216 protein-coding genes, 6 tRNA genes, 3 rRNA genes and 2 pseudogenes (2 of these 227 only partly in view) are annotated in these 229,079 nt (G+C 60.0%); 83 read left to right on the forward strand and 144 right to left on the reverse strand.

The window, feature by feature from the left end; genetic code table 11:
- Positions 1-1,479: the 5' portion of a 3-dehydroshikimate dehydratase QuiC gene (quiC, locus tag AB4N41_RS05015; protein WP_252876940.1), read on the reverse strand. Its footprint begins 423 nt before the window's first position; 1,479 of the gene's 1,902 nt are visible here — the first part of the coding sequence; it begins with the start codon at positions 1,477-1,479; its stop codon lies beyond the left edge, outside the window.
- Between the two features lie 361 nt (positions 1,480-1,840).
- Here quiC and AB4N41_RS05020 point away from each other — a divergent pair, with 361 nt between their 5' ends.
- Positions 1,841-3,178, forward strand: a complete 1,338-nt coding sequence (locus tag AB4N41_RS05020) for an MFS transporter (protein WP_024014417.1) — start codon at positions 1,841-1,843, stop codon at positions 3,176-3,178.
- A 130-nt stretch (positions 3,179-3,308) separates the two neighbouring features.
- On the opposite strand, the gene AB4N41_RS05025 is transcribed toward AB4N41_RS05020, so the two are convergent.
- Entirely contained in the window at positions 3,309-4,187 is an 879-nt protein-coding gene (locus AB4N41_RS05025) for a DMT family transporter (RefSeq protein ID WP_016773077.1), read from the reverse strand.
- Between the two features lie 390 nt (positions 4,188-4,577).
- Between AB4N41_RS05025 and ypfJ the strand changes: the two genes are divergently transcribed.
- Positions 4,578-5,462, forward strand: coding sequence for a KPN_02809 family neutral zinc metallopeptidase (ypfJ, locus tag AB4N41_RS05030; protein ID WP_133339134.1), 885 nt, complete (start codon positions 4,578-4,580; stop codon positions 5,460-5,462).
- The gene (locus AB4N41_RS05035) at positions 5,463-6,416 is read left to right on the forward strand and encodes an alpha/beta hydrolase (protein ID WP_252876941.1); all 954 of its coding nucleotides are present in this window, start codon (positions 5,463-5,465) and stop codon (positions 6,414-6,416) included.
- A 133-nt stretch (positions 6,417-6,549) separates the two neighbouring features.
- Here the strand turns inward: AB4N41_RS05035 and AB4N41_RS05040 are convergent, their stop codons facing one another.
- The 3 genes from AB4N41_RS05040 to AB4N41_RS05050 all read right to left on the reverse strand — a co-directional run bounded on the left by AB4N41_RS05040 (position 6,550) and on the right by AB4N41_RS05050 (position 8,690).
- On the reverse strand, positions 6,550-7,143 hold the full coding sequence (locus AB4N41_RS05040; RefSeq protein WP_076564193.1) for an HAD family hydrolase: 594 nt from the start codon (positions 7,141-7,143) through the stop codon (positions 6,550-6,552).
- A complete protein-coding gene (gene tesB / locus AB4N41_RS05045; RefSeq protein ID WP_236168718.1) occupies positions 7,140-8,009 on the reverse strand; it encodes an acyl-CoA thioesterase II in 870 nt (289 codons plus the stop codon). Before tesB ends, AB4N41_RS05040 begins: the two co-directional genes overlap by 4 nt.
- A 111-nt stretch (positions 8,010-8,120) precedes the next feature.
- Positions 8,121-8,690, reverse strand: a complete 570-nt coding sequence (locus AB4N41_RS05050; protein WP_252876942.1) for a GNAT family N-acetyltransferase — start codon at positions 8,688-8,690, stop codon at positions 8,121-8,123.
- 82 nt (positions 8,691-8,772) lie between these two features.
- Between AB4N41_RS05050 and AB4N41_RS05055 the strand changes: the two genes are divergently transcribed.
- Together AB4N41_RS05055 and AB4N41_RS05060 are read left to right on the forward strand one after the other, a co-directional pair.
- Positions 8,773-9,693, forward strand: coding sequence for a histone deacetylase family protein (locus AB4N41_RS05055; protein WP_252876943.1), 921 nt, complete (start codon positions 8,773-8,775; stop codon positions 9,691-9,693).
- A 293-nt stretch (positions 9,694-9,986) separates the two neighbouring features.
- Complete coding sequence (locus tag AB4N41_RS05060; protein WP_252876944.1) at positions 9,987-11,228, forward strand: TIGR03862 family flavoprotein; 1,242 nt, start codon at positions 9,987-9,989, stop codon at positions 11,226-11,228.
- Positions 11,229-11,432: 204 nt separating this feature from the next.
- Here AB4N41_RS05060 and AB4N41_RS05065 read toward each other — a convergent pair whose 3' ends face one another.
- From AB4N41_RS05065 to AB4N41_RS05085, 5 genes are all read right to left on the reverse strand, one after another.
- Positions 11,433-12,773 carry a DEAD/DEAH box helicase gene (locus tag AB4N41_RS05065; RefSeq protein ID WP_041477749.1) on the reverse strand — a complete coding sequence of 447 codons (1,341 nt, stop codon included), beginning with the start codon at positions 12,771-12,773 and terminating at the stop codon, positions 11,433-11,435.
- Between the two features lie 52 nt (positions 12,774-12,825).
- Positions 12,826-13,761: a drug/metabolite exporter YedA gene (yedA, locus tag AB4N41_RS05070; RefSeq protein WP_252876945.1), complete on the reverse strand. Its 936-nt coding sequence runs from the start codon at positions 13,759-13,761 to the stop codon at positions 12,826-12,828.
- Between the two features lie 324 nt (positions 13,762-14,085).
- Entirely contained in the window at positions 14,086-14,691 is a 606-nt protein-coding gene (locus tag AB4N41_RS05075) for a 3'-5' exonuclease (protein ID WP_095181881.1), read from the reverse strand.
- Between the two features lie 35 nt (positions 14,692-14,726).
- Positions 14,727-15,206 carry a LabA-like NYN domain-containing protein gene (locus AB4N41_RS05080; RefSeq protein WP_056790604.1) on the reverse strand — a complete coding sequence of 160 codons (480 nt, stop codon included), beginning with the start codon at positions 15,204-15,206 and terminating at the stop codon, positions 14,727-14,729.
- A 287-nt stretch (positions 15,207-15,493) separates the two neighbouring features.
- A complete protein-coding gene (locus AB4N41_RS05085; RefSeq protein WP_252876946.1) occupies positions 15,494-16,255 on the reverse strand; it encodes a DUF2076 domain-containing protein in 762 nt (253 codons plus the stop codon).
- A 177-nt stretch (positions 16,256-16,432) separates the two neighbouring features.
- Here AB4N41_RS05085 and AB4N41_RS05090 point away from each other — a divergent pair, with 177 nt between their 5' ends.
- Complete coding sequence (locus AB4N41_RS05090; protein ID WP_016773061.1) at positions 16,433-17,107, forward strand: YciC family protein; 675 nt, start codon at positions 16,433-16,435, stop codon at positions 17,105-17,107.
- Between the two features lie 75 nt (positions 17,108-17,182).
- Positions 17,183-18,262 carry an endonuclease/exonuclease/phosphatase family protein gene (locus AB4N41_RS05095; RefSeq protein WP_252876947.1) on the forward strand — a complete coding sequence of 360 codons (1,080 nt, stop codon included), beginning with the start codon at positions 17,183-17,185 and terminating at the stop codon, positions 18,260-18,262.
- Between the two features lie 11 nt (positions 18,263-18,273).
- On the opposite strand, the gene AB4N41_RS05100 is transcribed toward AB4N41_RS05095, so the two are convergent.
- The 3 genes from AB4N41_RS05100 to hrpB all read right to left on the reverse strand — a co-directional run bounded on the left by AB4N41_RS05100 (position 18,274) and on the right by hrpB (position 21,934).
- Positions 18,274-18,699: a hypothetical protein gene (locus tag AB4N41_RS05100; RefSeq protein ID WP_252876948.1), complete on the reverse strand. Its 426-nt coding sequence runs from the start codon at positions 18,697-18,699 to the stop codon at positions 18,274-18,276.
- A gap of 13 nt (positions 18,700-18,712) precedes the next feature.
- Entirely contained in the window at positions 18,713-19,285 is a 573-nt protein-coding gene (locus tag AB4N41_RS05105; protein WP_252876949.1) for a hypothetical protein, read from the reverse strand.
- 129 nt (positions 19,286-19,414) lie between these two features.
- Positions 19,415-21,934: an ATP-dependent helicase HrpB gene (hrpB, locus tag AB4N41_RS05110; RefSeq protein ID WP_252876950.1), complete on the reverse strand. Its 2,520-nt coding sequence runs from the start codon at positions 21,932-21,934 to the stop codon at positions 19,415-19,417.
- Between the two features lie 110 nt (positions 21,935-22,044).
- Here hrpB and AB4N41_RS05115 point away from each other — a divergent pair, with 110 nt between their 5' ends.
- Together AB4N41_RS05115 and AB4N41_RS05120 are read left to right on the forward strand one after the other, a co-directional pair.
- Positions 22,045-22,464: a polyribonucleotide nucleotidyltransferase gene (locus tag AB4N41_RS05115; protein WP_252876951.1), complete on the forward strand. Its 420-nt coding sequence runs from the start codon at positions 22,045-22,047 to the stop codon at positions 22,462-22,464.
- 13 nt (positions 22,465-22,477) lie between these two features.
- Entirely contained in the window at positions 22,478-23,374 is an 897-nt protein-coding gene (locus AB4N41_RS05120) for a cation diffusion facilitator family transporter (protein ID WP_056790613.1), read from the forward strand.
- Here the strand turns inward: AB4N41_RS05120 and AB4N41_RS05125 are convergent.
- Positions 23,368-24,306 (reverse strand): DUF6515 family protein, encoded by a 939-nt coding sequence (locus AB4N41_RS05125; protein WP_252876952.1) that lies wholly within the window; start codon positions 24,304-24,306, stop codon positions 23,368-23,370. The genes AB4N41_RS05120 and AB4N41_RS05125 overlap by 7 nt on opposite strands.
- A gap of 450 nt (positions 24,307-24,756) precedes the next feature.
- Here AB4N41_RS05125 and AB4N41_RS05130 point away from each other — a divergent pair, with 450 nt between their 5' ends.
- Positions 24,757-25,236 carry an Lrp/AsnC family transcriptional regulator gene (locus AB4N41_RS05130; protein WP_007909658.1) on the forward strand — a complete coding sequence of 160 codons (480 nt, stop codon included), beginning with the start codon at positions 24,757-24,759 and terminating at the stop codon, positions 25,234-25,236.
- An 805-nt stretch (positions 25,237-26,041) separates the two neighbouring features.
- Positions 26,042-26,251, forward strand: a complete 210-nt coding sequence (locus AB4N41_RS05135) for a DUF2788 domain-containing protein (RefSeq protein WP_016773053.1) — start codon at positions 26,042-26,044, stop codon at positions 26,249-26,251.
- Here the strand turns inward: AB4N41_RS05135 and AB4N41_RS05140 are convergent.
- The 4 genes from AB4N41_RS05140 to AB4N41_RS05155 form a co-directional block, all read right to left on the reverse strand.
- Positions 26,246-26,881: a pseudouridine synthase gene (locus tag AB4N41_RS05140; RefSeq protein WP_095181889.1), complete on the reverse strand. Its 636-nt coding sequence runs from the start codon at positions 26,879-26,881 to the stop codon at positions 26,246-26,248. The genes AB4N41_RS05135 and AB4N41_RS05140 overlap by 6 nt on opposite strands.
- 72 nt (positions 26,882-26,953) lie before the next feature.
- Complete coding sequence (gene amn / locus AB4N41_RS05145; RefSeq protein ID WP_016773051.1) at positions 26,954-28,453, reverse strand: AMP nucleosidase; 1,500 nt, start codon at positions 28,451-28,453, stop codon at positions 26,954-26,956.
- Between the two features lie 182 nt (positions 28,454-28,635).
- On the reverse strand, positions 28,636-30,291 hold the full coding sequence (locus AB4N41_RS05150; RefSeq protein WP_252876953.1) for an acyl-CoA dehydrogenase family protein: 1,656 nt from the start codon (positions 30,289-30,291) through the stop codon (positions 28,636-28,638).
- Between the two features lie 95 nt (positions 30,292-30,386).
- Positions 30,387-32,738: a hybrid sensor histidine kinase/response regulator gene (locus tag AB4N41_RS05155; protein ID WP_252876954.1), complete on the reverse strand. Its 2,352-nt coding sequence runs from the start codon at positions 32,736-32,738 to the stop codon at positions 30,387-30,389.
- A 475-nt stretch (positions 32,739-33,213) separates the two neighbouring features.
- Between AB4N41_RS05155 and AB4N41_RS05160 the strand changes: the two genes are divergently transcribed.
- The 4 genes from AB4N41_RS05160 (at position 33,214) to AB4N41_RS05175 (ending at position 36,731) form a co-directional block, all read left to right on the forward strand.
- A complete protein-coding gene (locus AB4N41_RS05160; RefSeq protein WP_007909650.1) occupies positions 33,214-34,011 on the forward strand; it encodes a hydroxymethylpyrimidine/phosphomethylpyrimidine kinase in 798 nt (265 codons plus the stop codon).
- Between the two features lie 18 nt (positions 34,012-34,029).
- On the forward strand, positions 34,030-34,653 hold the full coding sequence (gene thiE / locus AB4N41_RS05165; protein ID WP_056790629.1) for a thiamine phosphate synthase: 624 nt from the start codon (positions 34,030-34,032) through the stop codon (positions 34,651-34,653).
- A 15-nt stretch (positions 34,654-34,668) separates the two neighbouring features.
- Complete coding sequence (gene hemL / locus AB4N41_RS05170) at positions 34,669-35,952, forward strand: glutamate-1-semialdehyde 2,1-aminomutase (protein WP_073475652.1); 1,284 nt, start codon at positions 34,669-34,671, stop codon at positions 35,950-35,952.
- Between the two features lie 224 nt (positions 35,953-36,176).
- Complete coding sequence (locus AB4N41_RS05175; protein ID WP_041477733.1) at positions 36,177-36,731, forward strand: tetratricopeptide repeat protein; 555 nt, start codon at positions 36,177-36,179, stop codon at positions 36,729-36,731.
- A gap of 191 nt (positions 36,732-36,922) precedes the next feature.
- Here AB4N41_RS05175 and AB4N41_RS05180 read toward each other — a convergent pair whose 3' ends face one another.
- A complete protein-coding gene (locus AB4N41_RS05180) occupies positions 36,923-37,252 on the reverse strand; it encodes a DUF1820 family protein (RefSeq protein WP_016773045.1) in 330 nt (109 codons plus the stop codon).
- A gap of 132 nt (positions 37,253-37,384) precedes the next feature.
- Between AB4N41_RS05180 and miaB the strand changes: the two genes are divergently transcribed.
- The 5 genes from miaB (at position 37,385) to lnt (ending at position 42,859) form a co-directional block, all read left to right on the forward strand.
- Positions 37,385-38,713 (forward strand): tRNA (N6-isopentenyl adenosine(37)-C2)-methylthiotransferase MiaB, encoded by a 1,329-nt coding sequence (gene miaB / locus AB4N41_RS05185; RefSeq protein ID WP_041477732.1) that lies wholly within the window; start codon positions 37,385-37,387, stop codon positions 38,711-38,713.
- Between the two features lie 283 nt (positions 38,714-38,996).
- Positions 38,997-39,989 (forward strand): PhoH family protein, encoded by a 993-nt coding sequence (locus tag AB4N41_RS05190; protein WP_016773043.1) that lies wholly within the window; start codon positions 38,997-38,999, stop codon positions 39,987-39,989.
- Positions 39,982-40,476, forward strand: coding sequence for an rRNA maturation RNase YbeY (ybeY, locus tag AB4N41_RS05195; protein ID WP_016773042.1), 495 nt, complete (start codon positions 39,982-39,984; stop codon positions 40,474-40,476). Before AB4N41_RS05190 ends, ybeY begins: the two co-directional genes overlap by 8 nt.
- Before the next feature lie 5 nt (positions 40,477-40,481).
- On the forward strand, positions 40,482-41,321 hold the full coding sequence (locus tag AB4N41_RS05200; RefSeq protein WP_024014438.1) for an HlyC/CorC family transporter: 840 nt from the start codon (positions 40,482-40,484) through the stop codon (positions 41,319-41,321).
- A 14-nt stretch (positions 41,322-41,335) separates the two neighbouring features.
- Positions 41,336-42,859 carry an apolipoprotein N-acyltransferase gene (gene lnt / locus AB4N41_RS05205; RefSeq protein ID WP_423665271.1) on the forward strand — a complete coding sequence of 508 codons (1,524 nt, stop codon included), beginning with the start codon at positions 41,336-41,338 and terminating at the stop codon, positions 42,857-42,859.
- Positions 42,860-42,977: 118 nt separating this feature from the next.
- Here the strand turns inward: lnt and AB4N41_RS05210 are convergent, their stop codons facing one another.
- Positions 42,978-43,739, reverse strand: coding sequence for a YdcF family protein (locus tag AB4N41_RS05210; RefSeq protein ID WP_150742306.1), 762 nt, complete (start codon positions 43,737-43,739; stop codon positions 42,978-42,980).
- A 104-nt stretch (positions 43,740-43,843) separates the two neighbouring features.
- Complete coding sequence (locus AB4N41_RS05215; RefSeq protein WP_024014441.1) at positions 43,844-44,167, reverse strand: hypothetical protein; 324 nt, start codon at positions 44,165-44,167, stop codon at positions 43,844-43,846.
- A gap of 255 nt (positions 44,168-44,422) precedes the next feature.
- On the opposite strand from AB4N41_RS05215, the gene leuS reads away from it, so the two are divergent.
- The 5 genes from leuS to AB4N41_RS05240 all read left to right on the forward strand — a co-directional run bounded on the left by leuS (position 44,423) and on the right by AB4N41_RS05240 (position 50,531).
- A complete protein-coding gene (gene leuS / locus AB4N41_RS05220) occupies positions 44,423-47,029 on the forward strand; it encodes a leucine--tRNA ligase (protein ID WP_460138356.1) in 2,607 nt (868 codons plus the stop codon).
- Between the two features lie 88 nt (positions 47,030-47,117).
- Positions 47,118-47,723, forward strand: a complete 606-nt coding sequence (locus AB4N41_RS05225; protein WP_122705975.1) for an LPS-assembly lipoprotein LptE — start codon at positions 47,118-47,120, stop codon at positions 47,721-47,723.
- A gap of 39 nt (positions 47,724-47,762) precedes the next feature.
- Positions 47,763-48,800 carry a DNA polymerase III subunit delta gene (gene holA, locus AB4N41_RS05230; protein WP_041477726.1) on the forward strand — a complete coding sequence of 346 codons (1,038 nt, stop codon included), beginning with the start codon at positions 47,763-47,765 and terminating at the stop codon, positions 48,798-48,800.
- A gap of 182 nt (positions 48,801-48,982) precedes the next feature.
- Positions 48,983-49,147: an alternative ribosome rescue factor ArfA gene (gene arfA / locus AB4N41_RS05235; RefSeq protein ID WP_095181898.1), complete on the forward strand. Its 165-nt coding sequence runs from the start codon at positions 48,983-48,985 to the stop codon at positions 49,145-49,147.
- Between the two features lie 61 nt (positions 49,148-49,208).
- Positions 49,209-50,531 (forward strand): lytic murein transglycosylase, encoded by a 1,323-nt coding sequence (locus AB4N41_RS05240; RefSeq protein ID WP_252876956.1) that lies wholly within the window; start codon positions 49,209-49,211, stop codon positions 50,529-50,531.
- Positions 50,532-50,627: 96 nt separating this feature from the next.
- Here AB4N41_RS05240 and AB4N41_RS05245 read toward each other — a convergent pair whose 3' ends face one another.
- From AB4N41_RS05245 to AB4N41_RS05305, 13 genes and pseudogenes are all read right to left on the reverse strand, one after another.
- Entirely contained in the window at positions 50,628-51,575 is a 948-nt protein-coding gene (locus AB4N41_RS05245) for a S66 peptidase family protein (protein WP_252878954.1), read from the reverse strand.
- Positions 51,576-51,707: 132 nt separating this feature from the next.
- Positions 51,708-52,706 carry a lipoyl synthase gene (lipA, locus tag AB4N41_RS05250; RefSeq protein ID WP_160768663.1) on the reverse strand — a complete coding sequence of 333 codons (999 nt, stop codon included), beginning with the start codon at positions 52,704-52,706 and terminating at the stop codon, positions 51,708-51,710.
- Between the two features lie 25 nt (positions 52,707-52,731).
- A complete protein-coding gene (gene lipB, locus AB4N41_RS05255) occupies positions 52,732-53,379 on the reverse strand; it encodes a lipoyl(octanoyl) transferase LipB (protein WP_076564273.1) in 648 nt (215 codons plus the stop codon).
- Positions 53,379-53,654, reverse strand: coding sequence for a DUF493 domain-containing protein (locus tag AB4N41_RS05260; protein ID WP_024014446.1), 276 nt, complete (start codon positions 53,652-53,654; stop codon positions 53,379-53,381). Before AB4N41_RS05260 ends, lipB begins: the two co-directional genes overlap by 1 nt.
- Before the next feature lie 86 nt (positions 53,655-53,740).
- Entirely contained in the window at positions 53,741-54,898 is a 1,158-nt protein-coding gene (locus AB4N41_RS05265) for a D-alanyl-D-alanine carboxypeptidase family protein (protein WP_016773028.1), read from the reverse strand.
- A 187-nt stretch (positions 54,899-55,085) separates the two neighbouring features.
- Positions 55,086-56,094 (reverse strand): annotated as a pseudogene (locus AB4N41_RS05270) (septal ring lytic transglycosylase RlpA family protein).
- The gene (mltB, locus tag AB4N41_RS05275; RefSeq protein ID WP_041477722.1) at positions 56,094-57,104 is read right to left on the reverse strand and encodes a lytic murein transglycosylase B; all 1,011 of its coding nucleotides are present in this window, start codon (positions 57,102-57,104) and stop codon (positions 56,094-56,096) included. The pseudogene AB4N41_RS05270 and the gene mltB overlap by 1 nt, the downstream one beginning before the upstream one ends.
- Positions 57,105-57,121: 17 nt before the next feature.
- Positions 57,122-58,225 carry a rod shape-determining protein RodA gene (rodA, locus tag AB4N41_RS05280; protein WP_050977864.1) on the reverse strand — a complete coding sequence of 368 codons (1,104 nt, stop codon included), beginning with the start codon at positions 58,223-58,225 and terminating at the stop codon, positions 57,122-57,124.
- A 31-nt stretch (positions 58,226-58,256) separates the two neighbouring features.
- Complete coding sequence (gene mrdA, locus AB4N41_RS05285; RefSeq protein WP_071173699.1) at positions 58,257-60,152, reverse strand: penicillin-binding protein 2; 1,896 nt, start codon at positions 60,150-60,152, stop codon at positions 58,257-58,259.
- Between the two features lie 10 nt (positions 60,153-60,162).
- On the reverse strand, positions 60,163-60,630 hold the full coding sequence (rlmH, locus tag AB4N41_RS05290; protein WP_095181903.1) for a 23S rRNA (pseudouridine(1915)-N(3))-methyltransferase RlmH: 468 nt from the start codon (positions 60,628-60,630) through the stop codon (positions 60,163-60,165).
- Between the two features lie 9 nt (positions 60,631-60,639).
- A complete protein-coding gene (rsfS, locus tag AB4N41_RS05295; protein WP_016773024.1) occupies positions 60,640-61,134 on the reverse strand; it encodes a ribosome silencing factor in 495 nt (164 codons plus the stop codon).
- A gap of 72 nt (positions 61,135-61,206) precedes the next feature.
- Positions 61,207-61,929 (reverse strand): nicotinate-nucleotide adenylyltransferase, encoded by a 723-nt coding sequence (nadD, locus tag AB4N41_RS05300; RefSeq protein ID WP_024014451.1) that lies wholly within the window; start codon positions 61,927-61,929, stop codon positions 61,207-61,209.
- Positions 61,898-63,169, reverse strand: coding sequence for a glutamate-5-semialdehyde dehydrogenase (locus tag AB4N41_RS05305; protein WP_252876958.1), 1,272 nt, complete (start codon positions 63,167-63,169; stop codon positions 61,898-61,900). Before AB4N41_RS05305 ends, nadD begins: the two co-directional genes overlap by 32 nt.
- A 177-nt stretch (positions 63,170-63,346) precedes the next feature.
- Between AB4N41_RS05305 and AB4N41_RS05310 the strand changes: the two genes are divergently transcribed.
- From AB4N41_RS05310 to AB4N41_RS05325, 4 genes are all read left to right on the forward strand, one after another.
- The gene (locus tag AB4N41_RS05310; RefSeq protein WP_095181905.1) at positions 63,347-64,072 is read left to right on the forward strand and encodes a DNA-3-methyladenine glycosylase; all 726 of its coding nucleotides are present in this window, start codon (positions 63,347-63,349) and stop codon (positions 64,070-64,072) included.
- A gap of 152 nt (positions 64,073-64,224) precedes the next feature.
- A complete protein-coding gene (locus AB4N41_RS05315) occupies positions 64,225-65,541 on the forward strand; it encodes a bifunctional DedA family/phosphatase PAP2 family protein (RefSeq protein ID WP_252876959.1) in 1,317 nt (438 codons plus the stop codon).
- A 403-nt stretch (positions 65,542-65,944) separates the two neighbouring features.
- The gene (locus tag AB4N41_RS05320) at positions 65,945-67,816 is read left to right on the forward strand and encodes a hypothetical protein (RefSeq protein ID WP_252876960.1); all 1,872 of its coding nucleotides are present in this window, start codon (positions 65,945-65,947) and stop codon (positions 67,814-67,816) included.
- Positions 67,817-67,885: 69 nt separating this feature from the next.
- Positions 67,886-71,356: a calcium-binding protein gene (locus AB4N41_RS05325; protein ID WP_460138357.1), complete on the forward strand. Its 3,471-nt coding sequence runs from the start codon at positions 67,886-67,888 to the stop codon at positions 71,354-71,356.
- 87 nt (positions 71,357-71,443) lie between these two features.
- Here AB4N41_RS05325 and AB4N41_RS05330 read toward each other — a convergent pair whose 3' ends face one another.
- From AB4N41_RS05330 to AB4N41_RS05340, 3 genes are read right to left on the reverse strand one after another with little or no spacing between them, the layout of a single operon-like run.
- Positions 71,444-72,034 carry an LON peptidase substrate-binding domain-containing protein gene (locus AB4N41_RS05330; RefSeq protein ID WP_041477716.1) on the reverse strand — a complete coding sequence of 197 codons (591 nt, stop codon included), beginning with the start codon at positions 72,032-72,034 and terminating at the stop codon, positions 71,444-71,446.
- 10 nt (positions 72,035-72,044) lie between these two features.
- Positions 72,045-72,761 carry an LrgB family protein gene (locus tag AB4N41_RS05335; RefSeq protein WP_236168742.1) on the reverse strand — a complete coding sequence of 239 codons (717 nt, stop codon included), beginning with the start codon at positions 72,759-72,761 and terminating at the stop codon, positions 72,045-72,047.
- A complete protein-coding gene (locus AB4N41_RS05340) occupies positions 72,761-73,123 on the reverse strand; it encodes a CidA/LrgA family protein (RefSeq protein WP_016773012.1) in 363 nt (120 codons plus the stop codon). Before AB4N41_RS05340 ends, AB4N41_RS05335 begins: the two co-directional genes overlap by 1 nt.
- A gap of 193 nt (positions 73,124-73,316) precedes the next feature.
- Here AB4N41_RS05340 and AB4N41_RS05345 point away from each other — a divergent pair, with 193 nt between their 5' ends.
- The 3 genes from AB4N41_RS05345 (at position 73,317) to AB4N41_RS05355 (ending at position 76,271) form a co-directional block, all read left to right on the forward strand.
- Positions 73,317-73,772 carry a MaoC family dehydratase gene (locus AB4N41_RS05345; RefSeq protein WP_016773011.1) on the forward strand — a complete coding sequence of 152 codons (456 nt, stop codon included), beginning with the start codon at positions 73,317-73,319 and terminating at the stop codon, positions 73,770-73,772.
- 102 nt (positions 73,773-73,874) lie between these two features.
- Positions 73,875-75,602 (forward strand): C13 family peptidase, encoded by a 1,728-nt coding sequence (locus tag AB4N41_RS05350; protein ID WP_056790669.1) that lies wholly within the window; start codon positions 73,875-73,877, stop codon positions 75,600-75,602.
- Between the two features lie 27 nt (positions 75,603-75,629).
- Positions 75,630-76,271, forward strand: coding sequence for an oxidoreductase (locus AB4N41_RS05355; protein WP_016773010.1), 642 nt, complete (start codon positions 75,630-75,632; stop codon positions 76,269-76,271).
- Between the two features lie 130 nt (positions 76,272-76,401).
- Here the strand turns inward: AB4N41_RS05355 and AB4N41_RS05360 are convergent, their stop codons facing one another.
- From AB4N41_RS05360 to AB4N41_RS05375, 4 genes are all read right to left on the reverse strand, one after another.
- Entirely contained in the window at positions 76,402-76,686 is a 285-nt protein-coding gene (locus AB4N41_RS05360) for a YceK/YidQ family lipoprotein (RefSeq protein WP_024014461.1), read from the reverse strand.
- Positions 76,679-77,326 carry a flavin prenyltransferase UbiX gene (gene ubiX / locus AB4N41_RS05365; RefSeq protein WP_041477713.1) on the reverse strand — a complete coding sequence of 216 codons (648 nt, stop codon included), beginning with the start codon at positions 77,324-77,326 and terminating at the stop codon, positions 76,679-76,681. The genes AB4N41_RS05360 and ubiX overlap by 8 nt, the downstream gene beginning before the upstream one ends.
- Complete coding sequence (mpl, locus tag AB4N41_RS05370) at positions 77,323-78,672, reverse strand: UDP-N-acetylmuramate:L-alanyl-gamma-D-glutamyl-meso-diaminopimelate ligase (RefSeq protein ID WP_095181910.1); 1,350 nt, start codon at positions 78,670-78,672, stop codon at positions 77,323-77,325. The genes ubiX and mpl overlap by 4 nt, the downstream gene beginning before the upstream one ends.
- Positions 78,673-78,938: 266 nt before the next feature.
- Entirely contained in the window at positions 78,939-80,840 is a 1,902-nt protein-coding gene (locus AB4N41_RS05375) for a sigma-54-dependent Fis family transcriptional regulator (RefSeq protein ID WP_252876962.1), read from the reverse strand.
- A 302-nt stretch (positions 80,841-81,142) separates the two neighbouring features.
- Here AB4N41_RS05375 and exaC point away from each other — a divergent pair, with 302 nt between their 5' ends.
- From exaC to AB4N41_RS05425, 10 genes are all read left to right on the forward strand, one after another.
- Positions 81,143-82,663, forward strand: coding sequence for an acetaldehyde dehydrogenase ExaC (exaC, locus tag AB4N41_RS05380; RefSeq protein WP_024014465.1), 1,521 nt, complete (start codon positions 81,143-81,145; stop codon positions 82,661-82,663).
- A 172-nt stretch (positions 82,664-82,835) separates the two neighbouring features.
- The gene (gene eat / locus AB4N41_RS05385) at positions 82,836-84,287 is read left to right on the forward strand and encodes an ethanolamine permease (RefSeq protein ID WP_024014466.1); all 1,452 of its coding nucleotides are present in this window, start codon (positions 82,836-82,838) and stop codon (positions 84,285-84,287) included.
- A 52-nt stretch (positions 84,288-84,339) separates the two neighbouring features.
- A complete protein-coding gene (locus AB4N41_RS05390) occupies positions 84,340-85,734 on the forward strand; it encodes an ethanolamine ammonia-lyase subunit EutB (protein ID WP_252876963.1) in 1,395 nt (464 codons plus the stop codon).
- Positions 85,735-85,739: 5 nt separating this feature from the next.
- A complete protein-coding gene (gene eutC / locus AB4N41_RS05395) occupies positions 85,740-86,564 on the forward strand; it encodes an ethanolamine ammonia-lyase subunit EutC (RefSeq protein ID WP_041477709.1) in 825 nt (274 codons plus the stop codon).
- Positions 86,565-86,679: 115 nt separating this feature from the next.
- A complete protein-coding gene (locus AB4N41_RS05400) occupies positions 86,680-87,141 on the forward strand; it encodes a GNAT family N-acetyltransferase (protein ID WP_007958617.1) in 462 nt (153 codons plus the stop codon).
- A 228-nt stretch (positions 87,142-87,369) separates the two neighbouring features.
- Positions 87,370-88,020, forward strand: a complete 651-nt coding sequence (locus AB4N41_RS05405) for a DedA family protein (RefSeq protein WP_016773001.1) — start codon at positions 87,370-87,372, stop codon at positions 88,018-88,020.
- A 4-nt stretch (positions 88,021-88,024) separates the two neighbouring features.
- Positions 88,025-88,837 (forward strand): M90 family metallopeptidase, encoded by an 813-nt coding sequence (locus tag AB4N41_RS05410; RefSeq protein ID WP_252876964.1) that lies wholly within the window; start codon positions 88,025-88,027, stop codon positions 88,835-88,837.
- Between the two features lie 112 nt (positions 88,838-88,949).
- Positions 88,950-89,477, forward strand: a complete 528-nt coding sequence (gene ppa / locus AB4N41_RS05415; RefSeq protein ID WP_003205933.1) for an inorganic diphosphatase — start codon at positions 88,950-88,952, stop codon at positions 89,475-89,477.
- 320 nt (positions 89,478-89,797) lie between these two features.
- Positions 89,798-90,544, forward strand: coding sequence for a S24 family peptidase (locus tag AB4N41_RS05420; RefSeq protein ID WP_041477707.1), 747 nt, complete (start codon positions 89,798-89,800; stop codon positions 90,542-90,544).
- Between the two features lie 407 nt (positions 90,545-90,951).
- Positions 90,952-91,386, forward strand: a complete 435-nt coding sequence (locus tag AB4N41_RS05425; protein ID WP_252876965.1) for a hypothetical protein — start codon at positions 90,952-90,954, stop codon at positions 91,384-91,386.
- A 6-nt stretch (positions 91,387-91,392) separates the two neighbouring features.
- On the opposite strand, the gene AB4N41_RS05430 is transcribed toward AB4N41_RS05425, so the two are convergent.
- Genes AB4N41_RS05430 through AB4N41_RS05455 form a run of 6 tightly spaced genes read right to left on the reverse strand, consistent with a single transcriptional unit; the run spans position 91,393 to position 101,575 of the window.
- Positions 91,393-92,205, reverse strand: coding sequence for a YfaP family protein (locus AB4N41_RS05430; protein WP_236168747.1), 813 nt, complete (start codon positions 92,203-92,205; stop codon positions 91,393-91,395).
- A gap of 3 nt (positions 92,206-92,208) precedes the next feature.
- On the reverse strand, positions 92,209-93,828 hold the full coding sequence (locus AB4N41_RS05435; protein WP_252876966.1) for a DUF2300 domain-containing protein: 1,620 nt from the start codon (positions 93,826-93,828) through the stop codon (positions 92,209-92,211).
- Position 93,829: 1 nt separating this feature from the next.
- Complete coding sequence (locus tag AB4N41_RS05440; RefSeq protein ID WP_252876967.1) at positions 93,830-98,404, reverse strand: alpha-2-macroglobulin family protein; 4,575 nt, start codon at positions 98,402-98,404, stop codon at positions 93,830-93,832.
- The gene (locus AB4N41_RS05445; protein WP_041477701.1) at positions 98,401-99,051 is read right to left on the reverse strand and encodes a DUF1175 domain-containing protein; all 651 of its coding nucleotides are present in this window, start codon (positions 99,049-99,051) and stop codon (positions 98,401-98,403) included. Before AB4N41_RS05445 ends, AB4N41_RS05440 begins: the two co-directional genes overlap by 4 nt.
- Positions 99,036-100,748 (reverse strand): DUF2138 domain-containing protein, encoded by a 1,713-nt coding sequence (locus AB4N41_RS05450; RefSeq protein ID WP_252876968.1) that lies wholly within the window; start codon positions 100,746-100,748, stop codon positions 99,036-99,038. The genes AB4N41_RS05445 and AB4N41_RS05450 overlap by 16 nt, the downstream gene beginning before the upstream one ends.
- 35 nt (positions 100,749-100,783) lie before the next feature.
- On the reverse strand, positions 100,784-101,575 hold the full coding sequence (locus tag AB4N41_RS05455; RefSeq protein ID WP_150742325.1) for a YfaP family protein: 792 nt from the start codon (positions 101,573-101,575) through the stop codon (positions 100,784-100,786).
- A gap of 278 nt (positions 101,576-101,853) precedes the next feature.
- Between AB4N41_RS05455 and AB4N41_RS05460 the strand changes: the two genes are divergently transcribed.
- The 5 genes from AB4N41_RS05460 to AB4N41_RS05480 all read left to right on the forward strand — a co-directional run bounded on the left by AB4N41_RS05460 (position 101,854) and on the right by AB4N41_RS05480 (position 108,233).
- Entirely contained in the window at positions 101,854-102,987 is a 1,134-nt protein-coding gene (locus AB4N41_RS05460) for a Fic family protein (protein ID WP_252876969.1), read from the forward strand.
- A 105-nt stretch (positions 102,988-103,092) separates the two neighbouring features.
- Positions 103,093-103,335, forward strand: a complete 243-nt coding sequence (locus tag AB4N41_RS05465) for an exodeoxyribonuclease VII small subunit (RefSeq protein WP_016772991.1) — start codon at positions 103,093-103,095, stop codon at positions 103,333-103,335.
- Positions 103,332-104,219 (forward strand): (2E,6E)-farnesyl diphosphate synthase, encoded by an 888-nt coding sequence (ispA, locus tag AB4N41_RS05470; RefSeq protein WP_150742327.1) that lies wholly within the window; start codon positions 103,332-103,334, stop codon positions 104,217-104,219. The genes AB4N41_RS05465 and ispA overlap by 4 nt, the downstream gene beginning before the upstream one ends.
- 91 nt (positions 104,220-104,310) lie before the next feature.
- On the forward strand, positions 104,311-106,209 hold the full coding sequence (gene dxs, locus AB4N41_RS05475) for a 1-deoxy-D-xylulose-5-phosphate synthase (RefSeq protein ID WP_150742328.1): 1,899 nt from the start codon (positions 104,311-104,313) through the stop codon (positions 106,207-106,209).
- Between the two features lie 140 nt (positions 106,210-106,349).
- On the forward strand, positions 106,350-108,233 hold the full coding sequence (locus AB4N41_RS05480; protein WP_252876970.1) for a TonB-dependent receptor domain-containing protein: 1,884 nt from the start codon (positions 106,350-106,352) through the stop codon (positions 108,231-108,233).
- Positions 108,234-108,370: 137 nt separating this feature from the next.
- On the opposite strand, the gene AB4N41_RS05485 is transcribed toward AB4N41_RS05480, so the two are convergent.
- The 12 genes from AB4N41_RS05485 to nrdR all read right to left on the reverse strand — a co-directional run bounded on the left by AB4N41_RS05485 (position 108,371) and on the right by nrdR (position 117,185).
- Entirely contained in the window at positions 108,371-109,171 is an 801-nt protein-coding gene (locus AB4N41_RS05485; RefSeq protein WP_252876971.1) for a cobalamin-binding protein, read from the reverse strand.
- A complete protein-coding gene (locus tag AB4N41_RS05490) occupies positions 109,171-109,590 on the reverse strand; it encodes a hypothetical protein (RefSeq protein ID WP_041477693.1) in 420 nt (139 codons plus the stop codon). The genes AB4N41_RS05485 and AB4N41_RS05490 overlap by 1 nt, the downstream gene beginning before the upstream one ends.
- Positions 109,587-110,204, reverse strand: a complete 618-nt coding sequence (ribA, locus tag AB4N41_RS05495; RefSeq protein WP_041477692.1) for a GTP cyclohydrolase II — start codon at positions 110,202-110,204, stop codon at positions 109,587-109,589. Before ribA ends, AB4N41_RS05490 begins: the two co-directional genes overlap by 4 nt.
- 245 nt (positions 110,205-110,449) lie before the next feature.
- Positions 110,450-111,187, reverse strand: a complete 738-nt coding sequence (locus AB4N41_RS05500) for a substrate-binding periplasmic protein (protein WP_256810209.1) — start codon at positions 111,185-111,187, stop codon at positions 110,450-110,452.
- A 25-nt stretch (positions 111,188-111,212) separates the two neighbouring features.
- The gene (locus AB4N41_RS05505) at positions 111,213-111,716 is read right to left on the reverse strand and encodes a phosphatidylglycerophosphatase A family protein (protein ID WP_039761886.1); all 504 of its coding nucleotides are present in this window, start codon (positions 111,714-111,716) and stop codon (positions 111,213-111,215) included.
- Positions 111,713-112,678: a thiamine-phosphate kinase gene (thiL, locus tag AB4N41_RS05510; protein WP_095181927.1), complete on the reverse strand. Its 966-nt coding sequence runs from the start codon at positions 112,676-112,678 to the stop codon at positions 111,713-111,715. Before thiL ends, AB4N41_RS05505 begins: the two co-directional genes overlap by 4 nt.
- 27 nt (positions 112,679-112,705) lie before the next feature.
- Complete coding sequence (nusB, locus tag AB4N41_RS05515) at positions 112,706-113,206, reverse strand: transcription antitermination factor NusB (protein WP_252876974.1); 501 nt, start codon at positions 113,204-113,206, stop codon at positions 112,706-112,708.
- On the reverse strand, positions 113,203-113,679 hold the full coding sequence (ribH, locus tag AB4N41_RS05520; protein WP_003228649.1) for a 6,7-dimethyl-8-ribityllumazine synthase: 477 nt from the start codon (positions 113,677-113,679) through the stop codon (positions 113,203-113,205). The genes nusB and ribH overlap by 4 nt, the downstream gene beginning before the upstream one ends.
- 90 nt (positions 113,680-113,769) lie before the next feature.
- The gene (ribBA, locus tag AB4N41_RS05525; RefSeq protein WP_039761895.1) at positions 113,770-114,861 is read right to left on the reverse strand and encodes a bifunctional 3,4-dihydroxy-2-butanone-4-phosphate synthase/GTP cyclohydrolase II; all 1,092 of its coding nucleotides are present in this window, start codon (positions 114,859-114,861) and stop codon (positions 113,770-113,772) included.
- A gap of 16 nt (positions 114,862-114,877) precedes the next feature.
- Positions 114,878-115,543 carry a riboflavin synthase gene (locus tag AB4N41_RS05530; protein ID WP_323621170.1) on the reverse strand — a complete coding sequence of 222 codons (666 nt, stop codon included), beginning with the start codon at positions 115,541-115,543 and terminating at the stop codon, positions 114,878-114,880.
- A gap of 47 nt (positions 115,544-115,590) precedes the next feature.
- Entirely contained in the window at positions 115,591-116,724 is a 1,134-nt protein-coding gene (gene ribD, locus AB4N41_RS05535) for a bifunctional diaminohydroxyphosphoribosylaminopyrimidine deaminase/5-amino-6-(5-phosphoribosylamino)uracil reductase RibD (protein WP_252878975.1), read from the reverse strand.
- Positions 116,721-117,185: a transcriptional regulator NrdR gene (gene nrdR / locus AB4N41_RS05540; RefSeq protein WP_007910946.1), complete on the reverse strand. Its 465-nt coding sequence runs from the start codon at positions 117,183-117,185 to the stop codon at positions 116,721-116,723. The genes ribD and nrdR overlap by 4 nt, the downstream gene beginning before the upstream one ends.
- Positions 117,186-117,313: 128 nt before the next feature.
- Between nrdR and AB4N41_RS05545 the strand changes: the two genes are divergently transcribed.
- From AB4N41_RS05545 to trxA, 3 genes are all read left to right on the forward strand, one after another.
- Positions 117,314-117,778 carry a YbaY family lipoprotein gene (locus AB4N41_RS05545; protein WP_024014493.1) on the forward strand — a complete coding sequence of 155 codons (465 nt, stop codon included), beginning with the start codon at positions 117,314-117,316 and terminating at the stop codon, positions 117,776-117,778.
- On the forward strand, positions 117,775-118,428 hold the full coding sequence (locus tag AB4N41_RS05550) for a class I SAM-dependent methyltransferase (RefSeq protein WP_460138358.1): 654 nt from the start codon (positions 117,775-117,777) through the stop codon (positions 118,426-118,428). The genes AB4N41_RS05545 and AB4N41_RS05550 overlap by 4 nt, the downstream gene beginning before the upstream one ends.
- Positions 118,429-118,610: 182 nt before the next feature.
- Complete coding sequence (trxA, locus tag AB4N41_RS05555; RefSeq protein WP_323621173.1) at positions 118,611-119,483, forward strand: thioredoxin; 873 nt, start codon at positions 118,611-118,613, stop codon at positions 119,481-119,483.
- A 4-nt stretch (positions 119,484-119,487) separates the two neighbouring features.
- Here the strand turns inward: trxA and AB4N41_RS05560 are convergent, their stop codons facing one another.
- Positions 119,488-119,847 carry a hypothetical protein gene (locus tag AB4N41_RS05560; RefSeq protein WP_150742336.1) on the reverse strand — a complete coding sequence of 120 codons (360 nt, stop codon included), beginning with the start codon at positions 119,845-119,847 and terminating at the stop codon, positions 119,488-119,490.
- Positions 119,848-120,036: 189 nt separating this feature from the next.
- On the opposite strand from AB4N41_RS05560, the pseudogene AB4N41_RS05565 reads away from it, so the two are divergent.
- The 9 genes and pseudogenes from AB4N41_RS05565 to AB4N41_RS05605 all read left to right on the forward strand — a co-directional run.
- A pseudogene (locus tag AB4N41_RS05565) lies at positions 120,037-120,162 on the forward strand (PAAR domain-containing protein); the annotation flags it as partial.
- Positions 120,163-120,225: 63 nt separating this feature from the next.
- Positions 120,226-120,564 (forward strand): hypothetical protein, encoded by a 339-nt coding sequence (locus AB4N41_RS05570; RefSeq protein WP_224787298.1) that lies wholly within the window; start codon positions 120,226-120,228, stop codon positions 120,562-120,564.
- Positions 120,561-121,508: a CHAP domain-containing protein gene (locus AB4N41_RS05575; RefSeq protein WP_460138359.1), complete on the forward strand. Its 948-nt coding sequence runs from the start codon at positions 120,561-120,563 to the stop codon at positions 121,506-121,508. Before AB4N41_RS05570 ends, AB4N41_RS05575 begins: the two co-directional genes overlap by 4 nt.
- Positions 121,505-122,071 (forward strand): hypothetical protein, encoded by a 567-nt coding sequence (locus AB4N41_RS05580; protein ID WP_024014498.1) that lies wholly within the window; start codon positions 121,505-121,507, stop codon positions 122,069-122,071. The genes AB4N41_RS05575 and AB4N41_RS05580 overlap by 4 nt, the downstream gene beginning before the upstream one ends.
- A 155-nt stretch (positions 122,072-122,226) precedes the next feature.
- The gene (locus tag AB4N41_RS05585) at positions 122,227-122,820 is read left to right on the forward strand and encodes a DUF2796 domain-containing protein (RefSeq protein ID WP_056790744.1); all 594 of its coding nucleotides are present in this window, start codon (positions 122,227-122,229) and stop codon (positions 122,818-122,820) included.
- A 137-nt stretch (positions 122,821-122,957) separates the two neighbouring features.
- Positions 122,958-123,668, forward strand: a complete 711-nt coding sequence (locus AB4N41_RS05590) for an ABC transporter ATP-binding protein (protein ID WP_056790807.1) — start codon at positions 122,958-122,960, stop codon at positions 123,666-123,668.
- Between the two features lies 1 nt (position 123,669).
- On the forward strand, positions 123,670-124,935 hold the full coding sequence (locus AB4N41_RS05595; protein WP_056790749.1) for an ABC transporter permease: 1,266 nt from the start codon (positions 123,670-123,672) through the stop codon (positions 124,933-124,935).
- 11 nt (positions 124,936-124,946) lie between these two features.
- Entirely contained in the window at positions 124,947-125,465 is a 519-nt protein-coding gene (locus AB4N41_RS05600) for a DUF3299 domain-containing protein (RefSeq protein ID WP_460138360.1), read from the forward strand.
- Between the two features lie 220 nt (positions 125,466-125,685).
- Positions 125,686-126,384, forward strand: coding sequence for an OmpW/AlkL family protein (locus tag AB4N41_RS05605; RefSeq protein ID WP_150638354.1), 699 nt, complete (start codon positions 125,686-125,688; stop codon positions 126,382-126,384).
- 358 nt (positions 126,385-126,742) lie between these two features.
- Here the strand turns inward: AB4N41_RS05605 and AB4N41_RS05610 are convergent, their stop codons facing one another.
- Together AB4N41_RS05610 and AB4N41_RS05615 are read right to left on the reverse strand one after the other, a co-directional pair.
- Positions 126,743-127,675 (reverse strand): NAD-dependent epimerase/dehydratase family protein, encoded by a 933-nt coding sequence (locus AB4N41_RS05610; RefSeq protein WP_095181937.1) that lies wholly within the window; start codon positions 127,673-127,675, stop codon positions 126,743-126,745.
- On the reverse strand, positions 127,668-128,552 hold the full coding sequence (locus AB4N41_RS05615; protein ID WP_041477681.1) for a sugar nucleotide-binding protein: 885 nt from the start codon (positions 128,550-128,552) through the stop codon (positions 127,668-127,670). The genes AB4N41_RS05610 and AB4N41_RS05615 overlap by 8 nt, the downstream gene beginning before the upstream one ends.
- Positions 128,553-128,828: 276 nt before the next feature.
- Between AB4N41_RS05615 and AB4N41_RS05620 the strand changes: the two genes are divergently transcribed.
- The gene (locus AB4N41_RS05620; RefSeq protein ID WP_252876980.1) at positions 128,829-133,115 is read left to right on the forward strand and encodes a DEAD/DEAH box helicase; all 4,287 of its coding nucleotides are present in this window, start codon (positions 128,829-128,831) and stop codon (positions 133,113-133,115) included.
- Positions 133,116-133,231: 116 nt separating this feature from the next.
- On the opposite strand, the gene AB4N41_RS05625 is transcribed toward AB4N41_RS05620, so the two are convergent.
- A complete protein-coding gene (locus AB4N41_RS05625) occupies positions 133,232-135,334 on the reverse strand; it encodes a mechanosensitive ion channel family protein (RefSeq protein ID WP_095181940.1) in 2,103 nt (700 codons plus the stop codon).
- A 387-nt stretch (positions 135,335-135,721) separates the two neighbouring features.
- On the opposite strand from AB4N41_RS05625, the gene AB4N41_RS05630 reads away from it, so the two are divergent.
- The 4 genes from AB4N41_RS05630 to AB4N41_RS05645 are packed head-to-tail and all read left to right on the forward strand — an operon-like array spanning position 135,722 to position 139,699.
- On the forward strand, positions 135,722-136,648 hold the full coding sequence (locus AB4N41_RS05630; RefSeq protein ID WP_252876981.1) for a DUF72 domain-containing protein: 927 nt from the start codon (positions 135,722-135,724) through the stop codon (positions 136,646-136,648).
- On the forward strand, positions 136,645-137,442 hold the full coding sequence (locus AB4N41_RS05635; RefSeq protein WP_056790768.1) for an endonuclease/exonuclease/phosphatase family protein: 798 nt from the start codon (positions 136,645-136,647) through the stop codon (positions 137,440-137,442). The genes AB4N41_RS05630 and AB4N41_RS05635 overlap by 4 nt, the downstream gene beginning before the upstream one ends.
- Positions 137,439-138,713: a cardiolipin synthase ClsB gene (clsB, locus tag AB4N41_RS05640; protein ID WP_252876982.1), complete on the forward strand. Its 1,275-nt coding sequence runs from the start codon at positions 137,439-137,441 to the stop codon at positions 138,711-138,713. Before AB4N41_RS05635 ends, clsB begins: the two co-directional genes overlap by 4 nt.
- Complete coding sequence (locus AB4N41_RS05645; RefSeq protein ID WP_041477676.1) at positions 138,710-139,699, forward strand: lysylphosphatidylglycerol synthase domain-containing protein; 990 nt, start codon at positions 138,710-138,712, stop codon at positions 139,697-139,699. Before clsB ends, AB4N41_RS05645 begins: the two co-directional genes overlap by 4 nt.
- Before the next feature lie 103 nt (positions 139,700-139,802).
- Here the strand turns inward: AB4N41_RS05645 and AB4N41_RS05650 are convergent, their stop codons facing one another.
- The 3 genes from AB4N41_RS05650 to AB4N41_RS05660 form a co-directional block, all read right to left on the reverse strand.
- The gene (locus tag AB4N41_RS05650; protein WP_041477675.1) at positions 139,803-140,561 is read right to left on the reverse strand and encodes an alpha/beta hydrolase family protein; all 759 of its coding nucleotides are present in this window, start codon (positions 140,559-140,561) and stop codon (positions 139,803-139,805) included.
- A complete protein-coding gene (locus AB4N41_RS05655; protein WP_252876983.1) occupies positions 140,551-141,660 on the reverse strand; it encodes a DUF3182 family protein in 1,110 nt (369 codons plus the stop codon). Before AB4N41_RS05655 ends, AB4N41_RS05650 begins: the two co-directional genes overlap by 11 nt.
- A 279-nt stretch (positions 141,661-141,939) precedes the next feature.
- Positions 141,940-142,941 (reverse strand): GlxA family transcriptional regulator, encoded by a 1,002-nt coding sequence (locus AB4N41_RS05660; protein ID WP_460138361.1) that lies wholly within the window; start codon positions 142,939-142,941, stop codon positions 141,940-141,942.
- Positions 142,942-143,042: 101 nt separating this feature from the next.
- Here AB4N41_RS05660 and AB4N41_RS05665 point away from each other — a divergent pair, with 101 nt between their 5' ends.
- From AB4N41_RS05665 to AB4N41_RS05695, 7 genes are all read left to right on the forward strand, one after another.
- Positions 143,043-143,597 carry a cysteine hydrolase family protein gene (locus AB4N41_RS05665; RefSeq protein ID WP_252868371.1) on the forward strand — a complete coding sequence of 185 codons (555 nt, stop codon included), beginning with the start codon at positions 143,043-143,045 and terminating at the stop codon, positions 143,595-143,597.
- A gap of 230 nt (positions 143,598-143,827) precedes the next feature.
- A complete protein-coding gene (locus AB4N41_RS05670; protein ID WP_225914461.1) occupies positions 143,828-144,409 on the forward strand; it encodes a YjfI family protein in 582 nt (193 codons plus the stop codon).
- Positions 144,410-144,426: 17 nt separating this feature from the next.
- Positions 144,427-145,125 (forward strand): PspA/IM30 family protein, encoded by a 699-nt coding sequence (locus tag AB4N41_RS05675; protein ID WP_041477670.1) that lies wholly within the window; start codon positions 144,427-144,429, stop codon positions 145,123-145,125.
- Positions 145,126-145,333: 208 nt separating this feature from the next.
- The gene (locus AB4N41_RS05680) at positions 145,334-145,984 is read left to right on the forward strand and encodes a DUF2491 family protein (RefSeq protein ID WP_252876985.1); all 651 of its coding nucleotides are present in this window, start codon (positions 145,334-145,336) and stop codon (positions 145,982-145,984) included.
- Between the two features lie 15 nt (positions 145,985-145,999).
- A complete protein-coding gene (locus AB4N41_RS05685; protein ID WP_016772952.1) occupies positions 146,000-146,425 on the forward strand; it encodes a DUF350 domain-containing protein in 426 nt (141 codons plus the stop codon).
- 18 nt (positions 146,426-146,443) lie between these two features.
- Positions 146,444-147,142 (forward strand): DUF1190 domain-containing protein, encoded by a 699-nt coding sequence (locus tag AB4N41_RS05690; protein ID WP_056790788.1) that lies wholly within the window; start codon positions 146,444-146,446, stop codon positions 147,140-147,142.
- Position 147,143: 1 nt separating this feature from the next.
- On the forward strand, positions 147,144-148,301 hold the full coding sequence (locus tag AB4N41_RS05695) for a glutathionylspermidine synthase family protein (RefSeq protein WP_252876986.1): 1,158 nt from the start codon (positions 147,144-147,146) through the stop codon (positions 148,299-148,301).
- A gap of 194 nt (positions 148,302-148,495) precedes the next feature.
- Here the strand turns inward: AB4N41_RS05695 and AB4N41_RS05700 are convergent, their stop codons facing one another.
- Together AB4N41_RS05700 and AB4N41_RS05705 are read right to left on the reverse strand one after the other, a co-directional pair.
- Positions 148,496-149,017, reverse strand: a complete 522-nt coding sequence (locus AB4N41_RS05700; RefSeq protein ID WP_041477666.1) for a single-stranded DNA-binding protein — start codon at positions 149,015-149,017, stop codon at positions 148,496-148,498.
- 9 nt (positions 149,018-149,026) lie between these two features.
- Entirely contained in the window at positions 149,027-150,424 is a 1,398-nt protein-coding gene (locus AB4N41_RS05705) for an MFS transporter (protein WP_252876987.1), read from the reverse strand.
- A 191-nt stretch (positions 150,425-150,615) separates the two neighbouring features.
- Between AB4N41_RS05705 and uvrA the strand changes: the two genes are divergently transcribed.
- Positions 150,616-153,450: an excinuclease ABC subunit UvrA gene (gene uvrA, locus AB4N41_RS05710; RefSeq protein WP_041477664.1), complete on the forward strand. Its 2,835-nt coding sequence runs from the start codon at positions 150,616-150,618 to the stop codon at positions 153,448-153,450.
- Positions 153,451-153,515: 65 nt separating this feature from the next.
- Here uvrA and bfr read toward each other — a convergent pair whose 3' ends face one another.
- The 56 genes from bfr to tyrS all read right to left on the reverse strand — a co-directional run bounded on the left by bfr (position 153,516) and on the right by tyrS (position 197,192).
- Positions 153,516-153,983 carry a bacterioferritin gene (gene bfr, locus AB4N41_RS05715; RefSeq protein ID WP_130912285.1) on the reverse strand — a complete coding sequence of 156 codons (468 nt, stop codon included), beginning with the start codon at positions 153,981-153,983 and terminating at the stop codon, positions 153,516-153,518.
- Positions 153,984-154,132: 149 nt separating this feature from the next.
- Positions 154,133-155,587, reverse strand: a complete 1,455-nt coding sequence (locus AB4N41_RS05720) for a catalase (protein WP_095181967.1) — start codon at positions 155,585-155,587, stop codon at positions 154,133-154,135.
- A gap of 239 nt (positions 155,588-155,826) precedes the next feature.
- Positions 155,827-156,213, reverse strand: a complete 387-nt coding sequence (rplQ, locus tag AB4N41_RS05725; protein WP_003176402.1) for a 50S ribosomal protein L17 — start codon at positions 156,211-156,213, stop codon at positions 155,827-155,829.
- A 42-nt stretch (positions 156,214-156,255) separates the two neighbouring features.
- Positions 156,256-157,257 (reverse strand): DNA-directed RNA polymerase subunit alpha, encoded by a 1,002-nt coding sequence (locus tag AB4N41_RS05730; RefSeq protein WP_016772946.1) that lies wholly within the window; start codon positions 157,255-157,257, stop codon positions 156,256-156,258.
- 22 nt (positions 157,258-157,279) lie between these two features.
- The gene (gene rpsD, locus AB4N41_RS05735) at positions 157,280-157,900 is read right to left on the reverse strand and encodes a 30S ribosomal protein S4 (RefSeq protein ID WP_003176404.1); all 621 of its coding nucleotides are present in this window, start codon (positions 157,898-157,900) and stop codon (positions 157,280-157,282) included.
- An 18-nt stretch (positions 157,901-157,918) separates the two neighbouring features.
- Positions 157,919-158,308, reverse strand: coding sequence for a 30S ribosomal protein S11 (gene rpsK, locus AB4N41_RS05740; RefSeq protein ID WP_002555466.1), 390 nt, complete (start codon positions 158,306-158,308; stop codon positions 157,919-157,921).
- A gap of 30 nt (positions 158,309-158,338) precedes the next feature.
- Entirely contained in the window at positions 158,339-158,695 is a 357-nt protein-coding gene (gene rpsM, locus AB4N41_RS05745; RefSeq protein WP_003186020.1) for a 30S ribosomal protein S13, read from the reverse strand.
- Between the two features lie 130 nt (positions 158,696-158,825).
- The gene (gene rpmJ / locus AB4N41_RS05750) at positions 158,826-158,942 is read right to left on the reverse strand and encodes a 50S ribosomal protein L36 (RefSeq protein ID WP_002555468.1); all 117 of its coding nucleotides are present in this window, start codon (positions 158,940-158,942) and stop codon (positions 158,826-158,828) included.
- 27 nt (positions 158,943-158,969) lie between these two features.
- Positions 158,970-160,298 (reverse strand): preprotein translocase subunit SecY, encoded by a 1,329-nt coding sequence (secY, locus tag AB4N41_RS05755; RefSeq protein WP_016772945.1) that lies wholly within the window; start codon positions 160,296-160,298, stop codon positions 158,970-158,972.
- Complete coding sequence (gene rplO / locus AB4N41_RS05760) at positions 160,299-160,736, reverse strand: 50S ribosomal protein L15 (protein WP_003228720.1); 438 nt, start codon at positions 160,734-160,736, stop codon at positions 160,299-160,301.
- Positions 160,737-160,739: 3 nt separating this feature from the next.
- Entirely contained in the window at positions 160,740-160,916 is a 177-nt protein-coding gene (gene rpmD / locus AB4N41_RS05765) for a 50S ribosomal protein L30 (protein ID WP_003176408.1), read from the reverse strand.
- A 2-nt stretch (positions 160,917-160,918) separates the two neighbouring features.
- A complete protein-coding gene (rpsE, locus tag AB4N41_RS05770) occupies positions 160,919-161,419 on the reverse strand; it encodes a 30S ribosomal protein S5 (RefSeq protein WP_007955637.1) in 501 nt (166 codons plus the stop codon).
- Positions 161,420-161,422: 3 nt separating this feature from the next.
- Positions 161,423-161,773 carry a 50S ribosomal protein L18 gene (rplR, locus tag AB4N41_RS05775; RefSeq protein ID WP_003186037.1) on the reverse strand — a complete coding sequence of 117 codons (351 nt, stop codon included), beginning with the start codon at positions 161,771-161,773 and terminating at the stop codon, positions 161,423-161,425.
- Positions 161,774-161,783: 10 nt separating this feature from the next.
- Positions 161,784-162,317: a 50S ribosomal protein L6 gene (gene rplF / locus AB4N41_RS05780; RefSeq protein ID WP_003228722.1), complete on the reverse strand. Its 534-nt coding sequence runs from the start codon at positions 162,315-162,317 to the stop codon at positions 161,784-161,786.
- Positions 162,318-162,329: 12 nt separating this feature from the next.
- The gene (gene rpsH / locus AB4N41_RS05785) at positions 162,330-162,722 is read right to left on the reverse strand and encodes a 30S ribosomal protein S8 (RefSeq protein ID WP_016772944.1); all 393 of its coding nucleotides are present in this window, start codon (positions 162,720-162,722) and stop codon (positions 162,330-162,332) included.
- Positions 162,723-162,930: 208 nt separating this feature from the next.
- Complete coding sequence (gene rpsN / locus AB4N41_RS05790) at positions 162,931-163,236, reverse strand: 30S ribosomal protein S14 (RefSeq protein WP_003186042.1); 306 nt, start codon at positions 163,234-163,236, stop codon at positions 162,931-162,933.
- A gap of 13 nt (positions 163,237-163,249) precedes the next feature.
- Positions 163,250-163,789, reverse strand: a complete 540-nt coding sequence (gene rplE, locus AB4N41_RS05795) for a 50S ribosomal protein L5 (RefSeq protein WP_003210069.1) — start codon at positions 163,787-163,789, stop codon at positions 163,250-163,252.
- Between the two features lie 20 nt (positions 163,790-163,809).
- Positions 163,810-164,124, reverse strand: a complete 315-nt coding sequence (gene rplX / locus AB4N41_RS05800) for a 50S ribosomal protein L24 (RefSeq protein WP_003186046.1) — start codon at positions 164,122-164,124, stop codon at positions 163,810-163,812.
- Positions 164,125-164,135: 11 nt separating this feature from the next.
- Positions 164,136-164,504, reverse strand: coding sequence for a 50S ribosomal protein L14 (rplN, locus tag AB4N41_RS05805; protein WP_002555479.1), 369 nt, complete (start codon positions 164,502-164,504; stop codon positions 164,136-164,138).
- Positions 164,505-164,527: 23 nt separating this feature from the next.
- Positions 164,528-164,794 (reverse strand): 30S ribosomal protein S17, encoded by a 267-nt coding sequence (gene rpsQ / locus AB4N41_RS05810; protein WP_003194644.1) that lies wholly within the window; start codon positions 164,792-164,794, stop codon positions 164,528-164,530.
- Positions 164,795-164,796: 2 nt separating this feature from the next.
- Positions 164,797-164,988, reverse strand: a complete 192-nt coding sequence (rpmC, locus tag AB4N41_RS05815; RefSeq protein WP_002555481.1) for a 50S ribosomal protein L29 — start codon at positions 164,986-164,988, stop codon at positions 164,797-164,799.
- A complete protein-coding gene (gene rplP / locus AB4N41_RS05820) occupies positions 164,988-165,401 on the reverse strand; it encodes a 50S ribosomal protein L16 (RefSeq protein ID WP_003228729.1) in 414 nt (137 codons plus the stop codon). Before rplP ends, rpmC begins: the two co-directional genes overlap by 1 nt.
- A gap of 12 nt (positions 165,402-165,413) precedes the next feature.
- Positions 165,414-166,100, reverse strand: coding sequence for a 30S ribosomal protein S3 (rpsC, locus tag AB4N41_RS05825; RefSeq protein ID WP_003176422.1), 687 nt, complete (start codon positions 166,098-166,100; stop codon positions 165,414-165,416).
- A gap of 13 nt (positions 166,101-166,113) precedes the next feature.
- Complete coding sequence (rplV, locus tag AB4N41_RS05830; RefSeq protein WP_003103908.1) at positions 166,114-166,446, reverse strand: 50S ribosomal protein L22; 333 nt, start codon at positions 166,444-166,446, stop codon at positions 166,114-166,116.
- An 11-nt stretch (positions 166,447-166,457) separates the two neighbouring features.
- Positions 166,458-166,733, reverse strand: coding sequence for a 30S ribosomal protein S19 (gene rpsS / locus AB4N41_RS05835; RefSeq protein ID WP_011336172.1), 276 nt, complete (start codon positions 166,731-166,733; stop codon positions 166,458-166,460).
- A gap of 16 nt (positions 166,734-166,749) precedes the next feature.
- A complete protein-coding gene (rplB, locus tag AB4N41_RS05840) occupies positions 166,750-167,574 on the reverse strand; it encodes a 50S ribosomal protein L2 (protein WP_016772943.1) in 825 nt (274 codons plus the stop codon).
- A 14-nt stretch (positions 167,575-167,588) separates the two neighbouring features.
- Entirely contained in the window at positions 167,589-167,888 is a 300-nt protein-coding gene (gene rplW / locus AB4N41_RS05845; protein ID WP_002555488.1) for a 50S ribosomal protein L23, read from the reverse strand.
- A complete protein-coding gene (rplD, locus tag AB4N41_RS05850; RefSeq protein WP_003228735.1) occupies positions 167,885-168,487 on the reverse strand; it encodes a 50S ribosomal protein L4 in 603 nt (200 codons plus the stop codon). Before rplD ends, rplW begins: the two co-directional genes overlap by 4 nt.
- 12 nt (positions 168,488-168,499) lie before the next feature.
- Positions 168,500-169,135: a 50S ribosomal protein L3 gene (rplC, locus tag AB4N41_RS05855; RefSeq protein ID WP_003228738.1), complete on the reverse strand. Its 636-nt coding sequence runs from the start codon at positions 169,133-169,135 to the stop codon at positions 168,500-168,502.
- An 80-nt stretch (positions 169,136-169,215) separates the two neighbouring features.
- The gene (rpsJ, locus tag AB4N41_RS05860) at positions 169,216-169,527 is read right to left on the reverse strand and encodes a 30S ribosomal protein S10 (RefSeq protein ID WP_003186070.1); all 312 of its coding nucleotides are present in this window, start codon (positions 169,525-169,527) and stop codon (positions 169,216-169,218) included.
- A 154-nt stretch (positions 169,528-169,681) separates the two neighbouring features.
- The gene (tuf, locus tag AB4N41_RS05865; RefSeq protein WP_064361246.1) at positions 169,682-170,875 is read right to left on the reverse strand and encodes an elongation factor Tu; all 1,194 of its coding nucleotides are present in this window, start codon (positions 170,873-170,875) and stop codon (positions 169,682-169,684) included.
- A 31-nt stretch (positions 170,876-170,906) separates the two neighbouring features.
- Positions 170,907-173,012 (reverse strand): elongation factor G, encoded by a 2,106-nt coding sequence (gene fusA, locus AB4N41_RS05870; protein WP_016772942.1) that lies wholly within the window; start codon positions 173,010-173,012, stop codon positions 170,907-170,909.
- A gap of 30 nt (positions 173,013-173,042) precedes the next feature.
- On the reverse strand, positions 173,043-173,516 hold the full coding sequence (gene rpsG / locus AB4N41_RS05875; protein WP_016772941.1) for a 30S ribosomal protein S7: 474 nt from the start codon (positions 173,514-173,516) through the stop codon (positions 173,043-173,045).
- Positions 173,517-173,623: 107 nt separating this feature from the next.
- A complete protein-coding gene (rpsL, locus tag AB4N41_RS05880) occupies positions 173,624-173,995 on the reverse strand; it encodes a 30S ribosomal protein S12 (protein ID WP_003186084.1) in 372 nt (123 codons plus the stop codon).
- Positions 173,996-174,211: 216 nt separating this feature from the next.
- Entirely contained in the window at positions 174,212-178,411 is a 4,200-nt protein-coding gene (rpoC, locus tag AB4N41_RS05885; RefSeq protein WP_016772940.1) for a DNA-directed RNA polymerase subunit beta', read from the reverse strand.
- Positions 178,412-178,475: 64 nt separating this feature from the next.
- Positions 178,476-182,549: a DNA-directed RNA polymerase subunit beta gene (gene rpoB, locus AB4N41_RS05890; protein ID WP_016772939.1), complete on the reverse strand. Its 4,074-nt coding sequence runs from the start codon at positions 182,547-182,549 to the stop codon at positions 178,476-178,478.
- A gap of 221 nt (positions 182,550-182,770) precedes the next feature.
- Positions 182,771-183,136: a 50S ribosomal protein L7/L12 gene (gene rplL / locus AB4N41_RS05895; RefSeq protein WP_007962228.1), complete on the reverse strand. Its 366-nt coding sequence runs from the start codon at positions 183,134-183,136 to the stop codon at positions 182,771-182,773.
- A gap of 73 nt (positions 183,137-183,209) precedes the next feature.
- Positions 183,210-183,710: a 50S ribosomal protein L10 gene (gene rplJ, locus AB4N41_RS05900; protein ID WP_008081912.1), complete on the reverse strand. Its 501-nt coding sequence runs from the start codon at positions 183,708-183,710 to the stop codon at positions 183,210-183,212.
- A gap of 198 nt (positions 183,711-183,908) precedes the next feature.
- Positions 183,909-184,604 (reverse strand): 50S ribosomal protein L1, encoded by a 696-nt coding sequence (rplA, locus tag AB4N41_RS05905; protein ID WP_024014523.1) that lies wholly within the window; start codon positions 184,602-184,604, stop codon positions 183,909-183,911.
- On the reverse strand, positions 184,604-185,035 hold the full coding sequence (rplK, locus tag AB4N41_RS05910; RefSeq protein WP_003176435.1) for a 50S ribosomal protein L11: 432 nt from the start codon (positions 185,033-185,035) through the stop codon (positions 184,604-184,606). Before rplK ends, rplA begins: the two co-directional genes overlap by 1 nt.
- A gap of 118 nt (positions 185,036-185,153) precedes the next feature.
- Positions 185,154-185,687, reverse strand: a complete 534-nt coding sequence (gene nusG / locus AB4N41_RS05915; protein WP_007957598.1) for a transcription termination/antitermination protein NusG — start codon at positions 185,685-185,687, stop codon at positions 185,154-185,156.
- A 9-nt stretch (positions 185,688-185,696) separates the two neighbouring features.
- A complete protein-coding gene (gene secE / locus AB4N41_RS05920; RefSeq protein WP_252876990.1) occupies positions 185,697-186,065 on the reverse strand; it encodes a preprotein translocase subunit SecE in 369 nt (122 codons plus the stop codon).
- A 45-nt stretch (positions 186,066-186,110) separates the two neighbouring features.
- Positions 186,111-186,186: transfer RNA gene (locus tag AB4N41_RS05925), tRNA-Trp, on the reverse strand.
- A gap of 53 nt (positions 186,187-186,239) precedes the next feature.
- Positions 186,240-187,433: an elongation factor Tu gene (gene tuf, locus AB4N41_RS05930; protein WP_064361246.1), complete on the reverse strand. Its 1,194-nt coding sequence runs from the start codon at positions 187,431-187,433 to the stop codon at positions 186,240-186,242.
- 85 nt (positions 187,434-187,518) lie between these two features.
- A tRNA-Thr gene (locus AB4N41_RS05935) sits at positions 187,519-187,594 on the reverse strand.
- Between the two features lie 27 nt (positions 187,595-187,621).
- Positions 187,622-187,695: transfer RNA gene (locus tag AB4N41_RS05940), tRNA-Gly, on the reverse strand.
- 25 nt (positions 187,696-187,720) lie between these two features.
- Positions 187,721-187,805 (reverse strand) — tRNA-Tyr (locus AB4N41_RS05945).
- Positions 187,806-187,947: 142 nt separating this feature from the next.
- Positions 187,948-188,379: a hypothetical protein gene (locus AB4N41_RS05950; protein WP_095181969.1), complete on the reverse strand. Its 432-nt coding sequence runs from the start codon at positions 188,377-188,379 to the stop codon at positions 187,948-187,950.
- A 7-nt stretch (positions 188,380-188,386) separates the two neighbouring features.
- Complete coding sequence (locus AB4N41_RS05955; protein WP_056786910.1) at positions 188,387-189,139, reverse strand: pantothenate kinase; 753 nt, start codon at positions 189,137-189,139, stop codon at positions 188,387-188,389.
- Positions 189,129-190,082, reverse strand: a complete 954-nt coding sequence (gene birA, locus AB4N41_RS05960) for a bifunctional biotin--[acetyl-CoA-carboxylase] ligase/biotin operon repressor BirA (protein WP_150638814.1) — start codon at positions 190,080-190,082, stop codon at positions 189,129-189,131. The genes AB4N41_RS05955 and birA overlap by 11 nt, the downstream gene beginning before the upstream one ends.
- Positions 190,083-190,214: 132 nt before the next feature.
- Positions 190,215-190,330, reverse strand: a 5S ribosomal RNA gene (gene rrf, locus AB4N41_RS05965).
- A 154-nt stretch (positions 190,331-190,484) separates the two neighbouring features.
- Positions 190,485-193,378: ribosomal RNA gene (locus tag AB4N41_RS05970) — 23S ribosomal RNA — on the reverse strand.
- 238 nt (positions 193,379-193,616) lie between these two features.
- Positions 193,617-193,692 (reverse strand) — tRNA-Ala (locus AB4N41_RS05975).
- Positions 193,693-193,702: 10 nt separating this feature from the next.
- Positions 193,703-193,779, reverse strand: a tRNA-Ile gene (locus tag AB4N41_RS05980).
- Between the two features lie 123 nt (positions 193,780-193,902).
- Positions 193,903-195,439, reverse strand: a 16S ribosomal RNA gene (locus AB4N41_RS05985).
- The 16S, 23S and 5S rRNA genes sit together here with 2 tRNA genes alongside, the layout of an rRNA operon.
- Before the next feature lie 553 nt (positions 195,440-195,992).
- On the reverse strand, positions 195,993-197,192 hold the full coding sequence (gene tyrS / locus AB4N41_RS05990) for a tyrosine--tRNA ligase (RefSeq protein WP_016772931.1): 1,200 nt from the start codon (positions 197,190-197,192) through the stop codon (positions 195,993-195,995).
- A 212-nt stretch (positions 197,193-197,404) separates the two neighbouring features.
- On the opposite strand from tyrS, the gene AB4N41_RS05995 reads away from it, so the two are divergent.
- Together AB4N41_RS05995 and AB4N41_RS06000 are read left to right on the forward strand one after the other, a co-directional pair.
- The gene (locus AB4N41_RS05995) at positions 197,405-198,829 is read left to right on the forward strand and encodes a peptidoglycan DD-metalloendopeptidase family protein (protein WP_252868375.1); all 1,425 of its coding nucleotides are present in this window, start codon (positions 197,405-197,407) and stop codon (positions 198,827-198,829) included.
- Positions 198,830-198,832: 3 nt separating this feature from the next.
- Positions 198,833-199,924, forward strand: a complete 1,092-nt coding sequence (locus AB4N41_RS06000) for an anhydro-N-acetylmuramic acid kinase (protein WP_252876991.1) — start codon at positions 198,833-198,835, stop codon at positions 199,922-199,924.
- A gap of 69 nt (positions 199,925-199,993) precedes the next feature.
- On the opposite strand, the gene erpA is transcribed toward AB4N41_RS06000, so the two are convergent.
- Both erpA and argC read right to left on the reverse strand, forming a co-directional pair.
- Positions 199,994-200,344: an iron-sulfur cluster insertion protein ErpA gene (gene erpA, locus AB4N41_RS06005; RefSeq protein ID WP_007918905.1), complete on the reverse strand. Its 351-nt coding sequence runs from the start codon at positions 200,342-200,344 to the stop codon at positions 199,994-199,996.
- A 147-nt stretch (positions 200,345-200,491) separates the two neighbouring features.
- Complete coding sequence (gene argC, locus AB4N41_RS06010) at positions 200,492-201,526, reverse strand: N-acetyl-gamma-glutamyl-phosphate reductase (protein WP_042610443.1); 1,035 nt, start codon at positions 201,524-201,526, stop codon at positions 200,492-200,494.
- A 134-nt stretch (positions 201,527-201,660) separates the two neighbouring features.
- Here argC and hemJ point away from each other — a divergent pair, with 134 nt between their 5' ends.
- The 6 genes from hemJ to coq7 all read left to right on the forward strand — a co-directional run bounded on the left by hemJ (position 201,661) and on the right by coq7 (position 206,208).
- Positions 201,661-202,089 (forward strand): protoporphyrinogen oxidase HemJ, encoded by a 429-nt coding sequence (gene hemJ / locus AB4N41_RS06015; RefSeq protein ID WP_039757756.1) that lies wholly within the window; start codon positions 201,661-201,663, stop codon positions 202,087-202,089.
- Positions 202,090-202,122: 33 nt separating this feature from the next.
- Positions 202,123-203,091, forward strand: coding sequence for an NAD(P)H-dependent flavin oxidoreductase (locus AB4N41_RS06020; RefSeq protein WP_252876992.1), 969 nt, complete (start codon positions 202,123-202,125; stop codon positions 203,089-203,091).
- Positions 203,092-203,171: 80 nt separating this feature from the next.
- Positions 203,172-204,119, forward strand: coding sequence for a DUF805 domain-containing protein (locus tag AB4N41_RS06025; RefSeq protein WP_252876993.1), 948 nt, complete (start codon positions 203,172-203,174; stop codon positions 204,117-204,119).
- A gap of 61 nt (positions 204,120-204,180) precedes the next feature.
- Positions 204,181-204,969 (forward strand): SDR family NAD(P)-dependent oxidoreductase, encoded by a 789-nt coding sequence (locus AB4N41_RS06030; RefSeq protein WP_041476677.1) that lies wholly within the window; start codon positions 204,181-204,183, stop codon positions 204,967-204,969.
- 56 nt (positions 204,970-205,025) lie between these two features.
- On the forward strand, positions 205,026-205,364 hold the full coding sequence (locus AB4N41_RS06035) for a histidine triad nucleotide-binding protein (protein ID WP_017128660.1): 339 nt from the start codon (positions 205,026-205,028) through the stop codon (positions 205,362-205,364).
- Between the two features lie 196 nt (positions 205,365-205,560).
- A complete protein-coding gene (gene coq7, locus AB4N41_RS06040) occupies positions 205,561-206,208 on the forward strand; it encodes a 2-polyprenyl-3-methyl-6-methoxy-1,4-benzoquinone monooxygenase (protein WP_041476678.1) in 648 nt (215 codons plus the stop codon).
- Between the two features lie 111 nt (positions 206,209-206,319).
- On the opposite strand, the gene speD is transcribed toward coq7, so the two are convergent.
- Both speD and AB4N41_RS06050 read right to left on the reverse strand, forming a co-directional pair.
- Positions 206,320-207,114 (reverse strand): adenosylmethionine decarboxylase, encoded by a 795-nt coding sequence (gene speD / locus AB4N41_RS06045; protein WP_024014530.1) that lies wholly within the window; start codon positions 207,112-207,114, stop codon positions 206,320-206,322.
- 237 nt (positions 207,115-207,351) lie between these two features.
- On the reverse strand, positions 207,352-207,774 hold the full coding sequence (locus AB4N41_RS06050; protein WP_016772921.1) for an OsmC family protein: 423 nt from the start codon (positions 207,772-207,774) through the stop codon (positions 207,352-207,354).
- 235 nt (positions 207,775-208,009) lie between these two features.
- On the opposite strand from AB4N41_RS06050, the gene crp reads away from it, so the two are divergent.
- Positions 208,010-208,654 carry a cAMP-activated global transcriptional regulator CRP gene (gene crp, locus AB4N41_RS06055; RefSeq protein ID WP_041476679.1) on the forward strand — a complete coding sequence of 215 codons (645 nt, stop codon included), beginning with the start codon at positions 208,010-208,012 and terminating at the stop codon, positions 208,652-208,654.
- Here the strand turns inward: crp and AB4N41_RS06060 are convergent.
- From AB4N41_RS06060 to AB4N41_RS06075, 4 genes are all read right to left on the reverse strand, one after another.
- Complete coding sequence (locus tag AB4N41_RS06060; protein WP_056786703.1) at positions 208,651-209,349, reverse strand: lipoate--protein ligase family protein; 699 nt, start codon at positions 209,347-209,349, stop codon at positions 208,651-208,653. The two genes, crp and AB4N41_RS06060, sit on opposite strands and share 4 nt — an antisense overlap.
- Positions 209,350-209,473: 124 nt before the next feature.
- The gene (gene trpC, locus AB4N41_RS06065) at positions 209,474-210,310 is read right to left on the reverse strand and encodes an indole-3-glycerol phosphate synthase TrpC (protein ID WP_041476681.1); all 837 of its coding nucleotides are present in this window, start codon (positions 210,308-210,310) and stop codon (positions 209,474-209,476) included.
- Positions 210,307-211,356: an anthranilate phosphoribosyltransferase gene (gene trpD, locus AB4N41_RS06070; protein WP_041476682.1), complete on the reverse strand. Its 1,050-nt coding sequence runs from the start codon at positions 211,354-211,356 to the stop codon at positions 210,307-210,309. The genes trpC and trpD overlap by 4 nt, the downstream gene beginning before the upstream one ends.
- A gap of 9 nt (positions 211,357-211,365) precedes the next feature.
- Positions 211,366-211,959, reverse strand: coding sequence for an aminodeoxychorismate/anthranilate synthase component II (locus AB4N41_RS06075; RefSeq protein ID WP_041476683.1), 594 nt, complete (start codon positions 211,957-211,959; stop codon positions 211,366-211,368).
- A 407-nt stretch (positions 211,960-212,366) separates the two neighbouring features.
- Here AB4N41_RS06075 and estP point away from each other — a divergent pair, with 407 nt between their 5' ends.
- Complete coding sequence (estP, locus tag AB4N41_RS06080) at positions 212,367-214,274, forward strand: esterase EstP (RefSeq protein WP_252876994.1); 1,908 nt, start codon at positions 212,367-212,369, stop codon at positions 214,272-214,274.
- Positions 214,275-214,447: 173 nt separating this feature from the next.
- Here estP and trpE read toward each other — a convergent pair whose 3' ends face one another.
- From trpE to AB4N41_RS06130, 10 genes are all read right to left on the reverse strand, one after another.
- Positions 214,448-215,929, reverse strand: coding sequence for an anthranilate synthase component I (gene trpE / locus AB4N41_RS06085; RefSeq protein ID WP_122699644.1), 1,482 nt, complete (start codon positions 215,927-215,929; stop codon positions 214,448-214,450).
- A 70-nt stretch (positions 215,930-215,999) separates the two neighbouring features.
- Positions 216,000-216,818: a phosphoglycolate phosphatase gene (locus AB4N41_RS06090; RefSeq protein ID WP_041476686.1), complete on the reverse strand. Its 819-nt coding sequence runs from the start codon at positions 216,816-216,818 to the stop codon at positions 216,000-216,002.
- Positions 216,815-217,489, reverse strand: a complete 675-nt coding sequence (gene rpe / locus AB4N41_RS06095; protein WP_007918813.1) for a ribulose-phosphate 3-epimerase — start codon at positions 217,487-217,489, stop codon at positions 216,815-216,817. The genes AB4N41_RS06090 and rpe overlap by 4 nt, the downstream gene beginning before the upstream one ends.
- A gap of 114 nt (positions 217,490-217,603) precedes the next feature.
- Positions 217,604-218,752 (reverse strand): iron-containing alcohol dehydrogenase, encoded by a 1,149-nt coding sequence (locus AB4N41_RS06100; RefSeq protein ID WP_071173763.1) that lies wholly within the window; start codon positions 218,750-218,752, stop codon positions 217,604-217,606.
- A gap of 285 nt (positions 218,753-219,037) precedes the next feature.
- Positions 219,038-219,862 carry an ABC transporter permease gene (locus AB4N41_RS06105; RefSeq protein ID WP_186532890.1) on the reverse strand — a complete coding sequence of 275 codons (825 nt, stop codon included), beginning with the start codon at positions 219,860-219,862 and terminating at the stop codon, positions 219,038-219,040.
- A gap of 12 nt (positions 219,863-219,874) precedes the next feature.
- Positions 219,875-221,122: an ABC transporter permease gene (locus AB4N41_RS06110; protein WP_073476581.1), complete on the reverse strand. Its 1,248-nt coding sequence runs from the start codon at positions 221,120-221,122 to the stop codon at positions 219,875-219,877.
- A gap of 258 nt (positions 221,123-221,380) precedes the next feature.
- Positions 221,381-222,424: an ABC transporter substrate-binding protein gene (locus tag AB4N41_RS06115; protein WP_016772907.1), complete on the reverse strand. Its 1,044-nt coding sequence runs from the start codon at positions 222,422-222,424 to the stop codon at positions 221,381-221,383.
- Between the two features lie 48 nt (positions 222,425-222,472).
- Complete coding sequence (locus tag AB4N41_RS06120; protein ID WP_041476689.1) at positions 222,473-223,597, reverse strand: ABC transporter ATP-binding protein; 1,125 nt, start codon at positions 223,595-223,597, stop codon at positions 222,473-222,475.
- 322 nt (positions 223,598-223,919) lie between these two features.
- Positions 223,920-224,549, reverse strand: a complete 630-nt coding sequence (locus AB4N41_RS06125) for a response regulator (protein WP_003228820.1) — start codon at positions 224,547-224,549, stop codon at positions 223,920-223,922.
- Between the two features lie 84 nt (positions 224,550-224,633).
- Positions 224,634-227,030 carry a PAS domain-containing sensor histidine kinase gene (locus AB4N41_RS06130; protein WP_252876995.1) on the reverse strand — a complete coding sequence of 799 codons (2,397 nt, stop codon included), beginning with the start codon at positions 227,028-227,030 and terminating at the stop codon, positions 224,634-224,636.
- Between the two features lie 73 nt (positions 227,031-227,103).
- On the opposite strand from AB4N41_RS06130, the gene AB4N41_RS06135 reads away from it, so the two are divergent.
- On the forward strand, positions 227,104-228,090 hold the full coding sequence (locus AB4N41_RS06135) for an alpha/beta hydrolase family protein (protein ID WP_252876996.1): 987 nt from the start codon (positions 227,104-227,106) through the stop codon (positions 228,088-228,090).
- 123 nt (positions 228,091-228,213) lie between these two features.
- Here AB4N41_RS06135 and AB4N41_RS06140 read toward each other — a convergent pair whose 3' ends face one another.
- Together AB4N41_RS06140 and murU are read right to left on the reverse strand one after the other, a co-directional pair.
- A complete protein-coding gene (locus AB4N41_RS06140) occupies positions 228,214-228,981 on the reverse strand; it encodes a TerB family tellurite resistance protein (protein ID WP_252876997.1) in 768 nt (255 codons plus the stop codon).
- A 1-nt stretch (position 228,982) separates the two neighbouring features.
- Positions 228,983-229,079, reverse strand: the 3' portion of a protein-coding gene (murU, locus tag AB4N41_RS06145) for an N-acetylmuramate alpha-1-phosphate uridylyltransferase MurU (protein ID WP_252876998.1). Its footprint extends 575 nt past the window's final position; only the last 97 of its 672 coding nucleotides appear in the window; its start codon lies off the right edge, out of view; it ends in the stop codon at positions 228,983-228,985.

Here is a 229,079-nt window from a genome sequence, read left to right on the forward strand (position 1 = left end):
CAGCCGGATCGAGCTGTCGCGGCTGCGTAGTGCGCGGCTCTTCACCAGACCGTACGGATCGGGCAGCACCACTTCATCGTCGGCTTCGAAATCCAGCAGGCTTTTGTAAAACAGCACCCAACTGTCGAGGCTGTCCGCCGGCAGTGCCATGGCCATGTGATCGATACGCTTGAGGCCGCCGCCGGTCTGCGCGTCCGGCAACAGATTGAAATCGGTGCCGTACACGTCGGCGTCCTCATCGACCAGATAAATCAGGCTGCCGTCCGGTGCGCGCACCGCCGCCAGCTCCAGTTCATTCGGCCCGACCAGGCCGCGATAGGGCTGCCCCTTGTAAGCGACGGCGCGGGCCAGCGCACTGGCGCTGTCCTTGACCCGCACGGCCGTGGCGCACAGCGACGGGCCGTGGGCTTCGAAAAAGCTGTGGGCGAAGGAATACGGCTCGGAGTTGAGGATCAGGTTGATATCGCCCTGACGCAGCAGGCTGACGCTCTTGGAGCGATGCTGCCCGGCCTTGGCGAAACCGAGGCGTTGCAGCCAGTGACTGAGCTTAGCGCCCAGCGCTTCATCGACGGCAAATTCGAGAAATTCCACGCCGTTGTATTCGCTGGCCGGCGGCGTTTCGAAAAGAATTTCACGGTTGGCCACCGGCGGCGCTTCCTGCTCGAGACGCTGACGGGTCTTCTCTTCCAGATACAGCAGCGAGCGCAATCCGTCGGCGGCGTTGGCTCGCGGGGGCGCGGCGCGGAAGCCGTCGTTGAAGATTTCCAGCGACAACGGCCCGGTATAGCCACTCTTGATGATCGGTGCGAGGAAACCCGGCAGATCGAATTCGCCCTGCCCCGGGAAACAGCGGAAATGCCGGCTCCACTCCAGCACATCCATGGCAAGGATCGGCGCGTCGGCCATTTGCACGAAGAAGATCTTCTCGCCGGGAATATCGGCGATCGCGCTGGGATCGCCCTTCAGCGACAGGGTGTGAAAGCTGTCGAGCAGCACGCCGAGGTTGGGGTGATCAGCCTGACGGACGATGTCCCAGACCTGTTGATAAGTATTGACGTGACGGCCCCACGCCAGCGCTTCGTAACCGATGCGCAAGCCACGGGCGCCGGCGCGTTCGGCCAGCAGACGCAAATCATCGACGAGGATTTGTTGATCGCCGACACTGTCCGGCGAGGCGTTGCTGCAGACCAGCACCAGGTCGGTGCCAAGTTCCTGCATCAGGTCGAACTTGCGCTCGGCACGCTCAAGGTTGCGCGCCAGGCGATCGCGGCGGCAGCCTTCGAAGTCACGGAACGGCTGAAACAGAGTGATGGCGATCCCCAGATCGGCGCACATCTGTTTAATTTCCCGGGGACTGCCGTCGTAGTACAGGAGGTCGTTTTCGAAAATCTCCACGCCGTCGAACCCGGCGGCGGCAATGGCTTCGAGTTTTTCCGGCAGGGTGCCGCTCAAGGAAACGGTGGCAATGGAACGCTGCATGTTTCAACTCCCGGACTGCGCCGCTTTATCTTTACTGTAGGAGCTGCCGAAGGCTGTGATCGTTTGATCTTGATTGCCAAAACAGCAAAATCAAAAGATCGCAGCCTTCGCCAGCTCCTACCGGGGAATGGGTTTTTATAGTGAGGGAAATTATTGGCTGCATCCCTGCGCGCAGCAATTTAAAGTGTACTACCCGGTTAGTTTTGCGTGCGATTATCGAACACTAAGGCGATTTGGCGAATTGACGATTTTTTGTTCACTGCCCAACATCGGTTGCACATCGAGTCCGGCCACTAACCACCGGGCAAGGTGTTCGACAGAAAAGAACACCAAATAACAAATCCAAAAACGGGTGGAACACATGATTCCTTCACAGACTTCCCGCATGGCTCCGGCCATGAGTACTGCCACGGGTGGCATTGGCGACAAGATCCGCGGCGCCATGGCCGTCGGCAAGACCCGCTGGGGCATGCTGGCGCTGGTGTTTTTTGCCACCACCCTCAACTACATCGACCGCGCCGCCCTCGGCGTCATGCAGCCGATCCTCGCCAAGGAAATGAGCTGGACGGCGATGGACTACGCCAACATCAACTTCTGGTTCCAGGTCGGCTACGCGATCGGGTTTGTCCTGCAGGGACGACTGATCGACCGGGTCGGCGTCAAGCGCGTGTTCTTCTGCGCCGTGCTGCTCTGGAGCCTGGCCACCGGCGCCCATGGCCTGGCGACCTCGGCGGTCGGCTTCATGGTCTGCCGCTTCATCCTCGGCCTGACGGAAGCGGCCAACTACCCTGCCTGCGTGAAGACCACGCGCCTGTGGTTCCCGGCCGGTGAACGTGCAGTCGCTACCGGCATTTTCAACGCCGGCACCAACGTCGGCGCGATGTTCACGCCGATGCTGCTGCCACTGGTCCTGCATGTGTGGGGCTGGCAAGCGGCGTTCCTGTGCATGGCGGCACTGGGCGGCATCTGGCTGCTGTTCTGGGGCTTGAAGTATTTCAATCCGGAAGATCACCCGACGGTGAAGCAGTCGGAACTCGATTACATCCAGCAGCAAGTCGAACCGGAACAGGCCCGCGTGCCGTTCAGCAAGATCCTGCGCATGCGCGGCACCTGGGCCTTCGCCCTCGCCTACTCGCTGACCGCGCCGGTGTTCTGGTTCTATCTGTACTGGCTGCCGCCGTTTCTCAATCAGCAATACAACCTCGGCATCAACGTGACGCAGATGGGTATTCCGCTGATCATCATCTACGTCACGGCTGACTTCGGCAGTGTCGGCGGCGGGATTCTGTCCTCGTTCCTGATCGGTCGCGGCATGAACTCGATCAAGGCGCGGCTGCTGTCGATGTTGCTGTTCGCCTGCTGCATCATCGGCGTGGTCATGGCCGCAGGATCAGCGAATCTGTGGGTGGCGGTGGCGGCGATCTCGCTGGCGATCGGCGCGCATCAGGCCTGGACTGCGAACATCTGGAGCCTGGTGATGGACTACACGCCCAAGCACATGATGAGCACGGTGTTCGGCTTCGGCGGCATGTGCGCAGCGATCGGCGGGATGTTCATGACCCAGATCGTCGGCCACATCCTCACCGTCACCAACAATAACTACACGGTGCTGTTCACGCTGATCCCGGCGATGTACTTCCTCGCACTGACGTGGATGTACTTCATGGCACCGCGCAAGATTCCGACTGTCACCGAATAACCTGCCTGCATACATCCCATTGTTGGAGCGAGCCTGCTCGCGAAGGCGTCACGTCAGCCACTGAATATGGCGACTGACACACCGCTTTCGCGAGCAGGCTCGCTCCCACAGGTGCACCGGGATCCGCTCTTCAGCGCCGGCTCTGCTGCCACGCTGCCGCCAATCCGCTGCAACAGATCACTGCGATACCGATCACCGTCAACCCGCTCGGGGTGTGATTGAACAGCAGCCAGCCCAACAACCCGGCAAAGACGATCTGGCAATAGCCGAACGGCGCCAGCAATGCCGGTGCGGCGTGACGGAAGGCCTGGGTCAGGAACAGATGCGCCGTCATCCCGCAACTGCCCAGCGCCAGCATCAGCGCGGCGTGAGTCCACGTCGGCACTTGCCAGAAGAACGGCACCAGCGCGCTCATCACCAGGGTATTGCACAGCCCGGCAAAGAAGTTGCTGGTGGTCGGGCTGTCCACTTCGGCGAGCTTGCGCGTCAGCAACTGGTAGAAGCAGAAGAACAGCGCCGAGCAGAACGGCAACAGGATCGCCGGGGTAAACAGCTCACCGCCCGGGTGGACGATGATCAGCACGCCGATGAAGCCGCAGATCACCGCGATCCACTGCCCGCGCGTCACCCGTTCCTTGAGCAGCGGCACCGACAACGCGGTGACCAATACCGGTGCGAGAAAGTTGACCGCCGTGGCTTCCGCCAGCGGGATGTACAGCAGCGCCGTGGTGAAAAACAGGCTGGTGCCGAGCAGGCACAGGGCACGGGCGAGCTGCCATAACGGTTTTTTCGTGCGTAGCACACGCAAGCCGGACTGCGGCAGGAAAATCCCCGCCATCAACAAGGTGTGCACCACATAGCGCGCCCACACCACCATCACGATCGGATAAAAACCGGAGAGGTATTTCGACAACGCGTCGTGGCTGGAAAACAGGAACGTCGCCACGACAATCAGCAGAATCCCCTTGAAGGGCTGGTTGACACCGGAGAGCGGGGTGCTGACGGTCATTGGCAATCTCTGAAAAAAATACCCGGGCGAGCGTTCGCGGGCGGCAATCGTTGTGGCAATCATAGTCGGCTGAGCTTTCAGCAACCGCACAGGTTGTACTCTTCTTCGCCGGAATACCGCCGCCAGGCAAAACCTTGAGGCAAGATTCCCGCCACTTCGGCGCCCGGCCAGTGTGCAACATCACAGACTGCCGTCGAAACAGCGGGTTCATGAATTCGACGGAAGAAATTCCACTCGGGATTGAATTCACGGCCCGCTCGACCGTCAATACCAGGCCCGCACCATGTGGGCGCGTGTGCATGGACGGACGACCGGACTGGCGCCACACTCACACAGCGGCAACACTCATCACCAGCAGATTCATCACCGGCAATAAAAGAGGATTCCCATATGCTATGGAAAAAAGGCCGACGCAGTGACAACGTCGTCGACGCCCGGGGTGATGATGCCGGCGGTGGCGGCGGCATGCGCTTCGGTGGCGGCAAGGGTCTGAGCCTGACCGCTATTGTGCTGATTGTCGGCATCGGCTGGCTCACCGGCCAGGACCCGCTGCAGATCCTCGGCCAGTTGACCGGGCAGATGGAGCAGCCGGCGGCCACCTCGCAAACCCGCCAGGCGCCACCGGCCAATGATGAACAGGCTGAATTCGTCCGCTCGATCCTCGGCGACACCGAAGACACCTGGGGCCCGATCTTCCAGCAGGCCGGGCGCCAATACAAAGATCCGACACTGGTGCTGTTCAGCAATCGGGTGAACTCCGCGTGCGGCATGGCCACCTCCGCCACCGGCCCGTTCTACTGCCCGGCCGACCAGAAGGTTTATCTGGACATGGCCTTCTTCCAGGAAATGTCGCAGCGCTTCAAAGCCGCCGGCGATTTCGCTCAGGCCTACGTGATTGCGCATGAAGTCGGCCACCATGTGCAGACGCTGCTGGGCGTCTCGGCGAAGATGCAGGCGGCGCGTCAGCAAGGCCGGCAGATGGAGGGCGACGGCGGCTTGCTGGTTCGCCAGGAATTGCAGGCCGACTGTCTCGCCGGCGTCTGGGCGTATAACGCGCAGAAACGCCTGAACTGGCTGGAACCGGGCGACATCGAGGAAGCCTTGAACGCCGCCAACGCCATCGGCGATGATCGCTTGCAGCAACAGGGTCAGGGCCGTGTGGTGCCGGACTCGTTTACCCACGGTACGTCAGCGCAAAGGGTGCGCTGGTTCAAAACCGGATTCGCGCAAGGCCAGGTAAGCCAGTGCGACACCTTCGCGGCGAAAACCCTGTAAATGCATAAATGGCTTGTGGCGTTACTGTTCATCGTCGGCACCGCGCAAGCGGCCGGCGTCGATGCGATCAGCCCCGGTCGCCTGCAACTCAAGGCCGGGGAAATGGCAGTGGGCATCGGCCCGGCACCGGAAAAGATCGAGCGGGTGCTGATCGTCCTTCACGGTCGCCTGCGCAACGCCGAGACCTACCGCAAAAGCGCGGAAAGCGCCGCCGAACTCGCCGGGCAGACCGCGCACACGCTGGTGATCGCTCCGCAGTTTCTCAATGAAAGCGACGTCACGCTGTATTCCTTGCCGCCGACGGTGCTGCGCTGGCAGGGCAACGAGTGGATGGGCGGCGGCTTGTCCACCGGGCCGAATCCGCTGAGTTCCTACGCGGCGCTGGATGAAATAGTCGCGCGGGTCAGCGATCGCAAACAGTTTCCGGACGTGAAGCAGATCGTGATTTTCGGCCACTCCGGCGGTGGTCAGGTGGTGCAGCGTTACGCCCTGCTGGCCAAGGATCAGCCGGCGCTCAAGGCCAACGGCATTCGCTTGCGCTATGTGGTGGCCAATCCCTCTTCTTATGCGTACTTCAACGAGCAGCGGCCGGTGGCGTTCGATCACGCGCAATGTCCTGGTTTCAATCGCTGGAAGTACGGCCTGGCGGACATGCCGGTGTATGCCGGCGGGCAAACGCCGTTGCAGGTCGAGAGCGCTTACGTCAAACGCGAGGTGATTTATCTGTTGGGGCAGCAGGATGTCGACCCGGAGCATCCGGCCTTGGACAAGAGCTGCGCGGCCGAGGCGCAAGGGGCTTACCGCTTGATGCGCGGGAAGCTGTATTTCGGTTATTTGCTGCGTCGCCATCCTGAGGGGGTCAATCAGCGGCTGGTGGAGGTGCCTGGGGTCGGGCATGACGGGGATGGCATGCTGACGTCGGCGGAGGGGCAGAAGGCGTTGTTTGATCAGTGAGTTTTTTGCTGAATCCACCGGCCCCTTCGCGAGCAGGCTCGCTCCCACATTTGGAATAAATGCCACATTTGGCATGCATTCCCCTGTGGGAGCGAGCCTGCTCGCGAAGGCGTCCTATCAGACAACAACCATCTCAGGCCTGCAGCATCCGCCGCAACTCAACACAATCCTTCGCATGCCAATCGGTCAACTCCGGCCACGGGTTATCCGGCAGATTCACCAACACCGTCCGCGCCCCCGCTGCCCGACCGCAATCCAGGTCAAAGCGGTAATCACCGACCATCACCATGTCACTGGCCGGCACCTGCCAGGCTTCGGCCAGTTTCAGCAAGCCGCCGGGATGCGGCTTCGGCGGTGCTTCATCCCGGCCCAGCACATCCTCGACCGCAAAGCAGTCGGCCAACCCGATCGCCTCCAGCGTCACGTGCGCCAGCTCCCGCGCATTGCGCGTGAGAATGCCGAGGCGATAACCCCGCGCATGCAGGTCACGCACCAGCTCAACCGCGCCGGTGGCCGGGGTCGAGCCCAGTGCCAGATCGCGTTCATGCTCGAGCAACCAGGCATGCTTGGCCGCCGCTTCATCCGCTGGCAATGCGGCGAGGTGGGTGAGGATGTCGTCCTCCGGCGGAATCGCCAGTGCCACCCGAATCGCCGCGAAATCATGCACGGCGACGGTCAGCGTGCCGTCCATGTCGAATACCCAATGGCGAACCGCGGTCAGGCTCATGCCCAGTCCTTGCGATGGCGGATCAAGCCTTCCTGAGTCACCGAAGCGACCAGTTGCCCGGCACGGTTGAACACGCTGCCACGGGAAAAACCACGGGAGTTGCCGGCCCACGGGCTGTCCATCGCGTAGAGCAACCAGTCATCGGCGCGCAGATCGTTGTGGAACCAGAGCGCGTGATCAAGGCTGGCGACCTGCATGTCCTTCTGCCAGACCGACTTGCCGTGGGGCAGCATCGACGTGGTCAGCAGGCCGAAGTCCGAGGCATACGCCAGCAGGTATTTGTGCAGCGCCGGGATGTCGGCCAAGGCGCCGTCGGCGCGAAACCACACGTACTTCAGCGGATCGGCCGGTTGCGGGTTGTACGGATCCTTTTCGGTGACCGGGCGTACTTCGATCGGTTTCGGGCACAGCAGTTTTTCACGCATGTGCTCGGGAATCAGGTGCGCACGCTGCTGAATCAGTTCCAGCTCCGAGGGCAGGTTTTCCGGGCCGACCACCACGGGCATCTGGCCCTGATGCTCGAAACCTTGTTCGTCGTACTGAAACGAAGCGCTGCACGTGAAGATCGGGTGGCCCTTCTGGATCGCCGTCACGCGGCGAGTGCTGAAGCTGCCGCCATCACGCACGCGATCAACCGAATAGACCACCGGCAACTTGGCATCGCCCGGGCGCAGGAAATAACCGTGCAGCGAGTGCACATGACGCGCCTCTTCCACCGTCTGACTGGCCGCCGACAGCGACTGGCCGAGCACCTGACCGCCGAACAACTGGCGGAACCCCAGATCCTGGCTGCGACCACGGAACAGGTTTTCTTCGATCGGTTCCAGGGTCAGCAGATCGACCAGATCTTCCAGCACTTGGCTCATTCAGACTCTCCTCACACAAAGCAATGGCCGCGCAGTCTTGGCTGCGGCGGACGATTCAGGTTCTGGCACGGGCCAAATACGATGGCGGCCATTGTAAACGTCCGTGTCGGCTTATTCATGCAAGGTTTGCAGCCATTGTTCGCGGCTGATGCGATACAGGATATGGCGGCGTAACGGGTGATCAAGCGCAAGCTTGGGGTGATCGAAATCATCCTGCGGGTCGTGATGCATGCCGATCGCCTGCATGACCTTTTCCGACGGCGCGTTCTGCTCGGCGGTAAACGAGACGATTTGCGCCAGCTTCAACTGGTCGAAGCCCGCGCGCAGTGCCCTCCACGCCGCTTCACTGGCGTAACCCAGGCCCCAGTGCTCCTTGGCCAGACGCCAGCCGATTTCCACCGCAGGGGTAAACGGCGCATCGAAGCCGACCACGCCGAGCCCGGTAAAACCGATGAATTCGCCCGTGTCCTTGCGCTCCAGCGCCCACAGGCCGAAGCCATGCTCGGCAAAATGCCCGCGCACGCGGCCGATCAACGCGGCGCTTTCGAGCCGGCTCAGCGGCGCCGGAAAGTAGCGCATCACCTGCGGATCGGCGCACATCGCGGCGAATGCCGGCAAATCCTCGTCCTGCCACTGACGCATCAACAACCGCGCGCTTTGCAGCTCCAGTATCGGCTCCATCGTCCCCTCCATTTCCATGCCGTTGAGTCTACATCGCTGGTAGGATCGTTCATTCTTTCCCTGGTTCTGCGCGAAACAAGCCATGCCCTTGCCGTTGATCTATCACGAAGACTACAGCCCCGAGTTTCCCGCGGATCACCGCTTTCCCATGGACAAGTTCCGGCTGCTGCGCGATCACCTGGTCGACAGCGGCCTGACCCGCGACGCCGACTTGCTGCGCCCGCAGATCTGCCCCAACGACATCCTCGCCCTCGCCCATGACCGCAGCTATATCGAACGCTACATGAGCGGCGAGTTGTCCCGCGAAGACCAACGGCGTCTCGGCCTGCCGTGGAATGAAGCGCTGGCGCGGCGCACCGTACGCGCGGTGGGCGGTTCGATCCTCGCCGCAGAGAAAGCCCTGGAACATGGCCTGGCCTGTCACTTGGCCGGCGGCACCCATCACGCTCACTACGATTACCCCGCCGGGTTCTGCATCTTCAATGACCTGGCGATCATCAGCCAGTACCTGTTGCAGAGCGGCCGGGTCAATCGCGTGCTGATCTTCGACTGCGACGTGCATCAGGGCGACGGCACTGCGCGGATTCTGCACGACACGCCAGAGGCGATTACTGTTTCCCTGCACTGCGAAAAGAATTTTCCCGCACGCAAAGCCGAAAGTGACTGGGACATTCCGCTGCCCAAAGGCATGGGCGATGCCGATTATCTGCAGGTGGTCGATGACACGCTCAATTACCTGTTGCCGCTGTATCAACCGGATCTGGTGCTCTACGACGCCGGCGTTGATGTGCACAAGGACGATGCCCTCGGTTACCTGCATCTGACCGACGAGGGCGTAGCCGCGCGCGATGAGCGGGTGATGCGCCATTGCCTGGGCCGCGATATTCCGGTGGTCGGGGTGATCGGCGGCGGCTACAGCAAGGACCGCCACGCCCTCGCCCGCCGCCACGGCATCCTCCATCACAGCGCGCAACGGGTCTGGGATTCACACGGCTGTCATTGAAACATGCTGCGTTACCCACAATCGCTGTGGAACTGCCTGTGGATAACCTGCGCGAAAGGGACTGCAGGCCATGCTGCCCAAGGCGCCCAGCGCACTGTTTATTTTTTAACCAGCCTCGAAATACACCGCAGCCCCGGTGGGAGCGAGCCTGCTCGCGAAAGCTTTAGCACCCACAACATCTAATTGACTGACAGACCGCGTTCGCGAGCAGGCTCGCTCCCACATGATGTCTCCCACAGGGTTCAGCGCTGTTAGAATGCGCGCCTTGTCCCGCCATACCGCAGTGCACAGCCATGACCCAGAATTCCGCCGCCGCCAACACCCACGTCGCCATCATCGGCGGTGGCCCCGCCGGCCTGATGGCCGCCGAAGTGCTGAGCCAGGCCGGAATCCGCGTCGACCTCTACGACGGCATGCCCTCGGTCGGGCGCAAATTCTTGCTGGCCGGGGTCGGCGGCATGAACATCACCCACTCCGAAGCCTATCCGGCGTTCCTCGCACGCTACGCCGAACGCGCACCGCAAATCTCCCCGCTGCTGCGCGCATTCGATGCCGATGCGCTGTGCCAGTGGATTCATGAACTCGGGATCGAAACCTTCATCGGCAGCTCCGGCCGCGTGTTCCCCACCGACATGAAAGCCGCGCCACTGTTGCGCGCCTGGCTCAAACGCCTGCGCGACAGTGGCGTGGTTATCCACACACGCCATCGCTGGCTCGGTTGGAACGCAAGCGGCACATTGCGCATCGCCAGTCCGCAAGGCGAAATCAGCGTAAACCCCGACGCCACCCTGCTCGCCCTCGGCGGCGGCAGTTGGTCGCGCCTGGGCTCGGATGGCGCGTGGATGTTGCCGCTGGAGCAGCGCGGCGTGGATCTGGCACCGTTGCAGCCAAGCAATTGCGGCTTCGAGGTGCAGGCCTGGAGCGAGCTGATGGTGAGCAAATTCGCCGGCGCGCCGCTGAAAAACATTGCCATCGGTTTGAACGACGACATCCCGCGCTTGGGCGAATGCGTGATCACCGCGACCGGCATTGAAGGCAGCCTGATCTATGCGCTGTCGGCGCCGATTCGTGAGGAAATCAATCGCTATGGCGCAGCGGTTATCCACATCGACCTACTGCCCGGCCGGCCTGTGGATAAATTGCAGGCGGCGCTGAGCAAACCACGTGGCTCGCGCTCAATGGCCAAGCATCTGCACAGTCAGGTGGGGATTGATGGGGTTAAAGCAGCGTTGTTGCGCGAGCTGACCGATGCCGAAACCTTCGCCGATCCGGCGCTCCTGGCGCGAGCGATCAAAGCGTTGCCGCTGACACTGGTGAAAACCCGTCCGCTGGATGAAGCGATCAGCAGTGCCGGTGGCGTAAGGTTCGAAGCGATGGATGAGCGCTTGATGCTCAAGGCGCTGCCGGGGGTGTTTTGTGCGGGCGAGATGCTCGACTGGGAAGCGCCGACCGGAGGCTATTTGCTGACCGGGTGTTTCGCCAGCGGGCGCGCGGCGGGGTTTGGGATGTTGGAATGGTTACGGCGCGGGAACTGAGTCGCCCCTGCCCCTCACCCCAGCCCTCTCCCCAAGGAGAGGGAGCCGACCGAGGTGTCTGGCGTCATGCATCGACCTGAGCGATCGTGTCGATTATGCATTCACATCTGATATATCAGGTCGGCGTAACTCACAAGCATCCCCCAATCAGTCCCCTCTCCCCTCCGGGAGAGGGTTAGGGTGAGGGGCTTTTGATCTTTGATCTCAAGGCTTGCGCTTGCGCGGTCCAGTATTGAACACCGGCACTTTGCGCACTGGCTTGATCGATGGCTCCGGTGCCGAGGTCTCGCCGCTGTCGACCCACTTGCCCAGATTGCGCTTACCACCGCCACCGCCCGACGCTTTCGGCTTCTTCGGTTTTTTCGGTTTCTTGATCACCTGACCGCTGGCATCGGTGTCCGGCACGCGGTGCTCGGGTTCGAAATCCGGCTCGTTCTGGCGCTTCAGGTTCTGCCGCGTCAGCATTTCGATGGCCGAGAGCATGTTCACTTCATCGGCACACACCAGCGAGATCGCCTCACCGGTGGCACCTGCGCGGCCAGTGCGGCCGATGCGGTGAATGTAATCCTCGGCGACGATCGGCAGATCGAAGTTGACCACCAGCGGCAGGTCTTCGATGTCCAGACCACGGGCGGCGACGTCGGTCGCGACCAGAATCTGCACTTCGCTGAGCTTGAAACGGTCCAGCGCGCGCTGGCGCGTGGCCTGCGGTTTGTCGCCATGGATGCCGTCAGCATTCACACCGAGGCCCTGAAGTTTTTCCACCAGCGCATCGACGCCATTGCGGGTTTTGGCGAACACCAGCACCTGCTTCCACTTGTTCTTGCGCATCAGGTGCACGAACAGTTCAGCCTTGCGCTTCTTGTCTACGGTGACGATCCACTGCTTGACCGTGTTGGCAGCGACGTTGCGCGGGCTGACTTCGACGCTCAAAGGATCATTGAGCATCTGCCCGGCAAGCAGGCGGATGTCATCGGAGAAGGTCGCGGAAAACAGCAGGGTCTGGCGTTTTTTCGGCAGCATGCGGTAAATGTTCGCCAGTTCTTCGGAGAAGCCCAGGTCGAGCATACGATCGGCTTCATCCAGCACCAGCGTTTGCAGTTGATCGAGTTTCAGCGCGTTCTGGCGGAACAGGTCGATCAAACGGCCGGGTGTGGCGACCAGCACATCGACGCCGCCGCGCAGCTTCATCATCTGCGGGTTGATGCTGACACCGCCGTACACCGCGTACGTGCGCAACGGCAGGTTTTCCGCGTACTGGCGCACGGCTTCGTGGACCTGCTCGGCCAGCTCGCGGGTCGGCACCAGAATCAGCGCACGCGCCGAATTGGCGGTGACTTTCGGCCCTTCCATGGTCAGCAACTGCAACAGCGGCAAAGCGAAACCGGCAGTTTTACCGGTGCCGGTCTGGGCGGCTGCCATCAGGTCACGACCGGCCAGCACCGCCGGAATGGCTTGCGCCTGCACCGGCGTCGGGGTCTGGTAGCCGAGCGTCTCGAGGGAGCGCAGCAAGGGTTCGATCAGGCCAAGGGAGGCGAAAGTCATGGGAGTACCGTAGGAAAAAATGACGCGGGGATGCAATGCCGCGCAGTTTACCCTAATTCGTACGCGCTTCCGTCGGAACGGCTTTCGCCTCTTCCACGGGTGGCTGCGCAGGTCGACGCCACTGCGGCAGGCTGATCAGCAGCACGGCGCTGATGATCACCAGCATCGCCAGCGCTTCTTCGATGCCGATGGTCTCGCCGACAAACACCACACCGAGCAACACCGCCACCGCCGGGTTGACGTAGGCATAACTGGTCGCCGCCGCCGGGCGCACGTGTTTGAGCAGATACATGTAGGAATTGAAGGCGATGATTGAGCCAAAGAAGATCAGATAGGCCAGCGCCAGCCAACCCTCGAGCGGCGGCATGGCTTGCAGGTGCTCACCACTGACGGCGCTGCCGATCAGCAGCACCACACCGCCAACCAGCATCTCCACCGCACTTGCCATGGCGCCCTGCGGCAACGGCAGATGTCTGCTCCACACCGAACCGAACGCCCAGGTCGCCGCCGCGAAAATCAGCAGCGCCGCGCCCAGCGGACTCGATTGCAGGTTGGAACCCATGTTGAGCATGGCGATGCCGATAATCCCCAACGCTACCCCGGCCCACTCAAGACGCGTATTACGCGCACCCCAGAAATATCCACAGAGCAAGGTGAACAATGGCACCGTCGCCACCGCCAACGCCGCCACACCCGAAGCCACGCCCGTGTGCTCGGCCACACTCACCGCGCCATTACCAAAACTGAGCAGCAAAATGCCGATGATCCCCGCCGCTTTCCACTGCGCCCAGGTCGGCGCCGGTGCCCCGCGCCAACGCAGAAAGGCGTACATCAACGTACCGGCGATCACGAAGCGCACACCGCCGAGCATCAGCGGCGGCCAGTACTCGACGCCGATGCGGATCACCAGATAGGTCGATCCCCAAATCACATACAGCGCAAAAAACGCAGCGATCAACGGCAGGGAAAAACGGCGCAATGCAGGCATGGGCAGCTCGACAGTCAGATTCGGTGAACGGTTTATTCTAGAAAGGCTGCCGCGCAAAAATAAGTTACAAAACCTGTTTATCGCGCCGGTACACTTTTGCATGAAAGCAACTGAGACCGACAAGGTCCTTGTGGGAGCGAGCCTGCTCGCGAAAGCGGTGTATCAGTCACAGTTGCGTTGAATGACACACCGCATGGATCGTTCCCACGCTCCGCGTGGGAATGCCTCAACGGACGCTCTGCGTTCGGCTTTGAAAGGGACGCGGAGCGTCCCGGGCTTCATTCCCACGCAGAGCGTGGGAACGATCAGTCGGAGTACCCGGGATCAGCGATAACGCTGCAGATGCTCGCCGACTTTTGCGGCAGGGACTTTCTGCAATTTGCACAGCAGGTCGTGATTCAACTCGCGCACTCCATGTTTGCCCCGCAGCTCTTCAGCCAGATGCGCCATCAGATTGGCGGCCATCTCGGCGTCGGCCATGGCCCGGTGAGCCTGGCCGGTGTGCGGCAACTGCGCGAACGTGGTGAGCGTACCGAGCTTGTGATTCGGCGCCGCCGGCATCAGGCGCCGCGCCAGCAGCAGTGAACAGGCGAAATTCTGCAGGCGTGTGCGTTTGATCCGCCCCAGTTCGAAATCCCAGAACTTCTGGTCGAACGAGGCGTTGTGCGCCAGCAACGGCGTGCAGCCGACGAATTCGTTGACCTCTTCCATCACCCGCTCGGCCGGCGGCGCGGTGCGCAGCATGGCGTTGCTGATGCCGGTCAGTTGCTCGATGAACGCGGGGACGCGCACGCCGGCGTTCATCAGGCTCTGGTAACGCTCGACGATGCGGCCGTTTTCCAGCATGACCACGGCGATTTCCGTGGCGCGGCAGCTGCTGTTCGGCGACAGGCCGGTGGTTTCAAAGTCGATGACTGCAATGCGTTCCAAACCGGGGTGTACTCCGTTCAAATCTATTGTTCAGCTCAGCTCTTGAGCAACAGTGCGCCTTCGATCGGCACGTAGCGGCTGGCGGCGCGGATCAGCGAGTTGGCGGTCAGGCCGGGGACGCCGTAGGCCACCGCTTGCACGCCGTGCTTGTTGATGATGCGCTCGAGCAGCATGTCGAAATCGCCGTCACCGGAAGCCAGCACCACTTCGTCGACGTGGTCGGCGGCGTCCATGATGTCCAGGGTAATGCCGACATCCCAGTCGCCCTTGGCCGAGCCGTCGCTGCGCTGGATGTAGGGCTTGAGCTTCACGGTGAAACCGAGGTTGCGCAGGATCTGCTGAAACTGTTGCTGCTTGCTGTCGCCACGGTCGATGGCGTAGGCGTAGGCCTCGACGATCTGCCCGTTCTTGCTGATGTCCGCCCACAATGCGGCGTAGTTGAAGTGGCAACCATAGGCCTGACGCACGGTGTAGTAGAGGTTCTGCACATCGGCGAACACTGCGATTTTTTTCACCGGAGTTCCTGTGGGCGCGCAAGCGCACGAAGCGGGGTCAGGCGATCAGGCCTGAAAAAGGCGCTCAGTATGCCAGCCAAGAGAAAGATTCAGCGAATAATCACCGGCTGGCGCCGAGATGTCCCTGACAAACGGTGTTGTGGTGAGGGGATTTAGCGAAACGTCGCACCGCCCCGCTGGGCTGCGCAGCAGTCCTCGCTTTAACCAGGAAAAGCGGGGGCTGCTGCGCAGCCCAGCGGGGATGAATCCCCTCGCCACAGGGTGCATGTCAGCCTTCAGAGGCTATGTCAGACAAAGGAGTCGTCGTCATCGAAGAACGACGAATTGTCGCTGCTGTAATCGGCGTCGCTGAAACCGCCCTGGTCATTGCCAGAGAAGCCGTTGTCCGCCACGCGCTGATCATCGCCCCAGCCGTTGTTGCTCTGGTCGGCGACTTGCGCCGGTTCTTCCTTGATGACCTCGACGATTTCTTCCGGTTGCTGATTGTGGTGGAACAGGCTGCTGATGCCCTGCGCCAGCATCACACCGCCGGCCACGCCAGCGGCGGTTTTCAGCGCGCCGCCGAGGAAGCTGTTGCCCGCCGCCGGGGCTGCCTGCTGCGCATAGTTGGGCGGCGCGGCGCCGAAGCTCTGTTGTGGCGCCGGTGCCTGGTAGCTCTGCTGCGGTGCCGGTTCACGCCAGCCGCCGGAGGACGACGGCGCTGCGCTCTGGCTCGGCGCCGGACGCGAACTGCCGCCGCCAAAAATGCTCGACAGGAAGCCACCGCCGCCGCTCGCCGATGGCGCGCCGCTCTGGGCCTTGGCCGATTGCAGCTCGGCCTGCAGGCGCTGGACTTGCTGGGTCAGCTGCTTGTTCTGCTCATCGAGGCTTTTCAGCGCGGCCTCTTGCACCAGAATCGCCTGGGTCATGAAATAACCTGCCGCCGGTTGGCGCGTCAGGTGTTCCTTGATCCGCGCCTCGGCCTGGGCGTCGCGCGGGGCTGCCTCCGTCTCGGCCTGTTGCAGCCGGGAAAACAGTCCATCGATCAGGGTTTGCTCTTCGCTGTTCATGGCGACCTCGTAGATTGCCGGTAATAACGTGCCCGCGCCCACTCTGGGCGTGGTGCTCTCCTGTAATGGAGACAGTGACAAAACGTTTCAATGACCTTTACCGAATGTTTACGTTTGTGTCGCCCCGCGTTGCATCGGTTAAAGTGAGCCACTGTTTTCGACCTGCGATACCGACTGATGAATGCCCTCGAAGTACTGCGCGACTCTTTGTATTTTTTCAAACGCCATCTGGGCAGCATCGTGCAGTTGTGCCTGCCGCTGGTGATCGTCGAAGCTTTCTTGCAGCAGGCGGTCGATCACGCCACCGGGCCGGACACCTTCGCCGGAGTCAGCATCATCGTCGGCCTGCTGGTGTATCCGCTGTACACCGCCGCGCTGATCCTGTTTCTCGATGCGCGCAGCCGTGGCGAGTCGCCGCGCAACCGCGACCTGCTGGCGATGGCCGCAACCCTGTGGCCACGCTTCGCCGTGCTGACCGCGCTCAATACCTTGCTGATTCTGCTGGGCCTGTCGCTGTACTTCCTCCCGGGCCTGATGCTGATGGTCATGCTCGCCTTCGCTGAATACCTGTTGGTGCTGCGCGGCCTCGGGCCGTTGCAGGCGATGAAGGAAAGCCTGCGCCTGACGCGCGGGCACTTCTGGCGCATCCTGCTGTGCATTCTCTGCGTAATGACTCCGTTGTGGTTGCTCAAGGGCGCGACGCTGGCGGTGTACCCCGAACCGCAGAATCCGCTGATTGCCGGGCTGATCGACAGCGCTCACAGCTTTCTGCAACTGTTCACCAGTGTGGTGCTGTTCCGCCTGTTCATGCTGATCAGCGAATTGCCTGACAAACGTAACGGAGCGGTCTGACCGCGCCGTGCTTGGGCTTCGCGGCTGCCGTCAGGTATGCTCGGGGCCACTTCCTGTAACGCTATAAGCCGAGCCATGACCCGTCTGCTGCGCTACACCCTGCTTCTCGTCATCCTTGCCGTCGTCCTGTTCGGCGTACTGCTGTTCAGCCTGACCTGGCGCCCCGATGCCCGCGAAACCCTGCCGGTCCGTTGCAGCACCACGGCGCCGACGCTGGTGCCGGGGCAAGCACTGAAAGTCATGACCTGGAACGTGCAGTTCCTCGCCGGCAAGCGCTACGTATTCTGGAATGACCTGGCTCAGGGCGACGACGAAGCGCCGACCGCCGAAGACATGGCCTTCAGCCTCGACGAAGTGGCGCGGGTGATCCGCGACGAACAACCCGATGTGGTGCTGTTGCAGGAGCTCGACGACGGCGCCAAGGCCAGCGATTACCAGAATCAGCTAAAGCTGTTGCAGGAACGTGTCGCCGATCTGTACCCGTGCAGCAGCAGCGCCTTCGACTGGAAAGCCGATTTTGTCCCCGAGCCACATATCTACGGCAGCGTCGGCCGCCAGTTGGCGACGTTGAGTCGCTATCGCATCGAACACGCCGAACGCCTGCAACTGCCCGTGGCCCCGAGCAACTTCATCAGCCGCCAGTTCCAGCCCAAAGACGCTTTGCTGGCAGTCAAACTGCCGCTCAGCGATGGCGGACAACTGACCGTGTTCAACACCCATCTGCAGCGCGCCAGCGAGCCGGACGGCCACTTGCAGGCGCAAGTCGCCGCCGTGGCCAAGGTGCTAGACAAATATGAAAGCCAAGGCCTGCCCTGGCTGATCGGTGGCGATTTCAATCTGCTGCCGCTGGGCCAGTACCGGCGCCTGCCCGTGGAGCGTCGCACGCCCTACTCTGCCGACAGCGAACTGCATCTGCTGTGGGACAAGTACCCGATGATCCCGACCAACAATGAAGCCGGCGGCATCGACCGGGCCAAATGGCTGACCCATTACCCCAACGACCCCGGGCTCAACGGCCCGGATCGCACGGTGGATTATCTGTTCTACAGCCCGAAGCTCAAACGCCTGCAAGCCCAGGTGCGACAGGACGATACCTTGCGCATCTCCGACCACTTGCCGGTGATTGCGCGCTTCTTGCTACCCGCTGCGCCATAAGCGCTCTGCCCTTAGAAGCCGGGCGGAATGTAACCGGGGACAAACCGGACGCCCAGGCACTTGCCATGCAGGATTCGCCCGTCCTCGATCAGGAACTGTGCAATCTTCTTCTGTTGATCGATCTTCGCCTGCAATTTGCAATCGGAACTGTGCCCAACTTGCTGATAATGCTCGGTGTACACCATGCCGTTGCCGGTATGGGTCATCGAAGTGCCAGCCGCTTCGGTGGTGGTCCAGCTCGCGGACTTGTACCAGGTCAGCACGGCCAAGGGTTCGCCATTTGGGCCAATTTCTTTTTTCATCGAATCAGGCGTGCCGAACAGGTCCAGTGCTTCCTGGAGATCGCGGCCTTCCCAGCGGCTCTGCGCGATAGTGCCACAACCGCTCAAGAGCAATCCTGCCACCAGGTTTGCCAGCCACAAACGTGTGTAAGTCATTGGATGCCCCGGCTTATTTCTTCAGTTCGAGCAGGCTGTCGATGTTGTCCATCATCTGGCTCTTTTGCTGAATCGGCGCGAGCTTGAAGAACATCTGCTGCAGCATCTCGATCATCTGCAGGTATTCCATCTTGCCCACGGCGGCCATGTCGTTTTTGGCGCGACTGCCAGAGGCGCAGGCAAACTTCAGCGCTTGCTGGACCCAGAACTCTTTGGGGGTCTGCCATTGATTGGCAACTTTCAGATGACGCATGGTGTAGGCAAGACGCTCGATGGACTGGCCATTGATAAAACGCACCTTGCCCGTAGAGCATTGGGCTTCGAGGTTGTAGACGTCGATCATCGGTTTGCCCGGCTCTTCATACACCAGGGTCACTGCGACCATGGTTGCGCCTTTGGTTTTCTGCGAAGGCACGACCGAGGTGGCATCGGCGACGTACATGATGTTTTTCTGGGGCACGCCGTTGCCGTAGATAATCCACCAGTCGCCAATCGGGTTGGACTCTTCGGCCATTGCCGGATCAGAGGCGGCCAGCAGCGCAGCCGACAAGAAGATCAACTTCTTGAACTTGAAGAAAGAGCTCATGGGCAGTTCCGTTCCTTGGGCGCAAGTTGTCAGGCAACAAGGCTTGATATTGTTCAGGCGGCGATTTTGCGAGCCTGAACAACCAAGGGCAATTAGCACGGATGGGCTAATGGCGCGCTGCCATTGTGTTCAGGTACCGCGTGGCTTTGCCCGCGCGGTGGCTTCGGCGACCAAGGGATCGTCCGGCCAATAATGCTTCGGATAACGCCCCTTCAGATCCTTCTTCACCTCGGCATAGGTACTGCGCCAGAAGTTGGCCAGATCCTGCGTGACCTGCACCGGCCGCCGCGCTGGCGAGAGCAGATGCAGCTTGACCACTTGCCTCCCGCCGGCAATCCGAGGCGTATCGGCCAGACCAAACAGCTCCTGCAAGCGCACCGCGAGAATCGGTGGATGGTCGCTGTAATCCAGGCGAATCGATGAACCCGACGGCACGCTCAAATGATGCGGCGCCAGCTCGTCGAGTTTCTGTGGCAGCGGCCACGGCAGCAGATTGCGCACGATGCTCGACAGGTCGAGGTTGGCGAAATGGCTCAGCCGCGAGACCTTGCCCAGATACGGCAGCAACCAGTCTTCCAGGGTATTGAGCAGCGCTGCATCGCTGACATCCGGCCATTGGCTGTCGTCCTGAGTGTTCAGATCGAGCTGACGCAGCAGCGCCACCCGCGCCTGCCACTGGCGCAGTTCTGGCGTCCATGGCAGCAGCTCCAGACCCTTGCGTCGCACCAGATTGACCAGGGCCTGACTGCGCGCGTTTTCATCCAGACCGGTCAACGGATCGCGGCTGAGAATCAGCTCGCCGACCTTGCGCTGGCGCTCGGCACGCAGCACGCCTTCGCGTTCATCCCAATCGAGTTGGTCGACGCTGCGCACTTGCTCGGCGAGCACCGAATCGAACAGCGCCGGATCGAAATCCGCCGCCAGATAGATGCGTTCTTCGCGCTGGCCCTGACGGCTGCCGAGGTCGGCGATGACGATCCACTCATGCTTCATCAAGCTGTCGGCCTCAGCGAACAGCGCGGCGCGACCGTTGGCCAACCGGTATTCGGCCCCCCCGGCACGCCGTTGCTGGGCGACGCGATCCGGGTAGGCCAGCGCCAATAGCGCGCCGAGCCAGCGCGGATGCTCGGGATCGTTTACCGGTTCGCTCGGCTTGCCGCGCAGATAGCCGCGATATTGCCGAGCCAATTGCCGGGCACGTTGCACCCCGCCCTGCGCCCCACGACCGGCACGTTCTTGGCCGGAAAGCAGGACCAACCGGCTGTGCAGATCCGCGCCAGCGCCGCGCAGGATATCGCGCTCGCCGAGCAGCGCCGCCACATCGCAGGCCATCGCCGCCAGCCCCAATGCCTGACCGCGCAACAGCAAATGCGCAATGCGCGGATGCGCCGGCAATTCAGCCATCGCCTGGCCGTGGGCCGTCAGCGTGTCGCCGTGCAAGGCGCCGAGGCGTTGCAGCAGATCCTGCGCTTGCGCATACGCGGCGGCCGGGGGCACATCCAGCCAGACCAGTTCGCCCGGGGTCACGCCCCAGCGCCCCAGCTGCAAAGCGAGGCTGGCCAGATCCGCCGAGAGAATTTCCGCGCTGCCATAGGCCGCCAGTTGTTCGTGCTGATCCTGTGACCACAGGCGATAACACACGCCCGGCTCCAATCGCCCGGCGCGGCCGGCACGCTGGGTGGCGCTGGCCTTGGAGATGCGTTGAGTGTCAAGGCGGGTCATGCCGCTGCCCGGGTCGAAACGCGGCACCCGCGCCAGCCCGGCATCGATGACCACGCGCACGCCGTTGATGGTCAGGCTGGTCTCGGCGATGTTGGTTGCCAGCACCACTTTGCGCTGACCGGGCGGCGCCGGATCGATTGCCGCGCGTTGCGCATTGAGGTCGAGTTCACCGTGCAACGGGCACAGCAAAACGTCTTTGCGCTCGCCGATTGCGTCGGCCAATTGCTGATGCACGCGACGGATCTCCGCCTGTCCCGGCAAGAACACCAACAGGCTGCCGGTCTCGTCGTGCAGCGCTTCGAGCACGGTTTGGGTAACGCGTTGATCGATGTATTCGCCTGGCTGAAACGGCCGGCCCCAGCGCATCGTCACCGCGTACATGCGGCCTTCGCTGCGCAGGATCGGCGCGTCATCGAGCAAGCCCGCCAGGCGCTCGCCTTCGAGGGTGGCCGACATCAGCAGAATCTTCAGCGGCTGTTCAGCGCGAAACAGCTCGCGACCGTTCAGACTGAGGGCCAGCGCCAGATCGGCGTCGAGACTGCGTTCATGAAATTCGTCGAAGATCAGCAGACCCACACCCTCCAGCGCCGGGTCGTCCTGCAAGCGCCGGGTGAGAATGCCTTCGGTGACCACTTCGATACGCGTCTTCGGGCCGACTTTGCTGTCGAGGCGGATGCGATAGCCGACGGTTTCACCGACCTGCTCGCCGAGCTCGCTGGCCAAACGTTCCGCCGCTGCGCGCGCGGCCAGACGCCGTGGTTCGAGCATGACGATGGTCTGCCCGGCCAGCCAGGCTTCGTTGAGCAAGGCCAAGGGCACGCGGGTGGTCTTACCGGCGCCGGGCGGTGCTTCGAGCACGGCTTCGTGGCGTGACGCAAGGGCTTCACGCAGGGCGGGTAAAACATCATCGATCGGCAAAGAAATCATGCTGGCTCCCAAACAGAGCGGCGAGTATAACGACGAACTGTCTGACGTTCGTCAGGGTCTTAACTTCACAAGACGAAGCTTCGTTATTTGATGACTCAGGAGACATTTCCATGCGCTTACCCTCTCGCCTGATCGGCGGTGTTCTGGTCACCACTCTGCTCACGCAACTCACGGCGTGCGGCTCGATTTTCTACCCGGACCGCCGTGGCCAGATCGACGGCAAGATCGACCCGGCGATTGCCGTGCTCGATGCCGTCGGCCTGCTGTTCTACATCATTCCCGGGCTGATCGCGTTTGCCGTCGACTTCGCCACCGGGGCGATCTATTTCGAACCGGGCCACACCGCGCAGATCGATCCGGCCAAGCTCAAGCAAGCCATCGGCCCGGATGGACAGGTCGACAATCACAAGTTGCAGGCGATTCTTGAGAGCGAACTGGGTAAAGACTTTCCTCTCGACGACCCGCGTCTGATCCAGCACAAGGGCAGCACTCAGCAACTGGCGATGTTCGGCCTGCAACCCGCCGCTTGAATAAGGACGTTCAATGACCTCCAGCCCCGAACACGCCCGCCTGCTGCGGCTGGCGACCCGCGCCTCGGTGGCGGTCGCGTGCACGCTGATCGTCGCCAAAGCGATTGCCTGGTGGCTCAGCGGATCGGTGAGCATGCTCGCCGGCCTCACCGACTCGGCGCTGGATGGCGTCACTTCAATGCTCAATCTGCTGGCGGTGCATTACGCCTTGCGTCCGGCGGATGACGATCACCGTTATGGCCACGGCAAAGCCGAATCGCTGGCGGGCATGGCGCAGGCGTTGTTCATTGGTGGCAGCGCGGTGTTGATCGCGTTTCAGGCCTACGAGCGCTTGCAGAAACCAGAGCCGCTTGGCGCGCCGTGGCTGAGCATCGGTGTGATCGTGTTTTCCCTGCTGCTGACGGCGGCGCTGCTGATGTTGCAGCACCGGGTGATCAAGCAGACCGGCTCCAACGCCGTGCGTGCCGACTCCCTGCATTACCGTTCGGACCTGCTGCTCAACGGCAGCATCCTGATCGCGCTGGTGTTGGCGGGAATGGGTTTTGCGCAACTGGACGCGTGGTTCGGGCTGGGGATCGCCGTGTACATTTTCTGGAGTGCGATCCAGATCGCCCGGGAAAGTTTTTCGGTGTTGATGGACGAGGAGTTGCCGACCGATGTCAGCCAGCACATGCTCGAACTGGCGTGCAGCGTGCCGGGGGTGCTCGGTGCGCATGACTTGCGCACGCGGATCTCGGGCAACCACTGGTTCGTGCAATTGCACCTGGAATTGCCGGGCGAACTGACCCTGTCAGTCGCCCATGGCATCAGCGATCAAGCGGCGGCGGCGATTCACAAGGAATATCCGAAGGCCGAGGTGCTGGTGCACGCCGACCCACAGGAAGTGGTGCTCGCCGCCCGCACTCAGTAATTGACTTGGTAACCGCGACTGCTCAGGCAGTTGCCCTGCGCCTGGCGATAGGCCTGAACCACTTCGGGTGCCGGTTGGTAGGTCGCGGTGCGCGGGTCGAAACCGCTTTGCTGCACCGCGTACTGCGAGCACTGGTAACCGTCCTGCTGCACCTGCTGCGGTGACTGGCCGTTGGCCGGGTAGGCTTCGACGTCATAGCCTTGAGATTGCGGTTGCGGCGGTTGCTGCAGCGGCGGCTCGACCACCACGTAATCCTGCGTCGCCTCCTGATAGGCGTAATACGAGCCGGCGGCGAGGAATAGCAGCGAGCCGCCGATCCACACTTCACGGGCGTAATCCGGCAAATACTGGATGCGGATCCCGCGCGGCGGCTGCACGACGATGTAGCGTGGGCCTTGCGGGCGATACCAATAGCCACCGGAATAGAAGTAATCCTGACCGCGATACGGCACGCGGTAATCACGATCCGGGAAACGATCGATCACATGGCCCGGACGATATTGCGGGCCAGGCCCCCAGCCATTGCCATGACCGTTCGGCCGTCCCGGCCAGCGGTTGTCATCGGGACGTGGCCGCGTCTGCCATTGCTGATTGTGGTAACCGTTCTGCGGGCGCTCGTCGCGGTAGTAACCCTGACGCGGCTCCTGAGTCTGGTGCACGGCGTCGGGTCGCGGCTGGATCGGCAGGTTGTTGCCCGGCTGGCGAGGCGGTTCTGGACGATCATCGACACGGTTGCGGTTCTGCCATTGACCGTCATTGTTATGCGGCTGGCCGTTGTGCTCGAACTGACGGCTGTTGTCGCCACGGATAATCCCGTCGTTCTGCGGCCCGTTGCCCGGCCCGCGATTCTGCGGCTCATCGGCCAGCGCTTGCGCACTGACCCCCACACACAGCAAACCAACACCGGCCAGACGCCAGATGCGCGAATTCATGCTTTTCCTCACTGTGGGAGCCTGTCGTTGGCAGGGCTTGTTGCTGAGACTCGAAACAGCCCCATCGGGTTCTGCAACAGGTTATCAGTCGCGCGACTTATTTATTGAGGCGCCAACATGAAATCGCAGGCAAGAAAAAAGGGAGACCCGTCGGCCTCCCTTCTGGAGAACTTCGTCCTGGCTCGACGCTTTTGACGTCGGCTCACCTCACGCTGTCTTCTGGGCAGTGTGCAGCTCGGGGGCCGGCACATCCCCGGTGGGGGTGGCGGCCTCGGCGGGCCTGATTGGGCGGGCCGCGTGGACTGTGTTACCGAGCAGTGATTCTGGTGTTAAGAATAAGCCTGAGGCTGCGACACAGGATTGCGAAAATTGCTCAATTAAACACCGCTTGCGCAATTTTTAACCCTGGATAGATAATCTGCCGCAATAGTTACGACCAAGGACAGATTGATGAGCAAACTTGACCGGTATGACCTGAGTATTTTGGCGGAATTGCAGCGCGACGCCCGTATCTCCAACCAGGAACTGGCCGAACGCATCGGTCTGTCGCCCTCGCCTTGCTCGCGCCGGGTCAAGCAGCTGGAAGACGATGGCTATATCTCGCGCCAGGTGGCGCTGCTCGATCGCAAGATGCTCGGCTTGAGCCTGACGGCGTATGTACTGATCGGCATGGACCGGCACACCCCCGAGCGCTTCGAGAATTTCGAGGCGGCAATCCGCACGTTGCCGCAAGTGCTGGAATGCAGTCTGGTGACCGGAGTGGATGCCGACTACCAGTTGAAAGTGGTGGTGCCGGATATGGATCACTATCAAAAGTTGCTGTTGGGGCATCTGACGCGGATCGAGGGGGTCACCAGCGTGCGGTCGAGTTTTGTGCTGAATCAGGTTTTGAACAGTACTGAATTGCCGCTGACTCATTTGCGTAGCTAAGCAAAAGCCCCTCACCCCAGCCCTCTCCCGGAGGGAGAGGGAGCCGACCGAGAGATGCTCTAGAAGCACGCCGACCTGAAAGTTCTGTTGTGAATCCATAATCGACTCGATATTCAGGTCGATGTAAGACGCCAGACACCTCGGTCAGTCCCCTCTCCCGGAGGGAGAGGGAGCCGACCTAGAGATGCTCTAGAAGTACGCCGACCTGAAAGTTCTGTTGTGAATCCATAATCGACTCGATATTTCAGGTCGATGTAAGACGCCAGACGCCTCGGTCAGTCCCCTCTCCCGGAGGGAGAGGGAGCCGACCTAGCGATGCTCTAGAAGTACGCCGACCTGAAAGTTCTGTTGTGAATCCATAATCGACTCGATATTTCAGGTCGATGTAAGACGCCAGACACCTCGGTCAGTCCCCTCTCCCGGAGGGAGAGGGAGCCGACCTAGAGATGCTCTAGAAGTACGCCGACCTGAAAGTTCTGTTGTGAATCCATAAGCGACTCGATATTTCAGGTCGATGTAAGACGCCAGCCACCTCGGTCAGTCCCCTCTCCCGGAGGGAGAGGGAGCCGACCTAGAGATGCTCTAGAAGTACGCCGACCTGAAAGTTCTGTTGTGAATCCATAAGCGACTCGATATTTCAGGTCGATGTAAGACGCCAGACACCTCGGTCAGTCCCCTCTCCCCTCCGGGAGAGGGTTAGGGTGAGGGCAACAATTGCGGATCAGCCCCAGATCAATGCCACCCCACCGACCATGGCGTATACTCGCCGCCGCCCTTTCAGCCCTGTCCGCGCCGGAGATCGCCAATGGATCCAGCACTGTTCGAAGAGTGGATGATGACCGGTCTGGTCAGCATCCTGATCATTTTCATGGGTTTCATCGTCTGGGATCTGGCGAAGAAGTCCAAGGCCGGGCGGTTCGGCTCGTTCATTCTGTTTTTCGTGCTGGGCCTGGGCGTGGCCGCGTTCATCATCAAGAGTGTGGTGATCGGCCTGATCGAGTCCGGCGCCTTATAAGCGCGCCGGCACTTCCCGCCACTGGCCCTGATCCAGCCCTTCAAGGGTCCAGTCGCCAATCCTGACTCGCACCAGACGCAACGTCGGCAGCCCGACCGCCGCCGTCATGCGCCGCACCTGACGGTTGCGCCCTTCGCGAATCACCAGTTCCAGCCACGAAGTCGGTATGGTCGCGCGAAAGCGTACCGGCGGATTGCGCGGCCACAACTGCGGCTCAGCCAGTTGCCGCGCTTGGGCGGGCAGGGTCATGCCGTCATTCAGCTCGACGCCATCGCGCAGGCGCTGCAACTGCTCGGCCGTCGGCTCGCCTTCCACCTGCACCCAATAGGTCTTCGCCAGTTTGTGTTTCGGATCGGCGATGCGCGCCTGCAACTGGCCGTCGTTGGTCAGCAGCAACAAACCTTCGCTGTCACGATCCAGACGTCCGGCCGGATAAATCCCCGGCACATCGATGTAATCCTTGAGCGTCGCCCGCCCTTCACCGTCGCTGAACTGCGTCAGCACATCGAAGGGTTTGTTGAACAGGATCAGCTTCGGCTCGGCCGGCGGCGCTTTTGCGACACGGCGTGGCGAGGACGATTGCGGCTTCACACCGGGACGGCGCGAAGGTGGACGCGGGGGACGGGACATAAGAGACAGAACATTTAGCGATCAGGGCTGACAATGCTAGTGCCCCGACCGCCAAATGACCACGACTAACCGTTAACGGAATGGCGGCTCGTCGAAGCTGCGCAACTTGCGCGAGTGCAGCGAGTTGAGTTCGGTACGCAGCAGATCCACCGCTTCGATGCCGATTTTCAAATGCTGGCTGACCGCGCGTTCATAGAAGGCGTTGGCCGAGCCCGGCAGTTTGATTTCGCTGTGCAGCGGCTTGTCCGAAACGCAGAGCAACGTGCCGTACGGCACCCGCAAGCGATAACCCTGCGCTGCAATCGTGCCGCTTTCCATGTCCACCGCAACCGCGCGGGACAGGTTGATCAGCGGCCGCTCCTGAGCCCAGCGCAGTTCCCAGTTGCGGTCGTCGTAGGTCAGGACCGTGCCGGTGCGCAGGCGTTTTTTCAGGTCGTCGCCCTTCTCGCCGGTGACATTCGCCGCCGCCTGCTGCAGAGCAAGCTGCACTTCGGCCAGTGCCGGAATGGGAATATTCGGCGGCACCACACGATCAAGAATGCCGTCGCGGCGCATGTAGGCGTGGGCCAGCACGTAATCGCCGATGGTCTGCGACTGACGCAGGCCACCGCAGTGGCCGATCATCAGCCAGCAATGCGGACGCAGCACCGCCAGGTGATCGGTGATGTTCTTGGCGTTGGACGGGCCGACGCCGATGTTCACCAGCGTGACACCGTGGCCGTCGCTGGCGATCAGGTGATAGGCCGGCATCTGGTACCGGTGCCAGACCACACCGGCGGCAATCGCCGAGGCTTCGCCGTGATCCATGCTCTTCTCGATGATCACGTTGCCCGGCAGGACCATGCGCACGAAGCGCGGGTCGCGGCGCAACTGCTCCAGACCATGAACGATGAACTGATCGACGTAGCGATGGTAGTTGGTCAGCAGAATCCACGGCTGCACATGGCGCCAGTCGCTGCCGGTGTAATGCACCAGACGGCGCAGCGAGAAGTCCACGCGCGCCGCATCAAACAGCGCCAGCGGCAGCGGATCGGTGTTTTCCCAGTCGTAGAGGCCGTCGGCAATGCCATCGGTCGCGGCGGACAGATCGGTACTCGGGAACACCCGCGCCAGCACCGCCGCAGTGACGCCGGAACCGGCCAGTTCATCGCCCTGCTCGACCACATACGGATACGGAATATTCTGCTGGCTGACGCCGACTTCGACGGTCACGGTGAAGTCGTGCATCAACGGCGTCAGTTGTTCGAGCAGGTATTTGCGAAACGCCGCCGGGTGGGTGACGGTGACGCTGTAAGTGCCCGGCAACTGCACCTTGGCGTAAGCGCGGGTGGTCTGCGGCACTTCGCCCTGACAGTGGTAGGTCAGACGCAGTTCGGGATAACGAAACAGGGCACGCTGTTCGGCGTCGGGTTCGACGCGGTCCTTGAGGTAACGCTTGAGGGCAGAATTCAGCGCAGTGGTGGCCCGCTCATGCAGCTCGGCCAGACGATCCACGGCTTGTTCGGCGGTTTGAACGACAATAAACGCTTCGGTCACGATCAGCTTCCTGTGTTCTGACTTGCAGAGCTTCATCTTGCCTGCATCGTGGTCGCACGGGAACAGTGGCGTTGTGGCGACACTTAAATCTGCAGACCAATGATGTCCTCTGTGGGAGCGAGCCTGCTCGCGAATGCGGTGGATCATCCAATAAAGATGTCGACTGACACACCGCTTTCGCGAGCAGGCTCGCTCCCACAGGGGGGATATGACGTGGGTCAGAAAAGCTGTGGAGTCGAGCGCGCGACGATGGCTTCGACGTCCAGCCCACGCGGCAACCCGCCGTAGACGCGACCGCCACCGCCACCGCTCAGGCGGCTGGCAATGAAAGCATCACTGACCGCCGAATTCCCCGCCTCCAACAGAAGCTTGGCCTGCAACCCAAGCGCAATGTCTTCAGTCAGTTGCCGCGCTCGATACTGAATTTCACTGGTGTCCTTGAATTGCGCCTGCAACTGCTGAATATGCGCAGCCAGACGCTTGTCGCCATGGCCGTCGCCCAGTTCGCTGAACAGCACATCGAGCACGCCCGGTTCTTTTGACAATGCGCGCAGCACGTCGAGACATTGCACATTCCCCGACCCTTCCCACGTCGAATTCACCGGCGCTTCGCGGTACAGGCGCGGCAGGATGCTGTCCTCGACGTATCCAGCGCCGCCCATGCATTCGGCGGCTTCGTTGATCATTCCTGGCGCACGTTTGCAGATCCAGTATTTGCCCACCGCCGTCACCAGCCGCGCGAATTGCGCTTCGTGGCGATCATCCAGATGATCGAGCGCCTTGCCCATGCGCAGACTCAGGGCCAGCGCCGCTTCGCTCTCCAGCGCCAGATCGGCCAGCACGTTTTGCATCAGCGGCTGCTCGCTGAGCAATTTGCCGCCGACCTTGCGGTGCGCGCAGTGATGACTGGCCTGGGTCAGCGCCTGGCGCATCAGCGAGCTGGAGCCGACCATGCAATCGAAACGGGTCATGGCGACCATCTCGATAATGGTTGGCACGCCGCGCCCTTCTTCGCCGATCATCCATGCCAGTGCGCCACGAAACTCCACTTCGCTGGAGGCGTTGGACTGGTTGCCGAGTTTGTTTTTCAGACGCTGGATGTAGAACTGATTGCGCGTGTCGTCCGGGCGATGGCGCGGCAGCAGGAAGCAACTCAAGCCCTTGTCGGTTTGCGCCAATGTCAGGAAGGCGTCGCACATCGGCGCCGAGCAGAACCACTTGTGCCCGACCAGTTCATAGGCCTGACCCGGACCACTGGCGCCGACCGGATAAGCCTTGGTGGTGTTGGCGCGGACATCGGTGCCGCCCTGCTTCTCGGTCATCGCCATACCGATGGTCACGCCAGCCTTGTGCGCCATGCCGACGTTGCGCGGGTCGTAGTCGGTGGCGAGGACTTTCGGCAGCCACTGTTCGACCAGGTCCGGCTGCAAGCGCAGGGCCGGCACGCTGGCGAAGGTCATAGTCAGCGGGCAACCACTGCCGGCCTCGGCCTGGCTGTGCAGGTAGGTCATCGACGCGCGGGCGACATGTGCGCCGTCCTGTGGGTGTGCCCAAGGCAGCGAGGTCAGGCCATGTTCGATCGCGGTGCGCATCAGCTCGTGGTAGGCCGGGTGAAACTCGACCAGATCGATGCGATGGCCGTAGCGATCATGGCTGGCAAACACCGGTTTGTTCTGGTTGGCGAGAAACCCCGCTTCCATCAAAGGCCCACCCGCGAGTGCGCCATAGGCATCGATGCGCGACTCGGCCCAACCGGCGCCAAAACGCCGCGACCACTCCTGTAACGGCAGATCGATGCGGTACAGGTTGGTGCCGTCCAGCGACGGCGGCTGATTGGTGACTTCGTGGGTTTCGGCGAACTGATGCAGGTTCATGACGGCGCTCCGTGTTCAGCAATGGCACCAGTTAAGCACTGGTGCTTTTTTGAACAAAGTGTCATAGACGCCGTTTTTGCGGCGCTTTTACCCCATCAGCAACTGAGCACGCGGCGCTGTAATGCAGCCTGCAGATCCTCGAATTTGACCGGTTTGTGCAGATAGTCGATAGGCGCGCCCGGGGCGCATTGCTCGCGATCCGCACCCAGCGCCAGCATGAATACCGGCAAGTGCGCACAGCCCGGCAATGCATGGATCTGGCAGCACAGCGATGCGCCTTCGTGGCGGGGCAACTGGCAATCGATCAGCACCGCATCGAAACTTTCCCGTTGCAGGCAGTCCAGCGCGGCGGCGCCGTTGTCAGCGCTGCGCACGCGGAAACCGAGCTTGAGCAACATGCCACGCATGACCAGTTGATTGACGCTGTTGTCGTCCACCAGCAGCACCGTGCAGTCCTGCGGCGCACGAATGCAATCGCGGGTCGGCTGATCCGCAGGCGCTTCGATCACCGGCAGTTCGAATTCGACATCGAGCTGGAAGCGGCTGCCGCGTCCCGGCTCGGAACGATGGGTGAGTTTGCCGCCGAGCAATTCGACCAGTTGCCGACAGATCGCCAGACCCACCCCCAGGCCGCCGTATTCGCGAGTCATCGAGCCGTCGAGCTGGAAGAAACGCTGATACAGGGTCGCCTCGCCCAGATCAGTGAAACCGATACCGGTGTCGATCACCGCGAACGATAGCGCCATGCGCTCATCCGCCGACGGCCGCCCGGTAACGCGCAACGCCAGCCCGCCGACGCGGGTGAACTTGATCGCATTGTCCAGCAGGCATTCCAGGCACTGCGCCAGTTTCGCGCTGTCGCCGAGCAAGCGATCCGGCAGGGTCGGCAGCACCTCGACCTTGAAGTCCAGCGACTTGCTCGCTGCATTACCTTCGAACTGCACGCGCAACGCCTCGACCACTGCGCGCAGGCTGAAACTGCCCGGCGTCGCCTTGAGTTTGCCGGCCTGCAATTCGGTGAGCGTGAGGATGCCATTGACCATGCGCATCATGTCGCGAGCAGAACCGGCGGCGGTTTGTTGATATTGCTCAAGCTCGGGATCGAGGTCGACGGTCTGCATCAGCTCCAGCGAACCGATCACGCCGTTCATCGGCGTGCGCAGTTCGTGGGTCAACGTCGCGAGGAATTCATCCTTGAGCTTGTTGCTGTGGGCCAGTTGCTGGTTGAGCACTTCGAGTTTCTGCCCGGCGTCGAACAAAGTCTGCGCCTGTTGTTCGCGCATCGCGTTGATGCGGTCGGCCAGCGCCAGCGACAGCAGCGCCACCTCGATGGCCGAGCCGATCTGGCTGGCGTACATGGTCAGGAACACGTTGGGCAGCAGGCCCAGCACCATCAGCGTATTGACGATGCCGCCGAGCAGGAATGCCGACCAGGCGATGATGAAGTAACGCGCCACACGCAGGCCGCGCCACCAGGCAAGAATCCCGGCGGCAAAGATCACCACGGTGAAGGTCAGCGCCAGTGTGGTCGCCAGGCGCAGGGCCAGGGCATAACTGGTCATCAGCGACAGGCCGATCACCAGCGCACTGAAGGCAATCAGGCCGATCAGCAAGCGATCCAGCCAGGGGCTGTGGGTCTTGGTCTGCAGGAAACTGCGGGCGAACTGGCTGCCGAACAGCCCGGCGCAACCGATGAAGAACGGCGTCGCGGCGTTGGCCCACCATGGGTTGTCCGGCCAGAAATACTCGACCGCCGCGCCATTGACCGACAATTGATAGAGGCCGAACGAGCCGATATAGAAGATGTAATAGAGGTAACTGGTGTCGCGCACGCTCAAGTAGATGAACAGGTTGTAGACCAGCATCCCCAGCAGCACGCCATAAATGATGCCGAGTACATACAGGCGCACCGGTTGGTCTTCGAGGTATGCGCTGCTCGACCACAACGTCACCGGCGCCTGGATCGAGCCTTCGCTGGCCAGTCGCAGGTACAGCGTCTGCTGTTGATCCGGTTTGAAGGGAAGGTCGAACAGGTAGTTGTTCTGGCGGATCTCGCGACTGGCGAAGGGCAAGGCATCGCCGGTCTGGCGCACCAGCCGGTATTCGCCGTTGGCGCCAGGCAAGTACAGATCGAGGTGATCAAGCGGCGGATACGCCAGTTCCAGCAGCCAGGTGCGCTGGGCGGCCGGGTTGCTCGGGCGGTAATGCAGGTCGATCTTCAGCCAGAACGCCGAACGCGAGTAACCGGCGTTGAGCGTGGCTTTGTCGTGGGCTTTGAACTGGCCGGCGGCGTCTTGCGCGCGGACGTCGGCAATCGTCGCCTGACCGCTCGGGTCTTCGAACACTTGCAGCGATCGGCCCAGTGGCAGGCTTTGGGTGAATTCGTCGAATTCGACAGCGCTCGCCATGAGGGGCAAGCAGAACAGCAACATCAGCAAATAGCGCATTGAAGCCCCAGCGTGGCTCGTCCGGTTGTGTCAGGAAGCCCCCCATTCCCTTTGAGTAGACGTAAAACCGGTATTACCTGTGATTGTTTGGATCCAGCCTAGCATAGCCGTTGATGGCCATTGAGCACCATGGAAATTTTTCCTACAACGGCTCTAGAACGGGCGTTCCAGGGCAAAGCACCGAGATAGAGCTGTTGGGTTGGTCAACTCGCGACGACAGCCTCCTTAATAGATGACCAATTGTGGCGAGGGGATTTATCCCCGTTCGGCTGCGAAGCAGTCGCCAGTCCATCCAGCGAGGTGTGTCAGAAAGAACCGGATTGCAGGGTTTGGGGCCGCTTCGCAGCCCAACGGGGATAAATCCACTCGCCACAAATGTGCTCCAAATAAAGACTGCGGGGTTGTCCGACAATCTGCTCGCAAACACCGTGAGTACTGAACCCCAAAATCAGCTTTGGTGGTAAGCTCGCGCACCATGAATATCTACAGCTCCCGCCCCGTTGTCCTCTGTCTCTCCGGCCACGACCCCAGTGGTGGCGCCGGCTTGCAGGCAGATATCGAAGCCTTGCTCGCGCAGGGTTGCCATGCGGCTCCGGCCGTCACCGCCCTGACCGTGCAAGACACCGTCAACGTCACTGACTTCCGCGTCCTCGACCGTGAGTGGGTACTGGCCCAGGCCAACGCCGTGCTCAACGACTCCGAAGTCGCCGCAGTGAAACTGGGCATGCTCGGGTCGCTGGAGATGGTCGACACGGTCGTCGAACTGCTCTCGGCGCACCCGCATCTGCCGGTGGTCTGCGACCCGGTGCTGCGTGCCGGCGGCGGCGGACGCCTGGGCAAGGACGAGGTCGGCTATGCGATGCGCGAGCGTCTGCTGCCGCTGTCGATCATTGCTACCCCCAATCTTCCTGAAGCGCGCATCCTCGCCGAACTGCCCGAAGGCACGGCCGACGAGTGCGCAGAAAAACTCCTGCCATTCGTCAAAAACCTGCTGATCACCGGCGGCCATGGCGACGAAACTGAAATCCACAACCGCGTGTACAGCCGCGACGGTCTGCGCGAAACCTTTATCTGCCAGCGCCTGCCGGGCAGCTATCACGGCTCCGGTTGTACGCTGGCCAGCGCCCTCGCCGGTCGCCTGGCTCAAGGCGAACACCTGGCCAGTGCCGTGCGCAGTGCGCTGGATTACACCTGGCGCACTTTGCGCGATGCCGAACAACTGGGCAAAGGCCAGTTCGTGCCGCGTCGCCTGCCGCTGGATTTCTGCTCGTAACGTCGTGAGGTCTGCCCGATGAAACTACGTGGCCTGTATGCCATTACCGACAGCCAGTTGCTGGCCGGCAAGTTTCTGTCTTACGTGGAGGCGGCGCTCGACGGCGGCGTCACCCTGCTGCAATACCGCGACAAGAGCAGCGACGAGGCCCGCCGTCTGCGCGAGGCCGAAACGCTGCGCAACTTGTGCGAGCGCTATAAAACGCAGTTGATCATCAACGACGACGCCGAGTTGGCCGCGCGCCTCAACGTTGGCGTGCACTTGGGCCAGACCGACGGCCCGCTGTCGCCGACCCGCGCCCTGCTCGGTTCGAAAGCGATCATCGGTTCGACCTGCCACGGGCAAATCGCTCTGGCCGAACAGGCTGCCAAAGAAGGTGCGAGTTATGTCGCCTTCGGCCGCTTCTTCAATTCCACCACCAAACCCGGTGCGCCGAGTTGCAGCCTCGACTTGCTCGACGAAGCCAAACGCACGCTGCACTTGCCGATCTGCGCGATCGGCGGGATCACCCTCGATAACGCCGCGCCCCTGGTCGAGCACGGTGTCGATCTGCTCGCCGTGATCCACGGTTTGTTCGGCGCCGAGAGCAGCGCCGAAGTGACCCGCCGCGCCCGCGCCTTCAACGAACTTCTGAAAATCTGATTTGAGAGCCCGATCATGTCTCGTTCCGAAACCCTGTTTGCCAATGCTCAGAAACACATTCCCGGCGGCGTCAACTCGCCGGTGCGCGCGTTCAAGAGCGTTGGCGGCACCCCGCTGTTCTTCAAACACGCCGAAGGCGCTTACGTCACCGACGAAGATGACAAGCGTTATGTCGATTACGTCGGTTCGTGGGGCCCGATGATCCTTGGCCACAGCCATCCGGACGTGCTCGACGCGGTGCGCAATCAGCTGCAACACGGCCTGTCCTACGGCGCACCGACGTCGATGGAAACCGAGATGGCCGATCTGGTCTGCTCGCTGGTGCCGTCGATGGAGATGGTGCGCATGGTCAGCTCCGGCACCGAAGCGACCATGAGCGCGATCCGACTGGCCCGTGGTTACACCGGTCGCGACAGCATCATCAAATTCGAAGGCTGCTACCACGGCCACTCCGACAGCCTGCTGGTCAAGGCCGGTTCCGGCGCTCTGACCCAGGGCGTACCGAGCTCGGCCGGCGTGCCTGCAGCGTTCGCCAAACACACCCTGACCCTGCCGTTCAACGACATCGACGCGGTTGAAGCGATGCTCGCCGAAGTGGGCGGAGAGGTGGCGTGCATCATCGTCGAGCCGGTCGCCGGCAACATGAACTGCGTGCCGCCAGCGCCGGGCTTCCTCGAAGGCCTGCGTTCGCTGTGCGACAAGCACGGCGTGGTGTTGATTTTTGACGAAGTGATGACCGGTTTCCGCGTCGCCCTCGGCGGTGCCCAGGCGCACTACGGCGTGACGCCGGACCTGACCACGTTCGGCAAGATCATCGGCGGCGGCATGCCGGTGGGCTGCTTCGGCGGCAAGCGCGAGATCATGCAGCGCATCGCCCCGCTCGGTCCGGTGTATCAGGCAGGTACGTTGTCGGGTAATCCGCTGGCGATGGCTGCCGGCCTGACGACCTTGCGTCTGATCAGCCGCCCGGGTTTCCACGCCGAATTGACCGACTACACCGCGCGCATGCTCGACGGTCTGCAGCAGCGTGCCGATGCTGCGGGCATCCCGTTCGTGACCACTCAGGCCGGCGGCATGTTCGGTCTGTACTTCAGCGGCGCCGATGACATCGTCACCTTCGACGACGTGATGGCCAGCGATGCAGCAATGTTCGGTCGCTTCTTCCACCTGATGCTGGAAGGTGGCGTGTACCTGGCGCCGAGCGCTTTCGAAGCCGGTTTCACCTCGATCGCCCATGGCGAAGCCGAGCTGCAACTGACGCTGGACGCCGCCGAGCGCGCTTTCGCCGCATTGAAATAATCGCCGTACCGCTGACGTTGGCTATGGCCAGCGTCAGCTTTCGCCTACATCCGCTCGGTTTTTCCGACATGCCTGCGAAAATCCTGCCCGAATCGGGCGATATATTCCCCACGCAGCAGAAAAACGAGTAAAGACTTTGTAAGGTTGGCCCTGCTTATTTCATAATGCGCGCTTATTGGATCCCTCGACGGGTCCGCGTGCCCTTCAGAGGTAAGTCGATTCCCATGAACCGCACCGGCCGCACCCTTGCATTGGGCTGCCTGTTGCTCCTTCAGCCCCTGCTCGCGCATGCACAAGCAGGCGGCAACTCGTTGTTGATCCCGGCGATGGGTCGTTGCACCCTCAATACTCAGCCGCAAGATGTCACGCAGGCACTGGCCGCCTGCCAGAAAGCGGCGGACGAAGGGGACGCGCAAGCGCAATACGAGTTGGGTGAGTTCTACTACGACGGCAAGAACGCGCCGCGCGACCTCAATCAAGCCCTGAGCTATTTCGAAAAGGCCTCGTTGCAAGGCCACGCCCAGGCGCAATACAAGCTCGGCAGCATGTTCTTCCACGGTGAAGGTGTGCAGGCCAACAATATCCAGGCCTACATCGTGCTGAAGATGGCAGCGGTCAACGGTGCCGAAGAGGCGCTGGACACGGCCGACGAAGTCTCGGAAAAGATGTCCCGCGAAGATCTCGAAACCGCCACTCAGGTGCTCGGGCAGATTTTCCGCAAATACCTCATGGAACTGCAGAACGCCGATGGGCGTACGCCATTCTCCCCACTTCCATAAGCGCTGTGGAGATGGCCTGTGGCGAGGGGATTTATCCCCGTTGGGCTGCGAAGCGGCCCCAAAACCTGCAACCCGATTCTGTCTGACACACCTTGCTGAATGGAGCTGCGACTGCTTCGCAGCCCAACGGGGCGGTGCGACGTTTCGCTAAACCCCCTCACCACAAACTCATCCCAATCCAGAATCCGCTGTTACTTCTCAGGCATCGGCATCGGAAACGGCATGACATTGCCGACCGCGCCCCGGGCCTCGCTGATTTTCGGCGTGCCCAGACGTTCCACTTCATCGATGCGCACGATCGAATGCATCGGCACAAAGCTGCGCACCACGCCTTCGAATTGCGCCTTGAGCTTTTCTTCGCTCGGATCGACGACCATTTGCGTACGCTCGCCAAAGACGAATTCTTCAACTTCCAGGAAACCCCACAGATCACTTTGATAGATCTGCTTGGCGTACATTTCGAACACCTGGCCCTGGTTGAGGAAAATCACCTTGTAGATTGGAGCTTCGCGTTTGGTCATGGCGGGCGGATAACATCGGGGTAAAAATGAGGGCGCGAACTATAGCATAGCCACCGGACGCACAGCGGTAGGAACCTTACGGCTTGTTCCCTATAATGCGCGGTTCTTTGAATCACGTGACGACCCGAATCCATGGCCAAGAAGCTTTACATCGAAACCCACGGTTGCCAGATGAACGAGTACGACAGCTCGCGCATGGTCGATCTGCTGGGCGAACATCAGGCCCTGGAAGTCACCGCCCGCGCGGAAGACGCCGACGTGATTCTGCTCAACACCTGCTCGATCCGCGAACGCGCGCAAGACCGCGTGTATTCGCAGCTCGGCCGCTGGCGCGAACTGAAGCTGGCCAACCCGGACATGGTCATCGCTGTCGGCGGTTGCGTGGCCAGTCAGGAAGGCGCGGCGATCCGCGATCGCGCTCCCTACGTTGACGTGGTGTTCGGCCCGCAGACCCTGCACCGTCTGCCGGAAATGATCGACGCCGCGCGCAGCAGCAAGCTGCCGCAAGTCGACGTCTCGTTCCCGGAAATCGAAAAATTCGACCACCTGCCCGAGCCGCGTATCGACGGCCCGAGCGCTTATGTGTCAGTGATGGAAGGTTGCAGCAAGTACTGCACGTTCTGCGTGGTGCCGTACACCCGTGGCGAAGAGGTCAGCCGACCGTTCGACGACGTGATCGCGGAAATCATTCACCTCGCCGAACACGGCGTGCGTGAAGTGACGTTGCTCGGGCAGAACGTCAACGGCTATCGCGGCCAGACCCACGACGGTCGCCTGGCCGACCTGGCCGAACTGATCCGCGTGGTCGCCGCTGTCGATGGCATCGACCGCATCCGCTACACCACGTCGCACCCGCTGGAGTTCTCCGACAGTCTGATCCAGGCCCACGCCGAAGTGCCGGAACTGGTCAAGCACCTGCACTTGCCAGTGCAGTCGGGCTCGGACCGGATTCTCGCAGCAATGAAGCGCAACCACACGGCGCTGGAGTACAAATCCAAACTGCGCAAACTGCGCGCTGCCGTGCCGGGGATCTGCATCAGTTCGGACTTCATCGTCGGCTTCCCCGGTGAAACCGAGAAAGACTTCGAACAGACCATGAAGCTGATTGCCGATGTCGGCTTCGATTTCTCCTACTCGTTCGTCTACAGCCAGCGCCCGGGCACGCCCGCTGCCGATCTGGCAGATGACACGCCGGAAGAATTGAAGAAAGAACGTCTGAACGCGCTGCAACATCGTCTGAATCAGCAGGGCTTCGAGATCAGCCGACAAATGGTCGGCTCGATCCAGCGCATTCTGGTGACCGATTATTCGAAGAAAGACCCGGGCGAGCTCCAGGGCCGCACCGAGAATAATCGTATCGTCAACTTCCGCTGCGACAATCCCACCCTGATCGGCCAGTTCGCCGATGTGCACATCGACGCCGCGCAACCGCACTCGCTGCGTGGTTCGCTGGTTCAATAACACCATCGCATTGTGGATGGGGCTTCTGTGGTGAGGGGATTTATCCCCGATGGTTGGCGCAGCCGACCCAAAACCTGCAATCCGGGTGATCTGATACACCTCTGATAATGGTTTCAGGGCCGCTTCGCGCCCCATCGGGGATAAATCCCCTCACCACAAATGACCCCGCCAGCCACAGAGAATGGGTTCGAAAGCAGCGTCGATATTTAAGAGCTTTCGCACCCAGGCCACTGGCGTTATCCTTGATTTCATCCTAATTGCCCCAGGGCGGCTAAATACGACCTTGAACGCACCCATCGAACCACATCGTTTTCTCCTCGAGCCTTTTGAGGCTCGCCGCTTCGCCAATCTGTGCGGGCAATTCGACGAGCATTTGCGCTTGATCGAACAGCGCCTGGCCATCGAGATCCGCAATCGCGGAAACCAGTTCGAGTTGATAGGCGATCCAAAACTCACCACGTCCGCGGAAAACCTGCTGCGCCGCCTGTACCGGGAAACCAAGGGTACCGAGCTGTCGCCAGACCTGGTGCACCTGTTCATTCAGGAATCAGCAGATATCGACAACCCGGCCCCTGCCGAAGCGACCGTCGCCCTGCGCACCAAGAAAGGCATGATTCGCCCACGCGGCTTGAATCAGCAGCGCTACGTGAAGGAAATCCTCGGCAACGACATCAACTTCGGCATCGGCCCGGCCGGTACCGGCAAGACCTATCTGGCCGTGGCCTGCGCGGTGGATGCGCTGGAGCGCGAGCAGATCCGCCGCATCCTGCTGGTGCGTCCGGCAGTCGAAGCGGGAGAAAAGCTCGGCTTCCTGCCCGGCGATCTGTCGCAGAAGATCGACCCGTACCTGCGCCCGCTCTACGACGCGCTGTACGAAATGCTCGGTTTCGAATACGTCGCCAAGCTGATCGAGAAACAGGTGATCGAAGTCGCGCCGCTGGCCTACATGCGCGGTCGTACGCTGAACAACAGCTTCATCATTCTCGACGAAAGCCAGAACACCACCGTCGAGCAGATGAAGATGTTCCTCACGCGCATCGGCTTCGGCTCCACCGCCGTGATCACCGGTGACATCACCCAGGTCGACCTGCCGCGCGGCACCAAGTCCGGGCTGCACCATGTGATCGAAGTGCTCAAAGACGTGCCGGGCATCAGCTTCACCCACTTCCAGCCCAAGGACGTCGTGCGCCACCCGTTGGTGCAGCGGATTGTCGAGGCCTACGAGCGCTTCGAAACCCGTGCCGAAGCCGCGAAGGAAGCCTCGCGCGATGCTTGAGCTGGATCTGCAAATCGCCACTGAGGCCAGCGCGCCGAGTGAAGCCGAGTTCCGCCAGTGGTGCGAACTGGCCCTGCGCCAGCGCAGCGCTGATTCGGAAATGACCATTCGTCTGGTCGACGAGGAAGAAGGCCGCGAGCTCAATCACACCTGGCGCCACAAGGACTACGCGACCAATGTGTTGTCGTTCCCAGCGGAAGTGCCTGACGAGTTTCTCGATATCCCGCTGCTCGGCGATCTGGTGATCTGCGTGGCCGTGGTCGAACGCGAAGCCGCCGAGCAGGGCAAGGAACTAAAGGCCCACTGGGCACATCTGGTCATTCACGGCTGCTTGCATCTGCTGGGTTACGACCATATAGATGACGACGAAGCCGAAGAAATGGAAGCGCTGGAACGCGAGTTGCTTGCTGAACTGGGCTATCCCGATCCGTACGCGGACGACGAAACCGAACACTCCCCCATCGTTACAACAAAGGATTCAGAGTAATCGCTATGAGCGAAGATCGATCGAGCAACGGGCAGAAGTCATGGCTGGGTAAGCTGACCCAGGCTTTTGCCCACGAGCCGAAGAACCGTCAGGAGCTCCTCGAGCTGCTGCGTGATGCACATCAGAACAAACTGCTGGACAGCGAAGCGCTGGCCATCGTCGAAGGCGCCATCCAGGTGGCTGACCTGCAAGTGCGCGACATCATGGTGCCGCGCTCGCAGATGGTCAGCATCAAGGCGACCCAGACACCCCGCGAATTCCTCCCCGCCGTAGTCGACTCGGCCCACTCGCGCTATCCGGTCATCGGCGAAAGCCATGACGACGTGATGGGCGTACTGCTGGCCAAGGATCTGCTGCCGCTGATCCTCAAGGAGAACGGCGACAGCTTCAACATCAAGGACCTGCTGCGCCCGGCCACCTTCGTGCCGGAGTCCAAGCGTCTGAACGTGTTGCTGCGTGAATTCCGCGCCAACCACAACCACATGGCCATCGTCATCGACGAATACGGCGGCGTGGCCGGTCTGGTGACCATCGAAGACGTGCTCGAGCAGATCGTCGGCGACATCGAGGACGAGCACGACGTCGAAGAAGACAGCTACATCAAGCCGCTGCCCAGCGGTGATTTCCTGATCAAGGCGCTGACGCCGATCGAGAACTTCAATGAGTTCTTCGACAGCGAGTTCTCCGACGACGAATTCGACACCGTCGGCGGCCTGGTGATGAGCGCGTTCGGGCACTTGCCAAAACGCAACGAAACCACTGAAATCGGCGCTTATCGTTTCCGCATCCTGAACGCCGACAGCCGTCGGATTCATTTGCTGCGACTGACGCCTATCGCTCGTTAATTCTAAGGACTGAAATGCGCTGGACAACCCGCCCCGGCTGGCCCGGTAACCTGCTGGCCGTGGCGGCCGGTGCAATCACCACATTCGCTCTCGCACCGTTCGACATCTGGCCGCTGGCATTGCTGGCGGTTGGTCTGTTCTATGCCGGTTTGCGTGAGCTGAGCCCGCGTCAGGCGCTCGGCCGTGGCTGGTGCTTCGGCTTCGGCCTGTTCGGTGCCGGCACCAGTTGGATCTATTACAGCATTCATCATTTCGGCGGCGCTTCGGTGTTGCTCGCCGGGTTCCTGATGCTGCTGTTCACCGCGGCGATTGCCTGGTTCTTCGCCCTGCCCGCGTGGCTGTGGGCGCGCTGGTTGCGGCGTAACGAAGCACCGCTGGCGGATGCCTTGGCGTTTGCGGCGTTGTGGGTTGGCCAGGAAGCCTTTCGCGGCTGGTTCCTCACCGGTTTCCCATGGCTTTATTCCGGTTACAGCCAGCTCGACGGCCCGCTGGCCGGGCTCGCGCCGGTGGGCGGCATGTGGCTGGTGTCGTTTGTCCTGGCACTTACCGCAGCGCTGATCTACAACGCGTCGCGCTTGTTGCACGCTCGTCGCAAGGTTTTCATCGCGGCCGGTCTGGTACTTCTGGCGGGGCCTTGGGTGGCGGGCATTGCCCTCAAGGGCCACGCGTGGACCAGCCCGTCCGGCGCACCGCTGACGGTCGCCGCGATTCAGGGCAATGTCGCGCAAAGCATGAAATGGGACCCGGCCGAACTCAACGCGCAACTGGCGCTGTACCGTGATCTGAGCTTCCGCTCCAAACCGGTCGATCTGCTGATCTGGCCGGAAACCGCCGTGCCGGTGTTGAAGGAGTCCGCCGAGGGCTACCTGACGATGATGGGCAACTTCGCCGCCGAGCGTAAGTCGGCGTTGATCACCGGTGTGCCGATCCGCCAGACCGTGCATCACGAACGGCGCTTCTTCAACGGCATCACCGTGGTCGGCGAAGGCGACGGCACTTACTTGAAGCAGAAACTGGTGCCGTTCGGCGAATACGTGCCGTTGCAGGATGTGTTGCGCGGTTTGATCGCGTTCTTCGACCTGCCGATGTCGGACTTCGCCCGCGGCCCGTCGGATCAAGCGCTCTTGCAAGCCAAGGGTTACCAGATTGCACCGTTCATCTGCTACGAGGTGGTCTATCCGGAATTCGCCGCCGGGCTGTCGGCACGCAGCGACCTGCTGCTGACGATCAGCAACGACACCTGGTTCGGCACGTCGATCGGCCCGCTGCAGCATTTACAGATGGCGCAGATGCGCGCGCTGGAGGCCGGACGCTGGATGATCCGCGCGACCAACAATGGCGTCACCGGCCTGATCAACCCGTTTGGGCAGATCACCGAACAGATTCCGCAGTTCGAACAAGGCGTGCTGTACGGCGAAGTGGTACCGATGCACGATCTGACGCCGTATCTGCAATGGCGCTCGTGGCCGTTGATCGCGTTGTGCCTGCTGCTGTTTGGCTGGGCGCTGATGGCCAGCCGGATGTCGAAGACCCTCTGAGAAATGTGGCGAGAGGATTTATCCCCGCTGGAGTGCGCAGCAGTCCTCTCTTCTGAAGGTAAGAGAGGGGGGCCGCTACGCGCCCCATCGGGGATAAATCCCCTCGCCACAATGATCTTCAGCGGTAAAACAACGAATACCCCACCTGCCCCACCGCTTCATTGAGCAATTGCCCGCTCTGCCAGATCGACTTGAATTCCGGCAACCAGCCGCCAAACGGCCGGGCGTTATCGGTACCGAGGAAACCCACCGGCGCCGGCACCACCTCGAAACCCGCCTGCTCAAAGCTCCACACCGCGCGCGGCATGTGCCACGCCTGCGTCACCACGACGACCCGCTTGATCCCCTGCGGCAAGAGGATATCTGCCGTCATCTTCGCGTTCTCCCATGTGGTACGACTCTCGCCTTCCTGCCAGCGCACCGTCACGGCGAAATCATCACGCAACGAATCTGCCATCAACTTCGCTTCGGTCGGCGGCGTGCCGTAGTGCAGGCCACCGCTGGTCAGAATCGGCAGGCCCGAGGCCTTGGCCAGGCGCGCCGCGTAACGCTGCCGCTCCAGTCCGATGCCGGTCGGCTGGTCTTCGCCCCAGGCGATGTCACCGCGCTCGCGTCCCGAGCCAAGCACCACAATCGCATCGGCACGTTGCGCCAGGGTCGTCCATTCTGACCGCGCCAGCGGCGGCTCACGCTCCAGCGCCTTGGCGCTCCACTGCACGACCACCGGCAGGCTCATCAGCAGCAGGCCACCAAATCCGACGGCAAAACACACGCCAGCCAGGCGTGGCCGCGAGCGGCGCAGCCACCAGGCGACCAGCAACAGCAGCAAAAGAATGCCGGGCGGCAATAAAAGTTGTTTGATGAAATAGCGAAAGGGCATCGGGCATCTCCAAAGATGCCCGAAGCCTAAGAGTGTTGATTACGAGTTACAACCAGTAGGCCGGATCCGGTTGCAAAAGATCCGTTTCATGACCTGCCATGCGCTTACTTGGCCTGTACAGAGCGCACCTTGCCGGTGTCTCTGCGCGGCGCCTTGTCCTTGAGCCAGATGACCTTGGCCGAATGTGCTGCATCGAGCTGCTTCACTGCTTGAGACAGGCATCCCTGCGTTTCACGTTCACTGCGATCCAGATAGGCCTTGACCAGTTTGAACTCGGCGGGGCTCAAGCCACGCAATTCCAGTTCCAGGGGGCGCTCGTCGCGCAGCCGGTCAGCGGTTTTCACGGCGTCCAGCGCCATGCCCAGACGATCGATCAACCTTTCATACAACTCGGGTTTCGTTACGTTCTTTTTCCGTTGCTCCACCATCCCTCACCTCATTGAAGATAAGACTCACTCCCCAATTAGAGCTTAGCTTCGCTGCACGAACCGGCTACACGCCGCGACCAACGGCCCTCGTCGTCCAAAAGGTCGGGCAAACAGCTGTAATCAGGGTTTCCCTCGGCCAAGCGCGGTCATGTATGCTACGGCGCTTCCTGTCATTCCACTTCCAGCGCACCCGGGCCATCCCGGATGCTGCCGTCGAAGAGGATTAGGCCACCCCTATCCAGTACAAAAGTAGCCATGCACGAACAATATCAGCCACGTGAGATCGAAGCCGCCGCCCAGTCGTTCTGGGATGAGCAAAAGTCCTTTGAAGTCAGTGAACAGCCAGGCAAGGAAACCTACTACTGCCTGTCGATGTTCCCTTACCCCAGCGGCAAGCTGCACATGGGCCACGTGCGCAACTACACCATTGGCGATGTGATCTCGCGCTACCAGCGCATGCAGGGCAAGAATGTTCTGCAGCCAATGGGTTGGGATGCGTTCGGCATGCCGGCGGAAAACGCCGCAATGAAAAACAACGTAGCGCCCGCCAAGTGGACCTACGAGAACATCGCCTACATGAAGTCGCAGCTGCGCAGCCTCGGCCTCGCGGTGGACTGGTCCCGTGAAGTGACCACCTGCAAGCCAGACTACTACCGCTGGGAACAATGGCTGTTCACGCGCCTGTTCGAAAAAGGCGTGATCTACCGCAAGAACGGCACCGTGAACTGGGACCCGGTCGACCAGACCGTTCTGGCCAACGAGCAAGTCATCGACGGCCGTGGCTGGCGCTCCGGGGCGCTGATCGAAAAGCGCGAAATCCCGATGTACTACTTCAAGATCACCGCTTACGCCGACGAGCTGCTGGAAAGTCTCGACGAACTGACTGGCTGGCCTGAACAGGTCAAGACCATGCAGCGCAACTGGATCGGCAAGTCCCGTGGCATGGAAGTGCAGTTCCCGTACAACGTCGATTCGATCGGCGAAGCCGGCACCCTGAAAGTCTTCACCACCCGTCCGGATACCCTGATGGGCGCGACCTACGTCGCCGTCGCTGCCGAGCACCCGCTGGCCACCCTGGCCGCGCAGAACAATCCCGAGCTGCAAGCGTTCATCGCTGAATGCAAGGGCGGCAGCGTTGCCGAAGCAGACGTCGCCACCCAGGAAAAGAAAGGCCTGCCGACCGGCCTGTTCGTCGAGCACCCGCTGACCGGCGAAAAGCTCCCGGTATGGGTCGCCAACTACGTGCTGATGCACTACGGCGACGGCGCGGTCATGGCGGTTCCGGCGCACGACGAGCGCGATTTCGAATTCGCTCACAAATACAACCTGCCGGTGAAATCGGTGGTGCGCACCAGCTCCGGTGACAGCAACCCGGCGCCGTGGCAGGACGCCTATGGCGAGCACGGCACGCTGATCAACTCCGGCGACTTTGACGGCCTCGACTTCGCCGGCGCGTTCGACGCAATGGAAGTAGCCCTGATCAAGAAACAACTGGGCGCCTCGCGCACCCAGTTCCGCCTGCGCGACTGGGGCATCAGCCGCCAGCGCTACTGGGGCTGCCCGATCCCGATCATCCATTGCGCCGCGTGCGGCGACGTGCCGGTGCCGGAAGATCAACTGCCGGTCGTGTTGCCGGAAGACGTGGTGCCGGACGGCGCCGGTTCGCCGCTGGCGCGCATGCCCGAGTTCTACGAATGCAGCTGCCCGAAATGCGGCGCGCCGGCCAAGCGTGAAACCGACACGATGGACACCTTCGTCGAGTCGTCGTGGTACTACGCCCGTTACGCCTCGCCGCATTTTGAAGGTGGCCTGGTAGAAAAATCCGCAGCCGATCACTGGCTGCCGGTGGATCAGTACATCGGTGGTATCGAACACGCCATTCTCCACCTGCTTTACGCGCGCTTCTTCCACAAGCTGATGCGTGACGAAGGTCTGGTCAGCTCCAATGAGCCGTTCAAGAACCTGCTGACCCAAGGCATGGTGATCGCCGAGACTTACTATCGTCGCGAAGCCAATGGCGCTTACACCTGGTTCAACCCGGCAGACGTGGAACTGGAGCGTGACAGCAAAGCCAAGGTGATTAGCGCCAAGCTGAAATCCGACGGCCTGCCGGTGGAAATCGGCGGTACCGAGAAGATGGCCAAGTCGAAGAACAACGGCGTCGACCCGCAGTCGATGATCGACCAGTTCGGCGCCGACACCTGCCGTCTGTTCATGATGTTCGCTTCGCCGCCTGACATGAGCGCGGAATGGTCCGATTCCGGCGTAGAAGGCTCGCACCGCTTCCTCAAGCGCGTCTGGCGTCTGGCGCAAGCCCACGTCACCCAGGGCTTGCCGGGCAAACTGGATATCGCCGCACTGAGCGACGAGCAGAAAACCGTGCGTCGTGCGATTCACCTGGCGATCAAGCAGGCCAGCCATGACGTCGGCCAGAACCACAAATTCAACACCGCCATCGCTCAGGTGATGACGCTGATGAATGTGCTGGAAAAAGCCGCCCAAGGCACCGAACAGGACCGCGCGCTGCTGCATGAAGGTCTGGAAGCGGTGACCCTGCTGCTGGCGCCAATCACCCCGCACATCAGCCACGAACTGTGGAAGCAGTTGGGTCACGCCGATGCGGTGATCGATGCAGGCTGGCCGGCCGTGGACGAAAGTGCCTTGGTGCAGGACAACCTGACCCTGGTCATTCAGGTCAACGGCAAGCTGCGCGGGCAGATCGAAATGCCGGCCAGCGCCACCCGCGAAGAGATCGAAGCCGCCGCGCGCGTCAACGAAAACGTGCTGCGTTTCGTCGACGGCCTGACCATTCGCAAAGTGATCGTGGTACCGGGCAAACTGGTCAACATCGTCGCGAGCTAAATTGGATCGGCTGCCAGGCTCGCCTGGCAGCCAGTAAAACCTTTCGGGCCGCAGAGTCGGCTCACCTGGTTTCAAGGGGAGCAACACAATGATCAAACGCAATCTGCTGGTGATGGGCCTCGCCGTTCTGCTGAGCGCCTGCGGTTTCCAGTTGCGTGGTACCGGCACCAACGAACTGTCGATCAAGGAAATCGACCTGAGCGCGCGTAACGCTTATGGCGAAACCGTAAGACAGCTGCGTCAGACGCTGGAGTCCAGCGGCGTCAAGGTTTACAGCGGCGCGCCGTACAAGCTGTATCTGGCTGACGAGCAGGAAAGCCAGCGCATTCTCAGCTATGCCGGTGCCGGGCGCACAGGCGAGTATCAGGTCAACACTGTGCTGAGCTATGACATCCGCGGCGACAAAGACCTGTCCCTGATCAGCGACAAGCTCGAAGTGCAGAAGGTGTTCATTCACGACGGCAACAACCTCGTCGGCTCCGATCAGGAAGCCAACGACGCCCGTCATGAAATCCGTCGCGAGCTGGTGCAACGCATGATGCTGCGCCTGTCGCAGCTGACCCCGGGCCAGTTGCAGCAACTGCAGCAAACCGCCAACGACCGCGCCAAGGCTGAAGCCGATGCGCTGGAAGCGGCGCAGAAGGCTGAGGCGGAAACTCCGCGTCAGTCGCCGCTCGAAATCCCGCAGCAGTAAGACGGCCGGGGCGCTCAGGCGCCCCGCTCGCCCTTCCTTATGAAGCTCGCTCCCGCGCAACTCGGCAAACACCTGCAAGGCGCACTCGCGCCGGTCTACATCATCAGCGGCGATGATCCGTTGCTGTGTCAGGAAGCCGCCGACGCCATCCGCACCGCTGCTCGCCAGCAAGGTTTCGACGAACGTCAGGTCTTCGCCGCCGACGCCAATTTCGATTGGGGTACGTTGCTGCAGGCCGGCGCAAGCATGTCGCTGTTCGCCGAAAAACGCCTGTTGGAACTGCGCCTGCCGTCCGGTAAGCCTGGCGATAAAGGCGCCGCCGCGCTGATCGAATACTGCTCGCGTCCTGCGGAAGACACGGTTCTGCTGATCAGCTTGCCGAAGCTCGATGGCAGCGCGCAGAAAACCAAGTGGGGCAAGGCACTGGTCGAAGGCCAACAGACCCAGTTCGTGCAGATCTGGCCGGTGGATGCCAATCAGCTGCCGAGCTGGATTCGTCAGCGCCTGTCCCAGGCAGGTCTGTCGGCCAGTCAGGACGCCGTCGAATTGATTGCCGCGCGTGTCGAAGGCAACCTGCTCGCCGCCGCACAGGAAATCGAAAAGCTCAAGTTGATGGCCGAAGGTGGGCAGATCACCGTCGAAACCGTGCAGGCCGCCGTGGCCGACAGTGCCCGGTTTGACGTGTTCGGCCTGACCGACGCGGTGCTCAACGGCGAACCGGCGCACGCGTTGCGCATGCTTGAGGGCCTGCGCGGCGAAGGCGTCGAGCCGCCAGTGATTCTCTGGGCATTGGCGCGGGAGTTGCGCCTGCTGGCCAACATCTCCCTGCAATACAGCCAGGGCACGCCACTGGACAAATGCTTCAGCCAGTCGAAACCGCCGGTCTGGGACAAGCGCAAGCCGCTGATGAGCAAGGCGCTGCAACGTTACTCGGCGCAACGCTGGGCACAGTTGCTGCTCGAAGCGCAGCGCATCGATGCGCAGATCAAGGGCCAGGCGGCGGGTTCACCGTGGATGAGCCTGAGTCGGTTGGCGCTGTTGATGGCTGGCCAGCGACTGTCTTTGCCTGCCGAGTAAGGCATTCAATCGGGTAGCGCCCATTCGCGAGCAGGCTCGCTCCCACAGGTGACCGCGTACCAATGTGGGAGCGAGCCTGCTCGCGAAAGCGCCAGAATATTCCTACGTATGAGCTACTGGACGGATGCGCCACATCGGCAGATTATTCCCGGCGCAAAACCCACCACGCCGAGAGAACCCTCATGAGCAAAAAGCCAGCAAAGCATGGCCCCAACAAGGCCAAATCCATCGTCGCCCAGCCCTTGTTCCGCAGCCGCCAGGAACGACCTTCCAAGGGCAAAGGCAGCTACCGCCGCGAAGCCTTCCGGTCTGACAACCGGGAGGCTTTTTACTTTCTGGCTGCCTGAAGCGCACTACCCCTCGCTCATGTTAAGGTCTGCACCTGATTCGTTTCCCCTGGAACTGTGCATGCCCACAAGTCTTTCCCGTCGTTGGCCCGTGCGCCAATTGATCGCTGCCTCCAGCTTCATCCTGCTTGTCGCCTGCGCGGAAAAACCCACCGCCGCCGATGCACAACCGCTTCAAGCCGCCCCGGTCACCACGGCCCCAGCGATCATTCCGCCGGTAGTGCCGTCCGCCGACCCGCTCGATATTCAACCGACCCAGACCTTTGCCGAATGGCAGGCGGGTTTCCGCAAGGACGCCCTCGCCGCCGGGATTCGCCCCGAGCTGTTCGATCAGGCATTTGCCAATATCAGCTTCGACGCCAGCGTGATTCGCGCCGATCGCAGTCAGCCGGAGTTTTCCCGCCCGGTGTGGGAATACCTCGACGGCGCACTGTCACCGCTGCGCGTACGCAAAGGCCAGGCGTTGATCATCCAGTACGCCGACATTCTGCAAAGCATCGAGCAGCGCTATGGCGTTGATCGCCAGGCGCTGGTGTCGGTGTGGGGCATGGAAAGCAATTTCGGCCAGTTCCAGGGCAGCAAGTCGGTGATCAATTCGCTGGCCACACTCGCCTACGAGGGGCGTCGTCCGGGCTTTGCTCACGCGCAACTGATCGCCGCCCTGCAGATTCTGCAACAGGGCGATATCACCCCGGAGAAGATGCTCGGTTCCTGGGCCGGCGCGATGGGCCAGACCCAGTTCATTCCGACCACTTACAACACCCACGCCGTGGACTTTGACGGTGACGGCCGCCGCGACATCTGGGGCAGCCCGGCCGATGCGCTGGCCTCGACCGCCCATTACCTGCAAAGCTCGGGCTGGCAGCGTGGCCAGCCGTGGGGTTTCGAAGTGCAATTGCCGAGCGGCTTCAACTACACCCTGGCCGATGGCGCGATTCGCAAAAGCGTCGCCGAATGGCGGCAACTGGGTGTGAACCTGCCCAATGGTGCGCAGGTGCCAGCCGGCTCCGAACATCTGTCCGCTGCCCTGCTGCTGCCAGCCGGTTATCGCGGCCCGGCGTTCCTGATCCTCGACAACTTCCGGGCGATTCTCAAGTACAACAATTCGTCGTCGTATGCGCTGGCGGTGAGCCTGTTGTCCGAGCGTTTCGAAGGAGCGGGCCTGATCAATGGCGACTGGCCGAAAGATGATCTGCCGCTAAGCCGCACCGAACGCATCGAACTGCAGACGCTATTGAGCGCGCGTAATTACGACGCTGGCACGGCGGACGGGATTATCGGCGCCAATACGCGCAAAGCGATTCGCAGTGCCCAGCAGGCGCTGGGCTGGCCGGCGGATGGTTATCCGACGCACAAGTTGCTTGAGAGCCTGCGCGCCCAATAGAGCAAATCAAAAGATCGCAGCCTTCGGCAGCTCCTACAGGACGATCATCAATCCCATGTAGGAGCTGCCGAAGGCTGCGATCTTTTGCCTCCCGAATTATCGGATGACCACATCCTGCTCCAGCAGCAACTCCTGCTTCCCTGCATCCAGGCGCACCAGCGCGCCCAACGGCAGTGTCAGGTTCGGGTCGCAATGGCCACTGCGCCAACCCGACAGCACCGGAATTCGCAACGGCTCAAAGGTTTGCTTGAGCAGGCGATTCAGCGCGTTGACCTCCACTCCGGCGATATCACCGACCAGCACACCGCGCAGTCTGGCCAGCTTGCCGGCCAGACGCATCTGGGTCAGCAACCGATCAATCCGATACAGCGGCTCGTTGATGTCTTCGATAAACAGAATCACCCCTTCGACATCAATCTCGTAGGGCGTGCCGAGGGTTGCAGCAATCATCGCCAGATTGCCGCCAAGCAGCCGCCCGTGAGCGATGCCCGGTTCGACGGTTGATAATGGATAAGCCGCCGGATGGCTCAGCACACTCCCTGACTTCATTTGCCCGCGCAGCATGGCGAAGAATGAGGTGACGGTAGGCGGTTCCTTGTCGCCCAGCAGGTCGGCATTGAGCAGCGGCCCGTGAAAGGTCACAAATCCGGCGTAGCGACTGATGGCCAGGTGCAGCGCGGTGATATCGCTGTAGCCGATAAAGGGTTTGGCGTGCCGGCTGAGCAGGTCGTAATCGATTCGGTCCAGCAGGCGCGGCGTGCCGTAGCCGCCGCGCAGGCAAATGATCGCGTCGACTTCAGGATCAGCGAATGCCGCGTGCAGATCGCGCAGGCGTACGTCGTCACTGCCAGCCAGATAGCCGTCCTTCTCATAGACACCCGGAAACACCTTCAGCCCATAGCCGCGCGCGCGCATCCATTGCAGCGCTTTTTCAGTGTCGAGGGCGCCGGGGCCGGCAGGCGCGATGACGCCGATCGTCCCTTCGGAGGGCAGCGCCAGTACGGCTCGGTGGGCAACGAGGGTGTGGCTCGGTCGAACGGTCATCCTTGGGCTCCAGCGGTAAAGTCATGCACACACAGTAGACAGCTCAAGAGGCAAACAAAAGCCCCTTGTCTCAGGCAAAAAAATGCCCGCCGAGGAACCGTCCTCGGCGGGCATTTTTACATCAGCAGTGAATCAGGAACCCAGCAGCTCGGCCTTGACCAGCTTCGCCTGCTCGTCGGCGTGGTACGAGGAACGTACCAGCGGGCCAGACGCAACGTTCTTGAAGCCCATCTTGTAACCTTCTTCGGCGAACCAGGCGAAGGTGTCCGGGTGCACAAAACGCTGCACCGGCAAGTGGCTGCGCGACGGCTGCAGGTATTGACCGAGGGTCAGCATGTCGATGTCGTGTTCGCGCATGCGCTTCATGACTTCGATGACTTCTTCGTCAGTCTCGCCCAGACCCAGCATCAGGCCGGATTTGGTCGGGATATGCGGCATCATCTGCTTGAAGCGTTGCAGCAGGGTCAGCGACCACTGGTAGTCCGAACCCGGACGCGCAGCCTTGTACAGGCGTGGCACGGTTTCCAGGTTGTGGTTGAACACATCCGGCGGCTCGGCAGCGGTGATTTCCAGGGCGATGTCCATGCGGCCACGGTAGTCCGGGACCAGGGTCTCGAGCTGCACGTTCGGCGACAATTTGCGGATTTCGCGGATGCAGTCGGCGAAGTGCTGGGCACCGCCATCACGCAGGTCGTCGCGGTCCACCGAAGTGATCACCACGTACTTGAGCTTGAGGTCGGCGATGGCGATGGCCAGGCTTTCCGGCTCGTTGACGTCCAGTGGCTTCGGACGACCGTGGCCAACGTCGCAGAACGGGCAACGACGGGTGCAGATGTCGCCCATGATCATGAAGGTTGCGGTGCCGCCGGAGAAGCATTCGCCGAGGTTCGGGCAGGACGCTTCTTCGCAGACACTGTGCAGCTTGTGCTTGCGCAGCAGGCTCTTGATGCGGTCGACTTCCGGCGAAACCGGGATGCGCACGCGGATCCAGTCGGGTTTCTTCGGCAGTTCGGTAGTCGGGATGATCTTGACCGGGATGCGTGCAACCTTCTCGGCGCCGCGCAGCTTGACGCCGGCTTCAACCTTGGGACGCGGGGCCGGGCGCTCGGTCACGTCGAGCGTCGGGATCATGGTTTGCACTGCATCAGTAGTCATATCAGTCGATTCCGCCCGTAAGGGTCGTCTGCTCAGCATAGTCGAGGTGTTTGACGAGCTGCGCGCGCAGCCGGGCACTTACCTCGGCAAATTCAATCGATCCTGCGTGATCGCTCAGCTGGGTCATGGCCAGCCCGGCGTAGCCGCAGGGATTAATCCGTCGAAACGGTTCCAGGTTCATATCCACGTTCAGGGCCAGGCCATGAAAGGAACAACCGTGGCGAATGCGCAAACCCAGAGAAGCGATTTTCGCTCCATCGACGTACACGCCGGGAGCATCTGGCTTGGCGGCGGCGCTAACGCCGTAGCTGGCCAGCAGTTCGATGAGGCAGGCTTCCATGCGGCTGACCAGATCGCGCACGCCGAAACCCAGCTTGCGCACATCCAGTAACAGATAGGCCACCAGTTGCCCGGGGCCATGATAAGTCACTTGGCCGCCACGATCGACCTGCACCACCGGAATATCTCCCGGCAGCAACAGATGCTCGGCCTTGCCGGCCTGGCCCTGGGTGAACACCGGCGGGTGTTCGACGAGCCAGATCTCGTCGGCTGCAGCATTGCCGCGTTCGTTGGTAAAGCGCTGCATGGCATGCCAGACCGGCTCGTAAGCCATCTGGCCCAGCTCGCGAAAGCCCAGCGTGCCGTGCATCACAACACCATGTGCACGATGCCGGAAGCCCGCAGTTCGCTGTTGATGTTGTACAGCTGATCCTGGTCGGTGGCGACGATGTGCAACTGGATGGTGGTGTACTTGCCGTTGCTGCTTTGACGCTCGTCGATGCGCTCATCATTGATGGTCGCGTGTTTCAGGACGATCGCGATGATCTTGTCCTTGTTGCCAACACCCGTATCGCTGATCACCTTGATCGGATAATCAGTCTGGGGGAATTCGATCTTTGGCGCCTTTACTTCGGTATCGGTCATGGCGTAACGGCCTCTATAGCGCAAGCCGTGGTAACGCACATGGCCCCGCACCGGATCGGGGCGGGGCCATGCAGGTCAACACAAAATCAGTTGAACAAGCCGTAGAAGAATAGACGGATGCTATCCCACATGCGGCGGAAGATACCACCCTCCTCGACGCCGTCCAGAGCGATCAGGTCAGCGCTGTGCACCACCTTGTCTTCCAGTTTGACTTCGACTTTACCGATCACGTCGCCCTTGGCGATTGGCGCAACCAGTTGCGGGTTCATGGTCATGCTGGCAGCGAGCTTCTTCAGCTGGCCTTTTGGCAGAGTCATGGTCAGGTCTTGCGCCAGACCGGCCTTGACCTGGCTGGTGGTGCCTTTCCATACCGGCGCCTGCGCCAGTTCAGTGCCCTTCTGGTAGAAGGTCTGGGTTTCGAAGAAGCGGAAACCATAGGTCAGCAACTTCTGGGTTTCAGCGGCGCGAGCCACTTCGCTGTTGGTACCGAACACCACGGCGATCAGGCGCTGGCCATCACGTACAGCCGAGGACACCATGCAGTAGCCGGCTTCATCGGTGTGGCCGGTTTTCAGACCGTCAACGGTCTTGTCGCGCCACAGCAGCAGGTTGCGGTTAGGCTGCTTGATGCCGTTCCAGAAGAACTCTTTCTGCGAGTAGATCGCATAGTGAGCCGGGTCTTCGTGGATGATCGCACGGGCCAGGATCGCCATGTCGTGCGCCGACGAGTAGTGCTCAGGGTTTGGCAGACCGGTCGGGTTCATGAAGTGGGTATTGGTCATGCCCAGTTCGGTGACGGTCTTGTTCATCAGATCGGCGAACGCGTCTTCGCTGCCGGCGATGTGCTCGGCCAGGGCGACGCTGGCGTCGTTACCCGACTGGATGATGATGCCGTGCAGCAGGTCGCTGACAGTCACCTGCGAACCGACCTTGATGAACATCCGCGAACCGCCGGTGCGCCAGGCGTTTTCGCTGACGGTCACCGGATCGTTTTCACCGATCTGGCCGCGACGGATTTCCAGGGTCGCGATGTAGGCGGTCATCAGCTTGGTCAGGCTGGCCGGTGGCAGACGCTGGTCGCCGTTGTTTTCGACCAGCACGTTGCCGCTGCTGGCGTCCATCAGAACATAGGCCTTGGCGGCCAGTTGCGGTGGCGACGGCATCATCTCGGCCGCGAAGGCGGCTGGCGAGAGGAGCAGCGGGACTAGCAGACACAGGCGTTTGGCAAAGGTGGTGATGTTCATCCGTCTCTCGAAATCGCTAATGGAAACTTGCCCGAAGGCAAAACTTATTCAGACAGCCTTCTAACGGGCCATCGCGTGTTCAGTTGCTCACTCCAGTCACCCTTGCCGGGCTTTTGTTCTTCGACGAGCCAACAACCTGGTTCACCCCCCGAATACCGCAAGTGAACCGTCAATCAAGGTCTACGTGTTACTCGGTGACCACGCTGGGCGAACCCAGATTGGCCAGCCGCACACTGTTCTGCACCTGGGCGATCTCACCCGGCGAGCCGATCGGCCCCAGGCGTACCCGGTGCAGGGTCTGCTGATTGCGCACGATCGAGCTGATGAACACCGGCGCGCTCACCATCCCGCTGAGCTTCGACCTCAGCAGCTCGGCAGCGTCCGGGTTGGCGAACGCGCCCACCTGCAGATACTGGCCAGACGCTGGTGCAGAAGCGTTTTTTTGCATCGATCTGCACGGGCACCACGGCCGCGGCGTGTTGCTGCGGCGGCGGCGTCCATTGCTCGACGGTACCGGCCGACGCGGTGATGACCGGGGCGCTATTCTGCGCCACTTGCGGCTCATTGAGCATCAGCGGCGCCGGACGGCCCTTGGCCGCCCACCACTGCTGCGGATCGATGCCTTCGACCTTGACCCGTGCGGTGCCGGTTTCGGCATAGCCGAGCTTCTTCGCCGCAGCATAAGACAAGTCAATGATTCGATCGGAATAGAACGGCCCACGGTCGTTGACGCGCAGGATCACGGTCTTGTTGTTGTCCAGGTTGGTCACCCGAACGTAACTTGGCAGCGGCAAGGTCTTGTGCGCGGCACTCATGCCGTACAGGTCATACACTTCGCCGTTGGCGGTGTTCTGGCCATGGAACTTGGTGCCGTACCAGGACGCTGTGCCCGAAGCCACGTAGGTCTTGGATTCCTGCAACGGAAAGTAGGTCTTGCCCAGCACGGTGTACGGATTGGCCTTGTACGGGCCGGTGTGCAGGGTCGGTGTCGCATCCGGGATGCGCGAAACATCGACATCCCACCAAGGCGCGCCGTCTTTGTGCGCGCGGTTGATGTCCAGGCCCGGTTGGGCGCGGACAGCGGTGGACGGGGTTTTCTGCGTCGGCGTGCGGCTGGTCGTGCAACTGGCGACCAGGACTGCCAACGCAGCGAAAGCCACCAGCTTCAGGGGTTTATTGTTAGGCAATGCCTGCATTACTTGACGCCCCGTGCTTGTACCAGCTGTTCAGACAGTTGATGTACGGCCATGGCGTACATCACGCTGCGGTTATAACGCGTGATCGCGTAGAAATTCTGCAGGCCCATCCAGTATTCAGGGCCGTTGTCGCCTTCGAGGCGAAATGCGGTAACCGGCATATCATCGCGCAGCGCATCATGACTTGACCAGCCCAGCGCCCGCAACTCTGCGACCGTTTTCACCGGTTCGATACCAGTAGTCAGGCCTTCATCAACCTGCTCGCCGCGTACATCGGCACGGCTGACCACCGGTTCGCCGGCGACCCAGCCGTGACGCTTGAAGTAGCTGGCGACGCTGCCAATGGCATCGTCCGGGTTGTTCCAGATATTGATGTGGCCGTCACCGTCGAAATCCACCGCGTAGGCGCGAAAGCTGCTCGGCATGAACTGCGGCAGGCCCATGGCCCCGGCGTACGAGCCTTTCAGGGTCAGTGGATCGACCTGCTCTTCGCGGGCCAGCAGCAGGAACTCACGCAGTTCCTTGCGGAAAAATTCGGCACGGGGAGGATAGTCGAAGCCGAGGGTCGATAAAGCATCGATCACGCGGAAATTACCGGTATTACGTCCGAAAAAGGTCTCGACGCCGATGATCGACACGATCACTTGTGCCGGCACGCCGTATTCCTGCTCGGCACGGGCCAGGGTCGCCTCGTGCTGACGCCAGAAGTCGACACCACGGGCGATGCGCGCGTCGGTGATGAACATCGGACGATATTCGTTCCACTGCTTGACCCGTTCGGCGGGTCTGGAGATGGCGTCGAGAATCGACTGCTTGCGCTGCGCCTCGCGGAACACACCCATCAGTTGTTCACCGGCGAAACCGTAGTCGCGGGTCATTTCGCCGACGAATTCGGCCACCTGCGGCGAGCCTTCATAGTCGCCGGCCAGCGCTTCCTGCACGCTCCCCAGCAGGCCCACCAGGCCAACCAGCGGCGCGCATCGAGTCGCCCAGCCACGCATTACTTGCATTGCACTCTTCACCTTATTCAAACCTGTGCGATCCACTTGCGATGGGTATGGATCGACATCAAAACCCCAAACGCTGACAGCAACGTCACCAGCGAAGTTCCTCCGTAGCTAATGAACGGCAACGGCACCCCCACGACCGGTAACAGGCCACTGACCATACCGATGTTGACGAAAACGTAAACAAAAAAAGTCATGGTCAACGCGCCGGCGAGCAATTTGCCGAACAGCGTTTGCGCCTGAGCGGTGATCACCAGCCCGCGACCGATCAACAACAGATAGATCAGCAGCAGCGCGCAAATCCCCACCAGACCGAACTCTTCGCCAAGCACGGCAATGATGAAGTCGGTGTGGCTTTCCGGGAGAAAGTCCAGGTGTGACTGGGTGCCGAGCAGCCAGCCTTTGCCGAATACGCCACCGGAACCGATCGCGGCTTTCGACTGGATGATGTTCCAGCCGGTGCCGAGCGGATCGCTTTCCGGGTCGAGGAAAGTCAGGACACGCTGCTTCTGATAGTCGTGCATGACGAAGAACCACATCGCCACCGACACCGGCACCGCCGCCGCCAATACGCTGAGAATCCAGCGCCAGCGCAGGCCGCCCATGAACAGGACGAAGGCGCCACCGGCAAGAATCAGCAACGAGGTACCGAGATCCGGCTGGCGCACGATCAGAATGAACGGCACGCCAATCAGCATCAGGCTGATGCCGACGTGCTTGAGCTGCGGCGGCAAGGTGCGTTTGGACAGATACCAGGCGATGGTCGCCGGCATCAGGATCTTCATGAACTCCGAGGGCTGGAAGCGGATCACCCCGGGGATGTTGATCCAGCGCGTGGCGCCCATGGCGTTGTGGCCCATGATGTCGACGACGATCAGCAATATCACGCCGATCACGTAACCGAGCGGCACCCAGCGCGCCATGAAACGCGGTTCGAACTGGGCGATGACGATCATCGCCACCAGACCGATGCCGAACGACGTGGCCTGCTTGCCGAGCAGGTCCCAGCTCTTGCCGCTGGCCGAATACAGCACGAACAGGCTGCCGGCGGCGAGGATCAGCAACAGGATCAACAGCGGGCCATCGATATGCAGTCTTTGCAGCAACGTCGCGCGGCGACGCATCACATCCTCGCTGGAGAGCATGCGATCGAAGTTATTCATCACGGGCCGGGGCCTCCGCAGTGATAGGGCTGGCGTACTCGGCTTTCAGGTGGCCGTCCTGGTCGAGCAACCAGGCGTCCATGACCTGGCGCACCACGGGCGCGGCAACGCCGGAACCGGACTCACCGTTCTCGACCATCACCGACACGACGATTTTCGGATCATCGGCCGGGGCGAAGCCGACGAACAGGGCGTGGTCGCGGTGGCGTTCCTGGACCTTGGAGCGGTCGTATTTCTCGCCCTGCTTGATCGCCACCACCTGCGCGGTACCGGACTTGCCGGCGATGCGGTATTGCGCGCCGATCGCCGCTTTGCGCGCGGTGCCACGGGCACCGTGCATCACCTGCTGCATGCCGTGGTTGACCTTGTTCCAGTCGGACGGGTCGCGCAGGACGATGTTCGGCATCGGGTTTTCATCCACCGGCTTCACCCCGTCGAGGGACTTGGCCAGGTGCGGACGGTTCCAGATGCCTTTGTTGGCCACCAGCGCCGTGGCCTGGGCCAATTGCAGCGGCGTCGACTGCATGTAGCCCTGGCCGATCCCGAGAATCAGGGTTTCGCCGGGGAACCACGCCTGTTTGCGCGTCGCGCGTTTCCATTCGCGCGACGGCATCAGGCCCGGGGATTCTTCGAACATGTCCAGCGAGACCTTCTGGCCGATGCCGAACTTGTTCATATAGGTCGACAGCCGATCGATGCCGAGCTTGTGCGCCAGGTCATAGAAGTAGGTGTCGTTGGACCGCATGATCGCCGTGTCGAGGTCGACGAAGCCGTCACCGGTACGGTTCCAGTTGCGATACTTGTGGTCGTAGTTGGGCAGCATGTAATAGCCCGGGTCGAACACCCGGCTCGAAGCCGTGACTACGCCAGCGTCGAGACCGGCAATTGCCACCGCCGGTTTGATCGTCGAGCCCGGCGGGTACAGACCGCGCAGCACGCGGTTGAACAACGGCCGGTCGATGGAATCGCGCAACTCGGCGTAGGCCTTGAAGCTGATACCGGTGACGAACAGGTTGGGGTCGAAGCTCGGCTGACTGACCATCGCCAGCACTTCGCCGGTTTTCGGATCGAGCGCCACCACCGCGCCACGTCGCCCGCCCAGCGCGGCCTCGGCGGCTTCCTGCAACTTGATGTCGAGGCTCAGGACGATGTCCTTGCCGGGAATCGGATCGGTGCGTTTGAGCACGCGCAATACGCGGCCACGGGCGTTGGTCTCGACTTCCTCGTAACCGACCTGACCGTGCAATTCCGGCTCGTAGAAACGCTCGATGCCGGTCTTGCCGATGTGGTGGGTGCCGCTGTAGTTGACCGGATCCAGCGACTTCAGCTCTTTCTCGTTGATCCGCCCCATGTAGCCCACCGAATGCGCAAAATGCGCGCCCTGCGGGTAATGCCGGACCAGTTGCGCGACCACTTCCACCCCGGGCAGGCGGAACTGGTTCACCGCAATGCGGGCGATCTGCTCTTCGGTCAGCTCGAACAGGATCGGCACCGGCTCGAACGGCCGACGGCCCTGACGCATGCGTTTCTCGAAGATCACCCGGTCCTCGGGCGTCAGCTCCAGCACCTCGACGATGACGTCGAGCACCTGTTGCCAGTCGCCGGAGCGCTCGCGGGTCATGCTCAGGCTGAAGCTCGGCCGGTTGTCGGCCACGACCACGCCGTTGCGATCGAAAATCAGCCCGCGCGTCGGCGGAATCGGCTGCACGTGGACGCGGTTGTTTTCCGACAGGGTCGAGTGGTACTCGTACTGGATCACCTGCAGGTAATACAGACGCGCGATCAGCACACAGATCAGCGCCACGATCACGATCGCACCGAACACGACACGGCTGCGCACCAGACGGGCGTCCTTTTCGTGGTCCTTGATGCGGATCGGCTGAGACATGAGGGCAGGCTTACTTGTGGTAAGGGTGGCCGGACAACACGGTCCAGGCACGGTACAACTGTTCGCCGATCAGGATCCGCACCAGCGGGTGCGGCAAGGTCAGCGGCGACAACGACCAGCGCTGGTCAGCGCGGGCACAGACTTCCGGTGCCAGCCCTTCCGGGCCGCCGACCATGAAGTTGACCGTGCGCGAATCCAGGCGCCAGCGATCGAGTTCGACCGCCAGTTGCTCGGTGCTCCACGGCTTGCCGTGAACCTCCAGCGTGACGACCCGCTCGTTGTGCCCGACCTTGGCCAGCATGGCTTCGCCTTCCTGGCGGATGAAACGTGCCACGTCGGCATTCTTGCCACGGGTGTTGAGCGGAATTTCCACCAGTTCCAGCGCCAGTTCGGACGGAAGACGCTTGGCATATTCATGCCAGCCTTCTTCCACCCACTTGGGCATGCGTGAACCGACGGCGATCAGGCGCAGTCGCACAGCAATCCCTTAGAACTGGTCTTTGTTGAGCTTGGTGAAATGCTCGTGGGTGTTCTCCGGGCTGTGGTGCTTGGCATCGGCCGCACGGCTTTGCTCGGCACCGGCCCACAGGCGCTCCAGGTCGTAGAACTGACGCGCCGAGGCAGTCATCATGTGCACGATCACCAGATCGAGGTCGAGCAGTACCCAGTCGCTGTCGCCCTTGCCTTCTTCGCCCAGCGGCTTGGCGCCCTGCTTTTTCACTTCCTCGCGGACCTTGTCCAGCATCGCGTTGATCTGGCGATTGGAGGTACCGGTGGCGATGATCATGTAGTCAGTGATGCTCTGCTTGTCGCGCACATCGATGATCTGGATGTCCTGGGCCTTGACGTCTTCCAGCGCAGCGACGGCAATCTTGACCAGTTCGTCGCCCTTGAGCGGCTCGTTGGTGTTGACGGCTTCCGGCAGTGGTGCGCTCTTGAACGTGCCTTTGCGCTTTACTTTCGGTAGATCTTTATCAGTCATATGTAACTCGTTTTGCTCATGTATTCGGCGGCTTGGGGATACGGTGATCCGTATCGGTGAAGCGCGCCTTGTTCAGTTCGACGCACGGTACAGACCGTGCGCATCGATGTAGGCCAGGACCGCGTCGGGCACCAGGAAACGTACCGACTTACCGCTGGCCAGCAGTTGACGGATCTGGGTGGCGGAAACCGCGAGCGGTGTCTGCCAGACGAATGCAATCTGTCCGCTCGGCCCTTTCAGGGCCAGCGGGTCGCTCACCGAACGCGCTGCCAGCAGGTTGCGCAAGGCATCCGGCGGTTCGCTGTCGGCGTCCGGGCGCTGTAGCACCAGGATGTGGCAATGCTGGAGCAACTCTTCCCAGCGGTGCCAAGTGGGCAGGCCGCAAAATGCGTCCCAGCCCAAAAGCAGAAAAACCTGGGTCTCGGCGGGCATCTCTGCGCGCAGCGACTCCAGGGTATCGATGGTCCAGGACGGTTTGTCCCGCTGCAATTCGCGGGCGTCCACCACCAGCGGCGGCAATCCGGCCACCGCGCACTCGACCATCGCCAGCCGGTCCTGCGCCGACACCTGCGGCGTCCCGCGATGTGGCGGCCGCGCGTTCGGCATCAGGCGCAACTCGTCCAGCGCCAGCGCTTCGACGACTTCCAGCGCGCCACGCAAATGGCCGATGTGCACCGGGTCGAACGTACCGCCCAGCACGCCAATGCGTTGCGGGCGCGACTCGCTGCCGGTGTGCGGCGCTGTCAGGTCGAGGTCGGTCAAGTCAGACCGTCGCCTGGCCGCGCAACTGGCCATCGCCGACCACGATGTACTTCTCGCAGGTCAGCCCCTCAAGCCCGACCGGGCCGCGGGCGTGCAGCTTATCAGTAGAAATGCCGATCTCGGCACCCAATCCGTATTCAAATCCATCGGCAAAGCAGGTCGGCGTGTTGATCATCACCGAGGCCGAGTCGACTTCCGCCACGAACCGGCGGGTGTCAGCGAGGTTTTCGCTGACGATCGAGTCGGTGTGATGGGAGCCGTAATGGTTGATGTGTTCGATCGCCTGCTCCAGACCGTCGACCACGCGGATCGACAGAATCGGCGCCAGATACTCGGTGTGCCAGTCGTCTTCGCTGGCCGCGACCGCTTCGATGATCGCCCGGGTGCGCTCGCAACCGCGCAGCTCGACGCCTTTTTCGCGGAACTGCGCGGCCATCGAAGGCAGGAAATCCCTGGCAACAGCCTGATCGACCAGCAGGGTTTCCATCGCGCCGCAGATGCCATAACGGTAGGTCTTGGCGTTGAAGGCGATGCTTTGGGCTTTGGCCAGATCGGCATGTTCACTGACGTAAACGTGGCAGATGCCGTCCAGGTGCTTGATCACCGGTACGCGAGCATCGCGGCTGATGCGTTCGATCAGGCCACGACCGCCACGGGGCACGATGACGTCGACGTATTCCGGCATGCTGATCAGCGCGCCGACAGCGGCACGGTCAGTGGTTTCGACCACTTGCACCACGGCGGCGGGCAATTCGGCCTCGGCCAGACCGCGCTGAATGCACGCGGCAATCGCGCGATTGGAATGAATTGCCTCGGAGCCACCGCGCAGGATGGTCGCGTTGCCGGACTTCAGGCACAGACTGGCGGCATCGATGGTCACGTTCGGACGGGATTCGTAGATGATCCCGATCACGCCCAGCGGTACACGCATCTTGCCGACCTGAATACCCGACGGACGGAAGCTCATGTCGCGGATCGCACCGACCGGATCCGCCAGTGCAGCAACCTGACGCAAGCCGACGATCATGCCGTCGATGCGTGCCGGGGTCAGTTCCAGACGCTCCAGCAGCGCCGGCTCCAGACCGTTGGCGCGACCGGCAGCCAGATCCAGCTCATTGGCGGCGGCCAGCTCGGCGCGCGCAGCGTCCAGAGCATTGGCGGCAGCCTGCAAGGCGCGGTTTTTCTGCGCGGTGCTGGCGCGACCGATGACCTTGGAGGCAGCGCGGGCGGCGCGACCCAATCGGGTCATGTAGTCAAGAACGGACTCAGTCATGGTCTGCTGGGGTCTTGGCAAAGAGGAAAGCGGCAGATTATAGCTGTCGCGTCCCGGGACTAACAGCGGTGACGGGCGGATGGTCGAAATGAGCTGCGTTTGGCCGGCGTTCAGACGTAATTAAGCTCAGCGTTGTTATCATCACGACCTCTTGAGCCTGGATAAACCTTGCCCATCATGACCAACGTGCCCCTTTGCCCCGAGTCCGCGCGCCTGCCCGTGGGCCTGCCGGACAGTTTTTTCGACCGCGACGCCCAGGTGCTGGCGCAGGCGCTGCTCGGCAAAGTCATCCGCCATCGCGTCGGCGATCTGTGGCTGAGTGCGCGAATTATCGAAACCGAAGCCTATTACTGCGCGGAAAAAGGCAGCCACGCCTCGCTCGGCTATACAGAAAAGCGTAAGGCTTTGTTTCTGGATGGCGGCCACATCTATATGTACTACGCACGCGGCGGTGATTCGCTGAACTTCAGTGCGCAGGGGCCGGGCAACGCGGTGCTGATCAAATCCGCCTATCCGTGGGTCGATGAAGTGAGCGGTCCGGCAAGTCTGGCGCAGATGCTGCTGAACAATCCCGATGCCCAGGGCCGACCGCGTCCGACACAGAAGCTCTGCGCCGGACAGACCCTGCTGTGCAAGGCGCTGGGTTTGAAAGTGCCGATGTGGGACGCCAAGCGTTTCGATCATGAACTGTTGCTGGTCGAGGACCCGGGACCGCCACCCGCGCAGATCATTCAAACCACCCGGTTGGGCATTCCGCTGGGCCGTGATGAACACTTGATGTATCGCTTCGTTGACGCTGCGTATGCGCAATGGTGCACGCGGAACCCGCTGCGACGGGGTCAGGTCGAAGGCCGGGATTATTTCCTGCTTCCCGGCGCTGAAGCCGAATCCGCTAATAAATGATGTCCCCCTGTGGGAGCGAGCCTGCTCGCGAAGGGGTCGTGCCAGCCAACGCTTCTATCGTCTGACACAGCGTATTCGCGAGCAGGCTCGCTCCCACAGGTCAGCAGTCCACCGCGAAACAATTACTTAAAGAATGAATGGAGTTTTTCTGTATGGGCCCATGGCTCGATAGCATCACCGGATGGCTCGGCGCCAATCCGCAGTGGTTGGCCGCAGCGGTGTTCATCGTTGCGTGCGTGGAATGTCTGGCGATCGCCGGGCTGATCGTGCCGGGCACGGTGCTGTTGTTCGGCGTGGCGGTACTGGCCGGCAGTGGCGCGCTGTCATTGAGCGAAACGCTGCTGCTGGGCTTTCTTGGCGGCATCCTCGGCGACTTGATTTCGTACTTCCTGGGGCGGCATTTCCATCAGAACATCCGCCGCCTGCCGGGCCTGCGCCATCACCCGGAATGGATGGCCGGCGCCGAGTCGTACTTCCAGCGCTATGGCATCGCCAGCTTGCTGGTCGGGCGTTTCATCGGCCCGCTACGACCAATGCTGCCAATGGTCGCCGGGATGTGCGACATGCCCTTCCCGCGTTTTTTCGCCGTCAGCCTGTTGGCCGCTGCTGGCTGGAGCCTGGCTTATCTGCTGCCGGGCTGGGCCACCGGCGCGGCGTTCCGTCTGCCATTGCCTGAAGGGTTCTGGCTGGAGGCCGGGATTGTCGCCGCCAGCATCGCGGTGATGGTCGGCCTGAGCGTCAACAGCAGCGTGCGCCGCCATCGTCGCGCGACAATCTGGATTGGCAGCATGAGCCTGCTGATCCTGATCGGTCTGTTCATCGGCTATCCATACCTCACCGCGCTCGACAACGGCGTGATGACCCTGGTGCAGGAGCACCGCCAGCCAGCGCTGGACGAAATCGCCGTGACGCTGACCCTGATCGGCGAATTCCGCAACATGCTGCTGTTCAGTGCCCTGCTCGTCATTCTGCTGGTGCTGTGCAAGCAGTGGCGCCAGGCAATGTTCGCGGGCGCCACCATGTTGGTCACCGCAATGGCCAATACCGGAACCAAGTATTTTTTCGCCCGGGTGCGCCCGGAAGTGCTCAGCGATCCATTGACCACCTACAGCATGCCCAGCGGCCACGCTTCTGGCGCGTTCGCCCTGTTCCTGACGCTGGGCGTGCTGGCCGGGCGCGGTCAGCCGCCGCGCATGCGCCTGACCTGGCTGCTGATTGCCTGCATCCCGGCCCTCTCTATCGCCCTGTCGCGGGTGTATCTCGGCGCGCACTGGCCAACCGACATATTGGCCGGGGCGATGCTCGCCAGTTGCGTGTGTGCTGCGATGCTGTGGTTGAGCCAACGGCAGGCGTCCCTTAATGCGATGCCGTTCAAGATCTGGTGGCTGATCCTGCCATCGATGGTTGCTCTGTTCGGCTTCTTCGTACTGCGCCACTTGCCACATACATTGTTGCGTTACGCCTACTAAAAACAGACAACTCACAAGCCGGATTTTTTATACGCCGCTCTTTTGGAATATTCCGACAAGAGCGGCGTTGATTACCTACGCAAACTTCCCCTCCTGCGGTTAACTTTCCTGGTTATAAAACCGACGTTTCCGCATTCCCAATCGACGCCAAACTAGCGTTACATAGTCCAGCCGGAACACGGTGGCGAAGTATTTCGCGCAACAGAAAATCCGTGAGTTCAATCCGCCCGGCTTGAGCACTTGCCAACAATCAATATTTATCCGGACCCGGCATTGAAGTTCTGCCGAGGCATTTATCAATTCATTCTTTGTCGAGTTATTCATGAGTCCAAAGATACCCCGCAAGACGCCTGTTACAACGCCGCATCAAACTGATCCGCACGCACCGGCACCACATCGCCCCTTGATCGATGCCAGCGCCGTTGAAATATCGAGAAGGACCGGTAGTCACGATCAGACGCTGCCCCCAACAACTTCCGGCAGCCCCCTCGCCGATGCAAACCCGAGACTTCCGGCGATCGAAATCTTCCAGTTACCGGCACATGGCGCTTATCGTTCTGAACATTCCACTTCAATAACCGATTACTGGTTGTCAGAGGCTTTTCTGCGTGGGATGAAGCCCGCTGACCCCGATGGATTTCGCTGGGTCGTTGGCAGAAAGTTCGTCGACGTCGAATATCAGGGCGCTTTGCAAACCACTCACGTCGGCGTGGATGAAACCGGCGCATGGCGCAGCAAGTTGCTGACCGAGCGCGTGCCCTCCGGACCGCTTTTGTATAAAAACGCAGACAGCCCCACCTGGCGCCTGACCGAACAACCCGCGCCGAAGCGAGCACGGCTCGCCCCCGCGACAACGCCCATCAATCAAAGCCGTTACAGTCCATCGGGGCGTTCGCCGGATGCTCAGGGTTACTACGAAATGCATCCGCTTTTTGCAGCGCGCACAGACGCCCCCCTGTTCGCCTTCAGGGATTCATTTGGCAATTTCATTCCGGTAGATCCTCCGTCGGGCGGATTCGCGGCGTCGCCGACCCACCTCAAACAGTGGACCGATCATGAGATCTGGCAGCTATATGGCTTGCAGGGCCAGGACATCGCGCGCTTTCGTGTCGAAGCTCAGGCCAGCGGCATGCCGCCACAGTGGGCACATCCCACAACCACCGGAAATCCGCTGACCGATCTGCTGCGCGACTCGCTGCGCTGGCTGCATCCACAGATGAGCCGTGCAGAGCGCGAAGCCTTTCTGCAATCGTTCAATCTGCTGCCCAGGCAATTGACCCGCTTGCAGCAGGAGATGAGCGACCATCTGGCGATTCCAGCCTGGGCACTGGCGCACAAGCGCCTGTTGGATGACATCACCCACCCGCAACGCTTTGAGCAATTGGCCACAGATGCGGTCGAGCAGCTCAACCTCAAGCACAATGCCCGCCACGACTGGTACGACGCCGAACAAGGCCTGACCCCCGAGGTCCGCGAAGCGCTGTTGAAACAGCTCGGTTACCTGCGCAACAAACACAATTGCCTGTATCGCACGGACATCCCGGCACTGTTTCGCGGTGACGAGCGCACGCCGTTCGAGCTGGCGAATGACGGCACCATGCTGCCCCGCTACCACCACAAACCCGGCGCCACCACGCACAAGCCGATCAGCGCGACGTTCAGTCTCGAGCAGGGCCAGATGTATGCCAGCGCCCCCGATCCCGCATACCTGCGTTTCAACAGCCAGACCCATAAATATCCGGGACGCGACGCGGGTGACAGCAGCTCAGACAGCGGCGCAAGCGACGCCGATGATTCAAGCAGTTCCTCATCCGACTGGTCTGATCCTGAGAGTCCCGTCGCCTGGGATCACGAGCGGGGTTATCGGTCCTCACGCACGCGGCAGACAGAAATGTTCATGTACGCCCTCGACACGCGCAATCTGGAAGTCGTCCCGCACGAAGAGAACATGGCGTTCAATTCCGCTGCGCGTGAGAACCCGCCGACCTGGTTTCCCTCCGACGATTTCGAGGGGCTGATTTCAGTCACCCGCAGCGGAGTTCCAGCCGAGCGTATCTGGTTGCTGAACACAGACCTGAGCAAAGGCGCCAGAGTCGCAGACATCAAGGAACAGGCCGGCGCGGACGCTGAGCGTATCGAGGCGGCGACCCATGCCGGGCATGCCAACAAATTCCAATACGACCGACTGATCGACAAAGTGGAAGCGGCGGGACTGCCAGTCCTCAGGCTGTCGGGCAACAAGAACGAGTTTGCATACGACATCGCCTGGCCCTGAACCGGGCACGCCCATACAACGCCGGAGAGGAGACCGGCACCCTCATGCACACCATTAAAGGATTAATACGTGTCGAAACTCATCGTCCCTGCGACCCATATCGCCCACGTTCGCGCACTTGAAGTTACCCCCATCGACGTCTCGGCGAATCCCCATGCGCCGCCCACCCATATGCGCAATCAGACGCAGGCGCCTGACATTGATCCGTCGCTTCGCAAAACCCTCAAAGCCCTGGACAAGCATCTGGGCCTGCTACGCATCGGTGAGATCATGATCAGTCGGGTCGAATTGCAAGCGCTGGGGGCGACCATTGACGGTCAACCGGTCAGTGCGGCGAACGCCCACATGAAGAGCGTGGATCAGGCATTTCTCGACGGACTCAATTTTCAATCGGCGCAGGTGCAGTCGCGCTTGCAGGCCGTGGATTTCCCCGCCAATGACATAGCCGCAATGCTGTTCTACGAAATTGCCTGCAAGCGCTCGATTGATGCCGGCCCACTGTTCATCAGTGATACACCACTGGTTTCCGGCAGCGCCATGGATCGTCTCAACAAGCTGGGCAAGGCTGCGCAAAAGCTGGAAATCCACCGTGCGGACGCGTTTGAAAACACACCGGGCTGGATCAACAAGAGCAAAAGCTATTTGATGAGCGGCGCAGGCGTCGGCATGCAAGCCTTCGGCATCTACAGCAGTTACATGGCGCTGACCGATGCGATCAAGAAAGGCGAGGCACTGGAAATGCTGTACTACGGCGGATTCATTGCTGCAGAACTCGGCTCGCTGATCATCGAGCAGGGCCTGACCAGAACAGGCCAGGCGATGCTCACTCAGGGCAGCAATGTACTGAAGGGTTTTGCGCTGACCTCAATCGGCAAATACATGAGCCGTGGTGCGGGACTGTTCGCCAGCGCGATTACCTTGCCGTTCGACATCGTTGACGCGATCAAATCCTTCAACGCCGCCGCCGCGACATCGGGCAAACAAGCTCAGGATCATTATTTCAGCGGTGCCCTGAGTGTAGCGGGCGCGGGTATCAGCCTGGTGCTGGGCGTCGCCGCGCTGGCCGGCTTCGGCAGCGTTGCCGGCCCGCTCGGCCTTGCGGCCGCTGCGCTGCTCATCGGCGGATCGATGATTTATCAGGCCGCCAGGGTCGTCGACGATATCGACGACTACATCGAACTGACGACACTCGAGCGTCTGCGCTCGGGATGGTTCGCCTTCACCGGCAAGGAACTGGACACCGAGGTGATGGATCGCTTCAAACTGTCCAGGCTTTACAGTGACTATGGAAAACAGCTCGAACTGTCGGCGAAAGACATGCTGGCCGGTGCTTACAAGGACTCCATCGCACAGGTAGTCAATGGCGCGTTTCGCGCTGAACTGCGCCCTGTCGAACTGTGGCGTTACCAGTGGGACGAAAGCGCCGGGCAGTTGCCGTTCAGACTCGACAGCCAAGCGGTGATCGTCGGCGGCGACGATGCAGTCGACGCAAGCCTCGGATTACCCGACAACCTCAAAGGCATGGTCAGCGGCAGCCCAGGCGAAGGCAAAGGCGTGTTCTGGCGCCTGGGTGATGGCAACGACCGCGTGGTTGGCGTCAAGGCGCGGCCCAACCTCTTCACCTACCGCGACGGCCATAAGGCACTGACGGGCGGCGACACAAATGATGCGTTCTACCAGGAAGTCTCTGATCAGGAACTGGATCGATCGAGCAAACCGCCGCACATCAATGTGCTGGATGGCGGCTCGGGCAACGACCTGGTTGCGTTCGAAGGCGTCCGCCCGATTACCGACACGCGTTACATCGGTCACGACGTCAACCTGCAAACCGGCAAGGTCTCACTTCGCAGCCCGGACTCTGCGAACGACACCCTCGAAGTCGCCCACCTGACCTCCATTGAAAACGTTGCGACCTTGCGCAAAGGCACGAGCACTATCACGGGCAATGAACAGCCCAACCAGATTTCCGCCAACGGTTACGACCGCATCAGCGCCGGCGACGGCAACGACACGATCGCAATCACTGGTACCGAGTGCACGGTTGAGGGCGGCGGCGGCGAAGATCGCTATTACATCGCCGACACCAATGCACGTACAACGATCATCGAATGTGGCGACCATTCGAGCCTGATCGAACTCGGCTGGCCGATGGCGGTCATTCAACGCTGGCAAATCATCGGCACCTCACTGGTGGTCAACTCCTTGCGCGGCAGGGACGGCAGCGACCCCGACCATGTGCTGACCCTTGAAAACGTCTACCAGACGGTCAACGGTCAGCGTCAATTGAGCAATGCTCGGTGGGTGTTCCGCACTCTCGATGGCTATGAACTGCGCGCGCAACTGCCCACTCGGCCTGGTGAAGCATTGAGTCAGGACATCGAGGTTGCCGTCACTGTCAGCGGACGGTCGGCACCCGCCCCGGCAATCGTCAACGGTGGCACGGTGGCGCTGGACGGTCAGGGCGTGCAGCGCCACTTCGTCGCACGTACCGAGCACAGGGTCGAATTCGTCGCCACAGGCAACGCTACCGGCGCCCGCACCATTTACCTGGATTACCAGGACAGCGAGATTGTCGACGTGGTGGTCAGCTATGGCCTGGAAGTGCGCCAGGGTGTTTCGGGCAATACGCACCTGACCTACAACAACATCAGCCTGTCGATTCTGCTGCCATCCAAGGTGCTGGCCTTCAAAGGCGTGATCCAGACGATTGCCGCCGCGACGGGCTACAGTGGCCAAAACAGCCTGAAGGTCACGACACCGCTTCTGGCCCGGGACATCATGCTGGTCATGCAGGATGACGTTTCATACCGCGTGCAGGTGCCCGCGTTCGATTACCGGGACGACGCCAGAAACCCCGGAATCCGTGTGCTCAGCTCGCGGAGCTGGTTGAAGCGGCGCAACGGAAAATATCCATTCATCCGTCCGCTGGTCAGCGAGAAACCATCACTGGGCACCCAGAACAGCAAAGTGGTCATCGAATCGCGGCCGCACACCGGGATTTATCTGCTCGAAGGCAAAAGCGCGACCTACGACGTTTATCTCGCCAGCAACAGCATCCTGCGTCTGGCCACACCGGGCGCTGCGGCAAAAACGGCCAATGCATCGAGATGGAATCTGTTCACCCGTGCCCTGACAGAAACCGTCACGCGCGCCGACATTCAGCTCCAGGGCAACCGCCTGCGCATTGCCAGCGTCACGGTGGAGTTGCCGGACATCTTGGATGACACTCCGGTGGAGTCCATTTGTGTGGTGACGTCAGCCGGCAACATTTATGAAGTCTCGCTGCTGTTTGAGGTGTTGCAGCTGTATGTGATCGATGCTCGTGGCTACGCCAGTGTCGAGGCATTGCTGACGGATATCGACAAGCACAAACAGCGCCACGAACTGGCCGCGCGGGTCTACGTCACCCACATCGGTTACAAACCCGAGACAGCGGGCACGCTGGTTTACAACTCGGTGAGCAATCAATGGCGCCTGCTCAATGATCTGCAAGAGCGCGTCGACCGCGAAGGTCTGTTCATCCCGGTCAACATGAGCTGACGGTGCGCTGCCGGTTTCAACATCGTGTCAGGGTGGGCCTGCGCTGATCTTCGTTTGCGCCTTGAGTCATGCGTTTTGCAAGTGAAACTAGGCGAACAGTTCGCCCTGCAACTCGTCGAGTAATGCCTGGATCGCATCCAGCCGTTGCTGAGGGTCGTCGAGTTGCAGCAGATCGATCTTGTCTTCTTCGGCGAACGGCAACAGGTAGGCAAGCTGATTGGCCAGTGACTGTTGACCGGCGGCTTCAGTGCCCATGTCCAACGCTTCGACCATCGGGTGTTCGGCCAGCGCCTTGAGCAGCGCGACCAGATCGGCGTCCTCGTCCTGCAACGGTTGCTCGGGCTCATCGTCCAGCCATTCGACGTCGGCGACGATCAACTGATCGCGCTGCACTTCGGTGCGCAACACCGTGAAACGCCGCCCGCCCTGGACGCGAATGCCGAGCAGGCCGTTGTCCTGTTGCTGGAAATCGGTGATCCGCGCCTCGCAGCCAACCATTGCGAAACCTTCTGGTGCCACACCGACTTCGTTGCCCTCCAGAATGCACACCACACCGAAACCGACGCCCTGCTTCATGCAGCGGCCGATCATGTCGAGGTAGCGCGCCTCGAAGATCTGCAGATCGAGGTTGCAGCCGGGGAACAGCACCGTGTTCAGCGGAAAAAGCGGCAGACTCATAGACATTTCCTTACACCACCATCGACACCGCCAACGGCAGGAACACCGCCGTGGCCACACCCATCAGACTCATTGCCAGCGCGGCGAACGCGCCGCACTCATCGTTTTCCTGCATCGCCACCGCCGTGCCGACCGCATGAGCGGTCATGCCCAGCGCCATGCCGCGCGCTTCGGGGCTGTGCACGCCGAGGCGGGTCAGCAGCGCCGGGCCGAAGATCGCGCCGATGACCCCGGTGATCAATACAAACACCGCTGCCAGCGCCGCCACACCGCCGATCTGCTCGGCAACCAGCATGGCGATCGGCGACGTCACCGATTTAGGCGCCATGGTCATCAGGATCATGTGATCGGCACCGAACCACCAGCCCAGCGCCACGCCCATGCCCGTTGCGACCACCCCGCCTATCACCAGAGTAGTAAAAATCGGCCAGAACAATTGCCGGATGCGGCGCAGATTCAGGTAGAGCGGCACCGCCAGCGCCACCGTGGCCGGCCCCAGCAGAATGCTGAGGATTTCGGTGCTCTTGCGATACTCCGCGTAGGTCAGGCCGCAGCCGACCAGCACACCGATCACCAACAACATGGAGACCAGCACCGGTTGCAGAAAGATCCAGCGGGTTTTCTCGAATGCCGCCAGCACCAGTTGATAAGCGCCTAGCGTGATGCCAATGCCGAACAGCGGATGATGAATCACCGAGGTCCACGCGCCTTGCCAGTCGAACAGCATCAGGATTCCTCCGCCGGCGGCGCATGACGTTTGACCAGCCGTTGCATGAGCACGCCGGCAAAGGCCATCGACAGGATCAGCGAGACCACCAGCGCGCCGACGATCGCCCAGAAATCGGCGGCAATCGCCGTGGCATACACCATCACGCCCACCGCTGGCGGCACCAGCAGCAACGGCAGATAACGCAGCAGGCTGCCCGCCGCCTGATTCAGCGGCTCGCCGACTTCACCGCGAATGATCAGGAACACCAGCAACAGCAGCAGCCCGATGATCGGCCCCGGCAATATCGGCAACAGCAAATGATTGAGCGCCGTGCCGAGCAGTTGGAACAGCACCAGCAGGGTCAGGCCACGTAACAACATCTGACATCTCCGTCTTCTATTTCACCCAGCAGGGGCTCGGCATTATAAGCATGCCGGCGCTATGGACCGGCATTCGCCAAAAGCATGGTCGGTTGACCTGAGCAAATCGCCATGATGATCTACAGTGGTTCGCAGGCCGGTCAAATCCGCCCCCTGAAAAACTATAAAACCGATGAACCCAAGGAGAGTCTCAATGCCCTATGTTCCCGTTGCAGAGCTCAAAGATTATGTCGGCAAGGAACTTGGACGTTCCGAATGGCTCACCATCGATCAGGAGCGCATCAACCTGTTCGCCGAAGCCACTGGTGATTTTCAGTTCATTCACGTCGATCCGGTCAAGGCCGCGCAAACGCCGTTTGGCAGCACGATTGCCCATGGTTTCCTGTCGCTGTCGCTGATGCCGAAACTGATGGAAGACATCCTCGTGCTGCCCGAAGGCGTGAAGATGGTCGTCAACTATGGCCTGGACAGCGTGCGTTTCATCCAGCCGGTCAAGGTCAACTCGAAAGTCCGACTGAAGGTCGACATGGTCGAGGTGACCGAGAAAAAACCCGGCCAGTGGCTGCTCAAGGCCACCGCGACACTGGAGATAGAAGGCTCGGACAAACCGGCCTATATCGCCGAGCCGCTGTCACTCTGCTTCGTCTGATCATCCCGGATGCGAAGCAGCGCACGCTGTTTCGCGTCACGTCTGTATATATGCGACGCATAGCTGCGGCATACTCGGTCGCCTAATTGCCCGGATCCCGCTATGCGCTCAATCGCTCGACTTGCACCCCTTGCCCTGACCCTGATGCTCACCGCTTGCGGCGACGGCGAATCGCTGTTGCCGCCGGATGCGCGCCTGCCCGATGGCGGTCGCTATCGCGGTGAACTGGTCGACGGCTTGCTGCAAGGTCAGGGCCGCGTCGACTACCCCAACGGCAGCTGGTACGCCGGAGAGTTCGACAAGGGTCAGTGGCACGGGCAAGGCGAATGGCATGGCAGCAACGGCGAGGTCTATCGCGGCCAGTTCCAGCAAGGTCTGTTTGATGGACAGGGCAGCCTGAGCACCAATGCCAGCAGTTATACCGGTGGTTTCAAGCAGGGCCGGCGCGATGGCGAAGGTACGCTGAAAGAAAACGGCATGACCTATCGCGGCGAGTTCAAGGCTGACCAGTATTCCGGCCTCGGCCGCCTGGAAATGGACGACGGCAGCTCCTATCAAGGCCAGTTCGCCCACGGCAAACCCAACGGCGAAGGCCAGCGCGGCGATGCCAGCGGCAATTCGTTCACGGGTCATTTCGTCAACGGTCAACTGGAAGGCAACGGCACTTACAACAGCGCCGACGGCGATATCTACGTCGGCGGCTTCAAGAACAATCAATTGCACGGCAAAGGCCGCTACGAGAACGCCGACGGCGACGTCTGGCTCGGCCAGTTCAAGGAAGGCGCGCTGACCGGCAAGGGCGAACTGATCGGCGCTGATGGCAGCCATTACATCGGTGTGTTCAATGACTGGCGCTTCACCGGCCAGGGCCGTTTGAACCTCGCCGATGGCAGCTTCTACATCGGCGGCTTCGACAACGACAGCTATTCAGGACGCGGTACTCTGGTGCTGACCGATGGCAGCGTGCTCAGCGGCACCTGGATCAACGGCCAACGCGTACGTGACGCCGACGGCAAATTACTCCCCGACACTCTCGAACTCGGTTTGCTCGCCCAGGGTCGTCTGCTCGACGAGGCACTGGCGGCGATCCCCGCTTCGACTCCGGCAGTCGAGTTGTACACCCTGACCCTCGGCGGCGACGGCAAGCAAAGCGTGTTCCTGCGTGAATCCGATTACGTCGCCAACATGCTCAGTACGCGCTTCGGCGCCTACGGCCAGATCCGCCTGGTCAATCATCGCGATCATCTCGGCGACCGGCCGATGGCCACTCGGGAAAACCTGCGCCGCGCCGCGCAAGCCCTCGCCGAACGCAGCGGGCCGGAAGATCTGCTGTTCATTTATCTGACCAGCCACGGCACCGCCGAACATGAACTGGTGCTCGATCAGCCGCGCATGGAGCTGGCCGACCTGCCCGCCGATGAACTCGCCGCCGTGCTCGCGCCGCTGAAGCATCGCGACAAGGTCATCGTGATTTCCTCGTGCTATTCCGGTGGATTTATCCCGGCGCTGAAGGACGAACGCACGCTGATCATGACTGCCTCGCGCGCCGATCGGGTGTCGTTCGGTTGCTCGGAAGAAGCCAACTTCACCTATTTCGGCGACGCGCTGTTCGCCCAGGCGCTGAACCAGACCGACGACCTCGAACAGGCATTCAAACTGGCCAAGGCCACCGTTGCCGAACGCGAGCTGGCCGACGGTTTCGAAGCCTCGGAGCCGCAGATCTGGGCGCCGAAAACCGTGCTGTCGCACTGGCAACTGCTGCGCAAACAGCAAGCACGCAAAGCGTTGCAAAGCAGCGCATTGAACGACGCGGCGAAAAAAGGCAACTAAGCTGAACAGTATCAAGGGAGAGACACTATGTACTTGACGCCTCAGCACGTATTGCTTGCCGGAGCCACCGGACTGACCGGTGAACATCTGCTCGACCGTTTGCTCAACGAGCCAACGATTACCCGTGTCCTCGCCCCTTCGCGCCGGCCGCTGGCCGAGCATCCGCATCTGGAAAACCCGGTCGGTGACCCGCAGGCGTTTCTGCCGCAGCTCAGTGGCCGGGTCGATATCGCCTACTGCTGCCTCGGCACCACTATCAAGCAGGCCGGCTCCGAAGAAGCCTTTCGCGCAGTCGATCTGGACATGGTCGTGGCGTTTGCCAAGCGCGCGCGGGAGATGGGCGCGCGGCACCTGATCGTGATCAGTGCGATTGGCGCCGATCCGAATTCCTCGGTGTTCTACAACCGGGTCAAAGGTGAAATGGAACAGGCCCTGCGCGCGCAGAACTGGCCGCAGCTGACCATTTGCCGACCTTCGCTGTTGCTTGGCGAACGCACCGAACCACGCCTGGTCGAGCAACTGGCCGGGCCATTGTCGAAGCTGATTCCGGGGAAATACCACGGCATCGAAGCGTGCCAGTTGGCGCGAGCGATGTGGCGCCTGGCGCTGGAAGAACAGGATGGGGTGCGGGTGATCGAATCGGATGAACTGAGGAAGCTCGGCAAATAATCCATCCACCCATGAAGATCGTTCCCACGCTCTGCGTGGGAATGCAGCCATGGACGCTCTGCGTCCTAAAAAGCGTGACGCGGAGCGTCACAGGATGCGTTACCACGCAGAGCGTGGGAACGATCAGTCGCTACAATCCACCAGTCGCTTGAAAACCTACTCCAATCACCGTCAGCAACGACAACGGTAACAACAGCGTATCGAGCAACGCGCTGGCCGGCAGGTCCACTCCCGGATAGCTCGGCGCCTCGGCACCGAACCGGTCCATCGCACAACACCCGCCGTTCAACGCATACAAATCCAGCCGCGTCCCGGCATACACCACCGGCGCGCCGGGTTTGGCCGCATCCAGCGTGCGCACGGTAGCGCATCCAGCCAATTGCAGGGCCAGCACAAGCACCAGCAGCTTATTCATCGCTGCTCAAGTGATGCTCGCCCCAACGCGGCAGCATGTCTTGAGGGATGCCGAGCAGATTGAGAATCCGCGCCACAACGAAGTCGATCAAATCATCGATGGTCTGCGGCTGGTGATAGAAGCCCGGCGAGGCCGGCAGAATCGTCACGCCCAGATTCGACAGCTTGAGCATGTGCTCCAGATGAATGCTCGAGTACGGCGCCTCGCGCGGCACCAGAATCAACTGGCGGCGCTCTTTCAGGGTGACGTCCGCCGCGCGTTCGATCAGGTTGTTGCAGGCGCCGGTGGCAATCGCCGACAGCGTGCCGGTCGAACAAGGCACCACCACCATGGCTGCCGGCGAGCCGGAGCCCGAAGCCACCGGCGACATCCAGTCTTCCTTGCCATACACGCGAATCTGCCCGGCAGCGGCGCCGGTGTATTCGGTCAGAAAGGCCTGCATCATCTGCGGCTTGTTCGGCAGGGACACGTCGGTCTCGGTGGCCATTACCAGTTGCGCGGCCTTGGAGATCAGGAAGTGCACTTCGCGATCTTCGCGCACCAGGCAATCGAGCAGGCGCAAGCCGTACTGCGCGCCCGAGGCGCCGGTCATCGCCAGGGTGATGCGTTCCGGTCCGCCGGCCTGGGAAAAAGTGTTCATTGCAGTGCCTCGGCAAGCTTGCCGTGCAGGCCGCCGAAGCCGCCGTTGCTCATGATCACCACGTGAGTACCGGGCTGCGCCTGGCTCTTCACGCGCTCGATGATGCCTTCCAGCGAATCGCTGACGATGGACGGCACGGTGCATAACGCTGCGGTGGCGCCGAGGTCCCAACCGAGGTTGGCCGGGGCATACCAGATCACCTGATCGGCATCGACCACGCTGTCCGGCAGACCGTCACGGTGGGCGCCGAGCTTCATCGAATTGGAGCGCGGCTCGATGATCGCAATCAGTGACGCGTCGCCGATGCGTTTGCGCAGGCCATCAAGCGTGGTGGCGATGGCGGTCGGGTGGTGAGCGAAGTCGTCGTAAATGGTGATGCCGCGCACCTCGGCGACTTTCTCCATGCGTCGTTTGACGTTCTTGAACGCGCTCAAACCGGCGATGCCCATCGATGGCACCACGCCAACATGACGCGCCGCAGCCAGCGCGGCCAAGGCATTGGCGACGTTGTGTTGACCGGTCAATTCCCACTCGACGGTGCCCTGGGACACGCCTTCGAACATCACTTCGAACGCCGAGCCGTCCTCGCTCAGTAGTTTTACCTGCCACTGACCGCCGGCGCCGGTGGTTTGCACCGGGGTCCAGCAACCCATCTCGATCACGCGCTGCAACGCTGGCTCGGTGGTCGGGTGGATGACCAGCCCTTCGCTCGGAATGGTGCGCACCAAGTGGTGGAACTGACGCTCGATTGCTGGCAGATCGGGGAAGATGTCGGCGTGATCGAACTCAAGGTTGTTGAGGATCGCAGTGCGCGGACGGTAGTGGACGAATTTCGAGCGCTTGTCGAAGAAGGCGCTGTCGTATTCGTCAGCCTCGATCACAAAGAACGGCGTACCGCCCAGGCGCGCCGACACCGAGAAATTCTGCGGCACGCCGCCGATGAGGAAACCCGGGCTCATCCCGGCGTGCTCCAGCACCCAGGCGAGCATGCTGCTGGTGGTGGTTTTGCCATGCGTACCGGCCACGGCCAATACCCAGCGACCTTGCAGCACGTGGTCAGCCAGCCACTGCGGGCCAGAGACGTACGGCAGGCCTTTGTTCAGCACATATTCCACCGCCGGGTTACCACGGGACATGGCATTGCCGATCACCACCAGATCCGGCGCCGGATCGAGCTGCGCCGGGTCATAACCCTGCGTCAGCTGAATGCCCTGGGCCTCGAGCTGCGTGCTCATCGGCGGATAGACGTTGGCATCGGAGCCGGTGACGTGATGACCCAGCTCTTTGGCCAACACTGCCATCGAGCCCATGAAAGTCCCGCAGATACCCAGAATATGAATGTGCATAGTCGACCTCGTAAAACATGGCCGCAGGTTAGCGTAGGGAGGGGGAAATGGCACTCTTTAGCTGAAGGATGGAGACGGGTTGGCGGCTACATCTGCGCACGGCTTCAGACCGCAGCCCCTCACCCCAGCCCTCTCCCGAGGGAGAGGGAGCCGATCTCGGTCGCTTTCAAATTTTTAGTTCGGCTCGATATTTCAGGTCGGCGTAAATCGCCAAAACACCTCGGTCAGTCCCCTCTCCCTCTGGGAGAGGGTTAGGGTGAGGGCTTTCAGCTGACACGCCGCTCAATTCCGTGTTTACGCAGTTTTCTATAAAGGGTGTTGCGGCTTACGCCCAGTTGCTGCGCTGTATGGGTCATATGCCAGCGCGTCTGCTCCAGCGCACTGAGCAAGGCCAGTCGTTCGGCATCTTCCAATGGCTGCGCCGCCACCACCGCCGGCCGCGCCTGCCGAATCATCACCGGCAAATCCTCAACGCTGACCCGCCCGCCATCACACAACGCCGCCAGCGTACGCAGGACATTGCGCAACTGCCGCACATTGCCCGGCCAGTTGAATGCCAACAACGCTTGCCGCGCCGCTTCGTCGATCAGAATCGTTTCGCCTCCGGCCTCCTCGGCCAGCAGAAAATCCAGCAACTGCGATTTATCACTGCGCTCGCGCAATGCCGGCAACGCCACTTCCAGCCCGTTCAAGCGGTAATACAGGTCTTCACGGAAACTGCCGTCCTCGACTCGTTCGAGCAAATTGCGGTGCGTCGCACTGATGATGCGCACGTCTACCGCTTGCGGCTCGCCGCCAATCGGCACCACTTGCCGATCTTCCAGCACACGCAGCAAGCGCGTCTGCAACGCCAGTGGCATGTCGCCGATTTCGTCGAGGAACAAGGTGCCGCCATCGGCCTGTTGCAGCTTGCCGCGCATGCCGTCCTTGCGTGCGCCGGTGAAGCTGCCGCCGCGATAGCCGAACAGTTCGCTCTCGATCAGGCTTTCCGGAATGGCCGCGCAATTGAGTGCGACGAAGGCATTGCCGCAGCGCTGGCTGGCCTGGTGCACAGCCTTGGCGAACGCCTCCTTGCCCGAGCCGGTTTCGCCGTTGATCAACAGCGGCACGTCGCGCTCGAACACGCGCAGGGCTTTGCGAAATTCCGCCTGCAACGCTTCATCGCCGAGGCAGATGCCGGACAGGCGTGGCGCTGGAGCAGTGATTGGCGTTGGAACAATGGCTGTCGGCTTGCGCGATTCGCCGCGCAACACGGCAAACAGATGCCGGCCATCACGAGTGCGCAGCGGCCAACTGGCGCTGGCGTTGGCACTCGCGCGACCGAGCAGGTCATCCAGCGAACAATCGAAAAACGCTTCCACCGGTTTACCGAGCAAACCACCGCGAATATGCCCGAGCAGGTTCAGCGCGCTCTGGTTGACTGCGCTGATCCGCCCTTCGCCGTCAAACGCCAGCAGCCCTTCGCTGAACAGGCCGACGGACTCGGCCTGCAGATGAAAGCGCAGCAACCACTGATTGTCGAAACAGCGCAGGAAGTAGCAGCTCTCGATCATCTTCGCCGACAGATTGACCAGCGCCATGGTGTGGAACTGGCTCTGCCGCGAGACGTCCGGCCGCGCCGAAGACACATCGAGTACCGCCAGCAATTCACCGTGCGGATCGAACACCGGACTCGCCGAGCAGGTCAGCCCGGTGTGGCGGCCGCGAAAATGCTCGTCCTGGTGAATGGTCAGCGCCTGACGCTCGACCAGGCAGGTGCCGATGCCGTTGGTGCCTTCGCAGGCTTCGCTCCAGTCAGCGCCGAGCCAGAGACCGGCGCGCTCGAAAATCTTCCGTTCGGCCGGCGCGGTGACGCAATTGAGGATCACACCGCGCGCGTCAGTCAGCAGCACCGCATGGCCGGCGCCGGAGAGTTGCTGATGCAGGCTGCTCATCTCGGTGCCGGCAATTTGCAGCACTTGCTGCAGACGTTCGCGACTTTCCAGCACTCGGCCATGCTCGAGCACGGTCGGCGCCATGGTCACAGAAGGATCGAGGTGATAGTCCTCAAGGCAACGCAGCCACGAACGGGCGATCGATGGATCGGCGCCGGGGCCGTGCAGGTGCGGTTTGCCCTGGGTGACGGTGAGAACCTGGCGGGCATGGCGACTCAAATGGTTGTCGTGCATTTCTTATTGTTCTCCCCGGGGCGCGATGGCCCAAAGCATGAGGTGACGCCCAGCATCCTCCAGCGGCTCCGGCATTGCAATGCCGGCAAGACCGCCCGGTCACGGGCTGTGTCGCAAGCGGTACAAATTGTCACGGGCGCTGTACCGAAACCGTCACAGCGGCTCTCCATTCGTCCGAGACAAACCGGCCAAGCCCTTGATTTGCCTGACCTGCACGGCAGTGGCCCGAGCCTTGCTCTACGCTTATAGCAAGCGCACTTGCGCGTTTCTCTAATAAGTACAAAGCCAAGGAGAACATCATCATGCGTTACGCCCATCCCGGTACCGACGGCGCCAAAGTCTCGTTCAAGAGCAAGTACGGCAACTACATCGGCGGCGAATTCGTCGCGCCGGTCAAAGGTCAGTACTTCACCAATACCTCGCCAGTCAATGGCCAGCCAATCGCCGAATTCCCCCGCTCCACCGCCGAAGACATCGACAAGGCGCTGGACGCTGCCCACGCCGCCGCCGATGCGTGGGGCGCCACTTCCGTGCAGGCGCGATCGCTGATCCTGCTGAAAATCGCCGATCGCATCGAAGAGAATCTCGAACTGCTGGCGATCACCGAAACCTGGGACAACGGTAAAGCCATCCGCGAAACCCTCAACGCCGACATCCCGCTCGCCGCCGACCATTTCCGTTATTTCGCCGGTTGCCTGCGCGCCCAGGAAGGCAGCGCTGCGGAAATCGACGGCAACACTGTGGCCTATCACATCCATGAACCGCTGGGCGTGGTCGGCCAGATCATCCCGTGGAACTTCCCGCTGCTGATGGCCGCGTGGAAACTTGCGCCAGCGCTGGCCGCCGGTAACTGCGTGGTGCTCAAACCTGCCGAGCAAACCCCGCTGGGCATCTGCGTGCTGATGGAACTGATCGGCGACCTGCTGCCGCCGGGCGTGCTCAACGTCGTGCAAGGCTTCGGTAAAGAGGCAGGCGAAGCGCTGGCGACCAGCAAGCGCATCGCCAAAATTGCCTTCACCGGCTCGACCCCGGTCGGCTCGCACATCATGAAATGCGCAGCGGAAAACATCATTCCGTCGACCGTGGAACTGGGCGGCAAGTCGCCGAACATATTCTTCGAAGACATCATGCAGGCCGAGCCGAGCTTCATCGAAAAAGCCGCCGAAGGCCTGGTGCTGGCGTTCTTCAACCAGGGCGAAGTGTGCACCTGCCCTTCCCGCGCGCTGGTGCAGGAATCGATCTACGACGAATTCATGCAGGCAGTGATGAAGAAAGTCAGCCAGATCAAACGTGGCGACCCGCTGGACACCGACACCATGGTCGGCGCCCAGGCATCGGAGCAGCAATTCGACAAGATCCTCTCGTACCTGGAAATCGCCAAGGGCGAAGGTGCGGAGCTGCTGACCGGCGGCAAGGTGGAAAAACTCGAGGGCAGCCTGGCCACCGGTTATTACATCCAGCCAACCCTGCTCAAGGGCACCAACAAGATGCGCGTGTTCCAGGAAGAAATCTTCGGCCCGGTGGTGAGCATCACCACCTTCAAGGACGAAGCCGAAGCCCTGGCGATTGCCAACGACACCGAGTTCGGCCTCGGCGCCGGCCTGTGGACCCGCGACATCAACCGCGCCTACCGGATGGGCCGGGCGATCAAGGCCGGTCGCGTGTGGACCAACTGCTACCACCTGTACCCGGCGCATGCCGCGTTCGGCGGTTACAAGAAGTCCGGCGTCGGGCGTGAAACCCACAAAATGATGCTCGACCATTATCAGCAGACCAAGAACCTGCTGGTGAGCTACGACATCAATCCGTTGGGATTCTTCTGATCCTGCGATGCTGATCGTTCCCACGCTCTGCGTGGGAATCCAGCCCGGGACGCTCCGCGTTCCTTCAAAGCCGAACGCGGAGCGTCCGTTGATACATTCCTATGCTGCGCGTGGGAACGATCAGGTTCCTGGCTGTAGCCGGGCCAATAAAACAATAAAAATGGTGAACCCTATGCCAAGCGAATCCCCGGCCGGCGCTCCGGCGACCGGCTCCTCCGTCGACTTCGAAAAAGTCGGCACCGATTATTTCCAACAACGCGAACTGAAAAAAGGCGCCGCCGGCTGGGTCCTGCTGGTGGGCCTCGGCGTCGCTTATGTGATTTCCGGCGACTACGCCGGCTGGAACTTCGGCCTCGCCCAGGGTGGCTGGGGCGGCATGTTTCTCGCCACGCTGCTGATGGCGACCATGTACCTGTGCATGTGTTTTTCCCTGGCCGAATTGTCGTCGATGATTCCCACCGCTGGCGGCGGCTACGGTTTCGCCCGCAGTGCGTTCGGGCCGTGGGGCGGGTTTCTCACCGGCACCGCGATCCTCATCGAATACGCCATCGCCCCCGCCGCCATCGCGGTGTTCATCGGCGCCTACTGCGAGTCGCTGTTCGGTATTGGCGGCTGGATGATCTATCTGGCGTTCTACATCATCTTCATCGCCATCCACATTTTCGGGGTCGGCGAAGCGCTCAAGCTGATGTTCATCATTACCGCCGTCGCCGCGCTGGCGCTGGGGGTGTTTCTAGTGGCGATGGTGCCGCACTTCGACGTTGCCAACCTGCTCGACATCCCGGTGACCACTGCGGTCGGTGCCAGCCCGTTTCTGCCGTTCGGCTACGTCGGCGTGTGGGCGGCGATTCCCTATGCGATCTGGTTTTTCCTCGCCGTCGAAGGCGTGCCGCTGGCCGCTGAAGAAACCAAAAACCCCAAGCGCGACCTGCCGCGTGGCCTGATCGGGGCAATGCTGGTGCTGCTGATGTTTGCCCTGCTGATTCTGATCGTCGGCCCCGGCGGCGCCGGTGCGAATTCGCTGCTGACCTCCGGTAATCCACTGGTCGAAGCACTGAGCAAAGCCTACGGTGGCTCGACCTGGATGGGCAGCTTCGTCAACCTTGTCGGTCTGGCCGGGCTGATTGCCAGTTTCTTCTCGATCATCTACGCCTACTCGCGGCAGATCTTCGCGCTGTCGCGGGCCGGTTATCTGCCGCGCAAACTGTCGCAGACCAACAAGAGCAAGGCACCGGTGCTGGCTCTGGTGATTCCCGGCATCATCGGCTTTGGTCTGTCGCTGACCGGCCAGGGCGATTTGCTGATTCTGGTCGCGGTGTTCGGCGCGACCATTTCCTATGTGCTGATGATGGCCGCACACATCACCCTGCGTATCCGGCGCCCCAAAATGGACCGGCCGTATCGCACGCCGGGCGGCATTTTCACCTCGGGTGTGGCGCTGGTGCTGGCGTGCATCGCCGTGGTGGCGGGTTTCCTCGTCGATCCACGGGTGGTGATCGGCGCCGCGATCATCTATGGAGTGTTAATTGCTTACTTTGCTTTCTACAGTCGGCATCACTTGGTAGCGGGCACGCCGGAAGAAGAATTCGCGGCGATTCAAAAAGCTGAACAAGCCTTGCACTGATTGTCGAAAACCACGGCGCAGAGCTGTTCTGCGCCGTCACGGAGAACGCTGAATGGCCAGTTTTGCTCACACGGTCGGCGCGCAGACTTACCGCTTCGACAGCCTCAAAGACGTCATGGCCAAGGCCAGCCCCGCCCGCTCGGGGGATTTTCTCGCCGAGATCGCCGCGCTCAACGACGGCGAACGGGTGGCCGCGCAAATGGCCCTGGCGGACATCCCGCTCACGCACTTCCTGCAGGAAGCGCTGATCCCCTACGAAGTCGACGAAGTCACCCGGCTGATCATCGACACCCACGACAAACAAGCCTTCGCCGTGGTCAGTCACCTCACCGTTGGCGGCTTTCGCGACTGGCTGCTCAGTGACGCGGCGGACGAAACCAGCCTGCGCGCCCTCGCCCCCGGCCTGACCCCGGAAATGGTCGCCGCCGTGTCGAAAATCATGCGTGTACAGGATCTGGTGCTGGTCGCGCAGAAAATCCGCGTGGTCACCCAATTTCGCGGCACCCTCGGTTTGCGCGGGCGCCTGTCGACCCGCCTGCAACCCAACCACCCGACCGACGAGCCGTCCGGCATCGCCGCGAGCATTCTCGACGGCCTGCTCTACGGCAACGGCGATGCAATGATCGGGGTCAACCCGGCCACCGACAGCATCGCTTCGATCTGCGCGATGCTAGAAATGCTCGACGCAATCATCCAGCGCTACGACATCCCGACTCAAGCCTGCGTGCTGACCCACGTCACCACCTCGATCGAGGCGATCAACCGTGGCGTGCCGCTGGATCTGGTGTTCCAGTCGATTGCCGGCACTGAGGCGGCCAACGCCAGTTTCGGCATCAACCTCAACGTGTTGCAGGAAGGCTACGACGCCGGCCTCAGTCTCAAGCGCGGCAAACTCGGGCAGAACCTGATGTATTTCGAAACCGGTCAGGGCAGCGCGCTGTCGGCCAACGCCCACCACGGCGTCGATCAACAGACTTGCGAGACACGGGCCTACGCCGTGGCGCGACATTTCAAGCCGTTCCTGGTGAACACCGTCGTAGGATTTATCGGCCCGGAGTACCTCTACAACGGCAAGCAGATCATCCGCGCCGGCCTTGAAGATCACTTCTGCGGCAAGCTGCTCGGCGTGCCGATGGGCTGCGACATCTGCTACACCAACCACGCCGAAGCCGACCAGGACGACATGGATACCCTGCTGACGTTGCTCGGCGTCGCCGGGATCAACTTCATCATGGGCATCCCCGGCTCCGACGACATCATGCTCAATTACCAGACCACTTCGTTTCACGACGCCTTGTACGCCCGCCAGACCCTGGGCCTGAAACCGGCGCCGGAGTTCGAACAATGGCTGGCCAACATGGGCATCTTCACCCAGGCGGACGGCAAGGTTCGCTTCGGCAACAACCTGCCGCCGGCCTTCCGCCAGGCCTTGGCGCACTTGGGATGAGTCTTATGGAAAAACCACCGGTCGATCCGCAAAACCCCTGGCTGGAACTGCGCCGTCTGACCCCGGCGCGGATTGCCCTGGGCCGCACCGGCACCAGTCTGCCGACGCGGGCGCAGCTGGATTTTCAGTTTGCCCACGCCCAAGCCCGTGATGCCGTGCATCTGGCCTTCGATCACAGCGAAATCAGCGCACAACTGAGCGAGCGCGGGCGGGAAACCCTGGCGCTGCAAAGCGCCGCGCCGGACCGACACACCTATCTGCAACGCCCGGATCTGGGGCGCAAGCTCAGCGATGCATCGGCGCAGGTCTTACGCGATTACGCCAGCGAACACCCGGGCGGCGTCGATCTGGTGATGGTCGTCGCTGATGGCCTGTCGGCACTGGCGGTGCATCGCCACACCCTGCCGTTCCTGACGCGCCTGGAAGAACAGATGAGCGGCGACGGCTGGTCCGTGGCACCGGTGGTGCTGGTCGAGCAGGGCCGCGTCGCCATCGGTGACGAAATCGGCCAGCTGCTCGGGGCGAAAATGGTTGTGATGCTGATCGGCGAGCGTCCGGGCCTGAGTTCGCCGGACAGCCTCGGGCTGTATTTCACCTACGCGCCGAAGGTCGGCCTCACCGACGCGTATCGCAACTGCATTTCCAATGTTCGGCTTGAAGGTTTGAGCTACGGCATGGCGGCGCATCGCTTGCTGTATCTGATGCGCGAGGCCTGTCGGCGCCAGCTGTCGGGTGTCAACCTGAAGGATGAAGCTCAGCTGCACACATTGGAGGCGGACGACGCTGTCGACATGAAAGGCAACTTCCTGCTCGATCCACCGCCAGCCTGAACCGTTTCCGCATTGCCTTTCTGCGCTGCTTTCAGGCAGGATCGACGCACGGCCGCCCGGGTTTCCCATCGCCGTCAGAGCAGTTGAAGACAGCCACTTGAAGACGAGACCTATCATGCGGATTATTCAAGCGACCCTCGAACATCTGGATTTGCTGACTCCTTTGTTCGTCAAATATCGCGAGTTCTACGGCTCCCTGCCTTACCCGGATTCCTCCCGCGCGTTCCTCGAAAAGCGCCTGCGCCGCAAAGAGTCGGTGATCTATCTGGCCCTGGCCGACGATGACGACAAGAAACTCATGGGTTTCTGCCAGCTCTATCCGAGCTTTTCGTCGCTGTCGCTCAAACGCGTGTGGATTCTCAACGATATCTACGTTGCTGAAGACGCGCGCCGGCAACTGGTCGCCGACAACCTGATCCGTACCGCGAAGAAAATGGCCAAGGAAACCCAGGCCGTGCGCATGCGCGTCTCGACCAGCGCAGACAACGAAGTGGCGCAGAAAACCTACGAATCGATCGGCTTCAAGGAAGACACCGAGTTCAAGAACTACGTACTGCCGATCAGCGACGAGCTCTGACTCCAACGGCTTCGGTGATGAGGGAGTACGCTCCCTCGCCACGGCCACCTTTTCCCTGACAATTGCTCACTTCGCGACACTCCCCGCTACAAAACCGACGCGCTTTTCAGCAGTCAGACCGTATAATCCCGATCTTTCCGGCTTGTAAGAAAAACTACACCCCGCTGTAGGCTTACACGAAGTCATCCGCACAGGCCTGCCGAGTCGGGCCGTCATACAGGTGCCCCCATGGATTTCAACCCGCTCGACCTTATCCTGCATCTCGATGTGTATCTCGATTTGCTGGTGAACAACTATGGGCCATGGATCTACGCCATCCTGTTTCTGGTGATCTTCTGTGAAACCGGTCTGGTGGTGATGCCGTTCCTGCCGGGTGACTCGCTGCTGTTCATCGCTGGCGCGGTGGCGGCCGGCGGTGGCATGGATCCGGTGCTGCTCGGTGGCCTGCTGATGCTGGCGGCGATCATGGGCGACAGTACCAACTACGTGATAGGACGCACGGCCGGGGAGAAGCTGTTCAGCAACCCGAACTCGAAAATCTTCCGTCGCGACTACCTGCAAAAAACCCACGACTTCTACGACAAGCACGGCGGCAAGACCGTGACCATGGCGCGTTTCCTGCCGATCATCCGCACCTTCGCGCCGTTCGTCGCCGGTGTCGCGCGGATGCCGTACCCGCGTTTCTTCGGCTTCAGCGTGCTCGGCACCATCCTCTGGGTCGGCGGTCTGGTCACTCTGGGTTACTTCTTCGGCAACGTGCCGTTCATCAAGAAAAACCTCTCGCTGCTGGTGGTGGCAATCATTCTGCTGTCGCTGGTGCCGATGATCATCGGCGTGGTGCGCAGCCGGTTCGGCGGCACCAAAGTGCAATCGCACTGATCCGATGTGGTCACTGAGCGCCTGGCGACGCCGGCGCCTCTTGGCCAGGCACCCGATTGCCGACGACCTGTGGCAACGGGTGCGCCATCAACTCTCCTTCCTCGATGGCATCAGCGCTGCTGAAGACCAGTGGTTGCGCGAAGCCTGCGTGCTGTTTCTCGACGACAAACACCTGACCGCCCTGCCCGGTGTCGAACTGCATCAGGAGCAACGCCTGCTGCTCGCCGCCCAGGCGCAGTTGCCGCTGATGCATCTCGGTGATCTCAACTGGTACCAGGGTTTCCACGAGATCGTGCTGTACCCGGATGACTTCCTCAGCCCGCAACGCCATCGCGATGCCAGCGGCGTCGAGCATGAGTGGGACGGCGAACACAGCGGTGAAGCCTGGCAGCAGGGGCCGGTGATTCTCGCCTGGCCCGGCGTACAGGCCAGCGGTGGCTGGGAAGGCTACAACCTGGTGATCCACGAACTGGCGCACAAGCTCGATATGCTCAACGGCGACGCCAACGGCCTGCCGCCACTGCACGCCGACATGCGCGTCAGCGACTGGGCCAAAGTGATGCAGGCCGCTTACGACGACCTCAACCGCCAACTCGACCACGATCCAGACGCCGAAACCGCCATCGATCCCTACGCCGCCGAGAACCCGGCAGAGTTCTTCGCCGTCGCCAGCGAATACTTCTTCAGCGCCCCGGATCTGCTGCACGAGGCTTATCCACAGGTCTACTTGCAACTGCAGCTTTTCTACCGGCAGGATCCGTTGGGCAGACTGCGGCAACTTCAGGCCACAGACCCGGTCTATCAGGCGCACGACTGAGCTCTGCACGACTTCTGGTACGTGGCGTCGGCGTAGGAATGTGCCTATAATCGCCGCCACTTTTTGGTCAATCCGGCCAAGTGTTTTTGGTCAACTACGGGGGCAACGCCCAATGAGCTACAGCAAGATTCCGGCTGGCAAAGACCTGCCGAACGACATCTACGTCGCGATCGAGATCCCGGCCAACCACGCGCCGATCAAATACGAAATCGACAAAGACAGCGATTGCCTGTTCGTTGACCGTTTCATGGCCACCCCAATGTTCTACCCGGCCAACTACGGTTACATCCCGAACACCCTGGCTGACGACGGTGATCCCCTCGACGTGCTGGTCGTGACTCCTTACCCGGTTGCTCCAGGCTCGGTAATCCGCGCCCGTCCGGTCGGCATCCTGAACATGACCGACGACGGCGGCGGCGATGCCAAAGTCATCGCCGTGCCACACGACAAGCTGTCGCAGCTGTACGTCGATGTGAAGGAATACACCGACCTGCCACCCCTGCTGATCCAGCAGATCGAGCACTTCTTCGCGAACTACAAGGATCTCGAGAAGGGCAAGTGGGTCAAGATCGAAGGCTGGGCCGGTGCAGACGCCGCCCGCGAAGCGATCACCAAGTCGGTTGCCGCCTACAAGGGCTAAGCAATTGCGCCTTGCGTGACGCTTGAAAAAAACCCCGGATTTCCGGGGTTTTTTGTTATTGGCGTCTGCATAATCGACTCGGTTGTTCAGGTCGATGTAACTCGAAATACACCTTGGTCGGCCCCCTCTCCCTCCGGGAGAGGGTTGGGGTGAGGGGCTCTTGAAAAAGCCCGACTAAACAAACCGTTTAAATTCCTACATGCAGTTTTAATCTGTTTAATTTCCCACAAGTACGTCTTACATCCCGTCGCAAAATACAGGCTTTTTTTGAACGCCCGGTTTATTCAAACCGCTCTAGTCCGGCCGTAGACTCCGTGTTTATGAGAAAGAACACTAGCGGTCCACGATTCAAGGCACTCCTGGAAGCAGCGAACATCAGCACCACGGATTTCGCAAGGTTCTGGGGCACGGAAGCCCAAAACGTTCATAACTGGTACACCCGGGGCGTCCCGGCGTATCGCATGGAAGAAGTCTCACGCCTGTTGTCGGTCAATAGTGAATGGCTGAAAACCGGGGAAGGCGTCAAGGAGGTCGCGCGCCTGCACCCACCCGCCAGCAATGGCGACACGTTCGATGCCCAGGCCATCTGCGGCGTCTACACCGTCATCAACCCCAGCGACATCGACCTGGCATTTTTCAAGGAAACCCCGATCGCCAACGGCGACGGTAAAACCCACGTCATCCTCGACCCCGACCAATCCCTGCGCCTGCCCCGCGCCCACCTCGATCAACTCGACATCCAGCACGCCAACGCCATCTGCGCGCACATGATCGGCAACAGCATGGCCGATCGCATCGAAGACGGCTCCATCGTCGCCATCGACCGCGGCCTGACCCAGGTCGTCGACGGCGAAATCTACGCCGTAGAGCACGACGGCATGCTGCGCATCAAATACCTGCACCGCATGCCCGGCAACGGCCTGCGCATGCGCAGCCACAACAGCGCCGAATACCCCGACGAGGTCTTCCGGCCGGCGCAGATCGAAGAGCAGCGGATTCACATTCTTGGCTGGGTGTTCTGGTGGTCGACACTGGGCAAGCGCCGGCCGGTGGTGCCGTTTCTATGACATTTCACTCGAACCTGTGGGAGCGAGCCTGCCCGCGAAGAGGCCCTGACAACCGGTACAAATCCTGAGTTTGTACCGCTTCAGTCGCTCTAAACCGCACTTGAGGCTGGGAATCCAAAGCAAAACTCAGTATCCTGCGCCCCACATTCGCGCATCGACCCGCCCAGCGGCTCGGATGACGCCCGACGCGGCAGACCAACGTCTGACCAAGTCCCACAGCCGGACGCAGATCCGGATGTACGTTTTGAAGGCTGGCGCGGTTTACCAAAAATAAACCAAGCCAGTCCCCGAGAAGCCGGCCACAAGCCGGCTTTTTAATGCCTGCAAAAAGGCTACGCCTCTCGCTTGGAAGGAATCGAACAAGCTGGGCACTACAGTTCCGAAGCGCTTCACAAGGAAGTTAAAACGTGCGATTCACCCCTCGTTTCACACTGCTTGGACCGGTCATCCTGATCGCTGCGATGAGTTTTTATCTCTCAGGCTGCGTCGGTGCCATCGTGGCTTTGCCTGAGAAAACCACACTCAGAACTGACGAGTACAAAGCTCTAAGCGCTCGTTCGCTGACGCCAGCGATTACCCGAACCGCGCAATCAGCGCCTACCCGAGAATGGTGTGGCATCACGGTTTGGGCGTTGATCATTCCTGTTCCGCTGAAATTGCCCGTGTGTACTTCGTACTCCGAGCAGTCCTTTGGCAGCAACGAATCTGGAAATGAAATCGTTTTGCTCTATTCAAAACAAACGGTGCCGTCGCCGTTCTACGCCTGCGGCCCGTTCATGATGCTGGGGCCGATTGTGCATGGTTATCAGGGCAACCCGCTTTGCGGCGTTTTTCCTGATTAGCCGGATTCACGGATAACTGAACGACTTCACCAACGTCAGCTCCCCCGCCGTCCGCATCGGCACTACAAACGTCTCCATCTTCTCGCTCGGCGTGCCTTCTTCAGTAATCACCGTCACCTGCGCGGTCGTCAGCGCCTGCACCGCTTCATCCCCACCTTCGTCATCCCCGCGATATCCGCCGCCGTAATAATTCACATACACCAGATACTGCCCCTTGATCGGCGCGGGCATGGCGGCGATTTCCGGGCCGTAGCCAGTGGTGACGTCGACATCGAGGGCGGCGCCGTTGGCGGCGCTGCGGTTGCCGTACCAGATGTGGGCGCCGTCGGGGGTGATCAGGTGCAGGTCGAGGTCGGTGCCGTCGCTGTCCCAGGCCAGCAGGACGCGCAGTTTGGCCGGGGTGGAGCCGCCGCGGGCGTTGAGGAATTGCGTGCGGTGGCGTTGCTGGCCGTCGGCGCTGCGCACTTCGACGCTGTTGCTGCCGTTGGGGAAGGAGAACGGGCGATCGAAGCCGCCGGCGGGGTCGATTTTCAGTGGCATGCTGACGCCGTTGACGATCAGGCGCCCGGGTTCGTTGTTCTTCGGCACGGCTTTGATCTGGCCGCTGATTCTGGCGGTATTGGCCTGGCCAAGCGGTGTGTTGACCGACGAGGCCGGGTAGTTGACAGTCTGGCGAAAGCTCTCGCCCTCGCCTTGCGGTGCGCCGCTGCGCCAGCCGCCCACCGGGGTGTCGAGTTTGACGCCATCGGCGGCGAACGCTTGCGGCAGCACGTTGAGGGCACAGAGCAGCAGCAAGACCTGTGGATAACGGAGTGTCATGGTCTATTCCAGCAAAAGGTGACGGGCGAGCCCTTCGATGTAGGTTTCATCCTGGCCGTTGGGGTGTGCTTCGAAGGCCAGGTGCAGATATTCGTGGGTCAGATCGAGGCGATCCTGCAGGCTCAGCACGCCGCGCACATAAATGCGCTGACGCTCGCGGTCGACGAAGGGCCGGCCGAAGGCGAGTTTGCACACGGCGAAAGTGCTGACTTGGTTGTAGCCGGTTTCGCTTTCGAGCCTCGGACGCCAGCCGCGTCGCTGCTTCTGCAGCCAGTCTTGCGCGGCGGGTAATGCTTCGCAGGAGGCGACCGGGTTGTCCCAGCGGCTGAGGCTGGCGCGCGGATAGGCGTGAAGCAGAATCGCGTCGTAGCGCTGGCCGGCGTTCGCTTGCTCGACGGCTTGCTGCCAAGCGAGTTTGTCTGGGCCCGGCTGGTCGGAGTGATAGGTGACGGTGCTGCCGGCCAGTACCAGATCCGCCGTCCACGCCGCCATGTTGCGTGACTCGGCCGAGGCTGGACGCGGGGCGACGCGCTGGCGATTGCTGCTGTCGTCGATGCTCAGGCAGTCGCCGTTGCGCGTGGCGTTTTGCAGCAGATAAGTGCGGATCGCTACGGCCAGCGCCTTGGCGGCTTCGGCGGGTTGCGGTTTGGCTTCGCGTTCGAGAACGCGAGCGACATATTCTTCGCGATCAAGTCTTGCGACGAGTTTGTCGTTGAGCAGAAAAAGCTCGCCATCGCTGTGGATGTCCAGCGCGTTGCCGTTGGCGAATTCGACGCGGTAGTCGCCGCGCAATGGCCCGGACGTGGCGACACGATCCCCGACCAGAACCTTCGAAACCGGATATTTCGAAAACAGCCCGACTTCCACACAACGCCCCGTGTCCGCTGGCCACGCCGTCGGCAACACGCTGGCCAGCGCCTGACCGTAGTGACGCAGAACCATTTGACTGGTACCGCGCCCACCCGCCCAGATCGGTGCGCCGTCGGCGCTCCAGCCGGCGAATCCACCCTGGCGTGATTGTGCATCCTGGTCGCCGAGCCAGCTCCAGGTTTTCACCCGCAGGCGTCCGCCCAACTCGCCGACGACATTGCCGTCCGCCGCGTTCAGCACGACATCGAGCAGCACGCGACGCATCTGATCCTGCGCTGGCAGCAACGCCAGAACACCCAATAATTCAGCGACCGAGACTCTTGTTGCCGGTTGCACGGCTGGCAAATCCAGCAACCATGACGGCGCCTGCCGCGCCTGCCAATACTCACGCCAAGTCGCCGCGGCAATGCCCAACCGCGCCGGTTCGAAATACAGACCGCAGGATTTCACCAGTGCCTGATCCCGCTCGATCTTGCCGCCCGCCGAGCAGCAATAAACTTCTTCTTTGGACTGCCCGCGACATTCATAAGCCGGTTCCCGTGCACCGGTATCCACCAGCCACGCGTAGACGAACAACTTCCACAGACTGCCCAGCGGCGCATCCAGCGACGCTGGCAACGGTTCGCGCTTGATCAGTTGCGTCTGACTCAACGACAACAAATCGCCCTGATAGGCCACGCGCAACGGTTCGTCCTGCGCTGTCGCCAGCGCAGGCATCACACCCATCAGCAGCCACAACAGCGGCCGGCGCATGTCAGTTGACCGTGACCTGACCGAGGGCGGCTTTCGCCTCCTGGGCCTGATGTTGCGGTGCATACACTTGCTTGAAGCGTACCGGCGGCAGGTTGAACTGGCCCTTCTGCGAGAAGCGCACCAGATGACGCAGGCGCAACTCACCACTCAGCGCGTCGACCGGCACCGCGTATGCCAGTTGTCCCGGTTCGAAACGCGCCTTCTCCAGCGCGGTCGGTTCGGTGCCGTCCTTGCCCTGCAATTTGATGCCCCATGTCGTGCGCTCGACATCTGCGCCCGGTGGCAGCGGCACTTCAAGCATGCCGTAGCGCAGCGGTTTCGGCGCTTTGCTGGTGAGGATCACCTCGTCCAGGTACAGGCTGTCGCTGGACAGCGGCTTGGTGCCGACCGGCTCGAGTTTGAAGGTGAACGCTTCGTCGCCCGGCACCAGCCGCGACAGACGCCGAGTGACGCTCACGGCCATCGGATCGACCTGCGGCTGTTGAGTCTGGAAGCTCAGCGCTGCACGCAACGGCCGCTCTTGCGCGCCGGACACGCTCAGTACGTTCGGCAAAGGCGTCGCGCCTTGCCATGTCCAGTACATCTCGCCGCTGGCGCCGTAGTTTTTCTTCCAGCCCTCACCCGGCATCAGCGCGATGGTCGGCGAGGCCTGAGCGATGCTGCGTTGCAGCCAGGTCAGCGCCAGTGCACGTTCCAGTGTCGATTGCTGCGGCAACAGACGTTGCAACAACGCCGTCGCGCGAGCCTGATCGAACGGTTGCAGCGACAGGTTCAGCGCTTCGACGAAGGGCTGCGAGCTGACCGCCAGACGTTGTTGCGCTGCGCCCAGTTGACGATTGAATGCCTCCGGCAAAGAAACTTTCGCCTGCGTCGCCAACGATGCAGTGAGTACCCGCGCCGTCGCCAGACCAAGTGCCGAATCCGGGTCGTTCATCACCAGACTGTCCTGGCCGTCGTCGAGCAAGGTTTCGGCACTGCCTTCACCGGCCTTGACCAGATCGTCGATCAGACCGCTGAGCAGCGTGTTCACTGGCAGCTGCATCTGTTTGGCGAACGACAGAATCAGCGCCCGCTGCAGCAATGGCGTATTCGGCGCTTGCTTGGCGTACACCTCGAGTACGCGCTGCCAGTGCTCCGGCGGCAAGGTCAGGTCGAGTACGCGGCTGGCATTCCAGTCAGCGTAATAGGCATAGGCGGTGAGAAATGCATCCGGCTCGCCGTCGTAGCCCCACCAGGTGAAGCTCGCCGACGGCCCGGCCATTTGCACCAGACGCAGACGGCTGTTCTGCATGATCAGGCGCAAGCGATCGCGAATCTGCGGGTTCGACGCCAGCGATGGATAAGCGATGCTCAGCGGCAGCAAGCGACTGGCCGTCTGCTCGACGCCGCCGTACGGGTAGCTGAGCAGATCATCGAGGGCGGAACGGAACAGCGCTTGCGGACTGTCATCCAGACGCAGGCGGATATCCGTGGCATCCGCCGGCAAACTCAACGGCGTATCGCCGCTGACCACGTCGAGGCTTTGCGTTTGCGTGACTTGCCAGCCATCACCGGTGGCACTCAAGCGCACAGCCAGGGCATCGGCGACTTTGCCGTCCTGCACCAACTCCGCCGTCCACTCGCCAGAGGCCAAAGCGAACGCCGGCAGTGGCAGGTAATTGATGCCGCTGTTCAGGGTCACCGGCAGACGTTGTTCGGTACCGGCATAGTGAGTCACCAGTTCCGCCTTGACCGGTTTCTCCGCCTGACTGAACGCAAACACGCCCAGCTGCGGCTGATCGCCCTTGCGGAATTTGCTCGGCCCGCTCCACTTCAGGTAAAGCGGTTTTTCCGAACGGACAAACTGCTTCTTCTGCCCGACCTGACCGTCATCGGCAATCGCCCGAGCGGTGATGCGCCAGCGGGTCAGCGAGTCCGGCATCTTGAAGGTGAAGCGGGTTTTGCCGTCGGCGCCGGTCAACAACTCCGGCTGCCACGCAGCAGTGTCGACGTCTTCACGGCGCGGACGCTCAAGCACCTTCACGCCGCGTTCGCTGCGATTGGCCTTGCCCGGAGCGCCGGGGCTACCCGGCAATGCCACGTCGTAGCTGATGAATGACAGGCTGGCACTGGTGCGCACGTTGTTGCGCCGAGGGTGATAGAAGAACTGGTCGATGCTCGGCGCGACTTCCGGTTGCAGCGCGTAGACCATTTCGTCGACCACGCTGACCGTCAAGTGTGCCGGAACCGCTTTGCCGGCGAACTGCGTGGTCAGGTCGACCGTGACCGTATCGCCCGGCAGGTACACCGCTTTGTCGGTGCTGATCGCCACGTCGATTTGCGGCGCGACCACTTTGATCCCGGCGTTCTGAAAGCTGTACTGACCGCCCTTGGTGTAGAGCACGGAGAAGGTCAGGTTCGGCGCAAAGTTGTCTTTCACCAAGATTCGCGCGCGGTACTGAGTGTCGCTGAGTTTTTCCAGTTTCAGCCAGTCGCCGCCCTTGGCCAGCAGCGCAGTGGCCTCGACCTTGTCGCGCTCCAGCGACAGCAGTGCGTCGCTGACCGGCTCAGGGAAGGTGATCAGCGCCAGCGCTTCTTCGCCCGCCTTGTACTCGGGCTTGTCGAGGACGATTTCCACTGTGCCCGGCACCGCTTTCACACCGTCGCCGGTGACCGAATGGCCGGTGGCGCCGAGGACGCGACCGTGTTGATCCTTCAGCGTCAGGTTGTACGTGCCCGGACGTTCGAAGGCCATGCTGAAGCCTTTGTCATTCGCCGCGAGTTTGCCCTCGCCTGTGCTCTGGTCTTCCAGACGCACCCAACCATACGTGCTTGGGGTCACCGCTTTGCTTTGCTCAGTGCCGCCCTCGTTGGCGTAGCTGAACGCAACCTTGTCACCGACTGCACTGAAGCGTTGCGGCGCGCTCAAGCGAAAACTCGCCGCGCCACGGTCGATGAGGATTTCCTTGGTGGTCTTGACCCGATACGCCGCGCCATCGCTGGCGAACACGGTGAGCATGTAGCGGCTCGGTTTATCGGCTGCCGGCAAATCGAGGGTCGCGTTGCCTTTGCTGTCGGTGGTCAGTTCGGTGCTGGTTAGTTCCACCGGGAATTGCCCGAGGTATTGCAGCTCGTTGTCGACCATCGACAGTTGCTGGGCGCGCAGGCTCAGGCTCAATTTGGCGTTGGCCACCGGTTTGCCGTCCGGATAGAGCAGCACCAGACTGCCTTTCACCGGCTCACCGGTGCGGTAATCCTGCTTGGCCAGATTCAGCGAGATTTCGAAATGCGGCTTGATGTATTCAGCGACGCGGAAAGCACTGCTGTAGGCCTGATCCTTGTAGTTGAAACGGATCTCGTAACCACCGGCCACGGCGTTATCCGGCAACTGGAAGCGACCCTGGGTACCTGCTTTCGAATCGAGCTTCAGATTGAGGGTTTGCAGTTCGGTCCCCGTGGCATCGAGCACGCTGACACTGACATCCGCCGCACCCGGCAGCACCGAATCCCGGGCATTCTTGAACTCGCGACCGACGATTTTCAGCGACACCCAATCGCCCGGGCGATACAGCGGCCGATCGGTGAAGGCATACAGTTTGGTGTCGTAGATTTCGCTGTCGTAGTAGAAGTTTTCCGAGACGAACACGCCGCCCTCTTCGTCCTCGCCAATGACGAACGAACGCTCCGGGCTGACGTGTTTCAGACGCAGCAGACCGTCGGCATCGGTAGCACCGCTGCTCATGACGCCGAGGCCATCGGTCCACAGCACGTTGACCTTCGGCACCGAGCTGCCTTCGTGTTTGCGCGCGGCCCAGACCAGCAATTCATCACCGGCAATCTTGCTCACCGCAACGGTGTTGGAGACGAAAACCATGGTGGTCGCGCGGTACTTGCCGATCAGCGCTTCGACCAGATACAGCCCCGGTTTCAGATTACCCAGCGGAATGTAAACGTTGCCCGGCGAGACGCTGACGAAGTCGCTGGACGAGCCGGCCAGATTGACCCCGGTCGGTGGCTGGATCGGCTTGGCCTGCCACAGTGGATAACGGAACTGGCTGACCACCGGCAGACCCGGGATCAGCGCAAATTGCGGCTGCGCGTCGTACGGCGTCGGCGCGGCCATGGCCTCGCCCATTTTCAGTTCCGGCACTTCTTCGGTGACCTGCTTGCGCGATTCGTAAGAGAACGCACGCTGCATCACCCGCCGGGATTTGCGATACCAGTTGTCCCATAGATACGCGAGAGTGTTGGACAAACCTTCGCCCTTGAACTGGCCGTCACTGACGACGCGGTGCAGGTTCTTCTGGCGCTTGAGGAAATCCAGCGGCTTGTCGATGCGATACACGCGAATGTCGGCGCCGCCGTACGGCTCCATGCGAAAGCGCCGGTAGTCACGACCCGGGGCTTCGAGGCGGACCATCGCCGGCTCGTCGCTGGCAAAACTGCTGTCGGCGAGCAGGAAGAAACTCTCACCGGCCACCGGCGTGTAATTGCTCGGCTCCACCGAGTCTTCGGCGTTGACGCAGGAAAACGGCAGCAACAACGCCAACAGCAAAGAAATTCGCGAACAGATACGCAACATGCGGGCACCGGTCATTGGGAGAGAAAGTTCAGTCGATAGACGCCGATGAAGTTGGGGTTGGCTGCGTCGGGTATCCATCGGGTGTCCTTCCATGTCATGAGTTGCTGCAGGCTTGCCGAACGCATGCCGTTGTCAGTGGGGGTGGTGGTGCCGGTGTGATAGGCGATGTAGCGGCCCATCCAGATCATCAGGTGCTGGTCGTCGCCCTGATCGAAAAACATCAGGTCACCGGGCCGCGCCTGCGCCACATCGCGGCCGACCAGGTGGCTGTTGAACTGAATCAGTTTGATCGCGTTGACGTACGGCCCGACCTTGCCGCCGCCCTGCTGCCACTGTTGCGCGAGCTTGCGTTGCTCGTTGCTCAGCGTCAGTTCCGGCGGCAGGTAGCGATTGGACAGACCATTGCTGCGCAGCCATTTGTCGTCGTGGACTTTCAGCGCTTCGTTGGCGGCAAAGCGCACCAGGCCGGCGCAGTCCTGCTGATACCAGCGCGGGCTTGGGCCTTGGCTCAATTGCTCTTGAGCAATACGCACAAACCAGGCGCGAAACACCTGGGATTGCGCCGGGTCGAGCGCTGGCGCTTCAACCGCACGGGCGCCTGCGCTCAGCAGCAAAGCAAGCAAGCCGAGGCTGCGGATCAGTGCGCTCACAGCGCCTTCCATTCCAGCGGCAGCCATTGCCAGTGGCCGTCCGGCTCACTGCCTTCGGGCAGGGTCAGGGCATATTTGCCGTAGCCGCCAAGGGTGCGCAGTTTTGGTATCAGGTAGGTTTGTGCGGCGTTGTAGAACACCGGCTCCATGTCCTGCGGCAGGCTGTCGAGGGTTTCGCGCTGCATCAGTTGCGCCATCGCGTCCGGGCCGAGGTAGATCGGCATCAGTACGTCTTTTGGCAAAACGTCGGCCATCGGCGGGAAGCGCTTGTCGAGGGTGCCGAGGGCTTTGTCGACGAGTTTGTCGTCGAGGGAAAACAGCAGCGTCGAGCCGTGACGGGCGAGGCTGACTTTCATGAACGCCTTGCCGGAAATCGCCTCCGGGTTCTCGGCGGTCTTCGCCGCGTACGGCCCGAAACTGGAACTGACCTGACGCTGCCAGACGTGGCTCTGGCCTTCCTGCTTGTCGATCACCGGGAATACGCTTTCGGCGACATTGGCTTCGAACGCGCCGACCATCGAGCCGAACAACTTGCCCAGATCATCATCAAGCTTGCTGCTGTCCTTGTCTTTGAGGCTGGCGACCAGCAACGGTGTGTACAACCGCGAATCGGCGTACCAGCACAGGCCGGCCGCGCCGGCGACATGTTCGGTGAGGGTCTGCGCCACCGCTTCTTCGGCGCCGAGTTTGATCAATATCGGCTTCTGCGGTTCGGCCGCCACTGGCAGGGTCACGCAAGCGCTCGCCCCCAGCGGCATCGCTTGCCAGACCGGTTTGAAATCGAAGTCCGGCTGGTTTTCCAGTTCATCCATGGCCAGATAGCTGTGCCAGCCCTTGTCGTCCATGTCGAAACGCAGTCCGGCGAAATTCGGGATGAAGCGCTGATAGCCCATGGCGAGCACGCTGGAATTGACCGACAGACGCTGCTTGGTTTCCGGGCTTTTCGCCGGCAAGCCGAACGCTTCGGGGAAAAGTTTTTCACCGTTGAGCAACGCCGCCAGCGCTTGCGCGGAGACGCGACCCGATTCTTCCGAGACGCCGCTTTCCGGGTCGTAGTACTTGGCTGGATTGGACAGCACCACCAGTTTGTCGCCGCGCGACGCAAACAGCAGCGATTTGCTGGCGTTGTAGCTGAGTTGATACAGCGGCACTTCGTCGCTGCCGACTTTGAGAGTGCCGAAGATGCTGAGCTGGGTGTCATCCAGCGCCACTTTCGCCAATGGCTCGAGCAGCTTGGCCAACCCGCCGCGATCCATCACCAGCAGGAAATCCTTCAAACGACCATCGGCGCCACGCCACAGCGCAACATCGGCCGGTTGATCGAAAAGCTGCTCGATCAGGCTGTCCTGCAACTTCAGGTCATGCTCGTAGATGATCCGCCGCAGGCTGCCGATCAGGCCGAGGCGATCGGCGTGGGTTTCGTAATAGAAGACGAAATCCTCGGTGAGCGTGGCCTTGAGAAACGGCACCGTCAGGAGGTCCTTGGGCAACTGGCTCAGCGAACGGGTTTCGAGCAAGGCGTCCGGACGACCGAGGCCGAGCCTGTCACTGGCCAGTGCCGCTGGCGGCGCTTTGGGCTTGAGCAGCAGCCAGCCGAAACCGCCCGCCACACCGGCCACCAGGCACAGGCCGAGCACGACCAGCGGCCAGCGCCGCGAAGGTTTGGCCGCCGGTGTCGCGGCAGCTGGAGTCACAGTGTTATCGCTCATGTTCACAACATCCGAGTTCATCCGTGGCGGGATGCTTAATAGTTGAAAGTCTTGACCAGCAGCAGATCACCGATCGCCCGCAGGGGCACGATGAAGGTTTCGCGTTTTTCGTCGACGGTGTTTTCGTTGAGCACCAGGGTGATCTGCGAGGTGATCACCTCGTTCTGATTACTGGTTTCCTCGAAGTTATAGCCACCATCGCCGTAGTTGCCCCAATAGTTGACGTAGACCAGATACGTGCCGTGCAGCGGCGCGGTCATGGTGAACATTTCCGGGCCGGGGCCGTCGACACCATCCGGGTCGAGGCCGCCGCCATTGCTCAGCGCCGGCCGTGCCCAAAAGGCATGCTGACCGTCGGGGGTGACAATATGCAGATCCAGCTCGGCTTTAGGGTCGTCCCATCCCAAGACAAGACGAATCCGCGCCGGCGTGCGCAGATTATTTGCTTCATAAAATTGCACGCGCTTGAGCGACTGGCCCTCGGCGCTGATCACTTCGACGCTGTTGGAACCGGCGCCAAATGCGTAGGGCCGGGCAAAACGTCCCTGATCATCGGTGTACAGATTCAATGGATTGCCGTTGACGGCGAGGCTGTGCGGCGGACGCATGTGGCCGAGGGCTTTGAGCTGGCCTTGGATCATCGTGCGATTGCGCTGAATGCCGCGATCGATCGGCGGCGTCGGGTAGGCGACCTGCGAATTTTCCGAGCGATCGAGCAGGCCGTGATAACGCCAGCCGCCGACCGGCTCGGACAATTGCGCAGCCGGCGCGGCCCACAGCACAGGCGCGCAGGCGAAGCCGATCAGCAGCAAAAGAAATGAACGCATGTGACGCCTCCTGCCATGCCTTGAACGAAACCTTGCACCCGATCCTCGGTACTTCACAGCGGTGAACTGCGTTTCGTCTGAACGCCCCGCAACTGTCGGGGCCGTAGAAGCCGCGAAGATTAGCGATTTGGCAGTTTTTTAACAATCGGATACATGTGTGATTGCTGTAGGAATCGCGCCATCCGGGTAGACGATGAGCCGAATAGCCGGCATATTCGGCTCACCAAATGAGCCGAATAGCGTTTTTATTCGGCTCACGCTTCTACGACAGGTGATCAATGACCGCGCACTGGATCTGGCAACAACCGGATTGGCCCGACTTCAATTGGCAAGCCGAGCGCCTCGCCCCGCTGCTGCGCGAGTGCGTGCAGACGCAGGGCCGACTCTTGGGAATGGCCGGCTCAGTGGGCGATTCGATGAGCGCACAGAGCGAGCTCGATGCGTTGCTTCAGAACATCGTCACCTCCTCCGCCATCGAAGGTGAGCAACTGAATGTCGGCTCCGTGCGTTCTTCTCTGGCCCGGCGCCTGGGTCTGGAATGGGTTGATCGCGATAGCGTCAGCCAGCGTAGCGAGGGCTTGGCGCAATTGATGCTCGATGCCACCCATGGCTTCGACGAGCCGCTGACCCTGGCCCGATTGCTGGAATGGCACACCTGGCTTTTCCCCGCCGAGGAAGCGATGTTGAGCGCGCGGCCAATGCTCGTCGGTACCTTGCGCGGCGACGAACCGATGCAGGTGGTGTCCGGACGACTCGACCGGCCAACGGTTCACTTTGAGGCGCCACCGCGCCAAGGGCTGGAACAGCAAATTGAGCGATTTTTTAGCTGGTTCGAAGCCAGCCGCGATCAGGTTTCGCTGGATCCGCTGTTACGCGCCGGCATCGCGCATTTCTGGTTTGTCACTCTGCACCCTTTCGACGACGGCAACGGTCGTCTGACCCGCACCATCACCGATCTGGCGCTGGCTCAAGGCGAAGCGCAGGCGATCCGCTTCTACGCAATGTCCGCAAGCATTCTTGAGGATCGCGCCGGTTACTACCGGATTCTGGAGTCGAGCCAAAAGGCCACGCTCGATATCACCGAATGGCTGACCTGGTTTTTGCAGACACTGCTGCGCAGCCTTCAGCAAGCCATCACCCGGATAGATTCGGTGTTGGGCAAGACTCGCTTCTGGCAGGCGCACCGCGAATCCGACCTTTCAGCGGAGCAGATCAAAGTGCTCAATCGCTTGCTCGATGGCGGTGAACGCGGTTTCGAACAGGGCCTCAGCGCAGGGCAATATCAAGCGGTTGCGAAAGTATCCAAAGCCACCGCGACGCGGCATCTGGCGGAGTTGCTGGACAAGGGCTGCTTGCAACGCCTGCCGGGCGGCGGACGCAGTACGCGTTACAAAATCAACTATCCGGATTGACTCGCCGAGCGTTATGGAGAGGCTTGGCGACGGCCCGCTCATTTGCCCATACCCCCCCTATCTGCTAGTGTCGCGCCGGTTTAACGTCTACCGGAAATTGCCGCCATGGCCCGCAAAAAAGCTGCACTGGATTTCGAACAATCCCTCGCCGACCTGCAAACACTGGTCGAGCGTCTGGAGAACGGTGAATTGTCGCTGGAAGACTCGCTGACCGCTTTCGAGCAGGGCATCGGCCTGACACGTGACTGCCAGGCGGCGCTGGCCCAGGCCGAGCAGAAAGTGCAGGTGCTGCTGGAGCGCGATGGCGAGCTCGCCGAGGAACCCTTCGACGCGGATGAGCCAGAATGATCGCGGCGTATTCGGCGAGCAGTCAGGCCCGGGTCAACGCGGCGCTGGAAACGCTGTTCAACGCGCCGCTGCCGGAACTGGCGCGGCTCTACGAAGCTATGCGCTACAGCGTGATGAACGGCGGCAAGCGCGTGCGCCCGTTGCTGGCTTACGCGGCGTGCGAAGCCCTCGGCGCAAAGGCTGAACAGGCCAGTGGCGCGGCCTGTGCGGTCGAGTTGATCCACGCCTACTCGCTGGTGCATGACGATTTGCCGGCGATGGACGATGACGATCTGCGTCGCGGCCAGCCGACGACCCACAAGAAATTCGACGAAGCCTGCGCGATCCTCGCCGGTGACGGCTTGCAGAGCCTGGCCTTCAGCGCCCTGCTCGACCCGCGCCTGAGCGATTGCAGCAGCGAAATCCGTCTGCAGATGGTCACGGCGCTGGCGCACGCAGCCGGTCCGGCGGGCATGGTCGGTGGCCAGGCCATCGACCTCGGTTCGGTCGGTCTCAAGCTCGATCAAACGGCCCTCGAGCAGATGCACCGACACAAGACCGGCGCGCTGATTGAAGTCAGCGTCAAGCTTGGTGCCCTGGCCAGCGGCCGCGCCCAGCCTGATCAGCTGCAGGCATTGCAGACTTATGCACAGGCCATCGGCCTGGCCTTTCAGGTGCAGGACGACATCCTCGACGTGGAAAGCGACACCGCGACCCTCGGCAAACGTCAGGGCGCCGACATTGCCCGGGACAAACCGACCTACCCGGCCCTGCTCGGCCTCGACGCTGCCAAGGCCTACGCTCTGGAACTGCGCGATCAGGCCCTGCAGGCGCTGCGACCGTTTGACGCGGCCGCCGAGCCGTTGCGCGAGCTGGCGCGGTATATCGTCGAGCGGCGCAACTGACGGCGTATCGGCCAAAAAAGACCAACGCGTGGGCAGGGGCCGATGCATCAGGTAAACTGCCGCATCTTTTATACCTATAACGATTCGCCTGATGCCCACGACGTTTCATGAGATTCCCCGCAAGCGCCCGACCACGCCCCTGCTCGACCGCGCGAACACGCCGGACGGCCTGCGCCGGTTAGGCGAAGCCGAGCTGGAAACCCTGGCCGATGAGTTGCGCCTGGAATTGCTCTACACGGTCGGCCAGACCGGTGGGCATTTCGGTGCCGGCCTGGGCGTGATCGAGCTGACTATCGCGCTGCATTACGTCTTCGACACCCCGGACGACCGTCTGCTGTGGGACGTCGGGCATCAGGCGTATCCGCACAAGATCCTCACCGGTCGCCGCGAGCGCATGGCCAGCCTGCGTCAGAAGGACGGCATTGCCGCATTCCCGCGCCGCTCCGAGAGCGAGTACGACACCTTTGGCGTCGGCCACTCCAGCACTTCGATCAGCGCCGCGCTGGGCATGGCCATTGCTGCCCGCCTGCAGGACAGCGATCGCAAGGCCATTGCCGTGATCGGCGACGGCGCGCTGACCGCCGGCATGGCCTTCGAGGCGCTCAACCATGCGCCGGAAGTCAACGCCAACATGCTGGTGATTCTCAACGACAACGATATGTCGATCTCGCGCAACGTCGGCGGGTTGTCGAATTATCTGGCGAAGATCCTTTCCAGCCGCACATACGCGAGCATGCGCGAGGGCAGCAAGAAAGTCCTTTCGCGCCTGCCCGGCGCCTGGGAAATCGCCCGTCGTACCGAAGAATATGCCAAAGGCATGCTGGTCCCCGGCACCCTGTTCGAAGAGCTGGGCTGGAATTACATCGGCCCGATCGACGGCCACGATCTGCCAACCTTGATCGCCACCCTGCGCAACATGCGCGATCTCAAAGGCCCGCAGTTCCTGCACATCGTCACCAAGAAAGGCAAAGGCTTCGCCCCGGCGGAAGTCGACCCGATCGGCTACCACGCCATCACCAAACTCGAACCTCTGGACGCCCCGGCCGCCGCGCCGAAAGCCGCCAGCGGGCCGAAGTATTCGGCGGTGTTCGGCGAGTGGCTGTGCGACATGGCGGTGGCTGACGCTCGTCTGGTCGGAATTACCCCGGCGATGAAAGAAGGCTCGGATCTGGTGGCGTTCAGCGAGCGCTTCCCCGAGCGTTATTTCGATGTGGCGATTGCCGAGCAGCACGCGGTCACTTTCGCTGCCGGCATGGCCTGCGAAGGCGCGAAACCGGTGGTGGCGATCTATTCGACATTCCTGCAACGCGGTTACGACCAACTGGTACACGACGTCGCCGTGCAGAACCTTGACGTGCTGTTCGCCATCGACCGTGCCGGCCTGGTCGGCGAAGACGGCCCGACCCACGCTGGCAGCTACGACCTGTCGTACCTGCGCTGCATCCCGGGCATGCTCATCATGACCCCGAGCGATGAAAACGAATTGCGCAAGATGCTCACCACCGGCCACCTCTACAACGGCCCGGCGGCAGTGCGTTACCCGCGTGGCAGCGGGCCGAATGCAGTCATCGAAAAAGATCTCGAAGCGATCGAAATCGGCAAGGGCATCGTCCGTCGTCAGGGCAGCACAGTCGCCATGCTGGTGTTCGGCGTGCAACTGAGCGAAGCCTTGAAAGTCGCCGAGAAGCTCGACGCCACCGTGGTCGACATGCGTTTCGTCAAACCGCTGGATGAAGCGCTGGTGCGCGAGATCGCCGGCAACCACGAGTTGCTGGTGACTATCGAAGAGAACGCAATCATGGGCGGCGCCGGTGGCGCGGTCAGCGAATTCCTCGCCCGCGAGAACATCCTCAAGTCGATGCTGCATCTGGGCTTGCCGGACATTTACGTCGAGCATGCGAAACCGGCGCAGATGCTTGCCGAGTGCGGGCTGGATGAGGCCGGGATCGAAGCGTCGATTCGCCAGCGGCTGGCATTGCTCAACAGCTGACGCAATCCCTTGTAGGAGCTGCCGAAGGCTGCGATCTTTTGATCTTGCTCTTCGGCAGCTCCGGAACCTTTAAAAAGCAAAATCAAAAGATCGCAGCCTTCGGCAGCTCCTACATGGTTTTGCAAAGACCATAGATTGCCATGAACCTCTCCCGCCTCGCCCTGCCCTTCCTCCTGCTGCCAACCGCAAGCGCTGTCGCCGACACCTTCGAGCGCGATCAGGCGCTGAAGCTGCCGGACACGTTGATCAGCGCCAATCGTCAGGTCGAGGCGCGCAACGACAGCAGCGCCGCCAACACCGTGTTCACCCGCGAAGACATTGATCGCCTGCAACCAAGCGACGTGCCCGATCTGCTGCGTCGCGTGCCCGGCGTGCAAGTGGCGCAGACTGGCGGGCGCGGCAGTCTGCCGGGGATCTACATTCGCGGCACGCAATCGGCGCAGAGCCTGGTGCTGGTCGATGGCCAGCGCATCGGCAACTCGACTTCCGGCGACAGCAACCTGCAGCATCTGAACATCGAGCAGATCGAGCGCGTCGAAGTGCTGCGTGGTTCGCGCTCGGTGATTTACGGCAGCGACGCGATTGGCGGGGTAATCCAGATCTTCACCCGACGCGGCACTGGGCAAGGCTTGCAGCCACGCCTGCACTTCGGCTTCGGCAGCCAACAGAGTTGGCAGCGCAGCCTCGGTTTGTCCGGCGGTGACGACAAAACCCGTTTCAACCTCGGCGCCAGCCTCGACGAAACGGCCGGGCTCGACCGTACTCACGATTCGTATCCAAGCGACAGCGACCATGACGCCTATCGCAACAAATCCCTCAGCCTGAGCCTCAGCCACGCGCTGAACGAGGACATCGAAGTCGGCGCCAACCTGCTGGATAACCGTGGCAGGAGCGAATTCGACAATCCGTTCGGCCGCTTCGACATGGACACGTTTGAGTCGGTGCAACAGCAGCCGTACAGCGACTTCAATATCAGTAGCGTGAGCAGTTACGTCGATGCGCGGGTCAACGAAACCTGGAAAACCCGCGTCGAATTCGGCCACAGCGAAAACCGCGAGAAGACTTTCGACAAGCTCAGTGACGAGCGCACGGTGTTCAACACCTATCGCGACTCAGTGAACTGGCAGAACGACCTGACGCTCGACCCGCGCAACAGCCTGATCCTCGGTGGTGACTGGTACGAAGACCGGATCAACAGCAGCACTGCGTTCGACGAGGACAGCCGCTGGAATCGCGCAGCGTTCATCCAGCATCGCTATCAGGCCGACAGCTTCTCCACCGAGATCGGCGTGCGCCACGACGACAACCAGCAGTTCGGCAGCCAGAACACTTGGAGCGGCACTTTCACCCTGCCGCTCAATCCGGATAACGACGTGCTGCTGAGCTACAGCGAAGGGTTCCGTGCGCCGACCTTCAACGACCTGTACTACCCGGATTTCAGCAATCCCGACCTGAAACCGGAAACCTCGAAAAGCTACGAACTGCAATGGCGCAGCCAATTGAGCGACAGCGCGCGGCTGGAAGCCTCGATTTACCGCACCGATCTGCAAGACGCGATCATCTTCGGTAGCAACTCACGCCCGCAGAACGTTGCGTCAGCGCGCATCAACGGTTTTGAAGCAGCGCTGAAGCAGGAGCTGTTTGGCTGGCAGAGCAATCTCGGCGTGGCGATCATTGACCCGCGAGATCGCGATACCGGGCATACCCTGGCGCGACGGGCGCGGCGCACGGCCAGTTGGGATCTGGATCGGCAGTTCGATCGCTTGGGTGTGGGCGCCAGCTGGCAATTGGTCAGTGGCAGTTACGACGACTTGAACAACACCCAGTCGCTTGGCGGCTACGGCACGCTCGGGCTGCGCAGCAGTTGGGCGCTGAACCGTGAGATCAAGCTGGATCTGAAGGTAGATAACTTGCTGGACAAGGGCTACAGCCGGGCGAACTACAGCTATGACGGCGCGCAGTATGGCTATCGCGAGGAAGGTCGGGCGTGGATGTTTGGGGTCACCTGGACTCCTGAACTCTGAGCTGAGATTTGTATTGGCTGGCTGGCCTCTTCGCGAGCAGGCTCGCTCCCACAGTAGACTGAGTGCGGCCACACAGTTTGTTTTCACCGCAAATCCAGTGTGGGAGCGAGCCTGCTCGCGAATACAGGCGATGCGGTCTACCGATCCGGCGCGATCAATTGGCAGAGTTTGGCGGTCGCACTGATCATCTGACCACTGGGCCGTTCCAGGCCTTTGTCAGTGACCAATAGCAGTCTCCCCTGCCTGACCGCCGCCACCTGCGGCCAGGCCTTCCACGCCCCTAGCTGGGCCTGATCACCTGCGACAATCACCTCGGGATCACGCTGCAATACCGCCTCGATACTCACTTGTGGTGCCGGCAGATTCAGCTCGGCGAAGACATTGCGCGCGCCGCACACCTCAAGCGCATCGCTGATGATCTGCCCGCCACCGATGGTGTACAGCGGCTTGTCCCAGACCTGATAAAACACCCGCAGCGGCACATCACGACGATAACGCTGGCGCAGATCATTCAGCTGCTCGCGCAATTCGGCCGCTCGTTTCGCCCCACGTTCAGGACGCCCCAGCTGTTTACTGATCGCTTCGATTTGCGTCGCCAGTTGCGCCAATGTATGCGGCTCGGCGACGAAGGTTGGAATGTTCAGACGTTTGAGCTGATCACGCTGCCCGGCGCCGACGCTGCCGGGCCAGAGCAGCAGCAAATCCGGCTTCAGGCTGAGCAAGCGCTCCATGTCGAGCTGACCGTAGCGCCCCACAGACGCAACATCGGCAATTGCCGGCGGCCGCTCGCCCGCATCCAGCACGCCGACCAACAGGTCGGCAGAGTCCAGTTCAACGACGATTTCGGAAAGCGACGGCGCGAGGCTGACCACCCGCAATGCGGCCGGAACCTGACTGCTCAGGGCGAGCAGCACAACCGCCAGCCACAGGCGAGGCATCAACCGAGTTGACGCGGAATACGGTAGAGGTAGAACAGCACGGCGGTGGACAGCGCCAGCAGCATCAACGGCACGGCTTCGAGGCCGACGAACACCGCCAGTGCGCCAATCCAGGCCGGCAGGGACGCTACCAGCAACGCCGTACGCCGACGCGCCGCAAGGGCAATCCAGGCGGCGGGTTCTTCGGCGGTATCGAGGGCTTTTTGCGTGGCGATCAGGGCGTGTTTGTAGCGGGCGAAATACTTCAGGCTGACAAACATCGAGGCGACGCCGGCGATGAACAAGGGCATCGCCAGCACTGGCAACAGGCCCTGGCCTTCACCGAACAGCGCGTTGAGCACGAACAGCGGCAACAGCGCCAGCGCCAGGTATTGCCACCAGGCCACCGCCAACCGCCGCCGCACCTGGCCGCGGGTCACGCGCGGTCGGCCTCGCCCTGATGCTCGTTGCCCATCATGTGGTCGAGCTTGCTGGCCTTGGTCGCCAGGTAGAGTTTGTTGTGCGGATTGTGGCCGGTGTGCAGCGGCACGCGTTCGGCGACGACGATGCCCATGTCGGTCAGCGCTTTGACCTTGCGCGGGTTGTTGGTCATCAAGCGCAGGGATTTCACGCCCAAGTGTTCGAGCATCGGCAGGCACATGGCGTAGTCGCGCTGATCGGCAGCAAAGCCCAGACGCTCGTTGGCTTCCACGGTGTCAGCGCCGCCATCCTGCAACTCGTAGGCACGGATCTTGTTCAGCAGACCGATGCCGCGCCCTTCCTGACGCAGATACAGCAGCACGCCCCGGCCTTCGCGGGCGATCGCCTGCAACGCGGCTTCCAGTTGCGAGCCGCAGTCACAACGCTGGCTGAACAAGGCATCGCCGGTCAGGCATTCGGAATGCAGGCGACCGAGTACCGGGGCGCCATCGGCAATTTCACCGAGGCTCAGCACGACGTGCTCACGCCCGGTGCTCTCATCGAGAAAGCCGTGCATGGTGAATTGCGCAAAAGGCGTTGGCAGCTTGGAAGCGGCGACGAAGACGACAGGCACCGATGTGCTCCTGATCTAGAAGACTGAAAATTCGCAGGCCGGCATTGTAACAGCAGGTTCCTGTAGACGCTTAGGCTGAATTATCGGGCATAAACATCAAAAAGTTTGATGACAGCTGCCGCCAGCACCGCCGCTCCCTGTAGGAGCTGTCGAGTGCAACGAGGCTGCGATCTTTTGATCTGGCTTGATATCAAGATCAAAAGATCGCAGCGTGCCGCAGCTCCTACAGGGATTTGCGTTGGGCTTCAGTTCGGGTTGAACGGATACGGCTGCTTCCACCTCTCGAAGACCGGCTTCAGCTCTCCGCTCTTGACCAGTTCCGCCATGCGCCGGTCATACAGCGCCATCAACGCGCGAGCCTGCGGGGTATCAGCGAAACCGAGAAACAGCGGCAACTCAGCCAGATGCGAATAGCGAAACTGCGCGGGATCTGCGGCATCGCGCACGACCGCTTCAATCTCGGTCAGCGCATCGATGTAGTAATCCGCCCGGCCCTGCTTGAGCATCAGCAGAATGCCGGTGCGCCTTTCGATCTGGTTGAAGCGCTGGATGTTCGGCAAGTAGTTTTCGTAACGGTAGCCGCGCACCCAGGCCAAACGGTATCTGCCCAGGGTCGCCAGGGTCGGCGGCGGGCTGCTGGCCAGGCCCAGCGCGTAGATGTGATCGGAATCGAACTTCCACTGCGGGTACAGCACCTGCGTGGCTTCGTCGCGGTAGGAGCCGACCAGCGCGTCGACTTCCTTCAACTGCACCAACCCGATCGAACGGGTGTACGGCACCGTGCGGATATCCAGCTTGACCCCGGCCGGCTCGAACACTTTGCGCAACACGTCCCAGGCCAGACCGTGACCATCGGCGGCGGTGTAATCCTCCCAGTCTTCGCTGGCCAGGTGGATGACCGCGGGCACAGGCGCGGCGGCCTGCGCGTGGGCGAACGTGCCCAGCAGAGCCAGAAGCAGCAGCGCCAACCCGCGTCGCAGCATTGCGTGGTTCCTCACGTGAGTCGAATCAGGCGAATACCCATACCAGCCCTTGCATCGCCAGCCAGGCGAACACACCGGCCAGCACGTCGTCGAGCATGATGCCGACGCCGCCATGCACATGCTTGTCGATCCAGCGGATCGGCCACGGCTTGAGAATATCGAAGAAGCGGAACACCAGAAAACCCGCGAGCAACCAGTACCAGCCTTCCGGCACCAGCCACAGGGTGATCCACATGCCGACCATTTCGTCCCAGACGATGCCTTCGTGGTCGTGAACGCGCAAATCGTCAGCGACTTTGCCGCACAGCCAGAAGCCGAACAGCATGGTGATGCCGAGCATCAGCCAGTAGCCCCAGTCGGGCAGCATCTGCCACAGCGGAATGAACGGCAGCGCCACCAGCGAACCCCACGTGCCCGGGGCTTTTGGCAACGTGCCGGAGCCGAAGCCGAACGCGAGGAAATGCCACGGATTGCGCCAGACCGAAGGAGGCACGAATTCGGCAGGAACCTGTTTCGGGTGATCTGTCACGGTGTCTCCTGAAAATGTTGGTAGCCGCGAATCTGCGGAGTGATGTCGCGTCGGTCGCGGTCCAGCAGCAGCACGCCCTGGCCCGGCAGCACTTGCCCGATCACATGGATCGGCCAGCCGTCGGCCAGCAGTGCCGGCAACTCGGCGGACGGCAAGGTGAAGGCCAGTACGTAATCATCACCACCGCTCAATGCCGCGCGCTCGGCACCGCGCTGGCCGAGAAACGCGACTAAAGCATCCGACAACGGTACACGCTCGCGTTCAATCTCAAGTCGCACCTTCGACGCCAGCGCGATATGCCCGCAATCGGCGAGCAGGCCGTCGGAGATGTCCAGTGCCGCCGTGGCCTTGCCGCGCAGGGCCTGACCGAGCGCCAGTTGCGGTTGTGGCGACCAGTAATGATCGAGCAGCGGCTGGGCGATATGCGCTTCGGCATCACGTTGAGCCAATACCAGCGGCAAGGCGCCGGCCGCATTGCCCAGTTCGCCGCCGACGCAGAGCAGATCACCGGCCTGCGCACCGCTGCGGGTCAAGGCCTGGCCAGCGGGTACGCGGCCGAACACGGTGACCGTCAGGCTCAACGGCCCGCGCGTGGTATCGCCGCCGACCAGGGCGACGCCGCAGCTTTGCGCCATGCGGTTCAGACCACGGGCATAGGCTTGCAGCCAATCGGCGGTTACCGTCGGTAAGGTCAGGGCAAGGGTGAAGGCAACGGGCGCGGCGCCCATGGCGGCCAGGTCACTGACCGCGACGGCCAGCGAGCGCTGACCGAGCAGAAACGGATCGCAGGGGTCGGCGAAATGCACACCGGCCACCAGCGTATCGGTGGAAACCGCCAGCTGTTCCCCTGCGGGAACCGCCAGCAAGGCGCAGTCGTCGCCGATCCCCAGAGCAACGCCTTCGCCGCCCTGCGCACAAGGCGCGGCGGCGAAGAAATTGCGGATCAGCTCAAACTCGCCCATGGCCGAGAAAAAGTATTCAAGCGCCGATCAGCGCTTGAACGCCTTCACTTCAGCTTCACGCAGGCGCGGGGCCAGCTTGTCGAGCACACCGTTGACGAACTTGTGGCCGTCGGTCGAACCGAACACCTTGGCCAGTTCGATACCTTCGTTGATCACAACGCGGTACGGCACGTCGACGCGCTTGAGCAGTTCCCAGGTCGACAGGCGCAGAACCGCCAGTTCAACCGGGTCGAGCTCTTCGATCGCCAGATCCAGGCAAGGCGTCAGGGCAGTGTCGATTTCGGTCTTGAACTGCGGAACCCCGTGAAGGATTTCACGGAAGTAGGCGCCGTCGACATCGGTGAAATCGTTATCAACGCGAAACTGCGCTTCGATCTCGTTCAGCGATTGCCGGGCCATGTGCCACTGGTACAGCGCCTGGGTCGCGAGCTGACGGGCTTCGCGACGCTTGGCGCTCTTCGACGGCTTGCCGGCATCCGAAGGTTTCGGATCGCGCGGGTTGAAACGATCGCTTTCGTCGCTAATCACTTGGCCTCCAACTGTGCCAGCAGGCTGACCATTTCCAGAGCGGACAGGGCAGCTTCGGCACCTTTGTTACCGGCCTTGGTGCCGGAACGTTCGATGGCTTGCTCGATGGAATCGACGGTCAGCACGCCGAACGCAACCGGTACGCCGAATTCCATGGAAACCTGGGCCAGGCCTTTGGTGCACTCGCCAGCCACGTATTCGAAGTGCGGAGTACCGCCACGAATGACCGCGCCGAGGGCGATGATCGCTGCGAACTCGCCTTTCTGGGCGACTTTCTGCGCAACCAGCGGGATTTCGAAGGCGCCCGGTGCGCGGATGATGGTGATGTCGCTTTCGCTCACGCCGTGGCGAACCAGGGCATCAACGGCACCGCTGACCAGGCTTTCAACCACGAAGCTGTTGAAGCGGCCCACTACCAGAGCGTAGCGGCCTTTAGGGGCGATGAAGGTACCTTCGATGGTCTTCAGGGTCATTCGTCAGTTCTCTAAAAGAGCCGGGACGCGTCTGCTACGCGCCCCTCAGTGATTATTTGCCGCGAATTGGAGTCCGGAAACAGCCGGTCATTATTCGGAGGGCACGTATTCTACAACTTCCAGATCGAAACCGGATATCGCATTGAACTTCATTGGTGCCGACATCAAGCGCATCTTGCGCACGCCGAGGTCACGCAGGATCTGCGAACCGGCCCCGACAATGCTGTAGGTGGTCGGTTTTTTCGGCGCTGCCTGCTCGCCGGTTTCACGGATATGCGCCAGCAGCACGTCACCATCAAGCGGGTGACCGAGCAGCAGCACCACACCGCTGCCGGCCTCGGCGACCGCAGCCATGGCGGCGCGCAGGCTCCAGCGGCCCGGTTGCTTGACCATCAGCAGGTCGCGCAGCGGGTCCATGTTGTGCACGCGAACCAGCGTCGGCTCCTCAGCGCAGACAGTGCCCAGCGTCAGGGCCATGTGCACGTCGCCTTCCACCGAATCACGATAGGTCACCAGGTTGAATTGGCCCAGTTCGCTATCCAGCGGCTGCTCGGCAATCCGCTGAACGGTACGTTCGTGGATCATCCGGTAGTGAATCAGGTCGGCGATGGTGCCGATCTTGATGTTGTGTTCGGCGGCGAATGCTTCGAGTTCAGCGCGACGGGACATGGTGCCGTCGTCGTTCATCACTTCGCAGATCACCCCGCTCGGCTCGAAACCGGCCATGCGCGCCAGGTCGCAAGCGGCTTCGGTGTGGCCGGCGCGAGCGAGGGTGCCGCCGGCCTGGGCCATCAGCGGGAAAATGTGACCCGGGCTGACGATGTCTTCAGCCTTGGCGTCTTTGGCGGCTGCCGCTTGCACGGTGCGCGCGCGATCGGCGGCGGAGATGCCGGTGGTCACGCCTTCGGCGGCTTCGATCGAAACGGTGAACTTGGTGCCGAAACCGGAACCGTTGCGTGGCGCCATCAGCGGCAGCTTCAACAGTTCGCAGCGCTCACGGCTCATCGGCATGCAGATCAGGCCACGGGCGTGCTTGGCCATGAAGTTGATGTGTTCGGCCTGGCAGCATTCGGCGGCCATGATCAGGTCGCCTTCGTTCTCGCGGTCTTCGTCATCCATGAGGATGACCATCTTGCCTTGGCGGATGTCTTCAACCAGTTCTTCGATGCTATTGAGCGCCACAAGGCACCCCCTTCAGTCAGGATTTGAGGTAGCCGTTTTGGGCCAGAAAGCTTTCGGTGATGGTGCTGCCGGCGGTCTTTTCCGCAGCCTTGTCACCCAGCAGCAGACGCTCCAGATAACGCGCCAGCAAGTCGACCTCCAGGTTCACCCGGCGGCCCGGCTTGTAAGAAGCCATGATGGTTTCGCTGAGGGTGTGCGGAATGATCGTCAGCATGAATTCGGCGCCATCGACTTCGTTCACGGTCAGGCTGGTACCGTCGACGGTGATCGAGCCTTTATGGGCGATGTACTTGGCCAGCTCTTTCGGCGCACGGATGCGAAATTCCACGGCGCGGGCGTTGTCGCTGCGCGAGACCACTTCGCCGACACCATCGACGTGACCGCTGACCAGATGCCCGCCGAGGCGAGTGGTCGGGGTCAGGGCTTTTTCCAGATTGACCGGGCTGCCGCTTTTCAGGTCATTCATGGCGGTGCAATCAAGGGTTTCGCGGCTGACGTCGGCGGCAAAGCCGTCGCCCGGCAACTCGACGGCGGTCAGGCAAACGCCGTTGACCGCGATGCTGTCGCCGAGTTTGACGTCACTCAGATCGAGCTTGCCGGTTGCGACGTGCACCCGCACATCACCGCCCTTTGGGGTCAGTGCGCGGATACTGCCGATGGATTCGATGATGCCGGTGAACATGGGGTTCTCCTTGAGAACGAGGCCAGCGCTAACGCAATGGCCGGGAATTATACGCGGGCTGAAGGGACAGGGATCGCAGTGACCCGCCAGTCATCGCCCACCGCGCGGATTTCAGTGATTTTCAGCTCTGGCGCGTCTTTCATCTGCGCCAGCGGCCAGTCGAGCAGCGGACGCGCCGTGGAGCCGAGGAATTTGCCGGCAATGAAGATCACGAATTCGTCGACCAACCCCAATTGCGCAAAGGCACCGGCCAGACGCGGCCCGGCCTCGACCAGCACCTCGTTGGTGCCTCGATTGGCCAGTTCGATGAGCAATTGATGCAGATCGACCTGGCCGTCGGCACCCGGCACGATCAGGCATTCCGGGCCATTGGCGTATTGCTCCTCGACCGCGACACAGGTGGCGACCAGCGCCGGCCCGGCCTTGAAGAACGGCGCATCCAGCGGCACTCGCAGGCGGCCATCGATCAACACGCGCAATGGCGGGCGGCTCATGGCCAGCGCAGTTTGCTCACTGTCCAGACCGAGTTCGTCCGCGCGCACGGTCAAGCGTGCGCCATCGGCCAGCACCGTGTCGGCGCCGGTCAGCACTACCGCCGCCTCAGCGCGCAAACGCTGCACCGCCGAACGCGCCGCCGGGCCGGTGATCCATTGGCTCTCGCCGCTTTCCATCGCCGTGCGCCCGTCGAGGCTCATGGCCAACTTGACCCGCACGAATGGCAAGCCGAACTCCATGCGTTTCAGAAAACCTTGATTGAGCTTGCGTGCTTCCGCTTCCAGCACCCCACTTTCAGTGGCGATACCGGCCTCGGCCAGGCGCTGCAAACCGCGCCCGGCAACTTGTGGATTGGGATCACGCATCGCCGCCACGACCCGGGCAACGCCAGCGGTCACCAAGGCGTCGGCACACGGCGGCGTGCGCCCGTGGTGGCTGCAAGGTTCGAGGGTCACATACGCCGTGGCGCCCCGGGCCTGCTCGCCGGCGGCGCGCAGGGCGTGGACTTCGGCATGGGGTTCGCCGGCGCGCTCATGCCAGCCTTCGCCGACAATCTGCCCGTCACGCACCACCACGCAACCGACCCGCGGATTGGGATGGGTGGTGTAGTGGCCCTTGCGCGCCAGTTCCAGCGCGCGCGCCATGAAATGCGCGTCGAGGATCGCCTGCTCGGCGGCGGTGGTCATTCTTTCACCGGTTCGCGGGCGAGGCGGTCGATCTCTTCGCGGAATTCATTGAGGTCCTGGAAGCGCTTGTACACCGAAGCGAAGCGGATGTAGGCGACTTCATCAAGCTTTTGCAGCTCGGCCATGACCAGTTCGCCGACCACGAGGGACTTGACCTCGCGCTCGCCGGTGGCGCGCAGCTTGTGCTTGATGTGGACCAGAGAGGATTCGAGGCGCTCGACGCTGACCGGACGTTTCTCCAGCGCGCGTTGCATGCCGGCGCGGAGTTTTTCTTCGTCGAACGGTTGGCGGCTGCCGTCGGTTTTGATCAGGCGCGGCAACACCAGTTCGGCCGTCTCGAACGTCGTGAATCGTTCGCCGCAGGCCAGGCATTCACGCCGGCGGCGCACCTGTTCGCCCTCGGCGACCAGACGCGAGTCGATGACCTTGGTGTCGTTGGCACCGCAGAAGGGACAGTGCATGGTGGCTGGCAACAAAAAATGGGAGGGCCATGGTAGCGCATCCCCGTGGCAAGACAAGCCATAGGCTTTGCGGTATACAGAACGGCATGATCGTCTGATCCATGGAATTCATTCTGCCGGAGCCTCCAATGCCGTTACGTCCGCTCGTTCTGCTCAGTCTTTTCAGCCTGCTGGTGGCCTGTGGCAGCGACGCACCCAAGCCGCAACCGCCGACCCCAGGCCCCGCGCCGCAGCAGGCGCAGAAAAAAGCCAAAGAGGCTGCCGAACTCGGCCCGCTGCCGGCGCATCAGCGCGAATTGAGCGGCAGCCTGCAAGGGGTGCCGGCCGGCGCCGAAGTCGAACTGGCGCTCCTGGTGATCGATGAAAAGGACCGCCCACAGCAACTGCTCGCCAGTTCCAGCCTGATCGGCAACAACCAGATCCTGCCGTTTCACCTGCGGTTCAACCCCGAGGCGTTTCCGGCCGGCGCACGGGTCGAGCTGCGCGGGCGCGCCAGCCAGTCCGGGCAACTGATCCTGCATCTACCGTCGCAGACCATCACCCAACCGACCACTCAGGCGTTGGGCCAGCTGCAATTCGTCAAAGCGCCATGACAGCACCGCTCGACCTGCAACAGGCCTTGGGGGAGTTGCTCGGCAACGCCAGACTGAAAGCCTGCGCGTTGCCGGGCACCGATTTGCAGCTGTGGTTGATCGACGGCGACAACATGGCCCGCGAATTCAGCCAGGAAGAAACCCAGCGCATCCTGCATGAACCGCCCTATTGGAGTTTTTGCTGGGCCAGCGGCTTGGCCGTGGCGCGTTATCTGGCACGGTTTCCAGAGTGGGTGCGCGGCAAGCGCGTGCTGGATTTCGGCGCCGGCTCCGGGATTGCCGGGATCGCGGCGGTGAAGGCCGGGGCGCTGGAAGTGGTGGCCTGCGATCTCGATCCGCTGGCGATTTCCGCGTGCAAGGCGAACGCCGAGCTCAACAATGTGCAGATGAGCTACTCGATGGACTTCTTTGCCGAGGCCGATCGCTTCGATCTGATCCTGGTCGCCGACGTGTTGTACGACCGGGCGAACTTGCCGCTGCTCGACGCGTTTCTCAGTCGCGGACGCGAGGCGCTGGTGGCGGATTCACGGGTGCGGGATTTTCGGCATCCGTTGTATGAACGGATCGAGATGCTGGAGGCGATGACCCTCCCCGATCTGGCCGAGCCCGAAGAATTCAGACATGTCAGCCTCTACCATGCACGGCGCTAGCTAAAAGCTTCGCGAGCAGGCTCGCTCCCACACTGGATCTGTGCCGTTCATAAATCCCCTGTGGGAGCGAGCCTGCTCGCGAAGGCGTCCGCCCATGCAACACACCTCTCGACCCGCCCCGCTTCCGGCCACCCCCCACCAAGCCTTATAGTTGCCCCATCCACGCTTTGACGAGATCCCCCATGAGTGAGCAAACGCCGTACATCTTCGACGCCACGACTGCCGATTTCGACCAGTCGGTGATCGAAGCCTCCTTCAACAAACCGGTGCTGGTGGATTTCTGGGCCGAATGGTGTGCGCCGTGCAAGGCGTTGATGCCGATGCTGCAAGGCATTGCCGAGAGCTATCAGGGCGAGTTGCTGCTGGCCAAGGTCAACTGCGACATCGAGCAGGACATCGTCGCCCGCTTCGGCATCCGCAGCCTGCCGACCGTGGTGCTGTTCAAGGACGGTCAGCCGGTCGATGGCTTTGCCGGGGCACAACCGGAATCCGCCGTGCGCGCCCTGCTCGAACCGCATGTGCAGATGCCGCCACCGGCCGCTGCCGACCCGTTCGAACAGGCTCAGGCGATGTTCGACGACGGTCACTTCGCCGAGGCGGAAGCGGCGCTGGTGACCCTGCTCAATGAAGACAATACCAACGCCAGGGCGCTGATCCTTTACGCACGCTGCCTGACCGAACGCGGCGAGCTGGGCGAAGCGCAAACCGTGCTCGACGCGGTCAAGAGCGATGAGCACAAAGCCGCACTCGCTGGGGCCAAGGCGCAGATCCAGTTCCTCGGCCTCGCCCGCGACCTGCCGGACGCCGCCGACCTGAAAAGCCGCCTGGCGCAAAATCCGCAGGATGATGAAGCGGTGTACCAACTGGCGATCCAGCAACTGGCGCGCCAGCAATACGAAGCGGCGCTGGACGCCTTGCTGAAGCTATTCATCCGCAACCGCAGCTACGGCGAAGGCTTGCCGCACAAGACCTTGCTGCAGGTGTTCGAACTGCTGGGCAATGATCATCCGTTGGTGACGGCTTACCGTCGCAAAGTGTTTGCGGCGCTGTATTAAGGCCTTACCCGATCCAGCTATAGAGCGGCGTATCCCCGCCGCTCGCCACTTTCACATCGGCACTGTGGCGCAGACGCACGAGCAAACGCTTGCCCGCTGCCGCACTGCCGGTGAGCGCCTCCAGCTGATCGAGCAGATCCGGCCCGCTAAGTTGCCCGGCGTTGCGCAATAAGTCTTTGGCCACCTGCCACAGCGCATCGTCCTGATTCACCGGCTTCGCCGCCGGGGCCGACGCCACTGCCTCAGACTGCGCGACCGGCGCCTGCCCGCTCAGTGCCGAACCCAGCCTCGCCCAATCGCTGTCATCCAGCTCCACCGTCAAATCCACCGGCACCTCGCCGACCGTTCCGCGTATCCGCAACATCGAGTTCGCTCCTGCACTTTTCTGACCTGCATGCTCCCATGGGACTTGTGCAACGCCAAGTAAAGGGCGCCAAACACATCTGGTAATTCCCGGTTAATCGGCTAAATTAATCTCTTTTTGCGGGAAGGATTCCCAATTTCTTCAGGACGAAAACTGGCCTCTAAAGGAGGCCCGACCTCTACAGGTGGCGTGATACTTGAAGGAAATGAGAACCTCAATATCGAAGGAAGAATAATCGCTTCCATTGGACAACTCGCCAGTTGTCCGGTCTGTGGGCCTGGCAAAGGCCCCATCGTAGCAGTGGGTGAAAGAACGCTGATTTTACCTGCCGGACCAGCTGCGCTAGAGGGTGACTACGTCGCCTGCGGTTGTCCGCCCATGACCAATAAGCTGCTCACTCAGCAACACAGTGGTTTCGCAGGAATTGGCCGGCCCGCTCCAATTGACATGGGGCCACCGATTGCTGCCCTGACCTCTTATCGCTACTTGCAGGTCATCATCGAACGCCTTAATGACACGGAAAAGCCAGGTTTGGCTTACAAACTCAAGGACAAGGCGAAGGTTGCCGTTTTACAAGACAGCACTTGCAACCTCACAGGCGAAGGCTGCGAACACCCGGTAAAAAACGCTTCGGATTACGACACCCTGTTGGTAGGGGAAGATTCCGAATGGACTTTCTATGCCTATGAAGAGCCCCTGACACAGGATTTGTCATGAAATCGGAAATCAAACTCATCTTTAAAGACTTTCTGATGCAGCCACCGCCAGGCGTAAAATTTCAGCTGCTTATCGACGGTCAGGTCGTAGATGACAACATCGTTCAAAACGATGACAGGCCTCGCATTTATTCATTGATATCCAAAAACGGCCAGATCGCTATAACGCTCGCGGGCAAGGAACTACCGTCGATCAAAACCCGAGACACCCACGAAGTGACGATTCAGATTGTGGGGAACTCCGGTACAAAAAAAGGTATGCACACTGCTACGTTGAATCCAGGGAAGTCTCTTTCGATCGTAGCGATATCACCGTGGGTAAAAGTCCCGCTAACGACCAGCGGCGCTGTCTCGAACGACGCGTTCTACGAAGTCGAATATGGTGTGAAACGTACAAATGAAACCCGAACGGTGAAAGTCGTCATTCAGGACATGCCGCGCAGGATACTGATGGAGGCGCTGTCACACCGGGGATCAACACAGTGGGCAGGGAATAAAAGCAAAAAGTCGCTGCCACACCCTACGCTCAGGCAGAGCGTGGAATTTCCACCAAACACAAATAAATGCAATCTGTTCGTCTACGACGTGCTGACCGCAATTGGGGTCAACGTGGCGTTGATTGAACATGGCAAATCGAAATACCTGCCATATTTCTCCAAGGTTAGTCCTCCGCTCGCGGGTGAATGGGCGAATGGACAACGATTGCTCAACAGCTGGAAAGTCGAGCGCACGCCGTTGCCCGGGGACGTCGGCGCTTACGCAATGAATTATTCCGACGCCAGCGGCCATGTCGGCTTCGTTCTAACGAAGGGCGTATGCATTTCTGCAGGGTGGGAAAAAGTTGAAGTTAACGACGCAGGTTTTCGCCATGCGACCGGTAATGCAAATCCCAGTGACCATGACTTCACTATTTTCCGACGCTACAAACACAGCACGCCACAATGAAACGCCCTTATTCGCTCCTCCTCATAATTCCGTTTTTGCTCATCGTGGCATGGCGCATCTGGTTGCCTGCCGATCTTTCGGCTTGTCCCGCTGACGGGGAAACTGCAGGTCCACTGACCCTTGTTATTCGTGATTACTTTGAGCGCAATAGCCGGACCGACTGGCGAGACATGGATGATCGTTTCGACATACTTTCAACCCCCGAAGGCCAGAGCATAGCGAGTCAACCGAATTCACACACTTGCGAAGCATTGCGGGTACTGCAGAGTCCGGCGTTCAGTCAGAGTGAAAAAATCTTCACCATGGCACTTATGTTCAGACTGCCAATCGACCAGTACATGGCCCTGATGGATCGCAGTCATCAACTCTACACGCAGGGCAAAATGGATAAGGAGGTGCTGACTCTGGTGGTATTTCCGCGCGGAACAGCCATCAACTACTGGTGGCTTCCGGCTTGGCGACAGCGTTTCAGTCGCGATGCCCCGAGCGTGCTCGACGCAAATCTGATCAACGATGTCCTTTCGGGACACTATTGGTTCGACTATCCCGGCGCAGGCTTCTGATTCTGCAAGCATGACATCCAATCCCAGCACCGCCCGCGAACTCATCCCGGGCGGTGCTTAGCCATGTCTTGCGCAATCTCAAGCGCACGGGCACACTCTGCGCACTTTCGTTATAAGATTACATAACAAACTTTTCATTTTTCTCGGAGTCCGTCATGCGTCGTTTGCTGCTCGCTTTGCCGTTTGCCCTGTTGCCGCTGGCCGCTGCTCATGCGGTGGATGAGCACGATCACGATCATGAGCACGGCAGCCTCGGCGCCCATGAGCATGGTGTGGGTCGTCTGAATGCCGCGCTCGACGGTCAGACCCTGGAGCTTGAGCTGGAAAGCCCGGCGATGAATCTGGTGGGTTTTGAACACGCCGCGACGTCGGATGCCGACAAGGCCAAAGTCGCTGCCGCTCGTGCGCAGCTGGAAAAACCATTGGCCCTGTTCAGCCTGCCCGCTGCGGCCGGCTGCAAGGTGGTCAGCCAGGAACTGGAAAGCCCGCTGTTCGGCGACAAGCCGGACGCCGACGATCACGACGAAGATGAAGCGGACAAGGACGGTCACGAGCATCACCACGACCACAGCGAAATCCATGCGCATTACCAATTCAGCTGCGCCACACCGGGCGCGCTGAGCACGCTGAACCTGACGAACATCTTCAAGACCTTCCCGGCGACGCAGAAGATTCAGGTACAACTGATCAGCGCGACCGGCCAGCAAGGTACCGAAGTGACGGCCAAGTCAGCTGCGCTGAAATTCTAGGATCCACCGAAATCCCCTGTGGGAGCGAGCCTGCTCGCGAAGGCGGCGTGTCAGCTGACAGGTGGGTGTCTGACCCAGCGCTTTCGCGAGCAGGCTCGCTCCCACAGGGTTGTGTTCACTTCATGAAAATCGGTGCCATGACCCAAGCACTCATCGAACTTTCCGACCTTGGCTTCAACTGGCCCGGTCACCCGCCGCTGCTGGACATCCCGGCGTTTCGTCTGGAAGCCGGCGAAACCCTGTTTCTCAAAGGCCCCAGCGGCAGCGGCAAGACCACCCTGCTCGGCCTGCTTGGCGGGGTGCAGAAGCCCAATCGCGGCAGCATTCGCCTGCTCGGCCAGGAGCTGACCGAGCTTTCTGCCGGCAAGCGCGATACGTTTCGTGTCGATCACACTGGCTACATTTTCCAGCAATTCAACCTGCTGCCGTTTCTCTCGGTGCGCGAGAACGTTGAGTTGCCGTGTCATTTTTCAAAACTGCGTGCGCAACGGGCGAAACAGCGCCACGGCAGCGTCGATCAAGCCGCCGCCACGTTGCTCGCGCACTTGGGTCTGAAAGACGAAAGCATCCTCAGCCGCCGCGCCGACTCGCTGTCGATCGGCCAGCAACAACGGGTCGCCGCCGCACGCGCATTGATCGGCCAACCGGAGCTGGTGATCGCCGACGAACCGACCTCGGCGCTGGATTACGACGCCCGCGAAAACTTCATTCGCCTGCTGTTTGCCGAGTGCCGCGAGGCCGGATCGAGTCTGTTGTTCGTCAGCCATGACCAGAGCCTGGCGCCGCTGTTCGACCGTCATCTGTCCCTGGCCGATCTCAATCGCGCCGCCACGTCCGCCGAGGTCTGAGATGTATCTGTTTCGTCTGGCCATGGCCAGCCTGGCCAACCGCCGTTTCACCGCATTGCTCACCGCCTTTGCCATTGCCCTGTCGGTGTGCCTGCTGCTCGCCGTCGAGCGCGTGCGCACCGAAGCCAAGGCCAGTTTCGCCAGCACCATCAGCGGCACTGACCTCATCGTCGGCGCTCGTTCGGGGTCGGTAAACCTGCTGCTGTATTCGGTGTTCCGCATCGGCAACGCTACCAACAACATCCGTTGGGACAGCTTTGAACACTTCGCCAACAACCCGAAAGTGAAGTGGGCAATCCCCATGTCCCTAGGCGATTCCCATCGCGGCTATCGCGTGATGGGCACCACCGAAGCCTATTTCCAGCACTACCAGTACGGGCGCCAGCAACACCTGGCGCTGGCCGACGGTCGCGCGTTTGCCACCGATCCTTTCGAAGTGGTGCTCGGTGCCGAAGTCGCCGAAGCGCTGCACTACAAGCTCGGCGACAAACTGGTACTGGCCCACGGCGTGGCGGCGATCAGCCTGGTCAAGCACGACGACAAACCCTTCACCGTGGTCGGCATCCTCCAGCGCACCGGCACCCCGGTGGACCGCACGCTGCACATCAGCCTCGGCGGCATGGAGGCGATCCACATCGACTGGCACAACGGCGTGCCGGCGCGCGGCAACGGCAGGATCAGCGCTGATCAGGCGCGCAATATGGACCTGACGCCACAAGCGATCACCGCGTTCATGCTCGGCCTCAACAGCAAGATTTCCACCTTCGCCTTGCAGCGCGAGATCAACGAATACCGTGGCGAACCGATGCTGGCGATCCTGCCGGGCGTGGCCTTGCAGGAATTGTGGAGCCTGATGAGTACGGCCGAGAAAGCCTTGTTCGTGGTCTCGCTGTTCGTTGTGCTGACCGGGTTGATCGGCATGCTCACGGCGATTCTCACCAGCCTCAACGAACGTCGCCGCGAGATGGCGATTCTGCGTTCGGTGGGGGCGCGGCCGTGGCACATCGCAAGCCTGCTGGTGCTGGAAGCCTTTGCGTTGGCGCTGACTGGAGTCATCGCCGGACTGGCATTGCTGTACGTCGGCATCGCCGCTGCGCAAGGGTACGTGCAGGCCAATTACGGTTTATACCTGCCGCTGGCATGGCCGAGCGAGTATGAATGGACGCTGCTCGGTGGCATTCTGGCGGCCGCGCTGCTGATGGGCAGCGTGCCGGCCTGGCGCGCGTATCGCCAATCATTGGCCGATGGCCTGTCGATCCGTTTATGAGGATGTTCACCATGCCCCGCGCCCTGCTTGCGCTGCTGATGCTGGTCGCCCTGCCCGTGTGGGCGGCGGCGCCGAGAGACCTGACCTGGTCGGAAATGATCCCGCCGGACGCCGCGCCGGAAGTGCCGAACATGACCCCGCTGCACGACCTGTCGAAGATGGGCGACGCACTCTCTGCCGAGTCCGCGCCGGCGGCCAAGCAGGACATACCCAACGCTCCGGTAGTGAAAAGCCTCGACGGGCAGAACATTCGCCTGCCGGGTTACATCGTGCCGCTGGAAGTCAGCGAAGAGGGGCGCACCACGGACTTCTTGCTGGTGCCATATTTCGGCGCCTGCATCCACGTCCCGCCACCGCCGTCGAACCAGATCGTCCACGTGAAAAGCGAACTGGGCGTGAAGCTTGATGAGCTGTATCAGCCGTACTGGGTCGAAGGACCGTTGCAGGTGAAAGCCTCGAGCAGTGAGCTGGCCGATGCCGGGTATCAGATGGAGGCGGAGAAGATTTATGCGTATGAACTGCCGGAGTAATTCCCGGTAGTTTTGTATTGGCCGGTCTATCGTCTTCGCGAGCAGGCTCGCTCCCACAGGTGATCACATTTCAAGGTGGGAGCGAGCCTGCTCGCGAATAGACCCTCAAAGGTTTCACAGAAACCCGCCCCTTCACTGTTTCATTGAGCTGAGTCAAAACACCGTATCAGACGGCTTCGTACCCTAGGACATCGAATTTTTATGTCCTTTCGGAGCCCCCATGAACAAGTCCTTGCTCAGCGCCTCGCTGTTTGCCCTAGCGCTCGCAGCCCCGCTCGCCCATGCCCACGAAGCCGGTGACATTCTCGTGCGCGCTGGCGCGATCACCGTCAACCCGAAGGCCGACAGTTCCAGCGTCAAGGTCGATCAGGGTCCGCTGAGCGGCACTGATCTGGGCGGCAAGGCGACCATGAGCAGCGACACCCAGCTGGGTCTGAACTTCGCTTACATGCTCACCAACAACATCGGTATTGAGCTGCTGGCAGCCACGCCGTTCGAGCATGACGTCAAGCTCAAGGGCACCGCCCTGCCCGCCGCCAACGGCAAGCTCGGCACCCTGAAACACCTGCCGCCGACCCTCAGCGTCGTCTACTACCCGCTGGATTCGAAATCGGCTTTCCAGCCGTATGTCGGCGGTGGCATCAACTACACCTGGATCTACGACGAACACGTCGGCAGCGAAGCCAGCGCCAACGGCTTCAGCAACTTCAAGGCGAAAAACTCCTGGGGCCTGGCCTGGCAGGTCGGCGCCGACTACATGATCACCGACAACATCATGCTCAACGCCCAGGTGCGCTATATCGATATCGATACCCGCGCGACCGTCGAGAACAACGCCGTCGCACCGGGCACCCGTGCACGGGTGAATGTGGATGTCGATCCGTTCATCTACATGGTCGGTTTGGGCTATAAGTTCTAAGTCGATTTTTTACTGAACGTTCACGTGGTGGTGAATGAGGCTTGGTGGCGGGCAGGCACAGACCTGACGACGACCGTACGCAGTCGATCGGGGAATAACATTCCCTCGCCACAGGAATAGCGATATTCCGGCCGTGAAAAAGGCGCCTGTTGCAGGGCGCCTTTTTCATTTGGTGCTGAGTCATGTGGGGCGTTGGAGGCCCGGGCCCCTCACCCCAGCCCTCTCCCGGGGGAGAGGGAGCCGATTTGTGTGTTGTTTAAAACCTGAGTTCGACTGGGTATCGCAAGTCGGCGTACTTCTCACAAACACCTCAGTCAGTTCCCTCTCCCCCTGGGAGAGGGCTAGGGTGAGGGGCTTCTCAGGAGCGCCCGAGCAAGCGCGCCAGGCCCACACTCATCGGCGTCTGCGGCGGCATTTCAAAGCGCTGCAGCAAGCGTCGGTTGTCAGCCCGCGAATGGCGGATATCACCCGAACGCGCCGGCCCGTAGCTCACGGGCGGCAGTTCACCGACCACTGATTTCAACGCTTCGAGCATCTGCTTCAGGCTCATCGCCTGATTCCAGCCAACATTGACCGCGCCCTCCTGCACTTCAGGCTTTTCCAGCGCCTGCACCAGCAAATCGACCAGATCACCGACATAAAGAAAATCGCGGGTCTGCTCGCCATCGCCAAATACGGTGATCGGCAAACCTTTCGACGCACGTTCGCTGAAGATGCTGATCACCCCGGAATACGGCGAGGACGGATCCTGGCGGGGGCCGAAGATGTTGAAGAAGCGGAAAATCGCCGGCTCCAGACCATGCTGGCGACGGTAGAAATCGAAGTACTGCTCACCGGCCAGTTTGTCCGAGGCATAGGGTGTCAGCGGCGCCTTCGGCGTGTCTTCATCAATCGACTCGCCCTCGCCATTGTTGCCGTACACCGCCGCGCTGGAGGCGTACACCACACGCTTGACCCCGGCCAGGCGCATGGCTTCGCAGACATTCAGGGTGCCGATGAAATTGCTCTGATGGGTTTTCACCGGATCGTCCACCGAGGCCTGCACCGAGGCCACCGCCGCCAGATGCGCGACAGCGTTGCAACCTTGTATGGCGCGGGCGACCAGGGCGGCATCGGCGACATCGCCGACCACCAGTTCAACCTTGGGATTGTCCAGCGGCAGGTTGCTGCGCTTGCCGGTCGACAGGTCGTCGAGCACGCGTACCGCATAGCCCTTGGCGAGCAAGGCATCGGTCAGGTGCGAGCCGATGAAGCCGGCTCCGCCAGTGATTAAAACCGTTGCTTCAGCCATGTCGGTAGAACCTGTCCAGTAGACCCGGGAGTGCGGCACGCCAGGCGCGCGGTTTGATCCCGAAAGTGTGGAGAATTTTCTTGCAGGCCAGCACTGCGTGTTGCGGCTCTTCGGCGGCGTCCGGGCGCGCGGCGTGGGCCTGCGCAGTCGGTGCTTCGATCGCCAGCGGATGCAGGCTGCGTGCTTCGGTGAGAATCGCCTGGCCCAGCGCCAGCGGGGTGGTCGCTTCGTGGCCGGCGTAATGGTAAGTGCCCCACAGCGGCGCGGCGCAGTCGAGTTGCTTGAGCACGGAGATGATCACTCGCGCGGCGTCATCGACCGGAGTCGGATTGCCGCGCCGATCATCGGCCAGCAGCAACTCTTCGGGTTTTTCCGCGCGGGCGAGGAAGCGTCCGAGGGTGCCGTCCGGGCTGTCGTCGAGCAGCCAGCCGAAACGCAGCAGTACATGTTGCGGGCAGGTCGCGCGCACACTTTGCTCGATGCGCCACAAGGCCTGACCGCGCAGGCCCAGCGGCACCGGTTCGTCTTTTTCGCTGTAGGCCGTGGCCCGCGAGCCGTCGAACACGCGATAGCTCGACGGCTGCACGAGGACAATGTTGTGGTGCTGGCACAGTTCGGCCAGACGCTCGATGGCGCGTTCCTGGCCGGTCATGCGGCTTTCGCTGACGCTCTCGGCCTGGAACCAGTCGAAATAGTAGGCGAGGTTGATCAACGCATCGGGACGGGTGTCGTCGAGCAGTTGGGTGAGGCTCGCGGCATCCCAGCCGTTTTCGGGCGGGCGGGGGGCGAGGAAACCGATGTCTTCTTCCGCACCGAGGCGAATCAGCGCCTGCCCAAGGGCATTTCCGCCGCCCAGTAACATAAGGCGCATTCGCATAGAGTCAGCAGGCCCAGTCTGATTGGAACGATGGCTTTAGCGACGGTTCTTGTGGAACCGTCGTCGATAATTGCCGGAATCGTTGCATTTTGCGGGTTTAGTGCGCAACCGTCATCCGTAAAGTGTAGATCCGCGAATTTGCGCCGTCCTGGCCGGCCCCTTCGCGAGCAGGCTCGCTCCCACAGGGGACCGCATTCCAGGGTGGGAGCGAGCCTGCTCGCGAAGGGCTCCGAACGGTACTTGCATCTTCCCGCCCCCGCCCGCATAACTCCAGTCATGAATCTGCCCCTCCCCGCCAACAGCGCGCTGGCCGGTTTTCACCCCGCCGTCAGCGCCTGGTTCAACAAGACTTTCCCGGCGGTCACCGCCGCTCAGGCCCGTGCGTGGCCGTTGATTCGCCAGCGCCGGTCGACGCTGATCGCCGCGCCCACTGGCTCGGGGAAAACCCTGACCGCGTTCCTCGCCGTGCTCGATGAGCTCGTCCACCGAGGGCTGGAGCATCCTGACGGTCTGCCCGCCGAAACCCTGGTGGTCTATGTCTCGCCGTTGAAGGCACTGTCCAACGACATCCAGATCAACCTGCAGAATCCGCTCGCCGGCATTACCGCGCAATTGCACGAGATGGGCCTGCCGGAGCTGACCATCACTACCGCCGTACGCACTGGCGACACGCCGCAAAAAGACCGCGCCGCCATGCGCAAGAGCGCGCCGCATATTCTGGTGACCACCCCGGAATCGCTGTACGTGCTGCTTGGCTCGGAATCCGGGCGCAAGATGCTCGGCACCACGCGCACGGTGATCATTGACGAAATCCACGCCATGGCCGCCGGCAAGCGCGGCAGTCATCTGTCCTTGAGCCTTGAACGGCTGCAAGCGTTGTGCGCCGAACCGCTGACCCGCATCGGCCTGTCCGCCACGCAGAAGCCGGTAGAAGCCGTGGCGCGGTTTCTGGTCGGTCACGATTGCCCCTGCGAAATCGTCGACATTGGCCACGCCCGCCCACGAGACCTGGGTATCGAAGTGCCGCCGGTGCCGTTGTCTGCAGTGATGGCCAACGATGTCTGGGAACTGGTGTACGAGCGCCTCGCCGAACTCGCCCGCGAGCATCGCACCACGCTGATTTTCGTCAACACCCGACGCCTTGCCGAACGCCTTAGCCGGCATCTGAGCGAGCGCCTCGGCAAGCAGGCCGTGGCGGCGCACCACGGCAGCCTGGCCAAAGAGTTTCGCCTCGATGCGGAACAGCGCCTCAAACGCGGCGAGCTGCAAGTGCTGATCGCCACTGCATCACTGGAGCTGGGCATCGATATCGGTGAAGTCGACCTGGTCTGCCAGATCAGTTCACCGCGTTCGATTGCTGCGTTTCTGCAACGAGTCGGTCGCTCCGGACACCAGGTCGGCGGCACGCCCAAAGGTCGTTTGTTCGCCACCACCCGCGACGACCTGATCGAGTGCGCCGCCCTGCTCGACTGCGTGCGCCGGGGCGAGCTGGATACGCTGCACATTCCGGAAAAACCGCTGGATGTGCTGGCGCAGCAGATCATTGCCGAGGTCAGTTGCCAGGAATGGTCGGAGGACGCGTTGCTGGCGATGTTCCGCCGAGCCTGGCCCTATCGCGATCTCGACGAAAAACACTATCAGGCCCTGCTGAGCATGCTCGCCGAGGGTTACAACGGCCGTCAGGGCATCCGCAGCGCCTACCTGCACCGCGACGCCGTCAGCCGCACATTACGTAGCCGGCGTGGCGCGCAACTGACCGCCGTGACCAGTGGCGGCACCATCCCGGACAACGCCGACTACAGCGTATTGCTAGAACCCCAGGGCTTGAACATCGGCAGCGTCAACGAAGATTTCGCCGTGGAAAGTATCGCCGGCGATGTGTTCCAGCTCGGCAATACCTCGTATCGCATTCTGCGGGTAGAGAGCGGCAAGGTGCGGGTCGAGGATGCGCAGGGCATGCCGCCGACCATTCCGTTCTGGCTCGGCGAAGCGCCGGGGCGCAGTGATGAACTGTCGGCGGCCGTCGCGCGCCTGCAAGCGCAGTTGGACGAATTGCTCAGCGCCAGGCCCGGGAATCTGCAACCGGCGCTCGACTGGCTGACCACCACACTCGGCCTCAACCTCGCCAGCGCCGAGCAACTGGTCGAATATCTGGCTCGCGCGCGGCAAACCCTCGGCGCCCTGCCCTCGCAGGACACGCTGTTGATGGAGCGGTTTTTCGACGAGTCCGGCGGCACCCAACTGATCATTCACACGCCATTCGGCAGTCGCATCAACCGCGCCTGGGGCCTGGCCCTGCGCAAGCGTTTCTGCCGCACCTTCAACTTCGAGTTGCAGGCCGCCGCCAGCGAAGACGCGATCGTGCTGTCGCTGTCCACCAGTCACAGCTTCGAGCTCGACGAAGTCTGGCGTTACCTGCACAGCAACAGCGCCGAACACACCCTTATTCAAGCCGTGCTCGATGCGCCCTTGTTTGGCGTGCGCTGGCGCTGGAATGCCGGGGTGGCGCTGGCGTTGCCGCGCTTCACCGGCGGGCGCAAAGTCGCTCCGCAACTGCAACGGATGAAAAGCGAAGACCTGATCGCCAGTGTGTTTCCCGACCAGATCGCCTGCCTGGAAAACCTCGCCGGCGAGCGTGAAGTCCCCGAACATCCGCTGGTGGAACAGACCCTCGACGATTGCCTGCACGAAGCGATGGACAGCGAAGGCTGGCTGACCCTGCTGCGGCGCATGGAGCGTGGCGAGGTGCGCCTGATCGCCCGGGATTTACCTGCGCCGTCGCCGCTGGCGGCAGAAATTCTCAGCGCCCGACCCTACACGTTTCTCGACGACGCGCCGCTGGAGGAACGCCGCACGCAAGCGGTGATTAATCGACGCTGGAGCGATCCGCAATCGACCGATGATCTCGGCGCGCTCGATGCCGATGCGATCACCGCAGTGCGCGAAGAAGCCTGGCCGTCGCCCAACTCCATGGATGAAATGCACGAAGCGCTGATGAGCCTTGCCTGCATCAGTGACGCCGAAGCGCGCGCCAACGCGGGTTGGCCGGACTGGCTGCAAACGCTGATGGCCAGCGGCCGCGCCTGCCGGTTGCAGATCGACGCCGAGCATCAGTTGTGGCTGGCTCGCGAACGCTTGAGTTGCCTGCAGGCACTTTATCCACAAGCCACGCTGCTGACTGAAGCAGTCGCGCTGCCCGGGTTCGACGAAGCATGGACATTCGATGAGGCGCTGGTCGAAGTGATCCGCGCCCGCCTCGGTGCCTTTGGGCCGATCCCGTTGCCGGCCATCGCCGAGCCGCTGGCCCTGCCCGCCGCGCAAGTGAGTCAGGCCCTCGCCCGACTGGAGCGTGAAGGCTACGTCTTGCGCGGCCAGTTCACGCCGAACAGCGCGATTGAAGAATGGTGCGAACGCCATCTGCTGGCGCGCATCCATCGCTACACGGTCAAGCGCCTGCGCCGGGAAATCGAACCGGTGGCATTGCAGGACTTCATGCGTTTTCTGTTCGACTGGCAGCATCTGACGCCGGCCACCCAAGGTCAGGGCAGTGCGGTGCTGCCGGCGATTGTCGGCCAGTTCGAAGGCTACCCGGCGGCAGCTTCGGCGTGGGACAGCGACATCCTGCCGGCACGCCTCAAGGACTATTCGCCGAGCTGGCTGGATGAACTGTGCCGCAACGGCAAACTGGTGTGGACGCGCATCAGCGCGCGGCAGAAAGTCAGCGGCTCGGCATTGCGCAGTACACCGATTGTGCTGCTGCCGCGCAGTCAGGTGGGTTTGTGGAGTGCGTTGGCTGAGCAGACGCCAGTGAGCGAGTTATCGCCGAAAACACAGAAAGTCTTTGAGGCGCTGAGTCAGCATGGCGCGCTGTTTTTCGATGAGTTGATTCATGAAGCGCGCCTGCTGCGCAGCGAACTGGAAATCGCCTTGCAGGAACTGGTCGCCGCAGGTTTGGTGAACGCCGACAGCTTCGCCGGCCTGCGCGCGCTGATCACGCCGGCAAGCAAGCGCCAGCAGCGCAGTAGCCGACGCGGGCGCGGCGCGTTTATCGGCGGCATGGACGATGCCGGGCGCTGGGCATTGCTGCGCCGGGGTTCGTCAGCCGATGCCGCCGAGACACTCGAACACGTCGCCATGACCCTGCTGCGCCGCTACGGCGTGGTGTTCTGGCGCTTGCTCGAACGCGAAGCGGACTGGCTGCCGAGCTGGCGGGAATTGCTGCGCACCTTTCATCGTCTGGAGGCGCGGGGCGAGATTCGTGGCGGGCGGTTTGTCAGTGGTCTGGCTGGCGAGCAGTTTGCCTTGCCCGAAGCCATTCCCTTGCTGCGCGAAGTACGCCGCCGCCCGCAGGACGGCAGCCTGGTGGCGGTGTGTGGGGTTGATCCATTGAATCTGGCCGGGACGTTGTTGCCGGGAGCGAAAGTACCGGCGCTGGTGAGCAATCGGCTGGTGTATCGCGATGGCGTGCCGGTGGCCGCGGTGATTGCCGGCAAGCAGCAGGTTTGGGTAGAGCTGGATCCGATAGCCATGGGACAACTGCATGCCAAGCTGATCCGGCATTGAGAGTGTTCGCACCGGCGTCTTCGCGAGCAGGCTCGCTCCCACAGTCCAATCCCATTGCCCCTGTGGGAGCGAGCCTGCTCGCGAAAGCGCCGGCCCTGTCTCTACACAAACAGGCGTCAGGTCCGTGACTCCTGCGGTACCTCACCCGCAACCACCGCCCCCTCCTCCTGTCGCTTTGGCAACAGAACCTGCTGTGGATAAGTCTGCGCAAAATGCACATTGGGTGTGTTATCCACAAGCTTCTTCAAGCGCTGGTTGAACGCGCGGCTCACCGCATATTGCCCACCTGACACCGTGCGAAATTGCGCCGTCAACACCACGCCGTTCAAGTCCATTTTGTCCACGCCAAACACATCCAGCGGCCCTTGCAGGTTGTACTTGAGGAACGGGTCTTCGCGGATCGAATCACCGGCCTCGCGAATCAGCTCAATGGCTTTGTCGACATCGGTGTCGTAGGTGAACTGCACCGAGAAAAATGCGAAGGCGAACTGGCGTGATTGGTTGGTCACAGCCTTGATCTGGCCGAACGGCACCGAGTGCACAAAACCCTTGCCGTCCCGCAGGCGCAAGGTGCGGATGGTCAAACCTTCCACGGTGCCGGCGTGGCCGGAATCGAGCACCACCCAGTCGCCGATCGACAGGGTGTCTTCGATGATGATGAACAACCCGGTGATGACGTCCTGCACCAGTTGCTGCGAACCGAAACCGATCGCCAGACCGACCACGCCCGCACCGGCTAGTAGCGGCGCGACGTTGATGCCGAGGTTGGCCATGGTGGTAATCGCGCAGATCACCACGAGGATGATTTTGATCGCGTTGCGCAGCAGCGGCAGGATGGTTTTCACCCGCGTGCTCGGCTGGCGTGCCGCGCGTTTGCTCAGCGGCGGTTTCAGCGCTTCCTGAATCGCCGTGTCGAGCACCACCCACAGCAGCCACGTCACCAGGAAGATCAGGCCGATGCTGCTCAAGGCGTTGCTGATCGCTCGACCGACGGTGCTGCTCTGGGCGAAATCGAGCAACGACACGCCCCAGATCCGCCCGAGAATATCGATGAACACAATCGCCATGACGATGCGCAGCAACGCATGCAACAGGCTGAGAAAACGTTCCTTGTAGGCACTGCTGCGCTGGATCGCCTCAGCCTTGCGTGATTTGAACAAATGCTGCAACACGGTGCTGAGAAACACTGTGGCGATCAGCAGCACGGTAGTGAACAAGGCACAGCGCAGGGCTTTCTGATTGTCCTCGCCGATGCCAATCAGGCTGACTGCCGAGACCAGCACCATCAGCACGATCGGCCAATACCACAGCCCGGAAAATATCCGCAGCGACTCCTGCAGCGACGGTTGTTTCAAACGCTGACTGAGCGGGCGATTGCGGATCAGATGCGCCACGGGCCGGCGCAGGCGAATCACCAGCAAACCGAAAATCACCGAGGCGATCAGCCCGGTGAACACGGCGATGCTGCTGGTGATATTGCCGCCCAGTTGCCGGGCGATCTGCGGGCTGGTCAGGGCATCGCTGAGCGCGGCGAGAAAGCCGATGAGGAACAGCGGGCGCGGGCAGTATTCACGGATGATTCGCGCGGCGGCGCGCTTGTGCCCGACGTTGAACATCACCACCACGCACAACAACATCGATGTGGAGAAGATACCGCTGCTGGTGGCATAGGCCAGACACAGCGCCAGCGCACGGCCCACCGAAGCTTGCAGAAAATGGCTGACATACAGCGTCAAAGGCAGGCAGATCAGCGCCGGCACGGTGTACGGCAGCACGTAGCCGAGCAGATCCTGACTGCGCTGGCGGGTGCGCAACCAGCGGCCCTCACGCAGACGCTTGGCCAACAGACTGCCGAGCACGGTGAGCAGGGCGAAACTGCCCAGCCAGACTCCCGACAGCGTGAGGAAATCCCCTGCCACGCTCCAGCCCGAGCGATTCGACGGTTGCTTGACCAGCCGATCGACCTCATCCGCCGCGCGGTCGGCGCGCAGCCGCCAGGCATCGACCAGGTGTTCGTTGAGATCGAGTTTTTCCTGCACATCGTCGATGCTCGTACTGATCGCCCCGAGCAGACCACCCTGCACCAGCGGTTCCGGTTCGGCGGGTTTCTCTGCCGTGTCGGCGGCAGCCGGAACGCCCGGTAGCGCGACGGCTTGCGATGTGTTGACGCCCAAGCACAGCAGCGCTCCCAGCAGAATGGCGATCCTGAAATTGCGCAAAGCTCCGATCTCCCGTGGCTGACCCTGGTAAGGAACTGATCGGTAATTGCGCGGCAAGTTCAAGAGCCCCCTCACCCCAGCCCTCTCCCCCAGGAGAGGGAGCCGACAGAGTTGCATGACCAAAATCACCAACTGCACGTCTTGAGTCGAACTCAAGTCCTGAAAACCATGAAAATCTGCTCCCTTCACAGTCGTACGCGATTTCAGGAGGCATGAAGATCTGCTCCCTTCCCCCTCGCCCCCTTGGGGGAGAGGGTTGGGGTGAGGGGGTAAGCTCTTGATCTTCGCTTCACCCGCGACCGTCCGTAACGCCACCGAAACTTTCCCGCCCCCGCCGCAGTCATCACAGAACATCGGCAACACGAGGACTTTCTACGGGAGGATGGGATGGCGACGATTCACATCGGTATTTCAGGCTGGCGCTACGCCCCGTGGCGCGGGGATTTCTACCCGAAGGGACTGGCGCAGAAGCGCGAATTGCAGTTCGCCTCCCGCGCGGTCAACAGCATTGAAATCAATGGATCGTTCTACGCCCTGCAACGACCCGAACGTTACGCCCAGTGGTACGCCGAAACCCCCGATGACTTCGTCTTCAGCGTCAAGGCGCCGCGCTTCATCACCCACGTGCGCCGCTTGCGCGAAATCGAAAAACCGCTGGCGAATTTCTTCGCCTCGGGCGTTCTGGAACTGAAGGAAAAACTCGGGCCGATCCTTTGGCAGTTTCCGCCGAATTTCAAATTCGACGCCGAGCGCTTCGATCACTTTCTCGCGCAACTGCCCCACGATACCCAAGCCGCAGCCGCCCTCGCCCGCCAGCACGACTCGCATCTGCCCGGCAACGCCAGCGTCAAAGCCTGGCGCAAGAAACCGCTGCGCCATGCGGTGGAAATCCGTCATGAAAGTTTCATCGATCCGGAATTCGTGCGCCTGCTCAAACGCCACAACACCGCGCTGGTCATTGCCGACACCGCCGGCAAATGGCCGTACCGCGAAGACCTCACCAGCGACTTCGTCTATCTGCGCCTGCACGGCGCCGAAGAGCTCTACGCCAGCGGTTATTCCGAACAAGCGCTCAAGCGCTGGGCCGAGCGCATCGACGCCTGGCATCACGGTAAACAGCCAGAGGACGCCCACCTGATAGCCCCACGCCTGAAACCCCGTGCGCGCAAATCCCGCGAAGTGTTCTGCTACTTCGACAACGACATCAAAGTCCGCGCGCCCTACGACGCACGCAACTTGTTGCAGCGCTTGGACCTCGACAAAGACCTCGCCACAACTCCCGGGCAAGTCGCCGCAGAAGGAGTTCTGTCATGAGCATTCCCGAACCGGTCGGTTTCACCGACGAAGGCTCTGTGGTTGCGCCCTCGGTGCGCACCTTCACCGTACTGACTGTCAACACCCACAAGGGCTTCACCGCGCTGAACCGGCGTTTCATTCTGCCGGAGCTGCGTGAAGCAGTGCGCAGCGTCGCCGCCGACGTGGTGTTTCTGCAGGAAGTCCACGGCACGCACGAGCAGCATCCGAAACGCTACGACAACTGGCCGACGATGCCGCAATACGAATTCCTCGCCGACAGCCTCTGGCCGCAATTCGCCTACGGGCGCAATGCCGTGTACCCGGCGGGCGATCACGGCAATGCGCTGTTGTCGAAATTCCAGATCATCCGCCACGACAACCTCGACGTGTCGATCAGCGGCCATGAAAACCGTGGTCTGCTGCATTGCGTGCTGCGCCTGCCTGGCGACGGCACCGAAGTGCACGCGATCTGCGTGCACCTTGGCCTGCGCGAGAGCCACCGCAACGCGCAACTGGATCTGCTGATGCAACGCCTCGCCGAATTGCCCGCCGACGCCCCGGTGATTGTCGCTGGCGATTTCAACGACTGGCGCCAGCGCGCCGATGCGCAGCTCAAGCCCTGTGGCCTGCGCGAAGTGTTCGCCGAGCAGTACGGCAAGCCGGCGCGCAGCTTTCCCGCGCGGCTGCCAGCGCTACGACTCGACCGCATCTACGTACGCAACCTCAAGGCCAGCCGCCCAAAAGTATTGACGAACCGGCCCTGGTCCCACCTTTCCGACCACGCACCGTTATCGGTGGAGATTGAACTATGAACAGTGCGCCACTGGAAAAATCTGCCGTCGACCCGGTCCCGCTAAACCCGCCGGTGCGCGAGCCCGGCCACGTTGACGTCGAGTATCAATGGCATAGCAATAACCGCGTAGAGCTGCTGGAGAACGGCGAGGAATATTTCCCCCGGGTATTCGAAGCGATGCGCGCAGCCAAGAGCGAGATCCTGCTGGAGACCTTCATCGTCTTCGAAGACAAGGTCGGCGCCGAGTTGCAGCAAATCCTCATCGAAGCCGCCCAGCGCGGCGTGCGCACCACGGTCAGCCTCGACGGCTTCGGCTGTGGCGAGCTGAGCACCGGCTATCTGTCGGCCTTGAGCGATGCCGGCGTGCATCTGCAAATCTTCGATCCGGCGCCGAAGCATTTGGGCATCCGCACCAACTGGTTCCGCCGCTTGCACCGCAAGATCGTGGTGGTCGACGGCTTGATCGCGTTCATTGGCGGGATCAATTTTTCCGGCGATCACCTGGCCGATTTCGGCCCTGAAGCCAAGCAGGATTATTCGGTGGAGATCCAGGGCCCGGTGGTCGCCGATATCCATCACTTCGCCCTGCTGCAAAGCGGTCGTCCCGGACGCGCGCGGTTCTGGTGGCAGCGCCGGCGCCAGCGCCTGGAGGAAATGGCCTTCACCGACCACGACGGCCAGGTACGCCTGGTGTTCCGCGATAACGATCAACACAACACCGATATCGAAGACGTGTATTTGCAGGTGCTGCGCAAGGCCAAGCGCCGGGTAATCATCGCCAACGCCTACTTCTTTCCCGGTTACCGGCTGCTGCGTGAAATCCGCAACGCCGCCCGCCGTGGCGTCGATGTGCGGCTGATACTGCAAGGCCAGCCGGACATGCTCGTAGCCAAACTGGCGGCGCGCATGACCTACGATTATCTGCTGCGTGCCGGCGTGCAGATTCACGAATACTGCCAACGCCCGCTGCACGGCAAAGTCGCGCTGGTCGACGATGACTGGAGCACCGTGGGCTCAAGCAATCTCGACCCGCTGAGCCTGTCGCTGAATCTGGAAGCCAACGTACTGATCCGCGACCGCGCGTTCAATCAGCACCTGTACGAACGCCTTGAAGACCTCAGCCAGAACCACTGCAAAGCCATGGACGCCAAGCTGTTGCCGCGCGGGCGCATCTGGCACATGACCGTGGGCTTTCTGGTGTTCCACTTCCTGCGGCACTTCCCGGCCATGGCCGGTTGGCTGCCGGCGCATAAACCGCGTCTGAAGCCTTACCGAGGTGCGCGTCCATGAGTCATTCCGAAGTCCATTCCGATAGCCATTCGACACAAGCGGCGCCGTCGAAATGGAGCCGCTGGAAACGTCCGCTGACCATCCTGTTTTTTCTCGCGCTCATCGTCCTGTTGACGATGTTCGCTACGCGCATCGAATGGGCCGAGGTGCTGGAGACCCTCGCCGATTTCAAGGTGCGCACACTGATCATCGCCGCCAGCCTGACCCTGCTGAGTTTTCTGGTGTACGCCAGTTTCGACCTGATCGGCCGCACTTACATTCGGCAAGACCTGACCTGGAAGCAGATCCTGCCGGTGGGCATCATCAGCTACGCCTTCAACCTCAATCTCAGCGCCTGGGTCGGCGGCATCGCCATGCGCTATCGCCTGTATTCGCGGCTGGGCGTGAGCAAAGGCAACATCGCGAAGATTCTCGGCCTGAGCCTGGCGACCAACTGGTTCGGCTACATGACCATCGCTGGCGTAGTGTTCAGCAGCGGTCTGGTGACGATGCCGCCGGGCTGGAAACTCAGCAGTTCGGCCTTGCAACTGGTCGGGGTGTTATTGCTGCTGGTCAGTGCCGGCTATCTGGCGGCGTGTCAGTTTTCCAAGCGCCGCGAGTGGTCGATACGCGGCGTGGAAATCAACCTGCCGTCGCTGCGCATGGCCGTGCTGCAATTGCTCTTGGGCGCGTTGAACTGGTCGCTGATGGCGGCGGTGATCTTCACTCTGCTGCCGAGCAAACTGGATTATCCGCTGGTGCTTGGCGTGCTGTTGATCAGCGCGATTGCCGGGGTCATCACGCATATTCCGGCGGGACTGGGTGTGCTTGAGGCGGTGTTCGTGGCGCTGCTGCAGCACGAGGCGTCGCGCGGCAGTCTGGTCGCGGGATTGCTGGCGTATCGGGCGATTTATTTTCTGCTGCCGCTGTTGATCACGGTGGTCATGTATCTGGTGGTGGAGGCCAAGGCAAAGGCACTGCGGATCGAGAAGAAACCCACACATTAGAATCAAGATCAAAAGATCGCAGCCTTCGGCAGCTCCTACATTTGAAATGCGTTCAACCTGTGGGAGCGAGCCTGCTCGCGAAGGGGCCGGTACATGCGACAGATCATCTGGATTGGATAATGCTCAACCGCTCCCCCACCACCATCTCGGTAATCCAGTCCACCAGGATCGAGGTGTAGGCCTGCTGCGAAACTGGATCACTCAATGCGTGATCGGCGCCATCAATAATCCGATGAGTCAATGAGTGAGTCTGCTGACATGCGGCGCGGTAACTCATGATCGTCGCGTGGGGCACGAAGTCGTCGGTTTCCGATTCCACCAACAGCACGTCGCCCGTGAATTGCGAACAGGCATGCAGGGCGCGATTGCTGTCGGCGCGCACCAGCGTATTGCGATAATCGCGCAGGTCGGCCTTGTCCAGATCGCGCTTGGGCGTGTGCCATTGTTCATCCCGGTACAGCGCCGGCACGCGCAGCGCCAGCCAGCGCACCGGGCGCAGTGACGTCAGGATCGAGGCCAGATAACCGCCATAACTGGTGCCGACCACGGCGATCGCCGAGGTATCCAGCGCCGGGTGCGCCAGCAGACGATCGTAGGCCGCCAGCAAGTCACGCAGATTGTCTTCACGGGTCACCCGGGTCAGCGGGATTCCTGTGCCGCCGGTGTGCCCGCGCAGGTCGAAGGTCAGGCATACGCAACCCAGGCCGGCGATGCCTTTGGCCCGCTCCAGATCACGTTCCTGACTGCCGCCCCAACCGTGAACAAACAACACCCCCGGGACTTTCGATTTGGGACTGAGAAAGGTCCCGCTCATCTGTTCGTCATCAATGTCGATTTGAATGCATTCGCTTCTAGCCGTCATAGGATTGGACCGTCACATATTTGAGAAGAAACGCGCTGTTTTCCGCCGGGCCGCGATAGACCTCGATAGCGTCCGCCGGCAGCGCCTGATCGATGTAGGTTTCCACCGACGACACACGGATGGCGCGCATCTGTGGATCGTTGACGAAGCTTTGCAGCGCCGCCACTTCAGCGCTGCTGGCACCACCCATGCGCCAGGATTGTTCGAGCACGCCGCTGCGCGGGTTGCCGCTGGCGTCGAGGCCTTGGGCGATATCGTAATTGCGCCGCGAGGCGAAGAAGCGTGGGTAGGCTTCGTTGGCGGCACTGTCGAAGACCTGCGCCTGCTCGATGGCCAGACGCACATCGTCAGGCAGATCCAGCGCGAGCAACTCGTCATAGCCGCCCTGTACCACCAGCAGATTCGAGCCGCCGTAGACCTCTTCGCCCTGACCGTCCTCAGTCAAGTATTGATCACCGCAGTAGCTCAACACTTTGCCGCCGATGAACGACTGGCCGACGCTGTGGGTGACGACGTTGCGCAAGTCCTGCTCCAGCACTACGCCGTCGCTGAACAGGCTTTGCGCTTCGGGACGAGCGAGGATTTCATCGAACGCATCGAGGCTTTTGATCACTTCCTGACCGCGACCGGCGCAAGCGTGAATCGGCTTCAAGCGAATCGGCCCGGCGTACAACAGATGCTCGGCGGCGGGCCGCGCATCTTCCAGGGCGAATACGCTGAGACCGTCGAGCACAACGTTGCGCACCCGCTCCGAAAACAGCGGCGACCAGCCTTGCGGCGCGTGCGCCAGATGGCTGCGCAAGCCGTGGCTGATGGCTTTGGTGCAGATGAAATCGTATTCGACGTAACCGCCCCACAAGTCATCGGGGCCTTTGATGCCCAGCGCTTGCGCGTGGGCGGCGCCGACGATGGTTTGCGTTGGCAGCAGATACAGCTCGCGGCCCTGAGGTTTGGCCGGATCGAAACTGCCGCCGAATTTGCAGCCGAGAATCTGCGCCAGCCAACGCGCCAGGGCCTTGTTGGTCTCGACTTCATGTTGCGGCGCCTCGGCACGCACCGAATGGGCCACGACGATTTTGTTGCTGGGTGTCGGGGTCATGCGTTCCCCTTTTATCAGTCGATGGGTTCTCAAAGGAAATTGCAGAGATCAGGCCAATCAACCATCCCCACGAACCGCCCGATAATCGGGAGCTTGCCGTGACTGTGCTGGCATCACGCCTGTTTCAAACTGCACGACAGCGCGCAAAACTCCGGCAAATTGCACGATCTCTCACCCTCGCCGCGATCATTGTGGGAGCGAGCCTGCTCGCGAAAGCGTAGTGTCAGCCGACTACAATTCTGTAGATCCAGCGCCTTCGCGAGCAGGCTCGCTCCCACATTAGTTCATCGTCGTTCTGGGAGCGGGATTCACACCAAACCGCCCCCGGTACTCACTCGGCCCAAGCCCGGTAATCTTCTTGAAGATCGCACGAAACGCGCCCGGATCCTGATAGCCCACCGTCCAGGCAATGTGGTCGATCGTGCCATTGGTGAACTCGAGCATTTCCCGCGCCTTGCCGACCCGCAAGTGCTGGCAATACTCGGTCGGTTTCAAGCCTGTCGCGGCGCGGAATCGGCGCAGGAAAGTACGCTCTTCAAGTCCCGCACGCTCAGCCATCGCCGTCAGCGAAACATCCGTCGCCCCGGTGCTTTGCAGCCAGTGCTGGACCTTGAGAATCGCCGCGTCGCCATGGCTGAGGATCGGTGCGAAATTGCTTCCGCATTCACTGGCGCTGTCGCTGTGTTCCATCACCAGAAAACGCGCGGTCGCGGTGGCGATGCTCGGGCCGAGCAAGCGATCGACCAGGCGCAACCCCAGTTCCGACCATGCCATCAGCCCGGCCGTGGTGATCAGGTCGCCGTCGTCGACAATCGGCGTGTCGGCCTTCAGCTTGATCTTCGGGTAACGCTCGGCGAAAGCCTGGGCCGAGGTCCAGTGCGTGGTGGCGCTGCGACCGTCGAGCAAGCCGCTTTCGGCGAGCATCAACGAGCCCACACAAACACCACCAAGGGTTGCGCCGAGCGCATGCTGATCGCGCAGCCATTGCGCAAGACTCACGGTCATCTGCGCCGCATCGAACCCGCCGAGGGACGGCGGAATCAGCACGGCGAGCAAAGCGCCTTCGGCACCGGGATGACTGTCATAGACCCGCGCCGGCAACTGCTCGCCATCGACCTGCCAGTGACTGACTCGCAGCACGGGCAATTGCACAGCCCGATACTCGGCAGCGATGCGATTGGCCACGGCGAACAGATCGGTCAGACCGTGCACCGCCGCCAGTTGCGCGCCGGGGTAAATCAGCACGCCCAGTTCAGCGGTGGCGGCTCTTTGTGCAGCCATTGTCAGTTTTCCCCTGCCTATTGTCGGTGCGGCCAATCCTCGAATCCTCGGCCAGCGTCAATACTGAGGCCACACCCAATCACCGTCTCGAGGACAATCTCATGGCCAAGCAAGCGCTCATCGTAGTCGATATCCAGAACGACTACTTCCCCCAAGGCAAGTGGCCGCTGGTCGGCGCCGACGCCGCTGCCGATAACGCCGCACGGCTGATCGCAGCCTTTCGCGAAACGGGCGATCCGGTGGTGCACATTCGGCATGAATTCACCTCCGAAGACGCGCCGTTTTTCACTCCCGGCTCCGAGGGCGCGAAACTGCATCCGAAAGTGCTCAACCGCGCCGACGAGCCGGTGGTGCTCAAGCACTTCGTCAACTCGTTCCGCGAAACCGAACTGAAAGCGGTGCTCGACGAACACGGGATCAACGGCCTGGTGGTGGTCGGCAGCATGAGCCATATGTGCGTCGATGGCATCGCCCGCGCGGCGGCAGACATGGGTTACAGCGTGACCGTGATTCACGATGCCTGCGCCAGCCGTGACCTGGAATTCAACGGCCTGACGGTGCCGGCCGCTCATGTGCACGCAGCATTCATGGCGGCGCTGGGTTTCGCTTATGCCAGCGTGGTATCGACTGACGAGTTCCTGAGCAGCAACGCCTAGCAACAACTGCGCAATCTACTGGCCCGCCACGTTGCGGGCCTTTTTGCGTCTGTCATGAAAATCTCACGCGTGAGTCATTGATGGCACTTTGCATTGGTTGTAGTGTGGCCCACGCGTGAGACGCTCATAACCGGATTCCAGCCATGACAAGCCGCACTCCGACGCCTGCCGCAGCCAGCCCCAAGGGCGAACGTGGCAAGACGTCAGCGAAAAAACCGTCGAGCTTCTACATGAAGCAGATGCGCGCAGGCCTGGCCGCCGCCGGTTATGTGAAACACGAAACTTGGGTGCTTCCGGAAAACCGAAGCTTGCTCAAGCAAATGGAGCAACAGCTACGCCAACCGATTCTGGCTGGCTCTTTCATGTCGGAGAAATACATGAGCGCAGGCAACAACTGGACCATCGACAGCCTCTTCAATGCCCTCAAGGCGCTGGACGAGGTGGCTTCCCAAGAGATTTCGCTGTCCCTGATCCAGAGCTCCGAGCCGAGCATCAAGCTGGAAATGAACGAATTCGGTGGTCTGCCGATTCACATCGCCCTGGCCGGCCAGCAGATCATCGTCGACACCGTGCTGGTGGACATCGATTCGATCAGCAATGTCCAGGCGTTCAACGATGCCGTACTGCGCAGCCGCGAGATGTTCCCGCTGTCTTCGATCGGGATCGAATCGATGCCGAACGGGCAGACCGTCTACAACATGTTCGGCGCCCTCAGTGCTGATTCGAGCCTGACCAACGTCGTCACCGAGGTGAAAACCCTGGTCGACAACGTGCAGCGCGCCAGCGAAGCCTTCGAACACTTCTTCAAGTAATCAACAGGGAATATCCAATGACTCAGTCCATCTGGAGCAAGTTGTTCACCGCACTGCGCGGCGGCGCCAATGAAGTTGGCGAAGCCATCGCCGACCAGCAGGCCCTGCGCATCCTCGATCAGGAAATCCGCGACGCCGACACCGCGCTGTCCAATGCCCGCCGCGAACTGGTGACGATCATGGCCAAGCACAAACTGGCCGCCGACCGCGTCAGCGAATACGACGCCAAGATCAAGGACCTCGAAGCCAAGGCTGTGGCCGCGTTGAATGCCGGCCGTGAAGACCTGGCGCTGGAAGTGGCCGAAGCGATTTCGACCCTGACCAACGACCTTGCTGCCGAGAAGAAACTCAGCGATGAATTCGGCGCCTACGCCGACAACATGCGCAAAGACATCAGCAAAGCCGAATCGCGGATCAAGAGCCTGCGCCAGCAAGTGGACATGGCCAAGGCCCGCGACAGCGTGCAGAAAGCCCAGGTCAGCGCCTCGATTGCCAGCGGCGGCGCCAACGGCAAACTGGAAACTGCGGTCGGCACCCTGAACCGCCTGCAAGCCAAGCAGCAGCAACGCGCTGCCGAACTGAGCGCAGCGGACGAACTGGCCGACGCCTCCACCGGCAACGACCTGGAACGCAAACTGCGCGACGCCGGCATCACGCCGAACGAAGGCAGCGCCAATGCGATCCTTGAGCGGCTGAAGCAGAAGTCCGCGCAGTAAGGACTGAACGGTAACTTGTGGGAGCGAGCCTGCTCGCGAAAGCGTCGTGACAGTCAAATAATCGAGTGACTGACACAACCCATTCGCGAGCAGGCTCGCTCCCACATGGTTTTGCGGCGTAATTGCCCCTGCTCGTTCACCGCTTCGCCCGTTACACTACCGCCACTTTTTCACCCGAACACCTCCACCCGCTTCAAGGAACGTACCCATGGGATGGTTTAAAGACTTGCTCGGCACCAGCAATTGGCAGACCGCTGCGCCAACGAGCACCGGCGCCAGCGGCCCGCTGGGCATGGCTCAAGGCAAAGGCGTGCGCTTCGACACGACCCTGGCGTTGCTGCTGGAAGGCTCGACTTCGGTGCGGGTGCCATTCGATCAAGCGGTGTGGAGCGCCGGCTGGGTCGATCTCGGCCAGTCCAACAAACTGCACCGCTATTACATGAACGACGAGGATTTCTGGGTGCAGATCCACGTCACCGGCGATGATCAGGTCGAGTCGGTCACCCTGTTCAATTACCTCAACTACGTGACGGTCAACAGTGACGCCGAACTGCAGCGTCTGGCCGGCCCCAACAGCCTGATCGGTCTGCCGACCTACCACCACGACGGTGTTGAATACACCCGCGAATGGGGCACCGAACTGCATCAGACCGAACTGGTGCCAATGACCGAACACGTGGTCAATCCGGACGAGTCCTACACCATCAAGCACCACGCCATGCTGTATGCCCGCGACACCGGCCTGACCGATCGCCGCGAACTGCTGCTGTTCTCCGTCGAACAGGACGAAGAAGGCACCGTCAGCCTGAGCACTTCGCTGGGCATCTCGCTGTACACGACTGATTTGAGCGCCATCTAAAAAAGGAAGTTTTTCATGCTGGAAGTCTTGGCCGTTTCTCTGAACAAAACCGCGCTGGTCGGTTTTGTCGTCTACCTGATCGGCGCCGTGTTGCTGTTCATGCTGTTTCAATTCGTCTACACGCGCATCACCGCGCACAAGGAATTCGAGCTGATCCGCGCCGGCAACACTGCCGCCGCCATTGCCCTGTCCGGGGCGATCATCGGTTTCGCCATTCCGGCGAGCAACGTGATCGCCTACTCGGTCAACGTGCTCGACTTTGTCCTCTGGGCGGTCATCGCCGCCGTCGTGCAATTGCTGGCGTTTGTCGCTACCGGGCTGGTGCTCAAGGGCACTTCCCAGCGCATCGCCAACGGCGAAGTCGCCGCCGGCATCTATGTGGCTGCCGTGGCGATCAGCGTCGGCATGCTCAATGCCGCGTGCATGACCCCGTCCCACTGACCGGCAGGAAGCCTCTCGATGAAACGCAGCAAATACGTGCAATTGTCCCTCGCCGCATCGGTGGCGATGGCGATTTCCGGTGAAGCAGCGGCGCTGGATCAGCCGCGCAACTTCCAGAGCGTTGAACAGTGTGTCGACGCCGAATTGGCCGCCGATCTCTGCTCCAGCGCCTACGTCGCCGCCCTGAACGAACACCGGCGCATCGCCCCGGCCTACAACGACAAGGCCAAGTGCGACGCAGACTTTGCCGCTGGCTGGTGTCAGAAAAATTCCGATGGCCGTTTCGTGCCGAAACTCGGCGGCTTCAAAGTGCCGGGCAATGCCGAGACGCCGCAGGATCTCGATGCCATCGCCAATTCGCAAATGCCGGCGGGAGACACCACGAGCAGCAGCGCCAGCCACGGCGGCTCGCACTATTCCGGTGGCTCAGGTGGCGGCGGCAATGGCTGGCTGACCGGATGGCTGATCGGCAACGCTATGAGCAACAACGCCGAACGCACCGTTTACCGTGATCGCGAAACGCGCCAGCCGTACAACACCTCAACGCAGTACCGCCGAGCTGACACAACCTCGCGCAGCCAGTCGGATTACGAGAGCAGCAAGAGCAAACCGGTGAACGTTGCGTCGTCGACTTCGCGCGGCGGTTTCGGCAGCCAGTCCAGCGCCCGCAGCGGTTGGGGTGGCTGGGGCAGCAGTTCCGGACGCTCGAGCAGCTGACATGAAAAAGATCCACTGCGCCGAGCGCCCCGACTGGAAACACACCGCCGAAAGCCTCGGTTTCCTGTTCCACACCATCGACGACGAACCGTACTGGGACGAAAGCGCCTACTACCAGTTCAGCCTCGCGCAGATCGAAAACGATCTCGAAGATCCGACCACCGAACTGCACGAGATGTGCATGGATCTGGTTGATCGCGTCGTCAACAGCGAGGAGTTGCTTGATCGCCTCAGCATCCCGGCGGCGTACTACGACATGATCCGCACCTCCTGGCGCGAGGGTCATCCGCATCTGTACGGTCGCATGGACTTTTCCTACAGCGGCAACGGGCCGGCGAAACTGTTGGAGCTCAACTACGACACGCCGACCAGCCTCTATGAAGCGGCGGCATTTCAGTGGGGCTGGCTGGAACAGTGCATCGAGCGTGGCACGCTGCCGCCACATGCTGACCAGTTCAACAGCATCGACACCAAGCTGCATCAGGCCTTCGCCGAGTTGCAGTTGAAGCGGCCGTTCTACTTTGCGTCGATGAAGGATTCGGTCGAGGACAAAGGCACCACCGATTACCTGCGGCTGATCGCGGAAAAGGTCGGCATCGAATCACGCCACATCGATATCGAAGACATTGGCCTGACGGCTGAAGGTCGTTTCGTCGATCTGCAGGATCGCTGGATCCCGCACCTGTTCAAGCTGCACGCCTGGGAATTCATCTTCCACGAGCCGTTCGGCGCAGCGATCGCCGAATGCGATACGCAGTTTTTCGAACCGGCGTGGAAGGCGATTCTGTCGAACAAAGGTGCCCTGCCGCTGCTGTGGGAATTGCACAAGGGCCATCCGAATCTGCTCGCTGCGCACCTTGATCCGAATCCGCAGAGTGCGGTGCCGAAAGGCTGGGTGCGCAAGCCGTACTTTTCCCGCGAAGGCGCCAACATCGAGCTGCAAACGACGGAAGGTCTGATCGTCAAAGAGGACGGGCCTTACACCGATGCGCCGTTCATCCTGCAGGAGTTCGCACCGCTGCCGAAGTTTGGCGACAGCTACACGCTGATTGGCTCGTGGGTGATTGGTGATGAGGCGGCAGGGATTGGTGTGCGTGAGGACAATAGTCTGATCACCAAAGACTCCAGCCGCTTCCTGCCGCACCTGATCCTGGATTAAGACGAAATTACCTTGTGGGAGCGAGCCTGCTCGCGAAAGCGCCCTGTCAGTTACAGGTGCATCGACTGATCTGACGCATTCGCGAGCAGGCTCGCTCCCACAGGAGATTGTGAGTAGCCAGGAATTTCCTGAACAAAAAAGGCCCGTCGTTTAAGCGACGGGCCTTTTTCATTCAAGACGGTTACAGCGGCAAATCAGAACGGAATATCGTCATCGAAGCTGTCGAAATCCGGAGCCGGTTGCGGTGCGGCCTGCTGCGGTGCTTGCGGAGCCGAACGCTGCTGTGGAGCCGACTGCTGCGGGCGCGGTGCCTGCTGACGTGGCGCCTGCTGCTGGTAGTTGTTGCCGCCGCCTTGCTGGTCGCCCTGTTGTGGACGGCCGCCGAGCAGTTGCATGGTGCCTTGCATGTCGACCACGATTTCAGTGGTGTAACGCTTGATGCCGTCCTTTTCCCACTCGCGGGTCTGCAGCTTGCCTTCGATGTAGACCTGCGAACCCTTGCGCAGGTATTCACCGGCGATCTCGGCAACCTTGCCGAACATCGACACACGGTGCCACTCGGTTTTCTCGACCTTCTGACCGGTCTGCTTGTCGGTCCATTGTTCGCTGGTGGCCAGACTCAGGTTGGTCACGGCATTACCGTTAGGCAGGTAGCGAACTTCGGGATCCTGGCCGCAAGTGCCGACCAATATGACTTTGTTAACCCCACGGGCCATAACGTTCTCCTAAGCGTCGCACGCAGCCCCGGCCGGGTTGTTGACCAGGCGTTCGAGGGTGGTGCGATCCACTAATTCTTTGTCCAGTTTGATGTAAACAGCCGCCTCTTCGGCGACTATCACTGCATCTGTTACCCCTACCAGGGCCTTGAGGCGCTCGACCAGACCCGCTTCGCGGATCGCTTCGGGCGACAACGGCAAGCGCAGGCTCGTCACGTAGGGAGGTTCGCGCATGGTAACAGCAAAGGCCAGCCAAAGTGCAGCCAGCGCGGCGCATCCGAGGAACACAACCGACAGACCGCCATGCTGGAACAACCAGCCGCCGAGTATCCCGCCGAGTGCCGAACCGAGGAACTGGCTGGTGGAGTACACGCCCATGGCCGTGCCCTTGCCGCCTGCCGGTGAAACCTTGCTGATCAGCGACGGCAACGATGCCTCGAGCAGATTGAACGCGGTGAAAAACACCACCGTACCGATCACCAGAGCACGCAGGCTGTCGCCGAACTGCCAGAAGAATAGTTCAGTCAGCATCAATGTCATGACGGCGCCGAGCAAAACTCGTTTCATTTTGCGTTTCTTCTCGCCGTAGATAATGAACGGGATCATGGCGAAGAACGAAATCAGCAGCGCGGTGAGGTAGACCCACCAGTGCTGTTCCTTGGGCAGACCGGCTTTTGTCACCAGTGCCAAGGGCAAGGCAACGAAGCTCGACATCAACATGGCATGTAACACAAAGATGCCCAGATCCAGGCGCAGCAGGTCCGGGTGCTTGAGCGTCGGCATCAGCGCCTGCCGGGCCACTCCGGATTCCCGGTGCTGCAACGGCCCGGTGGATTGCGGCACCATGAACATGATGATCAGGATGCCGAGCAGCGCCATGGCGCCAGTGGCGAGGAACAGCCCGGACAGCCCGAACGCACTGGTCAATAACGGCCCGACCACCATGGCCACGGCGAACGACAGGCCGATGGTCATGCCGATCATCGCCATGGCTTTGGTCCGATGCTGCTCGCGGGTCAGGTCGGAAAGCAGCGCCATCACCGCTGCGGAAATCGCCCCGGCGCCCTGCAGGATTCGCCCGGCGATCACGCCCCAGATCGAATCGGCCTGCGAAGCCAGAACACTGCCAAGAGCGAAGACGATCAGGCCGAGGTAGATCACCGGCCGGCGACCGATGCGGTCGGAAATGATCCCGAACGGAATCTGGAAAATTGCCTGGGTCAGACCGTAAGCGCCAATCGCCAGCCCGATCAGGGCCGGGGTCGCTCCCGCCAGATCCATGCCATAGGTCGCCAGCACCGGCAACACCATGAACATGCCAAGCATACGGAAGGCGAACACCAGGGCCAGACCGCTCGCCGCGCGGGTCTCACTGCCACTCATGCGTTCGCTGTGGGGATCGTGCATGGAAAAACCTCGTGTGAACCGGCGGCGATTCTACCAGTCCCATCGGAAGACGGGGTATATCGCGACGCTATGACGCGTATAGATGAAACTCTCTTCATGAACGGCAAAACGCCCTTCGTTTGATAGTGTGCATCCATCCAGTATTTGCCCGTATACTCCTACGTTTTCGACGCCCGCCAAGCGAGGCCACTTTGGACAAGATCCTGATACGTGGGGCCCGTACCCACAACCTGAAGAACATCGACCTGACCCTGCCACGGGACAAACTGATCGTCATCACCGGCCTGTCCGGATCCGGCAAGTCGTCGCTGGCGTTCGACACGCTGTATGCCGAAGGTCAGCGCCGCTATGTCGAATCACTGTCGGCCTATGCCCGGCAGTTCCTGTCGATGATGGAAAAACCCGACGTCGACACCATCGAAGGCCTGTCGCCGGCGATCTCCATCGAACAGAAGTCGACCTCGCACAACCCGCGTTCGACGGTTGGCACCATCACCGAAATCTACGACTACTTGCGCTTGCTCTATGCCCGCGTGGGTACGCCGCGTTGCCCGGATCACGACATTCCACTGGAAGCGCAGACCGTCAGCCAGATGGTCGATCTGGTGCTGGCGCAGCCGGAAGGCAGCAAACTGATGTTGCTGGCACCGGTGATCCGCGAACGCAAAGGCGAACACCTGTCGGTCTTCGAAGAATTGCGTGCGCAGGGTTTCGTCCGCGCCCGGGTCAACGGACGCATTTGCGAGCTCGACGAGCTGCCGAAGCTGGATAAACAGAAGAAGCATTCGATCGATGTGATCGTCGACCGCTTCAAGGTTCGCGCCGATCTGCAGCAACGTCTGGCCGAGTCTTTCGAGACTGCGCTGAAACTCGCCGACGGCATTGCCTTGGTCGCGCCGATGGACGACGAGCCGGGCGAAGAAATGATCTTCTCCGCACGCTTCGCCTGCCCGATCTGCGGCCATGCGATCAGCGAGCTGGAACCCAAGCTGTTTTCCTTCAACAACCCGGCCGGCGCCTGCCCGACCTGTGATGGCCTGGGTGTGAAGCAGTTCTTCGACATCAAGCGTCTGGTCAATGGCGAGCTGACCCTGGCCGAGGGCGCGATCCGTGGCTGGGACCGGCGCAACGTCTATTACTTCCAGATGCTTGGCTCACTCGCCTCGCACTACAAGTTCAGCCTGGACAAGCCCTTCAACGAGCTGAGCGCCGAGCAGCAGAAGTTCATCCTGCATGGCAGCGGCTCGCAGAACGTCGACTTCAAATACCTGAACGACCGTGGCGACATCGTCAAACGCTCGCACCCGTTCGAAGGCATCGTGCCGAATCTTGAGCGCCGCTATCGCGAAACCGAATCGGCGAGCGTGCGCGAAGAGCTGGCCAAGTTCCTCAGCCATCAGGCCTGCCCGGATTGCCGTGGCACGCGTCTGCGCCGCGAAGCGCGGCACGTCTGGGTCGGCGAGAAAACCCTGCCGGCAGTGACCAATCTGCCGATCGGCGATGCCTGTGAATACTTCGGTGCGCTGAAGATGACCGGTCGGCGTGGCGAGATCGCCGACAAGATCCTCAAGGAAATCCGCGAGCGTCTGCAATTTCTGGTCAACGTCGGCCTCGACTATCTGTCGCTGGATCGCAGTGCCGACACATTGTCCGGTGGCGAGGCGCAACGGATTCGTCTGGCAAGCCAGATTGGCGCGGGCCTGGTCGGCGTTCTGTATATCCTCGATGAACCATCCATTGGCTTGCATCAGCGCGACAACGACCGGCTGCTCGGTACGCTCAAGCATTTGCGCGATATCGGCAACACGGTGATCGTGGTCGAGCATGATGAAGACGCGATTCGTCTGGCTGACTATGTCGTCGATATCGGCCCGGGCGCCGGTGTGCACGGCGGGCAGATCGTTGCCGAGGGCACGCCGGACGAAGTCATGGCACACCCTGATTCGCTGACCGGCAAATACCTGTCCGGCCGGGTGAAGATCGAAGTGCCGGCCAAACGCACCCCACGCAACAAGAAGCTCAACCTGTCGCTCAAGGGTGCGCGCGGCAACAATCTGCGCAATGTCGATCTGGACATCCCGATCGGCTTGCTGACTTGCGTGACTGGCGTATCCGGTTCGGGCAAATCGACACTGATCAACAACACGCTGTTCCCGCTGAGCGCCACGGCGCTCAATGGTGCGACCACACTGGAAGCGGCCGCACATGACAGCATCAAAGGTCTGGAACATCTCGACAAAGTCGTCGACATCGACCAGAGCCCGATCGGTCGTACGCCGCGCTCCAACCCGGCGACCTATACCGGGCTGTTCACGCCGATCCGCGAACTGTTTGCCGGCGTGCCCGAGTCGCGCTCCCGGGGTTACGGCCCAGGGCGTTTCTCGTTCAACGTCAAGGGCGGTCGCTGCGAAGCGTGCCAGGGCGACGGCCTGATCAAGGTGGAAATGCACTTTCTGCCGGACATCTACGTGCCCTGCGATGTGTGCAAGAGCAAGCGCTACAACCGCGAAACCCTTGAAATCAAGTACAAGGGCAAGAGCATCCACGAGACCCTCGAAATGACCATCGAGGAAGCTCGGGAGTTCTTCGATGCAGTGCCGGCACTGGCGCGCAAGCTGCAAACGCTGATGGATGTCGGCCTGTCCTACATCAAGCTCGGGCAGTCGGCGACGACCCTGTCCGGCGGTGAAGCACAGCGGGTCAAGTTGTCGCGCGAGCTGTCCAAACGCGATACCGGCAAGACCCTGTACATCCTCGACGAGCCGACCACCGGCCTGCACTTCGCCGATATCCAGCAGTTACTCGATGTTCTGCATCGTCTGCGCGATCACGGCAACACCGTGGTGGTGATCGAGCATAACCTCGATGTGATCAAGACCGCTGACTGGCTGGTGGACCTCGGTCCTGAAGGCGGTTCCAAGGGCGGGCAGATCATTGCCACCGGTACGCCGGAGGAAGTTGCCGAGATGAAGCAATCTCACACCGGCCATTACCTCAAGCCGCTGCTGATCCGCGATCGGGCGTAACTGCCAAGCATGAAAAAGCCCCTGTCACCGTTGAGGTGCCAGGGGCTTTTTTGTACCCGGTGCAATCAGGACGCGTGGGATTGCAGGTAGTTCTCGAGACCGATCAGCTTGATCAGGCCCAGCTGCTTTTCCAGCCAGTAGGTGTGATCTTCTTCGGTGTCATTGAGTTGAACCCGCAGAATCTCACGGCTGACGTAATCCTGATGCTGCTCGCAAAGCTCGATGCCTTTGCACAGCGCAGCGCGGACTTTGTATTCGAGGCGCAGATCAGCTTCGAGCATCGTAGGCACGGTGGTACCGACGTCCAGATCATCCGGACGCATGCGCGGCGTGCCTTCAAGCATCAGAATCCGCCGCATCAATGCATCGGCGTGGCCGGCTTCTTCTTCCATCTCGTGGTTGATGCGCTCGTAGAGCTTGGTAAACCCCCAGTCCTCATACATCCGCGAATGAACGAAATATTGGTCACGCGCGGCCAGCTCGCCGGTCAGCAACGTATTGAGGTAATCGATTACATCTGGGTGGCCTTGCATCGCCCTACATCTCCCTTCCTGAAAGTCTGTAGTTTGAACCAACCTGACTGGAAGGTCACTCACCGCACGCAATAAAAGCGAAGATATTCTGAGAAAAGCAGGCCAAATAACGCAAAAACCGCCCAAATGAGGGCGGTTCTGCTTCTCGTTTAGACTTCGTTAAGCTGTAGGCTGAGCAGCTTTGCGATTGCTTCTCCATACGCTGGATCGGCTTTGTAGAAATGCTGCAACTGGCGATCGACGACGTCGCTGGAAACACCCGCCATTGCGCCGGCAATGTTGCTGACCAGCAGCGCTTTTTGCTCTTCGCTCATCAAGCGGAACAAGGCACCGGCATGGCTGTAGTAGTCGGTGTCTTCGCGGTGATCATAGCGATCAGCGGCACCGCTCAAGGCCAGCGCTGGCTCAGCGTAATGTGGCGCTTGTTTCGGCGACTCAACGTAGCTGTTCGGTTCATAGTTCGGCGCCGCGCCGCCATTGCTGCCGAACGCCATAGAGCCGTCACGCTGATAAGTATTCACCGGGCTGCGCGGAGCGTTCACCGGCAATTGCTGGTGGTTGGTGCCCACACGGTAGCGGTGCGCGTCAGCGTAGGCGAATACGCGACCCTGCAGCATACGGTCTGGCGACAGACCCACGCCTGGCACCATGTTGCTCGGGCCAAACGCAGCCTGCTCGACTTCAGCGAAGTAGTTAAGCGGGTTGCGGTTCAATTCCAGCTCACCAACTTCGATCAACGGAAACTCTTTCTGCGACCAGGTCTTGGTCACATCAAACGGATTCTCATAATGAGCCGCCGCCTGGGCTTCGGTCATAATCTGAATGCACACGCGCCATTTCGGGAATTCACCACGCTCGATGGCCTCGAACAGGTCACGCTGCGCATAGTCCGGGTCGGTACCGGCCAAACGGGCGGCCTCGGCTGGTGCCAGGTTCTTGATGCCTTGCTGAGTCTTGTAGTGCCACTTCACCCAGTGACGCTCGCCCTTGGCGTTGATCAGGCTGTAAGTGTGACTGCCGAAGCCATGCATATGGCGATAGCCGTCAGGGATGCCACGATCAGAAAACAGGATAGTGACCTGGTGCAGCGCCTCAGGCGAATGCGACCAGAAATCCCACATCATCTGCGCGCTCTTCAAGTTGCTTTGCGGCAGACGCTTTTGCGTGTGGATAAAGTCCGGAAACTTCAGCGGATCACGGATGAAGAACACTGGCGTGTTGTTGCCAACGATGTCCCAGTTGCCTTCCTCGGTGTAGAACTTCAAGGCGAAGCCGCGCGGATCGCGCTCAGTGTCGGCCGAACCACGCTCGCCACCTACGGTAGAAAAGCGCAGAAAGGTTGGCGTTTGCTTGCCTACCGATTCAAACAGCTTGGCACTGGTGTATTCCGTGATGTCACGGGTGACGGTGAACGTACCGTAAGCGCCCGAACCTTTAGCGTGGACACGGCGCTCGGGAATGTTTTCACGGTTGAAGTGCGCGAGTTTTTCGATGAGATGGAAATCGTCGAGAAGCAGCGGACCGCGTGGGCCGGCGGAACGGGAATTCTGGTTATCAGCGACTGGCGCGCCACTGGCGGTTGTAAGCGTCTTGGTCTGGCTCATGCGGTCTTCTTCCTCTGTCAGTCTTGAACTGCCGGCTAATGGGCTTGGAGGGAAGTATTGATCATCGACGTTACAGCTACAAATTCATTAACCTGCAAGCATCGATAGATAATTACTAATTATGTTTTCCCGGCACATAGTGGCAGTTCAACCATGTCAGAAACTTGTATGGACGGCGCATTTCTTACAGACACAAAAAACCGGGCACTAGGCCCGGTTCTTTGTTTCAGACTGACGTCTTACTCGGCGGATACAGCTTCGCCAGCAGTAGCACGATCAACCAACTCGACGTACGCCATAGGCGCGTTGTCGCCAGCGCGGAAACCGCACTTGAGGATGCGCAGGTAGCCACCCTCACGGGTAGCGTAACGCTTGCCCAGGTCGTTGAAGAGCTTACCAACGATAGCTTTCGAACGAGTACGGTCGAAAGCCAGACGGCGGTTAGCCAGGCTGTCTGTCTTGGCCAGAGTGATCAGCGGCTCGGCAACGCGGCGCAGTTCTTTGGCTTTTGGCAGAGTAGTTTTGATCAGCTCGTGCTCGAACAGCGACACCGCCATGTTTTGGAACATGGCCTTGCGGTGCGAGCTGGTGCGGCTCAGGTGACGACCACTTTTACGATGACGCATGGTTCATTCCTTACCAAACACTACGTTCGGTGATTACGACGATCAGGCAGTCGCCTTGTCGTCCTTCTTAAGACTTGCAGGCGGCCAGTTGTCGAGGCGCATGCCGAGGGACAGACCGCGGGAGGCCAGAACGTCCTTGATTTCAGTCAAGGATTTCTTGCCCAGGTTCGGAGTCTTCAACAGCTCTACTTCGGTACGCTGAATCAGGTCGCCGATGTAGTAGATGTTTTCCGCCTTAAGGCAGTTAGCCGAACGTACAGTCAGTTCCAGATCGTCAACCGGGCGAAGCAGGATCGGATCGATCTCGTCTTCCTGCTCGACAACCAGCGGCTCACTTTCACCTTTGAGGTCGACGAACGCAGCCAGCTGCTGTTGCAGGATGGTTGCAGCGCGACGGATAGCCTCTTCAGGATCCAGGGTACCGTTGGTTTCCAGATCAATAACCAGCTTGTCCAGGTTGGTACGCTGCTCGACACGGGCGTTTTCCACCACGTAAGCGATACGGCGAACCGGGCTGAACGAAGAGTCGAGCTGCAAGCGACCGATGCTGCGGCTTTCGTCTTCATCGCTCTGACGCGAGTCGGCTGGTTCATAACCACGACCACGAGCTACGGTGAGCTTCATGTTCAGGGCGCCGTTAGACGCCAGGTTAGCGATTACGTGATCGGGATTAACGATCTCGACATCATGATCCAGCTGAATATCGGCAGCGGTAACCACCCCCGAACCCTTCTTCGACAAGGTCAGCGTAACTTCGTCACGACCGTGCAGCTTGATGGCCAGACCTTTAAGGTTCAACAGGATTTCAATTACGTCTTCCTGTACACCTTCGATGGCGCTGTACTCGTGGAGCACACCGTCAATCTCGGCCTCGACTACTGCGCAGCCGGGCATTGAGGACAACAGGATGCGGCGCAGCGCGTTGCCCAGGGTGTGGCCAAAACCACGCTCGAGAGGCTCGAGAGTGATCTTGGCGCGGGTTGGACTGACAACCTGCACATCAATGTGGCGGGGTGTCAGGAACTCATTTACCGAAATCTGCATGGATGCACCTATTTTCTAGCCCTTACTTGGAGTAGAGCTCGACAATCAGGCTTTCGTTGATGTCGGCGGACAGATCACTGCGAGCAGGAACGTTCTTGAAAACGCCCGACTTCTTCTCAGTGTCTACTTCTACCCATTCTACGCGGCCACGTTGGGCACACAGATCGAGAGCTTGGACAATGCGAAGCTGGTTTTTTGCTTTCTCGCGAACTGCAACCACGTCACCAGCACGAACCTGATACGACGGAACGTTTACGGTCTGACCGTTAACGCTGATCGACTTGTGCGATACCAGTTGACGGGATTCGGCACGAGTCGAACCAAAGCCCATACGGTATACAACGTTGTCCAGACGGCATTCGAGCAGTTGCAGCAGGTTTTCACCGGTTGCACCTTTCTTGCCAGCAGCTTCTTTGTAGTAGCCGCTGAACTGACGCTCGAGAACGCCGTAGATACGACGGACCTTCTGCTTTTCACGCAGTTGGGTGCCGTAGTCGGACTGGCGACCGCGGCGCTGGCCGTGGATACCAGGTGCTGCTTCAATGTTGCACTTCGATTCGATCGCGCGCACGCCGCTCTTCAGGAAGAGATCGGTGCCTTCGCGACGAGCGAGTTTGCATTTTGGACCAATGTAACGAGCCATTCTTTACAATCTCCTGGATTACACGCGGCGCTTCTTCGGCGGACGGCACCCGTTGTGCGGGATTGGCGTCACGTCGGTGATGCTGGCGATCTTGTAGCCACAGCCGTTCAAAGCGCGGACTGCGGATTCACGACCTGGACCTGGACCCTTGACGTTGACGTCGAGGTTTTTCAGGCCGTATTCCAGCGCAGCTTGACCAGCACGTTCAGCAGCTACTTGAGCAGCGAACGGGGTGGACTTGCGGGAACCGCGGAAACCCGAACCACCGGAGGTAGCCCAGGAAAGAGCGTTACCTTGACGGTCGGTAATGGTCACGATGGTGTTGTTAAAAGATGCATGGATGTGGGCGATGCCATCAACCACTGTCTTTTTAACTTTTTTACGAGGACGAGCAGCAGGTTTTGCCATGATTAAATTCCTGTCGATTCGCTGGGGCGATTACTTGCGGATCGGCTTACGCGGACCTTTACGGGTACGCGCGTTGGTCTTGGTACGCTGACCGCGTACTGGCAGACCACGACGATGACGCAGACCGCGATAGCAACCGAGGTCCATCAAGCGCTTGATTTTCATGTTGATTTCGCGACGCAGGTCACCTTCAGTGGTGAACTTCGCCACTTCGCCACGCAGCTGTTCAATTTGCTCGTCGCTCAGATCTTTGATCTTTGCTGCTGGGTTTACCCCAGTCACTGCACAGATCTTCTGCGCAGTAGTGCGACCAACACCATAGATGTAGGTCAGCGAGATAACAGTATGCTTGTTATCTGGAATGTTAACGCCTGCAATACGGGCCATTCAGTGGGACTCCAATTGACAGCTACCTACGCCCCGGAAGCCAAGAAATAGGGCGCGAGATAATATCGCTGTAATAACAAATAATCAACCCGGTAGCGCACTAGCTACCGGGCTTGAAGCACAATCACACTCAGCCTTGGCGCTGTTTGTGACGCGGTTCCGCGCTGCAAATTACTCGAACAACACCTTCGCGGCGAATAATCTTGCAGTTACGGCACAGCTTTTTCACCGATGCACGAACTTTCATCACCAACTCCTCGAACCTTATGGGTACTCAGCGCAACATGCCGCTGCCGTAACCCTTCAGGTTGGCTTTCTTCATCAGGGATTCGTACTGGTGCGAAACGAGGTGCGATTGTACTTGGGACATGAAGTCCATCACAACCACGACCACGATCAGCAACGAGGTCCCGCCAAGGTAGAACGGAACGTTTGCTGCAACCACCAGGAATTGGGGCAACAGGCACACGGCCGTCATGTAAAGAGCACCGAACAGGGTCAAGCGGGTCAGAACGCCATCAATATAGCGCGCAGACTGCTCACCTGGACGAATGCCCGGAATAAAGGCACCGGACTTCTTCAGGTTTTCCGCTACGTCTTTCGGATTGAACATCAACGCCGTATAGAAGAAGCAGAAGAAAATAATCCCTGCACTAAACAGCAGAATATTCAACGGCTGACCAGGAGCGATCGACTGCGAGATGTCCTGCAACCAGCCCATACCTTCAGACTGACCGAACCAGGCACCCAACGAAGCCGGGAACAGCAAAATGCTGCTCGCGAAAATAGCCGGAATAACACCGGCCATGTTCACCTTCAGCGGCAAGTGGCTTGTCTGCGCAGCAAAAACCTTGCGGCCCTGCTGACGCTTGGCGTAGTGAACAGCGATACGACGCTGACCACGCTCAATGAACACCACGAAACCGATAATCGCTACTGCCAGCAAACCGATGGCAACCAGGGCGAAGATGTTGATATCGCCCTGACGCGCAGACTCGAAAGACTGCCCGATTGCTCTCGGAAGACCGGCGACGATACCCGAAAAAATCAACATCGAGATACCGTTGCCAACACCACGCTCAGTAATCTGCTCACCCAGCCACATCATGAACATCGCACCAGCCACAAATGTGGTTACCGCGACGAAATGGAAGCCAAAGTCACCAGTGAACGCGACGCCCTGCCCCGCCAGACCAATGGACATGCCAATAGCCTGGACCAGAGCGAGAGCGACGGTGAGGTAGCGGGTGTACTGGCTAATCTTGCGACGGCCAGCTTCACCTTCCTTCTTCAACTGCTCCAGCTGCGGGCTGACGGCGGTCATCAGTTGCATGATGATCGATGCCGAAATGTACGGCATGATCCCCAGTGCAAAGATGCTCATCCGTTCCAGCGCGCCGCCGGAGAACATGTTGAACAAGCTAAGAATGGTCCCCTCATTCTGTCGAAACAGGTCTGCGAGTCGGTCCGGGTTGATACCTGGAACCGGGATGTGTGCGCCTATTCGGTAGACGATAATCGCCAGGAACAGAAAACGCAGACGAGCCCAGAGTTCAGACATACCGCCTTTGCCGAGCGCAGAGAGAGCACCTTGCTTAGCCATTTATTCCTCGAACTTGCCGCCAGCTGCTTCGATAGCCGCACGCGCACCTTTGGTGGCGCCGATTCCCTTGCCGATAGTGACAGCGCGAGTCACTTCACCGGACAGCATGATTTTCACACGCTGTACGTTGACGTTGATCACGTTGGCATCTTTCAGGGACTGCACAGTAACGATGTCGCCTTCCACTTTAGCCAGCTCGGACAAACGCACTTCTGCGCGATCCATGGCTTTCAGGGAAACGAAACCGAACTTAGGCAGACGACGATGCAGCGGCTGTTGACCGCCTTCAAAGCCTGGAGCGATGGTGCCACCGGAGCGGGAGGTCTGACCTTTGTGACCACGGCCACCAGTCTTGCCCAAACCACTACCGATACCACGGCCCGGACGATGCTTTTCGCGACGGGAACCCGGCGCTGGACTCAGATCATTGAGTTTCATCGATTAACCCTCGACACGCAGCATGTAGTAAGCCTTGTTGATCATCCCGCGATTCTCGGGAGTATCCTGGACTTCTACAGTGTGACCGATGCGACGCAGACCCAGACCCTTAACGCACAGTTTGTGGTTAGGGATGCGGCCGGTCATGCTTTTGATCAGCGTAACTTTAACGGTAGCCATGATTACTTGATCTCCTCAACACGCAGGCCACGCTTGGCAGCGATGGACTCAGGAGACTGCATAGCCTTCAGACCCTTGAAAGTGGCGTGAACCACGTTTACCGGGTTAGTCGAGCCGTAGCACTTGGCCAGAACGTTCTGAACGCCAGCAACTTCGAGGACAGCACGCATAGCGCCGCCAGCGATGATACCGGTACCTTCAGAAGCAGGCTGCATGTACACCTTTGAAGCGCCGTGAGCGGACTTCATCGCGTACTGCAGAGTGGTGCCGTTCAGGTCAACTTGAATCATGTTACGGCGAGCAGCTTCCATTGCCTTCTGGATCGCAGCAGGCACTTCACGCGACTTGCCACGGCCGAAGCCAACACGCCCTTTACCATCACCAACCACGGTCAACGCGGTGAAAGTGAAGATACGGCCGCCTTTAACGGTTTTGGCTACGCGGTTAACTTGAACCAGCTTCTCGATGTAGCCTTCGTCGCGCTTTTGGTCGTTATTTGACATAACTTAGAACTCCAGCCCAGCTTCACGAGCAGCATCAGCCAGCGCTTTAACGCGGCCATGGTACTTGAAGCCAGAGCGGTCGAAAGCCACTTGCGATACGCCAGCGGCCTTAGCACGCGTAGCGACCAGCTGGCCAACCTTTGTGGCCGCGTCGATGTTGCCAGTGGCACCATCACGCAGTTCTTTATCCAAAGTCGAGGCACTTGCCAGGACTTTGTTGCCGTCGGCCGAGATGACCTGGGCGTAGATGTGCTGCGACGAGCGGAACACGCAGAGACGCACGACTTCGAGTTCGTGCATTTTCAGGCGTGCTTTGCGAGCGCGACGCAGTCGAGTAACTTTTTTGTCGGTCATTTGCTATGCCCTACTTCTTCTTGGCTTCTTTACGACGGACGACTTCGTCCGCGTAGCGCACACCTTTGCCTTTGTACGGCTCTGGTGGACGGAAGTCGCGGATCTCGGCGGCCACTTGACCTACCAGCTGCTTGTCGATGCCCTTGATCAGGATATCGGTCTGGCTAGGAGTCTCAGCGGTGATGCCTTCCGGCAGTTCGTAATCCACTGGGTGCGAGAAGCCAAGAGCCAGGTTCAGAACCTGACCTTTTGCTTGCGCTTTGTAACCAACACCGACCAGCTGGAGCTTGCGCTCAAAGCCTTGGCTTACGCCCTGGACCATGTTGTTTACCAACGCACGCGTGGTACCGGCCATTGCGCGAGTTTGTTGATCGCCATTGCGAGCAGCGAAACGCAGCTCACCAGCTTCTTCAACGATCTCAACGGACGAATGGATGTTCAGTTCAAGAGTGCCCTTGGCACCCTTCACCGAAAGCTGTTGGCCTGCGAATTTGACTTCGACACCGGCTGGCAGCTTAACGGGGTTCTTAGCGACGCGAGACATGCTTATCCCCCCTTAGAACACAGTGCAAAGAACTTCGCCGCCGACACCGGCAGCGCGCGCAGCACGATCAGTCATCACACCTTTGTTGGTGGAGACGATAGACACGCCAAGACCGCCACGAACTTTCGGCAGATCTTCAACGGACTTGTACTGACGCAGGCCTGGACGACTAACGCGCTTCACTTCTTCGATAACCGGACGGCCTTCGAAGTACTTCAGCGAGATGGACAGCGACGGCTTGGCGTCGGTGGTGATCTGAAAATCCGCGATGTAACCTTCGTCCTTCAGGACTTTTGCTACAGCAGCCTTCAACGTGGAAGACGGCATGCTTACGACAGACTTTTCAGCCATCTGGGCATTACGGATTCGAGTTAGCATGTCCGCTAACGGGTCCTGCATACTCATGGGCTAGACGCTCCTAATACAAAAAAATTAGCCTTGCGGCTACTACTTGTCGCCGAGAACTTCCGGGCAGAAAAACACGGGCTCAGGCGAGCCGGTCATTCTAGACACACCCCAGAAATGAATCAAGCCCCAAAAGGGGCTTGATTCAGATTCAAGGCCACCGATGGTCAGGTTCTTGCGAACCCGAACATCGAGACTTTGACAACTGTTACCAGCTGGCTTTAACCAGACCTGGTACGTCACCACGCATTGCAGCTTGACGCAGCATGTTACGGCCGAGGCCGAACTTGCGGTACACGCCGTGCGGACGACCAGTCAGGCGGCAACGGTTACGCATGCGCGAAGCGCTTGCGTCACGTGGTTGCTTCTGCAGAGCTACGGTAGCTTCCCAACGCGCTTCTGGACTTGCGTTCAGATCGACGATGATAGCTTTCAGCGCTGCACGCTTGGTGGCGTACTTGGCAACGGTGAGCTGACGCTTCAGCTCACGGTTCTTCATGCTCTTCTTGGCCATTTTCCTACTCCAATCAGTTGCGGAACGGGAATTTGAAAGCACGCAGCAGAGCGCGGCCTTCATCATCGTTCTTGGCAGTGGTGGTCAGGGTAATGTCCAGACCGCGGAGAGCATCGATCTTGTCGTAGTCGATTTCCGGGAAGATGATCTGCTCTTTCACGCCCATGCTGTAGTTGCCGCGACCATCGAAGGACTTGGCATTCAGGCCGCGGAAGTCGCGAACCCGAGGCAGGGAGATCGACAGCAGACGATCCAGGAACTCGTACATACGCTCACGGCGCAGGGTCACTTTGACGCCGATCGGCCATCCTTCGCGGACTTTAAAGCCAGCGATGGATTTACGAGCGTAGGTCACAACGACTTTCTGGCCGGTGATCTTTTCCAGGTCAGCAACAGCGTGCTCGATGACTTTTTTGTCGCCGATCGCTTCGCCCAGACCCATGTTCAGGGTGATTTTGGTAACGCGCGGAACTTCCATCACGTTCGAAAGCTTAAGTTCTTCCTTAAGTTTCGGAGCGATTTCCTTCCGGTAAATCTCTTTTAGTCGTGCCATGGTCTTCTACCTAGCAGTGTTCAAGCATCAACCGCTTTTTGGGTCGACTTGAAGACACGAATTTTCTTACCGTCTTCTACTTTGAAACCAACGCGGTCAGCCTTGTTGGTTTCGCCGTTGAAGATGGCGACGTTGGAAGCGTGCAGTGGCGCTTCTTTCTCGACGATACCGCCCTGTACGCCCGACATCGGGTTAGGCTTGGTATGACGCTTGACCAGGTTCAGACCACCAACAACCAGACGGTTGTCAGCAAGAACCTTCAGCACCTTACCGCGCTTACCTTTGTCTTTGCCGGCGATCACGATGATCTCGTCGTCACGACGAATCTTTTGCATGTCGGATCTCCTTACAGCACTTCTGGGGCGAGCGAGACGATCTTCATGAACTTCTCAGTACGAAGTTCACGGGTCACTGGCCCAAAGATACGGGTGCCGATCGGCTCTTGCTTGTTGTTCAGAAGAACAGCAGCGTTGCCATCAAAGCGGATAATGGAGCCATCAGCACGACGTACGCCGTGACGAGTGCGGACTACAACAGCAGTCATCACTTGGCCTTTTTTCACTTTACCGCGAGGAATTGCTTCCTTCACGGTAACTTTGATGATGTCACCGATACCAGCGTAACGACGATGGGAGCCACCCAGCACCTTGATGCACATAACACGGCGAGCGCCGCTGTTATCGGCCACATCGAGCATGGATTGAGTCTGAATCATATAATTTCTCCGACCCCTAGCCCTTAGACTTCCACAGCGCGTTCGAGAACATCAACCAGCGCCCAAGACTTGGTCTTGGCCATCGGACGAGTTTCACGAATAGTGACTTTGTCGCCGATGTGGCACTGATTGGTTTCGTCGTGCGCGTGCAGCTTAGTCGAACGCTTAACGTATTTACCGTAGATCGGGTGCTTTACGCGACGCTCGATCAGAACGGTGATGGTTTTGTCCATCTTGTCGCTGACAACACGGCCAGTCAGCGTACGGACAGTTTTTTCGGCTTCAGCCATGATCACTTACCTGCCTGCTGGTTGAGCACAGTCTTCACGCGAGCGATGTCACGCTTAACTTGCGAGAGCAGATGAGACTGCCCCAACTGGCCAGTTGCTTTCTGCATGCGCAGATTGAACTGGTCGCGCAGCAAGCCGAGCAGTTGCTCGTTCAGCTGCTGTGCGGATTTTTCACGAAGTTCATTCGCTTTCATCACATCACCGTCCGTTTAACAAAGGAGGTGGCGAGCGGCAGCTTTGCAGCAGCCAGGGCGAAAGCCTCACGCGCCAGCTCTTCAGAAACACCCTCGATTTCATACAGGACTTTGCCTGGCTGAATCTGGGCAACCCAGTACTCCACGTTACCCTTACCTTTACCCATACGAACCTCGAGAGGTTTCTTGGAAATCGGCTTGTCCGGGAATACACGGATCCAGATCTTGCCGCCACGTTTTACGTGACGGGTCAGAGCACGACGCGCTGACTCGATCTGACGAGCGGTGAGACGACCACGAGCAACAGACTTCAGCGCGAACTCGCCGAAGCTGACTTTGCTACCGCGCAGTGCCAGACCACGGTTGTGGCCGGTCATCTGCTTGCGGAACTTCGTACGCTTTGGTTGCAACATTTGGCGTACCCCTTACTTAGCAGCTTTTTTACGAGGCGCTGGTGCTTGTGGTTTCAGTTCTTCTTGGCGACCACCAATAACTTCGCCTTTGAAGATCCAAACCTTTACACCGATCACACCGTAAGTGGTGTGAGCTTCGTAGTTGGCATAGTCGATGTCGGCACGCAGGGTGTGCAGTGGCACACGACCTTCGCGATACCATTCAGTACGTGCGATTTCAGCACCGCCGAGACGACCGCTCACTTGGATTTTGATGCCTTTGGCACCAATGCGCATGGCGTTCTGTACAGCGCGCTTCATAGCGCGACGGAACATTACACGACGCTCCAGCTGCTGAGCTACGCTCTGCGCAACCAGCATACCGTCGAGCTCCGGCTTGCGGATCTCTTCGATATTGATGTGCACAGGCACACCCATTTGCTTGGTCAGGTCCTGACGCAGTTTCTCAACATCTTCACCTTTCTTCCCGATAACGATACCTGGACGAGCGGTGTGGATGGTGATGCGTGCAGTTTGGGCCGGACGATGGATATCGATACGGCTTACGGACGCGCTTTTTAGTTTGTCTTGGAGATACTCACGCACTTTCAGATCTGCGAACAAGTAGTCCGCATAAGTCCGACCGTCTGCGTACCAGACGGAGGTGTGCTCCTTGACGATTCCCAGGCGAATGCCAATGGGATGTACTTTCTGACCCATCTCTTCGACTCCGTTACTTGTCAGCAACCTTGACAGTGATATGGCAAGACCGCTTGACGATGCGATCAGCACGGCCTTTGGCACGTGGCATGATGCGCTTCAGCGAACGCCCTTCGTTGACGAAAACGGTGCTGACCTTCAGGTCATCAACGTCTGCGCCTTCGTTATGCTCGGCGTTGGCTACGGCCGACTCCAGCACTTTCTTCATGATCTCGGCGGCTTTCTTACTGCTGAAAGCCAACAGGTTGAGCGCTTCGCCCACCTTCTTCCCGCGGATCTGGTCGGCGACCAAGCGGGCTTTCTGGGCGGAGATTCGAGCGCCCGACAACTTAGCGGCTACTTCCATTTCCTTACCCCTTAACGCTTGGCTTTCTTGTCAGCCACGTGCCCGCGATAGTTGCGGGTACCGGCGAACTCGCCCAGTTTGTGGCCGACCATGTCTTCGTTAACGAGAACTGGGACGTGCTGACGACCGTTGTGTACTGCGATGGTCAGACCGACCATTTGTGGCAGGATCATCGAACGACGCGACCAGGTTTTAATTGGTTTGCGATCGTTCTTTTCCGCCGCCACTTCGATCTTCTTCAGTAGGTGAAGATCAATAAAAGGACCTTTTTTCAGAGAACGTGGCACTGTCGTATCCCTCTATTTACTTGCGACGACGGACGATCATTTTGTCGGTACGCTTATTACCACGAGTCTTCGCGCCCTTAGTCGGGAAGCCCCATGGCGATACCGGATGACGACCACCAGAGGTACGACCTTCACCACCACCATGTGGGTGGTCAACCGGGTTCATGGCAACACCACGAACGGTTGGGCGAACGCCACGCCAGCGTTTGGCACCAGCTTTACCCAGCGAACGCAGGCTGTGCTCGGAGTTCGAGACTTCACCCAGGGTCGCACGGCATTCAGCCAGGACTTTACGCATTTCACCGGAACGCAGACGCAGGGTCACGTAGACACCTTCACGAGCGATCAGCTGAGCCGAAGCACCAGCGGAACGAGCGATCTGTGCACCTTTACCTGGCTTCAATTCGATGCCGTGTACGGTAGAACCGACTGGAATGTTGCGCAGTTGCAGAGCGTTGCCTGGCTTGATTGGAGCCAGAGCGCCTGCGATCAGCTGGTCGCCAGCACTCACGCCTTTAGGGGCGATGATGTAGCGACGCTCGCCGTCTGCGTAGCACAGCAGTGCGATGTGAGCAGTACGGTTTGGATCGTATTCGATACGCTCGACAGTGGCGACGATGCCATCTTTGTCGTTGCGACGGAAATCGACCATACGGTAATGCTGCTTATGACCACCACCGATGTGACGAGTGGTAATACGGCCATTGTTGTTACGACCACCAGACTTCGATTTTTTCTCGAGCAGCGGTGCGTGAGGAGCGCCTTTATGCAGCTCCTGGTTGACCACCTTGACCACAAAACGGCGGCCAGGGGAAGTCGGTTTGCATTTAACGATTGCCATGATGCACCCCTTCCTTACTCAGCACTGCTGCTGAAATCGAGATCTTGGCCTGGCTGAAGGGAGATAACTGCCTTCTTCCAGTCATTACGCTTGCCCAGACCGCGAGCAGTGCGCTTGCTCTTACCCAGAACGTTCAGGGTAGTGACGCGCTCTACTTTCACGCTGAACAGGCTTTCGACGGCCTTCTTGATTTCCAGCTTGGTTGCATCAGTAGCAACCTTGAAAACGAACTGGCCTTTCTTGTCTGCCAGAACCGTAGCCTTCTCGGAAACGTGCGGGCCAAGCAGAACTTTAAATACGCGTTCCTGGTTCATCCCAGCAGCTCCTCGAATTTCTTCACGGCCGACACGGTGATCAACACCTTGTCGTATGCGATCAGACTAACTGGATCGGAACCTTGCACGTCACGTACATCTACGTGCGGCAGGTTGCGAGCAGCCAGGTACAGGTTCTGATCAACAGCGTCCGACACGATCAGAACGTCGGTCAGGCTCATGTTGTTCAGTTTGCCCAGCAGATCTTTGGTTTTCGGAGTTTCAACAGCGAAATCCTGAACCACGACCAGACGATCAGTACGCACCAGCTCAGCAAGGATGGAGCGCATTGCTGCGCGATACATCTTCTTGTTCAGCTTCTGGGAGTGATCCTGTGGACGAGCTGCGAAAGTGGTACCGCCGCCACGCCAGATTGGGCTACGGATAGTACCGGCACGAGCACGGCCAGTACCTTTCTGACGCCATGGGCGCTTGCCGCCACCACGAACGTCGGAACGGGTCTTCTGCTGCTTGCTACCTTGACGGCCGCCGGCCATGTAGGCCACGACTGCTTGGTGAACCAGCGTCTCGTTGAATTCGCCGCCAAATGTCAGTTCGGAAACTTCGATCGCTTGAGCGTCATTTACATTTAATTGCATGTCAGCTTCCCCTTAACCGCGAGCCTTGGCTGCTGGACGTACAACCAGGTTGCCGCCAGTAGCGCCAGGAACAGCACCCTTGACCAACAACAGATTGCGTTCAGCGTCCACGCGCACTACTTCCAGGGACTGCACGGTCACGCGCTCAGCGCCCATATGACCGGACATTTTTTTGCCCTTGAATACACGACCAGGAGTCTGGCACTGGCCGATAGAGCCTGGGACGCGGTGGGATACGGAGTTACCGTGGGTGTTATCTTGCCCGCGGAAATTCCAACGCTTGATCGTACCCTGGAAGCCTTTACCCTTGGACTGACCGGTTACATCAACCAGTTGACCAGCGGCGAAGATTTCAGCGTTGATCAGATCGCCAGCCTGGTACTCGCCTTCTTCAAGGCGGAATTCCATGGTGGTGCGACCAGCGGCAACGTTCGCTTTAGCGAAGTGGCCAGCCTGAGCTGCTGTTACACGCGAAGCGCGACGCTCGCCGACAGTGACTTGCACTGCACGATAGCCATCGGTCTCTTCAGTTTTGAACTGGGTGACGCGATTCGGCTCGATCTCAATGACCGTGACCGGAATGGAGACACCTTCTTCGGTGAAAATACGGGTCATACCGCATTTACGACCGACTACACCAATAGTCATGTTGTAAACCTCATGAGTGTACGGGGCTTTCACCCGCTATGGCCGCCCATTTCAGAGCGTTACACGACCAAGACCGAGTCTTAGCCGAGGCTGATCTGCACTTCCACACCGGCCGCAAGATCAAGCTTCATCAGCGCGTCAACGGTTTTATCCGTTGGCTGGACGATGTCCAGAACACGCTTATGAGTGCGGATCTCGTACTGGTCACGCGCGTCTTTGTTGACGTGCGGGGAAACCAGAACGGTGAACCGCTCTTTACGGGTAGGCAGTGGAATTGGACCACGCACTTGAGCACCAGTACGTTTCGCGGTTTCCACGATTTCCTGGGTTGATTGGTCGATCAGGCGATGGTCAAAAGCCTTCAACCTGATACGGATTTGCTGATTTTGCATTGGATTTCAGACTCCGGCTGCTATTCCCACCGGGCGCAATACGCCCGTTAAAAGGAGGCGCAATTCTATAGACGCCCCCGATAGGTGTCAACCCAATAAAAAAGCCCCCGCTGAGCGGGGGCTTTTTCAATCCATCAAGCTGACTTTAAAAGTCTTACTCGATGATTTTGGCTACGACGCCAGCGCCGACGGTACGACCGCCTTCACGGATAGCGAAACGCAGACCATCTTCCATCGCGATGGTTTTGATCAGGGTAACAGTCATCTGAATGTTGTCACCTGGCATTACCATTTCAACGCCTTCTGGCAGCTCGCAGTTACCAGTCACGTCAGTAGTACGGAAGTAGAACTGTGGACGGTAGCCTTTGAAGAACGGAGTGTGACGACCGCCTTCTTCCTTGCTCAGAACGTAAACTTCTGCGGTGAACTTGGTGTGCGGCTTGACCGAACCTGGCTTGACCAGAACCTGGCCACGCTCAACGTCGTCACGCTTGGTACCACGCAGCAGAACGCCGCAGTTCTCGCCGGCACGACCTTCGTCGAGCAGCTTGCGGAACATTTCAACACCGGTGCAAGTAGTAACGGTGGTGTCACGCAGACCAACGATTTCCAGCGGATCCTGAACGCGAACGATACCGCGCTCGATACGACCAGTCACAACAGTACCGCGACCCGAGATCGAGAATACGTCTTCGATTGGCATCAGGAATGGCTTGTCGATCATACGAACTGGTTCTGGGATGTAGGCATCCAGAGTTTCAACCAGTTTCTTGACGGCAGTGGTGCCCATCTCGTTGTCGTCTTTGCCTTCCAGCGCCATACGAGCCGAACCGATGATGATCGGAGTGTCGTCGCCCGGGAAGTCGTAAGTCGACAGCAGGTCACGAACTTCCATCTCAACCAGTTCCAGCAGCTCAGCGTCGTCTACCAGGTCAGCCTTGTTCAGGAAGACCACGATGTACGGAACGCCAACCTGACGGGACAGCAGGATGTGCTCACGGGTTTGCGGCATCGGACCATCAGCGGCCGAGCAAACCAGGATAGCGCCGTCCATCTGAGCAGCACCGGTGATCATGTTCTTCACGTAGTCAGCGTGACCTGGGCAGTCAACGTGAGCGTAGTGACGGATCTTCGAGTTGTACTCAACGTGCGCGGTGTTGATGGTGATACCGCGAGCTTTTTCTTCTGGTGCGCTGTCGATCTTGTCGAAGTCAACGATTGCAGAACCGAAAACCTCGGAGCAAACGCGAGTCAGAGCAGCAGTCAGAGTGGTTTTACCGTGGTCAACGTGACCGATGGTGCCAACGTTGACGTGCGGTAGGGAACGATCAAATTTTTCTTTAGCCACGACAATTAACTCCTAGCCTAAAGGGGCTGAATCAGCCTTGTTTTTTGGTTACGGATTCGACGATGTGCGACGGAGCCGTATCATATTTTTTGAATTCCATAGAGTAGCTTGCGCGACCCTGGGACATGGAACGAACGTCGGTCGCATAACCGAACATCTCACCCAGTGGGACCTCGGCACGGATAACCTTGCCGGACACTGTGTCTTCCATACCCTGGATCATGCCGCGACGACGGTTAAGGTCGCCCATCACATCACCCATATAGTCTTCAGGCGTAACAACCTCTACCGCCATGATCGGCTCGAGCAACTCACCACCACCCTTCTGGGCCAGTTGCTTGGTCGCCATGGAAGCAGCCACTTTAAACGCCATCTCGTTGGAGTCGACGTCGTGGTAAGAACCATCGAACACGGTAGCCTTCAGGCCGATCAGCGGATAGCCGGCAACAACGCCGTTCTTCATCTGCTCTTCGATACCCTTCTGGATAGCCGGGATGTATTCCTTAGGAACCACACCACCTACAACTTCGTTCACGAATTGCAGACCTTCCTGACCTTCGTCAGCAGGAGCAAAACGGATCCAGCAGTGACCGAACTGGCCGCGACCACCGGACTGACGAACGAACTTGCCTTCGATTTCACAGTTCTTCGTGATGCGCTCACGATACGAAACCTGAGGCTTGCCGATGTTGGCTTCGACGTTGAACTCACGGCGCATCCGGTCAACCAGGATGTCCAGGTGCAGCTCGCCCATGCCGGAGATGATCGTCTGACCAGTCTCTTCATCAGTTTTAACGCGGAAAGACGGGTCTTCCTGAGCAAGTTTGCCCAGAGCGATACCCATTTTTTCCTGGTCATCCTTGGTCTTAGGCTCTACAGCAACCGAAATAACCGGCTCCGGGAAGTCCATGCGAACCAGGATGATTGGCTTGTCAGCGTTGCAGAGGGTTTCACCAGTGGTGACGTCCTTCATGCCGATCAGGGCCGCGATGTCACCAGCGCGTACTTCCTTGATCTCTTCACGGGCGTTTGCGTGCATTTGCACCATACGACCCACGCGCTCTTTCTTGCCTTTGACCGAGTTGATCACGCCGTCGCCGGAGTTCAACACGCCCGAGTAAACGCGGACGAAGGTCAGAGTACCCACGAATGGATCGGTAGCGATCTTGAACGCCAGAGCCGCGAAAGGCTCGTTGTCGTCTGCATGACGCTCCATCTCTTCTTCCTCGTTATCAGGGTTGGAACCCTTGATAGCAGGAATGTCGGTCGGAGCAGGCAGGTAGTCGATAACGGCGTCGAGAACCAGGGGAACGCCCTTGTTCTTGAACGAAGAACCGCAAACGGCCAGAACGATTTCGCCGGCGATAGTACGCTGACGCAAAGCAGCCTTGATCTCTTCGATCGACAGCTCTTCGCCTTCCAGGTACTTGTTCATCAGCTCTTCGTTGGCTTCGGCGGCAGCTTCAACCATGTTGTTGCGCCACTCTTCCGCCAGCTCTTGCAGCTCGGCAGGAATGTCCTTGCGAACAGGAACCATACCTTTGTCAGAGTCGTTCCAGTAGACAGCTTGCATGTTGATCAGATCGATCTGACCCTGGAAGTTGTCTTCGGAACCGATGGCCAACTGGATCGGCACCGGAGTGTGACCCAGACGCTGCTTGATCTGACCGATCACGCGCAGGAAGTTGGCGCCGGCACGGTCCATCTTGTTTACGTAAACAAGACGTGGAACGCCGTATTTGTTGGCTTGACGCCATACGGTTTCCGACTGCGGCTCAACACCCGAAGTACCGCAGAACACAACGACAGCGCCGTCGAGTACGCGCAGGGAACGCTCAACTTCAATGGTGAAGTCAACGTGGCCCGGGGTATCGATTACGTTGAAACGGTGCTCGTGAGAGTACTGCTTCTCGGAACCTTTCCAGAAGGCGGTAATGGCAGCAGAAGTAATGGTAATACCACGCTCCTGCTCCTGAACCATCCAGTCTGTGGTCGCGGCGCCATCATGCACCTCGCCCATTTTGTGACTTTTGCCGGTGTAAAACAGTACGCGCTCGGTGGTGGTGGTTTTACCAGCATCCACGTGAGCGACGATACCGATGTTACGGTAGCGGCTAATCGGAGTAGTACGAGCCATAAAGCCCTCGCAAAATTAGTGAAGCTAAAATTAGAAGCGGTAGTGCGAGAAAGCTTTGTTAGCTTCGGCCATACGGTGCACGTCTTCACGCTTCTTAACAGCAGCACCTTTACCTTCAGCAGCATCCAGCAGTTCGCCAGCCAAACGCAGAGCCATAGACTTCTCGCCGCGCTTACGGGCGAAGTCTACCAACCAGCGCATTGCCAGAGCGTTACGACGGGAAGGACGAACCTCGACCGGAACCTGGTAAGTAGCACCACCAACGCGGCGCGACTTCACTTCGACCAGCGGAGCGATGGCGTCGAGTGCTTTTTCGAAGAGTTCCAGGGGATCGGTGCCAGCCTTACGGGCCGCAACGGTTTCCAGGGCACCATAAACGATACGCTCGGCAACGGCTTTCTTGCCGCTTTCCATAACGTGGTTCATGAATTTGGCGAGGATCTGGCTTCCGTATTTCGGATCGTCCAGAATCTCACGCTTTGCTGCTACGCGACGTCTTGGCATGATAAGCCCTCAAGCGGTCTTCAGGTTAGCTCGGGACAGATCCAGAGGATGCGTGCCCGACCTTACTCTTATCGACTCAATAAAATAAAAATCTGCAAAACGGCCGATTACTTCGGACGCTTGGTACCGTACTTCGAACGACCCTGGTTACGGCCTTTAACGCCGGAAGTATCCAAGGAGCCGCGAACGGTGTGGTAACGAACACCTGGCAAGTCTTTTACACGACCGCCGCGGATCAGTACCACGCTGTGCTCTTGCAGGTTGTGGCCTTCACCACCGATGTACGAGGAAACCTCGAAACCGTTGGTCAGACGCACACGGCATACTTTACGCAGTGCCGAGTTAGGTTTTTTCGGCGTGGTGGTGTACACACGGGTGCACACGCCACGACGTTGCGGGCAGTTCTGCAGCGCAGGCACGTCGGATTTCTCGACGATACGCTTACGCGGCTGACGTACCAGCTGGTTGATAGTTGCCATCTACTAGCTCCACTGTTGTCTTGCGACGCTATTGTCTTGCAAGAAAAGCAAAATGGCAGGAACGAATTCCCGCCAAATTTAGGGGATCAAGAGTCTAAAGAGGATCTTGATTCCAGTCAAGGCAAGGCCCCGACCTCCCCGCCCATCGAACCTTGACTTGATGTCTCGATTCGACGAACGGAGCGATCAGGGCCTCACTCTCGTTTATCGCAGAACTCAGTTACCGCTCGAGTTCAGCGCTTCGGTCAGTGCAGCTTCCACTTCACTGGCGCTTACGCGCAACGGCTTGTCGGCATCACGGCGACGCTTGCGCTCGCTGTGATAGGCAAGACCGGTACCGGCCGGGATCAGACGACCCACGACTACGTTTTCTTTCAGGCCGCGCAGGTAATCGCGCTTGCCGGTGACTGCCGCTTCGGTCAGTACGCGAGTGGTTTCCTGGAAGGAAGCCGCCGAGATGAACGATTCGGTGGACAACGACGCCTTGGTGATACCCAGCAGAACGCGAGTGAACTTGGAGACAAACTTGTCTTCCGCGCTCAGACGTTCGTTCTCGACCAGAACGTGAGTCAGTTCCATCTGGTCGCCCTTGATGAAGCTGGAATCGCCGGACTCGGAGATCTCAACTTTACGCAGCATCTGACGCAGGATGGTCTCGATGTGCTTGTCGTTGATCTTCACGCCTTGCAGACGATAAACGTCCTGGATCTCGTTGACGATGTACTTGGCCAGCGCGCTCACACCCAGCAGACGCAGGATGTCGTGCGGATCGCTTGGACCGTCGGAGATAACTTCGCCGCGGTTTACCTGTTCGCCTTCGAAGACGTTCAGGTGACGCCACTTCGGAATCAGCTCTTCGTACGGATCGCTACCGTCGTTCGGGGTAATGACCAGACGGCGCTTGCCCTTGGTCTCTTTACCGAACGCGATGGTGCCGCTGACTTCAGCCAGAATCGACGCTTCTTTCGGACGACGCGCTTCGAACAGGTCGGCAACACGCGGCAGACCACCGGTGATGTCACGGGTCTTCGAAGTTTCCTGCGGGATACGAGCGATAACATCACCGATCGCAATCTTCGCACCGTCAGCCACACCGACCAGGGCGTTGGCTGGCAGGAAGTACTGAGCGATTACGTCAGTGCCTGGCAGCAACAGATCCTTGCCGTTGTCGTCGACCATCTTCACTGCAGGACGAATTTCTTTGCCCGCTGCAGGACGATCTTTCGCGTCGAGTACTTCAATGTTGGTCATACCGGTCAATTCGTCAGTCTGACGCTTGATCGTGATGCCTTCTTCCATGCCCACGTAGGTCACGGTACCTTTCATTTCGGTAACGATCGGGTGAGTGTGCGGATCCCACTTGGCCACGATTGCGCCAGCGTCGACCTTGTCACCTTCTTTAACCGAAATCACAGCACCGTACGGCAGCTTGTAACGCTCGCGCTCACGACCGAAATCGTCAGCGATTGCCAGCTCACCGGAACGGGACACAGCAACCAGGTGACCATCCACTCGCTCAACGTGCTTCAGGTTGTGCAGACGGACGGTACCGCCATTCTTCACCTGAACGCTGTCGGCTGCGGAAGTACGGCTTGCCGCACCACCGATGTGGAACGTACGCATGGTCAGCTGGGTACCCGGCTCACCGATGGACTGGGCAGCGATAACGCCGACCGCTTCACCGATGTTCACCTGGTGACCACGAGCCAGATCACGGCCGTAGCACTTGGCGCAAATGCCATAGCGGGTTTCGCAGCTGATCGGCGAACGCACGATCACTTCGTCGATGCTGTTCAGCTCGATGAATTCGACCCACTTCTCGTCTACCAGAGTACCGGCAGGAACGATGACGTCCTCGGTGCCTGGCTTGAATACGTCACGGGCAATGACACGACCCAATACGCGCTCACCCAACGGCTCTACAACGTCACCGCCTTCAATGTGCGGAGTCATCAGCAGACCGTGTTCGGTGCCGCAATCGATCTCGGTTACAACCAGATCCTGCGCCACGTCTACCAGACGACGAGTCAGGTAACCGGAGTTCGCAGTTTTCAACGCGGTATCCGCCAGACCTTTACGAGCACCGTGAGTCGAGATGAAGTACTGAAGTACGCTCAAACCTTCACGGAAGTTCGCAGTAATCGGCGTTTCAATGATGGAACCGTCCGGCTTGGCCATCAGACCACGCATACCGGCCAGCTGACGAATCTGTGCTGCGGAACCCCGCGCACCCGAGTCGGCCATCATGTACATCGAGTTGAAAGACTCTTGGTCGACTTCGTCGCCGTGACGGTCGATGACTTTCTCTTTCGAGAGGTTGGCCATCATCGCCTTGGAAACTTCGTCGTTCGCTTTCGACCAGAGGTCGATCACTTTGTTGTACTTCTCGCCCTGGGTTACCAGGCCGGAGGCGTACTGACTCTCGATTTCTTTCACTTCGTCGGTGGCTGCACCGATGATGCGGGCTTTTTCATCCGGGATAACGAAGTCGTTAACACCGATCGAAACGCCGGAGATGGTCGAGTAAGCGAAACCGGTGTACATCAACTGGTCAGCGAAGATCACGGTCTCTTTCAGACCAACCACGCGGTAGCACTGGTTGATCAGCTTGGAGATCGCCTTTTTCTTCATCGGCAGGTTGACGACGTCGAACGACAGACCTTTCGGCACAACCTGGAACAGCAGCGCACGGCCGACAGTGGTGTCGACGATACGGGTACCGCTCACGCTGTTGCCGTCACGGTCGTTGACGGTTTCGTTGATACGAACCTTGACCTTGGCGTGCAGTGCGGCTTCGCCGGCACGGAACACACGGTCGACTTCCTGCAGATCCGCGAACACACGACCTTCGCCCTTGGCGTTGATCGCTTCACGAGTCATGTAGTACAGACCCAATACAACGTCCTGCGACGGAACGATGATTGGCTCACCGTTGGCTGGCGACAGAATGTTGTTGGTCGACATCATCAACGCACGCGCTTCGAGCTGGGCTTCCAGTGTCAGCGGTACGTGCACGGCCATTTGGTCGCCGTCGAAGTCGGCGTTGTACGCGGCGCAGACCAGCGGGTGCAGCTGGATAGCCTTACCTTCGATCAGTACCGGTTCAAACGCCTGGATACCCAGACGGTGAAGGGTCGGTGCACGGTTGAGAAGAACCGGGTGTTCGCGAATCACTTCAGCGAGAACGTCCCAAACCTCTGGCAGTTCGCGCTCGACCATTTTCTTGGCCGCTTTGATGGTGGTCGCCAGACCACGCATTTCCAGCTTGCCAAAAATGAACGGCTTGAACAGCTCGAGAGCCATCTTCTTCGGCAGACCGCACTGGTGCAGACGCAGGGTCGGGCCTACGGTAATTACCGAACGACCGGAGTAGTCAACACGCTTACCGAGCAAGTTCTGACGGAAACGACCCTGCTTACCCTTGATCATGTCAGCCAGGGATTTCAGAGGACGCTTGTTGGAACCGGTGATAGCGCGACCACGACGACCGTTGTCGAGCAATGCATCGACCGCTTCCTGCAACATGCGCTTTTCGTTGCGCACGATGATGTCCGGAGCCGACAGATCCAGCAGGCGCTTCAAACGGTTGTTACGGTTGATCACTCGACGATACAGATCGTTGAGGTCGGAGGTCGCGAAACGACCGCCATCCAGCGGGACCAGTGGACGCAGATCTGGCGGCAGAACCGGCAGAACGGTCAGCACCATCCACTCTGGCAGGTTGCCGGAACCCTGGAAGGCTTCCATCAACTTCAGACGCTTGGACAGCTTCTTGATCTTGGTTTCCGAGTTGGTTTGCGGAATCTCTTCGCGCAGACGGCCAATCTCGTGCTCCAGGTCGATAGCGTGCAGCAGTTCACGGACAGCTTCGGCACCCATGCGGGCGTCGAAATCGTCTCCGAACTCTTCAAGCGCTTCGAAGTACTGTTCGTCGTTCAGCAGCTGACCTTTTTCAAGGGTGGTCATGCCTGGATCGATAACGACATAGCTCTCGAAGTAGAGAACGCGCTCGATATCACGCAGGGTCATGTCCATCAGCAGGCCGATACGGGACGGCAGCGACTTCAGGAACCAGATGTGGGCAACCGGCGAAGCCAGCTCGATGTGCGCCATGCGCTCACGACGAACCTTGGCCAGTGCAACTTCAACGCCGCACTTCTCGCAGATCACACCACGGTGCTTCAAGCGCTTGTACTTACCGCACAGGCACTCGTAATCCTTTACCGGGCCAAAGATCTTGGCGCAGAACAGGCCGTCACGCTCAGGTTTGAACGTACGGTAGTTGATGGTTTCCGGCTTTTTAACTTCACCGAACGACCACGAACGGATCATCTCCGGCGAGGCCAATCCGATACGGATGGCGTCGAACTCTTCGACTTGACCCTGGTTTTTCAGCAAATTCAGTAGGTCTTTCAAGGCCTTTCCTCCTGGCGGAGCAGAGAGCGGGCAATCCTGCCCCGCTCTCGATTCGCGTCACGTGTTATTCGGTTTCCAGATCGATATCGATGCCGAGGGAACGAATTTCCTTGATCAACACGTTGAAGGACTCGGGCATGCCCGGCTCCATACGGTGATCGCCATCCACGATGTTCTTGTACATCTTGGTACGGCCGTTCACATCGTCCGACTTCACTGTGAGCATTTCTTGCAGAGTGTAAGCAGCACCGTATGCTTCCAGTGCCCAGACCTCCATCTCCCCGAAACGCTGACCACCGAACTGCGCCTTACCACCCAGCGGCTGCTGGGTAACCAGGCTGTAAGAACCGGTAGAACGCGCGTGCATCTTGTCGTCTACCAAGTGGTTCAGCTTCAGCATGTACATGTAGCCAACGGTAACTGGACGCTCGAACTTGTTGCCGGTACGGCCGTCGGTCAGCTGCATCTGGCCGCTTTCCGGCAGGTCTGCCAGTTTCAGCATGGCCTTGATTTCGCTTTCCTTGGCGCCGTCGAACACTGGAGTGGCCATTGGAACGCCGCCACGCAGGTTGTTCGCCAGATCGAGGATTTCCTGATCGGAGAAGCTGTCCAGATCTTCGTTACGACCGCCAATCTGGTTGTAGATCTCGTCCAGGAAAGTGCGCAGTTCAGCGACTTTACGCTGCTCTTCGACCATCCGGTTGATCTTCTCGCCCAGACCTTTGGCCGCGAGGCCCAGGTGGGTTTCGAGAATCTGACCAACGTTCATACGCGAAGGTACGCCCAGCGGATTGAGGACTACGTCGACCGGGGTGCCATTGGCATCGTGCGGCATGTCTTCAACCGGCATGATCACGGAGACCACACCCTTGTTACCGTGACGACCGGCCATCTTGTCGCCCGGCTGGATGCGGCGACGGATTGCCAGGTAAACCTTGACGATTTTCAGCACGCCTGGAGCCAGGTCATCGCCCTGCTGCAGTTTGCGCTTCTTGTCTTCGAACTTGTCGTCCAGCAGACGGCGACGATCAACGATGTAGGCCTGAGCCTTCTCGAGCTGCTCGTTCAGCGCATCTTCAGCCATGCGCAGTTTGAACCACTGGCCGTGCTCAAGACCGTCGAGTACTTCGTCGGTGATGTCCTGACCTTTCTTCAGGCCGGCGCCGCCTTCGGCCTTGTGGCCTACCAGTGCGGAACGCAGACGTTCGAAAGTCGCGCCTTCAACGATGCGGAACTCTTCGTTCAGATCCTTGCGGATCTCGTCCAGCTGGGACTTCTCGATCGACAGTGCACGAGCATCACGCTCAACGCCGTCGCGGGTGAAGACCTGTACGTCGATGACAGTACCTTTGGTGCCGGTTGGCACGCGCAGGGAGGTGTCTTTAACGTCGCTGGCTTTTTCACCGAAGATTGCACGCAGCAGTTTTTCTTCCGGAGTCAGTTGGGTCTCGCCTTTCGGAGTGACCTTACCCACCAGGATGTCGCCTGCGCCTACTTCAGCACCTACGTAAACGATACCGGCTTCGTCCAGCTTGTTCAGTGCAGCTTCACCCACGTTCGGGATGTCCGCAGTGATTTCCTCTGGGCCAAGCTTGGTGTCACGGGCCACACAGGTCAGTTCCTGAATGTGGATCGTGGTGAAACGGTCTTCCTGAACAACACGCTCGGACAGGCAGATGGAGTCTTCGAAGTTGAAGCCGTTCCATGCCATGAACGCGATGCGCATGTTCTGACCCAGTGCCAACTCACCCATGTCGGTGGACGGGCCGTCGGCCATGATGTCGCTACGCTGAACGCGATCACCTTTACGTACCAGCGGACGCTGGTTGATGCAGGTGTTCTGGTTCGAGCGGGTGTATTTGGTCAGGTTGTAGATGTCGACACCGGCTTCACCGGTTTCAACTTCGTCATCGGCAACACGAACCACGATACGGCTGGCGTCGACGGAGTCGATCACGCCACCACGACGAGCCACGACGCAAACGCCGGAGTCACGGGCTACGTTACGCTCCATGCCGGTACCTACCAGCGGCTTGTCAGCGCGCAGAGTCGGTACAGCCTGACGCTGCATGTTCGAACCCATCAACGCACGGTTGGCGTCGTCGTGCTCGAGGAACGGAATCAGCGACGCTGCAACCGACACAACCTGCTTCGGCGAAACGTCCATCAGGGTGACGTCTTCCGGCGCCTTGACGGTGAATTCGTTCAGGTGACGTACGGCAACCAGTTCGTCGATCAGGACTTTCTGCTCGTTCATGGTCGCCGAAGCCTGCGCGATCACGTGATCGGCTTCTTCAATAGCGGACAGGAACACGATCTCGTCGGTGACCACACCCTCTTTCACCACGCGGTACGGGCTTTCCAGGAAGCCGTACTGGTTGGTGCGAGCGTACGCAGCCAGGGAGTTGATCAGGCCGATGTTCGGACCTTCCGGCGTTTCAATCGGGCAGACACGACCGTAGTGAGTCGGGTGTACGTCACGGACTTCGAAGCCTGCGCGCTCACGAGTCAGACCGCCAGGGCCGAGTGCAGAGACACGACGCTTGTGGGTGATCTCGGACAGCGGGTTGTTCTGGTCCATGAACTGCGACAGCTGGCTGGAACCGAAGAACTCTTTCACCGCCGCAGCCACTGGCTTGGCGTTGATCAGGTCTTGCGGCATCAGGCCTTCGCTTTCAGCCATCGACAGACGCTCTTTGACCGCACGCTCAACACGTACCAGGCCAACGCGGAACTGGTTCTCGGCCATTTCGCCTACGCAGCGAACACGACGGTTACCCAGGTGGTCGATGTCATCGACGATGCCTTTACCGTTACGGATGTCGACCAGAGTCTTCAGTACCGCGACGATGTCTTCCTTGCACAGCACGCCCGAACCTTCGATCTCGGTACGACCGATACGACGGTTGAACTTCATCCGGCCGACCGCAGACAGGTCATAACGCTCAGGGCTGAAGAACAGGTTGTTGAACAGGGTCTCGGCAGCGTCTTTGGTTGGCGGCTCGCCCGGACGCATCATGCGATAGATCTCGACCAGCGCTTCCAATTGGTTGCTGGTGGAGTCGATCTTCAGTGTGTCGGAGACGAACGGACCACAGTCGATGTCGTTGGTGTACAGGGTCTCGATGCGAACGACCTGGGCCTTGGCGATCTTTGCCAGGACTTCAGTGTTCAGCTCGGTGTTGCATTCGGCCAGGATTTCGCCGGTAGCCGGGTGCACGATAGCCTTGGCGGTGGTGCGGCCGAGGACGTAGTCCAGTGGCACGTCCAGCGTCTTGATACCGGCTTTCTCGATCTGGTTGATGTGGCGCGCGGTAATACGGCGGCCTTGCTCAACGATGACCTTGCCCTTCTCGTCCTGGATGTCCAGAACCGCAACTTCACCACGCAGGCGCGATGGCACCAGTTCCAGGCTGAGGGTTTCGCCGCTCAGGTGGAATACGTTGGTGGTGTAGAACGCGTCCAGCACTTCTTCGGTGGTGTAACCGAGTGCGCGCAGCAGTACCGAAGCCGGCAGTTTGCGACGACGGTCGATACGCACGAAGACGCAGTCTTTCGGGTCGAATTCGAAGTCCAGCCACGAACCGCGGTAAGGAATGATGCGAGCCGAGTACAGCAGTTTGCCGGAGCTGTGCGTCTTGCCGCGGTCGTGGTCGAAGAACACGCCCGGGGAACGGTGCAGCTGGGAAACGATAACACGCTCGGTACCGTTGATTACGAAGGTACCGTTCTCAGTCATCAGGGGGATTTCACCCATGTAGACTTCTTGCTCTTTGATGTCCTTGATCGCTTTGTTCGACGATTCTTTGTCGAAAATGATCAGGCGCACTTTTACCCGCAAAGGTACGGCGAAAGTTACACCGCGCAATACGCATTCTTTGACATCAAATGCCGGTTCGCCCAGGCGATAACCGACGTACTCCAGCGCAGCATTGCCGGAGTAGCTGATGATCGGGAAAACGGATTTGAAGGCCGCATGCAGGCCCACGTCGCGGAACTGATCTTTAGTCGCTCCCGCTTGCAAGAATTCACGATACGAATCCAGCTGGATGGCCAGGAGGTAAGGCACATCCATGACGTCCGGCAACTTGCTAAAGTCCTTGCGGATACGTTTTTTCTCAGTATATGAGTAAGCCATCAGCGTTCCCCAGCTTGGTCACCTGCTTGTTTGGCCCCTCCCGACGGGAGCAGCCAGAAAATCGTGCAAACCCCATGGTTTGCGCCACCGCATCGGGTGGTTACAGCGCCTTTATCAGCACCGACCCAGTCGGCTGCCAATAACGGAAAAAGGCCGGTGGCAAGAGCCACCAGCCATCAGCCTGTCGCTTGACGCTCGGGCTGGAGGAGCAAAGTCGATGCTTACTTCAGCTCGACTTTAGCGCCTGCTTCTTCCAGCTTCTTCTTGGCGTCTTCAGCCGCTTCTTTCGAAACGCCTTCAGCTACAACCTGAGGAGCGCCGTCTACTTTCTCTTTGGCTTCTTTCAGGCCCAGACCAGTCAGTTCACGAACTGCCTTGATCACGTTAACCTTCTTCTCGCCAGCTTCCAGCAGAACAACGTTGAACTCGGTTTGCTCTTCAACAGCAGCAGCAGCTACAGCTGGGCCAGCCGAAGCGGCAGCAGCGGTAACACCGAAGGTTTCTTCCATCGCTTTGATCAGCTCAACGATTTCCACTACGGATTTCTGGCCGATTGCTTCGATGATTTGTTCGTTAGTCAGAGACATGACTCAATTCCTGAATTGGGGGACGGCCTACGCGACCATCGAAATAAACAAAAAACGCGAGAAGTGACGAGCCTTAGGCTGCGGCAGCTTCTTTCTGGTCGCGAATTGCCGCCAGAGTACGAGCCAATTTGCTGGTTGCGCCTTGAATCACGCTCATCAGCTGAGAAATTGCTTCGTCACGGGTCGGCAGAGTTGCCAGTACGTCGATCTGATTAGCTGCGAGGAACTTGCCCTCGAACGCAGCTGCCTTGATCTCGAACTTGTCCTGACCCTTGGCAAACTCTTTGAAGATACGGGCAGCAGCGCCCGGATGTTCGTTCGAGAATGCAATCAGGGTCGGGCCGGTGAACACGTCGTTGAGGACACTGTATTGAGTGTCAGCAACAGCGCGCTTGAGCAGGGTGTTACGTACAACACGTACGTAAACGCCAGCTTCACGAGCCTCTTTACGGAGTCCGGTCATTGCGCCTACTGTTACGCCACGTGCATCAACCACGACAGCGGACAGAGCGACTTTGGCAGCCTCGTTGACTTCAGCGACGATGGCCTTCTTGTCTTCGAGATTAATTGCCACGGGTTTAACTCCTGCTTGTTACCGTTTCATTCGATCGGAACCGAATGTCGTTTTGGTGTCTGATTCGGTAAGGAACCGGGAGCACCATCTGCGTAGGCTTGAGGTTTAAGGCTTGCGCCGCCTACGGTCTTGGATAGCCCCCGCCAGGCAGGGACCCCAATCTTTCAATTGGCGCGACAATCCGCGCCAACCTTTGTCTTACGCGTCGAGCGAGCTCTGGTCGATAACCAGACCTGGGCCCATAGTGGTGCTCAGGGTAACGCGCTTGACGTAAATACCTTTCGAGGAAGCTGGCTTGATACGCTTCAGATCAGCGATCAGGGCTTCAACGTTTTCCTTCAGCTTGACGGCGTCGAAGCCGATCTTGCCAACGGAAGTGTGGATGATGCCGTTTTTGTCGGTGCGATAACGAACCTGACCAGCCTTGGCGTTCTTGACCGCGTTGGCTACGTCTGGAGTTACGGTGCCGACTTTAGGGTTAGGCATCAGGCCACGTGGACCGAGGATCTGACCCAACTGACCTACAACGCGCATGGCATCCGGGGATGCGATCACTACGTCATAGTTCAGGTCGCCGCCTTTCATTTCGGCAGCCAGGTCGTCCATACCTACACGATCAGCGCCGGCAGCCAGAGCGGCCTCAGCAGCTGGACCCTGGGTGAACACAGCAACGCGAACGGTCTTGCCAGTGCCGTGTGGCAGCACAGTAGCGCTACGAACAACCTGGTCGGATTTACGCGGGTCTACACCCAGGTTTACAGCAACGTCGAACGACTCGCTGAACTTGACAGTCGACAGCTCGGCCAGCAGAGCAGCGGCGTCTACAATGTTGTAGGCCTTGCCTGCTTCGATTTTGCCGGCGATAGCCTTTTGACGCTTGGTCAGCTTAGCCATTACACACCCTCCACGTTAAGGCCCATGCTACGAGCAGAACCGGCGATAGTACGCACGGCTGCATCCATATCAGCTGCAGTCAGATCCGCGTTTTTGGTTTTCGCGATTTCTTCCAGCTGAGCACGGGTAACAGTGCCAACCTTAACGGTGTTCGGACGAGCGGAACCGCTGGTCAGACCGGCCGCCTTCTTCAGCAGAACCGAAGCAGGGGTGGATTTGGTTTCGAAAGTGAAGCTACGGTCGCTGTAGACAGTGATGATCACTGGAGTCGGCAGACCTGGCTCAAGACCCTGAGTACGGGCGTTGAAAGCCTTGCAGAATTCCATGATGTTAACGCCGTGCTGACCCAGAGCAGGACCAACCGGTGGACTTGGGTTAGCCTGAGCGGCCTTCACTTGCAGCTTGATGTAAGCGGTAATCTTCTTGGCCATGAGGCACTCCAATTACGGGTTCGAACGCCTCGAAAGGCTCCCCGGTTACTTGCGCGTTTATCCCAGTGACGACAAAACCCCACAGCCTAAGGCTGCGGGGTTGGGATTGCTTGTCCAGTTAGACCTTCTCGACCTGACTGAACTCGAGCTCCACCGGAGTAGAGCGACCGAAAATGAGCACAGCCACTTGGATCCGGCTCTTTTCGTAGTTAACTTCTTCCACAACGCCATTGAAATCAGCGAATGGACCGTCGTTGACACGCACCGTCTCACCTGGCTCGAACAATGTCTTCGGCTTAGGCTTGTCGCTACCATCAGCAACGCGACGCAGAATCGCTTCTGCCTCTTTATCTGTAATTGGCGCAGGCTTGTCAGCGGTACCGCCGATAAAACCCATCACCCGAGGAGTATCCTTGACCAAGTGCCAAGTACCCTCGTTCATATCCATCTGGACCAGCACATAGCCTGGAAAGAACTTCCGTTCGCTTTTGCGCTTCTGGCCGTTACGCATCTCAACCACTTCTTCAGTGGGAACCAGAATCTCGCCGAAGCCATCTTCCATGCCAGCCAGCTTTACGCGCTCGATCAGCGAGCGCATCACATGCTTCTCGTAACCCGAGTAAGCATGCACAACATACCAACGCTTAGCCACGGGACACCCTTAGCCGACAATCAAGGAAACAAGCCAGCCGAGCAGGGAATCAAGACCCCACAACAGCAACGCCATAACCAGAACAACAGCCACGACAATCAGCGTGGTCTGCGTGGTTTCTTGGCGAGTTGGCCACACGACTTTACGAATCTCGGTGCGAGCTTCCTTAACCAGTACAAAGAAAGACTTGCCCTTCGCGGTTTGCAGGCCTACAAAGGCAGCTACGGCAGCAATGGCAAGCAAAGCGAGTACACGGTACAGGATCGGCGAACCAGCGTAATACTGATTGCCAACAACGCCAACAACCACTAGAGCGACTACTACAAGCCACTTGAGCAGATCGAAGCGAGAGCCTTGAGCTTCAGCTTTAGGAGTCATCTATGAAGATCCTGTGAAAAGAAAGCCAGATACACCGAGTGAATCTGGCAGGTCAGGAGGGAATCGAACCCCCAACCTACGGTTTTGGAGACCGTCGCTCTGCCAATTGAGCTACTGACCTAAAACAAAATCAGGCCGACCATTATGCCGGCCCGAAAAATACATTACAACCGCTTATTCGATGATTTTTGCTACGACGCCAGCGCCGACGGTACGACCGCCTTCACGGATAGCGAAACGCAGACCGTCTTCCATCGCGATGGTTTTGATCAGGGTAACAGTCATCTGAATGTTGTCACCTGGCATTACCATTTCAACGCCTTCTGGCAGCTCGCAGTTACCAGTCACGTCAGTAGTACGGAAGTAGAACTGTGGACGGTAGCCTTTGAAGAACGGAGTGTGACGACCGCCTTCTTCCTTGCTCAGAACGTAAACTTCTGCGGTGAACTTGGTGTGCGGCTTGACCGAACCTGGCTTGACCAGAACCTGGCCACGCTCAACGTCATCACGCTTGGTACCACGCAGCAGAACGCCGCAGTTCTCGCCGGCACGACCTTCGTCGAGCAGCTTGCGGAACATTTCAACACCGGTGCAAGTAGTAACGGTGGTATCACGCAGACCAACGATTTCCAGCGGGTCCTGAACGCGAACGATACCGCGCTCGATACGACCAGTCACAACAGTACCGCGACCCGAGATCGAGAATACGTCTTCGATTGGCATCAGGAATGGCTTATCGATCATACGAACTGGCTCTGGGATGTAGGCATCCAGAGTTTCAACCAGTTTCTTGACGGCAGTGGTGCCCATCTCGTTGTCGTCTTTGCCTTCCAGCGCCATACGAGCCGAACCGATGATGATCGGAGTGTCGTCGCCCGGGAAGTCGTAAGTCGACAGCAGGTCACGAACTTCCATCTCAACCAGTTCCAGCAGCTCAGCATCGTCTACCAGGTCAGCCTTGTTCAGGAAGACCACGATGTACGGAACGCCAACCTGACGGGACAGCAGGATGTGCTCACGGGTTTGCGGCATCGGACCATCAGCGGCCGAGCAAACCAGGATAGCGCCGTCCATCTGAGCAGCACCGGTGATCATGTTCTTCACGTAGTCAGCGTGACCTGGGCAGTCAACGTGAGCGTAGTGACGGATCTTCGAGTTGTACTCAACGTGCGCGGTGTTGATGGTGATACCGCGAGCTTTTTCTTCTGGTGCGCTGTCGATCTTGTCGAAGTCAACGATTGCAGAACCGAAAACCTCGGAGCAAACGCGAGTCAGAGCAGCAGTCAGAGTGGTTTTACCGTGGTCAACGTGACCAATGGTCCCAACGTTGACGTGGGGCAGGGAACGATCAAATTTTTCCTTAGCCATCGATATCACCCTCTACAGAAGAAATTAGACAAACAATATCAACCATTAAAACAAAGGCAGATATTTTCATATCTGCCTTGTTATATGGAGCTCTTGAGCGGATTTGAACCGCTGACCTCACCCTTACCAAGGGTGTGCTCTACCAACTGAGCTACAAGAGCAAAACCCTTTTGCACAACCTGCAAACTTGGAGCGGGTAGCGGGAATCGAACCCGCATCATCAGCTTGGAAGGCTGAGGTTCTACCACTAAACTATACCCGCGGAGCCTGCAGCTCACGCTTAAATCTGGTGGAGGGAGAAGGATTCGAACCTTCGAAGTCGTAGACGTCAGATTTACAGTCTGATCCCTTTGGCCGCTCGGGAACCCCTCCTAATCAGGCCGGCATTCTATATCATGCTAAACCCCTGTCAAGCATTTTCTCATTTAAAAACCTGAGGTTAGCTGCGTTGACACGCTTCACTTCGAATCCCGTTTAAGGTGTTCGCTGTGGAGCGGGCGCCATTCTATGCAAACTATTGAGCAGGTGCAACCCCTTCGCACAGCATTATTTTATGTTTTAACTCATTGAATTCCTTGGAAAGGTTTTGCAACTGCAGATCGCCCAACAAACGCTGGCTGTCCGGCGCAGCTGCCAGCCAGTACCCGCTTCCGGCAGCATCTTTCGGCAGGGATTGCACATTGACTTTCATCGCCACCAGACGCTGTTGCAACCTGGCAATTGAATCTTCGTCAGAAAATCCACCAAGGAACAAGCACTGCTGACGCGGCGCCACCTCGCCTCTTCGACCTTCACCTGCGGTTTCGCTCAGCAGACGGATATCCTGCTGCGAACCACGATACAGATTAAGAGGCGTTACATCTTTGGCTCGCAAGGGCGCTTCCTGCTGATGCCAGACATAGTAAAAAACATTGAGTACAACCAGCAGCAGGAACAACCAACGCATATAAACCTCAAGACAAGGGACAAGCCATCGCCAAGCCGACAAAAACCAGGTCGGGCACAACCCTGGCGTCAGGCGCGACGCCTTTAACCAACTCGGCATCCCCTCCCGTAATAAAGACGGCGAATTGCTCTCCCCAGTACGCTCGAGCCAGCTCTAATTGAGTGAGAACGAAGCCCCTCAGCATCAAAGAACAACCGCGCTCCACCGCTTCAACGGTGGTCCGTCCCGGGACGTGACTGGAAAGGGCGCGCTCTGCTGCTTCATCACCATAACGAATTTTACGGGTATGGGTGCGCAACTGGTTTCGCATCAAAGGCATACCAGGACAAATGAACCCCCCGAGATGCTCACCGTCAGCCGCGACAAAATCGGCAGTGACCGCGGTACCGAAATCGAGAACCAGGCAAGCACTTCCGGCAGCCAGGTGGAAGCCGCCGAGCATCGCCAGCCAGCGATCAAGCCCCAGACGCTCATAGTCTTCATAGCCGTTTCGAACACCGGACATCTCGCGGGCGGGTTTCGCACACACGATAGGAATACCGAACGCGCGCTCAAGCATTTCGGTTAAAGCGCTGGTTTCCTCGTTAGTCCTGACGCTTACCAAACGACACTTGCGCAGCGAGAGCGACTTTATGATCCGTAGACTCTCAAGCAAAGCCTGATTGGAATCTACAACTCCTTCCGAGACCAGCCCACTCGCCGACGCATCCAGCACGCGCCATTTGATAAAACTATTGCCGCAGTCAAGCTCAAGAATCATCACGCAACCTCAGGCTGAGCTCTCCACCACTAAAGACTTTTTCAACACCATCTACAATCAAGCGCAACCCGCCTTGGCTATCAATCCCGAGCACTATCCCATCGATATGGCTGTTACCCGCGATCAACGACACGGATCGACCCTGCCACAGATGATTTTCCGCCCATTCTGCCTGCAGACTTGCGAACCCGTTGAGCTGGTGTTTATGGGTATAAGCTTTGAGTTGATTACTCAACTCAACCACCAGAGCATTGCGATCGCAGGCTTTGCCTGACTCCAGTTTTATAGAAGTCCATTGCTGGTCGACCTCATCGGCAACCTGCATATTCACGTTGATTCCTATACCCAATACAACATGACATACATCCGCCGGATCGCCGACGAGTTCGAGCAGGATGCCGGCTATTTTCTTGTTACCCACCAAAACATCGTTGGGCCACTTCAAACCGGCATTGGGCACGCCGGCGCTTCGCAAGGTCTGCATCACGGCCAAGCCAACAACAAGGCTCAACCCCTCAAGCTGACGCATGCCGCCATCTATTCGAAGAACCAGGCTGTAATAAAGATTTTCCGCAAATGGGCTCACCCACTTGCGGCCTCGACGACCACGGCCTGCCAATTGTCGCTCCGCGAGCACCAAAAACGGCGCGGGGGCGCCCTCGCTGATGGAGCGCAGAGCTTCGGCATTTGTCGAGTCGACGGAGTCGAACACACGCACCGGCCATTCGGGCATCTTCCTGGTTATTTCAAGTGGATCAAGGAGCATCAGAGGCGCCGACAATTGATATCCGCGACCGCGAACTTTATGGATCGACAGGCCGAGTTCAGCTTCAAGCTGTTGTAGCTGCTTCCATACAGCACTTCGGCTAATTCCCAGGGCAACGCCCAAGTCCTGTCCGGAATGGAATCGTCCATCCTTCAGTAGGTTCAACAACGTCAGCATGCAGGTATCGCCTCATAATGAGGCCCGCATAATAGCCATGCCCCGGGCCGTTGCATAGAAATCAAGCGGACACATTTCTCGCAGGCAAAACAAAACCCCAACTGCTTTCGCAATTGGGGTTTCGGAATTTAATCTTGACGATGACCTACTCTCACATGGGGAAACCCCACACTACCATCGGCGATGCATCGTTTCACTGCTGAGTTCGGGATGGGATCAGGTGGTTCCAACGCTCTATGGTCGTCAAGAAATTCGGGTACTGACTCGGGACCAGACGGCCTCGCTTCAGCAAATTGGGTATGTGACAGCTAGGTGTTTGTGAATTTCGAACTTTCGGTTCGTTTCGTCTTCACACACCGCAATCTGGTGCCTTTTCAGGTCAGCAAATTGCTTGGGTGTTATATGGTCAAGCCTCACGGGCAATTAGTATTGGTTAGCTCAACGCCTCACAGCGCTTACACACCCAACCTATCAACGTCGTAGTCTTCGACGGCCCTTCAGGGAACTCAAGGTTCCAGTGAGATCTCATCTTGAGGCAAGTTTCCCGCTTAGATGCTTTCAGCGGTTATCTTTCCCGAACATAGCTACCCGGCAATGCCACTGGCGTGACAACCGGAACACCAGAGGTTCGTCCACTCCGGTCCTCTCGTACTAGGAGCAGCCCCTCTCAAATCTCAAACGTCCACGGCAGATAGGGACCGAACTGTCTCACGACGTTCTAAACCCAGCTCGCGTACCACTTTAAATGGCGAACAGCCATACCCTTGGGACCGGCTTCAGCCCCAGGATGTGATGAGCCGACATCGAGGTGCCAAACACCGCCGTCGATATGAACTCTTGGGCGGTATCAGCCTGTTATCCCCGGAGTACCTTTTATCCGTTGAGCGATGGCCCTTCCATACAGAACCACCGGATCACTAAGACCTACTTTCGTACCTGCTCGACGTGTCTGTCTCGCAGTCAAGCGCGCTTTTGCCTTTATACTCTACGACCGATTTCCGACCGGTCTGAGCGCACCTTCGTACTCCTCCGTTACTCTTTAGGAGGAGACCGCCCCAGTCAAACTACCCACCATACACTGTCCTCGATCCGGATAACGGACCTGAGTTAGAACCTCAAAGTTGCCAGGGTGGTATTTCAAGGATGGCTCCACGCGAACTGGCGTCCACGCTTCAAAGCCTCCCACCTATCCTACACAAGCAAATTCAAAGTCCAGTGCAAAGCTATAGTAAAGGTTCACGGGGTCTTTCCGTCTAGCCGCGGATACACTGCATCTTCACAGCGATTTCAATTTCACTGAGTCTCGGGTGGAGACAGCGCCGCCATCGTTACGCCATTCGTGCAGGTCGGAACTTACCCGACAAGGAATTTCGCTACCTTAGGACCGTTATAGTTACGGCCGCCGTTTACCGGGGCTTCGATCAAGAGCTTCGCGTTAGCTAACCCCATCAATTAACCTTCCGGCACCGGGCAGGCGTCACACCCTATACGTCCACTTTCGTGTTTGCAGAGTGCTGTGTTTTTAATAAACAGTCGCAGCGGCCTGGTATCTTCGACCGGCATGAGCTTACGGAGCAAGTCCTTCACCCTCACCGGCGCACCTTCTCCCGAAGTTACGGTGCCATTTTGCCTAGTTCCTTCACCCGAGTTCTCTCAAGCGCCTTGGTATTCTCTACCCAACCACCTGTGTCGGTTTGGGGTACGGTTCCTGGTTACCTGAAGCTTAGAAGCTTTTCTTGGAAGCATGGCATCAACCACTTCGTGTTCTAAAAGAACACTCGTCATCAGCTCTCGGCCTTAAGATCCCGGATTTACCTAAGATCTCAGCCTACCACCTTAAACTTGGACAACCAACGCCAAGCTGGCCTAGCCTTCTCCGTCCCTCCATCGCAATAACCAGAAGTACAGGAATATTAACCTGTTTTCCATCGACTACGCTTTTCAGCCTCGCCTTAGGGACCGACTAACCCTGCGTCGATTAACGTTGCGCAGGAAACCTTGGTCTTTCGGCGTGGGTGTTTTTCACACCCATTGTCGTTACTCATGTCAGCATTCGCACTTCTGATACCTCCAGCAAGCTTCTCAACTCACCTTCACAGGCTTACAGAACGCTCCTCTACCGCATCACCCGAAGGTGATACCCGTAGCTTCGGTGTATGGTTTGAGCCCCGTTACATCTTCCGCGCAGGCCGACTCGACTAGTGAGCTATTACGCTTTCTTTAAAGGGTGGCTGCTTCTAAGCCAACCTCCTAGCTGTCTAAGCCTTCCCACATCGTTTCCCACTTAACCATAACTTTGGGACCTTAGCTGACGGTCTGGGTTGTTTCCCTTTTCACGACGGACGTTAGCACCCGCCGTGTGTCTCCCATGCTCGGCACTTGTAGGTATTCGGAGTTTGCATCGGTTTGGTAAGTCGGGATGACCCCCTAGCCGAAACAGTGCTCTACCCCCTACAGTGATACATGAGGCGCTACCTAAATAGCTTTCGAGGAGAACCAGCTATCTCCGAGCTTGATTAGCCTTTCACTCCGATCCACAGGTCATCCGCTAACTTTTCAACGGTAGTCGGTTCGGTCCTCCAGTCAGTGTTACCTAACCTTCAACCTGCCCATGGATAGATCGCCCGGTTTCGGGTCTATTCCCAGCGACTAGACGCCCTATTAAGACTCGCTTTCGCTACGCCTCCCCTATTCGGTTAAGCTCGCCACTGAAAATAAGTCGCTGACCCATTATACAAAAGGTACGCAGTCACAGAACAAAGTCTGCTCCCACTGCTTGTACGCATACGGTTTCAGGATCTATTTCACTCCCCTCTCCGGGGTTCTTTTCGCCTTTCCCTCACGGTACTAGTTCACTATCGGTCAGTCAGTAGTATTTAGCCTTGGAGGATGGTCCCCCCATATTCAGACAAAGTTTCTCGTGCTCCGTCCTACTCGATTTCATGACTAAGAGATTTTCGCGTACAGGGCTATCACCCACTATGGCCGCACTTTCCAGAGCGTTCCGCTAATCTCAAAGCCACTTAAGGGCTAGTCCCCGTTCGCTCGCCACTACTAAGGGAATCTCGGTTGATTTCTTTTCCTCAGGGTACTTAGATGTTTCAGTTCCCCTGGTTCGCCTCTTGCACCTATGTATTCAGTACAAGATAACCATCTTATGATGGCTGGGTTCCCCCATTCAGACATCTCCGGATCAAAGTCTGTTTGCCGACTCCCCGAAGCTTTTCGCAGGCTACCACGTCTTTCATCGCCTCTGACTGCCAAGGCATCCACCGTATGCGCTTCTTCACTTGACCATATAACCCCAAGCAATCTGGTTATACTGTGAAGACGACATTCGCCGAAAATTCGAATTTCTCAACTAAGAGAACTCACAAATTTTACCTTAGCCTGATCCGTTACCAGTGAAAGTAACGTTCAGTCTATCTTTCTATCACATACCCAAATTTTTAAAGAACGATCTAATCAAAAGACTAGAAATCAATATTCAGTACGAATATTCATTTCTAAACTCTCAAACTTCGAAGCAGTTTATGGTGGAGCCAAGCGGGATCGAACCGCTGACCTCCTGCGTGCAAGGCAGGCGCTCTCCCAGCTGAGCTATGGCCCCATAACAAAATTGGTGGGTCTGGGCAGATTCGAACTGCCGACCTCACCCTTATCAGGGGTGCGCTCTAACCAACTGAGCTACAGACCCAATTTCGAGCTTGTAACTGTTAGCTCAGAGCTATCAGCTTGGAGCTTAAAGCTGCTTCTATCGTCTTCTTCAATGAATCAAGCAATTCGTGTGGGAGCTCATGCAGCAGCTGATGTCGTCGATTAAGGAGGTGATCCAGCCGCAGGTTCCCCTACGGCTACCTTGTTACGACTTCACCCCAGTCATGAATCACACCGTGGTAACCGTCCTCCCGAAGGTTAGACTAGCTACTTCTGGTGCAACCCACTCCCATGGTGTGACGGGCGGTGTGTACAAGGCCCGGGAACGTATTCACCGCGACATTCTGATTCGCGATTACTAGCGATTCCGACTTCACGCAGTCGAGTTGCAGACTGCGATCCGGACTACGATCGGTTTTATGGGATTAGCTCCACCTCGCGGCTTGGCAACCCTTTGTACCGACCATTGTAGCACGTGTGTAGCCCAGGCCGTAAGGGCCATGATGACTTGACGTCATCCCCACCTTCCTCCGGTTTGTCACCGGCAGTCTCCTTAGAGTGCCCACCATTACGTGCTGGTAACTAAGGACAAGGGTTGCGCTCGTTACGGGACTTAACCCAACATCTCACGACACGAGCTGACGACAGCCATGCAGCACCTGTCTCAATGTTCCCGAAGGCACCAATCCATCTCTGGAAAGTTCATTGGATGTCAAGGCCTGGTAAGGTTCTTCGCGTTGCTTCGAATTAAACCACATGCTCCACCGCTTGTGCGGGCCCCCGTCAATTCATTTGAGTTTTAACCTTGCGGCCGTACTCCCCAGGCGGTCAACTTAATGCGTTAGCTGCGCCACTAAGAGCTCAAGGCTCCCAACGGCTAGTTGACATCGTTTACGGCGTGGACTACCAGGGTATCTAATCCTGTTTGCTCCCCACGCTTTCGCACCTCAGTGTCAGTATCAGTCCAGGTGGTCGCCTTCGCCACTGGTGTTCCTTCCTATATCTACGCATTTCACCGCTACACAGGAAATTCCACCACCCTCTACCATACTCTAGCTTGCCAGTTTTGGATGCAGTTCCCAGGTTGAGCCCGGGGATTTCACATCCAACTTAACAAACCACCTACGCGCGCTTTACGCCCAGTAATTCCGATTAACGCTTGCACCCTCTGTATTACCGCGGCTGCTGGCACAGAGTTAGCCGGTGCTTATTCTGTCGGTAACGTCAAAACAGCAAAGTATTAATTTACTGCCCTTCCTCCCAACTTAAAGTGCTTTACAATCCGAAGACCTTCTTCACACACGCGGCATGGCTGGATCAGGCTTTCGCCCATTGTCCAATATTCCCCACTGCTGCCTCCCGTAGGAGTCTGGACCGTGTCTCAGTTCCAGTGTGACTGATCATCCTCTCAGACCAGTTACGGATCGTCGCCTTGGTGAGCCATTACCTCACCAACTAGCTAATCCGACCTAGGCTCATCTGATAGCGCAAGGCCCGAAGGTCCCCTGCTTTCTCCCGTAGGACGTATGCGGTATTAGCGTTCCTTTCGAAACGTTGTCCCCCACTACCAGGCAGATTCCTAGGCATTACTCACCCGTCCGCCGCTGAATCCAGGAGCAAGCTCCTCTCATCCGCTCGACTTGCATGTGTTAGGCCTGCCGCCAGCGTTCAATCTGAGCCATGATCAAACTCTTCAGTTCAAACATCTTTGGGTTTTTAAGAAACCCTAAACTTGGCTCAGCAATCGTTGGTTACATCTTTGATTTCTCGCGGAGTAACTTGTGATGCTGATAATCTTGTTGACTATCAGTCTGACTGCACAAGCACCCACACGAATTGCTTGATTCAGTTGTTAAAGAGCGGTTGGTTAAGATCTTTCGTCTCAACCGAGGCGCGCATTCTACAGCAGCCTCATTTGCTGTCAAGTGATTATTTTCAGAAGTTTTCGAAGAATTCTTCAACAACTTCAACCACTTGCGCTTCCGATCTCTCGTTAGCGGGAGGCGAATTCTACAGCGTTAATCGCTGCTGTCAACACCTCTTTTTCTCCGCTTTCGACCGAGAAGATCGAACCGTTAAAAGAGCTACACATCACTGCTCTTTCAACTCCTTCCAGACTTCGATGATCTGAAGCAAGCCGCCGTCGAAAACTGCGTAACTCTTTGAATCTCAAGGAGTTTTCCGTTTCGACTGCGCCGGAAGTGGGGCGAATTATAGACTTCTAAAATTCGCCGTCAACCCCCAATTCCAACTTTATTCAGATTTCAGCGTAATACGTGCAAAAGCCTTCTTGCCGGCCTGACAAACGTGAGTCGTGCCCAGTACATATATAAAGGAGCGATCAACCACTTCACCATCGACCCGAACTCCGCCCGCCGCCAACAGATCACGCGCCGCCGCCGAGTTCTTCACCAGGCCTGCCTTATTAAGGACGGCCGCGATCGGCATATCCTCAACCGAAGACAGCTCGATCTCAGGCAAGTCATCTGGAAGCTCGCCATCCTTCATACGGTTGCCGGCGCCTCGGTGAGCATTCGCCGCAGCCTCTTCACCATGGAAGCGCGCAACGATCTCTTCAGCCAGCTTGATTTTGATGTCGCGTGGATTCGCTCCAGCTTCGACGTCAGCCCGGAAGGCGTTGATCTCGTCCATTGAGCGAAAGCTGAGCAACTCGAAGTAACGCCACATCAGCGCATCCGGGATGGAAACCAGCTTGCTGTACATGACGCCTGGTGCTTCCTGGATACCGACATAGTTGCCCAGCGACTTGGACATCTTCTTCACGCCATCCAGACCTTCCAGCAATGGCATCGTCAGAATGCACTGTGCCTCCTGACCATACCCACGCTGCAACTCACGCCCCATCAGCAGGTTGAATTTCTGATCGGTACCGCCCAGCTCGACATCGGCGCGCAGCGCGACCGAGTCATAACCCTGAACCAGCGGATAGAGGAATTCGTGAATAGCGATTGGCTGGTTGGTGGTGTAGCGCTTGTCGAAGTCATCGCGCTCAAGCATGCGAGCGACCGTGTATTGCGAAGTCAGGCGAATGAAATCCGCCGGCCCCATCTTGTCCATCCAGGTGGAGTTGAAGGCAACTTCGGTTTTCGCCGGATCAAGGATTTTGAAAACCTGAGTCTTGTAAGTCTCAGCATTTTCCAGAACCTGTTCACGCGTCAGCGGTGGACGCGTTGCGCTTTTGCCACTCGGATCACCGATCATCCCGGTGAAGTCACCTATAAGGAAGATGACCTGGTGCCCCAGCTCCTGGAACTGGCGCAGCTTATTAATAAGCACCGTATGACCCAGATGCAGATCCGGAGCGGTTGGATCGAAACCAGCCTTGATACGCAGCGGTTGGCCGCGCTTGAGCTTCTCGACCAGCTCGGACTCGACCAACAGTTCTTCCGCACCACGTTTAATCAGCGCTAGCTGCTCTTCAACCGACTTCATAACAGACCCGCAAGGCTCAGATTCAAAGGGAACCAACCATACAAGAACGCGCACCAATTACAAGTTTTGCCCGGCGCACGGACACCAATCCACAGACCCGAGGTCTGTAGACTTGCTTCAGCGATGATTTGGTTATATTTTATACAGTTATTTCATCTTCATCATGTCATTCATCTTTTCCAATTCATCTATTTCAAAGTCAAAAATTACCTATGACCACAGAACCGTCTAAAGCGCCCCCGCTTTACCCGAAGACCCACCTGCTCGCCGCAAGTGGAATCGCCGCCCTTCTCAGCCTGGCGCTGCTGGTATTTCCCTCCAGCGATGTTGAAGCCAAAAAGACGACTCTGAGTCTTGAACTGGAAAGTCCTGCTGAACAACTGACACAAGATCAAGACGCTGCTGATGCGGCTCAAGCCACAAACGAGCCCGCAGCTTCGCCGTTCGCACAAATCGAAAACAGCGACGAAAACACCGCACAAACCGCTGAAACCGCGCCAGCACCTGTGGCGCCTGCTGAGAAACCGAAAGAGCCTGGGCACCGTGAAGTCGTGGTTTCCAAAGGCGATACACTGTCTACCCTGTTTGAAAAAGTCGGTCTGCCTGCAGCCTCCGTGCACGAAGTACTGGCAAGCGACAAGCAAGCCAAACAGTTCAGCCAGCTCAAGCGCGGCCAGAAACTCGAGTTCGAACTGAGTCCGGAAGGCCAGTTGACCAGCCTGCACAGCAAGGTCAGCGACGTTGAAACCATCACCCTGACCAAGAATGACAAGGGTTATTCGTTCAACCGAGTGACTGCCAAGCCAACTGTTCGCACTGCCTACGTCCACGGTGTCATCAACAGCTCACTGTCGCAGTCCGCAGCCCGCGCCGGTCTTTCTCACAGCCTGACCATGGACATGGCCAGTGTCTTTGGCTACGACATCGACTTCGCGCAGGACATTCGTCAGGGCGATGAATTCGATGTGATCTACGAGCAGAAAGTCATCAACGGCAAGGCCGTCGGCACCGGCCCGATCCTGTCGGCGCGCTTCACCAACCGCGGCAAGACTTACACCGCCGTTCGCTACACCAACAAACAAGGCAACAGCAGCTATTACACTGCCGATGGCAACAGCATGCGCAAGGCCTTCATCCGCACCCCTGTTGACTTCGCCCGCATCAGCTCGAAGTTTTCCATGGGCCGCAAGCACCCGATCCTCAACAAGATCCGCGCCCACAAAGGTGTCGATTACGCAGCGCCACGGGGTACGCCAATCAAGGCTGCCGGTGACGGCAAAGTGTTGCTGGCCGGTCGTCGTGGTGGCTATGGCAACACTGTGATCATTCAGCACGGCAACACTTACCGTACGCTCTATGGCCATATGCAAGGCTTTGCCAAAGGCGTGAAAACCGGTGGCAGCGTCAAGCAAGGTCAAGTCATTGGCTATATCGGCACCACCGGACTGTCCACCGGCCCGCATTTGCACTATGAGTTCCAGGTCAACGGCGTTCACGTCGATCCGCTGGGCCAGAAGCTGCCAATGGCCGATCCGATCGCCAAGTCCGAACGCGCGCGCTTCCTCGCGCAGAGCCAGCCACTGATGGCGCGCATGGATCAAGAGAAGGCCACCATGCTGGCTTCGAGCAAGCGCTAAGCCATGGCCCTGTATATCGGTGTGATGTCCGGAACCAGTCTCGACGGGCTGGACATCGCCCTGATCGAGCAGACCTCGGCGATCAAACTGATCGCCACCCACTACCTGCCAATGCCTGACTCCCTGCGCGCCGAGCTGCTTGGCTTGTGCGCCAGCGGCCCCGACGAGATCGCCCGCTCGGCGATTGCCCAGCAACACTGGGTCGAACTTGCCGCGTCGGGCATTCACACCCTCCTCGCGCAGCAACAACTCAAGCCCGAAGCAATCCGCGCTATCGGCAGCCACGGTCAGACCATTCGCCATGAGCCGGCGCGCGGGTTTACCGTGCAGATCGGTAATCCAGCCCTGCTGACTGAGTTGACCGGTATTACCGTCGTCGGTGATTTCCGCAGCCGCGATGTCGCAGCGGGTGGCCAAGGTGCGCCTCTGGTACCAGCCTTTCACGAAGCTTTGTTTGAAGAGCGTACTGGTAACCAGGCAGTCTTGAATGTCGGCGGATTCAGCAATCTCAGCCTGATTGAGCCGAACAAACCTGTAGCCGGTTTCGACTGCGGCCCGGGGAATGTTCTGATGGATGCCTGGATTCACCGGCAACGTGGCGAGAACTATGACCGGGATGGCAAATGGGCTGCAACCGGCAAGGTTGAACCAACCCTGCTCAAGGCACTGCTAAGCGACCCGTTCTTCGTGACCAAAGGCCCGAAAAGTACGGGCCGGGAAGTCTTCAATCTGCCATGGCTGGAACAGCATCTATCGCGTCTGCCGACTTTCGCTGCCGAAGACGTTCAGGCCACGCTGCTCGAACTTACGGCGCTGACCATCGTCGAGTCGCTACAAAGCGCTCAATCGGGCACTCAGGAACTGCTGGTCTGTGGCGGCGGCGCGCACAACGCCACGCTGATGAAACGTCTGGCGGACCTGCTGCCAAATACCCAAGTCGCCAGCACCGCAACTCACGGGGTTGATCCAGATTGGGTGGAAGCCATGGCCTTCGCCTGGCTCGCCCATTGCTGCCTGGAAGGCATCGCCGCCAATCGGCCAAGCGTCACCGGCGCTCGCGGCCTGCGCGTACTCGGCGCCATCTACCCGGCATAACCTTCAGAAACAAAAACGCCGCAGAACCGAAAGGCTCTGCGGCGTTTTGTTGTGTGCTGTAAAGCGCGATCAGATCGAGAACGACGACCCGCAACCACAAGTCGTTGTCGCGTTCGGGTTCTTGATCACGAAGCGTGAACCTTCCAGACCTTCCTGGTAGTCCACCTCCGCGCCGGCCAGGTACTGGAAACTCATCGGATCAACCACCAGACTCACGCCTTCGCGCTCGACAATGGTGTCGTCATCAGCCACGTCTTCATCGAAGGTGAAACCGTATTGAAACCCTGAACAACCGCCGCCCGTAACAAATACGCGCAGCTTCAAGCGATCATTCCCCTCTTCATCGACCAGGCTCTTCACCTTGTGCGCAGCACCTTGAGTGAATTGCAAAGCCGTGGGGGTGAAGGATTCGACGCTCATGCTGACTATCTCCCGGCGTTACGCCGCCATAATGCGTGATGACGCGCATTATCCGCTTGTCCTAGAAAATTGGTCAACTATTAGAAAGGCAGCTGCAAGCTTCAAGCGGTGAGCTTCAAGCTTGCGGCGCCTGACCTGTGACGGCCGTTACGGCAGCATACCGGCGTGTGACAGACCGAAGCGCTCATCCAGTCCGAACAGAATGTTCATGTTCTGCACCGCCTGGCCCGAGGCACCCTTGACCAGGTTGTCAATCACCGAGAGTACCACCACCAGATCGCCATCCTGTGGACGATGCACGGCGATGCGGCACACGTTGGCGCCGCGCACGCTACGGGTTTCCGGATGGCTGCCGGCTGGCATTACATCGACGAACGGTTCGTTGGCGTAGCGCTTTTCGAACAGCGCCTGCAGATCCACCGAGCGATCGACTACGGTCGCATAGAGCGTGGAGTGAATACCGCGAATCATCGGCGTCAGGTGCGGGACGAAGGTCAGGCCGACATCCTTGCCCGCCGCGCGACGCAGGCCCTGGCGAATTTCCGGCAGGTGGCGATGACCTTTTACCGCGTAGGCCTTCATGCTTTCCGACGTCTCGGAGTACAAAGAACCTACAGCCGCGCCACGCCCGGCACCACTGACACCGGATTTGCAGTCGGCGATCAAACGCGATGCGTCAGCCAGACCTGCTTCCAGCAATGGCAGGAAACCCAATTGCGTTGCGGTCGGATAGCAACCTGGTACCGCGATCAGGCGCGCTTTCTTGATCTGCTCGCGATTGACTTCCGGCAGACCATAGACCGCTTCGTCCAGCAATTCCGGTGCGCCGTGCGGCTGGCCGTACCACTTGGCCCATTCATCAGCGTCTTGCAGACGGAAGTCGGCGGACAGGTCGATGACCTTGGTGCCCGCCGCCAGCAGCTCGCCTGCCAAGGCGTGAGCCACACCGTGTGGCGTGGCGAAGAAAACCACATCGCAGGCGCCAAGGGTTTTCACGTCCGGCACGCTAAACGCCAGCCCGTCATAGTGACCGCGCAGGTTCGGGTACATGTCAGCCACGGCCAGACCGGCCTCGGATCGGGAAGTGATGACGACCACTTCTGCCTGCGGATGCTGTGCCAACAGACGCAGCAGTTCGACACCGGTGTAACCCGTGCCGCCGACGATACCGACCTTGACCATAAACCTGCCCTCAACGAACCCACTGGAAAGCCGTCGATAATAGGGGCCGCGCGCGCCTGCGACAACCGCCAAGGTGACGCGCGGACGCTCAAGCCTCTACTATCTGGCTACCGTGAATGAGGGAATACCCAAAAATGCTCTATCTATGGCTCAAAGCGTTTCACATTGTCAGCGTCGTCTGCTGGTTTGCCGGACTGTTCTACTTGCCGCGCCTGTTCGTTTACCACGCGCAAAGCGCAGACACGATCAGCCAGGAACGCTTCAGCGTCATGGAGCGCAAGCTGTATCGCGGCATCATGGGCCCGGCGATGATCGCCACGCTGATCTTCGGTGGCTGGCTGATCTACCTCAACCCTAGCCTTTTCAGCCAGGGCGGCTGGATCCATGCCAAACTGACCCTGGTCGTATTGCTGATCGGCTACCACCACATGTGCGGCGCGCAGGTCAAACGCTTTGCCCGTGGCGAAAACACCCGCAGCCATGTCTTTTATCGCTGGTTCAATGAAGTGCCGGTTCTGATATTGCTGGCTATCGTAATTCTGGTCGTGGTCAAGCCGTTCTAACTTCAATCAATAAAAATCTTCGGGGTGTTCACAATGTCGCTGCCCGCTTTGCTCGAACAACGTCTGCGTCTGCCCGTGGTGGCGGCACCGATGTTCCTGATCTCCAATCCGGAACTGGTGATCGCCTGCTGCCGCAATGGTGTGGTCGGCAGCTTTCCGGCGCTGAACCAACGCGAAAGCAGTGGGTTCAAGGCTTGGCTGGAACAGATCGAAGCAAGCCTGGCGACTCTGGATAATCCGGCCCCTTATGCGGTGAACCTGATTGTTCACCACAGCAATCCGCGCCTGCAGGCGGATCTGGACATCTGCGTGGAGCACAAGGTGCCGATCGTTATCACCAGCCTCGGCGCGGTGAAGGAACTGGTCGACGCGGTGCACAGCTATGGCGGTCTGGTGTTTCACGACGTGACCACGCGCCGCCATGCCGAAAAAGCCGCTGAAGCCGGTGTCGACGGGCTCATTGCCGTCGCGGCCGGTGCCGGCGGGCATGCCGGCACCTGGAGCCCGTTTGCGCTGATTGCCGAGATCCGCGAGTTCTTCGACAAGACACTCTTGCTTGCAGGATGTCTGAACCACGGCCATGAGATTCTCGCCGCACAGTTGCTCGGTGCGGATTTGGCCTACTTCGGTACGCGATTTATCGGCACCACAGAAAGTCACGCGCCTGACGCCTACAAAGACATGCTGCTGACAGCCAAGGCTGCCGACATCATTCATACTCCAGCAGTGTCGGGAGTGCCGGCCAGTTTCATGCGCCAGAGCCTGGAGGCGGCCGGTTTCGACATGGCGGCACTGCAAGGCAAGGGCGAGGTGAACTTCGGCGACAAGCTCAAGCCGATCAACGATGAAGCCAAAGCCTGGAAGACCGTGTGGTCGGCGGGCCAGGGTGTGGGCCAGATTGGTGATCTGCCAAGCGTGGATCAGTTGATTGCGCGGCTCGACGCAGAATATCGTCAGGCTCAGGCGCGCGCCGCACAACTGCCGGAACGCTGGCCGCGCTGAGCAATACCCCCGGCCAGTCGCTGTCAGACTGGCCTTGAACTGACTACTGCAAACCCAATCGCGACAAGGATGCCTCGGCCATGAGCGACACCCGTTACAAGATCGTCTTCGACGGCGCGCTGCAGCCCGGCGTCGACCTCACCACCGCCAAACTGAATCTGGCGGATCTGTTCAAAAGCGATGTGGCCGCCATCGAGCGCCTGTTCAGTGGCCGCACCGTCGCCCTCAAACGTGATCTGTCCCACAGCGATGCCCAGACGTATCTGCAGGCATTGAACAAAACCGGGATCGATGCGCGGATCGAAGCGGAAACCGCCATCGAGCTGAATCTGGCGGACGTCCACGATAACTCTGCAGCGGTTGTGGAACCGGACTCGCCTTACGCCCCACCGCGCGCCAATGTCGGTGAAGCTCTGCCGCCATTCGCCACGCTCAAGCCATTCAGCGTCGAAGGCCGGATCGGTCGCCTGCGCTTTCTCGCCTGGACCATGGTCCTGAGCCTGGTGACCCTGCCCATCGTCGGTGTGTTTGCCTTGATTGCCTTGGGTCTGGTCAGTGGCGATTCAACCACCGGCCTGATCCTCGGCGGCATTCTGGCGGTCTTCCTGTTCCTCGGTTTCATGATCGTCAGCATTCTGTTCAGCGTTCAGCGCCTGCACGATATCGGCTGGTCGGGCTGGCTGTGGTTGTTGAATCTGGTGCCGTTCGTCGGCAGTTTTTTCCCGCTGGTGATGATGGTCGTACCCGGCAATGCCGGCGCCAACCGCTATGGCCCGCCACCACCGCCGAACAGCACGGCCGTCAAAGTGCTGTGCTCGTTATGGATCGTATTCTTCGCACTGATTTTTGCCGGAGGCCTTCTTGGCGGCTTCTCGGCTGTGCAGGAAGAATATGAAAGCAATCTGGAGAGCAGCTATGACAGCGGCGCGGTGACCACCGACGAAGTTGAGGTCGTCGAACCGCCAGTGATTTCCGCCGACGAGGCAGCCGAACCGGCGCAGGCCCCTGTAGACTCTGCGCAAGAATGAACAGCGCTCCCTGCCGCGACAACCGCGTCGCCGGCGCGGAGCTGTTGCGATGGAGAACTGCATGACCCGTTACGCTCTGATCACCGGTGCTTCCAGCGGCATCGGCCTGGCCATGGCCGAAGCACTGGCCCGGCGCGGCCGCAGCCTGATTCTGGTGGCACGGCAGCGTGATCAGCTGGAAAGTATCGCCATCGAGCTGACCCAGCGTTTCGATGTCGAAGTATTGTTTCGCGCCTGCGATCTCGGCGAACCTTTGCGCCTTTCCGGTTTTTTGCTGGAGCTCGAAGAAGGTGACCGGCAGATCGATCTACTGGTCAACTGCGCCGGCATCGGCACTTGCGGGCCATTCCTCGCGCAGGACTGGATGACCGAGCAGGACCTCATCGAGGTCAACATTCTCGCCCTCACCCGCCTCTGTCATGCGGTGGGCAACAGCATGGCGCTGCTGGGTGGCGGGCAGATCCTCAATGTCGCCTCGGTGGCTGCGTACAGCCCCGGCCCATGGATGAGCACGTACTACGCCAGCAAAGCCTATGTGCTGCATTTTTCCGAAGCCCTGCGCGTGGAGCTCAAACAAAGCGGCGTGAAAGTTTCGGTGCTGTGCCCCGGCCCGACGCGCACACCGTTCTTCCGTACCGCACAGATGAGTAGCGAAAAGATCGAAAGCAGCCACTCGCTGATGAGTCCGGAAGAAGTGGCACTGCATGCCGTACGCGCACTGGATAAAAACCGCGCCATCATCATTCCGGGACGACGCAATCGCTGGCTGGCGTTCCTGCCGCGGCTGGGTTCGCGCTGGCTCAATCGCACCATCGTCGGCATGATCAACAAAGCTTACTGCCCCCGCTAGGAAGACGACTTCGAAGCGGTACACTCGATTCAGCCCAACTCAACGGAGAAACAGCAGTGGATACTCTGTTCACCAAGATCATCAACCGGGAAATCCCGGCGAAGATCATTTACGAGGACGACCAGGTTCTGGCCTTCCACGACATCGCCCCCCAGGCTCCGGTGCACTTTCTGGTAATCCCGAAAAAACCGGTGCGCACGCTCAACGACCTGACCGAAGACGACAAGGCGCTGGCCGGGCACATCCTGTTCACCGCGCAGCGTCTGGCGCTGGAACTGGGTTGCGAAGAAGGCTTCCGCGTGGTGATGAACTGCAATGAACTTGGTGGGCAGACTGTCTATCACATTCATATGCACGTGCTGGGTCAGCGCCAGATGAACTGGCCGCCGGGCTGACTGGCGACAACCAACTGTGGGAGCGAGCCTGCTCGCGAAGGCGCCGATACATTCAACACTTCAGTATCCGATAATCCGCTTTCGCGAGCAGGCTCGCTCCCACAAAAAAGCCTGACCGCGCAGCAAGTGACCCAGCGCAAACCCTCGCAGGCCGATTCGGTTAAACTGGCCGCCGAGATTCTTCCCGGAGGTCAGCATGACTACCCAACGTCACTACTCGCCCATAGACCGTCTGCTGCTGCAAGCCGATGCCGCGATGCGCACTCTGTTGCCCTTCAGTGGCCAGCCGTACCGCCCGTCGCCAGCGATTCTGCAGCCGGATACGCAGATGAGCGATGAAGACACTCGCCACGTCGCCGGTCTGATGCGCATCAACCATACCGGCGAAGTCTGCGCTCAGGCGCTGTATCAGGGGCAAGCGCTGACCGCCAAGTTGCCGCAGGTACGCGCAGCCATGGAGCACGCGGCTGAAGAAGAGATCGATCATCTGGTCTGGTGCGAGCAGCGCATCCATCAGTTGGGCAGCCACACCAGCGTGCTGAACCCACTGTTTTACGGCATGTCGTTCGGTATCGGCGCGGTCGCAGGACTGATCAGCGACAAGGTCAGTCTAGGGTTCGTAGCGGCGACCGAGCATCAGGTCTGCAAGCACTTGAACGAACATCTGGAGCAATTGCCGGCCGAGGACGAAAAGTCCCGGGCAATTCTCGAGCAGATGCGCATCGATGAAGAACACCATGCGGAAAGTGCGTTGGATGCGGGCGGATTTCGTTTTCCGGCGCCAGTGAAGTTCGGGATGAGTTTGTTGGCGAAGGTGATGACCAAGAGTACTTATCGGATCTGAGATCTGTGTCGGTGCTGATGACCTCTTCGCGAGCAGGCTCGCTCCCACAGAGGTTTTGTATGAGGCATGAAAAAGGCGACCAGGAGGTCGCCTTTTTTGTTTCCGGGAATCTTAGGTCGGCATATTGCGCGCGTAGAAGATTTCCAGCATTTCGTGTTTCACACGGTCGGTCACCTGGGCACGCTGCTCGGGCGATAGGTTGCTGGTGGCGTCGCCGAACAGGTAGTTGTCCAGTTCGAAGTTCTTCAGCAGCATTTTGGTGTGGAACAGGTTTTCTTGGTACACGTTCACGTCGGTCATCTGGTACGCGTCGCGGGTGTCTTCGGAGAGGTAGTTCTGGATCGAGTTGATCTCGTGGTCGATGAAGTGCTTGTTGCCTTCAACGTCACGGGTGAAACCGCGCACACGGTAATCCACGGTCACGATGTCCGAATCGAACTGGTGAATGAGGAAGTTGAGCGCTTTGAGCGGTGAAATGACACCACAGGTCGACACGTCGATATCCACACGGAACGTTGCAATACCGTCGTCCGGATGGATTTCCGGATAGGTGTGCACCGTGATGTGGCTCTTGTCGAGGTGGGCCAGAATAATTTCGGGCAACGGGCCCGGCGATTCTTCGATCTGGCTGTCAGTAGGGGTTACCGGCTCTTCCGAAATCAGAATCGTGACGCTGGCGCCCTGGGGTTCATAGTCCTGACTGGCGATGTTCAGGATGTTGGCACCAATGATCTCGACAACTTCTGTGAGAATCTGCGTCAGGCGTTTCGCGTTGTACTCTTGATTGATGTACTCAACGTAAGCCTGCTGGTCTTGCGGGGTTTCCGCGTAGCAGATGTCATAGATGTTGAAGCTCAAGGTCTTTGTCAGGTTATTGAACCCGTGGAGCTTGAGTTTGCTTTTCACCGTTAAAAACTCTCTATGTATGCGGCGCGGCCGCGTGATCAAGCATGCCCGTCAAGTGCGAACAACGCACCTGCGTAGGACGGTTAACACCTCTTCGCGATGGCGATTTTGGTTATCTGTTCAGGCGGATGACCCGTCGGCTGACCGATCACTGCCCTGAAAAAAGTGGCGCATTATGCAGACGTCAGCGGGGGATCGCCAGAGTCTGCACTGCTTTTATGATAGTTGAATGTCGGTTCAGCCGAGTTCGACGATTTCATAATCGTGGGTGATTGCCACGCCAGCCGCGCCGAGCATGATCGACGCCGAGCAATACTTCTCGGCCGACAGCTCGATGGCGCGCTTGACCTGAGCTTCCTTCAGGCCCCGGCCCTTGACCACGAAGTGCATGTGGATCTTGGTAAAGACCTTGGGATCTTCAGTCGCACGCTCGGCGTCGAGAAAGGCTTCGCAGCTTTCAACGGCCTGGCGCGACTTCTTCAGGATGCTGACCACGTCGAAGTTGCTGCAACCGCCGACACCCAGCAAGAGCATTTCCATCGGGCGAACCCCGAGATTACGGCCACCGGCGTCCGGCGGGCCGTCCATCACCACGACATGACCACTGCCGGATTCGCCGAGGAACATGGCTTCGCCAGCCCATTGGATGCGTGCCTTCATCGCCCAGACTCCACTGTAAAAAAAGGGTCGCCAGCTTAGCACAGCACTTTGTCCCGACAGGAACGACGTCCTAGGACCGATGCTTTCTGGCTGTAGGTAATTTCTCGAATTCTCGACGGAGTGTCTGGTAAGCTGGCGCCAATTCGCTGGCGCCAATTCGTCAGCTCTGTAGCGACCGCCTTCAGCGCCTCATAAAAACTCAAACATCACCGTGCAGTCTTTTCGGGATACAACCATGGTTGCTATTACCCCCACACCCAAAATCAAGAACATCGACAAGCTGTTGATGCATTGCCAGCGCCGGCGTCATGCGGCCAAGAGCAATATCATCTGCGCCGGGGATCGCTCGGACACGTTGTTTTTCATCATCAAAGGCTCGGTCACCATCCTCATCGAAGACGACGATGGTCGCGAGATGATCATCGCTTACCTGAACGCCGGGGATTTCTTCGGCGAACTGGGTCTGTTCGAGCAGGCAGGTCAGGAGCAGGAGCGCAGCGCCTGGGTGCGTGCCAAAGTTGAATGCGAAACCGCGGAAATCAGTTACGCCAAGTTCCGCGAGTTATCGCAGCAGGATCCAGACATTCTTTACGCCCTCAGCGGACAAATCGCACAACGCCTGCGTAACACCACGCGCAAAGTCGGCGACCTGGCGTTTTTCGATGTCACCGGGCGAGTCGCTCGCTGCCTGCTGGAGCTGTGCAAACAACCGGACGCCATGACTCACCCGGACGGCATGCAGATCAAGGTCACCCGCCAGGAGATCGGTCGAATCGTCGGCTGTTCTCGAGAGATGGTCGGCCGCGTGCTCAAGGATCTGGAAGAACGCAACCTGGTCGATGTGAAAGGCAAGACCATGGTGGTCTTCGGCACGCGCTAGACGTAAATCTGCGCCAGCATCAAACGAAACAATTCATCGAGACGCGCCAATGCCTGTGGCGCGTTGAATTTCTCATGCAGGGCGATGTGGCTTTGCGCCCTCACCCGCTGATCCAGGCCGCAGGCTTCATTGAAGCGATTGACCGCAGCAACCATCGCTTCGCGCTCGTCATCCATCAGCATCGCACCATGCACCAGGCCAACCGGACGCTGGCCGCCCTGACTCTGGCGCCAGCGCTGGGCCGTGCCGACCATCTTGCGACCGTCGAGATTGACGTTGAAACGTCCATCACAGAATGCGCCGTCGATTTCCCCGACCGACGAGGTGCCACCCAACTCATCCAGCAACTGACAGATCGGATCGCACAGGCGGCGGTAGCCGGTTTCGATGCGGTTCAGATCGCCTTCGCTGCGAGGCGGGGCATATACCAAGGCAATGTTGACGGTCGCAGCGGATTGCGGGACGGGCTCACCGCCGGTTTCACGCAACAGCACCGGCCAGCCAGCAGCAGCGGAAACTTCGCAGGCGTGGTCGAAATGCGGGAGACGGTTGAGGCGGCGCGGCATGACCAGCGCGCGATCGGTGGGTTGCCAGAACAGCAGGCCGAATTCGGCGTCGCCGGCGCAGACCGAGGCCAGCAAGTCCTGTTCGGCTTGCAGGCCGGATTCGATGGTCAGCGGGGTTGGCAACGACATGGTGAGCTCCGGCAGATTGAATCTCTTTAGCGGAATTTAGCGCCTCTTCGCGAGCAGGCTCGCTCCCACACTGGAATGCATTTCCCTGTGGGACCGAGCCTGCTCGCGAATGGGGTCGACTCGGTCAGTCGAGGGTCGAACCACTGATCGGCACACCACGCTCCGGAAAGAACAGGCGCTGCAATTCAATGCCCGGATTTTCCGCGCGCATGAACGCTTCGCCGACCAGGAACGAGTACACATCGCTGATTTCCATCAGCTCGACGTCGGCCCGATTGAGGATGCCGCTCTCGGTGATCACCAGGCGATCGCGCGGGATGCGCGGCAGCAGGTCGAGGGTGGTTTCCAGGCTGACGTCGAATGTGTGCAGGTTGCGGTTGTTGACCCCGACCAGCGGCGTGTCGAGGGTCTTCAGCGCGCGCTCCAGTTCGTCACCGTCGTGCACTTCCACCAAGACGTCGAGACCGACCCCTTTGGCCACGGCGGCCAGCTCGGCCATTTTCACGTCGTCCAGGGCGGAGACGATCAACAACACGCAATCGGCGCCAAGCGCGCGGGCTTCAACGATCTGGTACGGATCGATCATGAAATCCTTGCGGATCACCGGCAATTTGCAGGCGGCGCGCGCCTGTTGCAGGTAGGCATCGGCGCCCTGGAAGTAGTCGATATCGGTCAGCACCGACAGACAGGTGGCCCCACCCTTTTCGTAGCTCTTGGCGATGTCTGCCGGGACGAAGTCTTCGCGGATCACGCCTTTGCTCGGCGAAGCCTTTTTGATTTCGGCAATCACGGCCGGTTGTTTCTTCTTCGCTTGCGCCAGCAAAGCCTGGGCAAAACCACGGGGTGCATCGGCCGCCTTGGCCAGACTTTCCAGCTCGCTCAGACTGACCCGAGCGCTGCGCTCGGCGACTTCCTCAACCTTGCGCGCCAGAATGTTTTCCAGAACCGTCGGTACACTCATCCTTCATTCTCCACTTTGAATACCGCGGTAAAGGCACCCAGCTCCTCGAGCTTTTCCCGAGCGAGGCCGGTGTGCAGCGCGTCGTGCGCCAGCTCCACACCTTGTTTCAGACTGCTTGCCAGGTCGGCGGCGTACAGCGCCGCACCGGCATTGAGCACAATCATCTCGGCAGCTTTCTGGCCGTTTTCGGTTTTGCGCTTGCCGAGGGCGTCACGGATCAGCGCCAGCGACGCTTCCGGGCCTTCAACCGACAGACCGTGCAGGCTCTGGCTCTTCATGCCGAGATCTTCCGGTTCGACCCAATACTCAGTGATTTCGTTGTTTTTCAGTTCGGCAACAAAGGTCGGCGCGGCGAGGCTGAACTCATCCAGACCGTCCTTCGAATGCACGACCAGCACGTGTTTGCTGCCCAGCCGTTGCAAGACTTCGGCCAATGGCCGGCACAGCGCCTGGGTGAATACGCCGACGACCTGATGTTTCACACCGGCCGGATTCGTAAGCGGGCCGAGCATGTTGAACAGCGTGCGCAGACCGAGTTCGCGGCGCGGGCCGGCGGCGTACTTCATCGCTTTGTGGTGAGTCTGGGCGAACATGAAACCGATGCCGACGTTGTCGATGCAGCGCGCGACCTGCACCGGGGTCAGGTTCAGATAAATGCCGGCAGCTTCCAGCAGATCGGCACTGCCGCTCTTGCCGGACACTGCGCGGTTGCCGTGCTTGGCGACGGTGCAACCGGCGGCTGCGACAACAAAGGAAGACGCGGTCGATACGTTGAAGATATTCGCACCGTCACCGCCGGTGCCAACCACATCGACGACGCCGTCGAGGGTTTTCAGCTCGACCTGATCGGCCAGCTCGCGCATCACCGACACGGCGCCGACGATTTCGTCAATGCTTTCGCTCTTCATGCGCATGGCCATCATGAACGCGCCGATCTGCGCTTCGGTGCACTGACCGGTCATGATTTCGCGCATCACATCGCGCATTTCATCGGTGCTGAGGTCGAGGTGTTCGACGATACGGCTCAGGGCTGTCTTGATATTCATGGGAAGTCCTTAGCGCGTGCCGCCGGTTTGTTTGAGGAAATTGGCAAACAGTTCATGACCCTGCTCGGTGAGGATCGATTCGGGGTGGAACTGTACGCCCTCGATGTTCAGGGTCTTGTGACGCAGGCCCATGATCTCGTCGACCGAGCCGTCGTCGTGCTGGGTCCATGCGGTCAGCTCGAGGCAATCGGGCAGGCTGTCATGCTTGACGATCAGCGAGTGGTAACGGGTAACGGTGAGCGGATGATTGAGGCCGGCAAACACGCCCTTGTCCTCGTGGAATACCGGGCTAGTCTTACCGTGCATGACTTGGCGGGCGCGGACTACATCACCGCCGAAGGCCTGGCCGATGGACTGGTGGCCGAGGCAGACGCCGAGGATCGGCAGTTTGCCGGCAAAGTGCTTGATCGCGTCGATGGAAACGCCCGCCTCGGTGGGCGTGCACGGCCCCGGGGAAACCACGATGCGCTCGGGATTCAGCGCTTCGATTTCGGCGATGGTCAGTTCGTCGTTGCGCACCACTTTGACCTCGGCACCCAGCTCGCCGAGGTATTGCACAACGTTGTAGGTAAAGGAGTCGTAGTTGTCGATCATCAGCAACATGGCGTTTCGAACCTCTTGAATTCTGACTTGATGACAGCCTTCAGATGACTTGCCCGCGGGTGGCTGCGCGATGTCGGACGCGCACAGGGCGCCAGCACAGCGGCATTTCAAACAGACAAGGAAGGCAAAGCGATACAGATCCGGCGGAGCCGGCAGAGAAGATTCAGGCGCGCCAACGCCAGCGGGCGTGTGCCTTGATGACTTGATCCAGGAGTTTGCTGGTGATCAACACGGGGAAGGTCTCGTTCATACGTTCCGGCACAGTAACTTAGCTGGGCGGAGCGTGCAATATGGCGGGGCCTGCGGGTTATAAAACGGCAGAGGGATTCGCGACCGATGGCAAAAGGCCGAAAGTTTTTGGTACTGTCGTTTCGTTCACCTACAACAATAAATAAACGGACTTGCTCATGATCAGACAGACGTTGTTTGTACCGCTGGCCAGCTGCTTGCTCGCACTCGCCTGCGCCCAGGCCAATGCAGCGCCCAATCCTTATTCCAGTTTCATCGTCTTCGGTGACAGCCTCAACGATGCCGGCACCTTCGCCGACACGGGCGGCCCGGCGGGCTCCACCGAGCGTTACACCAACCGTACCGGGCCGGTGTATCAGGATGGCAGCGGCGAAGTTTTTTCATTGAATTCCACACAGCTGCTTGGCGGCCGCCTGGGCTTTTCGCCCGACCAGACAGCCTCTTCCAGCTCCGCAGTGCGCGCGGAAAACGGCCAGCCTGACGGCAACAACTGGGCGGTCGGTGGCTATCGCACCGACCAGATTCTCGATTCGATCACTACACAATCGGCCACCGGTGAACGCACCCGCGCCGGGTACCTGCCGTCGAACGGCTTCCGCGCCGACCCGAATGCGCTGTATTACATTTCCGGTGGCGGCAACGACTTCCTCCAGGGCCGCATTCTCAGCCTGCCCCAAGCCAACGCCGCAGCCGATGGACTGGCCGACAGCGTGCAAACCCTGCAGACCGCCGGCGCCAAATACGTGATGGTCTGGCTGCTGCCCGACGTGGGCCTGACACCTGCTCTGAACGGCACGCCGTTGCAAGCGTTCAGCAGCACCCTCGCCAACCAGTTCAACAGTCAGTTGGTGACGCGCCTGCAAGGCATCGACGCCGAAGTGATTCCTTTGAACATTCCGGTGCTGCTCTCGGAAGTCTTCGCCGACCCGGGGCGCTTTGGTCTGGCTACCGACCAGAACCTCACCGCCACCTGCTTCAGTGGCAATAGCTGCACGGAAAACGCCCGTTACGGGATCAACAGCGCCACGCCGGATCCGACCAAGCTGATCTACAACGATGGCGTACACCCGACCGAATCCGGGCAAAAACTGATCGCCGATTACGCCTATTCGCTGTTGGCTGCGCCGTGGGAATTGAGCCTGCTACCTGAAATGGCCCACGGCACAGTGCGTGCGCATCAGGATGAATTGCGCAATCAATGGCAGGCGGACTGGGAGAACTGGCAAGCGGTCGGCCAATGGCGTGCGATTGTCTCGGCCGGCGGACAGCGTCTGGATGTCGACAGCCAAAGCAGCGGCGCCAGCGCCGATGGCAGCGGTTACAACCTCAACGTCGGCGGCAGCTATCGCCTCAATGAGGCTTGGCGCGTGGGCGTGGCGGCCGGTTTGTACCGGCAGAATCTCGAGGCCGGGCACAACGACTCCGACTACAAACTCAACAGCTACATGGCCACCGCGTTCGCCCAGTTCCAGCAGAATCGCTGGTGGGCCGACGCGGCGCTGACCGGTGGCAAACTCGACTACGACAACCTCAAGCGCAAGTTCGACCTCGGCGCCAGCGAGGGCGCGGAGAAAGGCGATACCGACGGCAGCCTGTGGGCGTTCAGCACGCGCCTGGGCTATGACATTGCCCAACCGGGCAGCCAATGGCATCTGTCGCCATTTGTCAGCGCCGATTACGCCAGTGTCGATGTCGACGGTTACTCGGAAAAGAGCAACCGCGCCACCGCGCTGACCTTCGATGACCAGAGCCGCGATTCGAAACGCCTGGGCCTGGGGATTCAAGGCAAGTACAACTTCACCGCGCAAACCCAGGTGTATGGCGAATACGCCCACGAGCGTGAGTACGAAGATGACGTGCAGAAGGTCAACATCGCCCTCAACACCCTGCCGGCCAATGACTTCACCCTTGAAGGCTACACACCGGCAAGTCACCTGAACCGCTTGAGCCTGGGCGTCAGTCACAAGCTGACGGCTGATCTGGCGCTGCGTGGGGGTTATACGTTCCGCAAGGATGATGACTTCAAGCAGCAGGGCCTGAATGTCGGGGTTGTGCTGGATTTCTGAGTGATGGATGCAAAAAAAGCGGCGCCCTGACAGGCGCCGCTTTTTTTATGCCTCAACACAAAACCCAATGTGGGAGCAAGCCTGCTCGCGAAAGCGCTGGGTCAGTCAGCATCAACGGTGACTGACTCACCTCTTCGCGAGCAGGCTCGCTCCCACATGGGAAATTGCGTGGATCAGGCGTCCGGGGTTTGCTCGGCCAGGGCCACGGCGCGGAACATCGCGCGGCGTTTGTTCAGGGTTTCTTCCCATTCCAGCGCCGGCACCGAGTCGGCGACGATGCCGCCGCCGGCCTGCACGTGCAATTCACCGTTCTTGATCACCGCCGTGCGAATGGCAATGGCGGTGTCCATGTTGCCGTTCCAGGCGAAGTAACCGACCGCACCGCCATACACGCCACGCTTGACCGGCTCAAGTTCGTCGATGATTTCCATCGCGCGAATTTTCGGCGCACCCGACAACGTACCCGCCGGCAGGATCGCCCGCAGAGCGTCCATCGCGGTCAGGCCCGACTTCAACTGGCCGGTGACGTTGGAGACGATGTGCATCACGTTGGAATAACGTTCGATGACCATTTTCTCGGTGAGCTTCACCGAGCCGATTTCCGAGACTCGCCCGGTATCGTTGCGGCCCAGATCGATCAGCATCAAGTGCTCGGCGATCTCCTTGTCATCCGAGAGCAGGTCCTGCTCCAGCGCCACATCGGCTTCTTCGGTGGCGCCGCGTGGGCGCGTGCCGGCGATCGGGCGCACGGTGATCAGGTTGTCTTCGACGCGCACCAGCACTTCCGGCGAACTGCCGACGACGTGGAAATCGCCGAAGTTGAAGAAGTACATGTACGGCGTCGGGTTGAAGCAACGCAGCGCGCGATACAGATCGATCGGCGCAGCCTTGAAGTCGATCGACATGCGCTGCGACGGCACCACCTGCATGCAGTCGCCGGCGAGGATATATTCCTTGATGGTGTCGACGGCTTTTTCGTAATCGTCCTGAGTGAAGCTGGAACGGAACACCGGATCGGCCGATTGCTGTTTGCTGAAATCCAGGCCACGACGCGGGGTGATCGGCTGACGCAGTTGCTCGAGCAGTTCCTGCAAACGCGCCTGACCTTGCTCGAAGGCATCGGCCTGGGCCGGGTCGGCGAGGACAATCGCGTGCATCTTGCCGGCCAGGTTGTCGAACACCACGACGGCGTCGGAAACCATCAGCAGAATGTCCGGCACGCCCAGCGGATCGGGGTTCGGGCATTTGCCCAGACGCTTCTCGACATAGCGCACACAGTCGTAACCGAAGTAACCGACCAGTCCACCGTTGAAGCGCGGCAGGCCGGCAATGGTCGGCACGTTGTAACGGGCCTTGAAGGTTTCAACGAAGGCCAGCGGGTCTTCAACCTCGTGGCTTTCGGTCTCGACGCCATCAACGGTGATGCTGACGTGATGGTCGTGCACCCGCAGCACGGTGCGGCACGGCAGGCCGATGATCGAGTAACGGCCCCATTTCTCACCGCCCTGCACCGATTCGAGCAGGTAGGAGTTGGGCTGGTCGGCCAGTTTCAGGTAGATCGACAGCGGCGTGTCGAAGTCGGCCAGGGTTTCGCAGGCCAACGGGATGCGGTTATAGCCGTCAGCGGCCAGACGCAGGAATTCTTCGCGATTCATAAAGTGCCTCGTGGGGTGAGGTGCAATCAGTCAGGTATGCAAACGCGCCGGCAGGGCCGGCCAGAATCAGTCAGGCGCGCCAACGCCAGCGGGCCAGGGCCTTGATGACTTTCATCCAGAGTTTGCGGGTGACCACCACGATGGCGTTTCCAGAAGGGGGTTGAACAGCGTCGGGCAACGTTATCCCACCAGCCAGATCCAGGCAACCGGGAATTAGTTTGCGCAAATCGTCGATCACCAGTGCCGGCGATTCCTCGGCAATCGGCCGGCCATGGTTGTAGCCGTAACTCAGCGCCACACACTTGACCCCCGCTGCTTTCGCGGCCTGCACATCACTGCGAGAGTCGCCGACGAACAACGATTGCGAGGCCGGAATGTTGGCCATTTTCATCACGAAAAACAGCGCCGCCGGGTCAGGCTTCTTCTGCGGCAGGGTATCGCCGCCGATGATCCACTTGAAGTAGCGGCCGATTTTCATCTGATCGAGCAGCGGCGCGACGAAGCGCTCCGGCTTGTTGGTGATCAACGCCATGGCCACGCCTTGTTTGTGCAGCCACTTGAGCGTGTCGCGCACACCGGGATAGACCACGGTCAGTTCATGGCTGGCGCCGTACGCCTCCATGAAAATCTCCAGTGCGCGCTCGGCTTCAGCGTCGTCCACTGCCGAGTGATCGATACCACCCGCCAAGGCCCGACGCACCAGCACCGGCGCGCCATTGCCGACCCATTCGCGCACCGCTTCGATACCTGCCGGCGGACGGCCGAGGGAGAGCAGCATGGTGTCCACCGCCGCTGCCAGGTCGGGAACCGAATCGATCAGCGTGCCATCCAGATCGAACATCACCAACCGTGGCAACTGCCCCGGGAACAACTGCTCAAAACCGCTCATGGGCGCGCCAGTGCCAGTTCGGAACGCATCTTGTCGATGACTTCCTGATAGTTTGGCGCGTTGAAAATGGCCGAGCCGGCGACGAAGGTATCGGCGCCAGCAGCGGCAATTTCGCGGATGTTGTTGACGTTGACGCCGCCGTCGATTTCCAGACGGATGTCGCGACCGGAAGCGTCGATGATCGCCCGCGCTTCACGCAATTTGTCGAGGGTGCCGGGAATGAACTTCTGCCCACCGAAGCCCGGGTTGACGCTCATCAGCAGGACCATGTCGACCTTGTCGATCACGTACTTGAGCACGTCCAGCGGGGTCGCCGGGTTGAACACCAGACCGGATTTGCAACCACCTTCGCGGATCAGTTGCAGCGAGCGATCGACGTGCAAAGTGGCTTCCGGGTGGAAGGTGATGTAAGTCGCGCCGGCTTCGATGAAGTCGCCGACGATGCGGTCCACCGGGCTGACCATCAGGTGCGCGTCGATCGGCGCGGTGACGCCGTACTTGCGCAGCGCCGCGCAGACCATCGGGCCGATCGTCAGGTTGGGCACGTAGTGGTTGTCCATGACATCGAAGTGGACGAAGTCGGCGCCGGCGGCGAGAACGTTGTCCACTTCCTCGCCGAGGCGGGCGAAGTCGGCGGAGAGGATCGACGGAGCAATTACGAAGGGCTGCATGACGCACCTGTGCTGAGCTAAATCACGATGGCGCGCATTGTATACCTCAAGTTTCCACGCGCGCACCGGGACCGCGATGATTGGGTTGTGCCATGTGCCCTCAGCGCCCGCGCCTCAGTAAGCCGCGCGGTAGATCTTCTCGATGTCGCCGGCGCTGAGTTTGCGCGGGTTGTTGCGCATCAAGCGCTCGATGCCGGCGGCCTCCACGGCCATCGCCGGAATTGCTTCCTCCGGCACGCCGAAACTGCGCAGCCCGGCAGGGATTTCCACTGCCGCGCACAGGTCGGTCATGGCCTGCACGGCTTTGTCCGCGGCTTCGCTGGCGCTCAGATGCGCGGTCTTCACGCCCATGGCTTCGGCAATATCCTGCATGCGTTCGACACAGGCCATTTTGTTCCAGGTCATCACATAGGGCAGCAGCAAGGCGTTGCTGACACCGTGGGCAATGTTGAAGCGCCCGCCCAGCGGATACGCCAACGCATGCACCGCACCGACCCCGGCGTTACCGAACGCCATGCCGGCCATGAGGCTGGCGGTGGCCATGTCTTCGCGGGCTTGCAGGTTGGCGCCGTTGGCGTAGGCCTTGGGCAAGGCGCTGGCGATCAACTTGATTGCGCCAATGGCGAGGGAGTCGGTGATCGGCGAGGCATTCACCGACAGGTAGGATTCGATGGCGTGCACCAGTGCATCGACACCACTGGCGGCGGTAACACTGCGCGGACAGGTCAGGGTCATTTGCGGACTGACCAGCGCCACGTCCGGCAACAGATAGTCGCTGACGATGCCTTTCTTCACCTGCGCGACCTTGTCCGAGAGGATTGCCACGTTGGTGACTTCAGAGCCGGTGCCGGCGGTGGTCGGGATGGCGATCAGCGGCGGGCCTTTGCGCGGCACCTGATCGACGCCGAACAGATCTTCCAGCGCGCCGTGATATCCGGCGTAGGCGGCGACACTTTTGGCAATATCGATGGCGCTGCCGCCCCCGAGGCCGATCAAACCGTCATGGCCGCCTTCGCGATAGGCGCGCATGCAGTCTTCGACGATGGCGATTTCCGGATCGGGCAGTACACGGTCGAATATTTCGTAGTCGCGCCCGCCGAGTTGCACCAGCGCCAGTTCGACAGTACCGGACTTGACCAGCGCGGCGTCGGTGACGATCAGCGGGTTATCGATGTCCAGACGAGTGAGTTCAGCGGCCAGTTGTTCGATGGCTGCGGCGCCGGTGATCAGTTTATGAGCGATTTTGAACTGGGACAGACTCATGGTGCGCAGCCTCTTATAGATGTGGGAGCTGGGCACAAGATTAGCTGGGGATTTGGGGTTGTCTGCTATTCAGGGTGTGAATGGTTGATCGGATAGGAAGATCAAGAGCCCCTCACCCTAACCCTCTCCCGGAGGGAGAGGGGACTGACCGGGTTGTACTCTCGAAATACATCGACCTGAATTACCGAGTCGAACTCCGGCCGCGAAAGCCTCGAAGATCTGCTCCCTTCCCCCTCGCCCCCTTGGGGAGAGGGCTGGGGTGAGGGGTGGCTTTTGACCTTGATCTCAGACCTGCGCAGTACGCAGTTTCTCGCTACGCCCGCGCAGCCATTCCAGGGTCAGCAGCAGAATCACCGAGAAGGCAATCAGTAACGTCGCCGCCGCTGCAATCGTCGGGCTGAGGTTTTCGCGAATCCCGCTGAACATCTGCCGAGGCAATGTCGCCTGCTCAGGCCCGGCGAGAAACAGCGTCACCACCACCTCATCGAAAGAAGTCGCAAAGGCAAACAGCGCCCCGGAAATCACTCCCGGCGCAATCAGCGGCAAGGTCACCCGGCGGAACGCCGTCAGGGGTGAAGCACCGAGACTCGCAGCAGCACGCACCAGATTGTGATTGAAGCCCTGCAACGTCGCCGAAACCGTGATGATCACAAACGGCACACCCAATACAGCATGCACGACGATCAGCGAGAAGAAGCTGTTACCCAGCCCCAGTGGCGCGAAGAACAGATAACTCGCCACGCCGATGATCACCACCGGCACCACCATCGGTGAAATCACCAGCGCCATCACCAGCGCTTTGCCGGGGAAGTCGCCACGGGTCAGGCCGATCGCCGCCAAGGTGCCGAAGATCATCGCCAGCACCGTCGCCGCCGGGGCGACGATGATGCTGTTCTTCAGCGCGCGCATCCATTCCGCCGAGGCGAAGAAGTCGTGGTACCACTGCAGCGAGAAGCCCTGCAGCGGATAGACCAGGAAACTCCCCGAGTTGAACGACAGCGGCACGATCACCAGCACCGGCAGGATCAGGAACAACAGGATCAGGCCGCAGAGAATCCGCAGGCTGTAGAACCACACCCGTTCAATGGGCGACATGTAAGGACTCAGCATCGCAAATTCCCCTTAGCTCAGGCGCAGGCGACTGGCGCCGACCAGCCAGCTGTAGATCAGATAAAGCACCACGGTCGCCAGCAACAGCAAGCCGCCGAGCGCGGTGGCCATGCCCCAGTTGATGCTGGTGTTGGTGTAGAAAGCGACGAAGTAGCTGACCATTTGGTCGTTCGGGCTGCCGAGCAGCGCCGGGGTGATGTAGTAGCCGATGGCGAGGATGAACACCAGCAGGCAGCCGGCGCCAACGCCGGCATAGGTCTGTGGGAAGTACACCCGCCAGAAACTGGCGAACGGATGACAGCCGAGGGAAATCGCCGCGCGCATGTAGGTCGGCGAGATGCCTTTCATCACGCTGTAGATCGGCAGAATCATGAACGGCAGCAGAATGTGCACCATCGAGATGTACACGCCGGTGCGGTTGAACACCAGTTCCAGCGGTTTATCAATGATGCCCATGGCCAGCAGCGCACTGTTGATCAGACCGCCGGATTGCAGCAGCACGATCCACGCTGCGACCCGCACCAGAATCGAGGTCCAGAACGGCAGCAACACCAGAATCATCAGCAGATTGCTCTGCCGCGAAGGCAGGTTCGCCAGCAGGTAGGCCAATGGGTAGGCGAGCAGCAGGCAGATCACGGTGATGACCAAGCCCATCCAGAACGTGCGAGCGAAGATGTCGAGGTAGATCGCCTGATCCGGAGTGGCCGGGGCGATTTCGCCGAGGTCATCGATGCGGTGATCGACCGCCGCCAGCAGGTAATACGGAGTGATGCTGCTGGTGTTGCGTTTCACCGCTTGCCAGTAGGCCGGGTCGCCCCAGCGTTCGTCGAGCGCTTCCAGCGCTTCTTTATAAGAGGCCGGTTCGCTGGCGAACGGCAGCGCCCGGGCGGTTTTGGTCAGCAGGCTGCGATAGCCGGCCAACTCCATGTTCAAGCGCTTGGACAGATCGCCCAGCGTCTGGTTTTTGCGGGCTTCGGCGAGGTCTTCGCTGGCCGCCTTGTACACCGGTTCGGCGGGCAGACCACGGCCGTCCCAACTGGCGATGGCGGTGACAGTGCGCGGCATGCCGCCAACCACTTCCGGGTTGCCGACGCTTTTATAGAGCAGCGCCACGATCGGCACCAGAAACACCAGCAGCAGAAACAGCACCAGCGGCGCAATCAGTGCCTGGGCCTTCCAGCGGTTGACCCGCTCGGCGTGCTTGAGCTTCTGCTTCAAGGTGGGGCTGGCGCCCTCGTTCAGGGGAACGGCGATGGCCATGACGTACTCCGCAAATCTTTGATCGTTACAGAGGTGGCGAACCACCTCTGTTGCGTTGAAACACTGCTACCTGTGGGAGCGAGCCTGGTGGCGAGGGGATTTATCCCCGTTCGGCTGCGCAGCAGTCGTAAAACCTGAGAATGCGGTTTATCTGACCCACCGAGCGGGTATGGCTTTGGGGCTGCTTCGCAACCCGACGGGGATAAATCCCCTCACCACAAAAGCCCCCTTGCCATCTCCATACAGGTAAATAAGTGGTTATTTCGCCGCCCAGGAATTGAAACGCTGTTCCAGTTGCTCGCCGTTGTCAGCCCAGAAGCTGACGTCGATCTGCACTTGGTTGGCGATGTTTTCCGGGGTGGTCGGCATGTCTTTCAGGACATCCTTGGCCAGCAGCGGCACGGCTTGGGTGTTGGCCGGGCCGTAGGCGATGTTTTCCGAGTAGGTCTTCTGCTGCTGCGGCTGCACCGAGAAGGCGATGAATTTCTTCGCCGCTTCGGCGCGTTTGGCATCCAGACCTTTCGGGATAGCCCAGGCGTCGAAGTCGTAGATGCCGCCGTTCCACACCACTTTCAGGTTGGATTCTTTCTGCACCGCCGCAATGCGACCGTTGTACGCCGAGCTCATCACCACGTCACCGGAAGCGAGGTACTGCGGCGGTTGTGCACCGGCTTCCCACCACTGAATGCTTGGCTTGAGCTCATCGAGCTTCTTGAAGGCGCGATCCTGGCCGCCCTTGCTCGCCAGCTCTTTGTAGACGTCTTTGGGCGCCACGCCATCGGCCATCAGCGCGAATTCGAGGGTGTACTTGGCGCCTTTGCGCAGGCCGCGCTTGCCCGGGAATTTCTTGGTGTCCCAGAAATCCGCCCAACTGGTCGGCGCGGTTTTCAGCTTGTCAGCGTTGTAAGCCAGTACGGTCGACCAGACGAAGAAACCTACGCCGCACGGCTGAATGGCGCCTTTGACGTAGTCTTCGGTCTTGCCGAACAGGGCCGGGTCGAGTTGCTCGAACATGTCTTCGTCGCAACCCCGGGACAGCTCTGGCGATTCAACTTCGACCAGATCCCACGACACGCTCTTGGTGTCGACCATGGCTTTGACCTTGGCCATCTCGCCGTTGTATTCGCCAGCGACGATCTTGCCGTTACCCGCCGCTTCCCACGGTGCATAGAAGGCTTTGACTTGCGCCGCCTTGTTCGCCCCGCCAAACGACACCACGGTCAAGTCCGGGCCGGCGGCCATTGCGCCGGTCGCACCCATCAGGCCCAGAGTCAGGGCGGTGAACTTCAGGGATCTCAACATTTATTGTTCTCTCCACGTGCAGGGTTGGTGTTGGTATTGCCGGGGCGCTTAGTGCGCCTCTAAAAGCGGATCGAGCGCACGAACGTGCTCGACCTGCCAGCCAAGCGGTACCACGTCGCCGACGCTGAGCGCAGGATCGAGCTCGGCAATCGGTTGTTTCACGAAGAAGTCGGTCTTGCCGCAGACTTCCAGGCGCACCCGGACGTGGTCGCCCAGATAGATGAATTCCGCCACCCTCCCTGAGAAGCGGTTGACGCATTGATCGCTCGAACCGTTGAGGCTGACGCGCTCCGGACGGATCGACAGGGTCACCGGCTCGCCGGTCTGGCCAACGTTGACTGCCAGTGCCTCGACCTTTTCGCCACGCCCCAACTCGACCACGCAGCGCTCGCCACTCTGGCTGAGCAGGCGGCCGTTGAGGCGGTTGTTCTCGCCAATGAAGTTGGCGACGAAGGTGTTTTTCGGTTCTTCGTAAAGCGTGCGCGGTGGCGCGATCTGCTGGATCTCGCCTTGATGGAACACCGCGACGCGGTCGGACATGGTCAGTGCTTCGCCCTGGTCGTGGGTCACGTAGACCACGGTCACGCCGAGGCGCTGGTGCAGGTGCTTGATCTCCATCTGCATGTGTTCACGCAGTTGTTTGTCGAGGGCGCCCAGCGGTTCGTCCATCAACACCAGTTGCGGCTCGAACACCAACGCGCGGGCCAGTGCCACACGCTGCTGCTGACCGCCGGACAACTGCGCCGGATAGCGCGAAGCGAACGCATCGAGCTGAACCATGCTGAGGACTTTCTTCACCCGCTCGCTGACATCGCTTTTGTTCAAGCCGCGCACGGTCAACGGGAAAGCAAGGTTTTCCGCGACAGTCATGTGCGGGAACAACGCGTAGTTCTGGAACACCATGCCGATATCGCGCTTGTGCGGCGGTACGTTGTTGATCGAACGCCCGGACAGAAGGATTTCACCGGCGGTCGGCGTTTCGAATCCGGCGAGCATCATCAGGCTGGTGGTCTTGCCGGAACCGGACGGCCCGAGCAGGGTAAGAAATTCGCCCTTGCGAATGTCCAGGTTGAGGTCTTTGACGATCAGGTTCTCGCCGTCGTAGCTCTTCTGCACACCACGAAAGCTGACCAGCACATCACTGGTCCCTGCGCTTGTATCGACCTGGCTCATACCCACACCTTTGTTGTTGATGACTGCTTGTTCATCAAGCCTAGTGGCTGGCGGCGGCCACGCAAATCGGGGCGCAGGAGAGAATCGCTTAAGCGCAATGGAAGGTTGGGGGTAGGGATTGCCCTACAAGGATGGCGCTAATGGATAAAGCAGTGGTGAGGGGTGAGCTGCAAGCCGCGAGCAAGGGCAAAAGCGTTTGTCGCTAACAGATATGCCAACGCGGTCTCCTGTAGGAGCTGCCGAAGGCTGCGATCTTTTGACCTTGCCGTTTATAAGATCAAAAGATCGCAGCCTTCGGCAGCTCCTACAGGGGCGGGCGGGGTCAAAGGAGTTTGTGCTCCATCGCATATTTCACCAGCTCCGCCAGCGAGGTGATGTTGAGCTTCTGCATCAGCCGCGCCTTGTGCGTGCTGATGGTCTTGCTGCTCAAGGCCAGTTGCTGGGCGATATCGTTGACGTTGGCGCCTTGGGCCAGGCGTTCGAACACCGAGAATTCGCGTTCTGACAACAGCGAATGCAGCGGCCGGGTATCGGTCAGGCCGACTTCGAAAACCATGCGGTCGGCCAGTTCCGGGTCAATGTAACGTCCGCCCGCCGCAACTTTGCGGATCGCCGTGAGCAGCAGCGCCGGATCGCTGTCCTTGGTCGCATACCCGGCCGCGCCGACCTTCAAGGCGCGCGCGGCCATTTGCGCTTCGTCGTGCATCGACAGCACCAGAATCGCCGGCGGATTGTTCAGCGCACGGATACGCGGGATCGCTTCAAGTCCGTTGACGCCAGGCATGGAGATGTCCAGCAGCACCACCTCGCACGGCACGCTGCGCAGGGTTTCGAGCAGTTGCTCACCATTGCTCGCCTCTCCGACCACTTGCAGATCCTTGGCCAGGCCGATCAATTGCTTGATGCCCTCGCGGACGATGGTGTGGTCTTCGGCTACCAATACACGGATCACGTTTTTCTCCAGATTTCAGGTACACACCAGTCCCTGTGGGAGCGAGCCTGCTCGCGAAGGCGTCAGCACTCACAATACAAAACCTCAGACCTCACTTACCGGCACCCACACTTGAAGACTGGTGCCCTCCCCCGGCTCACTCACCAGCTCCAGCCGCCCGCCCATGATCAGCACCCGCTCACGCATGCCGACCAGACCAAACGAGGTCGGCCGACCCTCGGCGGCGACAAATCCTACGCCATCATCGCTGACGGTCAGACACAATTCATCGCCCGCAAGCTCCAGCGTCAGCTCCACCGTGTGTGCCTGAGCATGGCGCATCACGTTGGTCAGCGCTTCCTGCAGAATCCGGAACAGCCCCACCGCTTTGGCATCGCTGAGCGCCGGCAGGTTGTCCGGCACCTGCACCAGACACGGAATCTGCGTGCGCGCCTCGAACCGCCGCGCCTGCCACTCGATGGCCGAGGCAATCCCGGCATCAAGGATCGGCGGACGCAACGCGGTCGCCACATCGCGCACCAGCTGAAATAACTGTGCGATCAGGCGCTTCATGCTGTTGAGCCGCTCGTTCAGACCGGGATCGAGTTGCGCGTAGGCCAGCTCGCACATCGATGTCTCCAGTTTCAGCACGGTGAGCATCTGTCCCAACTCATCATGGACTTCCCGGGCAATGCGCGCCTTCTCTTCTTCACGCACGCTTTCCAGGTGCGCCGACAGTTCGCGCAGTTGCTCGCGCGAGGCCGCCAGTTCCAGCTCGATGCGTTTGCTTTCGCTGATGTCCCAGACAATGCCGTCCCACACATAGGCTCCGTCCTCCAACTGGCGGGTGATTGCCTTGATCTCGGCCCAGCGTTGCTCGCCCTGGCGCGTGACGATGCGGCCTTGCCACGACCAGTCGCTGTCGGTATCCAGCGCCTGATCCTGGGTGCGGTGATAACTGGCCTTGTCGTCGGGGTGCACCAGACTGCGCAGGCCCATGTCACGATGGGCGATGGCTGCCGGTGCGTAGCCGACCAGACTTTCGCTGCCCTCACTGATGTAGGCAAAGTCGATCTGCCCGGTGACCGGTGCCCGCTCCAGCCTGAACACCAGACCCGGAACGTTGGCGGCGATGCCTTGCAGGCGCGCCTCGCTTTCCTGCAAAGCGGCGAGCGCGCGGCGGCGGTCGGTGACGTCGGTGAGGTAGACCACCAGATATTCACTGTCGCGAAAACGCAGAAAGCTCAGGGAAACGTCCGCCGGCAGCACGCTGCCATCGGCGCGCAGGCAGCTGGTTTCGAAGCTCAGCGGCCCTTCTTCACTGGCCCGCGCACGCTTCCACAGATTGAGCCAGCGATCCATGTGCAGGCCGGGCTCGAAATCGATCAGCGGCCGTTCGATCAGCCCGCCCGAGGGATAGCCGAGCATGTTTTCCGCCGCGCGGTTGGCGTAGCGCACATGGCTGTCCCAATTGACCCAAAGAATGCCGACGGTACTTTGGTCGATGGAAAACTGCGTCAGTCGCAGGGCCTCTTCGCTGGCGGCGCGCAACGCGATGTCCTCGCGGGCGCTGAGCAAGCGTTGTTCGAGGCTGTGTTGTTGGCGCCGCTGCCAGACCACGATGGCCGCGCAACTGAGCAGCATCACCGCGAACAACAGGCTGAGGTTCTGCCAGAACCCCGGCGACTCGGTCAGCCGTGGGTATTTCGGCTGCAGCCATTGGTTGTGCAGTTGTTCCAGGTCCTTGGCCGGTATTGCGCGCAAGGCGCTCTGGACAATGCCGGCCAGTTCCGGCCAATCGCGGCGCGAGGCCACACGCAGCAGCTGCGGCAGGCCGATATCGCCGACCACCACCAGTTCGGCAAACTCCGGCTCCACCGACAGACGCCCCAACTGCGCTTCGTCGACCACTGCGTAGGAGGCTTGCTGACTCAACAGCAGTTGCAAGGCCTGACGCTCCAACGGCACACCTTGCAAATTCAAGTGCGGATAGTTGCTGCGCAGGTAATCGGCGGTGCTGCTGGGCATGCGCACGGCGACGCGGGTCTGGCTGTCGAGTTTTTCCAGATCGACCGCGCCGCTGCTTTTCTGATCGCTGACCACCAGTTGCGGCACGCGCATGTACGGGTCGGAAAACTGCCAGAGGCGCAGCGCGCTCGGGGTCTGGCTGAGGCCCGGGGCGATGTCGATCTCGCCCTCGCGCAAAGCGTTTTCCAACTGCCCGAGATCCTGAAAGTTGCGCCAGCTCAGTTCCACGCCGAGGGTTTTGGCCAGCAGCTTCATCAATTCGACGTTGGCCCCGGACAATCGCTGCAGGCGCCGATCGTAGGTCGCATAGGGCGCCTGCAACACCAGGCCGACGCGCAATTCGTTGTGCTGCGCCAGCCATTGTTGCTGCTCTGGCGACAATTGCGCGGCATGGCCCGGCGGCGCAGGCGCCGCCCAGCCCATCAAGGGAAACCACAAACAGCCGATAACCCACAGGCAGCAAAATCGCTTCATTGAAGTCTCATACACTGACAAATTCTGACCAACCCATTAGGCTGCCGGGATACTTTCTGGCCTGGAATAACCGATGCCCTCTGTCTACCGCCTGGCACTGCCAGCATTGTGCCTGTCGCTGATCCTGCCTTGTGCGTTTTCCGCCGAAGCCGCCGACCCGGCGCCCGCCGCCACGGATAAACCCGCCGAGGAAAAACCGGCCGAGCGCCAGCCACTGCTTGAGCGTAGTCAGGAAGAGGCCGCCGCACTGCAACGTAAACTGCCGGCGCAAGAGCAGCAACAACTGCAGGCTGGCAGCGAAACTTTCCTCGCCCTGTGGAAACCGGCCAACAGCGCCGAGCCCAAAGGCGCGGTGATCATCGTTCCCGGTGCCGGCGAAACCGCTGACTGGCCGCAGGCAATCGGCCCGTTGCGAGGCAAATTGCCGGACGCCGAGTGGAGCAGCCTTAGTATCACCCTGCCGGATCTGCAAGGCGACGCCCTTGCTCCGCGCGTGATCGAACCGACCGCCGCGCCGAAAGCCCCGGAAACCACAAGCAAAGACGCCACCACCGCACAACCGATCGAACAGGCCGCTGGTGGGGAAGCGGAAGTTGCCGAACAGGTAGTGGCCGAGACCAGCGAAGAACAAACCAAAGCCGACGCCGAGCGCATTTTCGGACGGATCGACGCAGCGATTGCCTATGCCGAACAGCAGAGCGCGCGCAGCATTGTCGTGCTCGGTCACGGCACCGGCGCCTACTGGGCGGCGCGTTTTCTCAGTGAGAGACAAACGCCTCAGGTGGAGAAACTGGTCATGGTTGACGCGCAAGTCCCGACCAAAGCCCTGCCGCCACTCGCCGAACTGACGCCGACGCTGAAGCTGCCGACGGTGGATATTTTCTACATGGACAAAGCGCTGGATCGCAACGCGGCGCTGGAGCGCATGCAGGCGAGCAAGCGTCTGAAGACCTCGGCGTTCAGCCAGGTGGCGCTGAAGGTATTGCCGGACAAGAAGGCTGAGCAGGAACAACTGTTTCGGCGGGTGCGGGGCTGGTTGAATCCTCAGGCTGTTGACTGACTGTCACACCGAATCGCCCTTAATTCGCGAGCAGGCTCGCTCCCACATTGGATCTATGCACAATTCAATGTGGGAGCGAGCCTGCTCGCGAAGGGGCAAGCACAAGCAACACCCATCTAACTTCTAGCGAAAATCCCGCCGCTCGCGAATCAGCGTATAGGCGTTATGCAATTCCCGCGTACGCTCGGTCGCGTCACGCACCTGCGCCGGGGTCGCCCCGCTGCCGGCGATTTTGTCCGGGTGATGGCGACTGAGCAATCGCCGGTAAGCGCGCTTGATCTGTGCCGGCTCGCTGCTCGCCGACACCCCAAGCAGCTTCATCGCCTCCTGATAGCTCACTGCCGCACTGACGATCGGCCGCTTGCCCGGCTCGTAATCGCTGGCCAGCGCTTGCACCTGCTGCGACGTCCAGCCGAGCCACTTGCCCCACTGCGCCAGCAACTCGCGTTCGCTGACCCCGGCGCGACCATCAGCCCAAACCATTCGCCAACAGGCGCGCAACACACCTTCGGCCGCGTGCGGTTGCGCACTCAAACGACGCAGATAGCCGCGCAGATTGTCGCTGCCGGACTTGCCGCGATTGAACGCGGCAATCGCCCGCCGAGTCGCCGGCTCGCTCATTTCCAGCGCGCGCATTTCATTGCGCGCCTGCTGGATATGCCCGTCAGTGACGCGCCCGTCGCTCTTGGCCAGACGCCCGAGCAACACGAACAGCAGTTCATCGTTGCGCAGCATCGGCCGGCCGCCGAGCTTTTCGCGTAAGTGTCCCCAGCTCTGCAAGTGCAGGCGCCGATCCAGCGCCTGCCCCAACAACGCCCCAAGCATGGCCCCCGGAATGCTGGCAATCGCGTACCCCACTCCGGCTCCAATCAGAGTCCCTGGCCACAGCATCTCAGTGACTCGCTCTTATCAAGGCTTCGGCTTCGGCCAGACGCTCGTGGGTACCGACATCCACCCAATGCCCCTTCAGACGCTCGCCCGTCACTTCA

The sequence above is a fragment of the Pseudomonas sp. S2_A10 genome (assembly GCF_054668465.1).

Bases quoted from the DNA above. Each gene is read 5' to 3' on its own strand.
- AB4N41_RS05020 (WP_024014417.1), top strand. From the start codon at position 1,841: ATGATTCCTTCACAGACTTCCCGCATGGCTCCGGCCATGAGTACTGCC.
- AB4N41_RS05025 (WP_016773077.1), bottom strand. From the start codon at position 4,187: ATGACCGTCAGCACCCCGCTCTCCGGTGTCAACCAGCCCTTCAAGGGG.
- ypfJ (WP_133339134.1), top strand. From the start codon at position 4,578: ATGCTATGGAAAAAAGGCCGACGCAGTGACAACGTCGTCGACGCCCGG.
- AB4N41_RS05035 (WP_252876941.1), top strand. From the start codon at position 5,463: ATGCATAAATGGCTTGTGGCGTTACTGTTCATCGTCGGCACCGCGCAA.
- AB4N41_RS05040 (WP_076564193.1), bottom strand. From the start codon at position 7,143: ATGAGCCTGACCGCGGTTCGCCATTGGGTATTCGACATGGACGGCACG.
- tesB (WP_236168718.1), bottom strand. From the start codon at position 8,009: ATGAGCCAAGTGCTGGAAGATCTGGTCGATCTGCTGACCCTGGAACCG.
- AB4N41_RS05050 (WP_252876942.1), bottom strand. From the start codon at position 8,690: ATGGAGCCGATACTGGAGCTGCAAAGCGCGCGGTTGTTGATGCGTCAG.
- AB4N41_RS05055 (WP_252876943.1), top strand. From the start codon at position 8,773: ATGCCCTTGCCGTTGATCTATCACGAAGACTACAGCCCCGAGTTTCCC.
- AB4N41_RS05060 (WP_252876944.1), top strand. From the start codon at position 9,987: ATGACCCAGAATTCCGCCGCCGCCAACACCCACGTCGCCATCATCGGC.
- AB4N41_RS05065 (WP_041477749.1), bottom strand. From the start codon at position 12,773: ATGACTTTCGCCTCCCTTGGCCTGATCGAACCCTTGCTGCGCTCCCTC.
- yedA (WP_252876945.1), bottom strand. From the start codon at position 13,761: ATGCCTGCATTGCGCCGTTTTTCCCTGCCGTTGATCGCTGCGTTTTTT.
- AB4N41_RS05085 (WP_252876946.1), bottom strand. From the start codon at position 16,255: ATGAACAGCGAAGAGCAAACCCTGATCGATGGACTGTTTTCCCGGCTG.
- AB4N41_RS05090 (WP_016773061.1), top strand. From the start codon at position 16,433: ATGAATGCCCTCGAAGTACTGCGCGACTCTTTGTATTTTTTCAAACGC.
- AB4N41_RS05095 (WP_252876947.1), top strand. From the start codon at position 17,183: ATGACCCGTCTGCTGCGCTACACCCTGCTTCTCGTCATCCTTGCCGTC.
- AB4N41_RS05100 (WP_252876948.1), bottom strand. From the start codon at position 18,699: ATGACTTACACACGTTTGTGGCTGGCAAACCTGGTGGCAGGATTGCTC.
- AB4N41_RS05105 (WP_252876949.1), bottom strand. From the start codon at position 19,285: ATGAGCTCTTTCTTCAAGTTCAAGAAGTTGATCTTCTTGTCGGCTGCG.
- hrpB (WP_252876950.1), bottom strand. From the start codon at position 21,934: ATGATTTCTTTGCCGATCGATGATGTTTTACCCGCCCTGCGTGAAGCC.
- AB4N41_RS05115 (WP_252876951.1), top strand. From the start codon at position 22,045: ATGCGCTTACCCTCTCGCCTGATCGGCGGTGTTCTGGTCACCACTCTG.
- AB4N41_RS05120 (WP_056790613.1), top strand. From the start codon at position 22,478: ATGACCTCCAGCCCCGAACACGCCCGCCTGCTGCGGCTGGCGACCCGC.
- AB4N41_RS05125 (WP_252876952.1), bottom strand. From the start codon at position 24,306: ATGAATTCGCGCATCTGGCGTCTGGCCGGTGTTGGTTTGCTGTGTGTG.
- AB4N41_RS05130 (WP_007909658.1), top strand. From the start codon at position 24,757: ATGAGCAAACTTGACCGGTATGACCTGAGTATTTTGGCGGAATTGCAG.
- AB4N41_RS05135 (WP_016773053.1), top strand. From the start codon at position 26,042: ATGGATCCAGCACTGTTCGAAGAGTGGATGATGACCGGTCTGGTCAGC.
- AB4N41_RS05140 (WP_095181889.1), bottom strand. From the start codon at position 26,881: ATGTCCCGTCCCCCGCGTCCACCTTCGCGCCGTCCCGGTGTGAAGCCG.
- amn (WP_016773051.1), bottom strand. From the start codon at position 28,453: ATGAAGCTCTGCAAGTCAGAACACAGGAAGCTGATCGTGACCGAAGCG.
- AB4N41_RS05150 (WP_252876953.1), bottom strand. From the start codon at position 30,291: ATGAACCTGCATCAGTTCGCCGAAACCCACGAAGTCACCAATCAGCCG.
- AB4N41_RS05155 (WP_252876954.1), bottom strand. From the start codon at position 32,738: ATGCGCTATTTGCTGATGTTGCTGTTCTGCTTGCCCCTCATGGCGAGC.
- AB4N41_RS05160 (WP_007909650.1), top strand. From the start codon at position 33,214: ATGAATATCTACAGCTCCCGCCCCGTTGTCCTCTGTCTCTCCGGCCAC.
- thiE (WP_056790629.1), top strand. From the start codon at position 34,030: ATGAAACTACGTGGCCTGTATGCCATTACCGACAGCCAGTTGCTGGCC.
- hemL (WP_073475652.1), top strand. From the start codon at position 34,669: ATGTCTCGTTCCGAAACCCTGTTTGCCAATGCTCAGAAACACATTCCC.
- AB4N41_RS05175 (WP_041477733.1), top strand. From the start codon at position 36,177: ATGAACCGCACCGGCCGCACCCTTGCATTGGGCTGCCTGTTGCTCCTT.
- AB4N41_RS05180 (WP_016773045.1), bottom strand. From the start codon at position 37,252: ATGACCAAACGCGAAGCTCCAATCTACAAGGTGATTTTCCTCAACCAG.
- miaB (WP_041477732.1), top strand. From the start codon at position 37,385: ATGGCCAAGAAGCTTTACATCGAAACCCACGGTTGCCAGATGAACGAG.
- ybeY (WP_016773042.1), top strand. From the start codon at position 39,982: ATGCTTGAGCTGGATCTGCAAATCGCCACTGAGGCCAGCGCGCCGAGT.
- AB4N41_RS05200 (WP_024014438.1), top strand. From the start codon at position 40,482: ATGAGCGAAGATCGATCGAGCAACGGGCAGAAGTCATGGCTGGGTAAG.
- lnt (WP_423665271.1), top strand. From the start codon at position 41,336: ATGCGCTGGACAACCCGCCCCGGCTGGCCCGGTAACCTGCTGGCCGTG.
- AB4N41_RS05210 (WP_150742306.1), bottom strand. From the start codon at position 43,739: ATGCCCTTTCGCTATTTCATCAAACAACTTTTATTGCCGCCCGGCATT.
- AB4N41_RS05215 (WP_024014441.1), bottom strand. From the start codon at position 44,167: ATGGTGGAGCAACGGAAAAAGAACGTAACGAAACCCGAGTTGTATGAA.
- leuS (WP_460138356.1), top strand. From the start codon at position 44,423: ATGCACGAACAATATCAGCCACGTGAGATCGAAGCCGCCGCCCAGTCG.
- AB4N41_RS05225 (WP_122705975.1), top strand. From the start codon at position 47,118: ATGATCAAACGCAATCTGCTGGTGATGGGCCTCGCCGTTCTGCTGAGC.
- holA (WP_041477726.1), top strand. From the start codon at position 47,763: ATGAAGCTCGCTCCCGCGCAACTCGGCAAACACCTGCAAGGCGCACTC.
- arfA (WP_095181898.1), top strand. From the start codon at position 48,983: ATGAGCAAAAAGCCAGCAAAGCATGGCCCCAACAAGGCCAAATCCATC.
- AB4N41_RS05240 (WP_252876956.1), top strand. From the start codon at position 49,209: ATGCCCACAAGTCTTTCCCGTCGTTGGCCCGTGCGCCAATTGATCGCT.
- AB4N41_RS05245 (WP_252878954.1), bottom strand. From the start codon at position 51,575: ATGACCGTTCGACCGAGCCACACCCTCGTTGCCCACCGAGCCGTACTG.
- lipA (WP_160768663.1), bottom strand. From the start codon at position 52,706: ATGATCCCGACGCTCGACGTGACCGAGCGCCCGGCCCCGCGTCCCAAG.
- lipB (WP_076564273.1), bottom strand. From the start codon at position 53,379: ATGCACGGCACGCTGGGCTTTCGCGAGCTGGGCCAGATGGCTTACGAG.
- AB4N41_RS05260 (WP_024014446.1), bottom strand. From the start codon at position 53,654: ATGACCGATACCGAAGTAAAGGCGCCAAAGATCGAATTCCCCCAGACT.
- AB4N41_RS05265 (WP_016773028.1), bottom strand. From the start codon at position 54,898: ATGAACATCACCACCTTTGCCAAACGCCTGTGTCTGCTAGTCCCGCTG.
- mltB (WP_041477722.1), bottom strand. From the start codon at position 57,104: ATGCAAGTAATGCGTGGCTGGGCGACTCGATGCGCGCCGCTGGTTGGC.
- rodA (WP_050977864.1), bottom strand. From the start codon at position 58,225: ATGCGTCGCCGCGCGACGTTGCTGCAAAGACTGCATATCGATGGCCCG.
- mrdA (WP_071173699.1), bottom strand. From the start codon at position 60,152: ATGTCTCAGCCGATCCGCATCAAGGACCACGAAAAGGACGCCCGTCTG.
- rsfS (WP_016773024.1), bottom strand. From the start codon at position 61,134: ATGACTGATAAAGATCTACCGAAAGTAAAGCGCAAAGGCACGTTCAAG.
- nadD (WP_024014451.1), bottom strand. From the start codon at position 61,929: ATGGCCAGTTGCGCGGCCAGGCGACGGTCTGACTTGACCGACCTCGAC.
- AB4N41_RS05305 (WP_252876958.1), bottom strand. From the start codon at position 63,169: ATGACTGAGTCCGTTCTTGACTACATGACCCGATTGGGTCGCGCCGCC.
- AB4N41_RS05310 (WP_095181905.1), top strand. From the start codon at position 63,347: ATGACCAACGTGCCCCTTTGCCCCGAGTCCGCGCGCCTGCCCGTGGGC.
- AB4N41_RS05315 (WP_252876959.1), top strand. From the start codon at position 64,225: ATGGGCCCATGGCTCGATAGCATCACCGGATGGCTCGGCGCCAATCCG.
- AB4N41_RS05330 (WP_041477716.1), bottom strand. From the start codon at position 72,034: ATGAGTCTGCCGCTTTTTCCGCTGAACACGGTGCTGTTCCCCGGCTGC.
- AB4N41_RS05335 (WP_236168742.1), bottom strand. From the start codon at position 72,761: ATGCTGTTCGACTGGCAAGGCGCGTGGACCTCGGTGATTCATCATCCG.
- AB4N41_RS05340 (WP_016773012.1), bottom strand. From the start codon at position 73,123: ATGTTGTTACGTGGCCTGACCCTGCTGGTGCTGTTCCAACTGCTCGGC.
- AB4N41_RS05345 (WP_016773011.1), top strand. From the start codon at position 73,317: ATGCCCTATGTTCCCGTTGCAGAGCTCAAAGATTATGTCGGCAAGGAA.
- AB4N41_RS05350 (WP_056790669.1), top strand. From the start codon at position 73,875: ATGCGCTCAATCGCTCGACTTGCACCCCTTGCCCTGACCCTGATGCTC.
- AB4N41_RS05355 (WP_016773010.1), top strand. From the start codon at position 75,630: ATGTACTTGACGCCTCAGCACGTATTGCTTGCCGGAGCCACCGGACTG.
- AB4N41_RS05360 (WP_024014461.1), bottom strand. From the start codon at position 76,686: ATGAATAAGCTGCTGGTGCTTGTGCTGGCCCTGCAATTGGCTGGATGC.
- ubiX (WP_041477713.1), bottom strand. From the start codon at position 77,326: ATGAACACTTTTTCCCAGGCCGGCGGACCGGAACGCATCACCCTGGCG.
- mpl (WP_095181910.1), bottom strand. From the start codon at position 78,672: ATGCACATTCATATTCTGGGTATCTGCGGGACTTTCATGGGCTCGATG.
- AB4N41_RS05375 (WP_252876962.1), bottom strand. From the start codon at position 80,840: ATGCACGACAACCATTTGAGTCGCCATGCCCGCCAGGTTCTCACCGTC.
- exaC (WP_024014465.1), top strand. From the start codon at position 81,143: ATGCGTTACGCCCATCCCGGTACCGACGGCGCCAAAGTCTCGTTCAAG.
- eat (WP_024014466.1), top strand. From the start codon at position 82,836: ATGCCAAGCGAATCCCCGGCCGGCGCTCCGGCGACCGGCTCCTCCGTC.
- AB4N41_RS05390 (WP_252876963.1), top strand. From the start codon at position 84,340: ATGGCCAGTTTTGCTCACACGGTCGGCGCGCAGACTTACCGCTTCGAC.
- eutC (WP_041477709.1), top strand. From the start codon at position 85,740: ATGGAAAAACCACCGGTCGATCCGCAAAACCCCTGGCTGGAACTGCGC.
- AB4N41_RS05400 (WP_007958617.1), top strand. From the start codon at position 86,680: ATGCGGATTATTCAAGCGACCCTCGAACATCTGGATTTGCTGACTCCT.
- AB4N41_RS05405 (WP_016773001.1), top strand. From the start codon at position 87,370: ATGGATTTCAACCCGCTCGACCTTATCCTGCATCTCGATGTGTATCTC.
- AB4N41_RS05410 (WP_252876964.1), top strand. From the start codon at position 88,025: ATGTGGTCACTGAGCGCCTGGCGACGCCGGCGCCTCTTGGCCAGGCAC.
- ppa (WP_003205933.1), top strand. From the start codon at position 88,950: ATGAGCTACAGCAAGATTCCGGCTGGCAAAGACCTGCCGAACGACATC.
- AB4N41_RS05420 (WP_041477707.1), top strand. From the start codon at position 89,798: ATGAGAAAGAACACTAGCGGTCCACGATTCAAGGCACTCCTGGAAGCA.
- AB4N41_RS05430 (WP_236168747.1), bottom strand. From the start codon at position 92,205: ATGACACTCCGTTATCCACAGGTCTTGCTGCTGCTCTGTGCCCTCAAC.
- AB4N41_RS05435 (WP_252876966.1), bottom strand. From the start codon at position 93,828: ATGCGCCGGCCGCTGTTGTGGCTGCTGATGGGTGTGATGCCTGCGCTG.
- AB4N41_RS05440 (WP_252876967.1), bottom strand. From the start codon at position 98,404: ATGACCGGTGCCCGCATGTTGCGTATCTGTTCGCGAATTTCTTTGCTG.
- AB4N41_RS05445 (WP_041477701.1), bottom strand. From the start codon at position 99,051: ATGGAAGGCGCTGTGAGCGCACTGATCCGCAGCCTCGGCTTGCTTGCT.
- AB4N41_RS05450 (WP_252876968.1), bottom strand. From the start codon at position 100,748: ATGAGCGATAACACTGTGACTCCAGCTGCCGCGACACCGGCGGCCAAA.
- AB4N41_RS05455 (WP_150742325.1), bottom strand. From the start codon at position 101,575: ATGCGTTCATTTCTTTTGCTGCTGATCGGCTTCGCCTGCGCGCCTGTG.
- AB4N41_RS05460 (WP_252876969.1), top strand. From the start codon at position 101,854: ATGACCGCGCACTGGATCTGGCAACAACCGGATTGGCCCGACTTCAAT.
- AB4N41_RS05465 (WP_016772991.1), top strand. From the start codon at position 103,093: ATGGCCCGCAAAAAAGCTGCACTGGATTTCGAACAATCCCTCGCCGAC.
- ispA (WP_150742327.1), top strand. From the start codon at position 103,332: ATGATCGCGGCGTATTCGGCGAGCAGTCAGGCCCGGGTCAACGCGGCG.
- dxs (WP_150742328.1), top strand. From the start codon at position 104,311: ATGCCCACGACGTTTCATGAGATTCCCCGCAAGCGCCCGACCACGCCC.
- AB4N41_RS05480 (WP_252876970.1), top strand. From the start codon at position 106,350: ATGAACCTCTCCCGCCTCGCCCTGCCCTTCCTCCTGCTGCCAACCGCA.
- AB4N41_RS05485 (WP_252876971.1), bottom strand. From the start codon at position 109,171: ATGCCTCGCCTGTGGCTGGCGGTTGTGCTGCTCGCCCTGAGCAGTCAG.
- AB4N41_RS05500 (WP_256810209.1), bottom strand. From the start codon at position 111,187: ATGCTGCGACGCGGGTTGGCGCTGCTGCTTCTGGCTCTGCTGGGCACG.
- thiL (WP_095181927.1), bottom strand. From the start codon at position 112,678: ATGGGCGAGTTTGAGCTGATCCGCAATTTCTTCGCCGCCGCGCCTTGT.
- ribH (WP_003228649.1), bottom strand. From the start codon at position 113,679: ATGACCCTGAAGACCATCGAAGGTACCTTCATCGCCCCTAAAGGCCGC.
- AB4N41_RS05530 (WP_323621170.1), bottom strand. From the start codon at position 115,543: ATGTTCACCGGCATCATCGAATCCATCGGCAGTATCCGCGCACTGACC.
- ribD (WP_252878975.1), bottom strand. From the start codon at position 116,724: ATGACCACCGCCGCCGAGCAGGCGATCCTCGACGCGCATTTCATGGCG.
- nrdR (WP_007910946.1), bottom strand. From the start codon at position 117,185: ATGCACTGTCCCTTCTGCGGTGCCAACGACACCAAGGTCATCGACTCG.
- AB4N41_RS05545 (WP_024014493.1), top strand. From the start codon at position 117,314: ATGCCGTTACGTCCGCTCGTTCTGCTCAGTCTTTTCAGCCTGCTGGTG.
- AB4N41_RS05550 (WP_460138358.1), top strand. From the start codon at position 117,775: ATGACAGCACCGCTCGACCTGCAACAGGCCTTGGGGGAGTTGCTCGGC.
- trxA (WP_323621173.1), top strand. From the start codon at position 118,611: ATGAGTGAGCAAACGCCGTACATCTTCGACGCCACGACTGCCGATTTC.
- AB4N41_RS05560 (WP_150742336.1), bottom strand. From the start codon at position 119,847: ATGTTGCGGATACGCGGAACGGTCGGCGAGGTGCCGGTGGATTTGACG.
- AB4N41_RS05570 (WP_224787298.1), top strand. From the start codon at position 120,226: ATGACCAATAAGCTGCTCACTCAGCAACACAGTGGTTTCGCAGGAATT.
- AB4N41_RS05575 (WP_460138359.1), top strand. From the start codon at position 120,561: ATGAAATCGGAAATCAAACTCATCTTTAAAGACTTTCTGATGCAGCCA.
- AB4N41_RS05580 (WP_024014498.1), top strand. From the start codon at position 121,505: ATGAAACGCCCTTATTCGCTCCTCCTCATAATTCCGTTTTTGCTCATC.
- AB4N41_RS05585 (WP_056790744.1), top strand. From the start codon at position 122,227: ATGCGTCGTTTGCTGCTCGCTTTGCCGTTTGCCCTGTTGCCGCTGGCC.
- AB4N41_RS05590 (WP_056790807.1), top strand. From the start codon at position 122,958: ATGACCCAAGCACTCATCGAACTTTCCGACCTTGGCTTCAACTGGCCC.
- AB4N41_RS05595 (WP_056790749.1), top strand. From the start codon at position 123,670: ATGTATCTGTTTCGTCTGGCCATGGCCAGCCTGGCCAACCGCCGTTTC.
- AB4N41_RS05600 (WP_460138360.1), top strand. From the start codon at position 124,947: ATGCCCCGCGCCCTGCTTGCGCTGCTGATGCTGGTCGCCCTGCCCGTG.
- AB4N41_RS05605 (WP_150638354.1), top strand. From the start codon at position 125,686: ATGAACAAGTCCTTGCTCAGCGCCTCGCTGTTTGCCCTAGCGCTCGCA.
- AB4N41_RS05610 (WP_095181937.1), bottom strand. From the start codon at position 127,675: ATGGCTGAAGCAACGGTTTTAATCACTGGCGGAGCCGGCTTCATCGGC.
- AB4N41_RS05615 (WP_041477681.1), bottom strand. From the start codon at position 128,552: ATGCGAATGCGCCTTATGTTACTGGGCGGCGGAAATGCCCTTGGGCAG.
- AB4N41_RS05620 (WP_252876980.1), top strand. From the start codon at position 128,829: ATGAATCTGCCCCTCCCCGCCAACAGCGCGCTGGCCGGTTTTCACCCC.
- AB4N41_RS05630 (WP_252876981.1), top strand. From the start codon at position 135,722: ATGGCGACGATTCACATCGGTATTTCAGGCTGGCGCTACGCCCCGTGG.
- AB4N41_RS05635 (WP_056790768.1), top strand. From the start codon at position 136,645: ATGAGCATTCCCGAACCGGTCGGTTTCACCGACGAAGGCTCTGTGGTT.
- clsB (WP_252876982.1), top strand. From the start codon at position 137,439: ATGAACAGTGCGCCACTGGAAAAATCTGCCGTCGACCCGGTCCCGCTA.
- AB4N41_RS05645 (WP_041477676.1), top strand. From the start codon at position 138,710: ATGAGTCATTCCGAAGTCCATTCCGATAGCCATTCGACACAAGCGGCG.
- AB4N41_RS05650 (WP_041477675.1), bottom strand. From the start codon at position 140,561: ATGACGGCTAGAAGCGAATGCATTCAAATCGACATTGATGACGAACAG.
- AB4N41_RS05655 (WP_252876983.1), bottom strand. From the start codon at position 141,660: ATGACCCCGACACCCAGCAACAAAATCGTCGTGGCCCATTCGGTGCGT.
- AB4N41_RS05660 (WP_460138361.1), bottom strand. From the start codon at position 142,941: ATGGCTGCACAAAGAGCCGCCACCGCTGAACTGGGCGTGCTGATTTAC.
- AB4N41_RS05665 (WP_252868371.1), top strand. From the start codon at position 143,043: ATGGCCAAGCAAGCGCTCATCGTAGTCGATATCCAGAACGACTACTTC.
- AB4N41_RS05670 (WP_225914461.1), top strand. From the start codon at position 143,828: ATGAAGCAGATGCGCGCAGGCCTGGCCGCCGCCGGTTATGTGAAACAC.
- AB4N41_RS05675 (WP_041477670.1), top strand. From the start codon at position 144,427: ATGACTCAGTCCATCTGGAGCAAGTTGTTCACCGCACTGCGCGGCGGC.
- AB4N41_RS05680 (WP_252876985.1), top strand. From the start codon at position 145,334: ATGGGATGGTTTAAAGACTTGCTCGGCACCAGCAATTGGCAGACCGCT.
- AB4N41_RS05685 (WP_016772952.1), top strand. From the start codon at position 146,000: ATGCTGGAAGTCTTGGCCGTTTCTCTGAACAAAACCGCGCTGGTCGGT.
- AB4N41_RS05690 (WP_056790788.1), top strand. From the start codon at position 146,444: ATGAAACGCAGCAAATACGTGCAATTGTCCCTCGCCGCATCGGTGGCG.
- AB4N41_RS05695 (WP_252876986.1), top strand. From the start codon at position 147,144: ATGAAAAAGATCCACTGCGCCGAGCGCCCCGACTGGAAACACACCGCC.
- AB4N41_RS05700 (WP_041477666.1), bottom strand. From the start codon at position 149,017: ATGGCCCGTGGGGTTAACAAAGTCATATTGGTCGGCACTTGCGGCCAG.
- AB4N41_RS05705 (WP_252876987.1), bottom strand. From the start codon at position 150,424: ATGCACGATCCCCACAGCGAACGCATGAGTGGCAGTGAGACCCGCGCG.
- bfr (WP_130912285.1), bottom strand. From the start codon at position 153,983: ATGCAAGGCCACCCAGATGTAATCGATTACCTCAATACGTTGCTGACC.
- AB4N41_RS05720 (WP_095181967.1), bottom strand. From the start codon at position 155,587: ATGAGCCAGACCAAGACGCTTACAACCGCCAGTGGCGCGCCAGTCGCT.
- rplQ (WP_003176402.1), bottom strand. From the start codon at position 156,213: ATGCGTCATCGTAAAAGTGGTCGTCACCTGAGCCGCACCAGCTCGCAC.
- AB4N41_RS05730 (WP_016772946.1), bottom strand. From the start codon at position 157,257: ATGCAGATTTCGGTAAATGAGTTCCTGACACCCCGCCACATTGATGTG.
- rpsD (WP_003176404.1), bottom strand. From the start codon at position 157,900: ATGGCTCGTTACATTGGTCCAAAATGCAAACTCGCTCGTCGCGAAGGC.
- rpsK (WP_002555466.1), bottom strand. From the start codon at position 158,308: ATGGCAAAACCTGCTGCTCGTCCTCGTAAAAAAGTTAAAAAGACAGTG.
- rpsM (WP_003186020.1), bottom strand. From the start codon at position 158,695: ATGGCCCGTATTGCAGGCGTTAACATTCCAGATAACAAGCATACTGTT.
- rpmJ (WP_002555468.1), bottom strand. From the start codon at position 158,942: ATGAAAGTTCGTGCATCGGTGAAAAAGCTGTGCCGTAACTGCAAGATT.
- secY (WP_016772945.1), bottom strand. From the start codon at position 160,298: ATGGCTAAGCAAGGTGCTCTCTCTGCGCTCGGCAAAGGCGGTATGTCT.
- rplO (WP_003228720.1), bottom strand. From the start codon at position 160,736: ATGAAACTCAATGATCTGAGTCCAGCGCCGGGTTCCCGTCGCGAAAAG.
- rpmD (WP_003176408.1), bottom strand. From the start codon at position 160,916: ATGGCTACCGTTAAAGTTACGCTGATCAAAAGCATGACCGGCCGCATC.
- rpsE (WP_007955637.1), bottom strand. From the start codon at position 161,419: ATGTCAAATAACGACCAAAAGCGCGACGAAGGCTACATCGAGAAGCTG.
- rplR (WP_003186037.1), bottom strand. From the start codon at position 161,773: ATGACCGACAAAAAAGTTACTCGACTGCGTCGCGCTCGCAAAGCACGC.
- rplF (WP_003228722.1), bottom strand. From the start codon at position 162,317: ATGTCTCGCGTCGCTAAGAACCCCGTTAAGCTGCCAGCCGGTGTCGAA.
- rpsH (WP_016772944.1), bottom strand. From the start codon at position 162,722: ATGAGTATGCAGGACCCGTTAGCGGACATGCTAACTCGAATCCGTAAT.
- rpsN (WP_003186042.1), bottom strand. From the start codon at position 163,236: ATGGCCAAGAAGAGCATGAAGAACCGTGAGCTGAAGCGTCAGCTCACC.
- rplE (WP_003210069.1), bottom strand. From the start codon at position 163,789: ATGGCACGACTAAAAGAGATTTACCGGAAGGAAATCGCTCCGAAACTT.
- rplX (WP_003186046.1), bottom strand. From the start codon at position 164,124: ATGCAAAAGATTCGTCGTGACGACGAGATCATCGTGATCGCCGGCAAA.
- rplN (WP_002555479.1), bottom strand. From the start codon at position 164,504: ATGATTCAGACTCAATCCATGCTCGATGTGGCCGATAACAGCGGCGCT.
- rpsQ (WP_003194644.1), bottom strand. From the start codon at position 164,794: ATGGCTGAAGCCGAAAAAACTGTCCGTACGCTGACTGGCCGTGTTGTC.
- rpmC (WP_002555481.1), bottom strand. From the start codon at position 164,988: ATGAAAGCGAATGAACTTCGTGAAAAATCCGCACAGCAGCTGAACGAG.
- rplP (WP_003228729.1), bottom strand. From the start codon at position 165,401: ATGTTGCAACCAAAGCGTACGAAGTTCCGCAAGCAGATGACCGGCCAC.
- rpsC (WP_003176422.1), bottom strand. From the start codon at position 166,100: ATGGGTCAGAAAGTACATCCCATTGGCATTCGCCTGGGAATCGTCAAG.
- rplV (WP_003103908.1), bottom strand. From the start codon at position 166,446: ATGGAAGTAGCCGCTAAGTTGTCGGGCGCTCGAATCTCCGCCCAGAAA.
- rplB (WP_016772943.1), bottom strand. From the start codon at position 167,574: ATGGCAATCGTTAAATGCAAACCGACTTCCCCTGGCCGCCGTTTTGTG.
- rplW (WP_002555488.1), bottom strand. From the start codon at position 167,888: ATGAACCAGGAACGCGTATTTAAAGTTCTGCTTGGCCCGCACGTTTCC.
- rplD (WP_003228735.1), bottom strand. From the start codon at position 168,487: ATGCAATTAAATGTAAATGACGCTCAAGCGATCGAAGTTTCCGAACTG.
- rplC (WP_003228738.1), bottom strand. From the start codon at position 169,135: ATGACTATTGGTGTAGTCGGTCGTAAATGCGGTATGACCCGTATTTTC.
- rpsJ (WP_003186070.1), bottom strand. From the start codon at position 169,527: ATGCAAAATCAGCAAATCCGTATCAGGTTGAAGGCTTTTGACCATCGC.
- fusA (WP_016772942.1), bottom strand. From the start codon at position 173,012: ATGGCTCGTACTACTCCGATTAGCCGCTACCGTAACATCGGTATCGTC.
- rpsG (WP_016772941.1), bottom strand. From the start codon at position 173,516: ATGCCAAGACGTCGCGTAGCAGCAAAGCGTGAGATTCTGGACGATCCG.
- rpsL (WP_003186084.1), bottom strand. From the start codon at position 173,995: ATGGCAACTATCAACCAGCTGGTACGTCAGCCGCGTAAGCGTATCGTC.
- rpoB (WP_016772939.1), bottom strand. From the start codon at position 182,549: ATGGCTTACTCATATACTGAGAAAAAACGTATCCGCAAGGACTTTAGC.
- rplL (WP_007962228.1), bottom strand. From the start codon at position 183,136: ATGTCTCTGACTAACGAACAAATCATCGAAGCAATCGGCCAGAAATCC.
- rplA (WP_024014523.1), bottom strand. From the start codon at position 184,604: ATGGCTAAGCTGACCAAGCGTCAAAAGGCTATCGCCGGCAAAATCGAA.
- rplK (WP_003176435.1), bottom strand. From the start codon at position 185,035: ATGGCCAAGAAGATTACCGCTTACATCAAGCTGCAAGTGAAGGCCGCT.
- secE (WP_252876990.1), bottom strand. From the start codon at position 186,065: ATGACTCCTAAAGCTGAAGCTCAAGGCTCTCGCTTCGATCTGCTCAAG.
- tuf (WP_064361246.1), bottom strand. From the start codon at position 187,433: ATGGCTAAGGAAAAATTTGATCGTTCCCTGCCCCACGTCAACGTTGGG.
- AB4N41_RS05950 (WP_095181969.1), bottom strand. From the start codon at position 188,379: ATGCGTTGGTTGTTCCTGCTGCTGGTTGTACTCAATGTTTTTTACTAT.
- AB4N41_RS05955 (WP_056786910.1), bottom strand. From the start codon at position 189,139: ATGATTCTTGAGCTTGACTGCGGCAATAGTTTTATCAAATGGCGCGTG.
- birA (WP_150638814.1), bottom strand. From the start codon at position 190,082: ATGCTGACGTTGTTGAACCTACTGAAGGATGGACGATTCCATTCCGGA.
- tyrS (WP_016772931.1), bottom strand. From the start codon at position 197,192: ATGAAGTCGGTTGAAGAGCAGCTAGCGCTGATTAAACGTGGTGCGGAA.
- AB4N41_RS05995 (WP_252868375.1), top strand. From the start codon at position 197,405: ATGACCACAGAACCGTCTAAAGCGCCCCCGCTTTACCCGAAGACCCAC.
- AB4N41_RS06000 (WP_252876991.1), top strand. From the start codon at position 198,833: ATGGCCCTGTATATCGGTGTGATGTCCGGAACCAGTCTCGACGGGCTG.
- erpA (WP_007918905.1), bottom strand. From the start codon at position 200,344: ATGAGCGTCGAATCCTTCACCCCCACGGCTTTGCAATTCACTCAAGGT.
- argC (WP_042610443.1), bottom strand. From the start codon at position 201,526: ATGGTCAAGGTCGGTATCGTCGGCGGCACGGGTTACACCGGTGTCGAA.
- hemJ (WP_039757756.1), top strand. From the start codon at position 201,661: ATGCTCTATCTATGGCTCAAAGCGTTTCACATTGTCAGCGTCGTCTGC.
- AB4N41_RS06020 (WP_252876992.1), top strand. From the start codon at position 202,123: ATGTCGCTGCCCGCTTTGCTCGAACAACGTCTGCGTCTGCCCGTGGTG.
- AB4N41_RS06025 (WP_252876993.1), top strand. From the start codon at position 203,172: ATGAGCGACACCCGTTACAAGATCGTCTTCGACGGCGCGCTGCAGCCC.
- AB4N41_RS06030 (WP_041476677.1), top strand. From the start codon at position 204,181: ATGACCCGTTACGCTCTGATCACCGGTGCTTCCAGCGGCATCGGCCTG.
- coq7 (WP_041476678.1), top strand. From the start codon at position 205,561: ATGACTACCCAACGTCACTACTCGCCCATAGACCGTCTGCTGCTGCAA.
- AB4N41_RS06050 (WP_016772921.1), bottom strand. From the start codon at position 207,774: ATGAAGGCACGCATCCAATGGGCTGGCGAAGCCATGTTCCTCGGCGAA.
- crp (WP_041476679.1), top strand. From the start codon at position 208,010: ATGGTTGCTATTACCCCCACACCCAAAATCAAGAACATCGACAAGCTG.
- AB4N41_RS06060 (WP_056786703.1), bottom strand. From the start codon at position 209,349: ATGTCGTTGCCAACCCCGCTGACCATCGAATCCGGCCTGCAAGCCGAA.
- trpC (WP_041476681.1), bottom strand. From the start codon at position 210,310: ATGAGTGTACCGACGGTTCTGGAAAACATTCTGGCGCGCAAGGTTGAG.
- trpD (WP_041476682.1), bottom strand. From the start codon at position 211,356: ATGAATATCAAGACAGCCCTGAGCCGTATCGTCGAACACCTCGACCTC.
- AB4N41_RS06075 (WP_041476683.1), bottom strand. From the start codon at position 211,959: ATGTTGCTGATGATCGACAACTACGACTCCTTTACCTACAACGTTGTG.
- estP (WP_252876994.1), top strand. From the start codon at position 212,367: ATGATCAGACAGACGTTGTTTGTACCGCTGGCCAGCTGCTTGCTCGCA.
- trpE (WP_122699644.1), bottom strand. From the start codon at position 215,929: ATGAATCGCGAAGAATTCCTGCGTCTGGCCGCTGACGGCTATAACCGC.
- AB4N41_RS06090 (WP_041476686.1), bottom strand. From the start codon at position 216,818: ATGAGCGGTTTTGAGCAGTTGTTCCCGGGGCAGTTGCCACGGTTGGTG.
- rpe (WP_007918813.1), bottom strand. From the start codon at position 217,489: ATGCAGCCCTTCGTAATTGCTCCGTCGATCCTCTCCGCCGACTTCGCC.
- AB4N41_RS06100 (WP_071173763.1), bottom strand. From the start codon at position 218,752: ATGAGTCTGTCCCAGTTCAAAATCGCTCATAAACTGATCACCGGCGCC.
- AB4N41_RS06105 (WP_186532890.1), bottom strand. From the start codon at position 219,862: ATGCTGAGTCCTTACATGTCGCCCATTGAACGGGTGTGGTTCTACAGC.
- AB4N41_RS06110 (WP_073476581.1), bottom strand. From the start codon at position 221,122: ATGGCCATCGCCGTTCCCCTGAACGAGGGCGCCAGCCCCACCTTGAAG.
- AB4N41_RS06115 (WP_016772907.1), bottom strand. From the start codon at position 222,424: ATGTTGAGATCCCTGAAGTTCACCGCCCTGACTCTGGGCCTGATGGGT.
- AB4N41_RS06120 (WP_041476689.1), bottom strand. From the start codon at position 223,597: ATGAGCCAGGTCGATACAAGCGCAGGGACCAGTGATGTGCTGGTCAGC.
- AB4N41_RS06130 (WP_252876995.1), bottom strand. From the start codon at position 227,030: ATGAAGCGATTTTGCTGCCTGTGGGTTATCGGCTGTTTGTGGTTTCCC.
- AB4N41_RS06135 (WP_252876996.1), top strand. From the start codon at position 227,104: ATGCCCTCTGTCTACCGCCTGGCACTGCCAGCATTGTGCCTGTCGCTG.
- AB4N41_RS06140 (WP_252876997.1), bottom strand. From the start codon at position 228,981: ATGCTGTGGCCAGGGACTCTGATTGGAGCCGGAGTGGGGTACGCGATT.